Origin of the sequence: Pseudomonas sp. BT76 TE3572 (genome assembly GCF_050435365.1) — a bacterium.
GTDB lineage: Bacteria > Pseudomonadota > Gammaproteobacteria > Pseudomonadales > Pseudomonadaceae > Aquipseudomonas > Aquipseudomonas fluorescens_W.
Genome location: NZ_JBNDKE010000001.1, coordinates 2,054,864 through 2,283,711 on the forward strand (window position 1 = coordinate 2,054,864; position 228,848 = coordinate 2,283,711).

Below are 228,848 nucleotides of genomic sequence, written 5' to 3' on the forward strand. Positions count from 1 at the left end.
CCATTCAACGCTCGGGATTAAAACCATGGCGTTTGGAATCTACGGTGCTTACTTTGCGCTCGCCGTCATTTACTTCTGGTTCGGTGGCATGAAGTTCACGCACTACGAGGCACAGGGACTGGTTCCGCTGGTGAGCAACAGCCCTTTCCTGGGGTGGGTTTATGACATTTTCAGCGTCGACACCTTCTCCAGTTTGCTCGGCGTTCTGGAGGTCTCGATCGGTGTTCTGATTGCAGGTCGCCTGCTGTCGCCGAAGCTTTCATTGGTCGGTGGCGTGTTGTCGGCCGGATTGTTTTTCACCACCTTGAGCTTTTTGTTTTCGACGCCAGGCGTGATTGAACCCGGCCTCGGCTTTCCAGCCATTACGGTTGCGCCAGGCCAGTTTCTCCTCAAAGACATCGGGTTGCTTGCCGCGTCTGTATTCGTGGCCGGCCACTCTCTGACTGAGTTGGAAAGCCGTTAAACCGATGACTCTCCTCCTGGAATGGCCTGAAGCAATTCGATGCATTCAGGCCATTGCCCCATCATTCTCCCCTGCCAAATCTTTCATCCAGTCCCGAGGGCTGTAGCCCGTTTTGCGACGAAACGCGCGGGCAAGTGCCGAAGGGCTTTCATAACCGACCTCGGCCGCGATGAGCGTAATCGGCCGCCCTTCACGCAGGCGCTTTTGCGCCAGGCTGATGCGCCAACTCAACAGATAATCTAAGGGTGTCTGCCCTATAACGTCCCGAAAATGCACGGCGTAGGCAGCGCGCGACATGTTCGACTCGCTCGCCAGCTCTGCAACCGACCAGGCACGATCCGGTGCGTTGTGCATCTGTACCAGCGAGCGCGCCAGCCGCACATCGGCCAGCCCAGCCATCATTCCGGTCCGCAACTGGTGGTGGTCGAGCAGATGCCGAAACAACAAGATGATCAGTAGTTCGAACAAGCGATCCAGCGCCGCCTCCCTGCCGCAATGTCCGCCTGCCGCCTCACTGAACATCCATTTCAGTGTATCGGCCAGCAGCGGTAGCTCATCCAGGGACAGCACCAGACAATCGGGTAACGAAGCGGACAGCGGGTTATCGACTCCGCCCTCAAACTTCATCGACGCACACAACAGTTGAGCGCCCTCGGGCTTACCGGCGAACAGTTGATGCCGACTTGGGCGTGGCAGAAAAATCAGACTGGGCTGGGTGAGCAGCAAGTCCTTGCGATCCGTCCCCTGCAAAGTAACGCTACCGGCCTGCAGCAGGTGAATATGCCCGCGCTGGTCAGCGCCATCGTATGACGCCATGCCGCAAAGATTGCCGTTGTAAAACAGGCTTGCGCGCACGCCGAACTGCGACAACAACGTAGACAAGCGATCCATAGGCAATCTCCGGCGCTCTCGGGCCTCACTGACAACACCCCGCCCCGACACGGCAAAAACACGAGGCCTTGATCTCCACATCCGCCCGGGCCATGGCCAGATCAAGGCGCGTCTGCGCAGCAGCAGCTTCGGCATCCAGACCCAGTCGTTTCAGGCATTCCACATAACCGTGCAGGCTCCACACATTGTCCAGATGCCAGGACGCACGGCTGAGGGTGTTGTCCAGTCCCAGATCGGCTCGATAGGCCTGCAACGCTTCCTCTACCCTGCCCTGCTCCAAAAGCAACGCACCCAATGCATGCCTGACCGGTTGCATCCAGCCCCATGGCTCGTCGTAAGGCAGGTTGTCGTCCAGTGACAGTGCCTGGCGCAAGTGAGCGAAGGCATCGTCGTAATTGCCTTTGCGGTACTCGATTTCCCCGCGCAGCATGCCTGCGGCAACCGCCAGAATGTCGGTGCATTTATTGTTGAAAAGGTAGCGTGTGTCCGGCACTCGGGTCCAGGCTTCGAGGAATAGTCGCTGTTCGGCTTCTGCGGCGGCGATATACCCGGTGGCCGCATGCGCCACGCCTCTGGCGTAATGCAGCATCGCCGTGGTCACGCAGTACAGCGCCTGGTCGTTCGGCAGCAGCGTGGCGAGGATGTCCTGCCATTTTCCGAAGCGTATCTGCACGTGGACCTTCATCGACACGAAGCCTTCTAGCCAGTCGGCCATGGGCGGTTGCTCCACGCGCAGCAGTTCTTCCCTGATGGTCGACATCAGTTGATCGGCGGCTTCCAGGGCCGGCTGGTATTGCCCGAGGAACATCGCCGAATAGAGTTTGAAGTGGTAGTTGTGGCATCGATACAAGGTGTAGAAGTTGAGCGGCCCTTCCTGTTCCAGGTATTTGCTGTCGGCCAGTATCGCCTGGCTATTGGTGACCATGGCCTCACGGTAATCACCGCAGAGCACGTCGATGTGCGACGGCATATGGCGCAGATGTCCCGCATCCGGCACCAGGTCACGCAGGACGTCGCCGGCGCGCAATGCCCGTTCCGGGTAGGGCGACATTTCCAGGGTGTGGACGTACATGTGCAGCACGCCGGGGTGCGGCGCATCGCCGTGCTGCTCCATCCGCCGTAGCGCCCGTTCGAGCACGGCCACCGTTTCAAGCGTGTCGGCGCCCGGCGCCGGTTTACCGGTTTTCAGGTCCCACAATTGCCAGGGGGTGCGGTCGATCAACGCTTCGGCAAACAGCGCAACGACATCGAGATCTTCAGGAAAGGCTGTGTAGACATCGCGCATGGACGCGGCGTAGGCATCGTTCCAGGCGAAGAGTTGGTCGAGGCTGGTGGCCTGATCGGCCTGGTAGCGTTGCTCCAGCGTGCGGATCAGCGCCTGCTCCACCGGTGTTGCGCCGTCGATATGCGCCAGCGCGGTTTGCGTCGCCCGTCGGGCCTGGGCCACGGCTTCTTTCAATTCCTGTTCGATGAAGGCATCCCAACGCTTGTTGTAGTTGGGCCCCGAAGCGTAGGCGATGCCCCAGTAGGCCATCGCGCAATCGCGATCGTGTTCGATTGCCTTTTGGAAACAGCGTATGGATTCGTCGTGGTTGTAGCCGTAGCACCACACCAAGCCACGATCGAACCAGCGCTGGGCCTGGGACGAACGGGTCGTCACCGGGCGGCTGTAGGTGCCCAAATCGTAATAGTCGTGCATCGATTTATCCTCTCGAGCAGAGCAGGGAACCTCGCAGGACATTCTTGCGAACCTGGAGAGCCTCGACAGTACAAGAGGTCCAGCATACCCCTGCGGCTTTGGCTGAGCGGCAGAGCCGACGACAGGAGGATCATTGCCGGCGTCGATAGTCACCATCAATTCAATGAAGTTCTCATAAAAAATCCGCGGCGTAACATCGGCTCCATACCAAACAACTACACCCCGGAGCACACCATCATGAAACGCCAAACTATCCTCAGCATCGCTTTCTCGGTCTTTGCAGTTAACGCTTTCGCCGCTACTTCTGTTCACCCGGTTGTCGCCGAAGGCGGCTCGGATCGACTGATTGAAAGTCGTGTGGCTGAAGGTGGTTCGGATCGTCTGATCGAAAACCGCGTTGCCGAAGGTGGCTCCGATCGTTTGATCGAGAACCGCGTCGCCGAAGGTGGTTCTGATCGTCTGATCGAAAACCGGGTTGCCGAAGGTGGCTCCGATCGTTTGATCGAGAACCGCGTCGCCGAAGGTGGTTCGGATCGTCTGATCGAAAACCGCGTTGCTGAAGGTGGTTCCGACCGTCTGATCGAAAACCGCGTCGCTGAAGGTGGTTCGGATCGTCTGATCGAAAACCGCGCTGTATAAATGAATGGCTTTACCGAAGCACTCAACGAAAAGCCCGGCCTGACAAGCCGGGCTTTTTCGTGCACAAAATAAATCGATCCCTGCTTAATGCCTCCGCCGCACCTGTGATACATAACACCTGATTGTGAGTCCCTTACCCAATGAGGTTTGCCCATGCTCCACGATCCACGCTTACCGCAACTGCTGAGCTGCGTCGTCCTCGGTTTACTCGCCTGCAGTGCACAGGCCAGCGCACCCTCCCCGGCGCCGGAGAGCTTGCAACCGCTGCTGGTAACGTTGAACGAACGCCTGAACATTGCTGATCTCGTGGCGCTGACCAAGTGGGACAGTGGCAAACCGATTCAGGACAGTGCCCGTGAAGCGCAAGTCATCGCTAACGCCAGGAAGCTGGCCGTTGACCGCAAACTGAACCCGGATGAAGTCGCCGAATTGATCGCCGCACAGATTGAAGCCAACAAGCTGGTGCAGTACGGACTGGTGGCCCAATGGCGAGCGGCTGGCAAGGCGCCTGACACGCCACGGCCAGACCTCGCCAATCAAATCCGGCCGCAGCTCGACGAGCTGCAAAACCGCTTGTTGCAGCAATACGCCGCCTTCGCGCCCTATCGCAATGACCCGCAATGCGCGGACTGGCTAGCCAAAGAACGATCCAGCCTGATCAAGGACGGTCTGCATGGTCAGGCACTGATCCGCGCCACCGGGGAACTGTGTGTCGCTAATCAGTGACAGGGAAAAAGAAGCCCGGCCTGATCAGCCGGGCTTTTCTTTGTGAGCTACTTTTAGTGCATCCGCAGGGTCGCCAGTCGATTTTGGCAACACTGCATATGCAACACCGAAGCGTCTGCAAAACAACAAAAATACAGGAGTTGAAAATGTCCGAACTGAAACTGCATCCCAAAGCCGCAGAATCCCTGAACCAGTGGCACGACATGATCAGCAAGAGAGACTTGAGCGCCTTGCCCGGTTTGTTGGACCCCCAGGCGATATTCCGCTCCCCGATGGCTCACACGCCTTACCCGGGTGCAGCCGTGGTATCGATGATTCTCAACACGGTTGTCGGGGTATTTGAGGACTTTGTCTACCACCGCGAACTGTCGACCGCAGACGGGCTGAACGTCGTCCTGGAGTTCAGCGCCAAAGTCGGCGAAAAAGAGTTAAAAGGCATCGACATGATCCGGTTCAACGAACAAGGAAAAATCGTCGAGTTTGAAGTGATGGTCCGCCCCTTGAGTGGCCTGCAAGCCTTGGGCGAGCAAATGGGACAACGCCTTGGCGCTTACCTGGCGGCCAGCAAAGCCTGAAGACGTTGTTTCGCTTTGGGCGATGCCTCTGCTCCCGGCTTGGTGTTAAATAGAGCGCGAAAAGCAGTGCAACGAGAGCACCGATGAATACCCATTTTGAGATTAGTGATGTCCCTGAGCCCAACCTTCAGCGCGATGGCAACATTCATCGCGACGCCCATCAGCAGACGGTGGTAACAGCATGATCGAGGTCACCGAAGTTTCCATTGCCGAACTGCGTGCTGCGCTCGAATCTGGTCGAACCACTGCGGTTGAGCTGGTCCAGGCCTATCTCGCCAGGATCGATGCCTACGACGGACCCGACACGCCCACCGCCCTCAACGCGGTGGTGGTTCCAAACCCCGAGGCGCTGAACGAGGCGCAGGCGTCCGATGCTCGTCGGGCCAAGGGCGAGACGCTGGGTCCGCTCGATGGCATTCCCTATACGGCCAAGGACAGTTACCTGGTGAAGGGGCTCACTGCCGCCTCCGGCAGTCCCGCCTTCGCGAACCTGATTGCTTATCGCGATGCGTTCACGATCGAACGGCTTCGCGGTGCCGGTGCGATTTGCCTGGGCAAAACCAACATGCCGCCCATGGCGAACGGCGGCATGCAGCGCGGGGTCTATGGCCGTGCTGAGAGCCCGTACAACGCCGACTATCTCACCGCGCCCTTCGCCTCGGGTTCATCGAACGGCGCCGGTACCGCAACTGCCGCCAGCTTCGCGGCATTCGGTCTCGCGGAAGAAACCTGGTCGAGCGGACGCGGTCCTGCATCAAACAATGGTTTGTGCGCCTACACACCTTCGCGCGGGGTGATTTCGGTGCGCGGCAACTGGCCATTGACGCCGACGATGGACGTCGTCGTGCCGTTTGCCAGAACCATGGCCGACCTGCTCGAGGTGCTCGATGTGGTGGTGGCCGATGATCCCGACACCCGTGGCGATCTGTGGCGGATGCAGCCCTGGGTGCCGATTCCGAGTGTCGCCTCGGTGCGCCCCGCTTCCTATGCCGAGTTGGCCGTGAAGTCCGATGCACTGGCAGGAAAGCGCTTCGGCGTGCCCCGTATGTACATCAACGCAGATCCCGAAGCGGGCACCAGCGATGCGCCTGGCATCGGTGGTCCGACGGGGCAGCGAATCATCACCCGTCCTTCCGTGATCGGGCTTTGGGAAGAGGCTCGCAAAGCACTCGAAGCCGCTGGTGCCGAAGTCATCGAAGTCGATTTCCCGCTGGTCACCAATTGCGAGGGTGATCGTCCGGGTGCGCCGACCGTATTTACGCGGGGCCTGGTGTCCAAAGAGTTCCTGCACCATGAGTTATGGGACCTGTCGGCCTGGGCGTTCGATGATTTTCTGCGGGCCAATGGCGATCCCAAGTTGAACCGCTTGGCCGATGTCGACGGACCGCTGATTTTCCCCCACGACCCGGGCACTCTCCCCAATCGCGAGGACGACCTTGCCGCAGGCATGGACGAGTACGTGAAGATGGCCGAGCGCGGCATCACACCGTGGGACCAGATCAGCACGGTCCCTGACGGACTGCGCGGACTTGAACAAACGCGTCGAATCGATCTTGAGCACTGGATGGATCGGCTCGGGCTCGATGCGGTGCTATTCCCGACGGTTGCCGACGTGGGTCCGGCGAATGCCGATGTCGATCCGAAGTCTGCGGATATCGCGTGGAGCAACGGCGTCTGGGTCGCCAACGGCAACCTCGCCATCCGGCACCTGGGCGTTCCCACTGTCACGGTGCCGATGGGCGTCATGCCGGACATCGGCATGCCCGTCGGGCTGACATTTGCCGGTCGTGCCTATGACGATTCGACGCTGCTGCGCCTGGCTTCGGCGTTCGAATCGATGGGGTCAAAACGAATGATCCCGCCTCGCACCCCACCCTTGCCGGCTGGCAAACAATAGAAAGGACGGGATTGGAGCTCTACACGCTCCAATCCCGCCCACTGATTGAACGTAGCCCCGGAATTCAGCGCCAACGTCGACGGAAGAATGCCAACGAGAGTTTTTCGGCGAAACGCGACGGCCATTCCATGGCACGCCTGGCGGGGAACTTGCGGGCGATGTCCACAAAGGGCGTGACGATCAGGCTATAGAGTGTCAGGTAACGGTCCCGATCCTGTTCGCCCGTGCCGAACTGGATAGGCTCGGGCGTCGAGTGCGTGACGTAGAGCGTACCGAACATCCAGTCCCAGAGTGACAGGTTGATACCGAAATTCTTGTTGAAGTGTCGCCGCGCGTCACTGTGATGAATCTGATGCTGCGCCGGGCTGTTCAGCACATGTTCGACCACCGGCCCGAAAGAAAGCCAGACATGGCTGTGACGCAAATTGGCCGCCAAGGCATTGAGGAGCAGGACCATATACGTCACGCCGAACAAGGTGTACCGGCTGATCTCCCCGCCACAGGCGTACCAGAAGACACCGGCAAAAGCGCCGAGGAAGATGGTGTCAGTCAGTTTTTCGACCATTTTTTCCACAAAGTGAATCCGGCTTGCCGTCGCCGGCACCAGGACGGGCGCGGAATGGTGGACTTTGTGGAACGCCCACAGATACCGGGAATGAAAGGCGCGATGGCCCCAGTAATGGATGAAGTCTTGCACCAGGAACACGCCCAGCCCGTAGAGCAAGGACAGTGAGAGGTTCTCCTCCACCTGCACGCGCGCGCCCCAAAGATTGTTGAAAAACGAGATGTAGTCGCCGGAACGCAGGACGTACGGATCGACCAGGCCAACAATGGGCAGCACCAGCGCGACCTTCAGGATGGCCCGCACGAAGTAGTACCGGTAATCCAGCAACGCCGAGGGATGAAAATGAACCCGGTGCCCGCCGATGAACTGCCAGAAAGAACCTGCGTCGGTCAGCCCGCGATATTGTCTGAAGCGGTACAGGCTGTAGGCGATGCTGTAGGAGACGCTGAGAAACACGATGCTGAAGCGGCCGTTCAGATCGAAAATGCCAAAAAACTGATCCGTGACAGGCTCGATCACCCACTTGATCAGGTAGTCATACAGAAACGCGAGTACATCCATGAACGGCTGCCCCCTCCGTCAAAAAGGGGGAATTGTAAATCAGATCAGAACCACCGAGTGTTCCGCGCCTGGCGAATGCCCTCGAAAGTCTCAAAGTCCTACTGCGGCTGAAACGTCTCAAGGTACGCCAACAGGTTGTCGATCTTTTCCGGGTCGCTGAGCCCCCAGAAAATCATGCGAGTGCCGGGCACCACTTCTTTTGGAGCTTCGAGGTACGCCGTCAGCGTTTCGCGGGTCCAGACGATCCCGGCTGATTTCATCGCATCGGAATACTGGTAATCCGTGGTACTGCCCGAAGGGCGTCCAAAAATGCCATTGAGCTGCGGCCCGAATGAACCGCGTGCCGACTCCCCAACCTGATGGCAGCCGCCGCATATCCGCTTAAACAGTGTCGCACCCGCTTCAGCATCGCCGGCGGCCTGTGCTTGTGCGTTGAACACCCCCGCAGTGAGCATCAGGGCGAAGGTGAGTACGGCGGCTTTCTGCAATTTTTGCTCCCAATCATCTGTGGCTTGACGCGAGTGAATCAATTCGCACCCGGTTGAAACTTCTTCCTGTACGCCGCTGGCAGCAAACCCACTCGTTGGCGGAACAGTCTACGGAACGAATTACCGTCTTCGTAGCCCACGGCATAAGTAATGCTGTCGAGTGTCATGCGGGTGGATTCAAGAAGCTGTTTTGCCTTCTCCAGACGCAGGGTTTGCAGGTAGGTAATGGGCGTATAACCGGTGGCCTCCTTGAAACGCCGTTTGAAATTCCTGACGCCGAACCCGAATTGCTGGGCGACGTCATCAATCAGCAGCGGCTGTTCAAAGTTGTCGTCCAGCCAGTGTTGAACCCGCAGGATGTCACCATCCCCATGGTTCTTCGGCAATGACCACATGACATACACCGATTGCTCACTGCGCACAGCGTCGACCAGTAAGTATTTGCTGCACTTTTGCGCCAGTTCCAGTGAAGCGAACCGGCGCACGAGGTGCAGCAAAAGATCCATGGAGGCACTCGCGCCCCCGCACGTGATCACGCGATTGTCCTCGCAGAGGATCTGCGTCTCCTCCAGACAGACCTCGGCATACCGACGACGAAACAGGTCTGCAAAGGCCCAGTGCGTGGTAGCACGAACGCCTTCCAGCAGGCCCGTTTCGGCCAGCATGAACGCCGCCGTGCACATCGACGCCACCACAGCCCCCTGCGCATGCTGTTGACGCAGCCATGGCCCATAAGCTGAAAAGGCCGGCAAGGCGTCCTTCAAGGTGAAGAGGAATCCGGGGATCAGCACCAGATCGGTTCGCGGGATCTCGACGGCGGACCGGTCCACGCGCAACGTCTGCCCTCCCCACGCGGCGACATCACCACCATCAAGCGAGGCGATGACCACTTCAAAAGGCGCGTCAGCAGTATCTGCAAACAGGTTGGCGGCGCTGAGCACTTCCAGGGCCATCGTGGCGCTGGCGGCGGAACATTGATCCGCCAGTAAAAGCGTGACGTGCATAAATGATCCTATTGCGCATTTCGCATGAAAAAAGTCATTTGCGCACCTACCTTACCCGATCCTTCCTCCCTAAAGTGCACGCGTCATTCAATCATCGGCGTACTTATGAATCTCTGGTTCCGGCTTTTCCTCATGCTGTTCCGTCGTCCGTGGCGCAAGCCCGTTGACGCCCTGGCCACCACCATCGTCCACATGCGCGTCTGGCCGCTTGATCTCGACCTCAACCGGCACGTTACCAATGGCCGGTATTTCACCCTGGCCGATATAGGACGCATGGACTACGTGCTGCGCAGCGGAGCATTCCGGGTGGCGCTGCGCAATAAGGCCGTGCCTATCGTTGGAGACACCTGGGGCAAGTTTCGTCGTGAGCTGAAGCTGTTCGAAGCGTTCGAGATTCACACCAGGATGCTTGGCTGGGACGACAAGTGGAGCTTTATGGAGCACCGCTTCGTGAGCAAGGGACGCGTGGTCGGTGTCGTGGTGATGCGGGGGCTGTTCCGCTCTGCCAAAGGCACGGTTGCACCTGGCGAGTACGCCCGGGAACTGGGATTGGCTGAACAGTCGCCGCCGATGCCGGCGTGGCTGACTGACTGGTCGCAAAGCTGCAATGACATGAGCCGTGAGCTTCGAGAGGGAAGAAGGACAGCCTGCCCGGCGCCCGCAGACCGTCGAATAAATTCGGCGCTCCCGCTATCCTGTGCACCCCGAACTCACCGGAGACACCCGTGCCGCCCCTGACCGCCCGCGAGGTTTACCAGCAATTGCGTGACGCTGCGCTGGAAGTCCGGCAGCTGAAGCGCCTCGACGAACAACCCGAGCCCGGCCACGTGCAAGTCGATATCGAAGGCTGGCGCCTGACCCTCGACTTCGACGGCACTCGCCTGCGCCACTGCCAACGTTGCCAGTGCCCCGACGGTCGCGTCGGTGAGCTCGACAGCTGGCAACGTTACGGCACCGACCCGGTGAGTTTGCTCAGCACCTGGGAACTGGCGCAGATAGAACGGCTGTGCAGCGAACAAGCCATCAAAACCGCGGTTTGACCGCCTTCCACTCCGGCTTGTAGCGCTGCATCTGTTTCACGTCATCGCGCTGACGAATGCCGCACGTCAGGTACTGGTCATGCAGCTTGCCCAGTTGATCGTGATCCAGCTCCAGGCCCAATCCGGGCGCGCGGGTGATCTTCACGCAGCCATCGATGATGGGTATTTTGCCGCCCTTGATCACCTCTTCATCCGGTTCCTGCCACGGGTAATGCGTGTCGCAGGCGTAATCCAGATTGGGCACCGCGGCGGCGACATGTGCCATCGCCATCAGGCTGATGCCCAAGTGCGAGTTGGAATGCATCGACACGCCCAAGCCAAAGGTGTCGCACATTTTTGCCAGCGCCAGGGTGTCGCGCAGGCCGCCCCAGTAGTGGTGGTCGGCGAGGACGATCTGCACGCTGTTCAACGCGACGCTGCGGCGGAACTCATCGAAATCGGTGACCACCATGTTGGTCGCCAGCGGCAGACCGGTGCGCTTGTGCAGTTCGGACATACCGTCGAGGCCCGGCGTCGGGTCTTCGTGATATTGCAGGTCATCACCCAACAGTTCGGCCATGCGAATCGACGTTTCCAGCGACCAATTGCCGTTCGGATCGATACGCAACGGGTAACCGGGGAAAGCCTTTTTCAGTGCCTTGATGCATGACACTTCATGCTCCGGTGGCAGCGTGCCGGCCTTGAGCTTGATGCTCTTGAAACCGTTGGCCTCGATCATGCGCCGGGCCTGGGCGACGATCTGTTCTTCGTTCAGCGCTTCGCCCCAACTGTCGGGCTTGTAGGGTGAGTCGACGTGCTGGGCGTACTTGAAGAACAGGTAGGCGCTGAACGGAATCTCGTCGCGAATCGCCCCGCCCAGCAAATCCACCAATGGCACGTTCAACGAGTGCGCCTGCAAATCCAGGAACGCCACTTCGAACGCCGAATACGCATTGCTCACTGCTTTGCTGGCATGGGAGCCCGGCGCCAGTTCGGCACCGGCAATGCTCGCCGGTTTGTTCGCCGCCACCGTGGCCTGCACGATGCGGCGCAGCTGATTGAGGTTGAACGGATCGAGGCCGATCAACTGGTCTTGCAGTTGCTGCTGGATCAACAGCGCCGGGGCGTCGCCGTAGCTTTCACCCAGGCCAATGTAGCCGTTGTCGCTTTCAATCTCGATGATCGAGCGCAGCGCGAAGGGTTCGTGAATCCCGCTGGCGTTGAGCAGCGGCGGATCACGAAAGGCGATTGGGGTGACGGTGACTCGGGTGATTTTCAAGAGGCTGCTCCCTTTGGATCAGGTTTCAATGCGGGGTGACTTAAAGAGGTTGGGGATGTGGCGGTCAGCACCTGGCGGGCATCGCCCTTCGGTGCCGTGCGGGCGAAAAAGATCACCACCGCCGCCACCAGTGACGTGGCCGCCAAACCGTACAAGCCGCCTTCGATGGAGCCGGTTTTTTGCTCCAGGAAACCGAACGCCGTCGGGGCGACGAAACCGCCGAGGTTGCCGATGGAGTTGATCAAGGCGATCACTGCGGCGGCGATGCGAGCGTCCAGATAGCCTTGCGGAATCGGCCAGAACAATGCCGAGGCAGCCTTGAAACCAATGGCGGCAAAACAGATGGCGACGAAGGCGAAGATCGGCCCGCCAGTGGTGGACATGAACATGCCGAACGCGGCGATCACCAGGGTCAAGGCCACCCAGGCTTGCTGGTGTTTCCATTTGCTGGCCATGGCGGCGAAGCCATACATCGCGATGATCGAAATGATCCACGGAATCGAATTGAACAGGCCCACCTGGAAGTCGCCGAGGTTGCCCATTTTCTTGATCATGCTCGGCAGCCAGAACGTGGCGCCGTAGATGGTCAGGGCGATGGAAAAGTAGATGAAGCAGAACAGCGCGATTTGCTTGTCGGCCAGCAGCTTGAACATCGATGGCTTGACTGTCTGTGTGGCTTCACGGGCCTGTTGTTCCAGTGCGATGGCGTCAACCAGTGCGTCCTTTTCTTCAGCGCTCAGCCATTTCGCCTCGCGCGGATGGGATTGCAGCCAGAACCACACAAATCCGCAAAGCACGATCGAGGCAAAGCCTTCGATCAGGAACATCCACTGCCAGCCATGCAGGCTGAAACCGCTGACATTCAACAGCGCGCCAGAGACGGGGCCAGAGATCACCGAGGCAATGGCCGAACCGCTGAGGAAAATCGCCATGGCCTTGCCACGTTCAGTCGACGGTAGCCATTGGGTGAAGTAATAAATGATGCCGGGAAAGAAGCCTGCTTCGGCTGCACCGAGGACAAAACGCAGCACATAGAAGCTGGTTTCGCCGCGCACGAACGCCATGGCCATCGCCGCCGCGCCCCAGGTGAACATGATGCGCGTCAGCCAGGCGCGAGCGCCGTAACGTTGCAGCAGCATGTTGGAGGGGACTTCGAAGATCGCATAACCGATAAAGAACAACCCGGCGCCCAGGCCGTAGGCGGCTGCGCCAATGCCGAGGTCGGTTTCCATGTGGCTGCGCACGAAGCCGATGTTGACCCGGTCGATGTAGTTGACGATGAACATCACCACAAACAGCGGCAGCACATGGCGCTTGACCTTGGCCGCTGCGCGGGCGAGCACGTTCGGGTCCGGCGGACTCTGGAGGGTATTCAAGGGGCAACTCCCGTTCATTGTTTTTTTAGGGACGAGCCGATCATGGACGCGCTCATTGATCCCGTCTAATCTAACTTGGCATTCGATTGATACCTGGATTAGATCAATGTTCGAACTGACTCAACTGCGCTGTTTCACCACGGTGGCGACCGAACTGAATTTCCGCCGGGCCGCCGAACGGTTGAACATGACTCAACCGCCCCTCAGTCGGCAGATTCAACTGCTGGAACACCACCTGGGCGTCGAGCTGTTCACCCGCACCACCCGTAGCGTCGCCCTGACCGCCGCCGGCCGCGCGTTTTTCATCGAAGCGCAAAACCTGCTGGAGCGCGCCCAGCAAGCCGCCGTCACCGCCCGCCGTTTTGCCGAGGGCGACATCGGCTCGGTCAACATCAGTTTCGTCGGCAGCGCGGTGTATGAATTCCTGCCCAAGGTCATCGCCGAAGCGCGGCTCAAACAACCGCATGTAAAAATCGACCTGACGGAGATGAACACCTACCAGCAGCATGAAGCCCTGCGTGCCCGCCGTATCGACTTGGGCATCGTTCGAGCACCGTTGCTGGAGCCGGGATACGCCACCGAATGCCTGGTGCGCGAGCCGTTTGTCTTGGCGGTGCCGAGCCGTCATCGGCTAGCGAGCGCAGAAACCGTCTCGGTCAAAGACCTCGATGCGCAACCGTTTCTAATGTACTCCCACGCCGCCTACCCGCCGTTCAACGAACTGCTGACCGGCATGCTCCGCTCTGCCCGCGTCGCCCCGGAATACGTGCAATGGCTCGGTTCATCCTTGACCATCCTGGCGCTGGTCAACGCCGGAATGGGCCTGGCCCTGGTGCCTCGCTGCGCCACCAGCGTGGTGTTCAAGAACGTGGTGTTTCGCGATATCGATCTGGGTGAAGGTGTGCAGAGCGAGCTGCATTTGATCTGGCGCGAGAACAACGACAACCCGGCGTTTGCGATGTTGCTGGAAGGCATTCGAAGGGCTGTGCGGGAGGGATGGGGCGTTTGAGTTTGTCGTTGCCTGGCGTTTCGTTGGGGTCATCGACCACTTTGCTTCTGACGACGAACCCGGCCGTTGCACAGTGGTCCAAACTTCTGACGGCATCGCGAATGATCAAGGCCTTGGGCCTGGTTCATTCAAAAGCGACGCTTTGCAACTCACACACATCAGGGTGCGCCGGATAACGTTCAGTAGGTTCGGATCCTGTCTGGTGCAGGCGCTGACTGCTGCTCCCATCCCCTGCTCCCTTAGCGGAGTACGAAAATGACTCAGTCAATGCGCTTCTTCCTATCGATCTTCCTCGCGGCAGCCTCATTGGCATCAGCAAGCCTCCTGAACACGGCAGGTGCGGCAACCGCCGAGGATCTGAATGCCGACTCCCACCAAGCGTTGCAAACGCTTTACAAGGCCACTCCATTTGCCAAAACCATTTCGCAGAATGCCAAAGCGGTGCTGGTCTTCCCGAAAATCATCAAGGCCGGCCTTGTGTTTGGTGGCAGCTATGGCGAAGGCGTGCTGATGAAGGGCTCGAAGGTGGATAGTTACTACAACTCCGTAACGGGGTCATGGGGGCTGCAGGCTGGCGCCCAATCGTACGGTTATGCGGTGTTCCTGATGACTGACAAAGCCGTGAACTATGTTCGTGAGACCAAGGGCTGGGAAGTCGGCGTGGGGCCAACCGTTGTCGTGGTTGACGAAGGGGTCGCGAAGAATCTGTCGAGTTCTACACTCAAGGACGATGCCTACGCGTTCATATTCGACCAGCAAGGGTTAATGGCCGGGGTCAGCATCGAGGGAACCAAGATTTCCCTGATCAAGCGCTGAAAGCCTGCCCTTCAGGGGGTTTGATCTTTTGAAGCATGCCGCGTGGGTGTCCTCCCACGTTTCGCAATCCATTCAGGTTGAGAGGTGGAATTCATGAACAACATCATCTACATCGTCGGGGTAGTTGTGATTGTCGTGGTTATCCTGTCGTTTCTCGGGTTTGCATAGCGTCGAAGACTGTCTCGTATTGGCAAGGCTGTGCCCCGTATCGCGAGGTACAGCCTGTCCGTCAGGGCGGGATCGAAATGCTTCAGCCCTACGCGATGCGGGCAGGGATATGCCGCTGATCACGGCGTATGTGCAGCCAACCCAGCGGTAAAAAATCAACTCTGTGTGTAAGGGTCTGCAGCGTCCTGCCGATAACGACAAAGCGTAGCGCTCATTGCCGGCGTTTTATGGACTGCAAAGCATTAGCAGGGACTTTACATGCGTCACCTCAGACACCTTACTTCGCCTCTGAATCAGCAAAAGATCGCTGACGTCACCTTCCATTTTGATCCGTCTGATCAGAACGAACTGGTGACGGTGCTTCAGCGTTTTTTTGCCGCGCCGGATCAACATGCCTTGCTGGATATTCCCGAGGAAACCCGCAGCGTGTTCCTGCTCGAAGGTGAGCGCAAATGGGTGTTGAAACACAATCGCCTGACCCACTGGAAAAAGCAGCTGCAGAATTTCCTGGGCCTCAAGCGTGTGTTCGGGCTGCATGACCTGACCAACGAATTCATCAATCTGTCCGTTGTGTCCGCCAAGTCGGAGTCATCGCCCAGAGTCGCTGCATTCGGCCACGTCGGGCGTTTTCCATTTCTCAAGGAAGAGTATTTGCTGGTCAGTTTTTTCGACAACCATTGCAGCGTCGATGAACGACTGATCGCCCAACCCGAGCAGGCGCAAACGCTGCTGTCGGACATTTTCCAACTGTTTGGGCAGACGCTGGTCGAGGGGTTTGTGCACATGGACCCGCACCCCAAGAACATCCTGATTGGCCCCGATGGCAGGCTGCGCCTGATCGATTTCGAATGCTGCGCGCATTCGGTGCTGGATCACGACTTCAGCCTGGGTTTTCTGCTGGGTTACTTCTATCGCTTCTGGTTCAACAAGTTCATCTCGGTTGAACACTACAACGCGTGCTGTGAACGCTACCTGAAGCATCAGCACCCAGCATTGAACCGTGAGGTTTTCCAACCGGTGTATGAGCGCTTTCGGGACCGTGATGTTTCACGCAGCACGCGTTACCGCATCCTCACCTGCCCCAAGGCCCAAGCTGCATTCCTGCACGAGTTGAGGTAACCGGCAGCGGTTGGCTCAGCCTTGTTTCAAATCGAGGCAGTAGGTGTAGTAACCCGTATCGCGCACATAGCCCAAGGATTCGTACAACCGTTGCGCGCCGACATTGTCAGTGGCCGTTTCCAGCACCAGGCCTTTGGCCCCGGTCAACACTGCGAAGGCTCGCGCGGTGTTCATCAGCAACGTGCCGACCCCTTGCCCTCGGGCGGCAGGTGTTGTGAAGAGGTCGCCGAGCAGCCAGGTGCGGTGCGCGTCGATGGAGGAAAACGTCGGGAACAATTGGACGAAACCCAGCGCCTCGCCGCTGGGGGCCTGGGCGAAGAAGATCGCGGATTCGTCCCTGGCAATGCGCTCGGCGATGAAGGCGCGAGACTGCGGCAGGTTCGATGGCTGGCCGTAGAAGCCTCGATAGGCGTCGAACAGGCTGGCGATTTTATCGAGGTGGGATGCGTTGGCGCGCAGGGCCTGGATGTCCATGTTGATCGTCTCCTTACGGGTTGATTTGATGAGCAGGAAAAGGGAAATGTAGATCAAAAGATCGCAGCCTGCGGTAGCGCCTGCAAGGGACGGCGTACACCTGTAGGAACTGCCGCAGGCTGCGATATTTTTGCGTTCACCCAAACTTCCGGTTTCCTCCTTAAGGTCTTTCAGTTCCGCTCAGGGCCACCGCCGGCATAGATGTCCTGGCCAGCGCGTAATAAAGAATCCCCGGCACCACCAGACCAACGATCCAGGAAATATCGACACCGCCGAGCTCCGCCACCATCGGCCCGGAGTAGAAGTGCGTATCGACAAAGGGCAACTGGATCAATACACCGATGACATACACGCTGATCCCGCGCGTGTTCCAGCGACCATAACGGCCTGCGGGGTCGGACAATGCCGGGATGTCATAGCGCTCTTTGTTGATGAAGTAGTAATCCACCAGATTGATCGCGCTCCACGGTGTGAAGAAGGTCAGCAAAAACAGGATGAAGTACTTGAAGGTGTTGAGAAACGAGTACTGCCCCAACAGCGCGAGCGTGGTCGATGCCGCGACAATCACCAACACAAACACCATCCGCTGCCGGGCGGAAATCTCCAGACGACTGCGGAAGCCGCTGATAATGGTGGCCACGCACATGAAGCTGCCATAAGCGTTGAGCGTGGACACCGTGACCTTGCCGAACACCACGCTCAAGTACAGCAAGGACGCCATCACTCCGGTGCTGCCCAACCCGACGATAGTCGCCACCTCATGACCGCGGAAGTTCGCACCGGCCAACGCCGCGGCAAACACCCCCAGCACCATGGACGCCTGGGCGCCCAGCACCGTTCCAAGCCCGACGGCAGCGAACGTCTTCCACGAGGAGGTTTTGCTCGGCAGGTAGCGTGAGTAGTCCGCCACATAAGGGCCAAAGGCGATCTGCCAGGACGCGGACAACGACACCGCCAGCAGGAAAGTACTCCAGCCGAAGTGACGGTTTTCCAGCAACAGGCCGATATCGTTGAGGGTCATCAACCGGGTAAACAGATAGACGAAGGCGATGATGCCCAGCACGCTGGCCACCCGGCCGACCAGGTGGATGACCCGGTAACCGAAGATCGTCAGAAACGCGATGCAGGAGGCAAAAATCAGGATGCCGGCGCTGTCGCTGACATGGATCAATTGGGCAATCGCCTGCCCCGACAACACCGCACCGGTGGCGCTGAAACCGAGGTACATCAGGCACACCAGCACAATCGGGATGGCCGCCCCATAGACCCCGAACTGCACACGACTGGAGATCATCTGCGGCAAGCCGAGCTTCGGCCCTTGCGCCGCGTGCAGGGCAACCACGGCGCCGCCGAGCACCTGGCCGATCAGCAAGCCGATGAGCGACCAGAACACATCGCCGCCCAGCACCACGGCCAGGGCGCCGGTGACGATCGCGGTGATTTGCAGGTTGGCGCCGAGCCACAGGGTGAACTGGCTGTAGAGGCTGCCATGACGCTCGGCCTCGGGAATGTAATCGATCGAACGTGTTTCGATCAGGGGACTTCGCTGCTGACTATCATTGACCTTGGTCATTACGCTGTTCTCTTATTAGGGGCAGACGGGCAAAGGTGTTTTGTGGCGAGCGAGCTTGCTCCGGGCGGCGTTCCGACGTTGGGCTGCGAAGCGGCCCCAAAATTCTGACAACAATGCGATTTTGCGACTGCTGCGCAGTCGAGCGGGAGCAAGCTCCCTCGCCACAATTGATCGCTCGACCCTGGGTTTCTGTTAACTGACTGGCAGGGCTTTTAACGCTTAGAACGCCTTGCTGGCACTGGCAACCACCGTGGCGGAGCACAAATCTCCATAGCCATACCAACTCGTGCATTCGCTTTTCGACAGGTCGGTATCAATGTAGCTAAGGCCCCAGGTCACCCCCACGAAGTCACGGGTCAACCTGGCTTCCCACTCGCTGTAGGCATCACGGCTTTCGCCGCTGGCGGACCAGAAGGCCGGATCCTTGACATCGTTGCGGCCCACGCGCAGGTCCAGGCCGATCTCGGCCGGCAATTCGATTTTGTAGCTGAGGTAGGTGTAAAGGGTGTCCTGGTCCTCGCCAAAGAAGTTCGGCGTATCGTTTGAGTAGTAAGCGCCGAGCTTCACGCCATAAACGTCAAGGACGGCGTAGACCTCACTCAGGTTGAATTGGGCTTCCTTTGGATAGTCGTACTTGATGTACCCCAGGTCGAGGCTGATGGCCTCGGTCGCCTGCCAGTAGTAGCCCGCGTAATACTCGAGTTCCTGCCGCGTCTTGAACTCGCCGCCGAAATCGACATTCGAGGTCCAGGCGCCAACGTACAGGCCGCTGCTGTGCATCAGCGTGGCGCCGGCCTGAGCTGCCGGATCCCCCAGGGTTTGCGAAATGCCACGGGAGCGGTAGTCGCTAAAGACTCCCAGGGTCATGTCCAGGCTGAAGTCATCGTTGAGTGTCAGTGCCTGGGTGGTCAGGGGTGCCAATACAAGCGTGGCCAGGGTCAATACTGAGCGTGCGTTCATACAAGTCTCTTATTGTTATGGAGGTGCGGTTTTTTTCAGGCATGGCGATGCCGAGCCCCTCGTCGTACGAGGAGCCAGGCGTCTGTTGCGTGGTGCGGGTGAACGGAGGGTCAGGACGCGGGTGCGTACACCTCTTTGCCGGCGAAGAAGGTCTTCAGCACCTTGGTGTCGAACAGTTCGTCATCGCTGACCTTGAAGACATCGCGGTCGAGGATGATCAGATCGGCCTGCTTGCCGGGTGTCAGCGAACCAATCTGCTGTTCCAGGCGCAAGGCCTTGGCGGCATTGAGCGTGTAGGCGTAGAACATGGTCTGGCGATCGATGCTTTCCTTGGCATTCAACACGCCCAATGGCCCTTTGCGTGTGCTGGCCTGAGCGATGGCGTTCCATGGATTGGGGCTGGATACCGGCCAGTCACTGCCACCGGCGATGACCGCACCGGCGTTATGCAAGGACTTGGCGGGATACTGATAACCGTAGGCAAACGCGCTGATATAGGGTTTGACGAGCTCGACGGTGTAACTCTCGCCGGTGGCCCACAGCAATTGCATGGAAGCGATCACGCCAAGTTGCTTGAAGCGCGGAAACTCTTTCGGGTTGACCAATTGCAGGTGGCTGATGCTATGAGCCACCGGTGTCGGGTTGAGTTTGCGCGCATAGGCAAAACCATTGAGTGACTCACGCACCGCACGGTCGCCGACCGCATGCATGTGCACGATCCAGTCGCGCTTCTCCGCTGCCACGACCAACTCACCGAAGTGCGCGGGGTCGATCAGCAGTTGACCGTTTTTATGGCTGTTCTTGAAGGGAACGATCACCGCGGCGGTCTGCCCCGGAAACTCGAGAACGCCATCGGCGAATACCTTGATGCCAGGAAAACTCAGGTTGGGCACACCCTCGAATTTCTTCATCACCTTGGCCAGTACTTCCAGGTCGGCTGGCCAACTTTTCGGGTTGGCCAACAGCAGCGCGGCGACGTGGGCATTGAGCTCGCCCTTCTCTGCCAGTTCGCGGTAAAGCGGCAGCACGCCGTAACTCTGCTCGGTTGCCTTGAAATCGAACAGCGAATCGCCACCGCCGGCATTCGCCGCCGCGTCCATCCAGGCGGTGACGCCGTATTGATTATTGACCCTCACCGCCTCGCGGGCGGCTTTCAACATGATCTCGTCGCTGGGCGCGGGGATCTGGCTGCGCACCTGGTCCCAGCGAGACTCGGCAAAATAACCATTAGGGGTGAAATCCGCGTCGTGCCCCACAAAACTGCGGTCCTGTTCCGAGAGACCTTTTACCAGCGCCGCGTCGATCTTCAGGCGCTTAAGCATGGCGTTGTTGGCCCAGCCGGTGTGCCCGTCGATCCCGCTGAGGACCACCGGTTGATCCACCCAGCGCCCCTGATTGAAACGCTGGCCCAGCTCACGGCTCTTGTCCCAATAGGCCGAACTGACCCCGGCGATGCTGATCACATCACCGGCCCGCGCAATGCCCGCCTGATCCTGTTCGATCATCCACTGCTCAAGTTCCGGCAACGGTTTGACTTCATCCAGCAGGTTGGCTCCCATGCTGTCGAAGGCCGCCACCACCGGGTGACTGTGGGTATCAATCATTCCCGGCATAAGTACCTTGCCCGCCAGATCGATCCGTTGCGTGCCGGTGTCAGCCAGGGCGTTGATCTCGGCATTACTGCCCACTTTGAGAATCTTGCCGTCTTGCACGGCCACTGCCTGGACCAGTCCCTGACCGGGTTCGGCGGTGAATACCTTGCCGTTGAACAACACAAGGTCAGCGGCGGCCATGGCTTGCACCGAAGAAAAAGCCAGGGCTGCGGCCAACAGGTTTGGAATAAATCGCTGCATCGGAACACTCTCTTGTTTTTATTGGGCAGGACGGGCGACTGATGCCTGGGACAACGCCTTCGGATCAAGGCCAACGAACGGCGCCTTGGCCCACACGACCTGGCCGCCCACGACCGTCAGCAGCACGTTATTTCGAGCCAACTCCTCCTCGGGGACCTGCATGAAGTTCTTGTCCAGTACGATCAAGTCAGCGAACTTGCCGACCTCGACCGAACCGACGACAGCGTCCAGTTTCAGCTGCTCGGCAGCGTTCATGGTGATGGTGCGCAACACTTCAGTGCGCGACAGCGCCGGGTCGGCATTCAGCCTGCCCGCATACTTGGGGCCGTAGCTGTGCGGGTTCAGCGGATCACCTGAGCGGGTGACACCGATTTTCAACGCCAGGAACTCGTCGAGCGGGTCGACGGGCCAGTCGCTGCCATACGCAACGCGGCCGCCGGCACGGGCGATGCTGCCGGACGGCTCCATGCGGGCAAATCGCGCAGCCCCCAGATGCTCGTTAGTACCGTCGACCGTAGACGGCGCCTGCTGGGCCCACTGGAAGGACATGTTGGCGGTCACGTCGAGCGCCTTGAAGCGCGCATAGTCGGCAGGGTCCACCGACTCGTTGTGAGTGATGGTCGGGCGGAAGTCATTGCCGGGCAGTTGCTGGCGCACGTATGAGATGCCGTTCAGTGAGTCACGCACCGCGCGGTCTCCGGTAGCGTGAAGGTGCGGATCGAGGCCGGCCTGAACGGCTTTCAGCAGCAGCGGGTTGAGTACTTGCGGCGGGAAGTAAAGCTCGCCGGTGTTCTTGCCGGGGGTCCACTTCGGTGCCGTATCGGTGCCGGCATTGCGCAGGTACGGCGTCAACATTGCACCCGTGTCCGCCGGCGCGTTGATGATGCCGTCCATGAACAGTTTGACGTGACGCATGCTCACGCCCGGTGCCGGTTTCGCTTCGCCCTGGTCGTAGGTAGTGGCCATTGCCTTGGCCTCGGCGATGGTTTTGTCCGGGTCGGCAGCGGCGGCCGCAGGGTCGAGTTTGATCGCCAGCAAGGCCCGGGCCGTCAGCTCACCCGACTGTTGCAGGGTGGTAAACGCTTTGCCATTTTCCGGCCCCGACAAGGCATCGAAGAAACTGGTGATGCCTTGCTGGCGCATGGCGTCGAGCGCCGCGCGGGTCTGATTGAGTTTCTCTGCGTCGGTGGCGGGCGGCACCACGGCAGCCATGGCCTCGGCGGCTCCGTCTTCACAGATGCCGTTCGGGTTGCCGGCGCTGTCGCGCATGTACTTGCCGTCACCGGGATTGGCCGTTTGCTTGTTGATGCCGGCGACCGCCAGGCCGCGAGAGTTGGTCAGCACCGTATGGAAGTCGGTGGAACGGACTTGAATTGGGCGGTTGGTCTTGAGCGCGTCCAGTGTCGATTTGTCGGGGTCGCCGTCGAGTCCGGTCATGCCAATGCGATCCCAGCTGCCCACTTCGAGCCAGACATCGGGGCCTTTGTCCTTGTCGGCATCCAGGCACGCCTGAATGGTTTCCTGGAAAACCTTGCGGGTCATCGTCTGGTATTTCAGGTCGCACAAGGTCATGGCGCGGCCTCCGTCTCCCGGATGCATGTGCGCATCGATGAAGCCCGGCATCACCATGCGGCCGGCCAGATCGATCAGCTGTGTCTGCTTGCCGATGTAAGAGGCAACCCCTGCATCACTGCCGACATAAACGATCTTCCCGCCCGTGACGGCGATCGCCTGCTGCACGGAGTTCTTGCCGTCGACGGTGTAGACATAGCCGTTGCGCATGACCATGTCGGCGCCTGTCGAAGCGTGTGTCTGACACCCCACCAGCGCCACACAGGAAAATGCCGTTGTCGCGGAAACGGCGATAAATAGCCTGGAAAATTTCAACTGCCTCACCTCTATTTTTATAGTTTTGGAAGTGGCCCGAACGGACGGTCGCAAGCCCCTGATATGCAGGGCATACGATATAGAGCGCAGCAGAAGTACGGACCTCCACAAATGAGGAGGGGTCAGGCAAATACCGGGCAGTTGAGCAGCAACGCATACTTTGTAGCAGCTGCCGAAGGCTGCGTCCGGCTGCGCAGCAGTCGTAAACCCTGAGTGCGCGGTGAGTCTGGTGCACCGCATAATCTGACTTCACGACTGCTGCGCAGCCGAACGCAGCCTTCGGCAGCTGCTACAAAGTTATGCGTTATGGCTTAAGTACAGTTTCCGCAAGCGAGGTCGATGACCGCAGGACAGAGCCCAGCTCCACTTTGCTCTTCACGCCGAGCTGCAAGTAGCAGTTGCGCAGATAGGTGCGCACTGTGGCCGGACTCAGGGCAAGGATTTTGGCAATTTCCTTATAGGAATGGCCGGCGGCGAACAGCATCGCCGCCGTGCGCTCGCGAGGCGCCAGCACCGCCCCGCGCGACTGTGATTCGAGTGACAGGATGACGTGCTCGGCGTTAGGACTCAGCGTCAGCGCACAACGACCGAGACGAATCACACACGGCGCTTTTTGCAGTTGCACGATGACTTCCGCAGGAAGCGTTGAACCGCTCCACCCGGGCAACTCGCGCTGAATGGCGGCGCACAGACTTGCGCCGACGTACAGCAGACTGCCGTCCATCCGGGCGACCCCGAAGTCACTCGCCCCATTGCCGGTGTCGAAGCGAATCATGTCCTGCACCTGGAACCGCCACTGCTGCAACAGATGGTCGCAGAACGCCGAAAACAACCCGGCCTCGCTGTCATTAAAAGCAGGTGCATGAAGGCCACGGTAGAGACAAACGAAGAACATCAAGCCGCTTTCGGGTAACTCGAAGGAGATGCACATCAGGTGGTAGAGGTCGTGACGCCGAGCGAAGTCGTTCACCTCCTCGCAGGGATCGTTGAACCCACTGTCGCGCACAACTTCCCCGGGTTGACTCAAGGTCTCCTGGGAAAATCTGTCGCTGACCGCCACTTTGTGCCATTCGACGGCAAACGACTCAGGCAGATTGATCCGCCCGTGCATCCAGCTTTGAGGGGGAGTACTGGCGTCTGACGTCGACATCTCGCCCCACCATGCCGAAGCGAAGGGCACCAGTTGGCTGAAGGCCTGCAGGCCGTCTGCGATGAATTGGGAGGCACCGCGATCCCGGGCAAGGCGCCCCAGGTGCAACACGCAACGATTGAACGCCATCAGCGTCGCCATCGACGCCTTGGCCCCGACCTCTTCACCCTCCTCCATTGCTCTCATCCTGTTTACTACATGGCGTATTTTTTCGACGATGCCATAGGCGCGGTTATGGCGTCCAGCGAGCGGTGTTGTTGTAGTTGTTGCGGGAGAATCGCCGCTCGCTGTCGTACGGTTTACTCCGGCTGTCTGCAAATTCGCCAATTCCGCTAAACCGGCTCAGGGGCCGGCACAACACCGGCTAATCTGAATGAAGCACGACCACAAACATGCCTCTAGCCTATTGCTGCAGGGGAGATGGGATGATCGGAACAACAGCACGCCAATGCTCGTCATGGATCCTGCCCACCCTGCTCGCCGTCAACCTGGCGCTGGCAGCGGGATGTGCAGGCAAAGCGGCGACAGCCCGCTATTCGGTCTCAAGCATAGGCGACAGCTGCTATGCAAAAGCGCTACCCACTGCCGGAGAGGGCGGCCTGGCTTGGGGCACCACCTTGAACATGGCTCGCAAAAAATCCCTGGATAATTGCATACGCTATGCCGGCCGATCCGGTGGCACGCCCGATACCTGCAAAGTGGTGTTGGCGGAGTGCAAAAATTAATAGAGAGGCAGTGAAGATTGATAGCTACCCCGGTACAGAGGATTTTTGCGCACTGACACTGCCCGCCCTACCGGCGACTGCAAGTGCCACGCAACAAGCCAGTAACGAGAATGCGGCGAAAGCGCCCATCACATGTAGATAAGGCAACACGTGATTCCAGGCGCGAGCCACCCCCAGGAAAGCGGCGAATAGCCAACCGCTCATGGACAGCGCACCCAATAAGGCGAGTCGCGTGCGGCCTGCACTGCGCAGTGCGACGAAGGGAGCCTTTTGCAACAACGGGAAGCCGACTCGATGCAACAATGCACCGTTGAGGCTAAGCAGCGCGACGACCGTTACCTTGGCCCAGAGTTTTTGATTGAGCAGATACGCGTCGCCGTCATTGAGATAACCCTCAAGCACCAGCAACAGCCCGCTTGCCCAAAGGGCCAGCAGCGCGAGGCTGACGATCTTCTGAGTTTCATCAAGGTACTCAAGCCTCGCCTGATCCAGTATTTCCTTGCGCCAACTCCAAAGCTTGTGATCCGCCTGCAACACCCTCCCCAGGGCAATACACGTAGCAAGCAGATGACCGTACACGAGAAGCATTTTTAGCATTGCCTTGACCTTATTATTGTTTTGGCGCGGCGTTCCCTGCTTCGCTGAATTGAAAACGAATGATACAAATTAGCAATTGCATTTTCAAGATGAACCCCTGTGCAAAGTCACTTCCGAGAGGTCGTCTTACTGACGTTCATCTGTTTTGGTTTGCTCAATACATATGGATATCCGTATATTCGGCTAACCACATGTATTGAAGACGCCTCCATGCTGAACCCTGCCGCCGTATTCAAATGCCTGTCCGACGAAACTCGCACGCGGGCCACCTTACTGATCACCCGTGAAGGAGAGTTATGCGTCTGCGAACTGGTCTGCGCCCTGGACGACAGTCAGCCGAAAATCTCCCGCCACCTCGCGCAGCTTCGGGCATGTGGCCTGCTTCTCGACCGCCGCCAGGGTCAGTGGGTGTACTACCGGCTAAACCCCGAACTGCCAAAGTGGGTTCGCACCACTCTTGAGACAACCCTCGAAGCCAACGCCGACTGGCTTGAGGAAAACAGCACTCGACTCAAAGCGATGGGCGACCGCCCGATCAACACTGCCGCCTGCTGCTGACCCATCACTGCCCTGGCCTTGCGCCTGAGCGTTTAGCACCTGCCCGTCTGGAAAGAGGAGTCGCCATGCGCGTTCTGTTCATGTGTACCGCCAATAGCTGTCGCAGCATTTTGTCCGAAGCGATGTTCAATCATCTTGCACCGCAAGGCTTCCAGGCGATCAGCGCCGGCAGCTTCCCCAAAGGACAGGTTCTGCCGCGCAGCCTGACCACGTTGCAAGAGGCCGGAATTACGATCGACGGGTTAAGCAGCAAAGGCAATGACGCCTTCGAGGCCAACCCGCCGGACATTGTCATCACCGTCTGCGACAAGGCCGCCGGTGAGGCGTGCCCGGTCTACTTCGGGCCGGCGTTGAAAGCCCATTGGGGGCTGGAAGATCCATCAGAGGTGAAGGGAGATGAGACGGTCGTCGCCGCTGCATTCCACTCGACGCTTGCGCGCATCGAAACACGCTGCCGGGCATTCCTCGCCCTGCCCTTCGCCCAACTTGATCGCGATGCTCTGAAGCGCGAACTCGACCGCATCAGCACCCTGTAACTGGAGCCCCCCATGACCCCCTCACTGCCTAATCTCGACGCGTCATTGATTCAGTCCATTGCCAGTGACGACGGCCAACCCAAGCCACGAATCCTGTTGCTGTACGGGTCGACCCGCGCACGGTCATTCAGTCGGCTGTTGGTCGAAGAAGCAGCCCGTCTGCTCGAACACTTCGGTGCAGAGACGCGGATCTTCAATCCATCGGGACTGCCGCTACCGGATGACGCACCCAACGATCACCCGAAAGTTCAGGAATTGCTTGAACTGATGCAATGGTCTGAAGGACAGGTCTGGTGTTCACCCGAACGCCACGGCGCCATGTCTGCCGTATTCAAGGCCCAGATTGACTGGGTGCCGCTGGCCCTGGGCGCTGTTCGTCCGACCCAAGGAAAAACGCTCGCCGTCATGCAGGTCAGTGGCGGTTCCCAATCCTTTAACGTGGTGAATCAGCTTCGCGTGCTGGGACGCTGGATGCGGATGTTCACGATCCCGAATCAATCTTCCGTGCCGAAGGCTTATCTGGAGTTTGACGAAGGCAACCGCATGAAACCGTCCTCGCTGTATGACCGGGTGGTAGACGTCATGGAAGAACTGGTGAAATTCACGCTGCTGCTGCGCGAGCGCCCGGATCTGGTTGACCGCTACTCGGAACGCAAGGAGTCAGCGGAAGAACTGACTCAGCGTGTTAATCAACGGTCGATTTGAAAGCAGGGATGTCCGCAACTTGCTAACTAAATGAAGTAATGATTTAAAAGGTTATAACCCGTTGCGACATCGGAGCACGGGTTAACTACCGTCGGTCTGTAAAAACCCCGCCAGAAAACCTGCAAAAACTTCGTGATCTAGTCTGACTGCACGTTCGGCAGGAGATTACTCATGTCATTGGCTGAAGAACGAAAACCTCAGCGCCGCAAGGAAACCCGGCTGTTTCTCTTTCTTGTCGTCTGCCTCTTTCCGCTGCTGTCGGTCGCTATCGTCGGCGGTTACGGTTTTATCGTCTGGTTTTTCCAGATGCTGTACGGCCCACCGGGACCACCCAACTAACTAATAGCTTTTTCTGAAAGCCTATTGGAGCCAGCGCATGGACGAAGCTCTGCATATTGCCAGTCTTGTAGTACTTGCCAGGCCTGAATTGTTCGATGCCGTTAAAGCCAACCTGCGTCTGTTGGACGGCCTGGAACTGCATCAGGAAAGTGCGGCGGGAAAACTGGTGGTGGTCCTTGAGGCCGTACACGAAAGTCAGATCCTTCAACGCATCGAACAGATCAACAACTTGCCGGGCGTACTCAACGCGGCGTTGATCTACCACGAACTCCTCGAACCCGAAGGAGATATCGAATGAGCATGACGCGCCGCGAGTTCGTCAAAGCCCAGGCCGCCGCCATTGCAGCCGCCGCTGCTGGCCTGCCGATTATTACCGACGCCAGTAATCTGGTGACCGAAGCGGACATGGTCACACTGGACTGGAACAAGGCGCCCTGCCGTTTCTGCGGCACTGGTTGCAGTGTGATGGTCGCGACCAAGGACAACCGCGTGGTCGCCACCCACGGCGACGTCAAGGCAGAGGTCAACCGCGGACTGAACTGCGTGAAGGGCTATTTCCTTTCGAAGATCATGTACGGCGTTGATCGCCTGACCCAACCGCTTTTGCGCATGAAGAATGGCCAGTACGACAAGCAAGGCGAATTCCAGCCGATCAGCTGGGAGAAGGCCTTCGACATCATGGAACTGAAATTCAAGGAGGCCTTGAAGAGCAAAGGTCCCGGGTCGGTCGGCATGTTCGGCTCCGGGCAATGGACCGTGTGGGAAGGCTATGCCGCCAACAAACTGATGAAAGCAGGCTTTCGCAGCAACAACATCGACCCCAACGCCCGCCATTGCATGGCCTCGGCGGTGATGGGTTTTATGCGCACCTTTGGCATGGATGAGCCGATGGGGTGCTACGACGACATCGAAGCCACCGACGCTTTCGTGCTCTGGGGCTCGAACATGGCCGAGATGCACCCGGTGCTCTGGAGCCGGGTCACCGATCGCCGCCTGAGCCAGCCTCACGTGAAAGTGGCCGTGCTGTCGACCTTCGAACATCGCAGTTTCGAGCTGGCCGACATCCCCATGGTGTTCAAGCCGCAAACTGACCTGATGATCCTTAACTACATCGCCAACCACATCATTGAAAGCGGCGCGGTGAACCAGGATTTCATTACCAAACACACCCGATTTGCCCAAGGTGCCGACGACATCGGGTACGGCCTGCGTCCCGACGATCCACTGGAAATGAAGGCGAAAAACGCCGCCAAGGCCAACACCTGGACGGATATTTCCTTCGACCAATACGCCGCGTTCGTCAAACCTTACACGCTGGAGCGAACCGCCAAGGAGACAGGCGTTCCGGCTGAAAGGCTCAAGGCTTTGGCCGAGTTGTATGCCGACCCCAAGCGTAAAATCGTGTCGTTCTGGACCATGGGTTTCAACCAGCACACTCGCGGCGTCTGGGCCAACAACCTGATCTACAACATCCATCTGCTCACCGGCAAGATCAGCGAGCCGGGCAACAGTCCTTTCTCACTCACCGGCCAGCCGTCGGCCTGTGGTACGGCGCGCGAAGTCGGGACCTTCTCCCACCGCTTGCCCGCCGATCTGGTGGTGACTAACCCAAAACATCGCGCCATCGCCGAAAAAATCTGGAAGCTGCCCGCCGGCACCATTCAGGAGAAGCCCGGTTTTCACGCGGTGGAACAGAGCCGCATGCTCAAGGACGGCGTGCTCAACGTTTACTGGACCCAGGCCAGCAACAACATGCACGCCGGGCCGAACATCATGCAGGAAGTCCTGCCGGGCTGGCGCAACCCGGATAATTTCGTGATTGTCTCCGATGTCTACCCCACCGTTTCCGCGCAAGCCGCCGACCTGATCCTGCCCAGCGCCATGTGGGTGGAAAAGGAAGGCGCCTTCGGCAATGCCGAGCGGCGTACGCAATTCTGGCATCAGTTGGTGACTGCGCCGGGGGACGCCAAGTCGGACCTGTGGCAGTTGCTGGAGTTTTCCAAGCGCTTCACCACCGATGAAACCTGGCCCGCCGAGTTACTGGCCACCTCTCCTGAGCACAAGGGTAAAACCCTGTTTGAAGTGCTTTACAAGAACGGTCAGGTTGACCAGTTTCCGGTCGAGCAAATGGAAGCCGGATACAAAAATGATGAAGCCAAAGCGTTTGGCTTCTACCTGCAAAAAGGTTTGTTCGAGGAGTACGCCCAGTTCGGTCGCGGCCACGGGCATGACCTTGCCACGTTCGACCGCTACCACAGCGAACGAGGCCTGCGCTGGCCGGTGGTGGACGGCAAGGAAACCCGCTGGCGTTACCGCGAAGGGCTGGACCCCTACGTGGAAAAAGGCAGCGAGGTGCAGTTCTACGGCCACCCGGACAAGAAGGCGATCATCTTCGCCCTCCCCTACGAGCCGCCAGCCGAAGCCCCGGATGCCGATTACCCGTTCTGGCTGAGCACCGGGCGCGTCCTCGAACACTGGCACACCGGCACGATGACCCAACGCGTCGAGGAACTGTACAAAGCGGTGCCGGACGCCTTGGTCTACATGCACCCCGAAGATGCCAAGGCCTTGAAGGCGCGACGTGGCAGTGAAGTGAAGTTGATCAGCCGACGCGGTGAGATCCGTGCGCGCATCGAGACCCGCGGGCGTAACAAGCCTCCGCAAGGACTGGTGTTCGTGCCGTTTTTCGATGCCAACAAGCTGATCAACAAAGTCACGCTCGATGCCACCGACCCGATCTCCAAGCAGACCGACTACAAAAAATGCGCGATACGAATCGAGTTGATCAGCGTGGCCTGAGGAGAACCGTCATGCCTTTGCGAATCCTGCCGTTGCTCCTGCTCGCTGCAATTGGTGTGGTGATGGCTGCAGAAGTCAATTACCCCCTCGACGCACCGGGACCGGATGGGCGCCGGCCCGGTGGCACCTTGACCCAGAGCCTGCCGGCCCCGCCCATTGCCAATGAAGAAAACAAAGACCTGAAGCGCGAACGCAATTACCCGGACCAGCCTCCCACCATCCCCCATACCATTCGCGGTTATCAGATCGACCAAAACGGCAACAAGTGCCTGTCCTGTCACAGCCGTGCCAACAGCGCGCGGACCCAGGCGACGATGATCAGCATCACCCACTACATGGACCGCGACGGCCAGGCGCTGGCGGCGGTGTCACCGCGCCGGTACTTCTGTAACCAATGCCACGTGCCGCAAACAGAAGTGCAACCCTTGGTGGGCAACAGTTTCGAGACGATCGACAAAATACTGCAAGACGACGCCAACGCCGCGCAGAAACCCTGAGGAGGCAACATGAAAGCACTGTTCGCCCTGCTCAAGGATTACTGGGGCATCCTGCGTCGTCCGAGCCTCTACTACAGCCTGGGCTTTCTGACGCTGGGGGGCTTTATCGCCGGGATCATTTTCTGGGGTGGCTTCAACACCGCGCTGGAGCTGAGCAATACCGAGAAATTCTGCATCTCCTGTCATGAGATGCGTGACAACGTTTTCGTCGAGCTCAAAGACACGATCCACTACACCAACCGCTCCGGCGTACGCGCCAGTTGCCCGGACTGCCACGTCCCCCACGAATGGACCCACAAGATCGCGCGCAAGATGCAGGCTTCGAAGGAGGTATGGGGCAAGATTTTCGGCACCATCGATACGCGCGACAAATTCCTCACGCTGCGTCGCGAACTGGCCGAACATGAGTGGGCAAGGCTCAAGGCCAACGACTCTCGCGAATGCCGTAATTGCCACAACTTCGAGTTCATGGATTTTACCCGCCAGAGCAAGCGCGCTTCTGCCATGCACTCGACTTCATTGGCCAACGGTGAGGCCACCTGTATCGACTGCCACAAGGGCATCGCTCACAAGCTGCCCGATATGAGTGGAGTGAAAGGCTGGTAGGGCTATCTTGTCCTATCCTTCCATCCAACCACCCACTCCGGACAACGACATGCCCGCCCCTGAATCCACTCTCCTCGACAGCTGGCACCACAACGCCCAATCCTGGATCGAAGCCATCCGCACCGGCGCCATCGAAAGCCGCCTCAAGGTCACCGACCAGGCAATCCTGCTGGCGGTGCTGGGCCGCCAGCCCGAGCGCGTGCTCGACCTGGGCTGCGGCGAGGGCTGGCTGTTGCGCGCGCTGGCTGAACGGGGCATCAAGGCGGTCGGTGTGGATGGCGATGCGACGCTGGTCGAGGCGGCGCGGGCGTCGGGCTCTTCGCCGGTGCATCTGGCGAGCTATGAAGAGTTGGTGGAGGCGAAAGTGGACATCGGCCGCGACTACGACCTGATCTGCGCCAACTTCGCCCTGCTGCACCAGGACATCATCCCGCTGCTCGCCGCCATGAACGCCCTGCTCGCCCCTGGCGGCGCGCTGGTGATCCAGACACTGCATCCATGGACCGCGGCGGCGGGCGATTATCAGGATGGCTGGCGGGAAGAGAATTTCGCCGGATTCAAGGGACAGTGGCAACCCATGCCGTGGTACTTGCGCACTTTGTCCAGTTGGTTCAATGCGCTGGACATGGCCGGTTTTCAGCTGACCGCCTTGCAGGAACCGCAGCACCCGCAAAGTCCTGTGCCGCAGTCATTGCTGTTGGTGGCCGAGCAGCGGGGTTCGCTACCCTTCAGTCAGCCCCTTCCCGCACCCACCGCCTGACCTCAGCCTGTATGGCATAAGCCGGCGCCTCCACAGCATTGAAATCCTGTGTATACCGCTGGGCAAATCCGTCTACCCCCCATTCCTGATACTGCTGCACATGCTTTAACTCGTGAGCCCAAAGCGCGACGTCCTGTTCTGCGGATTGAGCGTCCCGGAAAAGGATGATGTCGATCAGCGTCACGGCACCAACATCGGGGTTTTGCAGCATGGCATTGGCGGCGCTGAATTGGCCGTTGTCGCTCACTTTGTAGCGCGCGGTATCGAGGACGCTGGGGTCGTACCAGCGCAGCAGTTGCTCCCGGATGTGCGGTGGAATGGGCTGCACGCCAGCACTGGCTGCTTCAGCGCGGGCTTGGGTCAGCCACAGCGCCAGGGCAGGTGTCGCGATCTGGTAGAGGCCATCAGGCACTGGCAGGCAGATGCAGTCGTCCAGGCACACTTGTGTCTCGCCAGCTGGACAGGCGTTGGTCTGGGCTGGCACCTCAAGAGTCAGGCAAAGAACAGACAGCGCCACCAGGCGCGTGATGATGGGCGGCATTGGGTGCTCCAAGAACAGACGCAACGCGAACAGGGTCACCATTGATCGACGATCCGCATGGCATTAGCGTAGTCCCGAACCAGACGCCCCAGCGTTAATCCACGATGAACAACTTGGCACCAGTAGTGCTAAAAGATCGATGCCCCTCAGCGTTGCTGCCCACCTGATAACTCATCCCGGCGGTGAGCGTGAACTGACGCCCATCCTCCAGCTCCGTGTGCAACTCGCCTTCCAGGCACAACAGGATATGACCTCTCCAGCACCAGTGATCGGCCAGATATCCGGGACTGTATTCAACCATCCGTACACGCGTTGAACCAAACTGGCAGGTTCGCCAATAGGCGGTACCCGTCTGTCCAACATGTTGTACAGGTTCGACAGTCGACCAATCGGTCGTACCAAAGGGAACAGCCGTCAGATCCATCGTTGCCTCATCAATGAAGGAGTGTCTGTGGACCGTACCCATCCAGTACTCCTTTCGATAGACACAGATGCCCGGCATTTATGAGATACAGGCGCCCAGTCAAGCCTGATAGCCAGGGGCGGTTTTCGGCCAGAAACAGCCGGTGGACGGAGCGATAACTAATGAGTAGCTATGCTTGGTCTACTGCCAGAACTCGTTGAGCAGATTGGGCTTTCCATCCATGGTGTATAAGCCCGTTCAGCGGTCACCCGACTGTCGCAATGCCCGGTCTAGTCAGGGCTAGACGACAGAACAAGGAATGTTATCCACCAAGCCCGTGAAGGTGTTATCACCCCACTTGGGGTCAATTTAGAGTTAGGCCAAAGAGGAGCCCGCCATGACCGAAGTCGATCGCCTCAGGTATTTGCGCGTCGTTCTAGTTTTGGCTGGCCTCGCGTGCCTTGCTCTCTACCCACTTATGTTGTTCTGGCCGTCCGGCTGGGCCTGGCACGTCGGTCACTCGGACTACCCGATGATGATCGTTGGCATCTACGCCACACTTGGCGTGTTCTTGATCCTGGCCGCACGTGATCCATTAGCCAATCTGAGCCTGATCTGGTTCACCGTGTGGTCTAGCGCCGTACACGGAGGAATCATGGCCGTCCAGGCGGTCAACCAGCCGGGGCAAATGGGGCACTTGGCAGGTGACGTGCCGGCGCTTTTCATCGTGGCGGTTGCCTTGGCCATCTTGACGCCCCGCTCGCAATTGGCCGCTCGGCCCCGGACACACAATGGGGCCTAAGAGCAGGTTTGACTGTCAGGATCGGGACGAAAATCGCGTTTATACGCAAGTTTTTGGTCTGCTTGATCAACCAAGCGCCGACAGATTTTACGTAGCAACGCAGACTTCAAAACGGTGCCTGTCTTTTTACACAACCTGGACCAATATCGGCCTTTGAGTCCAAGGCGCAACTACCGTCCAAGCTTGTGCAGCACTTCAACACTATCTGTGAGCATCCAGCAGGCTCCGACTTGATCTTCTACCCAGAAGACGCGACTCAGCCGAAGGCGGGGCTTTTGATCTGGCTGGTGTCACTTCACATCGGTTACATCGCGGTATGGAAAATCTGCTCGATCTCGTCCTGATTGGCAGGACGCGGAATGTCACACTCAGTAACTCAACCGCGCACCAGATAGGCTCCTGCCGGAACCCGATGTCGCAACTTCTTGCATTTGCCAGGTTTGGGCTGATGCCCGGGCGGGCGATCAGGGAACCAGATTCGGCATTTACCCGGAGGCGGCCAATGGCCGCGGGGAATCGCAACCTCATCGTACGCGGGCTCTGGCTCGACGGAAGCCACTGGCAACTCTCCTTCGGGCCGTGGCCCGCCAGCCGTCGGCGAATCCGAGACGCTCTCTGCCTTTGCGCTAGTGAAGTTGCCAGCGTCGGCTTGTTCGGCAGCGGCCAGTTCTGCTTCGCGGCGCTTTTTGGCCTCCTCTTCGAGCCCCTTCTGTACTGCGACCTGGTCCTCTTTGGTGTTGGGTGTGGTACTCGAAGCCTTGGCCTGCTGCGCCGCCTGGATCAATTGGAAGTTGCGGTTGCGTAACTCGACGTTAGGACCCACCCGCATGTTCGAGCGCGCCGCCAACGTTTCTGCCTGCTGGTACTGCCCCTGCTGAAGACGCAACACACCGAGGTAATGCAATGTCGCGGGATTGTTTGGCTGGATATGCAGGGCACGCTCCAGCGTGGCAGCGGCTTGGTCCAACTGGCCATTTTCATACTGCCGCGAGGCGGTTTCGATGAGCGTGGTTGATGCGCTGTTACTTTGCGAGGGCGCTCTTCGCTCGGCAGCAACCGAGCAAAGCGACGCGACGGCGCAGAACGCCAGGATCAGACCCGGCAGAAAACTCTTGGTTGGCATCAGGGGGCGGACTCGGCTGATCTCGGACGGCGCTGCCGTAAAACAGGCCACCAGCACTGCTCGGCATCGCCGAAACAGGGCCTCTGTTGACCTGGCCAGTACCCTGAAGTTCCCGCGGCAACGGCCACTGCGGATGGCGTGGAATCCACAGCCTTCTCAGGCTGATTGTCTGCGCCAGGTGCCGGGTGATGTGCCGAACTGGCGTTTGAATGCACGACTGAACGCGGCTTCGGATTCGTAGCCCACTGCAAAACCGATTTGCGCCACATTACCGCGACCTTCGCGCAGCTGTTGAGCCGCCACGTGCATACGCCAGAGCGTCAGGTATTGCATCGGTGGCTGTCCGACCAATGCCGTGAATCGCTCCGCGAATACCGAGCGCGACATGCCCACTTCAAGCGCCAGGGCTTCTGCCGTCCAGCCCTCGGTTGGTCGAGCATGGAGCAGCGCCAATGCGCGCCCGATATGCGGATCGCGCAAACCCGCCAGCCACCCGCGCCGTTCAGCGGGGAGGTTCGCGACATACTGGCTGACGGCTTCGACGAACAGCAATTCGGAAAGCTTGGCGATGACCGTTGTCGAGCCGACGCGCCCCGCCGCAATCTCACTGACAGCGAAACGGAATGAGCTTTCAATCCAGGCTCCCGAAGCCGTCGCGCGGACGTCTAATTTTAATAAGGATGGCAGCGACGAAAGCAACGGACTGAATGGTGTTTCAGAGCCGAGAAATCCGCACAATAACTGTGTGGTCTCGCCGCTCCCGCCGTACTTGATTCGTGAAATGCCGCCGACTTCCGGCGGCTGAATAACATCGCGCGCCGACATGGGTGCAATGCTTAGATCACTGCCAAAAGTATGAACGTCATTGCGAGGAAGCAGAATCAGTTCGCCTGCCCCTACGTCGAGAGTGGCGCCATCGTCGATTCGCAATTGCATATGCCCCGCCGCGACAAAATGCGACGCAATGATATGTCGAGGTGCCGCCAGGAACGGTTTGCAATCGTCCGCAGAGATTCTTCCGCTGATGCACCAGGGCGCAGTGAACTCCGCCTCGAGGAAGACCCCTCCAGACAGCCGAATCACACGCAATACATCAGATAGCGCATCCAGCAATTGCCAGCCCTCCTTTCCGGAGTCCGGAGCATGTAATCAGGCGCACTGGTCATTCGCCGCCTGACCTGCGAGGCCTAGATTAGCACCAACGCGGATTCAGTGATCGAGACGATCCCCAGACGCTTCAACGAGGGTCATTGGCTTCCGCGTTAACCGTAATTGGCCCATTCCAACTCGACCACGGAAGCCGGAGATCACTATGAACACCGCCGCTACCCTGCCCCGCTCAAACTCGGGAAACGCCGCCCGTTATGCTCAACTTGTCAGATCATCGAAGAAAGCGGAATGGCAGATCGATCGCGATTTGCTACAGGACCGCCGCTTCGATTTCTCGCGAAAATTCTTGCCCGACGGACTATCGCGGATTGACCGCCTGACCTTTCTCGCCGCGGACGAGGCGCGCCTGCTCAGTCAGATTCAGGGCCGAACCTATGCGTATATTTTTGGCCTGGTCGAGCGTTTTATCAGTGCCAAAATGCTCGATCAAGGTCGGGGCCATGTATTTGACGATCAGCTCGCACTCGAAGCGCTGGTGCGCTTTTCCAACGACGAGCTCAAGCATCAGGAGCTGTTCCGGCGCATTGAGACGATGATGGATACGCAATTGCCAGCGGGATATCGTCAAGTTGCCGATCCAAACGATGTGGCGCGCGCGGTACTGGCGGCCAGCACCTGGTCGGTGCTGGCGCTGACCTGTCATATCGAGCTGTTTGTTCAGACGCACTACGTGCAAAGCATCGCCCCGCGCGAGGAGTTGTGCCCACTGTTCAAGGATGTCTTCAAATTTCACTGGAAGGATGAAAGCCGGCACGTCGTACTCGATGAACTGGAGTGGGAGGCGGAGCACGCGAAACGCTCGCCAGCCGAGCGCGACCAGGCAGTGAACGATCTGATTGCGCTGGTGGCGGCCGTCGATGGAATCCTTCAGGCACAATCGGCATCCGATGCCGACTACTTTATTCGCAATGTTTCACGAATTTTCAGTGTCGATGAAGCAGCGCAAATCAAAGCCTCCGTACTGAGCGCCTACCGCTGGCAATACATCATCTCGGGCGTGCAGCATCCACACTTCGGCCGGCTGCTTACGCGCATGACAACACCATCACAGATGTCCAGGATTCAGACCGCACTGGCCCCCATCATGAGCAATTGATCGACAGGGCGCGACCGACCGCGCGTCGGTCGCGCGGCTGCGGGATGACGTGCTGAAAATGATTGTTTGAGGAGGCCGGCCATGACGATTCCGATGTGGATGCTGCTTGGATTTGCGACCTGGACTCTACTGTTATTGATGGCAACCGTCGGGGTGTATCGCTGGGTCAGAATCCTGTTCTCGAATGTTCCGATTGCCTCTTTCCGAAGCGATCAGCTCGAAGGCGAGGATTGGTATCAGCGCGGGACAAGAGCCCACGCGAACTGCGTGGAAAATCTGCCTGTCTTTGGCGTCATCGTATTCGTGATTTCAGCCCTGGGTATCGACGGCCCAGCAGTGAACCACTTGTCGACAATCGTCCTGATCGCTCGCGTGTGCCAGTCTCTGGTTCACGTCTCCCATGTGCAAACCGATAGGTTCGTGGCGGTTCGGTTTAGCTTCTTTTGCGTGCAGTTGGTCTGTTTTCTCGCACTTATTGTCATAGCCGCTAGTTACGGCGTATGAATACTTAAATAGAGAGGTGAATTCAGGGCTGGTCCTGCAAATCAATATTTCGCTCAGACGCGCCTTGGTGAGTCAGTGGCAGGATTCGATCCAGACTATCTTTGGCGCGACCGGCAGAAAACAGCCCAGAGTGTGTAAAAACGCCTTCGCGAACCCTTGCTATGATTTCCGAGGATTTCATCGCAGGGATCGCCCATGAAGCGCTTTATCCAAGGTGAACATCGAGGCCAAGGCACCTTACTTCCCGAGAGCCTCGACGACTACGTCAGCGATACCAATCCGGTGCGCGTAGTCGACGTCTTTGTCGACGAACTCGACCTGGTCAATCTGGGTTTTGAAGGTGTCATTCCAGCCGATACTGGACGGCCTGCTTACCACCCCGCAATCTTGCTAAAGATCTACATCTACGGCTATCTCAACCGCATCCAGTCGAGCCGACGTTTGGAGCGAGAAGCCCAGCGCAACGTCGAACTGATGTGGTTGATCGGGCGTTTGATGCCGGACTTCAAGACCATCGCCAACTTCCGAAAAGACAACAGCAAGGCCATCCGAGGCGTCTGTCGCCAGTTCGTTGTGCTGTGTCAGCAGTTGGGATTGTTTGGAGAATATCTGGTCGCCATCGATGGCAGCAAGTTCAAGGCAGTCAATAACCGCGACCGCAATTTCACCAGCGCCAAACTGAAACGGCGCATGGAAGAAATTGAATCGAGTATCAATCGTTACCTGGCAGCACTCGATGCTGCCGATCGGCAAGAACCAACAGCTTCCGAGCCCAGCGCCGTGCGGCTGGAAGAGAAAATCGCCAAGCTCAAAACTCAAATGAAAGAGCTTCAGGCTATTGAAATCCAGCTCAATGAATCGCCGGATAAACAGGTCTCACTGACCGATCCAGACAGCCGTTCCATGATGACGCGCGGCACGGGAATCGTCGGCTACAACGTGCAGACAGCGGTCGATACTCAGCACCATTTGATCGTTGCGCACGAGGTGACTAACGTCGGTTCCGACCGCGATCAACTCAGCTCGATGGCCAAGCAGGCCCGCGAGGCGATGGCGTCAGATACGTTGTCGGTGGTGGCGGACCGAGGTTACTTCAAAAGTGAACAAATCCTGGCTTGTCACGATGCCGGCATCACCGCCTATGTGCCCAAGCCGATGACCTCTGGAGCTAAGGCTGACGGGCGTTTCAATAACGATGCCTTCATCTATGACGCGGCAAAAAACGAATACATTTGCCCGGCTGGAGAGGCACTGATCTGGCACTATTCCTACGTTGAAAAAGGACTGAAGATGCATCGTTACTGGAGTTCGAAATGCCGGGGCTGCGCGTTGAAATCGCAGTGCACACCGAGCACGGAACGACGAGTTCGACGCTGGGAGTATGAAGACGTATTGGAGAAGATGCAGCTTCGGCTGAGCAAAGCACCAGAGATGATGCGAGTCCGAAAACGGACTGTTGAGCATCCCTTCGGGACGCTCAAACAATGGATGGGTGCGACGCACTTCCTGACCCGAAAGCTGGCCGGGGTGAGCGCGGAGATGAGCTTGAATGTGCTCGCCTACAACATGAAGCGGGTCATGAAAATCATGGGTGCTAATGGTTTGATGAAGGCGCTGTCGGCATAAAAAAGGCTGGTTTTGGCCCATCCCAGAGGCTGTAAAAACAGCGTTACGTGTTCCAGGTCGCGACCGATGCGACTCGAAGCATTGACCGTGCGATCGCTCAACCAACGAACGTCAATGACCCAAGACGATCAGGTTAGGAGCGTTTTTACACACTCTGGGCCAAAAGCGGCCCTTCGTAACAGGCAAAAATCGACCAAAAGTGGACTTCAGCTGATCACGAATGAAGCACACTGGCGTGTTGTTGCCCACGATGCACCAGATGCCTTCTTCGGTGTAGAACTCCAGCACAAAACCGCGTGGGTCACGTTCGGTATCTATCGAACCTCGTTCGCCACCCACCGTGGAGAAACGCAGTAACGTCGAAGGGGGTCTGCCAAAGGACTGAAACAGCTTGGCGCTGGTGTACTTCCTCTACCGCTCGACTTGGAGTTATGGCGCGCCCGAAGCGTGATTGATATGGCGAATTCAGCCAGTTTGCCGAAAGGTGCTCTGAGCATGCTAGGTAGGCTCCAGCGACCCTGGACGAATACTCCCTTGGCATGGCTCATGGAGCGAAAACCCTCGATACCGTGGTAGGCCCCCATACCGCTCGGCCCTACGCCGCCGAATGGTAGATCATCCACGGCAACGTGCAGCAGAGTGTTGTTGATGCCGACATTCCCGGATGTGGTGCGCTTGATCACAGCCTCGCTGTCGGCATCCATATTGCCGAAATAGTAAAGCGCGAGTGGGCGCGGCCTGGCGTTGATGTAGTCAATTACTTCGTCGAGAGAGCGGTAGGTACGAACCGGTAGCAGTGGGCCGAAGATTTCTTCCTGCATGACCAATGCATCGTCTTCGGCTCCCACGATCAACACCGGAGCCAATGTCCGCGGTCGCTCTGCCGCACGCTCTGGGGTCACTCCAACCTCGATCACGCCTGCTCCCTTGGCGCGTGCGTCTTTGATGAGCGTATGCAACCGCATGTAATGCCTGTCGCTGATAATCGAGGTGTAATCGGGACTGGTTGGGCCTTGCGGATAAGAACGGGCAACAGCGTCGCGGTACTGGGTGATGAACTCGCCCAGGTCGTCTTCATGAACCAGGGCGTAGTCCGGTGCAACGCAGGTCTGGCCAGCATTGGATAATTTGCCGAAGACAATGCTCTCCAATGCGCTGCGCCCTGCATGGCCTGGCGCTACGACCACGGGACTCTTGCCACCCAGTTCAAGGGTCAGCGGTACCAGATTTTCACTGGCGGCCCTCATCACCATTCGACCTACCTGAGTGCTGCCGGTGAACAGCAGGTGATCGAACGGAAGGCCGCTGAAATAGGCGCCTGTCTCAGGGCCGCCGAGTACCACTGCTACCTCATCGTCAGAAAAACAGCTCGCCAGCATGCGTTGAATCAATTCACTGGTGCGTGGCGTCAGCTCGGAGGGTTTGATCATCACCCGGTTGCCAGCCGCGAGCGCAGTTGCCAATGGGATGAAGGTTAGGGAGAACGGGTAGTTCCAAGGCGCCATGACTCCGATCACACCTTTAGGCTGGTATTCCACATAGGCACGGCCGGTGCGATGAAACGCCGCGACATGACGACGTTCGGGCTTCATGAAACGGCGCAGGTGTCGCAACAAGTAGTCAATGGACTGCACCACGCCAAGCAGTTCCATGATGTCGGTCTCATGCCTGGAGCGATTGCCGAAATCAGTACTGATCGCATCCTCAATTTCACGCCTGTGAGCGAGAACCACCGCGCGCAATTTGACCAGGTTGGCCCTGCGTCGTTTGAGGCCGGGTGGCCCGTCGTTAAGAAATGCCCTTCTTTGTTGGTCGAGCGTATTGGCGGTGTCGATAACTGGGGAGTCCTCTACAGCGACGGTCATCTTGCGTCTCCCTGGCCGTTGTAATGCGCAGACGTTTCAATCCATTTCCGATACTGGCGAGTGCGAAAGGCCATGAAGAGCTGTTGCAGGATCAGCGCGCGCAACGGTGAAACGCTCGGATCGGGCTTTTTAGCCCGGCTGAGTTTGCGCAATTGAAACTTCACTACTGCCATGTTCGCCAAGGATGCGATGGCTTTGTTTTTCCAAGTGATCGGCGGCAATTGAGGGGCATTGTCTTTGCCCTGCAACCAGTCACGAGGCAAGTGCGGATCGATGGCTAACGCCGTTCCGATGCCCACCATGTCCACACCACTCTGCACGACGCTTTCGGCCACCGGGCGGCGACGAATACCGCCGGTGACCATCACCGGCATTTGGGCGACGGTTTGGAGATCACGGGCTAACTCAAGGAAATAAGCTTCGCGAGCGAGGGTGCGACCATCGCGCGCGTCACCCTGCATGGCGGGTACTTCGTAGCTGCCTCCCGACAACTCCACCATGTCCACGCCCAGGTCGTTGAGCAACTCAACTACCTTTTTCGCGTCATAGGCGGTGAATCCTCCGCGCTGGAAATCGGCGGAGTTGAGTTTGACCGCCACTGCAAAATCCGCAGAAACCACAGCCCTGACCGCCTTGACGATTTCGAGCAGCAGGCGTGCCCGGTTTTCTAGAGAGCCACCCCACTCGTCCGTCCTTTGGTTGGTCAACGGCGAAAGGAACTGGCTCAACAAATAGCCATGGGCAGCGTGAATTTCCACGCCGGTGAATCCGGCTTGTTCGCCCAGGCGTGCGGTGTTCGCAAAGCGCTGAATGACTTCTTCGATCACGCCAGGGGTCATCGCGTGAGGCGTGGCAAAACGCTTGGACATTTTGCCCAGTTCCAGCGGCACGGCTGACGGTGCCCAGGTTTTTTGCCCAAGATTGGACTGCATCTGCCGACCTGGGTGATTGATCTGCAACCAGAACTGCGCACCGCCGGATCGACCAATACGCGCCCAGCGCTTGAACTTGTCCAGTTGCTGATCGTCCTGCAACACCACGCCACCCGGCCCGGTCATGGCGCGGCCGTCGACCATCACGTTGCCGGTGATAATCAGGCCTGCACCACCGTCGGCCCATGCTTGATAGAGACGCATGAGTTCTTCGGAGGGTGCCTGGTCAGCATCCGCCATGTTCTCTTCCATGGCGGCTTTGGCGATTCGGTTCTTGATGGTCGAACCGTTGGGAAGCATCAGGGTGTTGAACACATTCATCGAGCAGTCCTCAACTGGAGATGAGGTCACCTTAAGCTTGAAGTAAACTTTAAGGTCAATACCTTTTTCAAGGTCAGTCGATGTTCAACGCGCCAGACCCTGGCAAGCGCGTCACCAGATGGGCGCCCAACAACCGAGCGGGTGTGTAGGCGCCGCCAGCTGGGCGCGTCTGTAGCAGGTAGTCGACCACAGCCAAGGCTGCGTCGACCGTCAGACTGTAGACGTTCGCGGTGTGCACGCGTGCGACTTTGCATTCGCCGCGAGCGTTTCTAGCCTCACCCCATACATAGGTGCCTTGATCGGCACGCTTTTCCTGATCCGGGCCGACTACTGTCTTGCCGATGCGCGCCTTGAGCAGGCTCTGCACGAAGGACAAACCCAACAGTGGACGAATGAAATTGGCGAATCTGGCGCCGCGAATCATCCCCGCAGAGCCTGGAATAAACACTTCGATATTGGCAATACCAGTGGTATGCCAAGCTGTGGAAACGTCGCCCCAAGGAATGGTCATGGCCAATTTCTCTCCGGCGCCAAAGTCGATACGCCGTACCCGATACGCCAGCGGTACCGAGACGATTTTGCCGTCACGACGAACCTTGCCGCCCTGCGCCATGCCTTCAATCGAAGTTTTGGCAGTACCGGGTGAAAAGCTCGAGCGCGAATCAAACCCCAGCGCCAGGTGCGTTGCATCCGGCAGTGCGTTTTTCAATGCGGCGGCGACACAGTCAGTCGGCACCACATCAAAGCCGACGCCGGGGCAAATGACCACGCCCGCCGCACGCGCCCGTTCACTCAAGGACTGGGCGTGCTCGAATACGGCAATTTCGCCGGTGATGTCCAGGTAGTGCGCATTGGCGCGCAAGCAGGCTTCCATCATAGGGGTGGCGGTCGCTGAAAACGGCCCTGCGCAATGCAGAACCAAGCCGTGCCCTTTGATCTGAGCAAGCAACCGCACCTCATCCTCCAGTCCGAACACTCGGGTTTCAAGGCCCAGCTCCCGACCGAGGGCTTCGACCTTGTCACGGTTGCGTCCCGCCAGCACAGGTTTAAGTCCACGCTTTACAGCATCACGAGCGATCAACTCGCCGGTGTAGCCATTGGCGCCATAGATCATCCATTTGAACTGCATATCCAGGTTGTCTTGCTGACTCATGCATTGCTCCTGACGGTATTGATGTCGTGCGTTATTGCCTTGCCCAATCAGTGCCAGACGCTAGCGTTAAAGTCAGGTTGAGGGTCAAGCGGAAGTGAGCAACTTCCGGCGGAAATTATTTGCAGCAGTGGGGATTGACCTTAAAGCGAGGTTTAAGGTGAGCATGCGCTGACCTGCTTGATTGATGGAACCCGGATGATGCTCAAGACCTTTGTTTCTTATGCGTTGGTATTGATAGGTAGCGCTTTCATGACATTTGTAAATGCTAATACCGCCCCTTCCACAATGACTGCCAAGAATCGCCAAATTCTGGTGATTCTGACCAATCACGCCAGCTATCCCTCACGAACCGATACCACAGGGTTGTGGCTGACTGAGCTGACGCATTTCACCGATGTAGTGGAGGCGGCTGGCTACAGCACAGTTTTTGCCAGTCCCAAAGGCGGCGCGGTGCCTCTGGATGAGCGCAGCCTCGGCTGGCTATACATGGACAAGGCCGCCCGTGAGCATTTGCAGTCCCCGGCCTTTCGCGCTCGCCTGCAAAACACGCTGCCGATCGCCGATATCGATCCGTCCCAGTTCAGCGTCATCTACTTCACCGGGGGCCATGGGGTGATGTGGGACTTCCCCAATAATCCCGACCTGCGGCGTGTCGCCGAAACCATCTACAACCAGGGTGGCATCGTCTCGGCCGTCTGCCATGGCGTAGCGGGTCTGTTGGATCTGAAGAATGAACAAGGCCAGTTGATCATCAAGGGCAAGAACATCACCGGCTTCTCTGATCGCGAAGAACTGTTCTCCGGCATGAAAAGCCAGGTGCCCTTCTTCCTTGAGGACAAGTTGGTGAGCCAGGGTGCGCGGTACCGCAAGGGCTGGCTGCCATTCACGTCATTTGCCATCACGGATGGAAGGCTTGTCACTGGCCAAAACCCTCAATCGCCCAAAGCCGTAGCTGAAGCCGTGATGGCAGTGCTCTCTGGCGACAACGTAACTCGCTGAACCCTCAAGTAGTTCCCACCACCCGGAGAAAGACCGATTGAAACTCGCAAGCGCCGTATTAACAGGATTGCTGTTCAGCTCAATTGCCAACCATGCGTTGGCGGGGACGCCTGAAATGCTCAGCCCGACTGAAACCAACACAATCGATATCGCAGGCCACACAGTGCCGGTCGTCAAGGGCGGCCTGTACGACCGTTATCGCTCGAACCCGCCCTTGTCGGTGATTGCAGCAGAACTGCCGGGTGTTGATTTGAGCTGGTTCAAAGGACTGGAAAAGCACAAGGTCGACATTGGCTTCGAGTCATACTCCCCGAACTTTTACTACCAGAACAGTCGGGTAACTGCTGTCTACACGGCCGACTTGGACGCACTTCGGGCATTGATGCCGCCGGAAGTATTGGCAACCGTACACCCCCTACAAGTCTGGCCAGGCCGCGGCTTGATTGCGTTTACTGCGTACACCTATGAGCATTGTGATAACGACGCCTATAACGAAGTGGCCGTGTCGATCATTACCAACAAGCCAGGCAAAGCCAATCTGGGTCCGTTCACACTGATTGGACAGTCGATGTCTGGTGACTTCTGGGGCTATGTGCTCAAGCTGCCGGTCAATACCGAGCTTGCACGGGTGCGCGGTGTCGTCGGTTACAACCTGCCTAAATGGCTGACCGGTATTGACCGCAAAGAAGATGCCCAGTCTGTGGTCTATGACATCACCGACAGCCAGACCGGAAAAGTCGACGTGTCCTTCAAAGCGAAGAAACTCGACAACCTCTCTCGCGATGTCGATATCGTCACCAGCAGCTTCACCAATCTCGATCATCAGGGCCAGTTGGCATACGGTTATGCGGTTTCCCGCCAACTCAGTCACGGCTCCAGCCGCGATGCGGATTCGGCCACCCTCATCCTGGGCGACGGCAGTCTGTCGAATTACCTGCGCGCCCTGAAGCTGGGGAAAATGATGAAGTACGAATACGTGCCAGAGTTCCAGAGTGCGCTCTATGCGCCCAAACCACTCGCCAGCCTGATTGGCGAGCGCTGAAACCTTTTACGCCTGTCAGGCCCCGGATGCCTGGCGGGCGTTTTTTCTCGTGGAAGATGCTGCCGCACGCTTGCCTGAAGCTTGGCCAACCCCATCTTCACGCAGACGATTTATCAGCATTTGCGCATTGTCCGCACACGCCATACCTTCGGGCTTACCCTCGATGCCCTTGATGACGAGCAGAAGTTGCGCTTTGTTCTGGGCTAGCCGTTCCTGTAGAACACCGATTTCCTCAACCTTTTGCTTGAGTCCACTGAGCAATTCATCGTGCTGCCAGCCGCTGGCATTCATCGGCATCAATTGCCGGATTTCTTCCAACGAAAAACCCGCCGCCTGTGCTCCGGTGATGATCTCCAGAACCCACTCGGTATCAGGCGCGTAGTCCCTGTAGCCATTTGCTTTGCGTTCGACGGATCTGATTAGGCCGCTTGCCTCATAGAACCGGATGCGTGACGGCGCTAATCCGCTGATTTTCGCCAGTTCGCCTATTCTCATAACCCACCCTGAAAAATCTATTGACCTTAAAGTTGACTTTAAACCTAAAGTCATCGGGCGGCCAACCAGCACAAGTGCAACGTGTTGCTCAGCCGTTATGGAAGTCATGGGGCAGGCGCAACAATCCACAATCGCGCCCTCTGAACCGCCTATCGGATGGGCTGCACTTTGTTCATTCAAGGCCATGCTCCGAACGCGATTCGGTATAGGCCTTCACTTCATTCTGGAGATACGAACATGGGGTATGTCACTACGCAGGACGGTGTTGAAATCTTTTACAAAGACTGGGGGCCACGCGATGCACAGGTGGTCTTTTTCCACCACGGATGGCCGCTTAGCGCGGACGATTGGGACGCGCAAATGCTCTTTTTCCTGGCCAACGGCTTCCGGGTTGTAGCACACGACCGACGTGGTCACGGGCGATCCAGCCAGGTCTGGGATGGACACGACATGGATCACTATGCCGATGACGTCGCGGCAGTGGTTAATCATCTCGGCGTGCAGGGCGCTGTCCATGTCGGTCATTCCACCGGCGGAGGTGAAGTCATCCATTACATCGCGCGCCACGGCGAAGACCGAGTGTCGAAAGCAGCCATCATCAGCGCTGTGCCACCGCTAATGGTTCAGACCCCGAGCAATCCTGGTGGCCTGCCGAAATCAGTTTTCGACGACTTGCAGGCACAACTACAAGCGAATCGCGCACAGTTCTACTACGACGTTCCAGCAGGGCCTTTTTACGGCTATAACCGCCCAGGTTCAAAACCGTCCGAGGGAATCATCTGGAACTGGTGGCGACAAGGCATGATGGGCTGTGCAAAGGCACACTATGACGGAATCGTGGCGTTTTCTCAGACCGACTTCACCGAAGATTTGAAGAGCATCAAGATCCCTGTCCTGGTGATGCATGGTGACGATGACCAGATAGTCCCTTATGAGAATGCCGGTGTTCTGTCGGCCAAACTTCTGCAAAACAGTACGCTGAAAATCTACCCGGGCTTCCCGCACGGAATGCCTACAACCAATGCCGATACGATTAACGCCGATCTGCTCGCATTCGTAAGGAGCTAATCAATTATAGGGCGGTGGGTAACCCCGCCCTATATTTTTCAAAGCCACCAAATCGACGCGTTTAAATTCAGCGAAATGCCGTCAAAACTGTGCCATATGGATAGCTGTTTTTTAGCCCAAAGCGGTGGTTGGCGAGTGTCTCCTTTGGGTCGGTTTCAGCCGGTCGCGACAGGCAGAAATCGGCCAGGAGCGGTCATTGGACAAAGCGACCTCAATAGCGAACTCCCCAACGCTGTAGTCACGAATCATGTCGGTCGCTGACAGGCGCATGTTGTGCCATCAGCTCAGCGACCCAATCGATGAACACGCGCAGCTTGATACTGATATGCCGGTTCGGGGGAAATGCCACGTAGATGGGCATCGGATCGAGGCTCCAGTTCTCGAACAGGGGCACTAACTCGCCGCGCGCTTCGAAGGTCTTGGACATGTACTTTGGCAGCCAAAGCACACCCAGTCCGGCAAGGCCGGCCGCGAGGTAGGCATTGCCATCGTCGACTGCCAGCGCGTAGCGACCTTTGATCTGGACACTCTCAACGTGGTTGTGCAGGGCATAGGGCACGGCTTTGCCGGTGCGCGCCCACAAGAAACCGACGATACGATGATGCGAATCTTCCAGCTCCCGCGGATGCGCGGGCATACCGACGCGTGCCAGGTAGCTCGGCGCTGCAAAAACGCCAAGCTGGAGGTCGCCTACCCGTCGGGCCATTAACGACTGATCCGTTAGCTCGCCGCCGCGCACCACGCAATCGACGTTCTCATCGATCATATCCACGATACGATCGCTTACGCCCATGTCGATCTGTATGTCTGGGTACCGCTCGTAAAACGCAGGCAATGCGGGTACGAGAATCATGCTGGCCAGCGGGCTCGGCACATCCACTCGCAACCGGCCCCTGGGCAGCGTTGAGGCGCCGGACAGGCTAGTCTCAGCGTCGTCCATGTCGGCCAGCAGCCGAAGCACTCGCTCGTAATAGACGGCACCATCGGCAGTGACGTTGACTTTGCGAGTCGTGCGGTTAAGCAACTTAACGCGCAACCGTGCCTCCAGCTGCTGTACCAGTTGTGTCACGGTGGTCTTGCTCATATGCAGTGTTTCGGCGGCCTTGGTGAAGCTGCCCGCTTCCACCACTCGAGCAAATGCCTGCATTGCATCAAAACGGTCCATTGCTGCCCCAGCTATCGATCAGATTGTTTGGATTTCACAAACAGTGATAGCTAAGGTTGCTTGTTTATCGCCCAGGCACAAGTCCTTACAGTCTCTCCATCGTTTGTTTCGGGTCAGCTTCGACCCATTGATGGAGGCACCTATGACGCAGCGTGATGTTGTTTTTCCGCCTGGACGCCAGGCGCTTTATGAGCGCAATCGCTATTCGCCGGCTATCAAGTCCAATGGCTTCTTATTCGTGTCGGGGCAAGTCGGCAGTAACGAAGACGGCTCGCCCGAACCCGATCTGGAGGCCCAGGTCCGACTCGCGTTCAACAATCTGAATGCAATCCTGGTCGCTGCCGGTTGCACCTTCGACGATGTGATTGACGTCACCGTCTTCATCGTCGATCCCGAATCAAAGTTCGAGACGATCTGGAAGGTTGTGCCAGAGTTCTGGGGTAACGCGCCGCACCCGACGCTGACCGGCGTCGGCGTCACGTGGCTCTATGGTTACCAGTTCGAGATCAAGGTGATCGCCAAGCTTCCAGAAACCACCAGGGGATGATCTGACCAGCGATTACGTAAGGGACCGGTTTGGGTCGATTAGACCTGTTTGTTCAATCTGCAACCAAGCGAGTGAGAAACCTAGAAACCGTCTGTAACGGCCTCCGCTTCTAGTATCAGGATTTCCGGAGAAAGCACTGAGATCTGACGTATCGCCAGCTCGCCCGTGTTTGCTTTACTTACTTGCCATCACCGAGTTCACCGTCCGCTTTGGCCGTTTTTTGCCTGTCACGACTGACCGACATCGGCCAGAAGCGGATGCTCGATTATTTCCTATGGAAGTGAACGTTAGGCCTATTTCTCTGCCTGGAACATAATTTTGCATGTGGAAATGAGCTGTCCTTACATCGAGCGCCTGCGCATTAGTGAAGAAACAGTCACCACTTTCCCCTCTTTTTGGACTGATGAGCAAACTTCATGAACCCTTGCCGATTTACCCGTCTAGTCCCCACTCGTTAGCTCGCTTACTGTTCTCCCAACGCCAAATGTCGGGAGATCCAAATGCACAAGCGCACACTCGGAAACAGTTCACTCGAAGTGTCAGCCCTGGGCTTGGGTTGCATGGGCTTGAGCCATGGCTACGGCCCGGCGACGGACACGCAACAAGCCATTGCGTTGATCCGCTCGGCGGTTGACCGAGGCGTCACGTTCTTCGATACCGCCGAGGTTTACGGCCCTTACCTGAACGAGCAAGTGGTGGGTGAGGCATTGGCGCCGGTTCGCGATCAAGTGGTCATCGCCACCAAGTTCGGCTTTACCTTCGGTGCCGACAATAAACAGCAGACTCTCAACAGCCGCCCCGAGCACATCCGGGTCGCCGTCGAGGGTTCATTGCGTCGACTGAAGACCGATTTCATCGATTTGCTTTACCAGCATCGGGTTGATCCGGACGTGCCTATCGAGGAAGTCGCCGGTGCAGTGAAGGCATTGATTGACGAAGGCAAGGTCAAGCACTTCGGTCTGTCGGAAGCCGGTGCGCAAACCATTCGCCGTGCTCATGCGGTGCAGCCAGTCACGGCGCTGCAAAGCGAATACTCGTTGTGGTGGCGTGAGCCTGAGCAGGAAATTCTGCCGACGCTCAAGGAGCTGGGGATCGGCTTCGTGCCGTTCAGTCCGCTGGGCAAGGGTTTTCTCACCGGCACCGTGTCGGCAGAGACTACTTACGGCAGCGACGATTTTCGCAGCATCGTGCCCCGCTTCAGCCAGCCGGCGCTGCTAGCGAATCAGGGGCTGGTAGTGTTGATCCGCCAGATCGCGGCGCAGAAGCAGGCCACACCGGCGCAGATCGCGCTGGCCTGGCTACTCGCCCAGGCACCGTGGATTGTGCCTATTCCCGGGACGACCAAGTTGCATCGCCTGGAAGAAAACCTCGGTGGCGCGGACATCACACTCGACGCGGCCGAACTCAAAGCTATCGATACGGCACTGGCGCAAATCCGCATCGAAGGCGAGCGGTATCCCGAGTCCCTCAAGGCGCGCGTCGGGCGATGAGCAACGATCACGATCCGCTGCGGCGCACGGTCATCGCCGCGCTTGCGAGCGCCCCGCTGCTGTCGCTCGCCGACACGCAAACCGACAGCGAAGCGCCGCGTTCGGGGTCGCGGGTTCTGGTGGCGTACTTTTCGCGCTCCGGCAGTACCCGCGTGGTTGCCGGACTTATCCAGCGCGGACTCGGTGCCGATCTCTTTGAGATCCGTCCGGCCAAAGCCTATCCCGAGGATTATCTGCAAACCGTGGAGCAGGCACGCCAGGAGCGCGACAGTGGCTTCGAGCCAGAGCTGGAAAGCAGAGTTCGCGCACTGGCCGACTACGACACGCTGTATCTCGGCTTCCCGATCTGGGGTGAAACCGCCCCGCCGATCGTGCGTTCGTTTCTAAGCGCCCACGACCTGTCCGGCAAAACCCTCATCCCCTTCAACACCCACGGCGGATACGGATTGGGCAATAGCCGCCGCGTCCTCGAAACACATGCGCCGAAGTCCAGACTGATGGAAGGTTTTTTGATGGAGGGTGAGCAAGAGCGCAAGACCATGGAACGCGTGAATGAATGGTTGAGCGATAGCCACCTCACGCGCTAATCGATTTCTGCACGGGAGTAACACCATGAAAACCCGCACGCTGGGCAATGGCCTGGAAGTTTCCGCTCTGGGCCTCGGCTGCATGAGCATGACCTCGGCTTATGGGCCGGCCGCCGACATACCGAGCATGATCAAGCTGATTCGTTCTGCCCATGAGCAAGGCGTCACCTTGTTCGATACCGCCGAGGCGTACGGCCCGTTCGCCAATGAAGAGTTGCTGGGCGAGGCCTTGCAGCCGATCCGCGAGCAGGTGGTTATCGCCACCAAATTCGGCTTCGATATTGACCTGATCACCGGCGCGCGCGGCAGCGGCACCAACAGCCGCCCGGAGCATATCCGCGCCGTGGCAGAGGCGTCGTTGAGACGCTTGCGCACCGATTGCATCGATCTGTTTTATCAGCATCGGGTTGATCCGCAGGTGCCGATCGAGGACGTTGCCGGCACCGTCAAGGATCTGATCGCCGAGGGCAAGGTCAAGCATTTCGGTCTGTCCGAGGCCGGTGTGGAAACGATTCGCCGAGCGCACGCCGTGCAACCGGTAACGGCGGTACAGAGCGAATACTCGCTGTTCTGGCGTGGCCCGGAGCATGAACTGCTTGCTGTGCTGGAAGAGCTGGGCATCGGCTTCGTGCCGTTCAGTCCGCTCGGTGCCGGGTTCTTGACCGGCCAGATCAATGAGCACACGCAGTTTGACGCCAGCGATTTCCGCAACGTCGTCCCGCGTTTTTCCCCCGAGGCGCGCAGGGCCAACCTGGCATTGGTCGACGTGGTGAAGGCCGTCGCTGAGCGCAAGCACGCGACACCTGCGCAAGTAGCGCTGGCCTGGTTGCTGGCACAGAAGCCCTGGATTGTGCCGATCCCCGGCACGACCAAACAACATCGGCTGGAAGAGAACATGGGCGCTGTTGCGCTGGCGTTGACCGGTGAGGATCTGCGCGAGATCAACGAGCAGATGGCGCAGATCCAGGTGCACGGTGAACGCCTGCCGGAATCGGCGCTGAAGATGACCGGGCTCTGAGCCGTCCCCCGACTGTCCCGCTTGCGGAGCAGCTTCACTGTCTGACCGGAGTTCATCCGATGAACCGTTTGATCGCGCCACTGATTGCCTTATCGCTCTTGAACGCAGAGGCCCAAGCCGCCAGCGACATCCGCATCACCCAGAATGGCGCTCAGCCCTCGATCAAGGGCGCGGCGGAAAACTTCACCGGCGCGGTACGCGTTGATGGCCTGTTCAAGGGTGATCTGCCGGCACGCATCGGCGGCGGCACGGTGACCTTCGAACCCGGTGCGCGCACTGCGTGGCATAGCCATCCGCTGGGACAAACGCTGATCGTCACCGCAGGGGTCGGCTATGTGCAGCAAGAGGGTGGCCCGCGTCAGGAGATCCGTCCGGGCGACATTGTCTGGATTCCGTCGCACATCCGTCACTGGCATGGCGCCACAGCCAGCAATGGGATGACCCATATCGCGATCGCTGAAGCCGAGAACGGCAAGACTGTGACTTGGGCGGAAAAAGTCTCCGATGCGCAATACGCCGGTCAATCGCCCGCACAAGACCGGTAAATGAGGTTACGGAATGTGTCGACGCCTCTCGCCCGGCACGTTCGAGGTATGCCACCACAAACCATCAAGCCCCCGTTTCTGCTGCTCGGGGTGAGGTTTTCAGCGGTAATTGAAAAGCCGACTCATGAGTTCTACTCAGGAGTCCTTGCGCAATATCGGGGTTAATCGCCACAACCATCCTCCGTACGATCCAGCGACATCGCAGTGACCAGCAACGGACGGAGCCTTTCACGATGACCACCGACGTACGCAAGACCAGTCCTCTCCCCGCGCTGATGGCGCTGTGTTTAAGCCTTGGGGCGATGTTCAACGTTACCACTCAAACAGCCGAGGCATCGCCAGCCATGACCCGCACGCAAGCCACCGCAGAAACGCTGTCGGGTAAACAACAGGCCATTCCCCTGATCGCCGCGTTCATGGCGACCAGCGACATGCCCAATCTCAACGAGGCGCTCAACCAAGGTCTCGATGCCGGCCTGACCATCAGCGAAACCCGGGAAGTTCTGGTGCAGCTTTACGCCTACGTTGGCTTCCCGCGCAGCCTCAATGCCTTGAACGAGCTGATGACGGTGGTGCAAGCGCGCAAACAACGCGGTATCGAGGATGCACCGGGGCGTGAGCCGGGCCGGGGCATTCCAACCGGCGATGATCTGCTGGCGGTCGGCACGGCGAATCAAACGACGATTTCGGGTGGCCTGGTCAAAGGGCCGGTGTTCGAGTTCGCCCCGGTGATCAACCGGTTTCTGCAAACCCACTTGTTCGGCGACATCTTCGAGCGCGACAACCTCGACTGGCAAAGCCGCGAACTGGCGACCGTCGGGGCGCTGGCGGCGACGCCGGGGGTGGAATCGCAATTGCGCTCGCACATGCTGGCGAGCCTGCGCGTGGGGCTCAGCGCTGCACAGTTGCGTCAGGTGATTGAAGTGCTGAAGGCGCACGGCGATGCACAGACTGCCGAACGTGCCAACACTGCGCTGACCCAGGCACTCGCGGCTTCGGGGAAATGATATGAAATGTGCAAAAAGCCTGTTGAGCATCACCCTGCTGTGCCTGTTGGCAGCCTGTGCGAACCAGCCCGATGGCTCAGGCCCATTGCTGATTCAGGCACAAGGCAGCTTCGCCGCAGGTGGAACGATGACCACCGCGCCGGGCACTTTCAACCCGCGCCAGCCGATGTCGCCGGAAGGCCAGACCTACCACGGTGACCACGCCTACGCGTTCTACCAGATCCCGGTTGATGTGCGAAAATTGCCCATCATCATGTGGCACGGCGCGGGGCAGTTTTCCAAGACCTGGGAAACCACTGCCGATGGCCGCGAAGGTTTCCAGAACATCTTCGTGCGCCGCCACTACGGCGTGTATCTGATCGATCAGCCACGGCGTGGCGATGCCGGACGCAGCATGGTCGAGGCGACGATCAAGCCCACCCCGGACGAGCAACTCTGGTTCAACCAGTTTCGCATCGGCCTGTGGCCCAACTATTTCAATGGCGTACAGGTTGCCCGGGATGCGCAAACGCGCGACCAGTTTTTCCGCGCGATGACGCCGAACACCGGGCCGTTCGACATGGGCGTGGTCTCCGATGGTGTGTCAGCAGTCTTCGACAAAATCGGCCCCGGCATCCTGTTCACTCACTCGCAGGGTGGCGGGCCGGGTTGGTTGACGGCGATCAAGAACGACAAGGTCAAGGCCATTGTGGCGTTCGAGCCTGGCAGCAGCTTCGTGTTTGCCGAGGGTGAAGTGCCGGCACCGATACCCAGTGCGTTCGACACGGTGCAAGGCGCGGCGGTGCCAATGGAGCAATTCATGGCACTCACGCGCATTCCGATCCTGATCCTCTACGGCGACAACATCCCGGAACAAGCAGTAGACCTGCCCGCACAGGACAGTTGGCGCGCTCGGCTGAAGATGGCCCGGCTATGGCGTGACGCGGTCAATCGGCACGGCGGTGACGTACGGCTGATCCACTTGCCGGAGATCGGCATCAACGGCAATACCCACTTTCCCATGTCGGATCTGAACAACGTGCAGATCGCCGACCTGGTGTCGCAATTCCTCAAAGAAAAACAACTGGATTGACCCGCCCCCTTTTGCACTGCCGGCCTTTTGAACTGCCGCCCTTTTGATTGCTCAGGAGCTTCACGTGAAAAACATCTTTCTCAAAGCCACCTTCATGTCGGCATTGGTCGGCCTTTCGGCTGGCGAGGCCTTGGCCGTCGATTACAAAAAGAACCCGTTTACGTTGGCTTACGACGGCGCCATTACCAAGAACGAGCCCGGCAAGGTCAACATCCACCCGGTCAGCTACAAGCTCAATGGCCTGGACATCGCTGCCAACGTCTACACCCCTGCCAACTACGATGCAAAGAAGGCTTATCCAACGGTGGTGGTAGCGCACCCGAACGGTGGAGTGAAAGAACAGGTGGCCGGTTTGTATGCGCAGCGACTGGCTGAACAAGGCTACATCACCATCACCGCAGATGCCGCGTATCAGGGCGCAAGTGGCGGACAGCCGCGCAGCATCGACAAGCCTGCTTACCGCATTGAGGATATCCACGGCATGGCGGACTTCATCACTCAGTACGCTGGAGTCGATGGCAAACGCTTGGGCTTGCTCGGCATCTGCGGTGGCGGTGGTTACTCGTTGGCCGCTGCGCAAACCGACAAGCGATTCAAGTCGGTGGCGACGATTAGCATGTTCAACTCTGGGCGGGTTCGTCGCAATGGCTACAACGACTCGCAACTGGACACCATCCAGCAACGACTGCAACAGGCTTCCGCTGCCCGCGCTCAGGAAGCGGCCGGCGGCGAGGTCCTTTATTCGGGTGATGCCAACCTCACCGACGAGCAGATCGCCAAACTGCCGTTCGCCTTGTATCGCCAGGGTTACGAGTACTACTGGAAGACCCATGCCCACCCCAACTCGACCTTCAAATACACCACGAGCAGCCTGCTGGATCTGATGCGCTTCGACGCCACCAATCAGATCGAATTGATCAATCAGCCATTGCTGATGATCGCGGGCAGCAACGCCGACAGCCTGTACATGACCCAGGATGCGTTCCCCAAGGCCACCGGTACCAAGGACAAGGAGTTGTTCATTATCGACGGCGCCACGCACATCGAAACCTACTGGGTTCCCAAGTATGTGGACGCTGCACTCGGTAAGTTGACGCCGTTCTATGCAAGAACCTTGTGATTGGTTCGTCGGGGTCGCGCATCCATGCGGAACCTGATTACATAGAATAATCCCGCGCTCCGCATGAGAGGTTCTCATCAATGTCCCGCGCCAATCTCAACGATCTGCAAGCCTTCGTGGTCATTACCCGCGAAGGCAGCTTCACTCGCGCTGCCGCGCAGCTGGGCGTCTCGCAGTCCGCGCTGAGCCACACCATGCGTGCTCTTGAGTCACGGCTCGGCGTTCGACTGCTGACCCGAACCACACGCAGCGTCTCCCCCACCGAGGCCGGTCAACGGTTGTATCAGTCCATGGCGCCGCGGTTCGACGAGATTGAACTTGAACTGGCGGCGGTCAGCGAGTTTCGCGACACCCCTGCCGGCAACGTGCGGATTCAAGCCTCCGAACATGCGGCAAACAACATTCTTTGGCCCAAACTGTTGAAGGTGCTTCCCGCCTACCCGGATATCAAGGTCGAAATCACCGTCGACTACGCCCTTTCCGACATCGTCGCACAGCGCTACGACGCCGGCGTGCGGCTGGGGGATCAGGTGGCCAAAGACATGATCGCCGTGCCAATCGGCCCGTCGTTGCGCATCGCGGTCGTAGGATCTCCCGAGTATTTCAAACAGAGACCAGTTCCCAGGGAACCAGGAGATCTGGCTGCGCACAACTGCATCAATCTGCGCCTGCCCACCCATGGGAGCCTGATGCAGTGGGATTTTGAGAAGGACGGTCACGAACTCAAGGCACGCGTCGAGGGACAATGGACGTTTAACAGCAGCGTGCCGATCCAGCGTGCGGCTGTAGCGGGATGCGGTTTAGGGTTTCTGCCGGAAGATATGGTCGCGAAGGAGCTGGCTGACGGCAGGCTGGTGCGAGTACTTGAGGACTGGTGCCAACCCTTTGCGGGCTACCATCTTTACTATCCGAATCGCCGTGAGCATTCGTCAGCGTTTGGCGTTGTTGTTGATGCACTGCTCTATAAACGCTGAATTGCCAAACAGCACGACGCCTCAGCGTTACAGGAATGAGCAGACCGTCGCGATCCAGAATTCACAAGTTCGCTATCTGCTGCGGGCACGATGTGGGCTTAGTTAACCATCACCTCGTCCAGTGCCTGCTCGAGGGTGCTGACCGTGCGCTCGATATTCTGCAGCTTTTCGAGTCCGAACAGGCCGATGCGGAAGGTCTGGAAGTCCGCCGGCTCGTCGCATTGCAACGGCACTCCGGCGGCGATCTGCAAGCCGTGGTTGGCAAATTTCTTACCGTTCTTGATGTCGGCATCATCGGTGTAGCTCACCACTACGCCAGGGGCCTGAAAGCCGGCTGCGGCTACGCTTTTGATGCCTTTGCCGGTCAACATTGCGCGCACCCGATCGCCCAGCGCCTGTTGTTCGCCGCGGACCTTTTCGAAACCGTAGGCTTGCGTCTCTTTCATCACTTCGTTAAATCGCGCGAGGGAATCGCTGGGCATGGTCGCATGGTAGGCATGTCCGCCCTGTTCGTAGGCCTGCATGATCTGAAGCCACTTTTTCAGGTCGCAGGCGAAGCTGCTGCTTTGCGTCTGTTCGATGCGCTCGAGGGCCAAGGAACTGAGCATGACCAGGGCGCAGCAAGGGGAGGCGCTCCAGCCTTTCTGCGGTGCGCTGATCAGCAGGTCGACTGCGCATTTGTGCATATCAACCCAAAGCGTGCCCGAGGCGATGCAGTCCAGCACGAACAGGCCACCCACCGCATGCACGGCGTCGCCGACGGCCCGCAGGTACTCGTCGGGCAGGATAATCCCTGATGAGGTTTCAACGTGGGGGGCGAAGACAATCTGCGGCTTCTGCACCTGAATGGCTGCCAGCACTTCGTCCAGAGGGGGTGGGGCGTAGGCCGCCTGGCGACCCGTGTCGACCGGTCGGGCTTTCAGCACCGTGGTGGCCGCCGGGATGTTGCCCATCTCAAGGATCTGGCTCCAGCGATAGCTGAACCAGCCGTTGCGTATCACCAGGCATTGCTGGTCGGTGGCAAACTGTCGCGCCACCGCTTCCATGCCGAATGTGCCGCTGCCCGGGACCACCGCCACAGCCTGGGCGTTGTAGACCTGTTTCAGGGTCTTGGAAATGTTTTTCATCACGCCTTGAAACGACTGCGACATGTGGTTGAGCGAGCGGTCGGTGTAGACCACTGAGTACTCGACCAGCCCCTCGGGATCGATACTGGGATATAGCTTTGACATGGGTGACTCCTTCGGCAGAGATGTCAGTGGTATCGACCCTGCCCTAAGCCTTGGCAAATGACAAGATTGCTCGGGATTGAATTGCGACTTCTGTCGAGCGGCTGGTATCACCTGCGGATTCAACCGGTCGATGCAACACATCAAGTTCAACTCCAGCCTGCTGATCGAAGACCTGACGAAACAGGCGAACAACCCAATCGACACTGTGATCGGGCATCCCGGCATTCAATGTCTATGCTTTGAACTGTATGCAAACCGCTCCGACCTGTAATCCATAGCGCTGCCCTACCCGCCAACACCAGAAAAACAGACCATGAAACCGATCCCCTCCCTTGCCGTTGTTGCCCTTGCCTCGATCATGGCCGCTATCGGCTTTACGGCCCATGCAGCCGAGGTGCCGCTGGGTAGCCATTCAATGAAGGGTCACATCGTTACGCGGGTGCTGGCCGTTGATCCGGTGAATCATCAGGTCACCATAGAAGACACCAACAAAAGCCCGGTCTCCATCCAGCTCACGGAAAAAGCCAAGGCACTGGACAATCTGAAGGTCGGCGACAAGGTCGATATCCACGTTGTTCGCTCAGTCGCCTATGTGCTCGACACGAATGTCGACGCTGCGTCAGGGGGCGGCAACGAATCAATGACTGTCCGTGCTACCCAGGACAATCCTGATCCGGGGAGTGAGGCGGTTCGCAAGGTCAAGGTCACTTCAAAGATCACGCACATTGACTTGAAAAAGCATGAAGTGACCTTGCTTCCACCGGAAGGCGAACTGACCGTCCTGAAGGTCGAGGACCCGCAGCTTCAGGCCCGAATGAAGAAGCTCCAGGTGGGTCAGACGATCAACGCCATTTACACCGAGGTCATGAAAATCAAAACCTCGCGCTAACGACTTCGCTCCATGTCTTTTTCATCCCCGTACTGCTCCACGCTACGGGAGGCTAAAACAGGGGTGTCTGCTACCCTTACTGGAGTCATTAAAGTCGGCTGTTTTCACTCCCTGACGCTGATCCAGTCCTCTCAAGCCTGTCTGACCACAAGGGATGGGGCGATGCGCACTTCATTACTTTACGCGGTGTCCGCTGTACTGGTTCTAAGTGGATTTTCTTGCCTGGCGCAGACGCCAGCAGCGCCCGCAAACGCTGCCGATACTGCGGCCCTGACGGCCCCGGCGAAAAAAGATGTCGTGTTTACCCAGGAGCAGCTGGATCAAATGCTGGCGCCCATTGCGCTGTACCCGGACCCACTGTTGGCACAGGTATTGATGGCCAGCACCTACCCCGGGGAAATCGCCGAGGCGGTCACCTGGTCCAAAGCCCATCCGGACGCCAAGGGCGATGATGCGGTCAAACAAGTGTCGAGCCAGACCTGGGACCCGAGCGTACAGGCGCTGGTTGCCTTCCCACAGGTCCTGGCAACCCTGGGACAGGACCCCGTCTGGGTACAGCGCCTGGGCGATGCCTTTCTGGCGCAACCCGACGATGTCATGGACGGCGTGCAACGCTTGCGTCATCAGGCGCAGGCAGCAGGCAACCTGCAGAGCAACCAATATCAGAACGTGACGGTTCAGGCTGCACCTGCACCGGCCGCTCAGGCACCTGCCGCTGCTCCTGCCAGCAGCTCCACTACCATCGTCATCGAACCTGCCGACCCGCAGGTGGTGTACGTCCCCACGTACAATCCGACCACCACCTATGGCACCTGGGCCTACCCTGCTTCGCCGCCCGTTTACTATCCACCGCCCCCCGCTTATTACCCCGGATCGGCCTTGATGGCCGGGCTGGCGTTCGGGACCGGCGTGGCGATCGTCGCCTCGTTGTGGGGCGACTGTGACTGGGACAACAACGACATCGACATCGACGTCGACCGCTACAACAACATCAATCGCAACACCCAGATCAACAGGAACCAGAACAAGTGGCAGCACAACTCCGTCCATCGCGATGGCGTTCCCTATCGGGACAGCAGGAGCCGCGAGCAGTACGGCCGACAACTGGACGGTGCCAATCAACGTGAGGCCTTTCGCGGGGATAATGCCCAACGCGCCCAGGCGCGTGAAAAGGCCCGCAGTTCAATGGACAGGCACGGTATCGAACGACCGGCCACCACCAATCGCCAGGCCCGTGATCAAGCGCGCAGAGCGGAGTCCGCACCTTCGGTCGGTAATCGCATGCAAGCCGGGGCAGACAGACCGAAGGCGTCTGACAGAAGCCAAGGCACCGGCAGAAATATCCGGGAAAATCAGCAGCCCAGACAACAGACCGCTCAGACGGGTCAGCGGCGCCAGGAGTTATCTCAGGCGCGCCAAGGAACGCAAACGCGCCCGACCGCCAGCCCCGGCAGCGCACGCAATAACGCTTTCGCGGGCGCACGATCCCCGTCCCAATCGAACGCCCAGGCCCTCCGTGGTCGAACCAGCCAGGCATCCGCCACGCGCCCCAGTGCTGCGCGATCCGCCGGTCAACAGATCAGCAGACCGTCCAGTCCTCCCGCGCGCCAAAGAGGGGGGGGCCGGCGTTGAAAAACCATCCTCGAGAGAAAGCATTCATGGGCTTGCTACCTCGTATCCTGATGATCAGCAGCCTGGCATGGTCATGCGTGGCGACGGCACAGCAGGCCTTTCCAACCCCGGAAAAGGCTGCTCAGGCGTTCGTCGAAGCACTGGGTACCGAACACGCCGATCAGGCACGCCTGACGCAGTTGCTGGGTGAAGAGTGGCGCAGTTTCATCCCGCGAGGTGGCGTCCAGCGCAGCGACGTGGATGCGTTTTTGAAGCTTTACCGCGAGCAACATGCCATCGAAAAAACCAGTGAGCGCAAAGCGGTCCTGTCGGTCGGCAGTGACCACTGGACACTGCCGATACCCCTGGTAAAAGCCGAAAAGGGTTGGCGCTTCGACATCAAGGCGGGAAGCGCCGAAATCCGTACGCGGCGAATCGGCAGCAACGAACTGGCCGCGGTGCAATCGGCGCTGACCTATCACGACGCCCAGATGGACTATGCGTCAGAGGACCGTGACGGCGACGGCGCCCTCGAATATGCGCAGAAATTCTTCAGCACTCCGGGCAAGCACGACGGACTCTATTGGGCGGACGACGACAGCAGTCAAATCAGCCCGTTGGGGCCGATGTTCGGCAACGCCATCGCCGATGAAGACTGGCATGGTTACCACTTCCGCATCCTCGACGGACAAGGTCCATCGGCACCTGGCGGCGCCTACAGTTACCTCATCGGCGACAAGATGAGCCGCGGCTTTGCCCTCATCGCCTGGCCGGCGAAATACGATGACACCGGGGTGATGAGTTTCATGATCAGCCATGAGGGCCAAGTGTTTGAGAAAGACCTGGGACCCGAGGGTTATAAACTGGCGCAGTCGATGAAGCGGTTTGATCCCGATGACAGCTGGCACGAGGTCACCGCAGATCAGAAGCCGTAACATCGGTGTCATGGTGGAGAAGACCGCGAATTCTTATGCAAAGTGTCGCGCTTTCGTCGCGCTTGTTCTTCCTCCGTCAGTGCCTGACGAACGAGCGCCCGAGCCGCCCAGGCGGCGGTGTCGAGTGATTCTTCGACGCTCGCGCGACTGATATCGCGCACGGCGATCAAAGCCTCGGTGCCCATGACGATCGACAGGGCCTGCTTCAGTCGTTTGCGCGCCCGAGGTGAAAGCACGTCCTTCAGCGAGTCGACAATCGGCTCGATGTAGCTCATGCGCCGACCCGGCCGCAGGGGCTCGTGGGACTCACTGTCGAGCCACACGGTCATGAACGAACGTTCCATCACGTGCAGGCCGATCTCGTCGTCGATCAAGAGTTTGTTCAACGCGTTCGCCGCCAGACCGATGCCCTTTACCGGATCATCTCCCTGCCGCCAGATGTGCTCCAGCGGCGTCATTTCACGATCGGCCGCCGTCTCGCTTATCAACGCCTCAGTCGAAGGAAAGTAGCGATACGCCGTGGCGCGCGACACCATCGCGCGCTCGGCCACTTGCGCAACAGTTGGGTTATGGCCCTCCTCGCGCAATGCGGCGGCGGCATCGATAAGTGCCTGGCGCGTTCGGCCCCGCTGGTTGGCGCGGCCCTGATCGCCATCACGGATAGACGGGCTTGACTTCGAGCTTGTCATGGGATAAATGAGATCCTGTCTTGTAATGAGACTCAAGTCTCATGATAGACGATTTCTCAGCAACTGAGCGCGCCTCAGGGCGCATGAGGTGAATGCCATGAATCACACACCCCGTTCGCGGACCTGGTTTCGGCTCGCTGCCCTCTACTTTGCCATTGGCGTCGTGTTGGGCGTGGCGATGGGCGCTTCCGGCGACCACTCGCTCTTCGCGGTACATGCCCATGTCAATCTGTTGGGATGGGTATCGATGGCACTGTTCGGACTCATCGGCACTGCGCACCCGTCGATCACCGAAGGGCGCACTGCTGCTGCACAGTTCTGGACGTACAACGTTGGCGTCCCGGTGATGCTCGGCGCACTGACGCTGCGCCTCAAGGGCTTCCCATCCGTCGAGCCATTGATTGCCGTCGCATCAATCCTCATTGGCTGCAGCGTCCTGCTTTTTGGGTGGCTGGTGTTTTCGCGCATCGGTATGACGGCCGAGCGCTTGAGCAGCGCGACACGCGAATCGCGCCTGTCATAACGCGCAAAACCAGTAGCAGCGTTTGGGCAGCGTATCGGTGCGGGGGTGAGATCTGCTTCGGATCGTTTGCTGCCCTTCGCCAGCAAACCTCAAGGGTGCGGAACACGGAGGCCGTTCGCTATTTAAGCAGCGGCTCCCTAGAACTTTTCCCTATTTATCTGTCTATGTGGATAGGCATATCCACTCGGCAAGCGCGAACCCGCAGGCTTCCCGCAGGCAGATGGCCACACGTCCGATTGTCAATCAGAGGTTGTCTTCGCTCATGAAATTCCATGACCCACGAATGATGCTCTTCGGCCTGTTCGCGCTCGCGGCAGTGGGCTCGGCATCAGCAACTCAGATGAAGACCTCAACCCCTGTTTTCGCAACTGAAGTCTCAGTCGTTCAGGCGCCTGTCCAGGCCGCCGGCAACCCATGGCCGACCTTGGCCAGTATGGCCGGCAAGCAGCCAGGGCCGTTGCTTGCCCATGACGACCGATACTGGCGTGACGACCGTTGGCATGATCGTAGAGACGATTGGCGCCGAGACGACTGGCGTAGAGAGCAGTGGCGTAGAGAGCAAGCCCGCCGAGAAGCTGAACGCCATCGTTATTGGGAGCGCCACCATGATCGGGATGATCGGGCCATGCGGTACCGCTACGAGGACGATCGCCGCTACTATCGTCGCTAGTGCGAAGCCATGGGATCAACCCGCCTGCAACACTCCTTCTGCTGAAACAGAATTTAGTTGCGTTGCATCGACCGGTTGAATTCGTACATACCCTGGACCGAATTCAAGCCAGCAGCTCGGTGATCCACCGGGCCTGCCGGGCGATGTCTTGCACCTTCTCCTCGGGCACGGCCTGCCGCGCACGGGCGAACTGGGACAGGGTCTTCTGCTTCTCGCGCAGCATGCGCTGCCACTTGATCAGGAACGCCGGGCTGCGTGCCTGCATCTGCAGCGGGCCGAAGTACAGCTCCTCGGCGGTGTACATCACCGGCCCGGCGTGCTCGGCGACGATGATTTCGTAGTCGAAGCGATTTTCCCGCAGCAGTTCCTCACAGAGGATGCGGTAGCCATTTTCCATCAGCCATTGGCGCAGTGGCTGCTCGCCGCCGTTGGGTTGCAGAATCAGGCGTTCCTGGCCGCTCAGGCGCGCCTTGCCGCTGTCGAGGATGTCGCGGATAGTCTCGCCGCCCATGCCGCAGATGCTGATCGCCGTAATCCCGTCTCCCGGCTCGATCGCCGCCAGACCGTTGGCCAGGCGCACGGTGATCCGCTGGTCCAGGCCGTTCTCGCGCACGGTGCGTTCGGCCGAGTGGAACGGCGTCATTGCCACCTCGCCGGCCACCGCCGCCGTGATGGCGCCACGGCGCATCAACGCCACCGGCAGGTAGCCGTGATCCGAGCCGATATCGGCCAGGCGAGCACCTGCTGGCACATGCGCCGCCACGCGCTCCAAGCGCATGGACAATGTGTGTTCGTTCAACCGCAGTTCCTTTTTCAGTGTCCGCATCAGGTCGATATCAGCAGGCTGCGAAAGGCACAAGCACCTGGGATATTGCCGTACCCAGTGTGAGAAATCCCCCATAAATGGGTCGTATTACCCGCATCCTGTTTCAACTTCTTCGATGGAGAACTGACCCACAGAATCAGGCTGCCCCGCTGGCGGGGAATTATAGGCTGTTTAGTTTTTTGGCATAGAGAATGCTGGGAGTTCACTAGCGTATTAATCGAGAGTTTGAAGCTGTTTTTCCACTGGAAAAACAGCTTTCCCGGGGGCACTCCTTATACATGCAACCGTTGCCTTGAAAAACACCTGCGCCGCAGATCAGGCGAGCAATGCCAGACCTTCTGAGGAGTCACTTTCATGCGCATCGAGCCGCTAATCCTCACGCTGGTACTCATTCTTTTCATTTTTGCGATAGGGGCAGCCTGGAGTCTTATCAGCTTGTTCAGCAGTTAAGAGTCCGTGGGAAGCATTCATCACGTTTGACGCAGTTTCAAAGGTTGATCTGGCCCTGATTGGCGCACAAAGAGCCCAGCCCGAGCAGCAGGGCCGAACGCTTGGGTTTCAGATACGACTCGATCCGCGTCAGGGTGCAAGGCGCCAGGGCTTGCAATGCCGCAGGAAGCGGTTCCTGGACAAACAGCAGGCCCGGCGTATGGGCTACGCTGCTGGCCTGCGACTCGGTGATCGAACTGACGGGCCGCCCCATGTAATAGACCAGGCGAATGTCCGCAGATCCCAAGCTATAGGTCGGGAAGTTTGGGTATGCGTCGGTGGCGGCCTTTATCTGCGGAAATCCATCGATCCGATGGGCGAACACCCGCCCTTCAAGACCCAAGTAGAACAGCGTGTATCCCGCCAGTACCACGGCAGGAACAATTCGCAGACTCCAGCGCTGCCAAGGGTGACGGGCCTGGGTCAGCAGTTGGCTCCAGTGCCAGGCCAACAGCAGGGCAATGGCCGGGTAGATAGGCAACAGGTACTTGGCGTGCTTTTCGGTGAACAGCGAGAACAGCAGCAGCGGCACCAGAATGCAACACAGCAACAGGGTCAGCTGCGGGCTCAGACGGATGGCGCGCCAGAGTTGCCGCGGCCGCACCAGTAATATCAGCCAGAAGGGAAAGAAATCCCCACCCAGATACAACAGATAGGCATACCAGGCTTCTGCCCCCTGGCCATGGATTTTCTTGACGATGTCTTCGTTGAGGATGGCCGACCAGATGCCCCAGCCCTCCTGCATGGACACAGCCAGATACCAGGAAGTCCCGACCAGCACCGCAAGCATCCAGCCCCAGCCGTCACACAGAAAAGCGCGAGCCAGACGATCGCGGCTGATCAACGCATAGACCAGTATCGGTGCGGTCACCCACAACAGGCAGACCGGTCCCTTGGTCAGCAAGGCACAGCCGAGCAGCCCGTAACTGAGCCAGACCCAGACGCGACCGCCTTGCTCAAACAGAAAGCGCCATGCGCAAAAGAGCGCCAGCAGGCACAGGCCGGTCAAAGGCATTTCTATTTCTGCCCGGCGGGCAAACAGGCTGAACCCGGCATTCGCCGCCAGGAACACCACAGCCAGCAGCGCCACTTGTCGCCCGGCGAATGCACAAGCCTGGCGATACAAGGTCAGACAACACAGCGTCGCAAACAGCGCCGAAGGCAGGCGCACGCTCCATTCGGAGAGGCTGCCCAGCAGTGACGTGCTGACCAGGGCCAGCCAATAGAACAGCGGCGGTTTAGACAGGTACAGCTCGCCGTTCATGTACGGCAGCAGCCATTGGCCGGCCTCGTGCATTTCCCGTGTCGTAACGGCGCGCCGGGCTTCATTGACGCTCATGAACGGCAAACTTCCCAGTCCCCAGTAAAACAACAACAGGAGCAACACCGCCACGCCCAGGGTTGGCCAGTCCAGCGCGCGCCGCGCGGTTTGCATCGGCAGGAATGCCTCGCCTTCTTTACTCATACACGCCTTACTCCTTCCCCAAAATGCACGAAAATACGTGAGTCTGCCCAACGGGTCAGCTCATCGTGTTTTCGTGAACGAATAACAACGCATTGCGCCTTCACGTAAGTTCCCGCTGGTTTCCAACGGAACACGAAGTGTAGCCAAGGCTGTAGAAAAGTTAACGTACGCTAATCACTGTCTAGTCCAAAAATGGGTTTACACCTGTTTCACCCCAACACCTGATACTTCCAGGGTGTTTCACCCCATTTTCAGTTCAACAATCAGCCCGTTTTTTTAAATAAAAAAAGGGAGGGCATTCATGCCCTCCCTTCCTCTTTTCACGCGTCTGCGACAGTACTGATCAGGACCTCAAGTGGCGAGAATGAAGTCTGCGGCAGTGACGGTTGTTGCATCGGCCACACCGACCAGGCGGATGGAATCAGCTATTCCTGGGGCGCTGATCAAGGTATCCGCACCGACATCGGTGATGACGACGGTGCCGGCAAAGGTCGCAGCCGTGACGCCGAACGCGGAAATATCGAGCAGGTCCTGCCCTCCCACCGCGTTGGCATCGAAGCCGATGATCTGATCGACCCCGAAGCCCGATGCGAACATGAAGATATCGTTGCCACTGCTGGCAACCATCACGTCGTTGCCGGCACCGCCAGTGACCGTATTGTTGCCAATACCGCCATCGATAACGTCATTGCCGGCACCACCCAACAATGTGTCGTTACCGTCACCCCCGAGCAGCGAGTCGTTGCCTGCACCGCCATTCAGTGTGTCGTTGCCGCCGTTGCCGGTGAGGATATCGTTACCGCCGCCACCATTGAGGGTGTCATTACCCACCCCGCCGGTGATGGCGTTATTCAACCCGTTACCGTTGCCGACGAAGTTGCCGGCTCCGGAGTAGGTCAGATTCTCGACATCAGCGCCCAGCGTGTAGCTGGCCAGCGAAGTCTGCACGGTGTCCGTACCGGCACCCGCCACCTCGACCACCACGTCTGCGGCTGAATCGACAACGTAGGTATCGTTGCCGGCTCCCCCCACCAACCGGTCAGCACCTGCACCGCCATCGAGGAAGTCGTTACCCACCCCGCCGGTGATGGTGTTTGCCAGCGCGTTACCGGTACCGGTGAAGTTACCGGCGCCCGTATAGGTCAGGTTCTCGACGTTGGCACCGAGCAGGTAGTTCGTCAGGCTGGTTTGCACCAGATCGGTACCACCACCCAGCGCCTCGGTGACGGAGTCACCGACGTTGTCGACCACAAAGGTGTCGTTGCCGGCACCGCCGTTCATGGCATCCGCGCCGAGCCCACCGTTGAGGGTGTCGTTGCCGTCCTCGCCATTGAGGACGTCGTTGTCGTCTCCGCCGTTGAGGATGTCGTTGCCAGTGCCGCCAAACAACTGGTCGCTACCGGCCAGGCCATTCAGCGTATCGTTCCCGCCCAGGCCAGACAGCACATCGTTACCCGCGGTGCCGGTGAGGGTGTTCGCCAAAGCGTTGCCCTGCAGTACCACGCCCTGTATCACCACCGCCGCCGTCGCCGCCGAGGTCACCGACTCGAGCGTGCCGAAGCCATCGGTGTAGCGCACGATCACTCGCAGTTGCAGATTGACCTGCGCCGCACCAGGGGTGAAGGTCGCAGCAGTCGCGCCGTTGATGTTAGTGAAGGACGTACCGACACCTTGCTGCCACTGGAAGCTGAAGGTGCCCAGCCCATCGGCATCGGCAATCCCGGCCGTCAGCGCGGTCAGCACCTGCCCTTGATCCGGTGTCGTATCGCTGATCAGCAACACGCCTGTCGGTGCATCGTTGACGTTGGCCACCGGCCCCAGGACGTTGGATGAAACGCTTTCGGCCGCACCGAAGTCATCCACGTAACTGACCACCACGCGCACTGCCTGGCCGACCTGAGCCTGGCCAAGCGCGAACGTGCTGCCGGTAGCGCCGGCGATGTTGACGAAGCCAGGCCCGTTGTTCGCCTGCCATTGGTAGGTGAACTGCGGATTGCTGAGGCCATCAATGTCGATGATGCTCGCCGGGTTAGCCGTCAACACCTGGTTCTGCACTGCAAGCCCGGTTACGGTCGGCCCTGCAGTCGGTGCATCGTTGACGTTGTCCACCGGCCCGAGGATGTTGGACGAAACGCTTTCGGCTACACCGAAGTTATCCACGTAACCCATCACCACGCGCACTTCCTGGCCGACCTGAGCCTGGCCAAGCGCGAACGTGCTACCGGTAGCGCCGGCGATGTTGACGAAGCCAAGCCCGTCGTTCGCCTGCCACTGGTAGGTGAACTGCGTAGTACTCACGCCATCGAGGTCGACGATGGTCGACGGGTCAGCGGTCAACACCTGGTTCTGCACTGCAAGCCCGAGAACGGTCGGCCCTTCGGTCGGTGTACTGTTCCCGGACGACTCGACGATCTCCAGCGTGCCCTTGGCATCCTGATACACCGCACGGACGCGGATGTTCAGCCCCGCCACATCGTCCGCCACCCGGTAGGTGGCGCCGATCGCCCGCGATACCTCGCCAGCGGCGACAAAGGTGATGTCTTCAAAGACGCCCGATCCAGGAATGTTTTCGACCTGCCAGTAGTAAGCCACTCCGCCGGTCACAGCACCGGTCGGATTGGCCACACTCTGGTTGTCCGCGTCGCGTACCGCCGAATCACTGACACGCAGCAACTGGCCGGCCACAGGCGTTTCATCACGCACACCGGTGGCAGCATCGAGGATTGCCAGATGACCCAATGGGTCGTTGTTTTGGGCGGTCCCCACTCCGGACGGCAGCGCACCGTCAGCGAACTGCAGACGCTCGATGCCCGTCAGACGATCGACGCCATCACGCCCTGCCACCGAGTCGGTCACGATGACCGTGTTGCCATCGATCTCGATACCGTATTCGCCCAAATTACCGGTGAACAACGCGGTGTCGAAGCTGTTATCGCCGCTCTTAATCTCCCGCACAATGACCAGCTGGCCCGGGTTGTAAGTACCGTTCAGCATGAACGGCACCATCGGCTCCATGCTGTCGAACGTGGCGATTTCCGGGCCAGTGCCATCAGCGTTCGCCCGTACGCTGATGCGCACGTTCAGCCACTTGTCACCATCGATGATGTCGTCACCACCGCGACCTTCGATCAGGTCGCTACCGCTACCGCCGAGGATGATGTTGCCGCCGTCGTAGAACGTCGCTCCGGCTGGCAGCAAATCAGCCAGGCCGTTGATCAGGTTGATGTTGGTCAACACACTGCCGGTTGCACCCGCAGTGGGCAGCGATGTGGCATCTTCGCTATCACCGCGCAGGAAGTCACCGTGCGATGAACCCGACAGACCTTCCACGATGTCGAAGCGCACCAGCGCTGAAGCACCCGAACCCGGCACCGGTGGAACATCGAAAAAGCGGTCGCTGTAATCGATGGTCACGCCCTGGGCGAGGTCCTTGAAGGTTGCCCAGTCATAGCCGGAGCCGCCGATATAGCGGTCACCCATGCCAAGACTGCCGACCATGATGTCGTCGCCGCCTTCGGCATTGAACTTGTCGTTCTCGTTGCCGCCGATGAACACATCGTTGCCGATCACCGGGTCATTGCCAGCCGGGTCGAAGTTGTCGCCAGGTGCACCGTCCGAAGTGCCCTTCTCGATCCAGTCGTCGCCTTCGTTACCCATGTCCTGTTCGTTGGCTTTGCTGCCCAGGATGAAGTCGTTGCCCTGGCCACCAATGGCCTCGGAAGCGTCTTCACCGGTGATGATGAAGTCATTGCCGAACCCGCCAATGATCAGGTTGACGCCGTTGCCTCCATGCAGCACGTCGTTGCCGTCGCCACCCTGGATGTTATCGTCGCCACCGAGGTCGGTGATGATGTCGTCGCCGGCGCCACCGCGCAGTTGGTCGTTGCCGTTACCGCCTTCGATGCGATCGTTGCCGGCATCCCCCCAGACCGTGTCATCGCCACCACCCGAGACGAGGATGTCTGCGCCGTTGGTGCCACCCATCACGATGTGCTCGTCACCCGAGTACCGGATGTAGTTAGCGTCCGGCCCCGCGGTCAGCGGATTGTCGCGGAACACCACCTGATCGTTGTTATCGGAAAGCGGATCGGCGTTGCCCAGGCCATCGTTGTACTGCTTGCTCTGGTCCCTTTCCAGATAGAACGCAGGGTCCGAGAACACCAGGCCCGGCAAGTGCGTGGCCGAGGTGTTGGCCATGATCAACTTGGCGAACGAGTTGCTTTCCAGTTCGGCGTTCATCGACAGACCAGCGGTACGTTCCAGGTAGTAGAAGCGGTCACCGTCCTGCAGTTTTTCCAGCTGGTTCTCGAACACGAAGTTGAAGGTCGTGCCGAGCATGCCGCCAAACGGAGTTTTCTCTTCGGCCAGGCCGCCGATCCAGAGGTCAATGGCGTCGACACCCGTGATCGTCACTCCCTTCAGATCGTCGGCAGTCCCCATCACCCCATCCTTGCCGGCGCGCGTTACGTTGGCCCAGGTACCGCTGCCGTTGAGGAAGTCCAAGCGGTCAGACGGCGCATCAACACCACCAAATACCAGCGCCATGGCTGCAGCGCGTTTTTCTGCCAGCGTGTCCGCCGCCGTGATCGTCTCATGCGTGCCATAGGCCGCGATGAAGTTGATCAACGACTCCGGATGTTTGAGATGCTGCACCAGGTCGACCCAGCTGCTGTACGGCTTGAGTTGGGTATCACCGGTTTGGCTGAAGATGTCGCGGCGGATCGCATTGAGCGAGGGAATCCCCACGTCGCGGCCACGGGCGAGGTTGAGCGCCGGCAGGTCGAGCGGCAGACCCAGCAGGTTATTGCGCAGCGCCTCAGTGACGAACTCGTCGATTTCGTTACCGGCCTGGCGAGTCACCCCACGAATAATCGCACTGGTCGCATCCTCTGGCGTCACCCCACTGGCGGCGTACGCCAACGGGTTGAGGAACGCCGCGATCAAGCCGATTTGCTGATTCGGATCACCGTTGTTCGGATCGCCAATCACGTTGAAATTGGCGTCGAAGCGATCGACGGTCTCGGTCAGCATCGAGTGGCCAAACCGGTACACGGTGTGGGCGAACTCGGCGACGATCGAGGCATCGAGGTCGACGTCATAGACTTGGGTCGGTGCGAAGAACAGGTCGACCCTGGGCTGGATGGTCCGCGCAAACTCCTCGAACACCAGGTGCTGATACTGCATCTCGGTGCCGAACTTGGCAGCCTGGAACAAGCGCTCGCCATTCCACACCAGCGCATCGATCTCAGCCTGGTTGACCGGCAAAGCACTCACCGGGTTGAGCAGCCATTCGTTGAGGAAGGCCACGTCATGCGAATCGAGCACGGTGTCCTTGGTCTGTGCGACCAGCCGATTGTGCTCGGAGTGGAAGATCGCATGCACCGCGGTCAGGCCGATGTTCTCGTTGACCCGGCCGTCGCCAGCGATGTAGTGAGCGTCGAGCAGTTCGTTGTCATAGGTCAGGTTGTTACCGCCTGGGCCCGCTGGCTGCGCATTGCCGACATCAGTGTCAGTGTCCGCCTGCAGAACCCCGCCGACGATGACCGGCGCTGCATTGTTGTTGATGTCGACGAGGAACTGGTGACCGGTGCGCACCGCATTGGTCAGGCTAATGGGAGACAGCGGATTGCCTTCGACAAGGACATCATCAGCCGTGCCACCCAGACCGTCCGCACCCTTCATCACGACCATCGGGAAGCCGTTCGGCCCCTTGATGAAATTGCCGTAGGCGTCAGTCGCCAACAACGGGGCGTTGCCGACGTCGGCATCGGTAAGGTGGATACCCAGGATGTCGTTGGCCTGCGCCTTGACCACCTTCCAGGTCGCCATGCCACCGATTTCGGTGTCGTCCGCGGTGCCATACTTGCCATCCAATCCCAGGTCAACGTTAGTGATCAGCCTGCCGGTCGCGATGGGGCCGTTGTCGGTCAGCTCATAACCGCGCAGGAAAACCTGGTGCGACGGGTGCGAGCTGTAGGTCTGGTTTTGATCCACGAACGGCGAGGTGGTGTTGGTGTGCTCATGGATGTCGTCGGCCGTGCCGAGAACGCCATCCGCCCCTGGCAGGTTGGTCGCGCGGGTCAGCACCATGAAGTTGGCGTTGCCGCCTTCCACATACAGCGGATCATCCGGTTGCAGCGGGATGAAAATGGTGCCCGAACCGCCTTTGGTCACCAGGTCCAGACCGTGATCGAAGAACTGCCCGAAGAAGGTCATCCAGGCGTTGAACGGCGCGGACAACCCCGCATCCGCCGTGGTGTTCTCGAACAGGTACACATCGTGGTCGTCGTCAGTACCGAACTGACCATCCATGCCGGGGCTGGCGACTATCCGTACGCCATCCTTGAGCACGTCGTCGTTACCCACCTCGCCGAAGTTGAGCACACCGTCCGCACCCGGGTCGTAAGCCGTGGCATAGGCCGCCGGGTTGTTCGACGTCTGGTCGACGATCAGATTACTGATGGTGCGCGGCTGCGAGTCAAACACAGAGCCGCTGGTCTGCTGGTACGACGATCCCGGAATGGCCGGCGAGCCGGGGCCAAAGAATCCGGCAGGTGCACCTTCCGCCGGATTGAAGACTGGAGTGCTCAAACGCGGGAATGTGTTATCGGCGGCACCAAACTCGGTGTTGTTAATGCCGTTGAGGTTCATCAGGTTGTTGTTCGAGCCATCGACCGCACGCAGGCCCAATGGCGCGCGGATATTCGGGATCAGCGAGAGGATGTCCTGACCGGCCGCGTCTGCCTCGGCAATCTTGATCTGATCAAGAATGAAGTTGAGGTCGGAGCGGACCATGTGAAGGCCCTCGCCACCCGCCGTGGCATCGACGACAGGTGTCGGCGCCGTCGGCACAACCGGCGCGCCGGGAACTACCACAGCCGTCGGCTGCGAGAACACTATTTCAGTCGTGCCATGACCATCCTGGTAGATCGCCTTGACCCGCAGTGACAGCCCGGCAAGGTCCGGGGAGACCTTGAACGAGGTGCCGTCGGCACTTTGGAACGCCAGGTCGCCGGCCGGCAACAGGATGATGTCCTCGAATACGCCGGTGCCTGGATTTGCCTCGAACTGCCAATAGTAGGAAACCGAGGTGTTGTTGACCGTACCCTGCAGATTACCCACCGCGATGTTGTTGGCATCGCGCACACCAGCCATGCTCACCGTCAGTGTGTCGCCCACGGTGATCGCGCCGCCGTTTCCGTCCGTGACGGTCGGCCTGCCCACCGGTTGTGCGTTCAGCCCCGTCACCAGCACTTGCTGGGTATCGGCGAATTGCAGGCGTTCGATATGCAGCAAGGTATCGGTGCCGTCGCGGCCCGCTACGGTATCGGCCACCGTCCAGACATCGTCCGCCACATTGAGCGTGCCGCGGGTGTCACGTGTCACCGTATACTCGGACTGGAGCCCGGAGAAAATGGCGGTGTCGAAGGCCGCCCCGCCCGTCGAGGTGCCGGACATGATTTCTCGCACGGCCTTGAGCTGACCCGGGTTATAGGTGCGGTCCAGCATGAACGGAATCATGTCGACCATGCTGTCGAAGGAGGCGATCTCGGGGCCGGTATGGTTGACGTCGCCAGGGGCATAAACCGCGATTCTGACGTTCAGCCATTTGTCGCCGTCGATCAGATCATCGCCACCACGGCCTTCGATCAGGTCACTGCCATTGCCACCGAGGATGATGTTGCCCGTGGCAAAGCCGGTGGTCGGCAAACCGGCATCGGCCAGAAACTGCTCCAGTCCGTGGATCAACGCCACATTGGTCAGCGCACCGCCCGTGGCACCACCGTGGTTGACGATAGTGACCGCATCAACATCATCGCCTTTGAGCACATCGCCGTATTTCGAACCGGACAAGCCTTCGACCTCGGCAAAACGGTCGAGAATCGAGGCCGGCGAGGCGCCGACCGGATTGAACACCCCGGCGTTCTGGTTTGGCGCATTGCCGTGTGGCTGCGCCAGCGCGGCCAAGGACAGATCAACGGTCACACCAACCCTGTCATTCTTGTAGGTCACCCAGTCGAAACCGGACATACCGTCCATCTTGTCCTGGGCATCGCTGCCGACAAAGATGTCATCGCCACCCTCGCCGATCATTTCATCGAAGCCACCACCACCGACAAAGATATCGTTGCCGACCACATCGTCATTGAGCAACGGCGAGAAGTTATCGCCAGGCGCACCGTCCTGCGTGCCCTTCTCGATCCAGTCATCACCTTCGTTGCCGGTAGGTGGCAGGTTGGTCTTGGCGCCGAGGATGAAATCGTCACCCTGACCGCCGAAGGTCGTGGTGATGTCTTCGGTGGTGACGATGAAATCCTGGCCATCGCCCCCCAGAATCAGGTTGCCTGCAACCAGCATGCTACCGGCCACGATCACGTCGTTACCGGCATTACCTTCCAGACGGTTGTCGCCGAACGAGTCGGTGATGATGTCATCGCCCGCGCCACCCAGTACCGCATCGTTGCCGGCGCCGCCTTCGAGGCGATCGTTACCGCCGTCGCCGTAAAGGGTGTCATCGCCGTCACCGGAGATGATGATGTCATTGCCGGCCGTGCCGCCCAGGACAACATGGTCTTCACCGGTGTATTGCAGATAGTTACTGTCTGCACCCACGGTGTCGGGGTTGTCGCGGATCACCAGCGGCACGATTTCCACGCCGTTGATCATGATGCCGCCCGTCGGATCGGCTTTGCCGTCCACGCCAAGGTTAGTGAACTGATTGGCCTGATTCACTTCGAGGCTGAACGTCGGTGTCAGGAACACGGTGTTCGACAGGTGGGTGACATCGGTGTTGAGCATGATCAGCTTGGCAAAGGAGTTGTTCTCCAACTCGGTGCCGAAGTGCAGTCCCGCGGTACGCGACAGGTAGTAGAAGCGGTCGCCGTTCTGCAACGCCTCCAGCTGGGTTTCAAACACGAAGTTGAACGTCGAGCCGAGCATGCCGCCGAACGGCATTTTCTGCTCGGCGAGGCCACCGACCCAGAAGTCGATGTCGTCCACACCGGTGGTGGTGACGCCGTTGACCATGGCGTAGATGCCCGAACTGTTAAGAAAGTCCAGACGATCCGCTTGAGTGGCGGTAAAGGTACGCTCATCGGCAGTGCCAGCGTTGATCACCGCGCTGCCGCCGAACACCAGGGCAGCGGCGATCGCACGCATCTCCACCAGCGTATCCACGTCGGCCGCAGTCAATGCCCCGTGGGTGCCGAAGGCGGCGATGAAGTTGACCAGGGATTCGGGGTGCTTGAGGTGGTCCGCAAAGTCAGCCCAACTGATGTACGCCTTGAGTTGGCTGTCGCCGGTTGATGCGTACATCTCACGGCGTGCTTCATTCAACGTAGGGATGCCAGTGTCGCGACCACGCGCCAGGTTCAGGCTCGGCAAATCGAGCGGCAGACCGAGCAGATTGTTGCGCAACGCCTCGGTGACGAACTCGTCGATCTCGTTGCCGAGCTGACGGGTCACACCGCGAATGATCGCCCCTGCCGCTTCGTCCGCCGTCGCCCCGCTGCCGGCAAACGCCAGCGGGTTGAGGAAGGCTGCGATCAGACCCATTTGCGAGTCCGGATTGTTCGGGTCAGTGAGGAGCGGATTGAACTCGGGGTCGAAGCGATCGACGGTCTCGGTCAACATCGAGTGACCGAAGCGATACACCACGTGGGCGAACTCGGCGAGGATGGCCGGGTTGATCGAGGTGTCATAGCCGTTGGGGGCAAGGAACCCGTCGATCTGCGGCTGAATGGTCCGTGCGAACTCCTCGAACACCAGGTGCTGGTACTGCATCTCGGTGCCGAACTTGGCGGCCTGGAACAAGCGTTCGCCGTCCCACACCAACGCCGCGATTCCGGCGGGTGTAGTCGGTATCGCGGCCACATCGTCCACCAGCCACTCATTGAGGAAGGCCAGATCGCCGGCGGCAAGGAGGGTGTCCTTGGTTTGCTGGACCAGGCGGTTGTGTTCGGAGTGGAACACATGGTGCACGGTGGTCAGGCCGATGTTCTCGTTCACCCGGCCATCGCCGGCAATGTAGTGAGCGTCGAGCAGTTCGTTGTCGTAGGTCAGGTTGTTGCCGCCCGCGCCCACCGGCTGTGCATTGCCGATATCGGTGTCAGCATCCGCCTGCAGAACCCCGCCAACCACTACTGGCGCGGCATTGTGGGCGATGTCGTCGAGGAAGCCATGCCCGGCGCTCACGGCGCTGGCCAGACTGATCGGAGCATCCCGGTTGCCTTCGACCAGTTGAGTGATGTCATCAGCGGTCCCGGCGATCCCGTCAGCACCGTTGCTGACGCGCATCACCACTTGCGGCATGCCGCTCGGCCCGCGGATGAAGTTGCCATACGCATCGGTTGCCAGCAGCGGCACGCTGTGCACGTCGGCGTCGGTCAGGTTGATGCCGAGAATGTCACGGGCCTGCGCCTTGACCACTGCCCAGGTCGCCATGCCGCCATTTGTGCCGTCGCCATCATCGGCAGTGCCGAACTTGCCGTCGGCGCCAAGATCGCGGTTGGTGATCAAGCGCCCCGTTGCAACAGGGTCACCTGCCGCGTTGAGGACATACTCGCGCAGGAACACCTGATGCGAGGGGTGCGAGCTGTAAGTCTGGCTTTGATCCACGAACGGCGAGGTGGTGTTGGGCTGGCCGTCATCGGCAGTGCCGAGTATTCCGTCCGCGCCGGGGGTATGCACGGCACGTGGCAGCACCATGAAGTTGGTCGGGCTGCCCGGCACGAACAACGGATCGTCCGGCTGCAGCGGAATAAACACGAAGTCGGTACTGCTCTTGGTGACCAGGTCGAGGCCGTGGTCAAAGAACTGGCCAAAGAAGGTCATCCACGAGTTGAAGCCGGCGGTCAGACCCACGTCCGGCGACACGTTGGGGATGAAGAACACTTCCTTGTCGTCGGCCGTGCCGAACACGCCATCCAGACCGGGGCTGATCACCGGGTCTGCACCGCCGTTCGCTGCTACTGCGGCCGGGTTGTTGCCTGTCTGGTCAACGATCAGGTTACTGATAATCCGTGGCTGCGGGTCGACCACATTCCCTGACGCGGCATAAGCCGCTCGATACTGGGCATCAAGCACGCGCAGGAAGGAATTGTCCGCGGCGCCAAACTCGCTTTGCCCGGCGACCAGGTTGTTGTAGCTGCCATCGACGGTGCGCAGGCCGAATGGCACCTGACTGTTGGGTAGCAAATCACTGAGGCTGGCGCCATCGGCATGCGCTTCTGCGATGAAGATTTGCTTAAGGATGAACTCCAGGTCCGACTTGTTGAAATTGGCCATTTTGATTGCCCTCGATCTCTTTGGGGAGAGGACACGGGACGATAAGAATCCGCCCACGCCCAGTCCGGTGCTGGCTTGCGCAGTGTGTTGGTTCTTTTTTTTGGGCGAGCGTTGGCTCGGGAAGGCAGAGCCGTTACACGGCCCCTCCGGGATGCGCGCCTGGAATTCGCAAAGAATGGCTCGCTGAGCGATTAGGCAGAGCGAACCCTAGCCCTGGGTGGGCCATGGAAACTTGAAGTAACAGCGAACTTCCTGAACATCCCCTTCACTGCGCAGTAGAACGAAATCATCGACATGGTGTGCTCCATCGGGAAAATCATCACACCTTGCGTTGCCAAAAAGTTGACAGGCTTCAGGCGAGCGGCTCCCTCAATGACTGAGACTAAAGTTGCATAGCGAAAAATTGTCAATTTTACGACACGCAAAACAGACGACCGGTGACTGACCTCTTAACTGACTGTTTTTATGAGACTTATAGAAAATCATTCGCGACATTAGAGCGAAATGTTATTTCAGATTGTTTCGACGACACCTACGCTGCTGCCATGAGAGCGACGCAGAGATTTTCAGGTGATGCGCCCCTAGAGCGACCAACCTGAGGATCAACCAGCCGCCTGCGGAACTGGATCTGTTAGCTGTTGCGCCGCAAGGGCAAACGGCTTTTCGAAGAGGGGTCACCCAAAATGCACAAACAGTCGAGCACCCGATCAGAGCTGGCCGACGCGCTTTTTCGACTTCGTCGAAGTTTTTACTCGCTGGCAGGGTTCAGCGGCGTCATCAACGTCATGATGTTGACGCCAGCTATTTATATGCTGCAGGTCTACGATCGGGCCTTGGTCAGTCGCAACGTCACAACGTTGACGATGTTGACCATTCTGGTGATAGGCCTGTTCTTGCTGATGGCCACGCTGGAAATGTTCCGCACCCGCGTGCTGATCCGGGTCGGCAACTGCCTCGACATGGACCTCAATCGACGCATTTTCACCGCAGCATTCGAGCGCAACCTGAGCCGCGCCGGAGGTAATCCGGCCCAGGCGCTGCAGGACCTCGCACAGGTGCGTCAATTCCTCACCGGCAATGGCCTGTTCGCTTTCTTTGATGCGCCATGGACGCCGATCTACCTGCTGGTCGCCTACCTGATCCATCCGCTGCTCGGACTGGTCACGCTGATCGGCTCGCTGATTCTGGTGGCCCTGGCTTATCTCACCGAGAAGGCGACGCAAAAGCCGCTGGCCGAAGCCAATCAGGCCGCCCTCTCCTCCGCCAGCTACGCCAACAACAACCTGCGCAACGCCGAGGTCATCGAGGCCATGGGCATGCTGCCGTCGATCGGCAAGCGCTGGTACCAAAGCCATTTGCGCATCCTGGAAATGCAGACCCTGGCCTCCGACCGTGCCGCCCTGATCAGCAGCACCGGGCGTTTCGTGCGTATCACTTTGCAGTCGTTGATCCTCGGCGCCGGCGCGCTGCTGGCGATCGAAGGCAAGATCACCCCCGGGATGATGATTGCTTGCTCGATCCTCACCGGCCGCGCGCTGGGTCCGGTGGAACAAGTCATCGCGTCCTGGAAGCAGCTGCTTGGCTGCCGTTCGGCCTGGGGTCGGTTGAATGAAATGCTCAACGACTATCCGCGCCGGCCACCGAGCATGTCGCTGCAACGGCCGCTGGGCATGCTGGCGGTGGAGAATGTGTATGCCGGTTCCCCCGGCACCAGCAACACGATTCTGCGCGGGGTGACTTTCAACCTTTCCCCCGGCGAAAGCCTTGGCATTATCGGTCCATCCGCCTCGGGCAAATCCACCCTCGCTCGCCTGTTGGTCGGCGTCTGGCCGGCACAGGCCGGCAAGGTGCGCCTGGACGGCGCAGACATATTCACCTGGAACAAGGGCGAACTTGGCCCCTGGCTCGGCTACCTGCCGCAGGACGTGGAGCTGTTCGAGGGCACCATCGCCGACAACATTGCGCGCTTTGGCGAAGTGGACAGCGACGCGGTCATCCGCGCCGCCAGGACTACTGGGGTGCACGAGATGATCCTGCGTTTGGCGCAGGGTTATGAGACCCGTCTGGGCACCGATGGCAGCCCGCTTTCCGGTGGCCAGAAACAACGCATCGCCTTGGCCCGCGCGCTGTATGGAGAACCCAATCTGATCGTGCTGGACGAGCCGAACGCCAACCTCGACGACGTCGGTGAAAAGGCTTTGGTCGATGCGCTGGCCCAACTCAAAAACCGCGGCGCCACCGTCATTCTGATTTCCCACCGTCCCAATGTGCTCTGCGCCGTCGATAAGGTGCTGATGCTGCGAGACGGTGGCGTGCAGATGCTCGGCACTCGCGACGAAGTATTCGCAGCGCTGCGCAAGGCCAGTGTGATGCCTGCAGGCGCGTCAACTCCGCTGGCCTCCGTCAAAGCACGGGAGTAACCGATCATGCAAATGAGCCAACACACCGACATGATTCTCAGCGATCCCAGGAACGTGGTGGATCTGGACGTCGGCAAACCCGTGCGCTGGGGTATGCTGCTGATGCTCGCCGGCTTCGGCGGTTTCCTCCTGTGGTCCTGGATGGCGCCGCTGGATGCCGGCGTGGTCGCGACAGGCACGGTAAAAATCACCAGCAATCGCAAAGCCGTGCAGCACCTGAGCGGCGGTACCGTGGAGGCCATTCTTGTTCGCGAAGGCGATACAGTGAAAAAGGGCCAGGAGGTGGTCCGCCTCGACTCGTTGCGTGCCGCGGCCGAACAGGGTGCAGTCAGCGCCCAGTACATCGTCAGCAAGACAGTGGAAAACCGCCTGGAAGCGGAACGTGACGGCCGCGATGTGGTGAACTTCGATCCCGAATTGCTCAAGCGCTTCGGGAATGACCCGCGCCTGATGGCCGCCATGGATCTGCAACAACGCCTGCTGGACACCCGACGCGCCGGCCTCGCTGGCGAAATCAGCATCCTGCAGGAGAACCTCGCGGCGTCGTCAGTGCAGCTCAAGGGTCTGCAGCAGGTCTATGGCGCCCGCGCCTCGCAGATCAACTTCCTCAATCAGGAACTGAAAGGCACCCGCACGCTGGCGACCGAAGGCTATGTCCCGCGCAACCGCCTGCTTGAGCTGGAACGCAGCAATGCCGACCTCTCCGCCGGCCAGGCCGAGAACCTCAACAACATTGCTCGTGTGCGTAGCCAGACCACCGAAATCAAGCTGCGCATCCTGCAGCGCCAGCACGATTACCTGAAGGAAGTCGAATCGCAGCTCACCGACACCGCCAAGGAAAACACCACCCTGGCCGACCGCTTGCGTGCGCTGGACTATGAAGTGACCCACACGGTGATTCGATCGCCCATCGATGGCATGGTCCAGTCCCTGAGTATCGCCACCATCGGCGGGATCATTCAGCCCGGCTTCAAGATCATGGAAATCGTTCCGGACAACGAACCGCTGCAGGTCGACGCGATGATTCCCGTACAGGCCATCGACAAGATGGTCCCCGGCCTGCCCGTGGACATCGCCTTCCCGGCCTTCAACCATGCCCGGACGCCCAATATCCCCGGTCGTGTGAAGACCATCTCCGCCGACCGCCTGCTCGACGAGGAAAGCAAGCAACCGTTCTATCTGGCTCAGGTAGAAGTCACGCCCGATGGCATGAGCCTTCTTGGCAGCAATCACATTCGTCCCGGTATGCCCGCCAGCGTCACCATAAAGACTGGCGAGCGCAACATGATGAGCTATCTTCTCAAACCAATGCTCGAGCGTGTTGACAGCTCATTCAAGGAACAATGAAATGGAACGTCATGGCCTGTTCTTCTGCCTGCTGGCGCTGTCCCTCCCGACCAGTGCCATGGACCTCAAACAAGCCTGGGATTTGTTGCAATATCAAGGCCCCGTCTATCGCGCCGCCGTGCATGAAAAGGAGGCCGGTGCGCAAAACCGCGACATCGGCAGGGCCGGCCTGCTACCACAGATCAGTGCCTCGGCCTACGACAACAAGGTCAATGGCACCCAACGCCAAGGCGGCGTCGAAAGAGATCTCGACTACACCTCCAAGGGCGCTAACGTGCGCCTGCGCCAGCCGCTGTTCAACAAACAGAAGATGGCCGAGTACCGCCAGGGCAAGCAGCGTGCCGACTACAGCGTCGCGGTGTTCGATGCCAAGAGTCAGGACGCCGCAGTGCGCCTGGCTGAAAGCTATTTCGACGTGCTCCTGGCCAGCGAAACCATCACCCTTGCCAAGTCCAAACTGAACGCCTTCGACGAGCAACTCGCTTCGGCGAAACGGCGCATGGAGTTGGGGGCCGGCACCGTCACCGACATCGACGAGTCGGCCGCTCGCCGCGACCTCGCCGCGGTTGAGCTGATCGAAGCGCAGGACAACCTGGTGAACTCGCGCCGCAAGCTTGAGGAATTTATCGGTGAAACCCCCGAATCGCTGACCACCCTGCGTCCGACCTTCGATACACCACCGCTGCTACCGGGCAACCTGCAAGACTGGTTGGTCAAAGCCCAGGCCGACAGCCCGCTGATCCATGCGCGCCGTCATAGCAGTGACCTCGCCGAAGAAGAAGTGAAACGCGCCAAGGCCGGTCACTGGCCAACACTGGATTTCGTGGCCGGCTACACCGCGGGGGATAGCCAATCAATCTCCGAGTTGAATCAACGCAACCGCTACGGCTCAGTCGGGCTGGAAGTAAACTTTCCGTTGTACAGCGGTGGCGGCACCACCGCGTTGACACGCCAGGCGAGTGCCAATAGCTATAAGGCCCAGGACGAACTCGACGCCACGCGCCAGGAAGTCATCACCGGTACCACCCGTGAGTATCGCGGCGTAGAGAGCGGCGCCCAACGTATTCACGCGCTGGAGAGGGCCGTGGAATCCAACGAACGCTCACTGAATTCGACACGCAAGGGCTTCAAGGAGGGGGGCACCAGCACCAATGCGGACGTCCTCAATGCCGAAGAACTGCTCTTCGTTGCGCGCCACGATCTGTTCGAGGCCAAGCTGCGCTACTTGATGTCGCGCCTGCGCCTGGCCTCTTCGGTGGGCAGTCTGGGCGACGACGATATCGACCACATCAACGACTACCTCGGCCCGGAACTGTTGGTCACCAACTGACGTTCACCTGCGCGGCAAAACCCAGGCACGCAACAGCGTGCCTTTCACCCACCTCTGCGTTTCTGAACGGACGCTAATCGTAGAACGGCGCAACCAACGCCCGACTGCCGACGAAAAAGCTGTCGGCAACCAGTCGCAGTGGCTGGAGGTCCAGGTCACTGGCTTTGTCGCCAATCAGCTGTTGAAAATGTCGATACACCGCCGCGTACTCGCCTTCCTCCGATACGGCTTGGCGCACGCCGTCGATGCTCAACAGAGCGCCACCGTTGTCCAGTCTCAGGATGCCTTCGGTACAGCGAATCTCGATGCTCCAAAGTTCTTCGTGACCGTGGTCGAAATCGAACTCCGCGCGAACATCGAGGTGGCGCGCATCAGACATTTTGATGGAAGCGGCGATAGGCGACTGGCAGTTGCTGGGGACTCGCAGTTCGGCAGACTCAACAAACAGCGGCAGCGCCAGCAGATGGGTTGCAATCGACAAGGCATTGATGCCGGGATCGAAGACGCCCAGGCCTCCGGGTTGCCAGATCCACGCCTGGCCTGGGTGCCACTTGCGCACGTCTTCCTTCCAGTCGATCTGTACGCTTTGCAGGGTGCGGGTGGCCAGCCAGTGGCGGGCGGCTTCGATGCCGGGCGCGTAGCGTGAATGCCAGGCGAACAGACCGCTGACGCCTTGCTCATCGACCTGATTCACCAACGCCATCGCTTCACCCAACGTGGCGCACGGCGGCTTTTCGACCAGCACGTGTTTGCCAGCGGCCAGCGCTTGTTGCACCAGAACGAATCGTCCTTGCGGCGGTGTGCAAAACGCAATCGCATCGACGGCCGGGCCGTTTTCGAGCAGCTCACTCAGGGACTGAAAGTTCGCCACCCCGGCGCAGGGCGGACCTTGTGTTGCGACAGAGACCAACTGGAACGCGGGGTTGGCGTTGATAGCGGGGACGTGTTGATCCTGGGCAATCTTGCCGTAGCCCACCAGACCGAGACGGATCGGTTGCATCAATGACTCCTGGTTTTTTTTCTTGTCTAGGGAAGCGAACTGGCAAGGTTACGTTTGTATAGCGGGGAAGTCATTGATGGCGTGCTTTCGGATGTGCCCCCGATTCCGGAGTGAACTCCCCACTATTGGGTGCCATTCCCCCGCAGTATCCCCGCCTCGACCAGCACAAAATTTCAGCCTCTGACCACTGTTTTCCGGGCCTTCAGGTCATTGCACATCTTTTGTCACAGTCCTTGCAACGTAATGACCGAGTGAGCTTCTCCCGTTCATGAAAGGTGGAGAGTCGAGGAGCCGTACCTATCACCATTGGCTTGCAGGATGAAGTAACCCTGTCAATTCAATGGAAGTGCTGAAGTCATCCTCTGCAACCGTCCTGGGGAAACGCTTATGAACCACCCCACCTGCAAACACGCGCCCAGGCCAGATGAATTACTGGCCGCCTTTGTCCACACCCTGATCTACCGGGTGATCAAACCTTTTGTTCGCCGTTTTTTATGCTTGCTGGCCTGCCTGCTTACGGTAACGCTGGTGGCGGCCGACGAACCTCAGGGCAATGACAATCAGGAGAATGAGAAGTGGCTGGAGCCGGCACGCTCCAGGCTCATGCATGTGATTGGCGGGATGCCGTTCTTTCCGCATCGGGCCAATACCACCGGCAACCTGGTGTTGAATGTAAAAGACTTCGACAATGCCCAGGTATGTGGTGCTTGCCATACGGAGATCTACAAGCAGTGGCGTTCGTCGATGATGTCCCAAGCCTGGGATGAACCCATCTATCGGGCCTTGCTCAAACGTGCGAGTTCGGCCACCGAGGGGAAGGTCGATAACTTCTGCACTGGCTGCCATACCCCGATTGGTCTCACGACCGGGCAGATCAATTCGGAACTCAACCGTTCCTCGATTGAAGACAGCGAAAAAAATCATCCGATGCCTGGGGTCGATTGCGAGACCTGCCACAACATTAGTGCCCGCACAGGCCTCGATAACGGCGCCTATGTCCTGAGCCCTCGAGCGCACGGTAAACCGACCAAGTTCGGCCCGCGCAAAGATGCCGTTTCGCCCTATCACGACACCGTTTATTCCGCTCTGCACACGCGCTCTGACTTTTGCGGCACCTGCCACAACGTCACGCACCCGTTCAGCGGTGTGGCGGTCGAACGAACCTATGACGAATGGCAGGAGAGCGCCTACAGCCTTAACGACATTACCTGCCAGAGCTGCCATATGCCGGGTTTTGCGGGTAAGGCCGCGATCATGGGGCCAGACCGCGAACAGGTCGCCTCGCATTGGTTCAGCGGCGCCAACGCTATGATGCTCCAGCATCTCGGTCAGGACGCGGGCGCGCAACGCGGGCGCGACATGCTCGCACGCGCGGGGGAAATAACGTTCCAGCAATTGCCGGCAACCATCATTCCCGGGCAATACACCTCGGTCGCCGTCAAAGTTGCCAATGTCGGCGCCGGGCACAAGCTGCCGACCGGCTTTCCGGAGGGACGGGAGATGTGGATCGATTTCCGGGTGCTGGATGCCAGTGGTCGCGAGCTCTATCGGCTGGGCTCGATCAAGGACGGCAAGACTGAGGACAACACCCGAAATTTCAAAGTGCACATAGGCGACAAGGACGGCAATCCGTTGGACGTCGAGGTCTGGAATGCCACACAAATTCTCTGGGACAACCGCATTCTGCCCAAAGGCTACGATATTGGAGTGTTCACTTTCCTGGTGCCGGCCGACGCCGTCGGGCCGCTCTCGTTGACTGCCGAACTGAACTACTGGCCGTTTTCGCAGAAGCTGGCCGACTACCTGCTTGGCAAAGATAAGTTACAGGTGGAAATCACCCAGATGGCCAAAGTCACGCAGAGCGTACCCCTGTCGACAAGCCTGCCCGTCGTCGGTGCAAACACTGCGCACTTCTAGCTGCGCAGTGTCGACGTTCAGGCTGGCCCCGATCATTGCGGGTGCGCCGTCTATTTACGCCTTACGGGAGATACAACTGCGACCGCCGATCCCGATGCAAATCATTACGCGCACTGATTCGCTTGTTCCGCGCCTCAGCAAGGTTCAGCGTCGCCAGCAAAATCTGCTCGCCACCCTGCTCCGCCGGCCCGGCCACAGGGTAGCCATCGGCATCGACGATCACCGAGCCCTGCACCCAACTCACCCCGCGTTCATGACCATGCCGATCACACGCGGCGATGAACATTCGGTTGACCGAGGCGTTGGCCTGGACCCGCACCACTTCGGCCGGACGCTCGGTTTGCGGCCGTGGCCCATCGGGCCAATTGACTGGTGCGCAGAGCAGGTCCGCACCGGCCAGCGCCGGCAGTCGCACCCATTCGGGGAATTCCAGGTCGTAGCAAATCAGCATGCCAATCCGACCATGAACGGTTTCTACAACTGGCGGCGCGTCGTTTCCGGCGCTGAAGATTTCGTTCTCGCCATCCCAGAGGTGCGCCTTGCGGTACACGGCGCGCAGGCCTTGGGCATCGATCATCGCCGCGCTGTTGGCCAGTTCATCGCCGGCTAACCGCTCGCAGAATCCACCCACCACCACGATGCTCAATTCCCGGGCCAGCGCCGTCCACAGACGCAAGGTCGGCCCTTCGACGGTTTCCGCCAGGGACAGGGCTTCGCTGCGGTCGGCAAACAAGTAGCCGCTCTGGACCAGCTCAGGCAGCACCACCACCTGGGCGCCCTGGTAAGCCGCCGAGCGAATCGCCCGTTCGGTCAGCTTCCGGTTGTAAGCGAGGTCGCCTATTTTCGGCGCCAGTTGGCAGCAGGCGACCACGGTATTTTTGGTGCTGTTCAACGCCCCTCCTCCACAGACTGATGAGCCATGGAAACAATGTCGCTCTCGGTAATCGAGTCGATAATCCGGCGTTCGTACTCAAGGTCTATCGAACGGCTGAGCAGGTAATACGTCAGGCCCGAGACCAGCAGGCCCACCAGCCAGGCGATATCCACGCCCTCAAGCATCCGCGCCAACGGCCCGACGAATACCTCTTTGCCGGCCGCCGCATCAAAGATGTAGAAGAACGGCACCATGGCGGCGAAGCCAATCAGATAAGAGACGATGCCGCGAAATTGCCAGGCGCCGTAAATGCCCTTCGGCGTGAAGAAATGCGGGATCGCGTAGCGGCCTTTGCGCACGAAGAAGTAGTCCACCAGATTGACCGCGGTCCACGGCACGAGGAAGTACAGGAGCAGCACGAGGAAGGTGTTCAACAGGGCGATGCCATCGCCTTTGATCGACAGCACACAGGTCAACAGAATGACGCTGATCGCGGAGATCGACATCACCCGGGCGCGGGGTGTCGGTGTGATTTTTTTGATCGAATCCACACCCGTCAGTAACGTCAGCATGGCGCTGTAGGTGTTGAGCGCAATGATCGGCAGAAAGCCCGCCACCGAGACAATCACCAACACATTGCCCAGGCCTGGAATCATCGAAGAACCAACCTGATTCAGCGCCACCAGCGCATCCGCCGCTTTCAACTGCTGCGCAAGCCAGGCGCCGAGGCCGATCATCCAGCCACCCGACAACGACGCGCCGATGAATACCGCGGCGATCAGTTTTGGTCGACTGGTGTTTTTCGGCAGGTAACGGGAATAGTCAGAGACATAAGGTGCATAGGAAATGTTGTAGCTCGCGCCGATGGCAAACAGCGTGGCAAAGGCAATCCAGCTGAAACCCAGGTCGGTCGCCGGGGTGACGCCCTCCTGGCCTGCGCCGAACATCAAGGCGATGGTGACCAGCGCATACAGCGGCAACGTGGCGAGCAACGCCCACTTGAAGGCTTTGTGCATCAGGTCGTGGCCGTAGATCGACAGCAGTGCGCCGATCAACACCACAGCGACGGCAACAATGGTCGGGTCAATGCCAAACACATGTTCAAGGCCGTTCATGATCAGCGAGATGTTCACTACGTTGAAACCGACGAACACAAACATCGTCGCCATCAACGCCAGGATCACCCCGCGATAACCAAACTGCGCACGCGACTGGATCATTTGCGGCAGGCCCATTTCCGGGCCTTGCGAGCCATGAAACGCCATGAATATGGTGCCGAACATAATGCCCAGCGCACCGGCCAACATCGTCCACAGCGCCGACAAACCGAGGCTTGGGCCGACAAACCCGATGGAGATGGTGAAGAAGTGGAAGTTGCCTAGAAACCAGAAAGGGCCCTGGCTGCTGAGCTTGGCGTGACGTTCGTTTTCCGGAATGTAATCGATCGAGTGGCCTTCGATGGCCAACCCGTTGCTCGCCTCGATGGCTTGCGCAGATTGAGGGGACCCTGACATATGCGTGTTCCTATGCTGGTAATTGTTGTTTTTATGGGCAAAGCGCCGGTTTCATTGCAATGTAGGGCGTTGGTCAGGGCTGTAAAATATCGCAGGCACACTGTTTACATAGATCCACGTCGATGTAAGTGAGTATCAGGAGCACGCATGCTGGGAACTGTATCGGAACTGGATCTGCGTTTGATCCGGGTGTTTCTGACCGTCGTTGAGGCGGGCGGGATCTCGGCCGCGCAAACGGCGCTCAATACCACGCAACCCACCATCAGTGCGCAATTGGCGACGCTGGAAGCGCGGGTGGGGTTTCGTCTTTGCGAGCGCGGGCGCGGTGGGTTTTCGGTGACGCCCAAGGGCAGCCAGTTTGTCGAGGCGGCGCGCCGATTGCTGGCGGCTGCCGAAGGGTTCCGGGTTGAAGTCCAGCACATCAATCGCAAGGTATCGGGCAACATCAATATCGGCCTGCTCGGTCAAATCGACCCGGTGGCCAACAAGAAAATCGCCTTGGCCATTGCGCGGTTACGGTCGCGACATGAAGGGCTGTATTTCCATTTCACGGAGCTGTCGTCATCGCTGCTGGAAGAGAAAATCATCAACGGCCATATCGATCTGGCGATCGGCTATTTTTGGCACCGCCTGCCCAATATTGATTACTTTGCGTTGTTCCAGGAAACCCAGATCGCCTATTGCGCCCCCACTCATCCGCTGTTCGAGCAAGTGGGCGAACTGACCCGGGATGACGTCAGTGATTACGACTGGGTATGGCCCAGTCACCCCTTGCCGGAAATGCCGGCGCCCACCTCGATTGAACGATTGACGGTACTCACCGACAGCATGGACGGCGCCGCCCTGCTCATTCTGTCGGGCCAGCATTTGGGGTTTCTGCCGCAGCACTATGCGGCGAAGCATGAACAACTGGGGCAGTTGCATCCGCTGAATCCTGAACTGTTGCGCTATGAAGTCGGCTTTCATGCGGCGGTCAGGCATTCGGCGCGTCAGCGGGATCTGGTCAGTGCTTTTCTGACTGAGTTGATCGACATTTTCGGGGCTGTGTAAGCGTCAACGGGAATAAGCCCCTCACCCGTTTCAGATGCGGATTTCGCTGGTCGGCATGACATCGATCCGCGCCACGGGGCCCGTCAAGTGCGCCAGGTCTGCGTTGTGCTCGGTGATGATGTCTTCGGCGGCGAGGTTGCCGTTGTCGACGGTGGAATGCGCATCGGCGGCGAGCACGACGTCATAGCCCAGGTTCAGGGCCTGGCGGACAGTGGCGTTGATGCAATAGTCGGTTTGCAGCCCGCAGATGATCAGGCGGTCGATGCCCAAATCCTGCAATTGGGCTTGCAAGTGGGTTCGGTAGAACGAGTCTCGATTGGTTTTTCGCACGCGTAGGTCTTGCGGTGAAGTATCCAGGCTTTCGGCCAGTTGCCAGCCTTCGGAGCCGTGTTGCAGCTGGTCGCCCTTTTCTTCGTGCTGGATGAGGATGACCGGTATGCCTGCTTCGCGAGCCTTGGCACTGAGGCCGTTGATGTTCTCGATAACGCGCTTGATCTCAAAACATGCGTACTCGCCAGTGCACAGGGCGCGCTGGACGTCGATGATCAGCAGTGCGGTAGACATGAGCTTCCTCCCTTGAAAGGTCGGTGAATCGGCAACGGATTTAGAACCCGTTCCCTTTTAACTTGTAGCAGCTGCCGAGCCTGCGAGGCTGCGTTCGAGCGCGAAGCGATCGTAATCCAGCAAATGTGGTCTACCTGAACGAACGCGGTCAACCGATTTACGACTGCTACGCAGTCGAACGCAGCCTCGCAGGCTCGACAGCTGCTACGGGATCGGAGCCACCCTCAAGAATTTTGATGGCCCCGACCTGCCTCAATAACCGAGCGACAACCCGGTATTACGACGTGGGTCGTTCGCCCCATAGAAGCGGTTTTTGCCGACCGGTTTGCCCCCCAGCGACGGTGCGCCGACAAGAATTGCCGCCACATGGTTGGCATCCTGTGGTCCGGCAAACTTGTGCCCCCAACTTTCGAGCATCTTCACCGTATCAGGGCTGGTAGTGAAGGTCTCAAGGTTGGTTTCTTCCGGCAACCACTGCTGGTGGAAACGCGGTGCATCGACCGCTTCCTGGATGTTCATGCCGCAGTCGATCACGTTGAGCATGGTCAGCAAGGTTGCAGTGATGATGCGGCTGCCGCCAGGGGTGCCGACCACCATGACCACTTTGCCGTCCTTGGTGACGATGGTCGGGCTCATGGACGACAGCGGTGCCTTGCCGGGAGCGATGGCGTTGGCCTCCCCCTGCACCAGGCCGTACATGTTTGGCACGCCGATTTTCGAGGTGAAGTCGTCCATTTCATCGTTGAGGATGACCCCGGTTTTGCTGGCCATGACGCCGGCGCCGAACCAGTCGTTCAAGGTGTAGGTCACCGAAACCGCGTTGCCCCATTTATCGACGATGGAGTAATGGGTGGTGTTGCTGCCTTCATGGGGCGCGACGCCGGGTTTGAGCTCGCGGGACACACCGGCCTTTTGCGGGTCAATGGCGGTGCGGATTTTGGTGGCGTAGTTTTTATCCAGCAGATGGGCGATCGGGTTCTTCACGAAATCCGGGTCGCCCAGGTAGCTGTTGCGGTCCACGTAGGCGTGACGCATCGCTTCAATCTGGTAGTGCATGCTCTGGGCCGAGTGATAGCCCAGGTCTTTCATCGGATAGCCTTCGAGAATGTTCATGATCTCGCAAATCACCACGCCGCCAGAGCTGGGTGGCGGTGCCGAGACCACATGGTAGCCGCGGTAATCGCATTCAATCGGGGCCAGTTCGCGGGTCTTGTATTTGTCGAGATCGGCCTGGGTGATGATGCCCTTGTTGGCCTGGCTGGCGGTGACGATGGCATCGGCCACCCAGCCTTTATAGAAGCCGTCGGCGCCGTTCTCGGAGATTTCCCGCAGGGTCTTGCCGAGGTCTTTTTGCACCAGTTTCTGACCGACTTGCATCGGCTCGCCGTTGCTCAGGAAGATCGCACCGGAATCCTTGATGTCCTTCTTGAACACATCAGTGGCGTATTCCAGCAATTCGACATCGCCCTGCTCCAGCACAAAGCCGTCTTCGGCGAGCTTGATGGCCGGGGCGATCACTTCCTTGCGCGGTTTGGTGCCGTATTTCTTCAGCGCCAGCTCCATACCGGACACGGTGCCCGGCACGCCAACGGCCAGATGGCCACGAGTGCTCAGGTCAGGGACGACGTTGCCCGCCTTGTCGAGGTACATGTCGGCGGTGGCGGCCAGCGGTGCTTTTTCACGGAAGTCGAGGAAGGTCTTGCGCCCGTCCGCCAACTGAATGGTCATGAATCCGCCGCCACCCAGGTTGCCCGCTGCGGGATAAACCACCGCCAGCGCGTAACCGACCGCTACTGCGGCATCAACGGCATTGCCGCCGTTCTTGAGTACATCGACACCCACGTGACTGGCCAGATGCTGCGCGGTGACGACCATGCCGTTTTCGGCCGCAACCGGCGCCACGGAGGCCGCGTAAGCACTGAGGCAGCTGAGCGCCAACGAGGTCGCAATCAGCGATTTGGCAAAAGGTTCGAACTTCATGAGTCGGTCTCTTTTTGTTTTTAGGCTCTGTACGCAAACAGAGGGAAGGCTTCAAGAGCAGAGGCAAGTATGGCTGGGATTGCGTATTGCGCCTCCCCGTCGAGGCAGTATGCTTGGCCTCCTGCTCAGCCCATCCACGGAGTCCGCCGGCATGACGTTCACCTACATCACCCTGGCCTCCCCGGTGGGCGAGTTGAAGCTGGTCGCGAACGGCTCACGACTGGCAGCCATCCTCTGGGAAAACGACAAACCGGGCCGGGTGCGCCTTGGGCTAATGCGCGAGGCGCCGGATAATCCGATCCTGCTGCGCACCGCTCAGCAGCTGAAGGAATACTTTGCGGGCACACGCAATCGTTTCGACCTGGAACTGGAGTTTGCCGGCACGGAATTTCAGAAGAAGGTCTGGGCAGCGCTGCTGACCATTCCGTTTGGCGAGACCCGCAGTTACACCCAGATTGCCGAGCAGATCGGCAACCCCAGTGCGGTTCGGGCAGTGGGCGCGGCGAATGGCAAGAATCCGATTTCGATTGTTGCGCCGTGTCATCGGGTGATTGGTGCTTCGGGGAAATTGACGGGGTTCGCCGGTGGGCTTGAGGCGAAGGAGCAGCTGCTGACGCTGGAAGGTTGCGAGTGGTCAGGGGCCGGCAGGACGGGCGATTTGTTCTGATCAGCCGAAACGCAACCTGTAGCAGCTGCCGAGCCTGCGAGGCTGCGTCCGACTGCGCAGCAGTCGCAAACTCAGGCGCCACGGTTTATCTGGAACAGCGCAGTGAATGGTTTTACGACTGCTGCGCAGTCGGACGCAGCCTCGCAGGCTCGACAGCTGCTACGTTGATTAGCCCGCGGCGAAGATGTTTTTCATCGCCGCATACTGCAGCAACATGATGGTCTTCGCATCGCAGATCTCCCCACGATCAAACGCCGCCAGCGCCTCGTCAAACGACCACTCCAGCACTTCCAGTTCCTCGGTCTCCTCCTCCAGCCCGCCGCCCTCACTGACCTTGGAAGCTGCATCGTACTCAGCGATGAAGAAGTGCAGTTTTTCAGTCACCGAGCCTGGGCTCATGTAGGACTCGAACACCTTGTGCACATGGTGCACGCGATAACCGGTTTCTTCCTCCGCTTCTTCGCGGATGCGCTCTTCAGGCGCCGCACCTTCGAGCAGCCCCGCCGCGACTTCGATCAGCAACCCATCGTGGCCGTTGACGAACACCGGCAACCGGAACTGCCGGGTCAACACCACGGTTTTCTTTTCGCGGTTGAACAGCAGAATCGCCGCACCGTTGCCACGGTCGTAGACCTCGCGGGTCTGACGTTGCCATTCGCCATTGTTGCGCAGGTAATCGAAGGTGATTTTCTTGAGCAGGTACCAGTCGTGGGACAACACCTGGGACTCGATGAGGTTGACCCGCTCGGCTGTATTCGACATGACAACGCATCCCTTTTTCCGTCAGAAGGCGCCCATGTTAGGCGAAAACGAAAGCCTGGCGCTAAGAAAGCTGAGCCTTGTATTCCTTCACATATTGCCCTGCCAGCGTCTCTTTCTGTTTGTCGTCGAGTAGTTTGCCGGCCATCTGGAAAAACTTCTGCTCTTCCTCTTCCAGGTGGTGATTGACCTTCTCGGCGAGTTTCTTCGCGACTGCCAGCCAGGCCGGGCTGGACATCTCGGTCTCGTCCAGTTCTTCCATCATTTCGTCCATCGCGTGATGTTCTGCAATGGCATGACGGCTGAGGTCGACGCCGTTATCAAACTCCATCAGCGGGATGTAGAAATGCCGCTCTTCAGCGGTTTCGTGGGCCTGAAGTTCGGACTTGAGCTGCTTGTAAGCCTCGACCCGCTCCGGGGTGTCGCCGCTGGTCTGGATCAGCGCATCGGCGTAGGTGCGTTGGCGGTCGTGGCTTTCGCGCAAGGCTTCGAAAATATTCACGGAAGTGTCCTCATAGGCCGCGTTCTGGAATGACGCTGTTTAGGCTAGACATCTGCGCGCGAACGACGGTTCCACCTGACGACTGGAACAACGACCAGGTGACGCGATAGGCTTGGTAATGTTTTCCACCCCGGCCATAAGGAAATAGCTGATGACCCTGCGAATCGAACGGTCGCAAAACCCCACGGATGAAGAGCGCCAGGCGATCCTGCTGCCGTTGCGCGCCTATAACGCCGCAAAGGCCGGTGTCTCGACGCAGGAGCCCATTGCCTTGCTGGTGCGTGACGAAAGCGGCGAGATTCTCGGTGGGCTTCACGGTCGAGTGTTTTACCAATGGTTGTACATCGACCTGCTGTCGGTGCCGGAACAGGCCCGGGGACAGGGCATGGGCACAAAGCTGATGCAGATGGCCGAGGACCTGGCACGGGAGAAAGAATGCGTGGGGATCTGGCTCGACACCTTCGACTTCCAGGCGCCAGAGTTCTACAAGAAGCTCGGCTACAGCGAGTTAGGCCAGATCGCTGACTACCCGCCGGGCCACAAGCGCTTCTTTTTCCAGAAGCGCCTGACTTACTGATCCCACAGGGATACTGCATCGGCCTCAGAGGCAGGTCGCCAACGCCGCCAGTCGGCGCTTGGCGACAAAGTCGTCATGCTGCGCGTAATAATTCAGCACGGTGGCGGAAGCGTCGGTCTTCACGTCCACAAAGGACTCTGCCGAGCGCGTGTAAACGGTGGTGCCGCCCTTCTCGCCAGGCTGCAAATACGCGCCGGCATCGACACCGAACACCGCTTCGTCCTGCCAGGAAAACTGCACACACTGGGCGACGACTTTTTCCGGCTTGTCCGAGGTCAGGGTTTTGTACGGGGTTCCAGTGCGGGCGTCGTTCATCGTCGAGCCCGCGCATCCCGCCAGCAACGTTACGGCCAGCGCCACCATCAGAATTCGCATTGCGTTCGCTCATCAAGAAAAAGCGGACTGTATCACCGCGGCACGGCGTATCGTTCTGCTTTACTTCATTTATACCGCGACACCGAGTGACGATTCGCGCACCCTGTCGCGCCATTAACGCCGCATCGCCCGTTTTCCGGGCTCATTTTCTGGAAAGGTCATGACACCCAACGCCGAATATTACAAACCGACCGCTGAATATGCCGACAAGCTGATCAGCCAGATCGGTCAGACGCCATCCTGGATCGCCAAGCGAATTGGCGTCACCGACAAGCGGATCCGTTACATCCTCGACGGCGAAAGAACCGTCAAAGGTGAAACCACGCCGATTCAAATGACCTATCCCGAGCAGTTTGCCCTCGAATGCCTGGCAGCAGCGGCCAAGGCCAGCAAGAAGCAGTCTTCGTAACCCAGCCTCAAGGAGCGACCATGGCGGCAACCGAACAGCAACACGAGCAAGCGTTGAAGAGGTTTCTCGATGAGCGCCCTGAACTGCGCGTCGAACTCGACAACCTCAACCCGCTGTTGGCTCAGGCCAAGGGCGAGACCGCGGCGCAGTACCGCGAGGAGCGCTTGCATGAAGCCTTCGAAGCCGAGGCCGAGCGTCTGGGATTGTTTGCCTGGGAGCTGACGCTGCAACTGACTGCCGCGACGGCCGAGGACTATCAGGCACAGCGCCTGGAAGTGCACAAGGAAGTGGCCGAGATGGCCGGTATGGACTGGCTGGAGTATTGCGAGTTATATGGATTGAGTAAGTGACCATTTCGGTCGCTGCCTGAGGACGACCTTCGCTGATGTTGCCATCCCTCTCAACTGAACGCGCCAGTCCTGGCCATCTGCATACCCGCAAATGGCGCGGACGCATTGGCATGTCGCTGGTGGCCAGCCTTTCGGTGCTCGCGGGCATGACCGACGCCATCGGCTTCATGGCCAGCGGCGATTTTGTCTCGTTCATGAGCGGCAACACCACCCGCCTCGCCGTCGCCATCAGCGACGGCGACCTGGGCCTGACCTTGCGCCTGGTGATCCTCGTCGGCACCTTCATCGTCGGCAACGCCTTGGGAATTGTCGTCAGCCGCCTCGGCGGTCGCCGCGCGCTGCCCTTGCTGCTGTGCATCGCCACGCTGCTCTGCGGTGCCGCCGCCTGGCCCTACGACGAACAATTGCCAGCGCTGTTGGCGGCAATCATCGCCATGGGCATGCTCAATGCCGCCGTGGAAGAAGTGAACGGCCTGCCAGTCGGCCTGACCTACGTCACCGGAGCCCTGTCGCGCTTCGGTCGTGGGCTGGGACGCTGGATGCTCGGCGAACGGCGCAACGGTTGGCGCGTGCAACTGATCCCCTGGACCGGAATGTTTGCCGGCGCGGTACTCGGTGCCGTGCTGGAACATCACCTGGGGCTCAAGGCGTTGTTTGTCAGCGGTCTGCTGGCCGGCGCGGTCGGGCTGCTGTCGCTGAAAATCCCGCGGCGCTGGCAGCTGGGTTACATGCCACGCTGAATCTTGTGTGGCCCGCACAGACAACATCGATTTAGCCGCCCCGGCGATAAAGCTTTATCATGGCCGCAGTTTTACTGATCGAGTCCGTCATGAAGTTCGCCATCGCGCTGTTTTCCGCCGCCCATGCGCCCTCCTCGCGCCGCGCCCTGCTGTTCGCACAGGCTGCGCTGGCCGGTGGGCATGAGATTGTCCGGCTGTTTTTCTATCAGGACGGCGTCTACAACGCCTCTGGCAGTGTGGTCACGCCGCAGGATGAGCAGGACTTGCCCAAGCAATGGCGCAACTTCGTCACCGAGCATCAACTGGACGGCGTCGTGTGTATCGCGGCCGCCCTGCGTCGTGGCGTGTTGAACGAAGAAGAAGCCCGGCGTTATCAGCGTGAAGCCGTGGCGGTGGGCGCGCCGTGGGAATTGTCTGGTCTGGGCCAGTTGCATGACGCGGTGCAGGACGCTGACCGCCTGATCTGTTTCGGAGGCGCATGAGATGCCTAAATCCTTGCTGATTATCAGCCGTCAGGCGCCCTGGTCCGGGCCGAGTGCGCGGGAAGCGCTGGACATCGTGCTGGCCGGCGGTGCCTTTGATCTGCCGATCGGCTTGCTGTTTCTCGATGACGGGGTGTTCCAGCTCGCCGCGAAACAGGATGCCAAGGCCCTCCAGCAGAAAGACCTGAGCGCCAACCTGCAAGCCTTGCCGATGTTCGGCGTCGACGAGCTGTTTGTCTGTGGCGACAGTGCCGCTGAACGCGGCCTGGACCCGGTCGGTTTATCGCTTGAAGAAGCCCAGGTGCTGGCCGCCCACGAAATCACCGCACTTATTGACCGTTACGACCAGGTGATCACCCTCTGATGTCGACTTTGCATGTGTTGTCTCATTCCCCGTTCGGCGACGATCGCCTGACCAGTTGCCTGCGCTTGTTGGGCGCTGGCGATGCGCTGCTGCTGACTGGCGACGCTGCCTATGCGTTGCAACCGGGCACCGCGCCGTTCAATGCGCTGAACGCCCGGAATCTGAAACTGTTCGTACTGGCCGAAGACGCCCAGGCTCGCGCGCTGGAGATTCCTGACACGGTCACGGCCATCGATTACCCGGCCTTCGTCGAGCTGTCGATTCACTACGACAAGGTCAACAGTTGGCTATGAACTCCCTGACGGTCGGCGCCCGCGCCATCGAGTTGGACAAGGACGGTTTCCTGGTGGAACTGAGCGATTGGTCCTTTGAGGTGGCCAGCGCCCTGGCCGCCGCCGAAGACATCGAGTTGAGCCCCGAACACTGGGAAATCCTCGAACTGCTGCGTAGTTTCTATGCCGAATTCCAGTTGTCGCCGGCCACTCGTCCGCTGATCAAGTACACCGCGCTGAAGCTGGGCCCGGACAAAGGCAACAGCCTGCACCTGAACCGATTGTTCAAAGGCACCCCTGCCAAACTCGCCGCGAAACTGGCGGGCCTGCCCAAACCGACGAATTGCTTATGACCGACTATCCAGCGCTGACCCTCGAAACACCCGCCGAACACCCGTTCGCCCAGTTCGTGCGCATCCTCGGCAAAGGCAAACGCGGCGCCCGCGACTTGACCCGCGAGGAAGCCCGCGAAGCCATGGGCATGGTGCTCGACCACAAGGTCGAAGACACCCAGCTCGGTGCATTTCTGATGCTGTTGCGGCACAAGGAAGAAAGCGCCGAGGAGATGGCGGGGTTCACCGAAGCGTTGCGCGAACGTCTGAGTCCGCCAGCATTGGCTGTCGACCTGGACTGGCCGACGTATGCCGGCAAGAAACGTCATCTGCCGTGGTATCTGCTGGCGGCCAAGTGCCTGGCGCAGAACGGCGTACGGATTTTCATGCACGGCGGTGGTGCACATACGGCCGGTCGACTGTACAGCGAGCAATTGCTGGACGAGTTGAAGATTCCGTTGTGTCGCGACTGGCAGCAAGTGGGTGCAGCGCTCGATAACGGCGGTCTGGCCTTCATGCCGCTTGTGGATTGGGCGCCCCAACTTCAGCGCATGATCGACCTGCGCAACACCTTGGGCCTGCGCTCGCCAATCCATTCCCTGACGCGGATTCTCAATCCGCTGGGCGCTCGCTGCGGCCTGCAAAGCATTTTCCACCCCGGCTACCAAGCGGTGCATCGCGATGCGAGCGGCTTGCTCGGGGACACCGCAATCGTGGTGAAAGGCGACGGCGGCGAAATCGAGATCAACCCGGACGCCGACAGCCACTTGTACGGCACCACGGGCGGCGAAAGCTGGGACGAGGAATGGCCGCAGCTGTCGAGCCAGCGTCACGTCAAACCGGCCACCCTCGATCCCGAACATCTGAAAGCGGTGTGGCGTGGTGACGTGGTCGACAGCTACCCGCAAATGGCCTTGATCTCGACCATGGCCCTGGCCTTGCGCGGCCTCGGCCAAACCCGCGAACACGCCTTCGAAACCGCCCAGCAGTATTGGGACGCTCGGGACAAATCGATTTAACCGATCATAAGCGCCCAACCTTTGCGCTTTTTTATCGAACCTATGCGAATAGACTCCTCTCCAACGCTTATTGGCTGAGGAGTCTTGAACATGGGTTTGTTAGTTGAAGGTCGCTGGCATGACCAGTGGTACGAAAGCGGCAAGGACGGTACGTTCCAGCGTGAACAAGCGCAGCGTCGTAACTGGCTGACCGTCGACGGCAAGCCTGGCCCGACCGGTGTCGGTGGCTTTGCGGCCGAGGCCGGTCGCTATCATCTCTATGTGTCCCTCGCCTGCCCGTGGGCTCACCGCACGCTGATCCTGCACAAACTCAAAGGTCTCGAAAGCCTGATCGATGTGTCAGTGGTCAGTTGGCTGATGCTGGAAAACGGCTGGACCTTCGACCAGAACCTCGGATCGACCGGGGACAAGCTCGATCACTTCAATTTCATGCACCAGCGCTACACCGCCGATACCGCCGACTACACCGGCCGCGTCACCGTGCCGGTGCTCTGGGACAAACAGCAGAATCGCATCGTCAACAATGAATCGGCGGAGATCATCCGCATGTTCAATGGTGCCTTCGATGACTTGACGGGTAATGACCTGGATTTCTACCCGGCACCGCTACGAGGCGAGATCGACGCGCTGAACGAACGGATTTATCCGGCGGTGAACAATGGCGTGTATCGCGCCGGGTTTGCCACGTCGCAGCAGGCGTATGAAGAGGCGTTCGACAGGTTGTTCGAGGAGCTTGATCGACTGGAACAGCTATTGGGCGCCAATCGTTACCTGACGGGTGAATACCTGACCGAAGCTGATATTCGGCTGTTCACTACGTTGATTCGCTTTGATGCGGTGTATTACGGGCACTTCAAGTGCAACCTGCGGCGGATCGCCGATTATCCGAACCTGTCGAACTGGTTGCGGGAGATTTATCAGTGGCCGGGAATTGCCGAGACGGTGGACTTTACCCACATCAAGAATCACTACTACGGCAGCCACAAGACCATCAATCCGACCGGGATCGTGCCGAAAGGGCCGACGCAGGAATTCACAGCACCGCATGATCGCGAGCGGTTGAGCGGGAAAGGGGTTTGGCGCAGGGCCTGAGAACACACTCTGACCTGAGAGTGCTCGCGATCCATTGTGGCGAGGGAGCTTGCTCCCGCTGGGCTGCGCAGCAGCCCTAAAATCCCCACCAGGCTCTTTCTGATAGACCGCAAAACCGGAATTGGGGGTCGCTTCGCGACCCAGCGGGAGCAAGCTCCCTCGCCACAGCTCAGACTTGTGCCTGAGCGCCCTCGAACCACGCCAGTTTCTCGCGCAATTGCACCACTTCCCCAACGATCACCAGCGTCGGCGCATGCACTTCATGCTCCGCCACCAGGCTTGGCAAATCAGCCAACGTACCGGTAAACACCCGCTGATTAACGGTGGTGCCCTGCTGGATCAACGCCGCTGGTGTATCCGCAGCGCGACCATGCTTGATCAACTGCTCGCAGATGATCGGCAAACCCACCAACCCCATGTAAAACACCAGGGTTTGCGCCGGCGCGACCAGGTCGGCCCACGGCAAATCGGTGGAACCGTCCTTCAGGTGCCCGGTGACAAAACGCACAGACTGCGCGTAATCACGGTGAGTCAGCGGAATCCCGGCATACGCCGCGCAACCGCTGGCGGCCGTGATACCCGGCACCACCTGGAACGGGATGCCATGGGCCGCCAGCTCTTCGATCTCTTCACCGCCGCGACCGAAGATGAACGGATCACCGCCCTTCAACCGCACGACCCGCTTGCCTTGCTTGGCCAAATCCACCAATTGCTGGTTGATCTGATCCTGAGGCACGGCGTGTTCGGCGCGACGCTTGCCGACGTAAATACGCTCGGCATCGCGACGGCACAAATCCAGAATCGCTGGCGCCACCAAGCGGTCATACAGCACCACATCGGCTTGCTGCATCAGCCGCAACGCACGGAACGTCAGCAAGTCGGGATCACCAGGGCCGGCGCCCACCAAGTAGACTTCGCCCGTTGCATTCGGCGCTTCACCGGCAATTTTCGCCAGCATCAAGCGCTCGGCTTCGGCGCCCTGCCCGGCCAGTTGCCGGTCGGCAATCGGGCCCTGGAACACGTCTTCCCAGAACGCCCGACGCTGCTGCACATCCGGGAACAGGTGTTTGACCTGGCTGCGAAAACGCGCGGCCAGGCCGGCCAGTTGACCGTAAGTGGAAGGAATCCAGGTTTCCAGTTTGGCGCGGATCAACCGCGCCAGCACTGGTGCGTCGCCGCCGCTGGAGACCGCTACGATCAAAGGAGAACGGTCGACGATCGCCGGGAAGATCACGCTGCACAAGGCTGGCGCGTCCACCACATTGACCGGTACACAACGCCGATGGGCATCGGCGGAGACTTGCGCGTTCAGCGGTTCGTCGTCGGTGGCGGCGATGATCAGCCCGCAACCGTCCAGGTCCGACTCAACGTAGCCGCGCACCAGACACTCACCACCACTGCCGGCAACCAGTTCGCGCAGTTGCGGTTCGATTTCAGGTGCGACCACCCGCAGCAGCGCACCGGCTTCGGCCAGCAGGCGGGATTTGCGCAAGGCAATCTCCCCCCCGCCGACGACCAAGACACGACTGCCGCGAAGGTTATGGAACAGCGGCAGATAGTCCATTTAGCCGATGACCTCAAGGCCACCCATGTACGGTTTCAGCACGTCCGGCACACGGATCGAACCGTCGGCTTGTTGGTAGTTTTCCAGCACCGCCACCAAGGTACGACCGACCGCCAGGCCGGAACCGTTCAGGGTGTGAACCAGTTCAGGCTTACCGGTTTCCGGGTTACGGAAACGCGCTTGCATGCGACGGGCCTGGAAGTCGCCGCAGTTGGAGCACGACGAAATCTCGCGGTATTTGTCCTGGCTAGGGATCCACACTTCCAGGTCGTAGGTCTTGACCGCGCTGAAGCCCATATCGCCAGTGCACAGTGCAATGGTGCGATAAGGCAGCTCGAGCAATTGCAGGACTTTTTCAGCGTTGGCCGTCAGACCTTCCAGCGCTTCCATCGAGGTCGACGGCTCAACGATCTGGACCATTTCAACCTTGTCGAACTGGTGCTGACGGATCATGCCGCGCGTATCGCGACCCGAAGCACCGGCTTCACTGCGGAAGCATGGGGTGTGGGCGACGAACTTGATCGGCAGCAGTTTCGAATCGACGATTTCGCCAGCGACAATGTTGGTCAGCGACACTTCGGCGGTCGGGATCAGGTACAGATCGGCTTCGCCTTCGCGAGCGATCTTGAACAGGTCTTCTTCGAATTTCGGCAACTGACCGGTGCCTTGCAGCGCCGGCGCTTGAACCAGATAAGGCGTGTACGCCTCTTCGTAACCGTGTTCGCTGGTGTGCAGGTTGATCATGAACTGCGCCAGGGCGCGGTGCATACGAGCAATCGGACCACGCAACAGGGCGAAACGGGCGCCGGACAGCTTGGCGGCGGTTTCGAAGTCCAGCCAGCCGAATTTCTCGCCCAGGGCGACGTGGTCCAGAACCGGGAAGTCGAACGCGGTCGGGGTGCCCCAGCGGCGCACTTCGACGTTGCCGTCTTCGTCATCACCGATCGGCACGGATTCGTGCGGCAGGTTCGGGATGCCGAGCAGAATCGAATCCAGATCGGTCTGGATCGCGTCCAGCTCGACTTTACCGGCGCTCAATTCGTTCGCCATGCGCTCGACGTCGGCCATCAGCGGTGCGATGTCTTCGCCGCGCTGCTTGGCCTGGCCGATGGATTTGGAGCGCGCGTTACGGTCAGCCTGCAGTGCTTCGGTGCGGGTCTGGACGGTCTTGCGCTGTTCTTCCAGCGCTTCGATGCGCGCAACATCCAGCGTGTAGCCACGGGATGCCAGGCGGTCCGCTACGTCCTGAAGGTTGCTACGTAACAGTTTGGAATCGAGCATGTCGGTCTCTCGTTATCAAAGTTTGGTCAAGGACAGGCCAGCCCAGGTAGCGAGCAGCCCACCGAATACGCTGATGGCAGCATAGACAAAAGCCAGCGGTATTTGCCCGGTTTCCAGCAGACGCACCGTATCCAGTGAAAAAGATGAAAAAGTCGTCAGCCCCCCGAGGAAGCCGACCATCAACCCGGCGCGCACCTCAATCGGCACCTCCGGGCGTACTAAAAACAGACCGTATAGAACGCCGATCAGCAAACAGCCGACGATATTAACGGCCAGCGTCGCGGTATAGAAGTGCCGCGGCCAATTAGCGTTGATCCAGTTCCCCGTGGCAAAGCGTAAAAGCGTTCCGGCGATACCGCCCACAGAAACGGCAACGATCAAAGGGATCACTATTTTCTCCGCTGCCGGGGGCTGAGACGGTCAAGTTGCGCGAGGTGATTGAGCTTCTCGCCGATCTTCAACTCCAGGCCACGCGGCACCGGCTGATAGAACGGTTGCGGCTCGAGTTCTTCCGGGAAATAGTCTTCGCCAGCGGCGTAAGCGTCCGGCTCATCGTGGGCGTAACGGTATTCGTCGCCATAACCCAGTTGCTTCATCAGCTTGGTCGGCGCGTTGCGCAGGTGCAGCGGCACTTCCAGCGAACCGTGTTCGGTGGCGCTGCGCATGGCGGCTTTGAAACCCATGTACACCGCGTTGCTTTTCGGCGCGCAGGCCAGATAGGTGATGGCCTGAGCCACCGCCAATTCGCCTTCCGGGCTGCCGAGGCGCTCTTGCACTTCCCACGCAGCCAGGCACAGGCTCAAGGCGCGGGGGTCGGCGTTGCCGATGTCTTCGCTGGCCATGCGCACCACGCGCCGGGCCAGGTACAGCGGATCGCAACCGCCGTCGATCATTCGGGCAAACCAATACAGCGCGCCGTCCGGGTTGGAGCCGCGCACAGATTTATGCAGCGCGGAAATCTGGTCGTAAAACGCTTCGCCGCCCTTGTCGAAACGTCGACGGGTATCACCGAGCAGGCTTTGCAGCAGATCGACGCCGATCTCGCTGTTGTCGTCAGCCAGGTCCGAGGCGTTTTCCAGCAGGTTGAGCAGACGCCGGCCATCACCATCGGCGGCCGACAGCAACATCTGGAAGCCTTCATCGCTGAGGGTCAGTTGCCGCTTGCCCAGGCCACGCTCTTCGGTCAGTGCGCGATGCACCAGTTTGCGCAGGGCCGCTTCGTCGAGGCTTTTGAGCACGTAGACGCGCGCCCGGGAGAGCAACGCGTTATTGAGTTCGAACGAAGGGTTTTCAGTGGTTGCACCGATGAAAATCAGCGTACCGTCTTCGACGTATGGCAGGAACGCATCCTGCTGGGACTTGTTGAAGCGATGCACTTCATCGACGAACAGGATGGTCCGCTTGCCGTACTGTCCGGCTTGCTGCTTGGCGATTTCCACCGCCTGACGGATTTCCTTCACGCCGGCCAGTACCGCCGAAACCGTTTCGAAGTGCGCATCCGAGACTTCCGCCAGCAGCCGCGCCAGTGTGGTTTTCCCCACACCCGGCGGGCCCCAGAAAATCATCGAATGCAGGGCACCCTGCTCCAGGGCTTCGCGCAAAGGCTTGCCGCGAGCGAGCACGTGTTCCTGACCGACGTACTCGTCCAGATTGGCGGCACGCAGGCGTGCTGCCAAAGGTTGAGCAATCGGGGCGCTGCGAAACAGGTCCATCACGTGCGGTTAAAACCTCGCTTTATTACGCAGTTCTCAAGTCTGGCGAAAATCCTGTGGCGAGGGAGCTTGCTCCCGCTGGACTGCGCAGCAGTTCCATTTTTTGGGGGCGCTTCGCGCCCCAGCGGGAGCAAGCTCCCTCGCCACACAAGCCCGCTCTCACAGGTTTGCGTTTTACTCTTGAATCACATCGGCACCCTTGGGGATGTCGAACTTGAACTTGGACGCCGGGATCGGCTCGTTGGCTTTCACGCCGGTGAACAGGATGTTGGTGCGCTGACCGACGCTGTCGATCATCTGCATGTCATTGACCAGACCGTTGCGGAACGACAGGCGCAGGCTGTCGAACAGGGTGTCCTTGGTTTTCGGCTTCAAGGTGAAGTCGATCACGCCACCGGCTTCCTTGGCGCTGATGTCGAAGCTCTGGCTGATCTTGGACACGTCACCGGACAGCAGCAACGCCGGGGTCTGGGTCAGGCGCTGATCGAGGTTCTTGATGGTGGCCTGCTCCAGGTCCGGATCCCACAACGTCACCTTCTTGCCGTCGGAGACCATGGTTTGTTCGGCCGGCGCATTGGTGTGCCAGTAAAACAGGCCAGGACGCTGCAAGGACATTTCACCCGCGGTTTCCTGCAACTGGGTGCCGCTGCCGTCGAGGGTCAGCTGGGAGAAACGCGCGGTCAGTGTCTGGGATTTTTCCAGCAGTTGGGTCAGACGTGCCACGTCCTTGTCATCGGCGTGGGCCGAGAGCGTGGTCAAAGCCAAAACCGGCAGCAACAGCATGCGGATAAGACGCATGGGAGTCCTCATAACATTCGTGGGGGTGCGATGGCGCGTCATTACGCCACCGCGTTTCAATCAATTCAGTCGCGTACCGGGCCCGGAGCCAGGACTTCACGCGAACCGTTGGTGTTCATGGACGTCACGACCCCGGCCATTTCCATGGCTTCGATCATGCGCGCGGCGCGGTTGTAGCCGATTTTCAGCTTGCGCTGAACCGCTGAGATGGACGCACGACGGCTTTCCAGTACGAACTGCACCGCTTCGTCGTAGAGCGCATCGGACTCACTGTCTTCGTCGCCACCGCTGCCGCCTTCAAAGCCGCTACCCGGCTCTTCGACACCGGCGAGAATCTCGTCGTTGTACTCCGGCGCGCCGCGCAGTTTCCAGGCTTCGACCACCCGGTGAACCTCGTCATCGGACACGAAGGCGCCGTGGACACGAATCGGCAGACTGGTGCCCGGCGGCATGTAGAGCATGTCACCGTGGCCCAACAGTTGTTCGGCGCCACCCTGGTCGATGATGGTCCGGGAGTCGATCTTGCTCGACACCTGGAACGCCATACGCGTCGGAATGTTGGCCTTGATCAGACCGGTGATCACGTCAACCGACGGACGCTGGGTCGCGAGGATCAAGTGGATACCGGCAGCACGGGCCTTCTGGGCGATACGGGCGATCAGTTCTTCAACCTTCTTGCCGACGATCATCATCATGTCGGCGAATTCGTCCACCACCACGACAATCGTCGGCAGCTTGGTCAGCAGCGGCGCTTCGTCGTGAATGCTTTCGCGCTTGTACAACGGATCGGTCAACGGCGTACCGGCGTCCTGGGCTTCCTTGACCTTGGCATTGAAGCCCGACAGGTTACGCACGCCCATTTTCGCCATCAGTTTGTAGCGACGCTCCATCTCCGCCACGCTCCAGCGCAGGGCGTTGGCGGCGTCCTTCATGTCGGTCACGACCGGGCACAACAGGTGCGGAATGCCTTCGTAGATCGACAGCTCAAGCATTTTCGGGTCGATCATGATCAGCTTGGCGTCTTCCGGGCCGGACTTGAACAGGATCGACAGGATCATCGCGTTCACGCCCACCGATTTACCGGAACCGGTCGTACCGGCTACCAGCAAGTGAGGCATCTTCGCCAGGTCGGTGATGACCGGCTTGCCACCAATGTCGTGACCCAGGGCCAAAGTAACCGGCGACTTGAAGTTGTCGTACTCGGGGGTCGACAGCACTTCGGAGAAACGCACGATCTGGCGGTCTTCGTTAGGAATCTCGATACCGACGGTGGTCTTGCCCGGAATCACTTCCACCACCCGCACGCTGGTCACGGCCAGGGAACGTGCAAGGTCTTTCGCCAGGTTGGAGATGCGGCTGACCTTGACGCCCGCCGCTGGCTGGATTTCGTAACGGGTAATCACCGGGCCCGGGTGAATCGAATCCACCGAGACTTCGACGCCGAATTCCTTGAGCTTGATTTCCAGCAAATGGCCGACCGCAGCCAGGGATTCAGGCGAATAATTGAGTTGTTTCTTTTCTGCCGGGTCGAGAATCGAGATCGGCGGCAAGGTGCCTTCGACGGCGCTGTCGACGAACAACGGCGCCTGTTTCTCTTTCTCCACGCGCTTGCTGGGTGCCGCTGGCTTGGGTGGCGCAGGGGCAATCACCGGCGGCACCTGCTTCTCGCGGTCAGACATGTGTTTGCTCAGGGCTTGCTCGCGCTCGATCAGGCGCTCCTTGACCTTGGCCTGCTCGCGTTTGTCGGTGACGGTCGGCGCCACCACGTCATGCATGCGGTCGTCGACTTCACGTAATTGAGCAACCAATTGTTTGCGCTCGACACGGGCCGCCCACCAGCGATTGGCCGCGCCCTGGAACAATTCGAACAGGTCGAGGGTGATCTTGCCGGTGAGGTCCATCACTTTGAACCACGACAGGTCGGTGAACACCGTCAGGCCAAACAGGAACAACGCGATGAACAACAGCGTGCTGCCCTGGATATTCAGGGCGTTCCTGGCCAGATCGCCAAGGCTTTCGCCCAAAGCGCCGCCAGCGCCGGCCGGCAGACCGGTCGCGGCGTGGAAATGGATATGGGCCAGGGCCGCGCCCGAAAGCACCAGGAACACCAGGCCGATCAGGCGCCAGGAGAACAGCCAGCCGCTCCACTCCCACTGCTCGTGGCGTTGGCGAAAGATTTGATAAGCCTTGATCGCCAGCAACAGCGGGAAGATGTAGGCGAAGTAACCCAACACCATGAACAGGATGTCGGCGCTGTAGGAGCCGACCGGTCCGCCGAAGTTCTGCACATCGTCGATCTTGCTGTTATGGCTCCAGCCCGGATCGTCCTTGCCGTAGGTCAACAAGGCCATCATCAGGAACAGGCACAAGCCGCCGATGGCGATCAATGCACCTTCCTTGAGCCGGTAGTGCAATTGCTGGCGCCAGAGCGGAACGACTGTTTTTGGTGCTGCGGTGGATTTCTTCAAAACGCTTCTTTTCCTGCGCCCATGGCGCGTCCATCTGTTGAATGACTATAAAAAACTGCCCAATCCAGGCAGGTAAAAAAGTTAACAGGCGTAACTGGGACTACTTTTAACACTACGCTCCAGTTTTTATAAACACGGCGCGCCGCGAATATTCTGTAACAAGTACGCATTGTACGGGTTTGTTCGTCCGATGCCATGCTTGAAACCCAAGGTGTAGCATAGCCAACAGCACATTACGCACGGTTCAATTTGAGCATGCATTCTCTTTTGTGACAAAGGCTTATGAGGTGTTTTTATGAGCGAAGCGAAGCATTCCCGCCTGATCATTCTGGGTTCCGGCCCCGCCGGTTACAGCGCGGCCGTTTATGCTGCCCGCGCCAACCTCAAACCCGTTGTCATTACCGGAATACAGGCAGGTGGCCAGCTCACCACCACCGTCGAAGTCGACAATTGGCCCGGTGATGTCGAAGGCCTCACCGGACCGGTGCTGATGGAGCGCATGCAAAAACACGCTGAGCGCTTTCATACAGAGATCGTTTACGACCACATCCACACTGCCAAGTTGCAACAGCGCCCATTCGAACTTATCGGCGACGGCGGCACTTACACCTGTGACGCGCTGATTATCGCCACCGGCGCCTCGGCGCAATACCTGGGGCTGCCATCGGAAGAGACATTTGCCGGCAAAGGGGTATCGGCTTGCGCGACGTGCGACGGTTTCTTCTACCGCAATCAGGTGGTCGCTGTCGTGGGCGGCGGCAATACGGCGGTTGAAGAAGCGCTGTACCTGTCGAACATCGCCAAGGAAGTTCACCTGATTCACCGGCGCGACAAGTTGCGCTCGGAGAAGATTCTTCAAGACAAGCTCTTCGAAAAAGCCGCCAAAGGCAATATCCGCCTGCACTGGAACCAGAATCTGGATGAGGTACTGGGCGATGCCGGCGGTGTGACCGGCGCCCGTCTGCGGGACAGCCACACTGGCGAGACCCGTGAATTGCTGCTGACCGGCGTGTTCATCGCTATTGGCCACAAACCCAACACCGACCTGTTCGAAGGTCAGCTGCCAATGCGTAACGGCTATCTGCTGGTCAAGGGCGGCAGCGAAGGCGACGCTACCAGCACCGAAATCCCGGGCGTGTTTGCCGCCGGCGACGTGGCCGATCACGTTTACCGCCAGGCCGTCACCTCTGCCGGGGCCGGCTGCATGGCCGCGCTGGACGCCGAGAAGTATCTCGACGACATTCCAGTCGTTTGACGGCACACTTCACGGTGGGCCCACCCGCCCACCACTGCCCTCCCCTTCTGCAAGCCCGGATGCCATGCTGACTTGGTTACAACGCAATACCCTGACCTTCCCGCCCCTGGAAAAAGCCATGCGCGATCCCAACGGGTTGTTGGCCGCGGGCGGAGATCTGTCCGCCGATCGTCTGATTCAGGCCTATCGCCACGGCTGTTTTCCGTGGTTCTCGGAAGGCCAGCCGATTCTCTGGTGGTCGCCGGATCCACGCACCGTACTGTTTCCCGACGAACTGCATGTCTCGCGCAGCCTGAACAAGCTGTTGCGTCAGCAACGCTATCAAGTGACCTTTGATCAAGATTTTGCCGCGGTCATCCGCGCCTGCGCCGCGCCACGGGACTACGCAGACGGCACCTGGATCACGGAAGCCATGCAGAACGCCTACCTCGAGCTGCACAGGCGTGGCTACGCCCATTCGGTGGAGGTCTGGGACCAGGGCGAACTGGTCGGCGGGCTCTATGGCCTGGCGATGGGTCAGCTGTTTTTCGGCGAATCCATGTTCAGCCGCGCCGACAACGCCTCTAAATATGGCTTTGCCACACTGGTTCGACATCTGAAAGACTCAGGCTTTGTGCTGATCGACTGCCAGATGCCGACCGACCATCTGCACAGCCTCGGCGCCCGGGCGATTCCCCGCCGCGAGTTTGCCGACTACCTGGCGCGGCATCTGGACCAACCCAGCCGCGCAACCTGGGTTTGCTGAGCGACTTTGGCGCGTGTGGCTTACACTTAATTCAAAACCTTATTCCGAGGGTTGATCATGACCGAGTTGGCGCGTTTGAAGTTCTATGCCACTCAGCCCCACTCTTGCAGTTATCTGCCCGAGGAGCAGGCCACGACCTTGTTCCTCGACCCTAGTCAGCCCATGGATGTGCATGTCTATGCAGACCTGTCTGAAATGGGTTTCCGTCGTAGCGGCGATCATCTTTACCGGCCTCATTGCCAGAATTGCAATGCGTGCGTACCGGCGCGCATCCCTGTGGCGCAGTTTTCACCCAACCGCCAGCAGAAACGCATCTTCAAACGCAACGTCGACCTGCAGGTGCGCCCTGCCAGGCCGCAATTCAGCGAAGAGTATTTCGACCTTTATCAGCGCTATATCGAACAGCGTCACGCCGATGGCGATATGTACCCGCCGAGTCGCGATCAGTTTGCGACATTCCTGGTACGTGACCTGCCGTTTTCCCGATTCTACGAATTCCGCCTCGAAGGACGACTGGTGGCGGTGGCCGTCACCGACTTGCTGCCGAACGGTCTGTCGGCGGTCTACACCTTCTACGAGCCCACCGAAGAACGCCGCAGCCTGGGGCGGTATGCAATTCTCTGGCAAATCGCCGAGGCTGAGCGCCTGGGACTGGACGCCGTCTATCTGGGCTACTGGATCAAAAACTGCAAAAAGATGAGCTACAAGACTCAATATCGCCCTATCGAACTGCTGATTAATCAGCGCTGGGTCATCCTGAACTAGAGCAAGCCGTAAACCCCTTGGCTTAAACCCCATTTTTCGGGCACAATGCACGCCGCTTTTGCCTGGCGCAGTTGCACCGGGCCATTCATTGGACACCGAGGGCTTTACTGCATGTCGAAAGAAGACAGCTTCGAAATGGAAGGCACTGTCGTCGACACCCTGCCCAACACCATGTTTCGTGTGGAGTTGGAAAATGGGCACGTCGTAACCGCGCATATCTCCGGCAAGATGCGCAAGAACTACATTCGTATTCTTACCGGCGACAAAGTGCGCGTCGAGCTGACGCCCTATGACTTGAGCAAAGGGCGCATCACTTACCGCGCTCGCTAATCAAGTCAATACAAAACGCCCGGTTTATGCCGGGCGTTTTTGTGTGCGCGTGATTTTATGCCGCACACGGACAATGTGGGAGCGAGCTTGCTCGCGATAGCGGTTTGTCATTCAACATTGATTTCGACTGAACCGCCGCCATCGTCGGAACGCCGCCCGGAGCAAGCTCGCTCCCACAGGGGATCAATGTAGATCTGACAGACAGCAAAAAGGCGCCTTTCGGCGCCTTTTGCTTTGTCGCGGTTAACGTCAGGCCATTTCAGCCGTGGTCTCGAAGTCGAAGGTCAGCTCGCCGTCCTTGAGATCGATGTGAACCACGCCACCATGGTCGGCCAGTTCGCCAAAGAGAATCTCTTCCGCCAGCGGACGCTTGATCTTGTCCTGGATCAAACGCGCCATTGGACGAGCGCCCATTGCCGTGTCGTAGCCTCCCACTGCCAGCCAGCCGCGCGCCGCGTCCGTCACTTCCAGCTGCACGCGCTTGTCTTCCAGCTGCGCCTGAAGCTCGGTAAGGAACTTGTCCACCACGCTTTTGATGACCTCATGGCTGAGGCGACCAAACTGGATAATGGTGTCCAGACGGTTGCGGAACTCTGGCGTGAAGCTCTTCTTGATCACTTCCATCGCATCGGACGAGTGGTCCTGATGGGTGAAACCGATCGAAGCACGAGCGGCCGTTTCGGCACCGGCGTTGGTCGTCATGATGACGATCACGTTACGGAAGTCCGCCTTGCGCCCGTTGTTATCGGTCAGCGTACCGTGGTCCATCACCTGCAGCAGCAGGTTGAAGACTTCCGGATGCGCCTTCTCGATCTCATCGAGCAACAGCACGCAGTGAGGCTGCTTGGTGATGGCTTCGGTCAGCAGACCGCCCTGGTCGAACCCGACATAGCCTGGAGGCGCACCGATCAGACGCGATACGGTATGGCGCTCCATGTACTCGGACATGTCGAAACGAACCAGTTCGATGCCCAACGCCTTGGCCAGCTGACGCGCCGCTTCGGTTTTACCGACACCGGTAGGCCCTGCGAACAGGAACGAACCGACTGGCTTGTCAGGCGACTTGAGGCCGGCACGGGACAGTTTGATCGCGGTCGACAGCGAGTCGATTGCGGCATCCTGGCCAAATACTGTCAGCTTCAGGTCACGCTCAAGGTTACGCAGCAGCTCTTTGTCGGAGCTGGTGACGTGCTTAGGCGGAATCCGCGCGATTTTCGCGACGATGTCCTCGACCTGAGGCACTTCGATGCGTTTCACGCGCTTCTCGATTGGCTGCAGACGCTGGTAGGCGCCCGCCTCGTCGATGACGTCGATGGCTTTGTCCGGCATGTGCCGGTCATTGATGTAGCGCGAGGCCAGTTCAGCCGCCGCACGCAACGCTTCATCGCTGTATTCGATGTTGTGGTGCGCTTCGAAACGACCTTTCAGGCCGCGCAGGATGCCAATGGTGTCTTCCACCGAAGGCTCCGACACGTCGACCTTCTGGAAGCGCCGGGCCAAAGCACGGTCCTTCTCGAAGATCCCGCGGAATTCCTGGAACGTGGTCGAACCGATGCAACGGATATCACCCGATGACAGCAGCGGCTTGAGCAGGTTCGAGGCATCCATGACCCCACCGGACGCGGCACCCGCACCAATAATGGTGTGGATTTCGTCGATGAACAAGATCGCCTGCGGACGTTTTTTCAGCTCATTGAGCAACGCCTTGAAGCGCTTCTCGAAATCGCCGCGGTATTTGGTCCCGGCCAGCAAGGCCCCCAGATCGAGGGAATACACCACGCTGTTGGCCAGCAAGTCCGGCACCTGGTTGTCGACAATGCGTTTGGCCAGGCCTTCGGCAATCGCGGTTTTACCCACGCCCGCCTCGCCCACCAACAGCGGATTGTTTTTGCGACGACGCGCCAGGATCTGCGCAACGCGCTCGACCTCCAGCTCACGGCCTACCAATGGATCGATTCGACCCTGGCGCGCGAGTTCGTTGAGGTTGCTGGCATAAGCATCCAGAGGATTGCCTGAAGAAGAAGACTCACCGCCCTCGTCGTCCTGCATATCTTGTTCACCTTCAGAGTGATCGCCATGCCCCGGCACTTTGGAAATGCCGTGTGCGATGTAGTTGACGACATCGATGCGCGCAACGCTCTGCTGTTTCAGCAGGAACACTGCCTGACTCTCTTGCTCACTGAAGATCGCGACCAGCACGTTGGCGCCAGTCACTTCGCGTTTGCCCGAGCTCTGTACGTGAAAGACAGCACGTTGCAGAACACGCTGGAAGCCCAGGGTTGGCTGGGTCTCACGATCCTCGTCATGAACGGGGATCAATGGCGTGGTGGAGTCGATGAACTCCTGCAGATCGTGCTTGAGTTTGTCGAGGTTTGCGCCGCAGGCACGCAAAACGGTGGCGGCAGCCTCATTGTCCAATAGGGCCAGCAGGAGGTGTTCGACGGTCATGAATTCATGACGCTTCGATCGGGCCTCCTTGAAGGCAAGATTGAGGGTGACTTCGAGCTCGCGGTTTAACATAGCTTCACCTCATACCCAAGTGGTCGGCGATTAACCGTCCTTCTCGATTTCACAGAGTAGCGGATGCTGGCTTTCCCTGGCGTACTGGTTGACCTGCATGGCCTTAGTCTCGGCGATGTCGCGGGTAAACACTCCACATACTGCCCGTCCTTCTGTGTGGACGGCCAGCATGACCTTGGTCGCCAGCTCGCGATTCAGGTTAAAAAACACCTCGAGCACTTCGACGACGAAATCCATCGGTGTGTAGTCATCATTGAACAAAACCACCTTGTACATCGGCGGCGCCTGTAAAGCAGGCTTTGCCTCCTGAACAGCAATGCCTGCGGAATCGTCGTCGTGTGAATCAGGGTGATCCTGATTGAATGTTAGTCGAATCTGGCTGATTGCATGCATGGAAAGAAAGGTTCGTCAGTTGTGCAAATACAGTGGTGGGGGCGGCTATGGACGATTTCAACTCCGACTGCCCGGTCACCTTGACTATCGGGAAAACGGTGTTACAACCAATAGAGCCCACAGTGGGTAAAAAAGGTCCGCGGAGTCAATCTTATTTCCAGGAAATGACTGCGGATGAACTGGATGATACTCCAGTGATGGAGTCTGTTGCAGAGGGATATGGGTATGTCAGTCGGTAAGGTGAAATGGTTCAACAATGCCAAGGGGTTCGGTTTCATTAACACCGACGCCAGAGAAGGCCGTGACGAAGACGGTCATCTTATTGATTTCTTTGCCCACTATTCGGCCATTGAAATGAACGGATACAAGACTCTCAAGGCCGGGCAACTCGTAAGCTTCGAGATCGTCCAGGGCCCCAAAGGGCTGCACGCGGTCAAGATCGGGGCTGTCACGACCGAGAACGAACAGGCCGCTGTCCCCCAGCAAGAAACGGTGTCAAGCTGACGCAACCCGTCATCCAGTCATAAAAAAACCGCCCGAAGGCGGTTTTTTTAATGCTGATTCGCTTACATATGCGGCTTACATATGCGAGATGAGCGCATCACCAAACGCAGACGAAGACAGCAGCTTCGCGCCTTCCATCAAACGGTGGAAGTCATAGGTCACAGTCTTGGCCGAAATCGCGCCGTTGGTACCCTTGATGATCAGATCAGCCGCTTCAGTCCAGCCCATGTGACGCAGCATCATCTCTGCGGACAGGATCAGGGAACCCGGGTTGACCTGGTCCTTGCCAGCGTACTTCGGCGCAGTGCCGTGGGTCGCTTCGAACATCGCAATGGTGTCAGACAGGTTGGCACCCGGTGCGATACCGATACCACCCACTTCCGCCGCCAGGGCGTCGGAGAGGTAGTCGCCGTTCAGGTTCAGGGTCGCGATCACATCGTATTCGGCCGGGCGCAGCAGGATCTGCTGGAGCATGGCGTCGGCGATGGCATCTTTGACGATAACGTTCTTGCCGGTTTTCGGGTTTTTGAACTGCATCCACGGACCGCCATCGAGCAGGGTCGCGCCGAACTCTTCAGCCGCCACTTCGTAGGCCCATTCCTTGAAGGCACCTTCGGTGAACTTCATGATGTTGCCTTTGTGCACGATAGTCAGCGAGTCGCGGTCGTTGTCGACCACATACTGCAGCGCTTTTCGCGCCAGACGCTTGGTGCCTTGCAGCGAAACCGGCTTGATGCCGATACCGCAGTTTTCGTCGAAACGGATCTTGGTGACGCCCATTTCATCTTTAAGGAACTTGATGACTTTGGTCGCTTCTGGCGAACCGGCTTTCCATTCGATACCGGCGTAGATGTCTTCCGAATTCTCACGGAAGATCGTCATGTCGACGTCGCCTGGCTTCTTGACCGGGCTAGGCACGCCTTCGAACCAACGCACTGGGCGCAGGCAGACATAAAGGTCGAGTTGCTGCCGCAGGGCCACGTTCAGGGAACGGATGCCGCCACCGACCGGGGTAGTCAGAGGGCCCTTGATGGAAACCACGTAATCTTTAACTGCGTCCAGGGTTTCCTGGGGTAGCCAGGTGTCCTGATCGTAAACCTGAGTCGCTTTCTCCCCGGCGTAGACTTCCATCCAGGAAATTTTGCGCTCGCCGCCGTAAGCCTTCTTAACAGCAGCATCGACAACCTTGATCATGACCGGGCTGATATCAACGCCAATACCATCACCTTCGATGAAGGGGATGATCGGGTTGTTAGGAACATTGAGAGAATGGTCCGCGTTGACGGTGATTTTGTCGCCGACTGCTGGAACCTGAATCTTCTTGTATCCCATGCTGAACTCCATTGTTTGGATTGAACATCTGGCTTCGTTCGAGCGTACCCCAGTTAAATCGGCACGCAAACCCTCTGTTCCAACCATCTGCCGCAAAGCTGCACAGTTCGCGACGTACAAGCCTGAAAGCAAAGGGAAAAGCGCCAAACTCAAGCACGGTGCAAGACTCTACGCCCCACTCGCCCCTGCGACCTTTAGACCAATGGACGACAATCGTTACGTATGAACCATCGGCAGATTGCCAGCTACCTATGTATAATGCCGCCCGCTGACCACAGAGTCACGACGGCCGACCTTTCTATTACGAGGCTTTGGGCCTGAAAAAGCAGGGTTGTTACCGCAACCCACCCGCTTGACGCTCGACTGATGCACCCAACATCACCGCGAAGAAATCTCGACATTCGGCTCATGGATGACTTTGAACGAACGCGCTTACCCGGCGCCCCTCGAGTTTTTCTGCGCACGCTTTAGCAAAGAAGAGAGAGTTAATCCGAATATGCCCACCCGCTCGAAGATCATCTATACCTTCACCGACGAAGCTCCCGCCCTCGCCACCTATTCACTGTTGCCTATCGTAGAGGCCTTCACCGCCTCCGCTGATATCGCCGTGGAAACCCGCGATATCTCTCTTGCAGGGCGCATCCTGGCCAGCTTCCCCGAGCAACTGGGTGACAAAGCCGTAGCCGACCACCTCGCCGAACTGGGCGACCTGGCCGTTACGCCTGAAGCCAACATCATCAAGTTGCCGAACATCAGCGCCTCGGTTCCGCAACTGCAAGCCGCGATCAAGGAACTGCAAGCCCAGGGCTTCGCACTGCCTGACTACCCGGAAACCGTGACCAGCGACGCCGACAAGCTCGCCAAGTCGCGTTACGACAAGATCAAGGGCAGCGCCGTGAACCCGGTTCTGCGCGAAGGCAACTCCGATCGTCGTGCCCCGCTGTCGGTCAAGAACTATGCACGCAAGCACCCACACAAAATGGGCGCCTGGGCTGCGGACTCCAAGTCCCACGTCACGCACATGAGCACCGGCGATTTCTATGGCAGCGAAAAAGCTGCCCTGATCGACGCCGCTGACGCCGTCAAAATCGAACTGATCGCTCAAGACGGCACCACCACCGTCCTGAAAGAAAAAACCACCGTGCAAGCCGGTGAGATCCTCGATTGCGCGGTCATGAGCAAAAACGCTCTGCGCAGCTTCATCGCTGCCGAGATCGAAGACGCCAAGCAAAAAGGCGTGCTGCTGTCGGTTCACTTGAAAGCCACCATGATGAAGGTCTCCGACCCGATCATGTTCGGCCAGATCGTTGCCGAGTTCTATAAAGACGCACTGGCCAAGCACGCTGACGTGCTGGCGCAGATCGGCTTCAACCTGAACAACGGCATCGGCGACCTGTACGCTCGCATCAAAGCCCTGCCGGCTGAGCAGCAAGCGCAGATCGAAGCGGACATCCAGGCGGTCTACGCCGTTCGTCCGTCGTTGGCCATGGTCAACTCCGACAAAGGCATCACCAACCTGCACGTGCCGAGCGACGTTATCGTCGACGCCTCGATGCCAGCGATGATCCGTGACTCCGGCAAAATGTGGGGCACTGACGGTCAGCTGCACGACACCAAGGCTGTGATCCCGGATCGCTGCTACGCCACCATCTACCAGGCGGTGATCGAAGACTGCAAGCTGCACGGCGCTTTCGATCCAACCACCATGGGCAGCGTGCCAAACGTTGGCCTGATGGCGAAAAAAGCCGAAGAATACGGCTCGCACGACAAGACGTTCCAGATCAAGGCGAACGGCGTTGTCCGCGTTACCGACGGTAAAGGCGGCCTGCTGCTGGAGCAATCGGTTGAAGCCGGCGACATCTTCCGCATGTGCCAGACCAAAGACGCGCCGATCCAGGACTGGGTCAAACTGGCCGTCAACCGTGCTCGCGCAAGCGCCACTCCAGCCATTTTCTGGCTGGACCCAATGCGCGCCCACGACGGTGTAGTGATCGAGAAAGTTCAGGCCTACCTGAAGGATCACGACACCTCCGGCCTGGACATCCGCATCATGTCGCCAGTCGACGCGATGGCCTTCACCCTGGGCCGCACTCGCGAAGGCAAGGACACCATCTCGGTGACCGGCAACGTACTGCGCGACTACCTGACTGACCTGTTCCCGATCATGGAACTGGGCACCAGCGCCAAGATGCTGTCGATCGTTCCGCTGATGAACGGCGGTGGCCTGTTCGAAACCGGCGCCGGCGGTTCGGCACCGAAGCACGTTCAGCAACTGCTGGAAGAAAACTTCCTGCGCTGGGATTCCCTGGGCGAGTTCCTGGCCCTGGCCGCTTCCCTTGAGCACCTGGGTGTGACCTACAACAACCCTAAGGCGCTGGTTCTGGCCAAGACCCTGGATCAGGCCACCGGCCAGTTCCTGGACAACAACAAGTCGCCGTCGCGTAAAGTCGGCAACATCGACAACCGCGGCAGCCACTTCTACCTGGCGCTGTACTGGGCTCAAGCCCTGGCTGCCCAGACCGAAGACACTGCACTGCAAGCGCAGTTCGGCGAACTGGCCAAGACCCTGACCGAGAACGAAGCAACCATCGTTGCCGAGCTCAACGCCGTTCAGGGCAAGCCAGTGGACATCGGCGGTTACTACCACGCCAATGCCGAGCTGATCAGCAAGGCCATGCGCCCAAGCAACACTTTCAACGCCGCGATCGCTGCGCTGGTTTAAGGTTGTAAGGATGCAAAGAAGCCCCGGCCCTGCGCCGGGGTTTCTGTTTTCGGGCTTCACACAATTCCCTGTAGGAGTGAGCCTGCTCGCGATTGCGGTATACCATTCAACATCTGTGGTGACTGACATTGCGCTATCGCGAGCAGGCTCACTCCTACATTGGACCGTGTTTCAACATTGGATATCGAGGAAGCTTTATGGACTGGAAACCCCACATCACCGTCGCCACCATCGTCGAAGACAACGGCCGCTTCCTGATGGTCGAAGAATCCAAGGGTGGACGAACGGTGCTCAACCAGCCCGCCGGCCACCTCGACCCGGACGAAACCCTGATCGAAGCCGCCGTACGCGAAACCCTCGAAGAAACCGGCTGGGACGTCGAGCCGACTGGCGTGGTGGGCATTTACCTCTACACCGCCCCGAGTAACGGCGTGACTTATCAGCGGGTCTGCTTCACCGCAAAACCACTGAAGCATCACCCCGACTACCAGCTGGACGACGGCATCGTCGGCGCAAAATGGCTGACGCGTGACGAACTGCTGGCACAGCGCGCAAACTGGCGCAGTGAGCTGATCATCCGCTGTATCGATGATTATCTGGACGGCCAACACTTCGGTCTCGAACTGATCCGCCCTTCTCTTTAGCCTTGCGGGCTTCGGCCTGTTAGAATCGCGTCCTTTTTCAAGACACTCATTGAATCCCTATGCGTGATCCAGCCCCTTCTGACACACAAAAGAAGCGCGTCATTGTCGGCATGTCCGGCGGCGTGGACTCTTCCGTTTCCGCTCTCCTGCTGATTGAGCAGGGTTATGAGGTGGAAGGCCTGTTCATGAAGAACTGGGAAGAAGACGATGGAACGGAATACTGCACCGCCATGGATGACCTGGCGGACGCTCAGGCCGTGTGCGACAAGATTGGCATCAAGCTGCACACCGCCAACTTCGCCGCCGAGTACTGGGACAACGTGTTCGAGCACTTCCTGGCCGAATACAAGGCCGGTCGCACGCCGAACCCGGACATCCTGTGTAACCGCGAGATCAAGTTCAAGGCGTTCCTCGACTACGCCATGATGCTCGGCGCCGACCTGATCGCCACCGGTCACTACGTGCGTCGCCGCGACATCGATGGTCGCACCGAGCTGCTCAAGGGCCTGGACCCGAACAAGGACCAGAGCTACTTCCTGCACGCCGTCGGCGGCGAACAGATCGCCAAGACCCTGTTCCCGGTCGGCGAACTGGAAAAACCCGAAGTCCGCGCGATTGCCGAGAAACACGAACTCGCCACCGCGAAGAAAAAGGATTCCACCGGAATCTGCTTTATCGGCGAACGCCGCTTCAGCGACTTCCTCAAGCAGTACCTGCCAGCCCAACCGGGCGAGATCAAGACCACCGAAGGTGAAGTCATCGGCCGCCACCATGGCTTGATGTATCACACCATCGGTCAACGCCAGGGCCTGGGCATCGGCGGCTTGAAAGACGCCAGTGACGAGCCGTGGTACGTGCTGATCAAAGACCTGGAGCACAACGAGCTGATCGTTGGCCAGGGCAATGACCATCCGTACCTGTTCTCCCGCGCCCTGCTCGCTTCAGACATCTATTGGGTCAACCCGATCGACCTGAGCGAACCGCGCCGGCTGACCGCCAAAGTCCGCTATCGCCAAAGCGACCAGCCGTGCACGCTGGAAAAAACCGCCACCGGCTACCGCGCCACCTTCGATGACCCGCAACGCGCGGTCACCCCAGGCCAGTCCGTGGTGTTCTACGACGGTGAAATCTGCCTCGGCGGCGGCGTGATCGAAGTCGCGGAGCCGTGGACCAGCAAAGGCACTCCTCAAGGCGAGCAGCAATGAGCCCGACTCAGGAGCAACTGACGGCACTGGGCGGCGTGTTCCTCGCCGCCGTGCTGGTCGACAAGATCGCCAAGACCGGCCAGACCGCCGAAGCCGGCCTGACCTGCATGCTCGGCAGCCTGCTGATTCGCGACCCCAAGGACACTCTGGAAGTCTACGGCGGCGACGACATCAATCTGCGTGAAGGTTACCGCGCATTGATCGGCGCCCTGGAACGCGACCCGAGCACCCTTCAGCGCGAACCGCTGCGCTATGCGCTGGCGATGCTCGGGCTGGAGCGTCAACTGGCCAAGCGCAACGACATGCTCGATGTGATCGGCAAGCGTCTGCCGCAGATTCAGTCCCAGGTCGAGCACTTCGGCCCGGCGCACGAAAACGTCATTGCAGCGTGCGGCGCCCTGTATCAGGACACCCTGAGCACCCTGCGCCAGCGAATTCAGGTCCATGGCGACATGCGCAACCTGCAGCAACCGAGCAACGCTTCGAAAATCCGCGCCCTGTTGCTGGCCGGAATTCGTTCGGCGCGCCTGTGGCGGCAGTTGGGCGGTCATCGCTGGCAACTGGTGATCAGCCGTCGCAAGTTGCTGAAAGAGCTTTACCCGCTGATGCGCAGCAGCTGAACCGCGCCCGCAAGACCCTTTGTATTTTGTAACGCGTAAGACGCTGGTCAGTTGGCAACGGACCGGCGGATTTTTTCATGTATGATACGCGCCCCATTTCGTTGCCCGACTGTCCGAGAACACCCCATGCAGCTTTCTTCGCTCACTGCGGTTTCCCCTGTTGACGGCCGCTACGCCGGCAAAACCCAGGCCCTGCGCCCAATTTTCAGCGAATACGGCCTGATCCGTGCTCGCGTTCTGGTTGAAGTGCGCTGGCTCCAGCGCCTGGCCGCTCACCCTGGCATCAGCGAAGTGCCGGCGTTCTCCGCCGAAGCCAACGCTGTGCTGAACACCCTGGCGGAAAACTTCGCTCTGGAGCACGCCGAGCGTGTCAAAGAGATCGAGCGCACCACCAACCACGACGTCAAAGCCATTGAGTACCTGCTCAAAGAGCAAGCGGCCAAGCTGCCGGAACTGGCTGCTGTCAGCGAATTCATCCACTTTGCCTGCACCAGCGAGGACATCAACAACCTGTCCCACGCCCTGATGCTGCGCGAAGGCCGTGATGACGTGATGCTGCCGCTGATGCGCCAGACTGCCGAAGCCATCCGCGAACTGGCCATCCGTTTCGCCGACGTGCCGATGCTGTCGCGCACCCACGGTCAACCGGCTTCGCCGACCACCCTGGGCAAAGAGCTGGCGAACGTGGTTTACCGTCTGGAGCGTCAGATCGCTCAAGTCGCTGCCGTTCCGCTGCTGGGCAAGATCAACGGCGCTGTCGGCAACTACAACGCTCACCTGTCGGCCTACCCTGAGATCGATTGGGAAGAGAACGCCCGCGCCTTCATCGAAGACGAGCTGGGCCTGGGCTTCAACCCGTACACCACGCAGATCGAACCGCACGACTACATCGCCGAGCTGTTCGACGCGATCGCGCGCTTCAACACCATCCTGATCGACTTCGACCGCGACATCTGGGGCTACATCTCCCTGGGTTATTTCAAACAGCGCACTATCGCTGGCGAAATCGGTTCGTCGACCATGCCGCACAAGGTCAACCCGATCGACTTCGAAAACTCCGAAGGCAACCTGGGTATCGCCAACGCACTGTTCCAGCATTTGGCAAGCAAGCTGCCGATCTCCCGCTGGCAGCGCGACCTGACCGACTCCACCGTGCTGCGCAACCTCGGTGTCGGCTTCGCCCACAGCGTGATCGCGTACGAAGCCAGCCTGAAAGGCATCAGCAAACTCGAGCTCAACGCTCAGAAAATCGCTGCTGACCTGGACGCGTGCTGGGAAGTATTGGCCGAGCCAATCCAGACCGTGATGCGTCGCTACAACATCGAGAACCCGTACGAAAAACTGAAAGAGTTGACCCGTGGCAAGGGCATCAGCCCTGAAGCGCTGCAAACTTTCATCGACGGCCTGGACATGCCAGCCGCCGCCAAGGCCGAGCTGAAACTGCTCACCCCGGCGAACTACATCGGCAACGCTGTAGAGCAAGCCAAACGCATCTGATCGACCGCTTTACCCTTTTGAGACGCCCGGCAGCGCCGGGCGTTTTTATTCCCGTCTGAAAAGTGCTTTTTTTCAATAGGTTACACATGAATCCTGACATTCCTCTTCAACTCCTGGGCGGCATCACGGCGCGCGAATTCCTGCGCGACTACTGGCAGAAAAAACCCCTGCTGATCCGTCAGGCGATTCCTGAATTCGAAAGCCCGATCGACGCCGACGAACTGGCCGGCCTGGCGCTGGAAGAAGAAGTCGAGTCACGCCTGATCATCGAGAATGGCGAGCGCCCGTGGGAAATGCGCCGCGGCCCGTTCGCCGAAGACGAATTCAGCAAGCTGCCGGAACGTGACTGGACTCTGTTGGTTCAAGCGGTTGACCAGTTCGTACCGGAAGTCGCCGAGCTGCTGGAAAACTTCCGCTTCCTGCCGAGCTGGCGTATCGACGACGTGATGATCAGCTTTGCCGCCCCGGGTGGCAGCGTCGGTCCGCACTTCGACAACTACGATGTGTTCCTGCTGCAAGGTCACGGCAAGCGCAACTGGAAAATCGGCCAGATGTGCGATTCCGAGAGCAAGCTGCTGCAACACGCCGACCTGCGCATCCTTGCCGACTTCGAAGCCACCGACGAATGGGTTCTGGAACCGGGCGACATGCTCTACCTGCCGCCGCGCCTGGCCCACTGCGGTGTTGCTGTTGATGACTGCCTGACCTACTCGGTCGGTTTCCGTGCGCCGAGCGCCGCTGAAGTGCTGACTCACTTCACCGACTTCCTCAGCCAGTTTCTGTCGGACGAAGAGCGTTACACCGATGCCGACGCGCTGCCTGCCGTCGATCCACATCAGATTCAGCACGACGCCCTCGATCGCCTGAAAGCCTTGCTGGCCGAGCACATGAGCGACGAGCGCCTGCTGCTGACCTGGTTTGGCCAGTTCATGACCGAGCCGCGCTACCCGGAACTGGTGGCGGGTCCGGAAGAGATCGAAGAAGACGACCTGCTCGCCAGCCTTGAGCAAGGTGCAGTACTGATCCGCAACCCGAGCGCACGCCTGGCCTGGTCCGAAGTCGATGACGACCTGCTGCTGTTCGCCAGCGGCCAGAGCCGTTACCTGCCAGGCAAACTGCGCGAGCTGCTGAAGATGATTTGCGCCGCAGACGCGCTGCACGTCGACAATCTCGGCGACTGGCTGAGCGACGAAGACGGTCGCGGCCTGCTGTGCGAACTGATCAAGCAAGGAAGCCTGGGGTTTGCTGATGAATAAAATTCACGTACGTGTCGCAGACTGGCAAAAGGACAACGCCGAGATCCGGCGCATTCGTGAGACGGTGTTCATCGCCGAGCAATCCGTTCCACCTGAGCTGGAATGGGATGCTGATGACGCAACAGCGGTGCATTTTCTGGCCTTCGAAGGCGACTTTCCGATTGGCACCGCCCGCCTGCTGCCCGATGGCCACGTCGGCCGGGTATCGGTGCTGAAAGACTGGCGCGGATTGAAAGTCGGCGATGCGCTGATGCACGCAGTGATCGGTGAAGCCGAGAAGCGCGGGCTCAAGCAGCAGATGCTGAGCGCACAGGTACAGGCCACGGCGTTCTATGAGCGCTTGGGCTTCAGCCTGGTCAGTGAGGAATTCCTGGAAGCCGGGATTCCGCATGTGGACATGGTGCGTCACTCAGCCTGACACCGCGGCGCGGCCATCGCGAGCAGGCTCACTCCTACAAGGATTACGCCAGACCTTGTAGGAGTGAGCCTGCTCGCGATGAGGCCCTGAAGAACGCCCCGAAACGCCCCGCCATCCTCGGATGCCGGGGCGTTTTGCTGTCTACGATTCAACTTGCCCCACGCTGGGCCGACAAACTGGCAATATCAACACTTCAAGATGTCGGAGATAACGGATATGTCCCTACGCACCCTGCTCACCACGCTACTGCTGAGCTGCAGTTTTTCGGTCATGGCCGCCACCGAGATCGTGCCACTGAACTACCGCACCAGCGACGACATGCTGCCCATCGCGCAGAATTTCATCGGCAAGGAAGGCCAGGTCAGCGCCTACGGCAATCAGCTGATTGTCAATGCCGATCAGCGCAAGATCGACGAACTTAAGGCCCTGATCTCCCAACTCGACGTCGCCGCCAAACGCCTGTTGATCACTGTCGACACCAACGAAAACAACTTCCAGGGCGATCAGGGTTACTCGGTAAATGGCGCCAAACCGAGCCAGACTCGCATCATCAATCGCAGCACCGACAGCCGTGACGGCGGGATTCAGCAGATCCAGGCCAGCGAAGGCACGCCGGCTCTGATTCAGGTCGGCCAGAGCGTTCCGCTCACCAGCACTCAGACCGATTCCTACGGCGACCTGCGCAGCCAGACCGAATACCGCAACGTCACCCAGGGTTTCTACGTCACCGCCAGCGTCACCGGGGAGATCGTTCACCTGGCGATCAGCACAAACCGTGACCGCATGAGCCAGGAACGTCCCGATGTAGTGAATGTGCAAAGTACCGACACAACTGTCACGGGACGACTGGGCGAATGGATCACCCTGGCCGGCGTAAACCGCCAGACTCAGGCCGATAAACAGGGCCAGACCCGCAGCTACTCGACTCAGGGCCGCGATGACATGACCCTGCGGGTGAAAGTCGATACTTTGGACTAAACCACCGAAAACTGACTGATTAGTCGTATTAGACCAAAGATGTAGTGCCATAAAAAAAGCACTACAAAACGTTTGACGATACAAAAAAGCAAAGGCATGATGGCCTCGCTCCCGCTAATCAGGGGCCCTGGCAAGGGCCTTCGAGGCGCCGTTCGCACCTACCCCGCGAGCCGCTTCGTGTCTGTACCGCCCACAAGGTGTGTTTGACGAGGTTGCCGACTGGAACGAAGTTGTCCCGAGGGACGGAAGCGTAATTAGGTAACCCGGCTCCACACTGAAGTTCGTACCAAGGCCCACGACGCCCGAATGCGCTCGCCAGTTCGCCCTTACCTGCTCACTTCCCCTCGAGCCCATCGTTCATCCCGTCGCCACCCCCGCCGAATCCGACTTGACCGCCTAAGCTTCTGGTCAGCGAGCAGCCTTTTACGCTTCTAACTGCGTACTTGGCAGGAGCAGGAATTTTCCACCCAGACCTATGCGACGAGGTTTATCTCCATGGCACTGACACGCGAACAGCAAATTGCAGCCCTCGAAAAAGATTGGGCTGAAAACCCACGCTGGAAAGGCGTGACACGCGCTTACTCCGCTGCTGACGTCGTCCGCCTGCGTGGCTCGGTTCAACCTGAGCACACCTTTGCAAAATTGGGCGCCGAGAAGCTGTGGAACCTGGTGACCCAGGGCGCCAAGCCATCCTTCCGTCCTGATAAAGATTTCGTCAACTGCATGGGCGCCCTGACCGGCGGCCAGGCGGTACAACAAGTCAAAGCCGGTATCCAGGCAATCTACCTGTCGGGCTGGCAAGTGGCTGCGGACAACAACTCCGCCGAATCGATGTACCCGGACCAGTCGCTGTACCCGGTGGATTCGGTTCCAACCGTGGTCAAGCGCATTAACAACTCGTTCCGTCGTGCTGACCAGATCCAGTGGAAAGCCGGTAAAGGCCCGGGTGACGAAGGCTACATCGACTACTTCGCACCGATCGTGGCTGACGCTGAAGCCGGTTTCGGCGGCGTACTGAACGCTTACGAGCTGATGAAAAGCATGATCGAAGCAGGCGCCGCCGGCGTTCACTTCGAAGACCAACTGGCTTCCGTGAAAAAATGCGGCCACATGGGCGGCAAGGTACTGGTTCCTACCCAGGAAGCTGTACAGAAGCTGACCGCTGCCCGTCTGGCGGCTGACGTTGCCGGTACTCCGACCATCATCCTGGCTCGTACCGACGCTAACGCGGCTGACCTGCTGACTTCCGATTGCGACCCGTACGACCAGCCATTCGTGACTGGCGAACGCACCCAGGAAGGCTTCTACAAAGTGCGCGCCGGCCTGGACCAGGCGATCGCTCGCGGCCTGGCTTACGCTCCGTACGCCGACCTGATCTGGTGCGAAACCGCCAAGCCGGATCTGGACGAGGCTCGTCGCTTCGCTGAAGCGATCAAAAAGGAATACCCGGACCAACTGCTGTCGTACAACTGCTCGCCTTCCTTCAACTGGAAGAAAAACCTGGACGACGCGACCATCGCCAAGTTCCAGCGCGAACTGTCCGCCATGGGTTACAAGCACCAGTTCATCACCCTGGCCGGCATTCACAACATGTGGCACAGCATGTTCAACCTGGCGCACGACTACGCCCGCAACGACATGACTGCCTACGTGAAGCTGCAAGAGCAAGAGTTCGCTGACGCTTCGAAGGGCTACACCTTCGTGGCTCACCAGCAGGAAGTGGGCACCGGCTACTTCGACGACATGACCACCGTGATTCAAGGTGGCTCGTCTTCGGTAACCGCGCTGACCGGTTCGACTGAAGAAGAACAGTTCCACTGATCTGCTTCGCCTGAGCAAACGGCCGTTGCGGACCGAATAGAAAGCTAACCGCAGCGTCGCACATCTGACGCCCCGACTGGTTCGGGGCGTTTTTTTGCCTGCGATTTCCTCAGCGAACACATAACCTGTAGGAGTGAGCCTGCTCGCGATAGCGTCCGGTCAGGCAGCACAGTTTCGACTGACCGGACGCTATCGCGAGCAGGCTCACTCCCACAGTGGTCAGCGGTGAATCCGGGAAAAACCTTGATCCAGAGCATTTTCTCGATCAGGAAAAGAAGGTAAAACGACCCCGCTCACTACTTGTTGTTACGTGCATGTAAGACAACTTCCCACCCATTAACCTGTTAAACAGTTTAAAAACCACCACAAACAATATTGATTATCATTTAGCCGAAACTATGTTCGTTACATTCCCTACAAAACATAATTGATGAAATGCCGGCTAATGCCCGAACCGCATGGGCTGCGGGGTTTTGGAGGTGCGCTATGTCCTTATTCCTATAAATAATTTCGCTATAGGAATTTTACTTGCACGGTGTTGTGCCATAAAATCAGCGGGATTGATTGCTGCGACATATCGTCACTGCTTTGTTTCTTTTCAAGCTCAGAGACCTTTGCTCTCTGTTAAGGATTACCAGCATGCCCGAAGCGACAGGACTCATGGCCCACAACTGGGGCTTTGCCATTTTCCTTCTGGGCGTCGTCGGCCTTTGTGCCTTCATGCTCGGCGTCTCCAGCCTCCTCGGGTCAAAAGCCTGGGGCCGCAGCAAAAACGAACCGTTCGAATCCGGCATGCTGCCTACAGGTGGCGCCCGTCTGCGGCTCTCTGCAAAATTCTATCTGGTCGCGATGCTCTTCGTGATCTTCGATATCGAAGCCCTTTTTCTCTTTGCCTGGTCTGTGTCCGTCCGCGAAAGCGGCTGGACCGGATTCGTCGAAGCTCTCGTTTTCATAGCAATTCTGTTGGCAGGCCTTGTCTACCTATTTCGAGTGGGCGCCCTTGACTGGGCTCCGGCAGCTCGTCTTAAGCGGCAAGCGAAGCTGAAACAATGAGGCTTTGGCAATGCAATACAATCTCACCAGGATCGACCCCGATGCTCCTAACGAGCAGTATCCGATTGGCGAACGGGAAACCGTTTCCGATCCGTTAGAAGATCAAGTCCACAAAAACATTTTCATGGGCAAGCTCGAAGACGTGCTTAACGGCACGATCAACTGGGGGCGCAAGAACTCCCTGTGGCCGTATAACTTCGGTCTTTCGTGCTGCTACGTGGAAATGACCACCGCCTTCACGGCGCCCCACGACATCGCGCGCTTTGGCGCCGAGGTTATCCGGGCATCGCCGCGTCAGGCGGATTTCATGGTTATCGCCGGTACCTGCTTCATCAAGATGGCGCCGATCATTCAGCGTCTCTACGAGCAAATGCTCGAACCTAAATGGGTTATCTCCATGGGTTCGTGCGCCAACTCCGGTGGCATGTACGACATCTACTCAGTCGTTCAAGGGGTGGACAAGTTCCTGCCCGTGGACGTCTACGTGCCTGGCTGCCCGCCCCGTCCTGAAGCTTTTCTGCAAGGCTTGATGCTCTTGCAAGAGTCGATTGGACAGGAGCGTCGTCCGCTTTCCTGGGTCGTCGGCGATCAAGGCGTATACCGCGCCGAGATGCCTTCGCAAAAGGAACAGCGCCGCGAACAGCGAATCGCAGTCACCAACCTGCGCAGCCCCGACGAAGTCTGATCCAGACCTGCTTCTTTTATAGAACGAGAACCTGGCTTCATTCTTTACGTTGACCGAAAGCGATAAATAACCATGACTACAGGCAGTGCTCTGTACATCCCGCCTTATAAGGCAGACGACCAGGATGTGGTCGTCGAACTGAACAACCGTTTTGGCCCCGAGGCGTTCACCGCCCAGCCTACCCGCACCGGCATGCCGGTGCTTTGGGTTGCCCGTGCCAAACTCGTCGAAGTCCTGACCTTCCTGCGCAACCTCCCCAAGCCGTACGTCATGCTCTATGACCTGCACGGCGTGGACGAGCGTCTGCGCACCAAGCGTCAAGGGCTGCCAAGCGGCGCTGACTTCACTGTGTTCTATCACTTGATGTCGATCGAACGTAATAGTGACGTAATGATCAAGGTCGCCTTGTCCGAGAGCGACCTCAGCGTGCCGACCGTGACCGGCATCTGGCCGAACGCCAACTGGTACGAGCGTGAAGTGTGGGACATGTACGGCATCAACTTTGCCGGTCACCCGCACCTGACCCGCATCATGATGCCGCCGACCTGGGAAGGTCACCCGCTGCGCAAGGACTTCCCGGCCCGTGCCACCGAGTTCGACCCGTTCAGCCTGACCCTGGCCAAGCAACAGCTTGAGGAAGAAGCCGCGCGCTTCAAGCCTGAAGACTGGGGCATGAAGCGTTCCGGGGCGAACGAGGACTACATGTTCCTCAACCTCGGCCCTAACCACCCTTCCGCGCACGGTGCGTTCCGCATCATTCTGCAGCTGGACGGTGAAGAGATCGTCGATTGCGTACCGGACGTCGGTTACCACCACCGTGGTGCCGAGAAGATGGCCGAACGTCAGTCCTGGCACAGCTTCATTCCGTACACCGACCGTATCGACTACCTCGGCGGCGTGATGAACAACCTGCCGTACGTGCTCTCGGTCGAGAAGCTGGCCGGCATCAAGGTGCCCGAGAAGGTCGATGTCATCCGCATCATGATGGCCGAGTTCTTCCGGATCACCAGCCACCTGCTGTTCCTGGGGACTTACATCCAGGACGTCGGCGCCATGACCCCGGTGTTCTTCACGTTCACCGACCGTCAGAAGGCGTACACGGTGATCGAAGCCATTACCGGTTTCCGTCTGCACCCGGCCTGGTACCGCATCGGTGGCGTCGCTCACGACCTGCCGCGCGGCTGGGAAAAACTGGTAAAAGACTTCATCGAGTGGATGCCAAAGCGTCTGGACGAATACCAGAAAGCCGCACTGGACAACAGCATCCTGCGTGGCCGGACCATCGGCGTCGCCGCCTACAACACCAAAGAAGCCCTGGAATGGGGCGTCACCGGTTCCGGCCTGCGTTCGACCGGTTGCGATTTCGACCTGCGTAAAGCTCGTCCGTACTCCGGCTACGAGAACTTCGAATTCGAAGTGCCGCTGGCGGCCAATGGCGACGCCTACGACCGTTGCATCGTGCGTGTCGAAGAAATGCGCCAGAGCCTGAAGATCATCGAGCAGTGCATGCGCAACATGCCGGAAGGCCCGTACAAGGCGGATCACCCGCTGACCACGCCGCCGCCGAAAGAGCGCACGCTGCAACACATCGAGACCCTGATCACGCACTTCCTGCAAGTTTCGTGGGGCCCGGTCATGCCGGCCAACGAATCCTTCCAGATGATCGAAGCGACCAAGGGCATCAACAGTTATTACCTGACGAGCGATGGCGGCACCATGAGCTACCGCACCCGGATTCGCACCCCAAGCTTCCCGCACCTGCAGCAGATCCCTTCGGTGATCAAAGGCAGCATGGTCGCGGACTTGATTGCGTACCTGGGTAGTATCGATTTCGTTATGGCCGACGTGGACCGCTAAGCATGAATAGCACGCTTATCCAGACAGACCGTTTCGCCCTGAGCGAAACCGAGCGCTCGGCCATCGAGCACGAGCTGCATCACTACGAAGACCCGCGCGCGGCGTCGATCGAAGCCCTGAAGATCGTCCAGAAGGAACGTGGCTGGGTGCCTGATGGCGCGCTCTACGCCATCGGCGAGATCCTCGGCATCCCGGCCAGCGACGTTGAAGGGGTGGCGACGTTCTATAGCCAGATCTTCCGTCAGCCAGTCGGCCGTCACATCATTCGCGTCTGCGACAGCATGGTCTGCTACATCGGTGGCCATGAATCGGTCGTCAGCGAAATCCAGAGCAATCTGGGCATCGGCCTGGGTCAGACCACCGCCGACGGTCGTTTCACCCTGCTGCCGGTCTGCTGCCTCGGCAACTGCGACAAGGCGCCGGCGTTGATGATCGACGACGACACATTCGGTGATGTGCAGCCTGCCGGCGTTGCCAAATTGCTCGAGGGCTACGTATGACCCTGACTTCCTTCGGTCCAGCCAACCGCATCAAGCGTTCGGCCGAGACTCACCCGCTGACCTGGCGTCTGCGTGACGACGGCGAAGCCGTATGGCTCGACGAATACCAGGCCAAGAACGGCTACGCGGCTGCGCGCAAGGCTTTCGCCGACATGGCTCAGGACGACATCGTCCAGACCGTGAAGGACTCCGGTCTTAAAGGTCGCGGCGGTGCAGGCTTCCCCACGGGCGTTAAGTGGGGCCTGATGCCCAAAGACGAATCCATCAACATCCGCTACCTGCTGTGCAACGCGGACGAGATGGAACCGAACACCTGGAAAGACCGCATGCTGATGGAGCAACTGCCCCATCTGCTGATCGAAGGCATGCTGATCAGTGCTCGCGCGCTGAAAACCTACCGTGGCTACATCTTCCTGCGTGGCGAATACACCACCGCCGCCAAGCACCTGAACCGTGCCGTGGAAGAAGCCAAGGCAGCAGGCCTGCTGGGTAAAAACATCCTGGGCAGCGGCTTCGATTTCGAGCTGTTCGTCCACACCGGCGCCGGGCGTTACATCTGCGGTGAAGAAACCGCACTGATCAACTCCCTCGAAGGCCGCCGCGCCAACCCGCGCTCCAAGCCGCCCTTCCCTGCCGCCGTTGGCGTGTGGGGCAAGCCGACTTGCGTGAACAACGTTGAAACCCTGTGCAACGTGCCGGCGATCATTGCCGACGGCGTGGACTGGTACAAATCGTTGGCCCGCGAAGGCAGTGAAGACATGGGCACCAAGCTCATGGGCTTCTCCGGCAAGGTCAAGAACCCGGGCCTGTGGGAATTGCCGTTCGGCGTCACCGGTCGCGAGTTGTTCGAAGACTACGCCGGCGGCATGCGCGACGGTTACAAGCTCAAGTGCTGGCAGCCAGGCGGCGCCGGTACCGGTTTCCTGTTGCCGGAACACCTGGACGCACAAATGTACGCCGGCGGCATCGCCAAAGTGGGCACCCGTATGGGTACCGGCCTGGCCATGGCAGTGGACGACAGCGTCAACATGGTTTCCCTGCTGCGCAACATGGAAGAGTTCTTCTCCCGCGAATCCTGCGGTTTCTGCACCCCGTGCCGTGACGGTTTGCCGTGGAGCGTCAAGCTTCTGCGCGCGATCGAGAACGGTGAAGGGCAAGCCGGCGATATCGAGACCCTGCTGGGTCTGGTCGGCTTCCTCGGCCCAGGCAAAACCTTCTGTGCTCACGCACCGGGCGCCGTGGAGCCGTTGGGCAGCGCAATCAAATACTTCCGCCATGAGTTCGAAGCCGGCATCGCGCCTACCAGCGCCGTCGTCCCGCCTCTGGCAAGGCCGATCGTAGTCGGCGCGTAAACGCTTAAAAAAGCGAAGGGTCCGTGCCCGCAGCTTTTCGTGTGATGACGCCGCAAGCGGCTGTGTTGATTCACGCGAATAACAAGATTCCATTAGCCACGCCCGCTGACACCGGGCCAACGAAGAACTTTGAACCATGGCCACTATCCACGTAGACGGCAAAGAGCTCGAAGTCGATGGGGCAGACAACCTGTTACAGGCATGTCTGTCGCTAGGCCTCGATATCCCTTATTTCTGCTGGCACCCAGCCCTGGGCAGCGTTGGCGCTTGCCGCCAGTGCGCGGTCAAGCAGTACACCGACGAAAACGACAAGCGTGGTCGGATCGTCATGTCCTGCATGACCCCCGCCACCGACGGCAGCTGGATCTCCATCGACGACGAAGAAGCGAAAGTGTTTCGCGCCAGCGTCGTCGAATGGCTGATGACCAACCACCCTCACGACTGCCCGGTCTGTGAAGAAGGCGGTCACTGCCACCTGCAAGACATGACGGTGATGACCGGCCACAACGAGCGCCGTTATCGCTTCACCAAGCGTACTCACCAGAACCAGCAACTGGGCCCGTTCATTTCCCACGAAATGAACCGCTGCATCGCCTGCTACCGCTGCGTGCGCTTCTATAAGGATTACGCTGGCGGCACCGACCTCGGTGTGTTCGGCGCCCACGACAACGTGTACTTCGGTCGCGTTGAAGACGGCACCCTGGAAAGCGAGTTCTCCGGCAACCTCACCGAGGTCTGCCCGACCGGTGTGTTCACCGACAAGACTCACTCCGAGCGCTACAACCGCAAGTGGGACATGCAGTTCTCGCCGAGCATCTGCCATGGCTGCTCCAGCGGTTGCAACATCTCCCCGGGTGAGCGCTACGGTGAACTGCGTCGTATCGAAAACCGTTTCAACGGTTCGGTAAACCAGTACTTCCTGTGCGACCGTGGCCGTTTCGGCTATGGCTACGTCAACCGCAAGGATCGCCCGCGTCAGGCATTGCTGGCCAACGGCGCCAAGCTGACCCTCGACGAAGCGCTGGATAAAGCCGCCGACCTGCTGCGCGGTCGCAACATCGTCGGTATCGGTTCGCCGCGTGCCAGCCTCGAAAGCAACTACGCGTTGCGCGAACTGGTCGGTGCCGAGCACTTCTACTCCGGTATCGAAGCCGCCGAGCTGGAACGCATTCGTCTGGTCATGCAGGTGCTGAAAGACAGCCCGCTGCCGATCCCGAACATGCGCGACATCGAAGACCACGATGCGATCTTCGTCCTCGGCGAAGACCTGACCCAGACCGCTGCACGTATGGCCCTGTCCCTGCGTCAATCGGTCAAAGGCAAAGCCGAAGACATGGCCGACGCCATGCGCGTTCAGCCTTGGCTCGACGCCGCCGTGAAAAACATCGGTCAGAACGCTCTGAACCCGCTGTTTATCGCCAGCCTGGCTGAAACCAAGCTCGACGACATCGCTGAAGAATGCGTTCACGCTGCGCCAGACGACCTGGCCCGCATCGGTTTCGCCGTGGCTCACGCCCTCGACGCCAGCGCGCCTGCCGTTGAAGGCCTGGACGCTGAAGCTCTTGAGCTGGCCAAGCGCATTGCCGACGCCCTGCTCGCCGCCAAGCGTCCGCTGATCATTGCCGGCACCTCGCTGGGTTCCAAGGCGCTGATCGAAGCCGCGGCAAACATCGCCAAAGCCCTGAAGCTGCGCGAGAAGAACGGTTCCATCAGCCTGATCGTGCCAGAGGCCAACAGCCTCGGCCTGGCCATGCTCGGTGGCGACTCGGTCGATGCCGCGCTGCAAGCCGTGATCGACGGCAAGGCCGACGCTATCGTCGTGCTGGAAAACGATCTGTACACCCGTACTGACAAAGCCAAGGTCGATGCTGCCCTGAACGCCGCGAAAGTGGTGATCGTGGCGGACCATCAGAAGACCGCCACCAGCGATCGCGCGCACCTGGTTCTGCCAGCCGCCAGCTTCGCTGAAGGCGACGGTACGCTGGTCAGCCAGGAAGGTCGCGCCCAGCGCTTCTTCCAGGTCTTCGACCCGACTTACCTCGACGCAAGCATCATGGTTCACGAAGGCTGGCGCTGGCTGCATGCCCTGCGCGCTACCCTGTTGAACCAGCCGATCGACTGGACCCAACTGGACCACGTCACCGCTGCCTGTGCCGCAAGCACTCCGCAACTGGCCGGCATCGTCAGCGCCGCACCGTCCGCCGCGTTCCGCATCAAGGGCCTGAAGCTGGCTCGCGAACCGCTGCGTTACTCCGGTCGTACCGCCATGCGCGCCGACATCAGCGTGCACGAACCGCGTACTTCCCAGGACAACGACACCGCGTTCTCGTTCTCCATGGAAGGTTACTCGGGCTCGGTCGAACCGCGTCAGCAAGTGCCATTCGCCTGGTCTCCGGGCTGGAACTCGCCGCAAGCCTGGAACAAGTTCCAGGACGAAGTCGGTGGTCATATCCGCGCTGGCGACCCGGGCACCCGCCTGATCGAAAGCACCGGTGACTCGCTGAACTGGTTCGCCAGTGTTCCTCGCGCGTTTAACCCGGCTCCAGGCACCTGGCAGGTTGTGCCGTTCTTCCACCTGTTCGGTAGCGAAGAAAACTCTTCCAAAGCCGAGCCGGTCCAGGAACGCATCCCGGCCGCTTACGTGTCGCTGGCCAAATCCGAAGCCGACCGTCTGGGTGTCAATGACGGCGCCATGCTGAGCTTGAGCGTTGCTGGCCAGACCCTGCGTCTGCCGCTGCGCATCAACGAAGAGCTGGGTGCCGGTCTGGTCGCATTGCCGGCCGGTATCGCCGGCATTCCGCCAGCGATCTTTGGCAAAACCGTTGACGGTCTGCAGGAGGCAGCTCAATGACCTGGTTCACGCCTGAAGTGATTGACGTGATCATCGCGGTCCTCAAGGCCATCGTGATTCTGCTCGCCGTTGTGGTGTGCGGCGCGCTGTTGAGCTGGGTCGAGCGTCGTTTGCTCGCCCTCTGGCAGGACCGTTACGGTCCGAACCGCGTCGGCCCGTTCGGCGCGTTCCAGATCGCGGCCGACATGATCAAGATGTTCTTCAAGGAAGACTGGACCCCGCCGTTCGCCGACAAAGTGATCTTCACCTTGGCACCGGTCGTGGCCATGAGCGCCTTGCTGATTGCCTTCGCGATCATCCCGATCACCCCGACCTGGGGTGTGGCGGATATCAACATCGGCATCCTGTTCTTCTTCGCCATGGCCGGTCTGTCGGTCTACGCGGTGCTGTTCGCCGGCTGGTCGAGTAACAACAAGTTCGCCCTGCTGGGCAGCTTGCGGGCCTCGGCGCAAACCGTGTCGTACGAAGTGTTCATGGGCCTGTCGCTGATGGGCATCGTGATCCAGGTTGGCTCGTTCAACATGCGCGACATCGTTGAATACCAGGCGCAGAACCTGTGGTTCGTCATTCCGCAGATCTTCGGTTTCCTGACCTTCTTCATCGCTGGCGTCGCCGTGACTCACCGTCACCCGTTCGACCAGCCGGAAGCAGAGCAGGAACTGGCCGACGGTTACCACATTGAATACGCCGGCATGAAATGGGGCATGTTCTTCGTCGGCGAGTACATCGGCATCGTGTTGATTTCGGCGCTGCTGGTGACCCTGTTCTTCGGTGGCTGGCACGGTCCGTTCGGCATTCTGCCGCAGATCCCGTTCATCTGGTTCGCACTGAAAACCGCGTTCTTCATCATGTTCTTCATCCTGCTGCGCGCCTCGATTCCGCGCCCACGGTATGACCAAGTGATGGATTTCAGCTGGAAGTTCTGCCTGCCGCTGACCCTCGTCAACATGCTGGTGACCGCTGCGATCGTGTTGCTCAACACGCCCGCCGTCGCGGCTCAGTGAGGATAGAGAATCATGAAGTACATATTTGACATCGTGCATGGCTTCTTCACCCAGCTTCGCAGCCTGGTGATGATCTTCGGCCATGCCTTCCGCAAGCGCGACACGCTGCAGTACCCGGAAGAAGCCGTGTACCTGCCGCCGCGCTTTCGTGGCCGTATCGTCCTGACCCGCGACCCCGACGGCGAAGAGCGTTGTGTAGCCTGCAACCTGTGCGCCGTGGCGTGCCCGGTCGGTTGCATCTCGCTGCAGAAAGCTGAAACCGATGACGGTCGCTGGTACCCGGAGTTTTTCCGTATCAACTTCTCGCGCTGCATTTTCTGCGGCCTCTGCGAGGAAGCCTGCCCGACCACCGCGATCCAGCTGACACCGGATTTCGAGATGGCCGAGTTCAAACGTCAGGACCTGGTGTACGAGAAAGAAGATCTGCTGATCTCCGGCCCCGGCAAAAACCCTGATTACAACTTCTATCGTGTTGCAGGTATGGCGATTGCCGGTAAGCCCAAAGGCGCCGCGCAGAATGAAGCCGAACCGATCAACGTGAAGAGCTTGCTGCCTTAAGGAAGAAAGATGGAATTCGCTTTCTATTTCGCATCGGGTATCGCTGTTGTGTCCACGCTTCGCGTGATCACCAACACCAACCCCGTGCACGCCCTGCTCTACCTGATCATTTCGCTGATTGCCGTGGCGATGACGTTTTTCGCCCTCGGCGCACCGTTTGCCGGTGTGCTGGAAGTGATCGCCTACGCTGGCGCCATCATGGTGCTGTTCGTGTTCGTGGTGATGATGCTGAACTTGGGCCCGGCCTCAGTTCAGCAAGAGCGCGTCTGGCTCAAGCCCGGTATCTGGCTCGGCCCGGTCGCACTCGGCGCCCTGCTGCTGGTTGAACTGCTGTACGTGCTGTTCAGCCACTCCAGCGGTCAGGCCGTCGGCCACACCACCGTAGACGCCAAGGCCGTGGGCATCAGCCTGTTCGGTCCTTACCTGCTGGTGGTCGAACTCGCCTCGATGCTGCTGCTCGCCGCAGCCGTCACGGCGTTCCACTTGGGCCGCAACGAAGCCAAGGAGCAATGACGATGCCTGCTATCCCTATGGAGCATGGTCTGGCGGTCGCCGGCATCCTGTTCTGCCTCGGTCTGGTCGGCCTGATGGTCCGCCGCAACATTCTCTTCGTGCTGATGAGCCTGGAGGTCATGATGAATGCCTCCGCACTGGCCTTCATCGTTGCCGGTAGCCGCTGGGCGCAGCCGGATGGACAGATCATGTTCATCCTGGTGATCAGCCTGGCAGCCGCCGAGGCCAGTATTGGCCTGGCGATTCTGTTGCAGCTGTATCGCCGCTTCCACACTCTCGATATCGACGCTGCCAGCGAGATGCGCGGATGAATCTTCTCTATCTGACTTTCGTATTCCCTCTCATAGGTTTCCTGCTGCTGGCGTTCTCACGCGGCCGCCTCTCGGAAAACCTGTCGGCGCTGATCGGCGTCGGTTCCATTGGACTGTCGGCCATCGTCACGGCTTATGTGATCTGGCAATTCAACGTCGCCCCGCCGGAAGGCGGTCACTACACCATGGTGTTGTGGCAGTGGATGGCGGTGGAAGGCTTTACGCCGAACTTCGCGCTGTACCTGGATGGTCTGTCCCTGACCATGCTCGGTGTGGTGGTCGGCGTCGGCTTCCTGATCCACCTGTTCGCGTCCTGGTACATGCGCGGTGAGGCCGGTTACTCGCGCTTCTTCGCCTACACCAACCTGTTTATCGCCAGCATGCTGTTCCTGGTCCTGGGCGATAACCTGTTGTTCCTGTACTTCGGTTGGGAAGGCGTGGGCTTGTGCTCGTACCTGTTGATCGGTTTCTACTACAGCAACCGCAACAACGGTAACGCGGCACTCAAAGCCTTCATCGTCACCCGTATCGGCGACGTGTTCATGGCCATCGGCCTGTTCATCCTGTTCGCACAACTGGGCACGCTGAACATCCAGGAACTGCTGGTGCTGGCACCACAGAAATTCCAGTCTGGCGACTTCTGGATGGTCATGGCCACCCTGATGCTGCTAGGCGGCGCTGTCGGTAAATCCGCGCAACTGCCGCTGCAAACCTGGCTGGCGGACGCGATGGCCGGTCCTACTCCGGTTTCGGCACTGATCCACGCCGCAACCATGGTAACCGCCGGTGTCTACCTGATCGCCCGTACTCACGGCCTGTTTTCCCTGGCGCCGGACATCCTGCACCTGGTTGGCGTTGTCGGTGGCGTGACCCTGGTACTCGCCGGTTTTGCCGCACTGGTCCAGACCGACATCAAACGTATCCTCGCCTACTCGACCATGAGCCAGATCGGCTACATGTTCCTGGCGCTGGGCGTTGGTGCGTGGGATGGCGCGATCTTCCACCTGATGACCCACGCCTTCTTCAAGGCGCTGCTGTTCCTTGCGTCCGGTGCGGTGATCGTTGCCTGCCACCACGAGCAGAACATCTTCAAAATGGGCGGCCTGTGGAAGAAACTGCCACTGGCCTACGCCAGCTTCATCGTCGGCGGCGCGGCCCTGGCGGCCCTGCCACTGGTGACCGCAGGCTTCTACTCCAAGGACGAAATCCTCTGGGAAGCGTTCGCCAGCGGCAACCACGGCCTGCTTTACGCCGGTCTGGTCGGTGCGTTCATGACGTCGCTGTACACCTTCCGCCTGATCTTCATCACGTTCCACGGTGAAGTGAAGACCGAAGCGCACGCCGGTCACGGCATCGCTCACTGGCTGCCACTGTCGGTGCTGATCGTGTTGTCTACCGCCATTGGCGCGATGATCGTTCCACCGCTGCACGGCGTGCTGCCGGAAAGCGTCGGCCATGCCGGTGGCGAAGCCAAGCACAGTCTGGAAATCGCGTCGGGCGCCATCGCCCTGTCCGGGATCCTGCTGGCCGCACTGCTGTTCCTCGGCAAGCGTCGCTTCGTCACTGCAATCGCCAACAGCGGCATTGGCCGCTTCCTTTCGGCCTGGTGGTTCGCTGCCTGGGGCTTCGACTGGATCTACGACAAACTGTTCGTCAAGCCATACCTTGCGATCAGCCACGCACTGCGCAGAGACCCGCTCGACCAGACCATCGGTCTGATCCCGCGTATGGCCAAAGGTGGTCACACTGCCCTGAGCCGTACCGAAACCGGTCAACTGCGTTGGTACGCGGCATCGATGGCAGCCGGCTCCGTGCTGGTCATCGGCGCCATCGTGCTGGTAGCGGTCTGATATGAACCTTGCGAACTTGCGAAAGGAATTGAGCCCGTCATGATTCTGCCTTGGCTAATCCTGATCCCCTTCATCGGCGGCCTGCTGTGCTGGATGGGTGAGCGCTTCGGCGCTACCCTCCCCCGCTGGATTGCGCTGTTGACCATGACCCTGGAACTCGCACTCGGCCTCTGGCTGTGGGCCCACGGTAATTATTCATTTGCTCCGGCACCTGGCGCCGATCCGACCTGGGCGCTTGAGTTCAAGCACATCTGGATCGAGCGCTTCGGCATCAGCGTGCACCTGGCCCTCGACGGCCTGTCGCTGTTGATGATCCTGCTGACCGGTCTGCTGGGTATCCTCTCGGTACTCTGCTCGTGGAAAGAGATCCAGCGTCACGTTGGCTTCTTCCACTTGAACCTGATGTGGATCCTGGGCGGTGTCGTCGGCGTGTTTCTCGCCCTCGACCTGTTCATGTTCTTCTTCTTCTGGGAAATGATGCTGGTGCCGATGTACTTCCTCATCGCGCTCTGGGGTCACAGTTCTTCGGACGGCAAGAAAACCCGGATCTACGCGGCGACCAAGTTCTTCATCTTCACTCAGGCTTCCGGCCTGATCATGTTGGTGGCGATCCTGGGTCTGGTACTGGTCAACTTCAACGACACCGGCGTGATTACCTTCAACTACGCCGATCTGTTGAAAACCAAGATGTCGCTGACCACCGAGTACATCCTGATGCTCGGCTTCTTCATCGCCTTCGCGGTGAAACTGCCGGTCGTGCCGTTCCACTCCTGGTTGCCTGACGCTCACGCACAGGCACCGACAGCGGGTTCGGTCGACCTGGCCGGTATCTTGCTGAAAACGGCTGCTTACGGTCTGCTGCGTTTCGCCCTGCCGCTGTTCCCGAATGCCTCGGCCGAGTTCGCGCCGTTCGCCATGACCCTGGGTCTGATCGGGATCTTCTACGGTGCGTTCCTGGCCTTCGCCCAAACCGACATCAAGCGTCTGATCGCCTACTCCTCCGTTTCCCACATGGGTTTCGTGTTGATCGGCATCTACTCCGGCAGCCAACTGGCGCTGCAAGGCGCGGTGATGCAGATGCTGGCGCACGGTCTGTCGGCGGCGGCACTCTTTATCCTCAGTGGTCAACTGTACGAGCGTACCCACACCCGCGACATGCGTGAAATGGGTGGCCTGTGGTCGAAGATCGCTTACCTGCCGGCCGTCAGCCTGTTCTTCGCAGCCGCGTCCCTGGGCTTGCCGGCTACCGGTAACTTTGTGGGTGAGTTCCTGATCCTGATCGGCACGTTCCCGAGCGCTCCAATCATCACTATCCTCGCGACGTCCGGTCTGGTGTTCGGTTCGGTCTACTCGCTGATCATGATCCACCGTGCCTACTTCGGCCCGTCCAAATCGGACGCGGTGCTGCATGGCATGGATGGTCGCGAACTGATCATGGTGGTCGGTCTGGCAGCGTTGCTGATTTTCATCGGCGTGTACCCGCAACCGTTCCTCGATACCTCTGCTGCGACGATGCATGGCGTGCAGCAATGGCTCGGCACCGCCTTCACTCAACTCGCTTCGGCCCGGTAAGAGCGCTATGGAATTCACGACTCAACACTTTATCGCGCTTGCGCCGTTGTTGATCACCAGCGCCACGATCATCGTGGTGATGCTGGCGATCGCCTGGCGCCGCAACCACTCGCAGACCTTCCTGATTTCCGTGGCGGGTCTGAACCTGGCGTTGCTGTCGATCCTGCCAGCCCTGAAAGTCGCGCCTCTGGCGGTGACTCCACTGCTGCAGATCGACACCTTCGCTTGCCTGTATATGGCGCTGATCCTGGTCGCCACCCTCGCTTGTGTGACCCTCGCCCACGCCTACCTCGGCGATGGCGGTTCGGGTTACCCGGGCAACCGTGAAGAACTTTACCTGCTGATCCTGATGGCCGCCGCCGGTGGCCTGGTACTGGTTAGCGCGCAGCACCTGGCCGGGTTGTTCATCGGTCTGGAACTGCTCTCGGTACCGGTCTACGGTCTGGTGGCTTATGCCTTCTTCAACAAGCGTTCGCTGGAAGCCGGTATCAAGTACATGGTGCTGTCGGCCGCCGGTTCCGCGTTCCTGTTGTTCGGCATGGCCCTGCTCTACGCCGACTCCGGCAGCCTGAGCTTCGTCGGTATCGGCCAGGCCCTCGCGGCCACCGGCCTGCCAAGCTCGCTGGCGCAACTGGGCCTGGGCATGATGCTGATCGGTCTGGCGTTCAAGCTGTCGCTGGTACCGTTCCACCTCTGGACCCCGGACGTGTACGAAGGTGCTCCGGCACCGGTGGCCGCGTTCCTGGCCACCGCTTCGAAAGTCGCTGTGTTCGCGGTGATGGTGCGTCTGTTCCAGATCTCGCCGGCGGCGAGCAGCGGTGTACTGAGCGACGTACTGACCATCATCGCCATCGCGTCGATCCTGTTCGGTAACCTGCTGGCACTGACCCAGAGCAACCTCAAGCGTCTGCTGGGTTACTCGTCCATCGCTCACTTCGGTTACCTGCTGATCGCCCTGGTGGCGAGCAAGGGCCTGGCCGTGGAAGCCATCGGCGTGTACCTGGTCACCTACGTGATCACCAGCCTCGGCGCGTTCGGCGTGATCACCCTGATGTCCTCGCCGTACAACGGCCGTGATGCGGATGCCCTGTACGAATACCGCGGCCTGTTCTGGCGCCGTCCGTACCTGACCGCCGTACTGACCGTGATGATGCTGTCCCTGGCCGGCATCCCGCTGACCGCGGGCTTTATCGGCAAGTTCTACATCATCGCTACCGGCGTCGAGTCGCACCAATGGTGGCTGGTCGGTTCCCTGGTACTGGGCAGCGCCATCGGCGTCTTCTACTACCTGCGTGTGATGGTCACCCTGTACCTGATCGAACCGAACCTGCGTCGCCACGATGCGCAACTGCACTGGGAACAACGTGCAGGCGGCGTGATGCTGCTGGCCATCGCCGCACTGGCGTTCTTCCTCGGGCTGTATCCGCAGCCGTTGCTGGTGCTGGTTCAGCAGGCGGGGTTGGCGGGTTGATCGCTTAAGCGACACTCGGTAGAAAACAGAAACGGCACCTTCGGGTGCCGTTTTTGCATCTGTACGATTTGTTACCGCTGCACTCCCCGCCTCTCGCAATCCCCGAAAGCTCCCGCCGGACTATCCGCCTCGTCCTACAGCCAGCATTGAGTACTTGGTTCTATCTTGAGTGACTGGCTGGATCGATAAATAAACGCGAGAAAGAACAATGAACCGTGACATCGTCGTTCCGTTGGCCGAAGCAGAAAACGATCTGTCCAAACTCGTCGATGACGCGGCTGCCGGACAGATCATCACGATTGCCAAACATGGTCGGGCCCTTGCGCATCTGGTTCCGGAGGGAAAACCCACGGCCAGCGTACCGGAGCGATGAAAGGCAAACTGGTGCTCCCAGAAGACTTTGACGCCCCACTGCCTGACGGCATGCTCGATGCTTTTGAAGGTTGCCTGTGACCTCTGAACACTCCATTGCCATGAAGGATCGCTTGAAGGCCAACGGCAAGGTCCCCAAACAGATCATCTGTGCAGCGATGCGCAAGCCACCGGCGCAGGTTTGCCCTGATTGGCCGCGTATTGCTCCATGGCTTTGACGTTGGCACTGAACGCCTTCTCAAACGTCCTGTCACCGCCGCCTTCTGCCAGCGCATTCAACGACATCGCCATCACACCGACGAACGTCATCAACTTAAAAACTTTCAAATCCAATACCTTCAAATCCAGGCTCAAAAAAAAGCCCACCATCGGCATTCGATGACGGGCTGGTTCAGGTGCGACACGCTTACAAGTTTTTGGTCTTGTCGTCCTTTTTTTCATTCAACACGACGGGGTTACGCGCCTGTTCTTTGGCGACAAACGCCTCCACCGAGCGGTCATTGGCCGCCATCATTTTTTCAAAGGCTCTGTCGCCGCCACCTTCTGCCAAAACAACAGAAGACATCACCAACGCCGCTACAAATGCACTCAGCTCTGCAGGTTTCATGTTTGATTCCTCGTTTAATTAACTAACGAGGCCAAGGTAACAATCCGAACCTTTCATGACGGTGGCGCGCAAATTACATATTCGTCATGTAGCCTGAAAGGTATCTGTGACGAGGGAGCTTGCTCCCGCTGGGTCGCTTGCTTGCAAAAGCGGTCCATCAGGCACAAATGAAAACGGCACCTTACGGTGCCGTTCGCGTTTCACATTAAAGCCTCTTACTTCCGTGCATCAGCCCACGATTTCAGCAGTTCGTTGTAGCTCACGGTTTCACCTTTAGGCTTCTCGTTCGCCAGTTTTGGCTTCGGTGCACCCGGCTGATCGAACCAGTATTGCGCATCGCGCTCGGGGTTCATTTTCGGTGCGCAGGTGGCTTGCGCCTTCGAGCGCTCCAGACGGGTCATGATCGCGTCCTGATCCTTGGCCAAACCATCCAGCGCCTGTTGCGGGGTTTTGTCGCCGCTGGCGGCTTCGGCAATATGGCTCCACCACAGTTGAGCCAGACGCGGATAGTCCGGCACGTTGGTCCCGGTCGGGGTCCATTGCACGCGGGCCGGGCTGCGGTAGAACTCCACCAGGCCACCGAGTTTCGGCGCCAGGTCGGTCATCGCTTGCGAGTTGATGTCCGATTCGCGGATTGGCGTCAGGCCGACGATGGTTTTCTTCAACGATACGGTTTTCGAGGTCACGAACTGCGCGTACAGCCAGGCCGCCAGTTTCTGTTTCTCAGGCGTGGACTTCATGAACGTCCACGAACCCACGTCCTGATACCCAAGCTTCATGCCCTCTTCCCAATACGGTCCGCGTGGCGATGGCGCCATGCGCCATTTCGGCGTGCCGTCGGCATTGACCACCGGCAGGCCCGGTTTGGTCATGTCCGCAGTGAATGCGGTGTACCAGAAAATTTGCTGGGCGATGTTGCCTTGGGACGGCACCGGGCCGGATTCGGAGAAGGTCATGCCCGCCGCTTCCGGTGGCGCGTATTTCTTCATCCAGTCGACGTATTTGGTGGTGGCAAACACCGCTGCCGGGCCGTTGGTATCACCCCCGCGGGTCACGCTGGAGCCGACCGGATGGCAGTCTTCGACACGAATGCCCCACTCATCCACTGGCAAACCGTTGGGCAAGCCCTTGTCACCGCCGCCGGCCATGGAGAACCAGGCATCGGTAAAGCGCCAGCCCAGGGATGGGTCTTTCTTGCCATAGTCCATGTGCCCATAGACCCGCTTGCCGTCGATTTCCTTGACGTCTTCGCTGAAGAATTTGGCAATGTCTTCATAGGCAGACCAGTTCACCGGCACGCCCAACTCGTAACCGTATTTTTCCTTGAACTTGGCTTTCAGCTCCGGCCGCTCGAACCAGTCGGCGCGGAACCAGTAGAGGTTGGCGAACTGTTGATCGGGCAATTGATAGAGCTTGCCGTCGGGCGCGGTGGTGAAGGAGATGCCGATGAAATCCTTGAGGTCCAAGGTCGGCGACGTAAAGTTTTTACCCTCATTGGCCATCAGGTCGGTGATGGCTTCGGTCTTGCCGTAACGGAAATGGGTACCGATAAGGTCCGAGTCGTTGACCCACCCGTCATAGATGCTTTTGTCCGACTGCATCACGGTCTGCAGTTTCTCCACGACATCGCCTTCTTGCAGCAGGTCGTGGGTGACTTTGATCCCGGTGATCTCGGTAAAGGCCTTGGCCAATACCTTGGATTCATACTCGTGCGTGGTCAGGGTTTCGGAAACAACCTTGATGTCCATCCCGCGAAACGGCTCTGCAGCCTTGATAAACCACTTCAGTTCTTCAAGCTGTTGATCCGCCGTCAGGGTAGACGGTTTGAATTCGCTGCCAATCCATTTCTTGGCCGCTTCTTCATAGGCATCGGCCCAGGCTGCAGCGCTCAGCCCGCTGAGTGCCAGCATGGCTGCCAATGAAACGCTATGTCGCAGCTTATTGTTTTTGTCGAACATAGAGACCTCCTTTTAGGGTTTCGGAGCAACTTTGCCGAGCGATTCGACTAGCCCCAACGCATCACAGCCAACAGCCACACCAGGGACAACGCGAACGCCACCCAGATGCTCCAGTCGGTGACGCCGATTACCAGCAAATGCAGGTAGGCGCTGCCGAGAAGACCGATAAACAACCGATCGCCACGGGTGGTGGCTATCGGCAACAAACCACGCCGAAGAATGCTCGGCGAACGCAATTCCCAGGTCGTCATGCCCACCAGGATCAAGGCAATGACACTGAAGAAGGCCGCCGTAGGGCCGGTCCAACTCATCCATTCCATCATCAGCTCCTCAGACCCGGCCCAGGGCAAAGCCCTTGGCCACGTGGTTGCGAACAAACCAGATCACCAGCATGCCCGGCAGGATGGTCAACACCCCCGCCGCCGCCAGCACGCCCCAGTCGATACCGGACGCCGAGACCGTGCGCGTCATCACCGCCGCAATCGGTTTGGCGTTGACCGACGTTAGCGTCCGCGCCAGCAGCAGTTCGACCCAGGAAAACATGAAGCAGAAAAATGCCGTGACACCGATCCCGGAGCCAATCAGCGGAACGAAAATCTTCACGAAGAACTTGGGGAAACTGTAGCCGTCGATGTAGGCGGTTTCGTCGATTTCCTTGGGAACCCCGGACATGAAGCCCTCAAGAATCCACACCGCCAACGGCACGTTGAACAGGCAATGAGCCAGCGCGACGGCGATGTGCGTATCGAATAAACCGATCGAGGAATACAGCTGGAAGAACGGCAACAGAAACACCGCCGGTGGTGCCATGCGGTTAGTCAGGAGCCAGAAAAACAGGTGCTTGTCACCGAGGAACCGATAGCGCGAGAACGCATACGCGGCCGGCAATGCCACGCTCAGCGAAATCACCGTGTTCATGCTCACGTAGTACAACGAGTTGAGGTAACCGGTGTACCAGGCCGGATCGGTGAAGATCACCTTGTAGTTGGCGAAGGTGAAATCCTGCGGAAACAACGTCAGGCCGCTGAGGATTTCGGTGTTGCTCTTGAAGGACATGTTCAGCAACCAGTAGATCGGCACCAGCAAGAACAGGATGTAGATCAGCAACGGAATAAGCTTTCTCTTGCTCATGGCAGACCTCAGCGGTTGGCGTCAGAGTGAGTCATGGCCGTATAGAACAGCCAGGACACCAACAGGATGATCAGGAAGTACACCAGCGAGAACGCCGCCGCCGGGCCGAGGTCGAATTGGCCTACAGCCATCTGGGTCAGGGTCTGACTCAAGAACGTCGTGGCATTCCCCGGACCGCCACCGGTCAGCACAAACGGTTCGGTGTAGATCATGAAACTGTCCATGAACCGCAGCATTACCGCGATCAACAGCACGCTCTTGAGCTTGGGCAACTGGATGTGTCGGAAAACCGCCCAGGCCGAGGCCCGATCAATCCGCGCCGCCTGGTAGTACACGTCCGGAATCGCCCGCAGCCCCGAGAAACACAACAGCGCCACCAACGACGTCCAGTGCCAGACATCCATCACCAGCACCGTGACCCAGGCGTCCATGGTGTTGGCCGCATAGTTGTAGCTAATGCCCATGGCATTGAGGCTCGAGCCCAGCAGGCCGATGTCCGCCCGACCGAAGATCTGCCAGATGGTGCCGACCACGTTCCACGGAATCAGCAACGGAATCGCCAGGATGATCAGCACCAGCGACGACCAGCGACCCTTGGTCGGCATGGTCAGGGCGATGGCGATGCCCAGCGGGATTTCGATCAGCAGCACACAGCCGGAATAGATGAACTGGCGCAGCAATGAGTCATGCAGGCGCGGATCGAGCAGCACTTGCTTGTACCAGTCGGCGCCGACGAAGTAGCGGCTGGACTGGTCGAAAATGTCCTGCACCGAGTAGTTGACCACGGTCATCATCGGGATCACCGCACTGAACGCCACCAGCAAAAACACCGGCAACACCAGCCACCAGGCCTTGTTGTTCTGCACCTTGTTCATGGCTACGTCTCCAGGAGATATTCGTCGGCATACACCATCAACCATTGCGCCGGGAAGCTGATGTAGGCGGTTCCCTCAGGCACTGGCTTGTCTTCGGCCAGGCGCACTTTCAAAGGGGCGCCGTCGAGGTTCAGGGTCATGATTTTGTAGGTGCCAAGGTCTTCGACGTGTACGACCTGTGCCTGCATCGCCTCATCAAACGGCTCGTCCCACACATGCACGAACTCCGGACGAATGCCGACCTTCAGGGTTTTCCACTCGGACTCGGCAACGCGTTTCTGCTGAGGATCGGACAGTGGCAAATGCGTCGAGGCGAACCCGACTCCACCCGGTTGCGGCTGCACCTCGATCAGGTTCATCCCCGGACTGCCGATGAAATAGCCGACAAAGGTGTGGCTCGGCCGCTCGAACAGTTCTCGCGGCGTGCCGAATTGCACAATCTGCCCGCCGTACATCACCGCGATCTTGTCGGCGAAGGTCGAGGCCTCCAGCTGATCGTGAGTGACGTAGACCATGGTGATGTTGAACTGCTCATGGATCTGCTTGAGCTTGCGCCGCAGCTTCCACTTCAGGTGCGGGTCGATCACCGTCAGCGGCTCATCGAACAGGATCGCTGACACGTCGTCGCGCACCAGCCCACGGCCCATGGAGACCTTCTGCTTTTCATCGGCGGTGAGGTTGCGCGCCTTCTTGTACAGCAAAGCCTGGAGGTCGAGGACTTCGGCGATTTCCTGCACCTTGCTGTGAATTTTCGCCTCGGCCATGCCCTGATTGCGCAGCGGGAAGGCCAGGTTATCGAACACCGTCATGGTGTCGTAGACCACCGGAAACTGGAAAACCTGAGCGATGTTGCGCTTCTCCGGAGTCAGGTCGTTGACCACTTTGCTGTCGAACAACACCTGGCCCTGAGACGGACTGAGCAGCCCCGAAATGATGTTGAGCAAGGTCGACTTGCCGCAGCCCGAAGGCCCGAGCAAGGCATAGGCACCGCCCTGCTCCCAGACGTGGTCCATCTCACGAATCGCATAATCCTCGGGACCGGTCGGCGTGCGGGTGTAACTGTGGGCGAGGTGCTGCAAACGAATTTCGGCCATCAGGCAACCCTCGCGATACGGCGACCGGGCGCCTGGACCAGCCGCCCCTGCGTATCGAAGACAAACAGTTTATGGGTCGGGATATAGATACGAATCGGCGCATCGACGTCGTATTCGTGAACGCCGGGCAAGTGCAGCACCAGCAGGAAATGCTCGTTGCGCACGTGCAGGAAGGTTTCCGATCCGCTGATCTCAGCCACCTCGACGGTCACCGCCAGTTCCAGGTCATCGTCGTTGCTCGGCACCAGCGAAATATGGCTGGGCCTAACGCCAAAGCGGAACTCGCCCTCGCCCACCGGCCGCAAATCGACGTTCAGCGGGAAGTGCACGAAATTGGCGAAGCTGACTTCGTTGCCGGCGATACGCCCCGGCATCAGGTTGATCGGCGGCTCGGAGAACAGCTCTGCCGCCAGCACGGTTTGCGGCTGGTGATACACCTCGGAAGACTTGCCGCTCTGAATCACCCGGCCTTCGTGAAGAATGGTGGTGGTGCCGCCCAGCGCCAGGGCTTCGTTGGGTTCGGTGGTGGCGTAGATGGCGATGGTGTGGTGAGCCTTGAACAACTCGCGCATTTCCTGACGAAGTTCTTCGCGCAGTTTGTAGTCGAGGTTCACCAGCGGTTCGTCGAACAGGATCAGTTCGGCATCCTTGACCAGCGCCCGGGCCATGGCCGTTCGCTGTTGCTGCCCACCGGAGAGTTCGAGGGGGTGGCGCTGGAGGAATTTCTCGATGCGCAACATCTTCGCGGTTTCCAGCACTTTGCTCTGGATCAGCTCATCGGATACACCGCCCTGGCGCAACGGCGAGGCGATGTTCTCGAACACCGTCATGGTCGGGTAGTTGATGAATTGCTGATAGACCATCGACACGTTGCGTAAACGCACCGGGCGCTGGGTGACGTCGACGCCGTTCATCAGGATGCGGCCGCTGTCAGGCTTGTCCAGACCAGCCATCAAGCGCATGAGACTGGTTTTGCCGGACAGCGTACGCCCGAGCAAAACGTTGAAGGATCCGGCTTCGAAACTAAGGCACGCATCGTCGATCCAGGTCTGGCCCTCGACGGTACGGCTGACGTGCTCCAGGGTTAATGACATGGCTCGGCCTTTTTATTATTTGAGTCAAGCGACCGGAGCTACAGAGCGACATTCGTGCCAGAAATTGCAAGCCGTTGATCTGGCTAGAGAATCCTTAAAGTGGAAGAAAAACCGCGTTCGTTGCTGAACAGAAATGAACAACCGCGACTGAACAATTGAACAACCCGGTGGTTGACAATGAACAATAGTGAACAACACTCTACGGATGCTTTAGCAATACGATTACTCGAATCCCCCGCGATCCTGTGTAGCAGCTGGCGAAGCCTGCGTTCGGCGACGCAGTCGTCGTGAAATCAGGCGGCACGGTGTATCAGGATTACCGTGTATTCAGGTTTTACGACGACTGCGCCGCCGAACGCAGGCTTCGCCAGCTGCTACAAAGATCGCGTCGGGCATTGGCGTCACGTAAAAATACTCATAACAAAAATAATAATGCTCAGAGATCGATTGCCATGGCCGCACCCGCCTTGCCGCTCTCCCACGACGCCATCATCCAGGACTCCTGGTCCCGATGCCGCGCGTTCGGCCTCAATCATCAGAGCGCCCCGGCGTTTGATCAGTTGCCGGCCGAGGGCATTGCGCAATTGCTGGAGAGCCAGCACTCACTGGTGCAAACCACTCACCAGGAAGTCCTGCCGTACTACGAGAACATCCTCAGTAACTCCAACTGCCTGATCATGCTCGCCGACAATCAGGGCCAGGTGCTGACGTCCTGGGGCACCCAGCGTTTTATCGAGCCGAACCTGACCCGCGGTTTCAGTGCCGGTGCCAGCTGGATGGAACGCTGCAGCGGCACCAATGCGATCGGCACCGCGCTGGCCTGCGAGCAGGCGGTGCACATTGAGCACGACGAACATTTCCTCAAGGCCAACCGTTTCATGACCGGTTCCGCCGCACCGATTTTCGATGCCGAGCGCAAGGTCATCGCGGTGCTGGACGTGTCCAGCGACAGCTACCTGCCGCCGTCCCACACCCTCGGCATGGTCAAGATGATGAGTCAGACCGTGGAAAACCGGCTGATCCTCAACCTGTTCCATGGCCAGCAATTCCAGCTGACCTTCAACACCGGACTGAACAACCTCGACAGCCAATGGGCCGGGCTGCTGATCTTTGATGAAACCGGCCAGGTGCTGTCCGCCAACCGGCGGGCCGACAATCTGCTGGGCATCAGCCTGTCGCGGGTCAGTGTCGAAAGTCTGTTCAAAGTCTCGCTGCTGGAGTTGCTGAACCAGCCGGACGGCCTGCCCTTCGCCTTGCAAACCTCGGGACGCAACCGCTTCCAGTGCCTGTTGAAGCGGCCGAAACAGGCAGTGATTCAGGCGCGAGTGTTTACTGAGCCCGCGGTGGAGGCACCGGCAGCGATCAGCCTCAGCACCCTGCATTTCGGTGACAGCCGCGTGGAAAAAGCCGTACGCCAGGCCGAGCGGTTGCTGGAAAAAGACATTCCACTGCTGATCCACGGCGAAACCGGAGTCGGCAAGGAAGTCTTCGTCAAAGCCCTGCATCAGGCCAGCTCTCGGAGCAAAAAACCGTTCATCGCCGTCAACTGTGCAGCCATCCCCGCCGAACTGGTGGAGTCCGAGCTGTTTGGCTACGAGAAAGGCGCGTTCACCGGTGCCAACCAGAAAGGCAGCATCGGGCTGATCCGCAAGGCCGACAAAGGCACCCTGTTCCTCGATGAAATCGGCGATATGCCGCTGCCGACTCAGGCTCGACTGCTGCGAGTGTTGCAGGAGCGTTGCGTGCAACCGGTGGGCAGCAGCGAGTTGTTCCCGGTGGATATCCGGATTATTTCCGCGACCAACCGCTCGTTGCGCGAGCAGGTGCAGTTGGGGCGATTCCGCGAGGATTTGTATTACCGGATTGGTGGCTTGACCCTGGAACTGCCGCCGTTAAGAGAGCGCAGTGATAAAGAGGCCTTGTTCAAACGCCTGTGGGAACAGCACCGCGAGCCCTCGCAGTGGGCCGGGTTGAGTCGAGAGGTGCTGGAGTTGTTCAGCCGTCATCCGTGGCCGGGTAATTTAAGACAGGTCAGCAGCGTGATGCAGGTAGCGCTGGCCATGGCCGAGGAACAACCGGTGCGGCTGGAGCATTTGCCGGATGATTTTTTTGTGGATTTGGAGATGGAGCCGGTGGATTTACCAGAGCCGTTGGCGGTGGATTTGAATGATGCCGAGGATTTGAATCGGCAGTTGCAGGCGGCGGGGGGGAATATCTCGCACTTGGCCCGACGGCTGGGGGTTAGCCGCAATACCCTTTACAAGCGATTGCGCCAGTCAGACAGCTGACTGCTGCGCAGTCAATCGCGAGCAGGCTCACTCCTACAGGGGATTTATGCCGCGACGAAGATCCAATGTAGGAGCGAGCCTGCTCGCGATGGCGTCAGCCCTGTCCCCGCAAACCTAAACCCTGCGCATAAACAAAAACCCGCACAAGGCGGGTTTTGTTTGTAGCAAACGCAGCAATCAGTCAGCCAGTCGCCAGGTCGTGCCGCCCTTCCCGTCTTCCAGCACCACGCCCATGGCGGTGAGCTGGTCGCGGATACGGTCGGATTCGGCCCAGTCTTTACCCGCACGAGCCGCCAGACGCGCGGCAATCAACGCATCAACTTCAGCCGCATCAACCCGCCCTTCAGCGCCGGCCTGCAAGAAGTCATCGGCCTCAAGCTGCAACACGCCCAGCACGCTCGCCAGTTCTTTCAGGCGCGCCGCCAGACCTGCTGCCGCATTGAGATCGCTCTCGCGCAGGCGGTTGATCTCGCGCACCATCTCGAACAACACCGCGCAAGCTTCCGGCGTGCCGAAGTCGTCGTTCATCACCTGGGTGAAGCGCTCGACAAAGCCTTCGCCACCGGCCGGTGCCACGTTCGGCAGGCCTTTCAACGCGTGGTAGAAACGCTCGAGAGCGCCTTTGGCGTCCTTGAGGTTGTCTTCCGAATAGTTGATCGCGCTGCGGTAGTGGCTCGACACCAGCAAGTAACGCACGACTTCCGGGTGATACTTTTCCAGCACGTCGCGAATGGTGAAGAAGTTGTTCAAGGACTTGGACATCTTCTCGCCATTGATGCGAATCATGCCGCAATGCATCCACGCGTTGGCGTAGGTCTTGCCGGTGGCCGCTTCGCTCTGGGCGATTTCGTTTTCGTGGTGCGGGAACTCGAGGTCGCTGCCGCCGCCATGAATATCGAAGGTTTCACCGAGGCAGCAGGTCGACATCACCGAGCACTCGATGTGCCAGCCCGGACGACCGTCGCCCCAAGGCGAAGGCCAGCTCGGCTCGCCCGGTTTGGCGCCCTTCCACAGCACGAAGTCCAGCGGGTCCTGCTTGGACTCGTCGACTTCGATCCGCGCGCCAATGCGCAGGTCTTCGATCTTCTTGCGCGACAGCTTGCCGTAGCCCATGAACTTGGCGACGCGGTAATACACGTCGCCATTGCCCGGGGCGTAGGCGTAACCCTTGTCGATCAAGGTCTGGATCATCGCGTGCATGCCGGGGATATGCCCGGTGGCGCGCGGTTCCATGTCCGGCTTCTGGATGTTCAGGCGCGCTTCGTCTTCGTGCATCGCCGCGATCATGCGCTCGGTCAAGGCTTCGAACGACTCGCCGTTCTCGTTGGCCCGATTGATGATCTTGTCGTCGATGTCGGTGATGTTGCGCACGTAAGTCAGGTCGTAGCCGCTGAACCGCAACCAGCGGGTCACCAGGTCGAACGCGACCATGCTGCGGCCGTGGCCCAGGTGGCAGTAGTCGTACACGGTCATCCCGCAGACGTACATGCGCACCTTGTTGCCATCCAGAGGCTTGAAGACTTCTTTGCTCTTGGTGAGCGTGTTGTAGATCGTAAGCACTTTAGGTTCCTTGAATCACTGGCCCCACGAATCACGCAAGGTCACGGTACGGTTGAACACCGGATGACCGGGTTTCGAGTCCTTGATATCCGCGACGAAGTAACCTTCGCGCTCGAACTGGAAACGGTCTTCCGGCTGTGCATTGCCCAGCGAAGGCTCAGCACGACAACCGGTGAGGACTTGCAGCGAGTCAGGGTTGATGTTGTCCAGGAAACTGGCGCTGTCTTCGGCCTTCTCAGGGTTGGCCGAACGGAACAGGCGATCGTACAGACGCACTTCGCACTCGACGCTGGCCGCGGCCGGCACCCAGTGAACCACGCCTTTGACCTTGCGGCCTTCAGGGTTCTTGCCCAGGGTTTCCGGGTCGTACGAGCAACGCAGTTCGACGATGTTGCCATCGGCGTCCTTGATCGCTTCGTCGGCGCGGATCACGTAGCTGCCGCGCAGACGCACTTCGCCAGCAGGTTCCAGGCGTTTGTAGCCTTTTGGCGGCTCTTCCATGAAGTCTTCACGGTCGATGTAGAGCTCACGGGCGAACGGCAGAACGCGCACACCCATGTCTTCTTTCGGGTGGCACGGCAGTTCGAGGTTCTCGACCTGGCCTTCCGGGTAGTTGGTGATCACGACTTTCAGCGGACGCAGCACGCACATGGCACGCGGGGCGCTGTGGTCGAGGTCGTCACGGATGCTGAATTCCAGCATGCCGAAGTCGACCACGCCGTCGGAACGGGTTGGTGCCGATCATTTCGCAGAAGTTGCGGATCGATTTCGGCGTGTAACCACGGCGGCGGAAGCCGGACAGCGTGGACATGCGCGGATCGTCCCAGCCATGAACGTGCTTTTCATCGACCAGTTGCTTGAGCTTGCGCTTGCTGGTGATCGTGTAGTTCAGGTTCAGACGGCTGAATTCGTACTGGCGCGGTTGCGCCGGCACGGGCAGGTTCTCGAGGAACCACTCGTACAGCGGACGATGGCTTTCGAACTCCAGGGTGCAGATCGAGTGAGTGATGCCTTCGATGGCATCCGACTGACCGTGGGTGAAGTCGTAGTTCGGGTAGATGCACCACTTGTCACCGGTCTGGTGGTGGTGAGCGTGACGGATGCGATACATGATTGGATCGCGCAGGTTCATGTTCGGCGAGGCCATGTCGATCTTGGCCCGCAGCACGCGTGCGCCGTCCTTGAATTCACCGGCCTTCATGCGGGCGAACCAGTCCAGGTTTTCTTCCACGGAGCGGTCACGGAACGGGCTGTTCTTGCCTGGCTCGGTCAGGGTGCCGCGATATTCCTTGGCCTGTTCAGGGCTCAGGTCGTCGACGTAGGCCTTGCCGGCCTTGATCAGCTCAACGGCCCAGTCGTGCAACTGGTCGAAATACTGCGAGGCGTAGCGCACTTCACCGGACCATTCGAAGCCCAGCCATTTGACGTCGCTTTCGATCGCGTCGATGTATTCCTGGTCTTCCTTGGCCGGGTTGGTGTCGTCGAAACGCAGGTGCGTGACGCCGCCAAATTCCTGGGCCAGGCCAAAGTTCACGCAAATCGACTTGGCGTGACCGATGTGCAGGTAGCCGTTGGGCTCAGGCGGGAAACGGGTGACGATCTGCGTGTGCTTACCCGAGTCCAGGTCCGCCTGGATGATCGGGCGCAGGAAATTGACCGGCACGGCAGGGCCGGTCTTGGAATTCGAGGTAGGGTCGACAGTGGGCTTGCTCATAGGATCCTTGAACGTACAAGTGCGCGGCCAGTTGGCCAAATCAAAGCGGCTGTTAAAACAAAGGGGCTTATCATAGCCGATGCCGCCAAGTCGCTGACAGAGCAGGCCCGAAAACGGCTGCATTTAATCGGATGCAAATGAAAAACAGCCTCGAAATTCGCGCCCGGCACGCTAAACTGCGCACCTTGGCCAACATTGGCCGGACCGGTTGAGGGCTTCAACGCCCCGAAACCCACGAATTCCTATAAAGAGTACCGATCATGACTCAAGTCAAACTGACCACCAACCATGGCGACATCGTCCTGGAACTGAACGCTGAAAAAGCCCCGATCACCGTGGCCAACTTCATCGAGTACGTCAAAGCCGGTCACTACGAAAACACCGTTTTCCACCGCGTCATCGGTAACTTCATGATCCAGGGCGGCGGTTTCGAGCCAGGCATGAAAGAAAAGAAAGACAAGCGCCCTAGCATCCAGAACGAAGCCGACAACGGCCTGCCGAACGAGAAGTACACCGTCGCCATGGCCCGCACCATGGAGCCGCATTCGGCTTCCGCCCAGTTCTTCATCAACGTGGCTGACAACAGCTTCCTGAACCACAGCGCCAAGACCACTCAGGGCTGGGGCTACGCGGTATTCGCCAAAGTCGTTGCAGGCACCGACGTGGTCGACAAGATCAAAGGTGTTTCCACCACCATGAAGTCCGGCCACCAGGACGTACCAGCAGAAGACGTGATCATCGAGAAAGCCGAGATCATTGAGTGATACTGCTGATTTCAGACTTGCATCTGGAAGAGGAGCGCCCGGACATTACCCGGGCGTTTCTGGATTTGCTCGCCGGACGCGCCCGCTCGGCGAGTGCGTTGTACATCCTGGGCGACTTTTTCGAGGCGTGGATTGGCGACGATGCCATGACGCCGTTCCAGCGTTCCATCTGCCAGGCCCTGCGCGATCTTAGCGACAGCGGCACGGCCATTTTTCTGATGCACGGCAATCGCGACTTCATGCTCGGCCAGGCCTTCTGCAAACAGGCCGGCTGCACGTTGTTGAAAGACCCGAGTGTCGTGCAGTTTTACGGTGAGCCGGTGCTGTTGATGCACGGCGACAGCCTCTGCACCCGCGACGAGGCTTATATGAAGCTGCGTCGCTATCTGCGTAATCCGATCACCCTGTTCATCCTGCGCCACTTGCCTTTGCGGACTCGCCATAAACTGGCGCGCAAGCTGCGCAGTGAAAGCCGTGCGCAGACGCGGATGAAGGCCAATGACATTGTGGATGTCACGCCGGAAGAAGTGCCGCGGATCATGCAGGCCTTTGGCGTGAAGACCTTGATCCATGGGCATACCCATCGCCCGGCCATCCACAAATTGCAGATTGGCGAGCAGGCGGCCAAGCGCATTGTGCTGGGGGATTGGGATCGTCAGGGCTGGGCGTTGCAGGTGGATGAGCAAGGGTTTGCGTTGGCGCCGTTCGACTTCGTCCCGCTGCTGGGTTTACCTAACGGCTGAAAACCACCCCTCACCCCAGCCCTCTCCCCAAAGGGGAGAGGGGGAAAGGGAGCAGATCTTCATGGGTTTCAAAACCTGAGTTCGACTCGGGCTTCCAGGTCGATGTAACTCAAAAGAACAACTCGGTCAGTCCCCTCGCCCCTCTGGGGAGAGGGTTAGGGTGAGGGGTGGATCCTGAGTCGTACACTCAATGGCCGGAGGCTGCAGGCCCCGCCTTCGCCGCAAACGGCGGTTTCGCCAGCCACACCAGCACAATCAAACCCATGAATGCCCACCCCAGCAACGTGAAGTAATCCACGGTGGAGAGCATGTACGCCTGACTGGTCAGCACATGATCCAGTTGCGCATACGCCGGATTGCTCGCCCCGCCCAGGCTGTTCAACGCCTCACGGGTCGCCGGCTCATAGGTGCTGATGCTTTCGCTCATATAGGCGTGGTGCTGATCGGCCCGGCGAATCCAGATCCAGGTCGTCAGCGACGCCGCAAAACTGCCGCCCAAGGTCCGCAGGAACGTCGCCAGGCCCGCGCCGTCGGCGATCTGGCTCGGTGGCAGGTCCGACATCAGAATGCTCAAGGTCGGCATGAAGAACAGTGCCACACCAATGCCCATGAACAGCTGGACCAGGGCGATGTGCTGGAAGTCCACTTCGTTGGTAAACCCGGCACGCATGAAGCAGCTCAGGCCAATCGCCAGGAACGCCAGGCCGGCCAGCAGCCGCAGGTCGAATTTGTGTGCATATTTGCCGACAAACGGCGACATCAGCACCGGCAGAATCCCGATCGGCGCCACCGCCAGCCCCGCCCAGGTCGCCGTGTAACCCATCTGGGTTTGCAGCCATTGCGGCAGGATCAGGTTGATCCCGAAGAACCCGGCGTAACCCAACACCAGCACAATCGTGCCGATGCGGAAGTTGCGGTAAGCGAACAGCCGCAGATTGACCACCGGGTGTTTGTCGGTCATTTCCCAGATCACGAACACCGCCAGCGCAATCACCGAAATGGCCGCGCCGATAAGGATGAAGTTCGACTCGAACCAATCCAGATCGTTACCCTTGTCGAGGATCACCTGCAACGCGCCGACCCCGATAATCAGCGTGATCAAACCGACGTAATCCATCGGCTGGTGGCTGGTTTCCACCGGCCGCGCCTTGAGCTGCTGGCGCACCACCATCACCGCGAAAACACCGATCGGCACGTTGATGAAGAAGATCCACGGCCAGCTATAGCTGTCGGTAATCCAGCCGCCGAGGATGGGACCGGCAATCGGCGCCACCACCGTGACCATCGCCAGCAACGCCAGGGCCATGCCGCGCCTGGCGGGTGGATAGACGGCAATCAGCAGCGTTTGAGTCATCGGGTACAGGGGACCTGCCACCAGACCTTGAAGCACCCGAAAGCCGATCAGCTCCGGCATCGAGGTCGAGATACCACACAGAAACGAAGCCAGCACGAACAGAATCGTCGCCCAGAGAAACAGCTTCACCTCGCCAAACCGCCGGCTGAGCCAACCGGTCAGCGGCAGCGCAATCGCATTGCTCACCGCGAACGAGGTAATCACCCAAGTGCCCTGCTCCGAACTCACGCCCAGGTTGCCGGAAATCGTCGGCAGCGCCACGTTGGCGATGGTGGTGTCGAGTACTTGCATGAAGGTTGCCAGCGACAGGCCAATGGTGCTGAGCAGCAGGCTGGGCGGCGTGAAAGACGCGTTATTGCTCATCGCAAATCCTTTGAAACCTGATTGGCACTACGCCTGTTACAGACGCAGCTGATCTTATGGGAGCTTTTGTGGCGAGGGAGCTTGCTCCCGCTGGGTCGCGAAGCAGCCCCAAAAGCTTTACGACTGCTTCGCAGCCGAGCGGGAGCAAGCTCCCTCGCCACAAAGGCTCGCTCCCACAGGGGTCGGTGTCAGCGTTGAACGGTTTTGCTGACCGCTGCGCTGTTGTCGTGGATCAACTGAGTGATCATCGCGTCGGCCTCGGCCAACTGACGGTCATACACATTGGTGCTGAACGAGGCTTTTTGCGGTGGCTGTTGCGCCAGCACCGGGCCGCTCTGGTCGTGCAAGTTCACATCGACCTGAGTCGACAGGCCGACCCGCAACGGGTGCTTGGCCAGCTCTTCGGCGTTGATGTGAATCCGCACCGGCACACGCTGGACGATCTTGATCCAGTTACCGGTGGCGTTCTGCGCTGGCAGCAAGGCAAACGCACTGCCGGTGCCGGCGCCGAGGCTGTCGATGGTGCCGCTGAACTTCACGTCGCTGCCGTACAAGTCGGCCTGGATGTCCACCGGTTGACCAATGCGCATGTCACGCAGTTGGGTTTCCTTGAAGTTGGCGTCGATCCACAGCTGATCCAGCGGAATGACCGCCATCAATGCGGTGCCCGGCTGGACGCGTTGGCCCAGTTGTACCGAGCGCTTGGCGACATAACCGGTGACCGGCGCGATCAACGTGCTGCGGGAGTTGTTCAAGTAAGCCTGACGCAATTGCGCGGCAGCGGACATCACGTCCGGGTGCGACGACACCACGGTGTCATCCACCAACGCGCTGGTGGTTTTCAGTTGCTGCTTGGCGTTGGCCAAGGCGTTTTGCGCCGAGGTCAGGTCGTCTCGAGCATGGGACAGTTCTTCCTGGGAAATCGCGCCGCCAGCGGCGAGGTTTTTCCGGCGATTGAAGTTGTCTTGAGCCTTCTGCACTTCAGCCTGTTGGGCGTTGACCTGGGCTTTCATGCCGTCGACGTTGCTGTACAAGCCGCGAACCTGACGCACGGTGCGGGCCAGATTGGCCTGGGCACTTTGCAGTCCGACTTCGGCGTCGTTCGGGTCGAAGTTGATCAGCACCTGACCTTCGTGAACCAGGTCGCCGTCGTCGGCACCGATGCTGACCACGGTGCCGGTGACCAGCGGGGTGATTTCCACCACGTTGCCGTTCACATAGGCGTCGTCGGTGCTTTCGTTCCAGCGCCCGTAGAATTCGTGATAACCCCAGACGCCGACACCGGCGAGGATCACCACGATCGCCAACACCACCAGCATGACTTTGCGCTTGCGCGGATTGCTGGTGTCTTGAGTGTTGTCAGGGGTTTGTGTTGTTGTTTCGGCAGTGGCCATGACAAATACCTTGAATTAGTTGTGCTGCGTGGCTGGGGTTGCGTTGGCTGCGGTCAGGGTTTCGCCCTGGAAGCCGCCGCCCAGCGCCTGCATCAGTTGGATCGACAGGTCGATCTGCTCGGCATTCAGGTTGGCCAGTTGACGCTGGGCCTGGAGCAATTGCTGCTCGATGCTGAGCACGTCCAGGTAGTTACCGATGCCGGAACCGTACCGCTGGACCACGGTGTTGTATGAATCCTGGGCAATGTCGGTGGCGTGCTGCTGAGCGCCGATCTGCCGGCCGATATCGCGCAACTGGTTGATGGTGTCGCTGACATCACCCAGGGCTTTCACCAGGCTTTTGTTGTACTGCGCCACCGCGAGGTCGTAATCGGCGTCGCGGGAATCGAGGTCGGCACGCAGTCGGCCGCCGTCGAAAATCGGCACCGAGATCGTCGGCGCAATGTTGAAGAAACGACTGGCGGACCCGAACATCGCATCGCCCAGCAACGACTCGGCACCGGCCGCGGCGCTCAGGTTGAGGTTGGGGTAGAAGCGGGTTTTGCCGGCGTCGATGTTCTTGCTCGCGGCCTCGACCCGCCAACGCGCGGCCACCAGGTCCGGGCGACGACCCAACAACTCGGCCGGCAGCACCGAGGGCAACGCGACGGCGCTGGCCTGGAGAATTTTCGGTCGGGCGATTTCATTGCCGCGATCCGGGCCTTTACCGAGCAGCACGGCCAAGGCGATCTTCGCGCTTTGCAGGCGTTTTTCGGCGTCGATCAGGCTGGCTTCGGAGGTGGCTTCCAGGCTTTCGGTTTGCTGGAACTGGTACTGACTGTCGATCCCCGAGCTCAGGCGGCGCTGGCTCAGATCGAGCATTTGTTTGGTGCGTTTGAGATCTTCCTGCGCCAGGTCGTGAACGATATGCGCCTGCCCCAGATCGCTATAAGCGCGAGCCACATCGGCGGATAACGTCAGTTGCGCCGCTTGCTGATCGACTTCGGCAGCACGGGCCTGGCCCAATGCGGCTTCCCAGGCGTCACGCTGACCGCCCCAGAGGTCGAAGTTGTAGGTGAAGCTGGCGCCGATGTTACGCACGGTGGAGTACGCGCCGCCCTCGCCTCTCGGGTCTTGATCGCGGGCCAGACGCGAACGGCTGACGCCAGCGCTGGCATCAAGGGTCGGCATGCGCGCGGCATCCGCTGCATAAGCGGCGGCGCTGGCCTGGTGGGCGCGGGCGTCGGCAATCTGCATGTCGGGGCTGTCGTGCAGGGCTTCGCGGATCAAGCCGTCGAGCTGCGGGTCGCCGAGGCTTTTCCACCAGTCGCTTTTCGGCCAGGCCGCCGGCGACAGGGTCACGCCGCTGAGGGATTGCCCGGCCTTGAGGGTTTTCGCATCCAGGCTTTTGCCTTCGGTGGTCAGGCCGCTGTAGCTGGCGCAACCGGCCAGGGTCATGGCCGCCAGCACCAGGCTCAGTCCGGTCCGCAGGGTTTTACTGCTCATTTGTCACCTACCCGCAGCAGGGTGATCGAGTCACCGGCTGCCACCAAAATTTTCTTCAGGATCTGTTCGAGGGTTTTCAACTCCTCAGGGGTGATCGCGCCGGCCAATTCATTCATGGCGTCGGCGCCGATCTCCGGTAGGCGATCCGTCAACTGCTGGCCTTGTTCGGTCAGCACCAGTTGCACCTGACGGCGATCCGCCTCGGAACGCTGGCGGGCGAGGAAGCCTTTCTGTTCCAGACGATCGAGCATGCGGGTCATCGAACCGCTGTCCAGCGACAGGTGACGGCACAGCTCGGCCGGGGTATCGACGCCGAACTGGGCCATGATGATCAGCACTTTGAACTGCGCGGCAGTGATGCCGTGGGGTTCCATGTGCGTGTCGATGATCCGGTCCTTGAGCAGCGCAGCGCGCCCGAGCAGGAGGCCGAGATGGCAAGTGTGGAATTCGTCTGGGGTGAAATGCTTCATCTGACCACCAATTAGCTGCCTAGGCAGAGAATGTATGTCGAGATGTTACTGCCTAGGCAGCGAATGTCAACGTAATAGTTAGGTTGCTTGCTATTTAGTTGATAAATGGTGGGTCGCAAAAGCAAAAAGATCGCAGGCTTCGCCAGCTCCTACAGGTGGTTTGTGGACACCCGTAGGAGCTGGCGAAGCCTGCGATCTTTTGATCTTGAAGGGACTAAAAGTCCCGCTTGTAGAAGATGTCCAGCGAACTGGCCACGCCGCCCGCCGCTTCGAGGTAGACCTTCTTGCTCAGCTTGTAACGCAAGGCGATGGTGTTGGCTGGCTCGAACACGCCAACGCCATAACGCAGGCTGAGCTTCTCGGAGATATTGCCGCTGGCTACCACGCTGGTTGCAGCGCCGCTGCCCTGGGTGTCGAGCTGGAAGTCCTGAATGCCCAGGTTCTTGGCCAAGCCGCTGGTCACTCCCGAACTGCCCATCAAACCCAATCCAAGGGCCGCCTGGGCGAGCATGTTGTTGTCCTCACCGTTGGTGCTCAGCGGACGCCCCAGCACCAGATAGGACAACGCCTGTTCCTGGCTCATCGCCGGCTCGGAGAAAATCTGCGTGGTCGGCTGCTCGGCGCTGCCGCTCAGGCGAATGCCGGCGATCACGTCGTCGGTCTGGCGAATCGCTTCGATGTCCAGATACGGCTGGTCGATCGGGCCGGCAAACAGCAAACGCGCCCGACGCACCGTCAATCGCTGACCGTAGGCACGATAACGCCCATCGTTGAGCCAGAGCTCGCCGCGGGTGTCCATGTTGTCGCCGATGTGCACATGACCTTGCAGGTTGGCGGTCAGGCCAAACCCGGCGAAGCTGAGTTTGTCCTGACCGACCACCACATCGATGTCCATCGCCATGGCCATCGGGGGTTTGCCCTCTTCGGTCTGCTGGCCGACGATCACCGTGTCATCGGACACCTTGACCGTCGACGGCGGCAACTCGCGCACGGTGATCTCGCCTTTCGGCACCAGCACCTTGCCGACGATCGCCAGTTTGTCGTCCTTCACCGAAATCTTCAGGTCCGGCGCCATTTCCAGCTTGGCGTAAGGCTCGACGGTGACGGGCAATTGCGTGCCTTTGAGCGCCAGATCCACCACCAACGCCTGACCCCAGGCGATGTTGCCGTTCAAGGTGCCCTGCCCGGTCTTGCCACTTTTCCAGCCGCCGTTCAATTGCACGGTTTCGCCAGCGATCACGGCTTGAAGTTGCAGCGCTTCAAGGTCCATCGGCAGTTCTGGCCCGGAAATCTCGCCGTCGCTGAGCAACAGATTGCCGTTGACCTGGGGCGCCAGCAGCGTACCTGCAAGCGTGCCGCTGCCATTCAAGCGTCCGGTCAGTTTCTCGACCATCGGTACGAACGGCCGCGCTACCGACAGGTCCAGTCCATTCAAACGGAATGAGCCGGTCAGTGGCTTGTCCTTCGGCAACGGATTGATCTGCGCCTGGAGCATCAGCTCGCCGAGCTTGCCGCCGACGAAATTGAGGTCCGTGTCGATTCGCTTGGGCGTGAGTTTGCTGTTCAGTTTCAGGGTCTGGTACGGGAAGTCCAGCCACTGGTCCTTTTCCTTGATGCGCAACGTGCCGCCGCTGGCATCGACGCTGATCTGGCCGTTCGGGCCGCTGGCCGGCAGGTCCAGTTGCAGGTCGGCGTTGAGCCGGCCTTTCCAGGCGAAATCCTTCGGCAACCACTGCGCCAGGCTGTCGATCGGGAACTGCTTGAGGTGATAACGCAGCTTCGGCTCAGGCATCAGGCGCTGATCCTCACCGCACAGGCTGGCCGGGCCGGACGTCCAGCAATGAGCGCCAAAATTGATCTTGCCGTCCGCCAGCCGTTCAAGCTTCGCCGGACCTTGCAGCTTCCAGTCCTGCCCACCGGCCTGGATATCGCCGCTGGCCAAGCGCCCCCGCCAATTGCCTTTGTCCAGATTGCCATCTAGGCCGAGCGCGAGTTTCAGCTTCGGCCCTTGCAGGTCGAGGGCGAGCTTCTGGTTTTTGATATCGCCCTGGCCGCTGGCGGTCAGCGTCCCCAGTGACGTCTCACCAGCCTGAATGCCACTGCCCTTGAGGTCGATCTTTGCGCGTTGCGCGCTGTCGAGGGTCGCGTCCAGGTTCAGGCTTTGCAGGCGATTGTCTTCAAACGCCAGTTGCGTACCTTGCAGCCCGAGCTTGCCTTGCGGGGCCTTGAGCGTCCCGGCGACATCGATGCGACCATTGAGCTGACCGCGCAGTTGCGGCCACAGCTGAGCCAGTCGCGGCAGCTTGATATCAATCTGGCCAGCGAGCTTCTGTTGCAAGCTGCCCTTGCCGTTGATGCTGTTATCACCGAGGCGAATTTGCAGCGTGTTGAGGTTCCATTGTTCACCACCGCCATCGGCTTTGGCTTGCAGGACGGCTGGTTGGCCGCGCAGTTTGCCTTTCAAGTCGAGATCAGCGGTCAGGCTGAGTTTTTCATTCTTCATCTCGCCTTTGCTGCGCAAGGGTCCGGCCAGCGTACCCGGCAACTCCGCGACCCAGTACGCCGGGTTGATCGCCGACAGGTCCAGTGCCGTGTCCCAGGCAATGCCGTCGGCGAACTGCAGGTTCAGGTGCCCTTCGGCCTTGCCCTGCCCGGCTTCGAGTTGAATTTGTTGCAGGTAGATTTTCGTCAGGTCGCCGCTGAACGGGCTGGTCAGGCTGAACGCTCCGGCCGGGCCATCGAGTGCGGCTTTGAAGCTGCCGAGGTATTTACCGTCGGTGTAGGAGACTTCACCGTTGAAGCTGCGCAACGCCACTTCTGGCTCGTCGATCAGCGGATAGAGGCGATGCCACGGGAAATCCAGCCAATCGATTTTTGCTTCGGCGCTCAGGCCTTTGCGCCAGTCGAGGTTGCCGGTGAGTTTCAGGCTTTGCTTGTCGTTGGCCGTGAGGTCCAACCCGGCGATCTGAGCGCCATTGGCGTCGACCTTGCCTTGCAGCAACAGCGCGACCGGGCCAGATTCAGCGGGCAACGTGGCTTTGCCGAGCAACTGATAACCGTTTTTCAGGTCGCCGTCGCCGGTGAGTTCCAGTTGGTTGAGTTGCAAGGTGTCCGGCAGATCGGCGCTGGGCTTGAAGCCGTCAGCGGTGATCCGCACCTTGGCCGGCAGGTTTTCCACCAGCGGTTGCAGTTCGCCGGTCAACTGCCCGTTCAGGTAACCGCTGCTGTCGGCTTTCAGGTTCAGGGTTTTCAGCAGATCGCCGTCGACCTTCAGCGCCAGCGTCCAAGGCCCGGTGCCGGGGGCTGGCAAGGTCAGTTTGCCTTCGGCCTTAAGCGGCCAGTTACCGCCAGGTTGCAGCAGGCCTGACAGATTCAGGCTCAGGTCATCCCTTTGCAAATGAACGGAATCGATCTGCAAACCGTTGGCCGTCCAGTGCGCCGCCAGTTGCAGACCCTTGAGTTCTTCGCTGCCGTTAAACATCAGGCTGCCGACCTGAACATCGCCCAGCTCGATGGCCAAGGGCAGTTTCAAATCCGGGAGACTGATCGGCCCGCTGCTTTCTTCTTCCGTGCCTGGCGGGAATTGCAGGCTGACTTGATCGGCTTTCAATTGTTCGATGCACAGGGTCATGCGCGTCAGGCACAGCGGCGACCAGGCGAAAATCACCTTATCCAGCTCAACCCGGCTGCTGTCCTGCTGCCACAGCACATGGTCGGCACTCCACTGTCCGCCCAGACGACCCTGGAAATTCTCGACGGACAAACCCGGCACAAAGCCGAGCGCCCAACGACTGCCCGTCGCCGTGCCAAGCACCGTGGCCACGGTCAGGACGACCAGCATCAGCAGCGCCAAAATCGACAGCAGCGTTATTTTCAAACCACGCTTCACAGCTCAGGCCCCATGGAAAAGTGCAATCGAATGCCGCCGTCGTCATCCATCGCATGGGCCAGGTCGAGGCGTATCGGCCCTACCGGAGAAACCCAGCGCACACCGATGCCGACACCGGTCTTGAGGTCCGGCAGTTCGAGGGTATTGAAGGAGTTGCCTTGGTCGATGAAGGTCGCGACCCGCCATTTCTCGGCGATGGAGTACTGATACTCGACACTGCCGGCGATCATGTAGCGGCCACCGATGCGGTCGCCCTCGGAGTTTTCCGGGGACAGGCTCTGGTAGTCGTAGCCGCGCACGCTCTGATCGCCACCGGCAAAGAAACGCAGAGACGGCGGCACCGATTTGTAGCCGTTGGTGGCGCTGCCGCCGACCTGCACCCGCCCGAGGAAGCGGTGTTTGTCGAAGACCGTGGTCAAGCCTTTCACCAGCGCGGTGCCGTAGACCAAATTGGTGTCCGAACCCAAACCTTCCTTGGCCACTTTGGTCTCAAATGCCAGGCGATAACCGTTGTGCGGGTCGATGCGGTTGTCGCTTTTCAGGTAGGAATAGCTGACGCCAGGCATCAGCAATGTACTGAGCCCCGAGTCGTCGCCGAGCCTGAATTCCTCGCGCTGCCATTTGAGCGACACCACCCGCTGCCAACCGCTGGGCAGCTTGCTGTGCCACTCGGGGCCGAGGGTCAGCAGTTTGCTGAGGGAGTCCTTGTCGGCAATTTCTTCGTTCTGATAGCCACCGGCGAACCGCAGCTTGTCGGTCAGAGGCGGGTCCAGGGGAATGTCATAGAACACACCGACGTTCTGCCGGGGCGCCGAAACTTCGGTCTCCCAGCCATAGCTGTGCCCCTGAGGGTTGACCCAGTGCCGGGTCCAGTTGGCCTTGACCCGTGGGCCGACGTCGGTGGAATAACCCAGCCCCAGCCCCATGGTCCGTGGTTTGCGGGTTTCGAGTTTGACGTCCACCGGGATCACGTCGTTCTTGGACGCCGTCGGCGCCGCATCCACCCGCACGCTTTCGAAATAGCCGCTCGATTGCATGGCCTGATTGAGTTCGGCGATCAGTTCGGAGTCATATGGCGCGCCCGCCTTGAATGGCACCATGCGTAGCAGCAAGTCTTCGTCGAACGGCGTGTCACCTTCGAAACTGACCTTGCCCAGTGAATAACGCGGACCGCTGTTGTAGATCAGTTCGATGTCGGCAACGCCGGCTCGCGGGTCGACCGACAATTTCTGGCTGCTGAAATAACCACTGAAAAAGCCATAGCGCGAGGCCTGATTCTGAATCAGGCGCTTGGCGTCCTCGTAATGGCCATGGTTGAGCACTGCGCCGGTTTTCAGCGCATTGCTTTTGGGTACACGGAAGGATTTCAGGGTGGCGGCCGGACCGTCGATGCGAATAGTGACGTTGCGCAAATGCACCGGCTCGCCGGGATCGATGTTCAGCACCAGGCGCGGCGTCTTGCCGCCCTTCACATCCGAGTCGATCTGCGGCTGGTAATAGCCCAAGGCCTGGGCAGCCTTGCGCGCCTGTTCTTCGGCGCCACGACTGAAGCGCAGCAAGGCTTCCTCGTCACGATCGCCGAGGCTGCCAATATAGCCCTCTATATTGGCTTTCAGTTCATCGTTGGACGGTTTGATCCGAACATCCAATTCACTTTGCGCCAGCGCCGCGCAGCTGGTAATCAGCATCAGCACGCCGCTGGTAATTCTTCCTGGAAACTTCATAGGCGCGGATGCTATCACGAGCTTGGGAGCGTGATAGAGCCTGGCGTGCAGTGAAAGTTCTACCTTTATGCCGTTGCTGTTTGTAACACCTGCGGGTTGGCGTGGAAAAATACGTGTTCGCGAATCGGTCCTACGGCAACCTCACCAATTTCCTCATAACCCTGACGCTTATAGAACTCCAGATAACGAGGATTCCCGGTATCGAGGATTACGCCCTCCGAGTGCTCATCCACCGCGCACCAGTTGTGCACTGCTTGCAGCAGTTGTTCGCCGAAGTGCTTGCCCTGAAATTGCGGATGAACCCCCAGCAACGGCAGCAGGTGCACCGAGTCGGACGGCACGCAAGCCATCACGGCATCGTGATACTCGAGATAACGTCGGGTGCAGCGAAACCCGGTGCTGAGCACCATGCGCAGACGCCAGGCCCAACTTTCAGTGATGCCCAGGCGACGTTGCGGTGGCGCGATCAGCGCGATGCCGATCAACCGGTCGTTGACCAGCAGGCCGATGGCCGGCAAGTCCTGGAGAAAGTGTTGTGTGACCAACTCGCGCACGGTGGCGCGAACCCGCTGTTCATAACCGGGACGCTCCGCTTCGAACAGGTAGCCGAACGTCGGCTCATGCCGGTAAGCCTGGTACAACAACGAACGCGCTTCGCGGGAATAGCCGCTGTCGAGCATGTGAATATCGGCGATGACGGTCGAGGTTTCGGGCATAACGGTATTTCTCCCCGGGGCACAGCTCAAATGACTGCGCTCTTATTGGTACGAGCCTTTGGGTGGTAATACAGTTCCCCCACAGGTATAGACCAAGGTTGGATCTTCATCGACTGGACTGGCCTCTTCGCGGGCAAGCCACGCTCCCACAGGTTTTGTGGTGTACACAGATTTTGTATTCGCTCGAGAACCCTGTGGGAGTGAGCTTGCTCGCGAAGGGCCATAACTGCCTATACAAATCTGATGGGTAAAAGCGAATCCCCTCACCCCACACTGGCCCGATTCCCGCAGGTCAGCTAGCATCGCCCTTTTGCCAGGACTGCCGACCATGAAGATCGTCTCCTTCAACATCAACGGGCTGCGCGCTCGCCCCCATCAGCTGGCGGCGCTGATCGAAAAGCATCAGCCAGACGTGATCGGACTGCAGGAAACCAAGGTTCACGACGACCAATTCCCGCTGGCCGAGGTTCAGGCGCTGGGCTATCACGTGTATTTCCATGGTCAAAAAGGTCATTACGGCGTGGCCCTGCTCTCGCGCCAGGAACCTATCGCGCTGCACAAAGGTTTCGCCACCGATGAAGAAGACGCTCAGCGCCGCTTCATCTGGGGCACGTTCGCCGACGCCAATGGCGTGCCGGTGACCATCATGAACGGCTATTTCCCACAGGGCGAAAGCCGCGATCACCCGACCAAGTTCCCGGCCAAGGAACGCTTTTACAACGATCTGCAGCAATTGCTGGAAAACCAGTTCAGCAACGATCAGCCGCTGGTGGTGATGGGCGACGTGAACATTTCCCCGGAAGACTGCGACATCGGTATCGGCCCGGACAACATGAAACGCTGGCTGAAAACCGGTAAATGCAGCTTCCTGCCGGAAGAACGCGAATGGATGGCCCGCTTGAAGAACTGGGGCCTGGTGGACAGCTTCCGTCACTTGAACCCGGAGGTGGCCGACCGTTTCAGCTGGTTCGACTACCGTAGCCGCGGTTTTGAGGATGAGCCCAAGCGTGGGCTGCGGATTGACTTGATCATGGCGTCCCACGGATTGTTGCCACGCGTGAAGGATGCGGGTGTGGATTACGAACTGCGCGGGATGGAAAAACCGTCGGATCACGCGCCGATCTGGCTTGAATTGAGCTAAAAGCAAAAGATCGTCCGAACGCTCGGGCCGCGTTCGGACGATCTTTTGATTTGTCATCTTTCAGAAACCTTACTGACTTATTCTCCCGGCACTTCCTTTGCCTTATAAGGTGCCGGCATGACGCTGCGCGTGTTGTTCCTGTTGATGCTGTGCGCCTGGCTGCCGCTGACGGCGTCGGCCGGCGCTTTGCCGACGCCCGAGTCTGGCCCGGTGCTGCGCATCCAGGGTTCCAACACCATTGGCGCCGCATTGGGCCCGGCGCTGGTTGAGGGGTTGATGCGCGAACAGGGCCTGTTGAAGATTCACAGCGAGGCCCCGGACAAAGCCAACGAACTGCGCGTCATCGGCGAAACCGTTCAGGGCCGCCGGGTCGCGGTGGACATCGCGGCACACGGTTCCAGCACCGGTTTCACCGCCCTGAAAACCGCCACCGCCGACCTCGCCGCCTCCTCGCGCCCGATCAAGGACAACGAACGGGCAGACCTTGCACACTTGGGCGACTTTAAAAGCGCCGGTGCCGAGCAGGTCATCGCCATCGATGGTCTGGCAATCATTCTTCATCCGCAAAATCCATTGAGTGAACTGAACACCGAACAACTGGCGCGAATCTTCAGCGGCGAGGCAAAAACCTGGGAAGAACTCGGCGGCATCGGTGGGACAATTCATCTCTATGCGCGGGATGACCAATCGGGCACCTACGACACGTTCAAGGAATTGGTCCTCAGCCGTCGTGGGAAAACGCTGAGCAGCGCGGCGAAACGTTTCGAATCCAGCGAGCAATTGTCTGACGCGGTCAGCCTCGACCCGCAAGGTATCGGCTTCATCGGCCTGCCTTACGTGCGTCAGGCCAAAGCCGTGGCGATTGCCGATGGCCAATCCCAAGCCATGCTGCCGCTCAACAGCCTGATTGCCACGGAAGACTATCCGTTGTCCCGCCGGCTGTTCTTTTACCTGCCACCCAACGGGAAAAATCCCTGGGCCGACGCACTGGTGGCGTTCGCCCAAAGCAGCAAGGGTCAGGCGATTGTCGCGGCCAATGGCTTTATCGCCCAGACCGTCCAGGCCATGACAGTCACGCCGAACGCGCTGATGCCCGAGGGTTATCAGGCGCTCAGTCGTCACGCTCAGCGACTGACGGTGAATTTCCGTTTCGAAGAAGGCAGTGCGACGCTGGACAACAAGGCCCGGCAGGACCTGTGGCGGGTGCTCGACTATATAAAGCAGCGTGACAAGACCAATCGGCAGGTGACGCTGGTGGGGTTTGGCGACGCCAAGAGTGATCCGGCGCGGGCCGATCTGCTGTCGAAACTGCGCGCCATGGCGGTGCGGCGGGAACTGGTGAAAAGCGGCGTGGTGTTTCGCGAGATTCGTGGTTTTGGCGCCGAGATGCCAGTGGCGGCCAATAGCGCGGATGAGGGGCGGATCAAGAATCGCCGGGTTGAGGTTTGGGTTTATTGATGGTGTGTGTGTGTGTGTAGCAGCTGTCGAGCTTGCGAGGCTGCGTTCGGCTCGGGCCGCGTTCGGACGCAGCAGTCGTGAAATCAGACGATGCGGTGTTTCAGGGAGACCGCACATACAGGTTTTACGACTGCTTCGCAGCCGAACGCAGCCTCGCAGGCTCGACAGCTGCTACATGGCCAGAATTAGCCGAGCAATTTCTGCAACTGCGCCGTGGTGTCCGCCGCGCCCATGGTCTTGGCGGCATCCAGCGCAGAGACGCCATTGGCGTCCTTGGCTTTCGGGTCGGCGCCTTTGCTGATCAGGTAGTCGACGATTTCGACGCGATTGAACATCGCCGCCATCATCAGCGCGGTACGGCCGTCGAAGGAAGAACCTTCCACTTGCGCGCCGCCTTCAACCAGGGCCTTGACCACCGCCAGGTCACCCTTGAATGCCGCGCCGGCAATCGGGCTCTGGCCGTTGTCGTTGCGGATTTCCGGGTCAGCCTTGTGTTCGAGCAGGACTTTTACGGTGTCCACATGGCCGTGGTAAGCGGCCAGCATCAGCAAGGTGTCGCCCTTGTGGTTACGCAGGTTTGGCGGCAGGCCCTTGGTCAACAGCGCAGCCATCATGGCCGCATCGCCCTCGCGCGCCTTGTTGAATACCTGTTCGGCAAATTCAGCGGCTTCTTCGGGGGTCATCTGGCGGCTTTGGTCTGACATTGGGCACTCCACGTTCTGTTATTCGCAAAGCCGACAGTTTCCCGAGCAGCCCCGGGGCTGTCACTTCTTTTTTCTCATGGACGGCCATAGGCACATTCAATAGTGCTGCATTCAATAACGAAAAGCGCCGCCGTGAATATCCGCCAGCAACTGCGGAGTGACCTGCACGTAAGTCTGGGTCCCCGGCAACCAGGCATAGATCGGATCATCGCCGGTTTTACCGGGGTCGAAGGCTTCATCCTTCAGGCGAGTCTTCTGGTATTTGAAGGTGCCGGTGGTCTCCATTTTCACTTTCACTCGCAAGAACAACGGCACCGCATAGGCGGGCATTTGCTCCCGGGCGAAGGCCAGCAACTCACTGAAGTCCAGGGTCGCCAGGGACTCCGCTGGCGTAATCGCCGCCATCCCCGCACGCCCGTTGGTGTTGCGGATTTCCACGCCGTAGGCCACGGCTTCGGAAATATTCGGGTGTTGCAAAAGGATGTTCTCGACCTCGGTGGTCGAGACGTTTTCACCCTTCCAGCGGAAGGTATCTCCCAAACGATCAACAAACTGCGCATGACCGAAACCGATGTTGCGCAGCAGGTCACCGGTATTGAAGTAACGGTCGCCCTTCTCGAACACGTCGCGAAGCACAACCTTTTCGGTCTTCTGTGGGTCCGTGTAGCCGTCCAGCGGCGCCTTGTCGTCGATCTTGGCCAGCAACAGCCCCTGCTCGCCTTTGGCGACTTTGCGCATGAAGCCCTTGGCATCCCGAATCGGCGCGCCACTGTCGTGGTCGTAAGCCGCCAACTCCCATGACATCAGGGAAAAACCGACGGTGTTATCAAAGTTGAGGATGTTGGTGAAGCCGATGTTGCCGTCGCTGGCGGCGTAGAGCTCGCAGATGTGATTCACCGCAAAGCGTGTCTTGAACTCGCCCCACGCGCCGGGGCGCAGGCCATTGCCGATCATCTTCGTCACGCTGTGCTTGCTGTCGTCGGCGCTGGGCGGTTGATCCACCAGGTAGCGGCACAATTCGCCGACGTAACCGAGGGTGGTCGCGCGGTACTTGCGCACATCGTTCCAGAATTGACTGGCGCTGAACTTGCGGCGAATGGCAAAGCCCGAGGCGCCACTGATCGCCGAGCCCCAGCACACGCAGAGCCCGGTGGCGTGATAGAGCGGCAAGGTGCAATAGACGACATCCTCCGGGCGCATATCCAAGGCGATCAGCCCGAAGCTTGCGGCGCTGCGCATCCAGCGGCCGTGCTTGAACACCCCGGCCTTGGGCAAGCCGGTGGTGCCCGAGGTGTAGATATAGAAACAAGGGTCGTCGAAAAAAACCTGCTGACTGCTGGCGGGGTTGGCGCTGGAGCTGTCGGCACTGGCGGTCATCAGGTTGATGAACCCGTCGGACGCAATGCCCGGATGGCTGAAGGTGTCTTGATCAGCGACGAACCAGGTGCGCGCCGCGTCGATCGACACCCGTTCGCGAACCGCCGAAAACGCCGGCACCAGCTCTTCTCCGACAATGATCGCCGCGGGCGTCACCAGGTTCAGGCTGTGAGCCAGGGTATCGCGGGTTTGCGAGGTATTGAGCAAGGCACTGATCGCGCCGACCTTGGCCACCGCCAGGATCGTCACCAGCAGTTCCGGCCGATTCTCGATAAACACCGCCACGACATCGCCCTTGCGGATGCCTTGGGCAATCAGATGATGGGCAATCCGATTGGCCCATTGGTTGACCTGAAAATAAGTCAGCGCCACCTCGCCCTGCAGTAATGCCGGGCCATCGGGATTGCGCAACGTCGCTTGTTCGAAGCTCCAGCCCAGGCCGCACGGTTGGGTCGGGTCCTTGACGTTGGCGGCTTTCATGCCCTTCACCACGCGAGGAATGGCTTTGGCAATGGAAGGCAGCTTGCGGAGCATCATGCCCCAGGTAATCGTGTCGTGCGGCGTGCGGCTCATGGTTGCTCCCGGTCGATCTTTTTATTGTTCGGGCGGCGTTGATTGAGGCCGAAAATACGTCAGCGGTTCCTGAGCTGTACACGCGGTTTTTGAAATGATTTGTATCCACGGCTGCGGCATTCGAAATCGTGAGCGTGCGTCGGGCTATTGGTTCCATCGAATCGACGTCGACCACGCAAAATGCAGGATGCACGATGGCCTTTCATGCAGTTTGCACGAAAGTGCAAAAACGCTTAAAAACTAACTAATTGATATATAAGGACTTTTAAAAAATCAGGTGCTGGCACAATCACTGCAACTACCTCTGCATGCTTGCCATTCAAGAGCTAACGGAGCTGATAGACATGAACCTGATCCAAGAAAAATTTTCGTCCCTGTTCTCCAACTTCGAAGTGACCACCCAGCCACGTCCGGACGGCGGCATTCTGCTGACCTTGAGCAGCACCGACGGCAAACTCTTCAAACGCTCGATTTCTTACCAGCAATTGCATGCTGGCGATCAGTTGACCTGGGTGATCAGTGCCATTCGCCGTGACATCGCCGAACAGGCCAGTGAACTGCCACAGATTTCCATGCTGCAAAGCCAGCAACGGTTTGCCCTGCCAACGTATCACTCGGCTTAAACCCTGCGGTTGTATAAATAAACGCGTTGTAAACAAACAGGCCGTGAGAGCTTTCGCTTCACGGCCTGAGTTGTTTCTGGCGTTGCGCAATCCCTGATGGTTACAAGGTAGAAGGTTTGATCCGCTCAAAACTGTCGACGGTCACATGCCCCGCCAGCTCTGCGCCTTCACGGGCCAGCCCGCAGGTAACCATTCCTGCCGTGCGCGCCGCGTCCAGTTCCTCGACGATGTCGGACAGAAACAGGATCTGCGCAGCGTCCAGGCCAATGGACTGGGTAATGCGCTCGTAGGACTGCGCTTCACGCTTGGGCCCCGAGGTGGTGTCGAAATAACCGCTGAACAGTGGTGACAGATCCCCCGCTTCCGAACAGCCAAAGATCAGCTTTTGCGCCTGGATCGAGCCGGACGAATAAACAAACAGTTTGTAGCCTTCCTGATGCCAGCGTTTCAGCGCTTCAACGGCGTCCGGGTAAACGTGGCCTTTCAACTCTCCGGCCTGATAACCCTGCTCCCAGACCATGCCTTGCAGCGCTTTCAGCGGCGTGGCTTTGCGGTCTTCGGCGATCCAGTTCAGAAGGATGTCGATCACCCGCTCGACGTCGGCGTTCGGCTGGTTGGTATCCCGGCGAACGGCGTCCAGTTGCTCGGCAACATCCTCATGCGCAGCGTTCTGGCGAACAAAATCCGGCAAGTGTTTGGCGGCGTAGGGAAACAGCACCTCGAACACAAAACTCACCGCGCTCGTAGTGCCTTCGATGTCGGTGAGAATTGCTTTGATCGGCATCGCCTCAGTCCTCAAGACGCGGGAAGCGACTGGCGATGTCGTCGCCGGTGAAGTTCGCTACCCAGCCTTCAGGGTTGTTGAACAGACGGATCGCGACAAAATGCGGATGTTCGCTCATGTCGAACCAGTGCGGGGTGCCGGCCGGGACCGAGATCAGGTCGTTTTTCTCGCAGAGCACCGCGTAGACGTAATCGCCGATGTGCAGGGTGAACAGCCCACGGCCGGCGACGAAAAATCGTACTTCGTCTTCGCCATGGCAATGTTCGTCGAGGAACTTGGCGCGCAATTCGGCTTTTTGTGGGTGATCGCTGTTCAGGCTGATGACGTCGACGGTGAGGTAACCGCGCTCGGTCATCAGTTGGTCGATTTGCTCTTGATACGCGGCGATCACTTCTTCCTGACTGGCGCCGGGCTGGATCTTCGCCGCGGCTTGCCAGCGGTCGAAACGCACGCCCTGCTCGGCCAGGGTCGAGGCGATGTCTTCGAAATGCGTCAGCACCTTGTTTGGTAAGTCAGGGCTTGAGACGTGGTAAACGGACAGGCTGCTCATCAGGGCAACTCCTTAACGGTTCATGCTTTGCGGTTCATGCTTGACGGTTTAAAACCGAGCGCGTCTTCAACTCGCACTCGAACAAAAATTCAAAGGCCTCGATCTGCCGCAGTGCATCGCTCATGCGCGCACCCCAGGTGTAGAGGCCGTGGCCGCGGATCAGGTAGCCGACGCAATCAGGATGGGCTTCAAGCCAAGGCTGCACCTTGGCGGCGAGGCGCGCAATGTCCTGGTCGTTGTCGAAAATCGGCACACGCACCCGGGATTCGTGGGTCGACACACCACTGAAGGCTTTTTGCAGTTCGTAGTCTTCAAACTCGATGAAGTCTTGCGGCGTCAGGCGCGACAGCACCGTGGCGTTCACCGAATGCGTGTGCAGCACCGCGCCGATTTCCGGGCGCCAGCGGTAGAGCTGGGTGTGCAGCAGGGTTTCGGCGGACGGTTTTTTGCCCGGTTCCAGGCTGTTGCCAGACAGATCGGTAGCCAGTACATCGTCGGGGCCGAGTTGGCCTTTGTGCTTGCCGGACACCGTCAGCAACGCTTCAGTCGGCGACAGGCGCGTCGAGTAGTTGCTGCTGGTGGCCGGCGACCAGCCGCGGCCATACAGAAATCGCCCGGCATCGATGATTTCCTGGGCGAGGTGCTCACGGGTGAGGCTCATGGCCTGTCCTCTTGCATACGTGTGGCAATGATAACGGCTGCCGCGAAGGCTGCGAGGCTGGCAATACTAAAGGTCAATGCGGGGCCGAGGGCATTCCAGCTATAGCCGGAATACAACGCGCCCAGTGCGCCGCCGGTGCCGGCCAGTGCGGCATATAACGCCTGGCCCTGCCCTTGCTGGCGTGCGCCGAAGCTACGTTGCACGAACTGGATGGCAGCCGCGTGAAAGCTGCCGAATGTCGCCGCGTGCAATACCTGGGCAAACAACAGCACCCAAAGGAACTCAGCGAACGAACCGAGCAACAACCAACGCAGCGCTGCCAGCAGAAAACTCGCCAGCAACACCCGTCGCACGGAGAAACGCGCGAGGATCTTGCTCATGGCCAGAAACATCAAGACTTCGGCGACCACCCCGACCGCCCAGAGCAAGCCGATCAGCCCACGGCTGTACCCGAGTCGCTCCAGGTGCAAGGTCAAAAAGGTGTAATAAGGACCGTGACTCATCTGCATCAGCGCCACGCAAGCGTAAAACGCCAGCACCCCGGGATTGCGCAATTGCTTGAGAAACCCATCGCCCGCAATTCGATTGCCCTGAGCCGGTTGGGCGTTCGGCACCCACAAACTGCTGACCACGATCCCGGCCATGATCAACACCAGCGTCACCGGGTAGATATCCAGGCTCAACCCTTCGAACAACCGGCCAAGCGCGACCACGGTGATGATGAAACCGATGGAACCCCACAGTCGGATCTGGCTGTAGCGGTTAGTCTGGCCCTGCAAGTGCGCCAACGTGATGACTTCGAACTGCGGCAACACCGCGTGCCAGAAGAACGCGTGCAAGGCCATGACCATTGCCAGCCAGGCGTAGGTCTTGCTGACGAAAATCAGCGAGAACGTCAGAAGCGTACAGACCGCACCGAAGCGCACGATGGCCAGGCGTCGGCCGGTGTAATCACCGAGCCAGCCCCAGATATTCGGCGCCACGCAGCGCATCAGCATCGGGATCGCCACCAGCTCGCCGATGCGCGCGCTGGAAAACCCCAGGTGATCGAAGTACAGCGCCAGAAACGGCGCTGTCGAACCGAGCAAGGCGAAATAGAACAGATAGAAACTGGAGAGCCGCCAGTACGGGAGCGCCGCCAACGTCGTCAGACCCCGGCGGCTATGAGGTCAGCCATTAAAGCTGCCCCAGCACCGGCGTGCTCACGCGCACGTCCTGGTTCTGCCCACGGTGACGCAGCAGGTGATCCATCAGCACGATGGCCATCATCGCTTCGGCGATCGGGGTGGCGCGGATGCCGACGCACGGGTCGTGGCGCCCCTTGGTGACGACTTCCACCGGGTTGCCATGGATGTCGATGGAGCGGCCCGGCGTAGTGATGCTCGAGGTTGGCTTAAGCGCCAGGTGCGCGACGATCGGCTGACCCGACGAAATGCCACCCAAAATGCCGCCCGCATTGTTGCTGAGGAAACCTTGCGGGGTCATTTCATCGCGGTGCTCGGTGCCGCGCTGGGCAACGCTGGCGAAACCGGCGCCGATTTCCACGCCTTTGACCGCGTTGATGCTCATCAGCGCGTGAGCGAGTTCGGCATCGAGACGGTCGAAGATCGGCTCGCCAAGACCCGGCATGACGCCTTCAGCGACGACGGTGATCTTCGCGCCAACCGAATCCTGGTCGCGGCGCAACTGGTCCATGTAGGCTTCCAGCTCAGGGACCTTGTCCGGATCAGGGCTGAAAAAAGCATTCTCTTCTACCGAATCCCAGGTCTTGAACGGGATTTCGATCGGGCCGAGCTGGCTCATGTAGCCACGAATGACGATGCCCTGAGTGGCCAGGTACTTCTTGGCGATAGCGCCGGCTGCCACGCGCATGGCCGTTTCACGGGCCGAGCTGCGACCGCCGCCGCGGTAATCGCGCTCGCCATATTTGTGGTGATAGGTGTAGTCGGCGTGGGCCGGGCGGAACAGGTCCTTGATCGCCGAGTAATCCTTGGACTTCTGGTCGGTATTGCGGATCAACAGGCCGATGGAGCAACCGGTGGTGCGTCCTTCGAACACGCCGGAGAGGATTTCGACTTCGTCGGCTTCCTGGCGCTGGGTGGTGTGGCGGCTGGTGCCGGGTTTGCGGCGATCCAGGTCACGCTGCAGATCCTCCAGAGAGATCTCCAGGCCCGGCGGGCAGCCGTCGACAATGGCGACCAACGCCGGACCATGGCTTTCGCCCGCGGTGGTGACAGTGAACAGCTTGCCGTAGGTATTGCCGGACATGCAGGACGCTCCGTGAATTCGAACCAAATACGTAATGCGCGCCAGTATACGCAGGCTACCCAACTAGTTCATCCTCGAACCTTATGGGTGCCTGCGAGTCCAACCGGCATCTTGTTCATGATGGCGTGATGATGCTGCGAGTTATAGCCTTGAGCCTTACCCTCTTTACCGGCTTTGTACAGGCCACTGTCCTGCAACGCCCGATCACCTTGGACACCGGCACCGGCGAGCTTTTCGGCTCGTTATTGCTGCCCAAGTCCGACACGCCGGTACCGGTTGTCCTGATCATTTCCGGCTCCGGTCCTACAGATCGTGACGGAAACAACCCCGACGGCGGACGCAACGACAGCCTCAAGCGTCTCGCTTGGGTACTGGCCAAACACAACATCGCCAGTGTGCGTTATGACAAACGCGGCGTGGCGGCAAGCCTTGCGGCGACCCCGGATGAACGCAATCTGTCAGTTGAAGCCTACGTGGCCGACGCCGAGGCCTGGGGCCGAAAACTCAAAGACGACCCGCGCTTTGGCCAACTGATCCTGCTGGGCCACAGCGAAGGCGCCTTGATCGCCAGCCTCGCGGCGCCGAGCCTGGATGCCGCCGCGATCATTTCCATGTCTGGCAGCGCCCGGCCGATCGATCAGGTGCTGCGCCAACAATTGAGCAATCGCCTGCCGCCACCGCTGATGCTGCGCAGCAATGAACTGCTCGACAGCCTCAAGGCCGGACACACCGACGACAACGTGCCGCCGCAGTTGCAGGTGATTTTCCGCCCGAGCGTGCAGCCGTATCTGATTTCATTGTTCCGCCAGGACCCGGCGGCGGCGTTCGCCAAGTTGAAGATGCCGGCGCTGATCATTCAGGGCAGCAACGACATCCAGGTCGGCGTCGGTGACGCCAGGCTGTTGAAGGCCGCCAAACCGGACGCCGAACTGGCGCTGATCGAAGGCATGAACCACGTGATGCGCATCGTGCCCAACGATGTAAAACGGCAATTGGCCTCTTATAAAGATCCGCAATTGCCACTGGCGGCCGAACTCGGCGCGCGAATCCTCGGGTTTATTGACGGACTTCGCACCAGTTAAGCGGCTTTTAAGCGGCTTTTGCCCTCCAGTCCTGAAAAAAACGGCCGATAAGCCTTTGTCGCCAGCGCTATGACTGGCGGCAAGCAGGGCTTGGACAGGATCTCGCCGTTATGACTGATACCCAGACTTCACCCGATACCACTGCCGAAAAAGACGCACCACCAGTGGTCGAGCTGCCGTGGGCGGACGTCCACGCCGAGCACCACAAGATGCTCCGTCTGGCGCCATTGAAAACCGACCGCAACACCGGTGGACGGCCGCTACGCTTTGTTGAATTCGGCTACGCCGAGCGCAACAACAAGGAACTCAGCCTGATGCGCATGAGCATTTCGCTGCCCGGCCAGCGCGTGCGCAAGGAACAGAATCATCTGGACGTGTGGGTCGATCACGCCACCAAGCGCGTGCATTTCGGGCCTGACAGCGGTTTGCAGATCGAACCGATGAACCGTGGCATCGGTCGCTTCATGGCCGCTCAGGGCATTACCTGGGCGAAAAAGAGATGGCCCGGCTACACCGTCGACGGCACCGACCTGAACAACAAGGATGCGCTGAACGAAGACACTCGCTTGCGCCGCGATCACTTTTTGCGGATGCATGGTTTCGATGTGATCTATGCCGACGCCCAGCATTTGAAGGGCAGCGTCAAAGAAGTGCAGGTCGGCGACCTGTTGGGTGACTGGAGCACGGAAAAATTGCAGGTCGTGGAAATTCTTGAGGCCGCGCAGATGCTCCAGCAAGCCGAGCAAAATCTGGCCGAGCAGGAAGTCAAACTCAAGAAACACGAAGAAAAGGTCAGCAAGTACAAACGCGAAGACGCCGGGCTGCGTTTTACCATTACCTGTCTGGTGGCGTTTGCGGTGTTTCAGGCGGGGTTGTTGATCTGGATTGCGACGCACCGGTAATCAGTGCCGAACCCAATTGTGGCGAGGGAGCTTGCTCCCGCTCGAGCGCGAAGCGGTCGCAAAACAGGCAACCGCGGGTTATCTGGAATTATGTGGTATCACGTTTTAGGGCTGCTTCGCAGCCCAGCGGGAGCTAGCTCCCTCGCCACAATGATCGCAGTCAGACACGGGAAGCGAACAAGGCCTGATGATCACGGCACTGTTCTGCCGTCAGCATGAACACGCCATGCCCACCGCGCTCGAAATCGAGCCAGGCGAAATCGACTTCCGGGTACAGCGCCGAGACGTGAACCTGGCTGTTGCCCACTTCGACAATCAGCAAGCCCTTCTCGGTCAGGTGATCCGCCGCTTCGGCGAGCATGCGACGCACCAGGTTCAAGCCATCATCACCGCAGGCCAGGCCCAACTCCGGTTCGTGCTGGTATTCGTCCGGCATGTCAGCGAAATCTTCCGCATCGACGTAAGGCGGGTTCGACACGATCAGGTCGAAACGCTGACCCGGCAAACCATCAAATCCATCGCCCTGAACTGTGTACACCCGCTCATCGACGCCATGGCGCTCGATGTTCTGGTTGGCCACTTCCAGCGCTTCGAACGACAGATCGGCCAATACCACTTCGGCGTTCTGGAACTCGTAGGCACAGGCGATACCGATGCAGCCGGAACCGGTGCACAGGTCGAGAATCCGCGCAGGCTCGGCGCCCAGCCACGGCTCGAAACGTTTTTCGATTAGCTCGCCAATCGGCGAACGCGGGATCAATACGCGCTCATCGACAATGAACGACATGCCGCAAAACCACGCTTCACCCAACAGGTAGGCGGTCGGAATGCGTTCTTCGATACGGCGCTTGAGCATGCGTTGCAGCTTGACCACCTCGTCTTCTTCAAGATTGCAGTCGAGGTAGCTGTCGGCGATTTCCCACGGCAAGTGCAAGGCACCCAACACCAACTGACGTGCTTCGTCCCAGGCGTTGTCGGTCCCATGGCCGAAAAACAGATCCTCCCCATGGAAGCGGCTGACGGCCCAACGGATATGGTCACGCAGGGTACGAAGTCGGGAAGTGATCACGGGGCAAACTCCAAAAAAAACGACTGGCGATTCTAACAGCCAAAACGCGTCTCGACGACGCGGGAAAACTACCGGGGCGAATGTAGGACTATTCTGTTTTTTCGGCCGGCTATTGAACAAAACGGGACTATTGACAAGGCTGCGAGCCAGAAAAGACGGCGCCTACGATGGTAGCGATTCACAGAAGCGCTCAGCCAGAGGACAATGTCGCAAAAGCCCCACTCGAAGGAGCCCCAGAATGTCCGTTCCAAAAACGATGTTTCAACTCAGCGGCCGTGGTTATGCAGCAGCCGTCCTGAGCCATGCGACCCTTGTCATCATCGATGCCCAGAAAGAATACCTCAGCGGCCCGTTGGCCCTGATCGGCATGGATGCTGCCGTCGCGAACATCAAGCAACTGGTGGCCGCTGCCCGTGCAGCCGGTCGGCCGATCGTCCATGTCCGCCACCTCGGCACCGTCGGTGGGCTGTTCGATCCACAAGGTGAACGCGGTGAGTTCATCCCGGGCCTGGAACCACAGGGCGACGAAACCATCATCGGTAAATTGCTGCCAAGTGCGTTCCACGGCACCGAACTGCTGGAGCGCCTGCAGAATCTCGGTTCGCTGGACCTGATCGTGTGCGGTTTCATGAGCCACTCCAGTGTCAGCACCACGGTGCGCGCCGCGAAGAACCTGGGCTTTCGTTGCACGCTGGTGGAAGACGCCTGCGCGACTCGCGACCTGCCTTACAAGGGCGGCGTGTTGAGCGCAGACCACGTTCAGCAGACCGAAATGGCGATCATGGCGGACAACTTCGCGACTCTCGCGCTGACTCACGAACTGATCTGATCGGCGCTCGATGAGCGGTGCATGCCGCCGCTCATCCGCAAAAGTCTATCATTTACTGTAATTGTCTTAGCCTCAGGAACATCCCGGTCAACTCCCGGTCGAAGGGCCGATACCCATTGAGGAAGGTCGGAATGAAGTTATCCGATGGTTTTGACGCTCGCCGCTTGCGGCCCAAAGGCCAGCGCAACTGGCGATTTCGAATCGGCGCGGCATTCGCAGCCTTGCTGTCGATGTGCGGTGTATTGCTGGCGATGGCAGGCATAGCCAGCCTGCTTGGTCACGCACCCGCCCTGGGCGAGTTGAATACCAACCGGGTCGGTTCGGCAGTGATTCTGGCGATTGGCCTGTTCGTGCTGTACCTCGGCGTGTGGCTGTGGCGTCGCTGCCGTCGCCGCTCGCGGCAGTCGCAAGAGCTGAACATCTCCCCGCATTTGATGAAAAAGCACGACTGAGTCGAGCGCTGCGCGTTTTCTCGCGCCCCATTCGCCTCGAGTTGGGTAAACTGGCCGCCCTTCGCGGAGGCTGACATGCAAGACGACGATTTTTCCCTGTTCAAAAGCGCGATCCAAGGCGTCAAGCCGATCAAACACGATCGCGCCGAAACCGGCAAACCCAAAGCTGACCGCGCACAAATCGCCAAGTTGCGACAAGCCGCCACCGTGCGTACCGATGCCACCACTGTTGACGGGCTGTCCGATCAGTTCGTTATCGATGTCGGCCCGGAAGACGAGCTGATGTGGGCACGTGACGGTGTTCAGGAAAGCCAGATGCGCAAGCTCAAGATCGGACAGATTCCGTTCGAAGGCAGCCTCGACCTTCATGGCATGAGCGTGGAAAAGGCCCGGGAAACCCTCTGGGCGTTTCTGGCCGAAGCGACCAAATTCGAAATCCGCTGCGTGCGCGTCACCCACGGCAAGGCCGTGCGTCTGGACGGCAAGCGGCCGATGATCAAAAGCCACGTCAACACCTGGCTGCGCCAACACTCACAAGTGCTCGGCTTCACCTCGTGCCAAGCGAAACACGGCGGCGCCGGGGCGGTTTATGTGATGCTCAAACGGACCATGATGGAAGGTCGCGACGAGTAAAGCGGTCGCCTGGCAAATTATTGGGATAACGATTTGCAATGATATGGGAGCTCCCGTAATACTTCGCAGATGGAATTTAAAGAACGACTCAAAGCAGCCCGCCAACACGCCAAGCTCAATCAGACCGAGCTTGCCGAGCGCGCAGGCCTGACGCAAACCTCAATCTCCGACCTCGAGCGCGGTAAATCGAAGGCAACAGCCTTTGTTGCCCAGATCGCTTCAACGTGTGGCGTTTCACCGATGTGGCTGGCTGAAGGTGTCGGTGACATGCTTAAAGGGGTGTCCGATGCTGCTCCGTTGAATCGCCCTCCTCCAAGCGTTTCAATGTCAGACATCCAGCCTTGGGACGACAGCACACCCCTGGATGACGATGAGGTTTATGTCCCATTCCTGCGTGAAGTTGAGCTGGCGGCTGGTTCAGGCCGTTTCGTGATCGCAGAAAACGCCAGCGCCAGGCTGCGTTTCTTCAAAAAAGACCTGCGTCACAACAACGTGCAGTTCAACAACGCCAAGTGCGTGGTGGTGAGCGGAAACAGCATGCTCCCGGTACTGCGCGACGGCGCTACCGTTGGCATGAACGTCGGAAAGAACTCGTTGGGCGACATCGTCGACGGCGAAATGTACGCGATCAACCACAACGGCCAGCTCCGCGTGAAACAGCTCTACCGACTGCCCAGTGGCATCCGTTTACGCAGCTTCAACCGTGACGAGCATCCGGACGAGGACTACACGTTCGCCGAGATTCAGGAGCAGCAGATTGCGATCCTGGGCCATGTCTTTTGGTGGGCCATGTATTCGCGATAAAATCGACATTCAGGAAAAGCCCGCCAAGCGCGGGTTTTTTTGTACCTGAAATATAGGCATGGAATAAAATATGGGAATACCCATTGACACCAATTATGGGAACACCCATATTCATATTCAAGCCAACGGGAAATCGATCGGAAGCTGCCAGGCATCACTTCTGCCCATTCACTGAGTGGGCAGTGGGATGCAGGCCTGCATCAAACGCAAGGCTCATTAGAGCAAAAAGCGACATCAATGGACTGAGGCAAAAACCATGACTGTAGACATCAGCAACTTCACCATCGCTACCCCGCTTCCAATCTCCGACACCAACCCGATTGCCCTTGAGCTCATCGGCTGGCGCGCACTGATCGAATGCCCCGACGTCGTCAAGATGCTTGACGATGGTTCGCTGCAGATGACGGCGCCGACACTTGGAGCCTCGAGCAAGAGCACGCTACGAACCCGCTGCGAGTGGAAGGAGCCAGGTTACTGGTTGTTCTCCAGCGCAGCGGACCACTGGAACCGCCAGGAAATGCGACTGACCAAAGTCAACTCGCTGCAGAAAGTCGTGATCGGCCAGATTCATGTGAAGGGTTCAGAACGACCTCCGGTAAAGGTGTTCTGGAACAAAGGAAAAATCATCATGGGGTTCCGGTCAAGCTACCTCCAGGACGATCCCGTCAACTCGACGGTGTTGGAGAACGTGCCGCTCGGTGCACTTTTCGCAATCAACATTCACGCCAATTCGAGCGGCGCCGTCTCTGTATCGGCCAGCTGTAACGGCGTCCAATCCACTTCCGCGATCATGCGCCTCGACAACACCTGGGACACGAAAACACTCGCCTTCCACGGTGGCGTGTACAACCAGATCGATTACTCCGACACCACCGACCCGCTAGACGCTTCTGTCTGCATCATCAGCGATCTGTCGATCACTCACGTCTGATACGACCTGCTCGGCCTGATGAGCAATCAGGCTTCAGGGAAGCATCACTGCTGCACCTTGGCGACAGGGTGCAGCGGGATGCGCAACCCCGAAATGACCGATTTGGGGATTCGCGCCCGCCGGCAATACAACTGCCGGCACACATACGCTACCATGTGCCCCATGTCGGGGATGAACCCTGCGTTTATTGCCACTCAGCTCGGTCATAGCGTTCAGATGTTGCTATCGACCTCACCCGATGGATCAACGCCAGCACAGACTGGGGCGAACCCGGGATGCTCGAAAACAGCTTGATTGGTACAAAATTGGTACAGACAGAAACAGTACCCCTCTGAAACCCGTATGGAATCAGCCTCTGTGACACTGGAACAGAACTACACCGCGATTCTCGGCCAATTGGGCGAGGACGTCTCCCGCGAGGGCCTGCTCGACACGCCAAAACGTGCCGCCAAAGCCATGCAGTACCTCTGCCGCGGTTATGAACAGACACTGGAAGAGGTCACCAACGGTGCCTTGTTCAGCTCCGACAACAGCGAAATGGTGCTGGTGAAGGACATCGAGCTCTACTCGTTGTGCGAACACCACCTGCTGCCGTTTATCGGCAAGGCTCACGTCGCTTACATCCCGAGCGGCAAGGTATTGGGCCTGTCGAAAGTCGCGCGGATCGTCGATATGTACGCCCGCCGCCTGCAGATCCAGGAAAACCTCAGCCGCCAGATCGCCGATGCGGTCCAGCAAGTCACCGGCGCCCTGGGCGTGGCGGTGGTGATCGAGGCCAAGCACATGTGCATGATGATGCGCGGTGTGGAGAAACAGAATTCGACGATGATCACCTCGGTGATGCTCGGTGAGTTCCGCGAAAACGCGGCCACCCGCAGCGAGTTTCTCAGCCTGATCAAGTAATTCGCAGCAGAAGAAAACCGGCATTCATCGCCGGTTTTTTTTCGCCTGTGAAAAATCAGGTAAGCTGCGCCCCTTCTGTTTGCCCTTGTGAGGCTTATACCGTGTTCGTTAAAGCGCTTCGTGTCGGCCTTGGCCAACTGATCATCTTCATCGACTTCATTACCCGCCCTGGCAAAAAGCAGCGCCCTGCCGAGGTTCAGGCTCAGGTCAACACGGCCGCCAAGGGCCTGACTCTGTATCAGTTCCACGCCTGCCCGTTCTGCGTGAAAACCCGCCGCACCCTGCGCCGCTTGAACGTGCCGGTGGCCTTGCGCGACGCGAAGAACAACGAACAGGATCGCCAGGCCCTGCTGGAACAGGGCGGCAAAATCAAGGTGCCGTGCCTGCGCATTGAAGAGAATGGCCAGACGACCTGGATGTATGAGTCCAAGGTGATCATCGATTACCTGGACAAGCGGTTTGCTGCTGCCTGAATCCGTACAGATTTCGGATAAAAATAAACCGGCCCATTGGCCGGTTTATTTGTTTTTGCACCCTTCGCACCAGCAGCCTCAAGCCGCTTTTGCCGCCCGGGCCTGACGCAGCACCGCTGCCAGCCTTTTGAGCCCTTCGTCCAGCCGTGCCGGGTCGATGTGGCTGAAGTTCAGGCGCAAATGCCCCGGATTGTTGTCCGGCTCAGGGAAGAACGGCTCGCCCGGCATGAACGCCACATCCGCGGCCAGTGCAGCCTTGAGCAACGTACGCGTGTCCAGCGGCTGCTTGAGCGTCAGCCAGAAAAACAGCCCGCCCTGCGGCACGTTCCAGTCTGCCAAATCCGCAAAATGCGTTTCCAGGGCGGACTGGAACGCGTCCCGACGAACCCGGTAGAAGTCCCGCAGCTCGCTCAAGTGATGCTGGAATTTGTCGGTGCCGATCCACTGCAGCGCTTGCCACTGGCCCACGCGATTGGTGTGCAGGTCGGCCGATTGCTTGAGTTTCAGCAAGTGCGGAAAGAGATCCGGACTGGCGATCAGATAGCCGACTCGCAGTCCGGGCAACAGGGTTTTCGACACGGTGCCGGTGTAGATCCAACTGGCCTTTTTCAAGCGACTGACAATTGGCGTGGCGCTGCCACCGTCGAAGGTCAGTTCGCGGTAAGGCTCGTCTTCGATCAAGGTCACGCCGAACTCATCCAGCAAGGCTGCCACGGCATCGCGCTTGGCTTCGCTGTAGCGCACGGCCGAAGGATTCTGAAAAGTCGGGATCAGGTAGATGAAGGCGGGTTTGTGTTTCTCCAGTCGAGTTCGCAGTTGCGCCAGGTTCGGGCCATCAGCCTCCAGCGGGACAGTGATGCAGTCGGCGCCAAACAGCTGAAAAATCTGCAACGCCGCCAGATAAGTCGGCGCCTCGAGCAAAATCTCGGTGCCGTTGTCGATGTACAGCTTGGCCGCCAGATCGAGGGTTTGTTGGGAACCGCTGACCACCAACACCTGACTCGCCTCGCAGGGCACGCCCAGCGCCCGCGCCTCTGCTGCCAGCGCTTCACGCAGCGCCGGCTCACCTTCGCTCATGCCGTATTGGCCCATGGACAGCGGCATGTCGGCCCACTCGACTTTTGGCAGCATGGCTTCGGCGGGCAACCCGCCGGCGAATGACATCACTTCCGGGCGCTGGGCGGCGGCGAGAATTTCACGGATCAAAGAACTTTTAAGGCGCGAGATACGTTCGGAAAATGCCATGGGGTCACCGGTAGCGAGGCCTGAGGAAAATGAGTCAAACTGCTTGACCGAAATTTAGACAGACCGAACGGATACGTCAATATGCTTGACCTTAAAAACCCCGCAACTCAGCAACAGGCGATGGAAGCGTTTTTCTTCGGTTACCAGGCATTCACTGCGAAAGCCGACGAAATGCTCGAGCGTCGTGGCTTGAGCCGGGTGCATCAACGCATTGTGTTTTTCATCGCGCGCTACCCGAATTTGAGCGTCAAGGAACTGCTGGCATTGCTCGGGGTGACGAAGCAGGCGCTGAACATTCCGCTGCGTCAATTGGTGGAAATGCATCTGGTGAACAGTGTCGCGTCCGAGACCGACAAGCGTAAGCGGCTGCTGGAACTGACCGACGATGGCGCGCGGTTTGAGCAGTCGTTGCGGCGTGAGCAGGTGAAATTACTGGAGCGGGTGTTTGCCGAGGCTGGGGAGACGGCGGTGAATGGCTGGCTGGCGGTGAATCTGGCGCTGGGTAAAACCCAAGCGCCAACCGAGTAACCGATCGTTCCCGCGTAGAGCGTGGGATCGATCGTCTATAGCCGATATATCCCGATCGACAAACTTTTCGTCTACAAAATCAAAAACATTATTTGCTTTATTTGTATACAAAAGCATAATCCACTTCGTGCGAGTTCCTGACCAAGCGGTCAACAAATTCGCAAGTACCTCAAAGGGTCGCTGCCACCCTCATGGGTCCGGCCCTGGAAATAACAATAAAACTCTTGAGGAGTACTCGCTGTGGAAAGCCGCAAATCCGAAGCCCCGACGCTGGAACTCTCGCCGCCATTACGCAATGGCTGGCTGGAGCGCATCTTCAAACTCAGCTTGCATGGCACCACGGTGAAGACCGAGTTGATTGCCGGTCTGACAACCTTCATCACCATGGCCTACATCATCTTCGTCAACCCCAACATCATGGCCGACGCCGGGATCGATCACGGTGCTGCGTTCGTCGCCACCTGCATCGCCGCCGCGCTGGGTTGCCTGTTGATGGGTCTGTACGCCAACTGGCCGGTCGGCCTCGCGCCGGGCATGGGCCTCAACGCCTTCTTCACCTACACCGTGGTCGGCACCATGGGCTACAACTGGGAAACCGCCCTTGGCGCGGTGTTTGTTTCCGGTGTGTTGTTCATGTTCCTGACCTTTTCCCGGATCCGCGAATGGCTGCTCAATAGCATCCCGGTGAGTTTGCGCTTCGCCATGGGCGCCGGCGTGGGCTTGTTCCTGGGGCTGATCGGCTTGAAAACCGCGGGCATCGTGGTCGACAGCCCGGCCACCCTGATCAAACTCGGTTCCCTGCGTGAACCTGGCCCGCTGCTGGCCGCCATCTGCTTCCTGATGATCGCTGTGCTCAGCTACCACAAAGTGTTCGGCGCGATTCTCATCAGCATCATCACCGTCACCCTCGCGGGTTGGGGCCTGGGCCTGGTGCACTACGAGGGCATCATGTCCGCCCCGCCGAGCCTGGCACCGACCTGGATGGCCATGGACATCGCCGGCGTGTTCAACGTCAGCATGATCAGCGTGGTGCTGGCCTTCCTCTTCGTGCACATGTTCGACACCGCCGGCACCCTGATGGGCGTCGCCCAGCGCGCCGGCCTGGTGAACGCCGATGGCAAGATCGAAAACCTCTCCCGCGCCCTGAAAGCCGACAGTGCTTCCAGCGTATTCGGTGCGATGGTCGGTGTTCCGCCGGTCACCAGCTACGTGGAAAGTGCCGCGGGTGTAGCCGCTGGTGGTCGGACTGGTCTTACCGCCGTGACCGTAGGTGTGCTATTTATTGCCGCCATGTTTTTCGCACCGCTGGCGGGCATGATCCCCGCTTACGCAACCGCCGGTGCGCTGATTTATGTGGCGATGCTGATGATGGGCGGCATGGCGCACATCGAATGGGACGAAGCGACCGACAGCATTCCGGCGATCGTTACCGCGATCATGATGCCCCTGACCTTCTCGGTCGCCGACGGCATCGCGCTGGGCTTTATCACGTATGTGGTGCTGAAGGCTTTCACCGGTAAGCACAAGGAAATTTCCGTCAGTCTGTGGGTGCTCTGCGCGATCTTCATCGCCAAGTTCATTTTCTTGTAAGCCGTCTAGTTTCAAAACAGCCTCACCCCGTCGGGTGAGGCTTTTGTGCAAATGGAGGAAAGTGATGAGTCTGGAAACCTGGCTGCTGTTCAGCGGCGCTGCGCTGGTGGTAATCCTGATCCCGGGGCCACTGTCTTTGCTGATGATCAGCAACAGTCTGAATTACGGTTTGCGTCGTTCTTACCCGGCGTTTCTGGGGGGCGTTATTGCGTCGATCTGCTTGCTCAGTGCGTCGGCGCTGGGTTTAGGCGCCTTGCTGCTGGCATCGGAACAGCTGTTCAGCGCTTTGAAGATCGTTGGTGCGCTGTACCTGTTCTACCTGGCCTGGCAGAGCTGGCAGCAATCGTGTCAGCCTTCCCACGGCGCTGAAGTGCCCCAGGCTGCGCCAGTGCCACGCTTTCGCGCACTGTTCGGGCGCGCGTTCATGTTGGGCGCGAGCAACCCGAAAGACATTCTGTTCTTCGCCGCTTTCCTCCCGCAGTTCCTCAGTGCCGAGCAGCCGTTCCTGCCGCAGTTGCTGGTGATGATTGCGACCTGGACCGTGCTGGATTTGCTGTGCAAGCTGGCTTATGGGCTGGGTGCCCATGGCGCGGCGCGGTATCTGCGCAGCGGCAAGGGGCAGAGCTGGTTTAACCGGGTGAGTGCGGGGTTGTTCAGTGGTGCAGGGGCTGCGTCGTTGTTGAGCCGTTAAAAGCAAAAGTTTCGCGAGCAGGCTCGCTCCTACATTGGAATGCGTACTCCTGTGGGAGCGAGCCTGCTCGCGAAGGCGTCGACACATGCACCACATTCCTCAGAGCAAAAAAAAGCCCGCAGTGTGAGCGGGCGAAAGACCAAAGAAGCTATATGCGCAGGATTTTTGGGGGGAAAGTCCTAGCTTCCTCTGTAGGTCGAATAGCTGTACGGCGAAATCAGCAGCGGCACGTGGTAGTGATCCTGTTCCGCAGAGATGCCAAAACGCAGCACCACCACATCCAGGAACGCGGGCTCTGGCAGCTGAACGCCACGGGCGCGGTAGTAATCGCCCGCATGAAACTGAACCTGATAGACCCCGGAACGGTAGTCATCACCTTGCAGCAGCGGTGCATCGACACGGCCGTCGCTGTTGGTTATCGCAGTGGAGACCAATTCCAGCTGCGAACCTTCAACGCGGTACAACTCGACCTTGATCGAGCTGCCCGGGCAACCATGTGCAGCGTCTAAAACGTGAGTAGTCAAACGTCCCATTGATTCTGCGCGCCTGCCTGCGTGGAGCAGTCAGACCTCGCGCCTCCCGAAGTCAGTTGTAAAGGAGACCGCACCGATTCGGAGCACGAAACGCTGCGGCGAGCGACTGATTAAGACACTTTTCAAAAAAATTGTACACAATAAAAACGAGATTTTTAGCGTTATGCCCGTCATTCAGGGATTCCCGGCGAATCTGCCACCGAGCCATAGGATCAAAGGACCTTCTATCCATTAGCTGACCGATCAGGCAGGTTTCTTGCAATAACATGTGTAGATGACCGCCAGTGAAAAATGCAAAAAAACAGGCTTACAAAGTGGATGTAAAGTTGTATACAATCAGCCCATCGCTGTGACGCCAGCCTGTCATCACACTGCAGGCCGCCTCACAAACCTGACCTTGAACAAGTCGAACGAATAAGAAGGAAGACTGCAGTGAGCGCTGACTACCCACGCGACCTGATCGGTTACGGCAGTAACCCTCCTCACCCACACTGGCCGGGCAATGCCCGCATCGCCTTGTCCTTCGTGCTCAATTACGAAGAAGGCGGCGAGCGCAATATCCTGCACGGCGATAAAGAATCTGAAGCCTTCCTTTCGGAAATGGTCTCGGCGCAGCCGCTGCAAGGCGCGCGCAACATGAGTATGGAATCCCTTTACGAGTATGGCAGCCGTGCCGGCGTCTGGCGGATTCTGAAACTGTTCAAGGAATTCGACATTCCGCTGACCATCTTCGCCGTGGCCATGGCCGCCCAGCGCCACCCGGACGTGATCCGCGCGATGGTCGATGCCGGCCATGAGATCTGCAGCCACGGCTATCGCTGGATCGACTACCAGTACATGGACGAAGCGCAGGAACGCGAGCACATGCTCGAAGCGATCCGCGTCCTCACCGAAATCACCGGCGAGCGCCCACTGGGCTGGTACACCGGCCGCACCGGCCCGAACACCCGTCGTCTGGTGATGGAAGAAGGCGGTTTCCTCTACGACTGCGACACCTACGACGACGACCTGCCCTACTGGGAACCGAACAACCCGACCGGCAAGCCGCACCTGGTGATTCCATACACGCTGGACACCAACGACATGCGCTTTACCCAGGTCCAGGGTTTCAACAAGGGCGACGACTTCTTTGAATACCTCAAGGATGCGTTCGACGTGCTTTACGCTGAAGGCGCCGAAGCACCGAAGATGCTGTCGATCGGCCTGCACTGCCGCCTGATCGGCCGTCCGGCGCGCCTGGCCTCGCTCAAACGATTTATCGAATACGCTAAAAGTCATGAACAGGTGTGGTTCAGCCGTCGCGTCGACATCGCTCGCCACTGGCACGAAACCCACCCGTACCAAGGGGCCGCGAAATGAGCCACTTCCAAACCCTGAAGCCCTCGACCCTGAGCCGCGACGCGTTTGTCGCTGCCTTCGCCGACATCTACGAACATTCGCCATGGGTGGCCGAAAAGGCCTTCGACCTGGGCCAGGACGCGTCGATCGACCAGATCGAAACCCTGCACCAACGCATGAGCGACATCCTGTTGAGCGCCGATCATGCCAGTCAACTGGCCCTGATCAACGCTCACCCGGACCTGGCCGGCAAAGCCGCCGTCCAGGGCCAGCTTACCGAAGCCAGCACCAATGAACAGGCTGGCGCCGGTATTCACCAATGCACGGCCGAAGAGTTTTCTCGCTTCACCGAGCTGAACGACGCCTACAAAGCCAAGTTCAAGTTTCCCTTCATCATGGCGGTAAAAGGCAGCAACCGGCATCAGATCCTCGCGGCGTTCGAAACGCGCATTCACAACCCGCAAGACACCGAGTTCAAGTGCGCGCTGGCGGAGATCAACAAGATCGCCCTGTTCCGATTACTGACCCTATAGCGAGCCTTGCCCGAGTGTTCTCAAACGCACACAGCACCCAGGGCACTGCAAGCATCCCAAGCCAACTTATTAAAGGCAGACAAGAAGAATGAAAGCTTACGCCGTACCTTTCGAGAAGTTCGTCAACCTGGCCGACGCCCGCCTGGGCACCAAAATCATCTCGGTCACCGATGACTGGTTCGCTGATGCCAACCGCCTGTTCCAGCCGACCCCGGCTGTGTGGAAGGAGGGCGTGTTCGATGACAACGGCAAGTGGATGGACGGCTGGGAGTCGCGCCGCAAGCGCTTCGAAGGCTACGACAGCGCCGTGATCCGCCTGGGCGTACCGGGTTCTATCAAAGGCGTGGACATCGACACTTCATTCTTCACCGGCAACTTCCCGCCGTCGGCCTCCCTGGAAGCGTGCTTCCTGGCCTCGGGCGAGCCGGACGACAACACCCAGTGGACTGAAGTGCTGTCCGCCGTCGAGCTGCAAGGCAACAGCCACCACTACCACGAAATCAACAACGACCAGGCCTTCAGCCACCTGCGCTTCAACATCTACCCGGATGGTGGCGTGGCCCGCCTGCGTGTTTACGGTATTCCGTTCCGCGACTGGTCCGCTGTCGGCGACAACGAGCAAGTTGACCTGGCAGCAGCCCTGAACGGTGGCCGCGCCCTCGCCTGCTCTGACGAACACTTCGGTCGCATGAGCAACATCCTCAACCCTGGCCGTGGCATCAACATGGGCGACGGCTGGGAAACCGCACGTCGTCGCACGCCGGGCAATGACTGGGTCATCGTCGCGCTGGGTCATGCCGGCGAAATCGAGAAAGTCATCGTCGACACCCTGCACTTCAAGGGCAACTACCCGGACACCTGCTCTATCCAGGGCGCGTTCGTGAAGGGCGGCACCGACAGCCAGATCGAAACCCAATCGCTGTTCTGGCGTGAACTGCTGCCGGCGCAGAAACTGGAAATGCACGCCGAACACACCTTCGCCGAGCAGATCAAGGCGCTGGGCCCGATCACCCACATCCGCCTGAACGTGTTCCCGGATGGTGGTGTGAGCCGCCTGCGCGTCCTCGGCAAGGTCGCTAAATAAGCGTTGAACCCTGTGGCGAGGGAGCTTGCTCCCGCTGGGCTGCGAAGCGGCCCCAAAAGCTTGGGAGCGCTGCGCACTCCAGCGGGAGCAAGCTCCCTCGCCACAAAAGCAGAACAAACAACATTGAATTCGGATAAGAACAGCATGCGCACACTGACGATTGAACCGCTGACCAAAGAAGCCTTCGCCCCTTTCGGTGACGTGATCGAAACCGACGGCAGCGATCACTTCATGATCAACAACGGTTCGACCATGCGCTTCCATAAACTGGCGACGGTGGAAACCGCCACGCCAGAGGACAACGCGATCATCAGCATCTTCCGCGCCGATGCGCAGGACATGCCGCTGACCGTCAGCATGCTGGAGCGTCACCCGCTGGGCAGCCAGGCTTTCATTCCGCTGCTCGGCAACCCCTTTCTGATCGTGGTCGCGCCACTTGGCGATGAACCTGTATCAGGCTTGGTCCGCGCCTTCGTCACCAACGGCAGGCAGGGCATTAATTACCATCGCGGCGTTTGGCACCATCCGGTGCTGACGATCGAAAAGCGGGATGACTTCCTGGTGGTTGATCGCAGTGGCACAGGCAATAACTGCGATGAGCATTTTTTCAAAGAGGATGAGCGTTTGATCCTCGCCCCCCACCAATAAGAGAAGGTCTGATCACTCGACAACAGAGTGACAGGCGAGAGGTAAAGACTGTGGAAGCACATCTGTTGGAATGGCTGAACCTGAGCGTGCGCTGGGTTCACATGATTACTGGCGTGGCCTGGATCGGTGCGTCGTTCTATTTCGTCTGGCTGGAAAACAACCTCAATCGGGTCAACCCGAAAAGCGGTCTGGCGGGCGATTTGTGGGCGATCCATGGCGGCGGTATCTACCACCTGGAAAAATACAAACTGGCTCCACCGACCATGCCGGACAACCTGCACTGGTTCAAATGGGAAGCCTACTTCACCTGGATGTCGGGCATCGCGCTGCTGTGCGTGGTGTTCTACTCCAACCCGACGCTGTACCTGTTGGCTCCGGGCAGCAGCCTGACCGGTCCTGAAGGGGTCGCACTGGGCATTGCCTCGCTGTTCGTCGGCTGGTTCGTCTACTCCTTCCTCTGCGACTCGGCCCTGGGCAAACGCCCTGCCCTGCTCGGCTTCATCCTGTTCGTGCTGATCATTGGCGCCGCTTACGGCTTCAGTAAAGTGTTCAGCGGTCGTGGTGCGTACCTGCACGTCGGCGCGATCATCGGCACCATCATGGTCGGCAACGTGTTCCGCATCATCATGCCGGCACAGCGCGCACTGGTTGCCGCGATTGCCGAGAACCGCACGCCGGATCCGGCGCTGCCGGCCAAAGGCTTGCTGCGTTCGCGTCACAACAACTACTTCACCTTGCCGGTGCTGTTCATCATGATCAGCAACCACTTCCCGAGCACCTACGGCAGCCAATACAACTGGCTGATCCTGGCCGGGATCGCGGTGCTGGCGGTGTTGGTGCGTCACTACTTCAACACCCGTCATGACAGCCACAAATTTGCCTGGACCCTGCCCGTTGCGGCCGTGGGCATGATCTGCCTGGCTTACGTGACTGGCCCGGCGCAGATGCCCAGCGCTCCTGAAGTGGCCAAGGCGCCTGGCACCATCGAGTATCAGCCGATGCCGGAAACTGCCCTCGGCGGTGGTGCCAAACCTGAAGCGGCGAAACCTGCTGCACCTGCCGCTGCACCGGCTCAGGCGTCCAACGCCGGCCCCGGTTTCGACAAGGTGCACAGTGTGATCCAGGAACGTTGCGCGGTTTGCCATTCGGCCAAACCAACCAGCCCGCTATTCAGTGCGGCACCGGCTGGCGTGATGTTCGATACCCCCGAGCAGATCCGTCAGAACGCGGCGCGTATCCAGGCTCAAGCCGTCACCAGCCAGATCATGCCACTGGGCAACATCACCCAGATGACCCAGCAGGAACGTGACCTGATCGGCGCGTGGATTGTGCAGGGAGCTCCGACCAATTAAGCAACACAAAAGCCTGTGAAAGCGGGCTTTTGTGGCGAGGGAGCTTGCTCCCGCTGGGTCGCGAAGCGGCCCCCCTCTCTATCTGAAAAGGAGGGGACTGCTACGCAGTCCAGCGGGAGCAAGCTCCCTCGCCACAGGTCCCCCTGATGCACAAAATCACAAGAATAAAAAAGATCCGAGGTGTTGCATGTCCGAGCTATCCCAAGCGCGCATCCCCGACGCACCCGCCATTCAGCGTTTGCCCCTTTTGCAACTGATCCTGGTTGGCCTGCAACACGTTCTGCTGATGTACGGCGGAGCCATCGCAGTGCCGCTGATCATCGGACAGGCCGCTGGCCTGAGTCGTGAAGAAATCGCCTTCCTGATCAACGCCGACCTGCTGGTGGCCGGGATCGCTACCATCGTGCAATCGCTGGGCATCGGCCCCATGGGCATCCGCATGCCGGTGATGATGGGCGCCAGTTTCGCCGCGGTCGGCAGCATGGTCGCCATGGCTGGCATGCCGGGCATCGGCCTGCAAGGGATCTTCGGCGCAACCATCGCCGCCGGATTCTTCGGCATGATCATCGCGCCATTCATGTCCAAAGTCGTACGCTTCTTCCCCCCTCTGGTGACCGGCACCGTCATCACCTCGATCGGTTTGTCGCTGTTCCCCGTGGCCGTCAACTGGGCGGGCGGCGGTGCTGGCGCCGCTCAATTCGGTTCACCGATTTACCTGGCCATCGCCGCGCTGGTGTTGGCCACCATCCTGCTGGTTCACCGCTTCATGCGCGGATTCTGGGTCAATATTTCCGTGCTGATCGGCATGTGCCTGGGTTACGTACTCTGCGGCCTGATCGGCATGGTCGACCTGAGCGGCATGGCCCAGGCGCCGTGGCTGCAATTCGTGACCCCGCTGCATTTCGGCATGCCGAAGTTCGAACTCGCACCGATCCTGTCCATGTGCCTGGTGGTGGTGATCATCTTCGTCGAGTCCACCGGGATGTTCCTCGCGCTGGGGAAAATCACAGGACAGGAAGTCTGCCCACGCATGCTGCGTCGTGGCTTGTTGTGTGATGCCGGCGCCTCGTTCTTCGCCGGTTTCTTCAACACCTTCACCCACTCCTCTTTCGCGCAGAACATCGGCCTGGTGCAGATGACCGGCGTGCGTTGTCGCTCGGTGACCATCGTCGCCGGCGGTTTGCTGGTGGTGTTGAGTTTGTTGCCGAAAGCGGCGTTTCTGGTGGCATCGATTCCACCTGCCGTACTGGGCGGCGCGGCGATTGCGATGTTCGGCATGGTCGCCGCCACCGGCATCAAGATTCTTCAGGAAGCCGACATCGGTGACCGTCGCAATCAATTGCTGGTGGCGGTGAGCATCGGCATGGGGCTGATCCCGGTGGTCCGTCCGGAATTCTTCGCCCACCTTCCGCTGTGGATGAGCCCGATCACCCACAGCGGAATCGCCATGGCCACGCTCAGTGCGCTGTCGCTGAACCTGCTGTTCAACATCCTCGGCGGCGCCGAACGCGCGGCCATCAACGACTGCCAAGCACACTCGCACTAACCCACTAACGCCACAGAACCCTGTGGAAGCGAGCCTGCTCGCGATGACGGTATGACATTCAACACTTGAGTTGACTGATTCAACGCTATCGCGAGCAGGCTCACTCCTACAGGGTCAGGGGCTGCCTGCGCCTTGAAAATAAAAACAAGAGGGAGCAACAGATGATTCGGACACAGACAAACATGCTGTTAGGCGCTGGTCTATTGGCCGCCAGCCAGGCCATGGCCGGCGATTTGCTGCTGTGGCAGACCAACAGCCTGAGCTATCTGTACGGCAAGGATTTCGTGGTCAACCCGCACATCCAGCAGACGATAACCTTTGAGCACGCCGACCGCTGGAAGTACGGCGACAACTTCCTGTTTGTCGACAGCACTTACTACAACGGCGAGAAAGACCGGAACAAAGGCGTTCACGCTTATTACGGCGAGTTCAGCCCGCGCCTGTCTTTCGGCAAAATCCTCGACCGCCGTTTCGAATTCGGCCCGATCAAGGACGTGTTGCTGGCCATGACCTACGAGAATGGCGAAGACGACACCGAGGCCTATCTGATCGGCCCCGGTTTCGACCTCGCGGTACCGGGCTTCAATTTTTTCACCTTGAACTTCTACTATCGCCAGACCGAAGGCTCGCGTCCCGGCGACGATGTCTGGCAGATCACGCCGGCCTGGTCCTACACCTTGCCGTTGGGCAACTCGAACCTGTTGATCGACGGCTACATCGACTGGGTCGTGGATAACGACCAGAACTCACAGGGCACCTACCACGCCAACCTGCACTTCAACCCACAGATCAAATATGACCTGGGCAAGGCCTTGGGCTGGCGGGAGAAACAGGTGTACGTCGGCGTCGAATACAGCTACTGGAAAGACAAATACGGCATCGAAAACACCGCCAACTTCGACACCAATGAGAACACCACCAGCCTGCTGGTGAAGGTGCACTTCTAAGATGGCCCGCAACCGCGCTCCAAACCTGTCGTCGGTGCGCTGTTGCGGGGCACTTGAGACCTGGCCAAGGAGTCAGTATTCTCCGCGGCCGCCCGAATCTGGTCTAAAAAAAAGCCCGGATTTAATTCCTGACCAGAAAGCCAACTTATCCCGGCGCTGGACAGTACCAAGGCACTCCAAAAACACTCTCAATCGACTGCTCTTGAGCCGCCGAGCGGGAGTTTTTTGGCTTTTCAAAAGCCTTGGCTCAGCTCTTGCTAACAGCACTGAAACTGACCGATTGGATGATTTTTTACAGCTACAGAAAAAGGCGCCACACCAGAGCGCCGACCTTAAAAAAATAACGTGGAACCACCTACTTTTTGGGAGCAACCGAATGAAACGTACGTGCACTAGCCTGATGCTGGCGGGATCGTTGCTGGCCGGGGGCCAGGCCATGGCCGGCGACTTGCTGCAATGGCAGAACAACAGCCTGACCTACCTGTATGGCAAGGACTTCCAGGTCAACCCACGCATTCAGCAGACGGTGACCTTTGAACACGCCGATGGCTGGAAATACGGCGACAACTTCTTCTTCATCGACAAGATCTTCTACAACGGCAAGGAAGACGCTTTCGCGGGTAAGAACACTCACTACGGTGAATTCAGCCCACGCTTGTCGTTCAATAAGATCTTCGATCAGAAATTTGCGTTTGGCCCGGTCAAAGACGTACTGCTGGCCATGACTTACGAGTTCGGTGAAGACGATACCGAGTCCTACCTGATCGGTCCTGGTTTCGACCTCGCGATCCCGGGCTTCGACTACTTCCAGCTGAACTTCTACAACCGTCATACCGAAGGCGACCGCCCAGGTGACAATATCTGGCAGGTCACTCCGGTCTGGTCCTACACCATCCCGGTGGGCGATTCGAACATCCTGATCGACGGTTTCATGGACTGGGTGGTCGACAACGACGTCAACAAAAAAGGCGAATACCACGCCAACCTGCACTTCAACCCACAGGTCAAATACGACTTGGGCAAGGCGCTGAACCTTGGTGAAAAGCAGTTGTACGTCGGTGTCGAGTATGACTACTGGAAAAACAAGTACGGTATTGAAGACAGTCAGGGCTTCAAAACCGATCAGAGCGTAACCAGCTTCCTGGTCAAGGTTCACTTCTGATCCGGCGGCGTCTGTAAGGACGCCATCGCGGGCAAGCCACGCTCCCACAGGTTTTGTGTCGTTCGTCGATTATGTGGACGATACAAAACCTGTGGGAGCGGGCTTGCCCGCGATGGCCACACCGCCGATCTCAAGCTGTAACGGCAGGCTCCGCCAACCCGAGAAACCGGCACAGCTCCCCGCGCTTGGCCAACGCATCCCGCCGCCCCAAATCAATCAATTCGCTGCAATACCCCGCCTCGAACAGCAGATAACTCAGCACCCCCGCCCCGCTCGTCTTGGTCGCCCCCGGTCCGCGCAGAAACAGGCGCAGCGCTGCCGGCAATTCCTGCCGATGCCGCGCCGCAATCTCATCGATCGGCTGACTCGGCGAAATCACCAACACTTCCACCGGCGCTACACCCAGTGCGCGCGTTGGCGTGCCAGCGGGCATCAGATGACTGAACTGATTGAGCCGCTGCAGCAACTCGATGTCGCTTTCCAGGCTGTCAATGAACGTACTGTTGAGCATGTGCCCACCGATCTGTGCCAGGCTCGGCTGCTGGCCGGTGTAAGCGCGTTGCAGCGGTTGTTCCGGGTCGACGCCGCGGGGGTTGCCGCTGACGCCCACCACCAGCACTCGGCTCGCGCCCAGGTGCAGCGCCGGGCTGATCGGTGCCGACTGACGTACCGCGCCGTCGCCGAAATACTCTTCACCGATTTTCACTGGCGCAAACAACAGCGGAATCGCTGAACTGGCCAGCAAGTGGTCGACGGTCAATTGCGTGGGGACGCCGATTCGCCGATGGCGCAACCAGGCATTGATGGTGCCGCCGCCCTGATAAAAGGTCACCGCCTGACCGGACTCGTAGCCGAACGCGGTCACCGCCACCGCTTGCAACTGCTTCTGTGCAATGGCCTCGGCAATCCCGCTCATCTGCAGTTTTTCGTCGAGCAATCGGCGCAGCGGCGAACTGTTGAGCAAGGCCACCGGCACCTGAGCGCCAATCCCGAGCAAACTGTGGCTGACAAAACGGCTGGCCTGGTGGATCACGCCCGGCCAGTCGCTGCGCAGCACCAGATGACTGCGAAAGCCCTGCCAGAAGGCTGTCAGACGTTGAATCGCACTCCGAAAATCCATCGCCCCACTGGCGAGGCTGACCGCGTTGATTGCGCCGGCCGAGGTGCCGACGATCACCGGAAACGGATTGTTCGCGCCGACCGGCAACAGCTCGGCAATCGCCGCCAGCACACCGACCTGATAAGCCGCCCGAGCCCCGCCGCCGGAAAGAATCAACCCTGTAACCGGTTCAGCAGGACTCATCGCAACACTCCATGGTGCTTATAAGGACAGTGGTTCAACCGCGTTTTGCGTACAGCTTCGGCTCGCCCGGGGGGCGGCTCTTGAAGCGGCGATGAGCCCAAAGGTATTGCTCCGGACATTCGCGCAAGACGCCTTCGATCCATTGGTTGACCCGCAGGCAGTCGGCCTCTTCGGTTTCGCCGGGGAAACCCTCGAGCGGTGCATGAATCACCAGTCGATAACCGCTGCCGTCCGCCAGACGCTCCTGAGTGAACGGCACCACCAGCGCCTTGCCCAACCGAGCAAACTTGCTGGTGGCGGTGACGGTGGCGGCCTGAATCCCGAACAGTGGCACGAAGATACTTTGCTTGGCGCCATAGTCCTGATCCGGTGCGTACCAGATTGCCCGGCCAGCGCGCAGTAATTTGAGCATGCCGCGCACGTCGTCGCGCTCCACCGCCAGCGAATCGACGTTGTGTCGCTCGCGCCCCAGACGCTGGACGTAGTCGAACAATGGATTTTTGTGTTCGCGGTACATGCCGTCAATGGTGTGCTGCTGGCCGAGCAACGCCGCGCCGATTTCCAGCGTGGTGAAATGAACGGCCATCAGGATCACGCCTTTGCCATCTCGCTGGGCTTTTTTCAGATGCTCCAGCCCTTCGACATGGGCCAGCTTCGCCAGACGCTCGCGCGACCACCACCAGCTCATCGCCATCTCGAAAAACGCGATGCCCGTGGAGGCGAAGTTTTCCTTGAGCAGGCGCTTGCGCTCGGCAGCGGTTTTCTCAGGGAAACACAGTTCGAGATTGCGCTTGGCAATGCGCCGTCTGTCGCCCGCTACTCGATACATCAATGCACCCAGGGCGCGACCGATCGACAGCAACGCCGGATACGGCAGCTGCACAATCAGCCACAACAGCCCCAAGCCACACCACAGCGGCCAGAAACGGGGAGATAGAAATGCTGTTCGAAAACGCGGGCGATCCATTAAAGGTTCCGGAAAGACAATGGCCGCGCATTCTACATCGTTCGACCCGGCTTGCGGCTCGCGGGCGTTCTCGTTATAAGTCTCGGCACTTTTAGTGACAAGTCGTTGTATGCCGACCATGAGCCAAACCGAACCGCTAGACCAAGATCCCGTGTTCCAGCTGAAGGGCAGCATGCTCGCCATTACGGTGCTGGAACTGGCCCGTAACGACCTCGAGAACCTCGATCGTCAACTGGCCGCCAAGGTTGCCCAGGCGCCGAACTTCTTTAGTAACGCGCCACTGGTGCTGGCCCTGGACAAACTCCCGGCCAGCGAAGGCGCGGTCGATCTGCCGGGCCTGATGCGCGTATGCCGCCAACATGGCCTGCGCACCCTGGCGATCCGTGCCAGCCGCATCGAAGACATCGCCGCGGCCATCGCGGTCGACCTGCCGGTGCTGCCACCGTCCGGCGCCCGTGAGCGTCCGCTGGACCCGCTCGAAGGCCAAGTCAAGAAAATACCGGAAAAACCGCCGGAGCCGACTATCAAGCCAACGAAGATCATCACCTCGCCCGTACGCGGTGGGCAGCAGATTTATGCCCAGGGCTGCGATCTGGTGGTGATCTCGTCGGTCAGCCCGGGGGCGGAACTTCTCGCCGACGGGAACATCCATGTATACGGCCCGATGCGTGGTCGAGTGTTGGCCGGCGTCAAAGGCGACACCAAAGCCAGGATTTTCTGTCAGCAAATGAGCGCTGAACTGGTTTCCATCGCGGGCCACTACAAGGTTTCGGAGGATCTGCGTCGCGACCCTTTGTGGGGCGCGGGCGTACAGGTCAGCCTGTCGGGCGATGTGTTGAACATCATTCGGCTTTAACGGATACTGCCGCATTTTCCAAGCATCTCTAAAACGTAGCGAAAACGGCTCAAACGAAGTAGGAAAAAGGCTATAGGCAGTGTTTACCCGAGGTAAGCGCCGTTCTGGACCGAATTCCAGCCAAGGCTGTCCGACTGCAGTAGTTTTTCTAGAGATGTTTTTCAGGGGCTAAATGTCCTTTTTCCTTAGGGGTGAAACACCTTGGCCAAGATTCTCGTGGTTACATCCGGCAAGGGTGGTGTGGGTAAGACCACCACCAGTGCTGCTATCGGTACCGGCCTCGCACTGCGCGGTCACAAAACAGTTATCGTCGACTTCGACGTCGGTTTGCGTAACCTCGACCTGATCATGGGTTGCGAGCGTCGCGTGGTGTATGACTTCGTCAACGTGGTAAACGGCGAAGCCAACCTGCAACAAGCCCTGATCAAAGACAAACGCCTGGAAAACCTCTACGTACTGGCCGCCAGTCAGACCCGCGACAAAGACGCGCTGACCGTCGAAGGCGTGGAAAAAGTGTTGATGGCGTTGAAAGAAGACTTCGAATACGTGGTCTGCGACTCTCCGGCCGGCATCGAGAAAGGCGCCCACCTGGCCATGTACTTCGCAGACGAAGCGATTATCGTGACCAACCCGGAAGTGTCCTCGGTTCGTGACTCGGACCGCATGCTGGGCCTGCTGGCCAGCAAATCGCGCCGCGCTGAAAAGGGCGAAGAGCCGATCAAGGAACACCTGCTGCTGACCCGCTACAACCCGCAACGCGTCAGTGACGGCGAGATGCTCGGCGTCGAAGACGTCAAAGAGATTCTGGCGGTCGCCCTGCTGGGTGTCATTCCGGAATCCCAAGCGGTACTCAAAGCTTCCAACTCGGGCGTGCCAGTCATTCTCGACGACCAGAGCGATGCCGGTCAGGCATACAGCGATGCGGTCGATCGTCTGCTGGGCAAAACCGTGGAGCATCGTTTTCTCGATGTAACGAAGAAGGGATTCTTCGAGCGCCTGTTTGGAGGTAGATAATGAATCTTTTTGACTTCTTTCGTGCCAGCAAAAAGGTCAGCACCGCGTCGGTAGCGAAAGAGCGTCTACAGATCATCGTGGCGCACGAACGCGGCCAACGCAGTACACCGGACTACCTGCCAGCCTTGCAGAAGGAATTGGTCGAGGTCATCCGCAAGTACGTCAATATCGGGTCCGATGACGTGCACGTCGCTCTGGAAAACCAGGGCAGCTGCTCGATTCTGGAACTCAATATCACCCTGCCTGACCGCTGAGTCGATCCGGCTGGAGCCACGGCGGCTCAGGCCCCTTCTGTTAAAGGAAGGGGCCTGAGTCGCCGTTGGCGTTTGTTACGAGGCTGTTTTAATGCCGCTGTCCAACATCAGCATCATCCATCAGGACGCCGCCGTACTGGTGGTGAACAAACCGACCCTGCTGCTCTCCGTCCCTGGCCGGGCCGATGACAACAAGGACTGCCTGATTACCCGCCTGCAGGAAAACGGTTACCCGGAAGCCCGAATCGTCCATCGTTTGGACTGGGAAACCTCCGGCATTATTCTGTTGGCCCGTGATGCGGATACGCATCGCGAACTGTCTCGGCAATTTCACGACCGCGAAACCGAAAAGGCCTACACCGCCCTGTGCTGGGGACAACCGGAACTGGACAGTGGCAGCATCGATCTGCCCTTGCGCTACGACCCGCCGACCAAGCCACGCCATGTGGTGGACCATGAATTCGGCAAACATGCCCTGACCTTCTGGCGCGTACTGGAGCGTTGCGGCGATTGGTGTCGTGTCGAATTGACGCCGATCACCGGTCGCTCCCATCAGTTGCGCGTGCACATGCTTTCCATCGGCCACCCACTGCTGGGTGACGGGCTGTATGCCCACGAGCAAGCACTGGCCGCCTGGCCACGGTTATGTCTGCACGCGAGCATGCTGAGCTTCACTCACCCGCAAAGCGGCGAACGCATGCGCTTCGAGTGCCCTGCTCCTTTTTAAGCAGCCGCCTAACCAAAAAACGCCCTTCCATTGAAGGGCGTTCTTGTTTCTTGTTACAAATCGACGTGAAAATGGCGTGAAAATATTGTCATGAATTTGTAATGAAACGTAAAATGCCAGTACTTTGATATCAGGCAGGAAGCCCTCGTGCTCAGCAACAAGACATTCCAAGACGACTACCCGTTCACCTTCTGCCTGTTCAACACCACGCTGCACCTTAGCGAGCAGCCTTCTACCGAAGCACAACAAGCCCTAGAACAGCTCATACACAAACGACGTGCCCACAAGCTGACCCGTGCGAGTGCGCCGCTGACCTCCGGCGATGCGCCGCTGTTTGCCAAGGTCCAGCCGCTGGATACCTTGAAGGCAAAAGTGCGCGTGACCTTTGGTAAACCGCAGTGCAATGGCCGGTTCGACTGGCCGCTGGAAGAGTTGATCAATACGCTCGAAGCACAACGCCGTGGCGTGCAAATGCCGCCGCTGCAAGGGTTCGGTTACACCAAGGACCGACTGGGGCTGACCCAGGAGTATTTCATTATCACGCGCCTGCTCGACGATCATATCGACGGCGTGCAATGGCTTAAACGCAACCCGGACAACGTCGAAACATTCATTCTCGACGCCTTCGAATTGCTGACATCCCTGTCCCGGAAGAACATCACGCACATGGATTTCTGGGCCGGCAACATCATGATCCCGCAAACACCACAGACTCCGCTCAAAGCCATCGACTTTGAAAACTGCTTTGCCGGGCAGACAAACCATCAAAGCGAAACCCTGGGTTTTCAACTGGGCTACTTCTATCGCCGGGACATCTACAAGCTCATCACCGAAGCCGCCTATGACCGACTGGTGGACGACTACATTCGACAGATCCCGGGGATCTCGAAGGAAAAATTCAACGAGGTGTACCTCGCGAGCAAACATGAATATGTGGGCCGCAAGCAACGTCGCGAAGTGTTCCTCAATGGCACACTGATCACCGGTTGACTCATCCTCTTCGCCAATCGGCAGCTGGCGTACGTCGAACGGCATTGTCTCTGCAATGCCGTGAGCCAATACGTTAAACTTGCGCCATTGCTGTCTGGAGCTACTTATGCGCGAAGAGTTGAACCAAGGCCTGATCGATTTCCTCAAGGCCTCCCCTACCCCATTCCATGCCACCGCCAGCCTTGTCCAGCGCCTGGAAGCGGCGGGCTATCAACGCCTTGACGAGCGCGAGCCATGGACCACCGAAGCCAACGGTCGTTACTACGTCACCCGTAACGACTCGTCGATCGTCGCGTTCAAGATGGGCCGTCATTCGCCCCTGCACGGCGGCATTCGCTTGGTCGGCGCGCACACCGACAGCCCGTGCCTGCGGGTCAAACCCCAGCCGGAACTGCAACGTCAGGGCTTCTGGCAACTGGGCGTCGAAGTCTATGGCGGCGCACTGCTGGCGCCATGGTTCGACCGCGACCTGTCCCTGGCCGGCCGCGTGACCTTCCGCCGTGACGGCAAGGTCGAGAGCCAACTGGTCGACTTCAAGGCGCCGATCGCCATCATCCCGAACCTGGCCATTCACCTGAACCGTGAAGCCAACATGGGCTGGGCAATCAACGCCCAGACCGAACTGCCGCCGATCCTTGCGCAATTTGCCGGTGACGAGCGCGTGGACTTCCGCGCCGTGCTCACCGACCAACTCGCTCGCGAACATGGCTTGAACGCCGACGTGGTGCTCGACTATGAGCTGAGCTTCTACGACACCCAAAGCGCTGCGGTCATCGGCCTGCACGGCGACTTCATTGCCGGGGCGCGCCTGGACAACCTGCTGTCGTGCTATGCCGGCCTGCAAGCCTTGCTGACCACCGAAACCGACGAAACCTGCGTGCTGGTCTGCAACGATCACGAAGAAGTCGGTTCCTGCTCGGCCTGCGGCGCCGATGGCCCGATGCTGGAGCAGACGCTGCGTCGCCTGCTGCCTGAAGGCGATGAGTTCGTGCGCACCATTCAGAAATCCCTGCTGGTCTCGGCTGACAACGCCCACGGCGTGCATCCCAACTACGCCGACAAGCACGACGCCAACCACGGCCCGAAACTCAACGCCGGCCCGGTGATCAAGGTCAACAGCAACCAGCGCTACGCCACCAACAGCGAAACCGCCGGGTTCTTCCGCCACCTGTGCATGGCCGAAGAAGTGCCGGTACAGAGCTTCGTGGTGCGCAGCGACATGGGTTGCGGCTCGACCATCGGCCCGATCACCGCCAGCCACCTGGGCGTACGCACCGTGGACATCGGCCTGCCGACCTTCGCCATGCATTCGATCCGTGAACTGTGCGGCAGCCATGATCTGGCGCACCTGGTCAAAGTGCTGAGCGCGTTTTACGCCTGCCACGAGCTGCCGTAACAAACCCTGTGGCGAGGAAGCTTGCTCCCGCTCGGTTGCGCAGCAGCCGCAACATTTTTAAGGGCTGCTGCGCAGCCCAGCGGGAGCAAGCTCCCTCGCCACAGTGGTCTCGCTGTTCTCTGATACAGCTCACCACCGATCGCTCAAAAGCCACCTAGACTTTAACCACCCCTTCCGACAAGGCAGTCGCTCATGATCTCGTTGTCTTCGTTTCACGCCATGCTGATCCCGATTCTTTCCGGGATGATCATGCTGGCAATCGGCTTCAATTTTCGCGACAAAAACGTCGGTGTGTTCGCCATGTGGATCGGCATGTTGATGATCCTCGCCACCGTGATTTTCAAGATCCTCGCCAAACTCAACGAATAAATCCTCACCCCTGGCTCGCATTGATTTTGACGGGCTCGTACACTCGGTCGATCCGCTCATCCCGAGGTTGACCGCCTAGTGTTCGCTCGTCTTTTTGCCCTGCCGTGTTTTTTCCTTGTCTGCCTCATGACGCTGCTGCCGATGGCACCCGCCCAGGCGGTCGGCTTGCCCAGCCTGCTCAACAGCTCGGCAAAACAGCCAGAGGCGCAAGAGCCCTTGGGGCAATCCCTGGACGAAGTCATCAAGTCGCTGGAGAACGATCAGCAACGCAGCAAATTGCTGGCGGATTTGAAGAAGCTGCGCGATGCCACCAAAAAGGCCCAGCCAACCACCGAAGTAGGCGTCCTGGGTCTGATCGGTGGCACCCTGGCCAGTTTCGAAAAACAGTTTTCAGGCGCGGACAGCCCTCTCACTCGCTGGTCCGAAGAGTTCAAACTGGCTGAGGATGAACTGTCAGCGCTGGTGCTCCCGACCAATGAATGGCTACCGATCATCTTTGCCTTTGCCATGATCCTGATGGTCTGGAGTTTGCTGGCCGCCGCGCTGATCTGGGTCGGCCACCGGGTGCGGATGCGCTTCGGCCTGACCGAAGAACTGCCGCAGCACCCCAAGGCCCTGGACATGTTGCGCTTCGCCCTGCGCAAACTCGGGCCGTGGCTGATTGCCTTGGTGATGACGGTCTACATGAGCTACGCCCTGCCCTCGTCACTGGGCAAAAGCTTGGCCATGGTGCTGGCTTATGCGCTGGTGGTTGGCACCTGTTTTTCGGCGATCTGCGTGATCGCCTTTTCGCTGCTCGACGGCCCACACCGCCACCGCGCCCTGTACATCCTGCGGCATCAAGCCTTTCGGCCGCTGTGGCTGATCGGCAGTTTCGCCGCCTTCGGTGAAGCCCTGAGCGATCCGCGACTGGTCGAAAGCCTTGGCAGTCATCTGGCGCACACTGCCTCGACGGTCGCCAACGTACTGGCGGCATTGTCCACGGGGCTGTTCATCCTGCGGTTCCGTCGTCCCATCGCCCACCTGATCCGCAACCAACCGCTGTCCCGGCGCCTGACCCGCCGCGCCCTCAGCGACACGATCGAGATTCTCGGGACCTTCTGGTACATGCCGGCGCTGGTGCTGGTGGGGATTTCGCTGTTTGCCACGTTCGTCTCGGCCGGCGATACCAGCACTGCGCTGCGTCAGTCGCTGATCTGCACGGTGCTGCTGGTGTTGTGCATGGTCATCAACGGCCTGGTGCGCCGCCATTCACTCAAACCACAGCGCAGCGTGAAGCGTCATGCGCTGTATTCGGAGCGCCTGAAAAGCTTCTTCTACACACTCGCTCATTTGCTGGTGTGGCTGGCGTTCATCGAACTCGGCCTGCGGGTCTGGGGCATGTCGCTGATCCGCTTCACCGAAGGCGAAGGCCATGAAGTCAGCGTCAAACTGTTCAGCCTCGGCGGCACGCTGATTTTTGCCTGGCTGATCTGGATTCTCAGCGACACCGCCGTGCACCACGCCCTCACCCGTTCGCGCAAAGGCCTGGCAAATGCACGCGCGCAGACGATGATGCCGCTGATCCGCAACGTGTTGTTCGTGGCGATTTTCATCATTGCGCTGATCGTCGCCCTGGCAAACATGGGCATGAACGTCACGCCACTGCTGGCCGGTGCCGGTGTGATTGGTCTGGCCATCGGTTTCGGTGCGCAGTCGCTGGTGGCGGACCTGATCACCGGGCTGTTCATCATTATCGAAGACTCGTTGGCCATCGACGACTACGTCGACGTCGGCGGCCACCTGGGCACCGTCGAAGGGCTGACCATTCGTACCGTACGCCTGCGGGACATTGACGGCATCGTCCACACCATTCCATTCAGCGAAATCAAAAGCATCAAGAACTACTCCCGGGAATTCGGCTACGCGATTTTCCGGGTGGCGATCCCTTCCAACATGGACATCGATAACGCGATCAAACTGATGCGCGACGTCGGCCAGAAAATGCGCACCGACCCACTGCAACGGCGCAACATCTGGTCGCCACTGGAGATTCAGGGTGTCGAGAGTTTCGAGTCGGGCAACGCGATTCTTCGCGCCCGGTTCAAGACCGCGCCGATCAAGCAATGGGAAGTGTCCCGAGCATTCAACCTGTCACTCAAACGGCACCTGGACGAAGCCGGGCTAGACCTGGCGACACCCCGCATGAGCGTGCAAGTGATCACGGCGGGTGGCGGGTCGGTGACGGAATAACCCTGTAGCAGCTGTCGAGCCTGCGAGGCTGCGTTCGGCTGCGCAGCAGTCGTGAAATCAGACGCCGCGGTGTTTCAGGCGCACCGTGCTTGCAGGTTTTACGACTGCTTCGCAGCCGAACGCAGCCTCGCAGGCTCGACAGCTGCTACAAACGGCGCCCAAAAAAAATCCCCGAACCAGTCGGGGATTTTTTATGTTCGATCAATCAGCCCGAGAGCGGATCAATCTTCGCGATAGCGACGCAGCTTCAACTGCTTACCAGCAACGCGAGTGTCCTTCAGCTTGGTCAGCAGACGCTCCAGACCATCTTCCGGCAGTTCGACGAGGCTGAAGCTGTCACGCACCTGGATGCGACCGATTGCTTCGCGAGCCAGACCACCCTCATTGAGGATAGCGCCCAGCAGGTTCTTGGCAGCGATACCATCACGCGCACCCAGCGCGGTACGGCAACGAGCACGACCTTCGGCCAATGGAACCGGAGCACGACGCTCACGATCACCACGGTCCGGACGATCACCGGTACGCTCTGGACGATCGCCACGCGGTGCGTTGTTCGGCACCAGTGGACGTTCTTTCTCGATCGCAGCCAGGGTCAACGCTTGAGCGTTGGTTGCCTTGCGCAGCAGAGCAGCGGCCAGTGCACGCGGGGTGCAACCGATATCAGCAGTCAGGCGATCCAGCAGATCACCGTGGGTCGATTCGGCATCAGCCACCAGCGGCGACAGGCTGTTGGTCAGTTTCTTGATGCGGGCATCGAGAACAGCCTGAGCGTCCGGCAGGCGAACTTCGGCAACTTTCTGACCGGTTACACGCTCGATCACTTGCAGCATGCGGCGCTCACGTGGAGTCACCAGCAACAGCGCACGACCTTCGCGACCGGCACGGCCGGTACGGCCGATACGGTGAACGTAGGACTCTGGGTCGTACGGCATATCAACGTTGAACACGTGAGTGATACGCGGAACGTCCAGGCCACGAGCAGCAACGTCGGTCGCCACAACGATGTCCAGACGGCCATCCTTGAGGGATTCGATCACGCGCTCACGTTGGTTCTGAGCAATGTCACCGTTCAGCGCAGCGGCTTTGTAGCCTTTGGCTTCCAGGGCACTGGCCAGGTCCAGGGTCGCTTGCTTGGTGCGCACGAACATGATCAGGGCATCGAAGTCTTCAACTTCCAGCAGGCTCAATACAGCCGAGGTCTTCTGGTCAGCGTGAACCAACAGGTGAGCCTGTTCGATCGCGGTAACGGTCTGAGTCTTGGTCTGGATCTTCACGTGTTGCGGATCGCGCAGATGGCGTTCGGCAATGGCACGGATCGACTGCGGCAAGGTGGCCGAGAACAATACGGTCTGACGGGTTGGAGGCAGAGCCTTGAAGATAACTTCGAGGTCGTCCATGAAACCCAGTTTGAGCATTTCGTCCGCTTCGTCGAGAACCAGGTGGTTCACGGTCGACAGAACTTTTTCGTCGCGACGCAGGTGGTCGCACAGACGGCCCGGAGTGGCGACAACGATCTGTGCGCCATTACGGATTGCTTTCAGTTGTGGACCCATAGGGGCGCCGCCGTAAACGGCCACAACGGTAACGCCCGGCATTTGCTTGGCGTAGGTTTCGAAAGCGGTTGCTACTTGCAGCGCCAACTCACGGGTTGGCGCCAGGATCAGGGCTTGCGGCTCGCGCTTAGCAGGATCGATGCGATGCAGGATCGGCAGGGCGAACGCAGCGGTTTTACCCGTACCGGTTTGCGCCTGACCAATCATGTCGTGACCGGCCATGATGATCGGGATCGATTGCTGCTGAATAGCCGAAGGCTCTTCGTAGCCAGTCGCAATGACGGCTGCAAGAATGTTCGGATTAAGATTAAAAGCGGCGAAGCCGCCGGTTTCCTGGGTCATGGGTCTGCCTCTAAGTGCATCCGCAAAGACCCATGCTCCAAAGCTGCGCATGCCGTGTAAGACTCAAGAGTCGCCCTGGCTGCTTTGTCGGCGGGGATTTGCGAAAACGAATGAATGAAAAAGATTCGTCAAGGGAGAGTCCGCTGTGCGGACGTGCAGCCGAAGCTGACTTCGGGGAATTGCGCTACCTAAACGCGGCCCGGTTAAAGGCCGGCGCGCACTATACCGGAATTCGCTCAAAAAGGGAGCTTTATTTGTCGGAAAACTGCCGTGTACAGCGTTCTGTCACACGCTTTGCGGATAATCGGGCAACGGTCTATTTTTCCAAGGCCCAGCCCTGCTGACGATCGCGCTAAAACGGTTCACCCTTGTGACGCAGACCTCCTGTCTGACACCCCCTTCCCCGCCCGAGGAAATGCACCATGAATCAGCCCTGCTCCAGCCGTGTGAGCCGTGAACGCCACGGCCATGTCCTGATGATCGGCCTGGATCGGGTGGCCAAACGCAACGCCTTCGATCTCGACCTGCTCAACGAACTGAGCCTGGCCTATGGCGAGTTCGAGGCCGACAGCGAGGCGCGGGTGGCGGTGCTATTCGGCCATGGTGAGCATTTCACCGCAGGGCTGGATCTGGTCAGTGCCAGTGCTGCCCTGGCCGAAGGCTGGCAGGCACCGCCCGGCGGCTGTGATCCGTGGGGTGTTTTCGCCGGCCCCAGAGTCAGCAAACCGGTGATCGTCGCCGCGCAAGGCTACTGCCTGACCATCGGTATCGAATTGATGCTGGCCGCCGATATCAACCTGTGCGCCAGCAACACCCGTTTCGCCCAGAAAGAAGTGCAACGCGGGCTCTTCCCGTTCGGCGGCGCCACGTTACGCCTGCATCAGGTCGCCGGCTGGGGCAATGCCATGCGCTGGTTGCTGACCGGTGATGAATTCGACGCCCATGAGGCATTGCATCTGGGGTTGGTGCAGGAAGTCATGGCCAGCGAGGATCTGCTGCCACGGGCGATTGAGTTGGCCGAGCGGATTGCCCGGCAGGCGCCGCTTGGGGTTCAGGCGACGTTGATGTCTGCCAGGCAGGCGCGTTACGAAGGGGAAACAGCGGCGGCGCAGGCGTTGCCACCGATGGTGAAGAAGCTGCTGACCAGTGAGGATGCCAGGGAAGGTGTGCGGTCGATGATCGAGAAGCGGCCGGGAGTCTTCAAAGGCTGCTGACAAATTTGCTTTTGTGGCGAGGGAGCTTGCTCCCGCTGGGCTGCGAAGCGGCCCCAAAATCTTCGAAATCAATGCAAATTTTGTGAGTGCTGCGCACTCAAGCGGGAGCAAGCTCCCTCGCCACAAGACCTTATCGCATCAAGTAGCCGGGCGTATGGCCTTGATCAACGACTGCAACGAATACCCCAACCGCGGCGCCAGCCCTTCGGCGCGGGCGATCAAGCCGTCCATGTCCAGTTCCTGATCCAGCTCCGAAGGCACGATCAGAATCACATTCCCCTCCTTCACCGGCAGTTCCCAGTAATGCCGGTGATAGAGCCCGCGCAACAACGCGGCACCCAACGGCTTGCCATCATCGGTGGCCCACTGATTGATCACCAGCCAGCCACCCGGATTCAGGCGTTTCTGACAGTTTTCCAGGAAACTCCACGCCAGGTGCCCGACACCCGGCCCGACATCGGTATAGAGGTCGACGAAAATCAGATCCGCCGGCTCAGCGGTATCGAGCAGTTCCAGCGCATCGCCTACCCGGATATACAGCCGCGGATCATCATCCAGCCCAAGGTATTCAATGGCCAGGCGCGGTACGTCGGGGCGCAGTTCGATGGCTTCGACGTCTTCCAGCGGCAGGAATTTGAGGCAGGCCTGGGTCAGGGTGCCGGCTCCGAGGCCGAGGAATAGCGCGCTTTCCGGCTGCTCGTGGCACAACGCGCCAATCAGCATCGCCCGGGTGTAATCGTATTCGAGCCAGCTCGGGTCGGCCGTGAACACGCAGCTCTGCTCGATGGCATCACCGAACTCGAGAAAACGGTAATCGGCCACTTCCAGCACGCGAATCACGCCGAACTCATCCTGTACCTCGGCGAGCAGATGCTCGACGCGCTCCTCAGTCATTTCGTCTCCTGATCGTCACCGGGCCCGGCAACGCAATAAAACCGCGGAGTGGCGCGGCAAAAGCGCGATTGTCCGCGAAGCGACGGGAACAGGTCACGCACTAATTGCTGATAACATGACCGTCCGAGCGTAAAACACTAGAGACCGTGATGAGCCAACCCTGGAGCCCTGACAGCTGGCGCGCCCTGCCGATCCAGCAACAACCCCATTACCCCGACGCAGCGCATTTGCTGCACGTCGAGCAAACGCTGGCCAGTTATCCGCCACTGGTGTTTGCCGGTGAAGCCCGGGAGTTGCGCCGTCAGTTTGCCGAAGTGACCCAGGGCCGCGCGTTTCTGCTGCAGGGCGGCGACTGCGCCGAGAGCTTCGCCGAGTTCTCCGCCGCGAAAATCCGCGACACCTTTAAAGTCCTGCTGCAAATGGCGATCGTCATGACCTTCGCCGCCGGCTGCCCGGTGGTCAAGGTCGGGCGCATGGCCGGGCAATTCGCCAAACCGCGTTCGGCCAACGACGAAACCATCGACGGCGTGACCCTGCCGGCCTACCGTGGCGACATCGTCAACGGCATCGGTTTCGACGAAAAAAGCCGCGTGCCGGACCCGGAGCGCTTGCTCCAGTCCTACCACCAGTCCACCGCGACCCTGAACCTGCTGCGCGCCTTCGCCCAGGGCGGTTTTGCCGACCTGCATCAGGTGCACAAGTGGAACCTGGATTTCATCGCCAACTCGGCGCTGGCCGAGAAGTACAGCCACCTGGCCGATCGCATCGATGAAACCCTGGCGTTCATGCGCGCCTGCGGCATGGACAGCTCGCCGCAACTGCGCGAAACCAGTTTCTTCACCGCCCACGAAGCCCTGCTGCTGAACTACGAAGAAGCCTTCGTGCGTCGCGACAGCCTGACCAACGATTACTACGATTGCTCGGCGCACATGCTGTGGATCGGCGACCGCACCCGTCAGCTCGACGGCGCTCACGTCGAGTTCCTGCGCGGCGTGAACAACCCGATCGGGGTCAAGGTCGGCCCAAGCATGAACCCCGAAGACCTGATTCGCCTGATCGACGTGCTCAACCCGGACAACGATCCGGGTCGTCTGAATCTGATTGCACGGATGGGTGCGAACAAGGTCGGCGATCACCTGCCGCAGCTGATCCGTGCCGTGCAGCGTGAAGGCAAGCAAGTGCTGTGGAGTTCCGACCCGATGCATGGCAACACCATCAAGGCCAGCAGCGGCTACAAGACCCGCGACTTTGCGCAGATCCTCGGCGAGGTGAAGCAGTTCTTCCAGGTTCACGAAGCGGAAGGCACGTATGCCGGCGGCATCCACATCGAGATGACCGGGCAGAATGTCACCGAGTGCATTGGTGGGGCGCGGCCGATTACCGAAGACGGGTTGTCGGATCGGTATCACACCCATTGCGACCCGCGGATGAATGCCGATCAGTCGCTGGAGTTGGCGTTTTTGATTGCTGAAACCCTGAAGCAAGTCCGGCGCTAAACCACATCGCCCCCATCGCGGGCAAGCCCGCTCCCACAGGGATAGCGCCAGACACATAATGTGTGAACGACGCCGACCATTGTGGGAGCGGGCTTGCCCGCGATGGCGTCGGCTCAGACACCGCCAATCTGAGCCAATGCAACCCGCAACCGCCCCGCACTCGCCCGCGGGCAATTCAACTGAACCCTCTCAAGCCCCAACCAATCCGCCATCCGCCGCAGATTGACTGCCAACGCCAGCATCCCCTCCTCATTCAGCCCCGGCTCTTCCTCATGCACAGCGTGCACCGCCAGCCTGCCCAACGCCCTCTCGGCGCGTAGGTCCACCCTTGCGGCAATCCGTTCGTTGTGCAAAAACGGCAACACGTAATAGCCGTAGATACGCTTGTCCTGCGGCGTATAAATCTCCAGCCGATAGCGGAAATCGAACAGACGCTCCGTACGACTGCGCTCCCAGATCAGCGAATCAAAGGGTGAAAGCAAGGCGCTGGCCTCGACCTTGCGCGGCACTTTCGGCTCAGGCAGACAGTAAGCGGGCTGCCGCCAACCCTGGACTTCACACGTCAGCAACTCACCCGCCTCCACCAATTCCGCCAGGCGCGGACGCGCATCGCCGGGACTCAGGCGAAAGTAATCCCGCAGGTCTTTTTCTGTTCCGACACCCAACGCTGTCGCGGCATGCAGCAACAGGCCGCGCTGGGCCTCGGCCTCACTCAGCAGCGGCTGCGCCAGAATCGCCGAAGGAATCACCCGCTCCGGCAGATCATAAAGCCGCTCGAACCCGCGCCGCCCGGCCACGGTCACTTCACCGGTGGCGAACAACCATTCCAGCGCATGCTTTTCCGCGCTCCAGTCCCACCAGGGCCCTGCCCGTTCCTGACGGGTCGACAGGCTTCCGGCACCCAGCGCGCCCAGCTTCTCAACCGAGGCCAGCACCCGGCGTATCGTGTCCTGCTGCTCAAGCCCGAAACGTGCCAGTTGCTGGTAGATATCTTCGCCACGAGTCGCGCGCAGCATGCGCCAGCGCATCAACGGGTACATCGACAAGGGCAGCAACGAGGCTTCATGCCCCCAATATTCGAAAAGGGTGCGTCGCCGGCCCGAACTCCAGGCAGCCTGGTCGAGCAAGTCGGATGAGTAATTGCCGAGGCGGGAAAACAAGGGAAGGTAGTGCGAACGCACCAACGCATTGACCGAATCGATCTGCAGAATGCCCAGCCGCTCGATCAGACGATTGAGCTGAACCGATTTGATCGCCGCTGGCGGCTGGCGCCCGTTGAACCGTTGGGCGGCCAGCGCCAGACGCCGAGCCTGCTTGATGGAAAAGGACAGTGTTGCGGGCATGAGCATCTCCTTGTCTGCTCGCAACCTACCTCACCGGGAGACGGTTTGTGTAGTTGTGTAGGACTCATTTGTGCATCGGGTCATTCCAGAACGGTTTGACCGACTCGAACTCCACATCCGCACGACTCATGCCGATGTCCTTCAGCGCTTCGTCGCTCAGACTTGCCAGCAGCTCGCGCTCCCGGTGAAGTTCGTACCAACGGCTGAATTTGTGCAGCAGATCGGATACCAGGTGGATCGAGTGTTTTTCTACTGCTGGATATTCATGTTGACCTTTCATCTTGTTGCCCTCCGTTTGGATGGCTCAAGTGTCGCGCCGGGGCTAAGATCAATCCAACGAATGTTTCTGATGTAACACATCTCGGAGATTGATGAATGTCCGCCTTCCCCAGTATCGACACCGAAGTGCTGCGCACCTTTGTCGCCATCGCCGACCAGGGCGGTTTTACCCGGGCCGGCGAGTTGGTCAATCGCACTCAGTCCGCCGTGAGCATGCAGATGAAGCGGCTGGAAGAGGATGTGTTGCAGCGTCAATTATTCCAGCGCGACGGACGGCAGGTGCGGCTGACGGCTGAGGGCCAGGTGCTGCTGGGTTATGCCCGGCGAATCCTGAAACTGCACAGCGAGGTGTTCAATACGCTACGCGAGCCGCACATGGTCGGCATGGTGCGCATCGGCACACCGGACGATTACGTGATGCGTTTTTTGCCGGGGATTTTGCGGCGATTTGCCCAGACGTATCCGCTGATCCAGATCGAAGTGCACTGCGAATCATCAAAACAATTGCTGCTGCGCCAGGACCTGGACTTGACCATCGTCACCCGCGAGCCGGGCAACGAAATCGGCCAGTTACTGCGCAAGGAGCATTTTGTCTGGGCCGAAGCACAATGTTTCAGCGCCCATGAGCAAACACCCCTGCCACTGGCGATGTTCAACAGTGATTGTTTCTGCCGCTCATGGGCCTGCAATGCGCTGGACGCCATGGGGCGCGATTACCGCGTGGCGTACAACAGCGACAGCCTGTCGGCGATCATGGCGGTGGTCAGCGCCGGACTGGCCGTCACCGCGCAACTCGAAAGCCTGATCACGCCCGACATGCGCATTCTCGGTGAAGCCGAAGACCTGCCGATCCTGCCCGAGGCCAGCATCATGCTGGTGCGCAACCTGCACAACCCGTCGCCGATCACCGAGTGCCTGGCCGAACACATCGTCGAAGGCTTCAAACTTTAAGGGCGAGCATCACCGCGCAGAGCACCAGGAAACCACAGAACAACCCGCGCAGCAGTCGCTCCGGCAGTGCGTGGGCGATCCTCACGCCCCAACTGATGCTCATCAGACCGCCGACCGCCAAGGGCAGTCCGATCATCCAGTCCACCTGATGGTGCACCGCGTAAGTCACCAGCGTGACGCCCGTACTCGGCAACGCCAGTGCCAGCGACAACCCTTGCGCAACCACCTGAGTGGTGCCGAACAGACTGGTCAGCACCGGCGTTGCCACCACCGCCCCGCCCACGCCAAACAACCCGCCCATGGTGCCGGAGGCGGCGCCGAGTACGCCCAGCCATGGCCATGAATATTTCATCTGTGCAGACACTGGCGCGTTGGCGCAGAACATTCGCACCAGGTTGTAGGCCGACAGGGCAATCAGGAACGCAACAAATCCGACGCGCATGGTTTGCGCATCAATGCCCACCGCCCAGATCGAACCGATCCAGGCAAAACAGAACCCCATCGAAGCCAATGGCAGCGCATGGCGCAATTCAATCCGGTTGCGCTGGTGGTAACGCCACAGCGCCAGCATCACGTTGGGTACCACCATCACTAGCGCCGTGCCCTGGGCAATCTGCTGATCGAGGCCGAACAACACGCCCAGCAGCGGGATCGCAATCAAACCACCGCCAATGCCGAACAACCCACCGAGGGTGCCCAGGGCAGCGCCAAATACCAGGTACATCAAAAACTCAATCACGGGCGATTTTCCCTTCACGTCAGGCTATTCATCCTACGCAGTCGACGCTGGCGGGGAAACGCACAGCAACGCACAATGGCTGTGCCAACTTCGCACAAGCGCCGACAACACCATGAACCCCAATCAATTGACCGAACAACTGGGCCTGTTCCTCGACGTGCTGGAAACCGGCAGTTTCTCTGCCGCGTCCCGCCGCCACCCGCTGACCCCTTCGGCAGTGGCACGGCGCATCGACAGTCTTGAAAACGCCGTCGGCAGTCAGTTGTTCATTCGCAGCACCCACGCGGTGCGCGCGACCCCGGCGGGTTTGGCGTTTGCCGAGCGCGCGCGGCGGATCGTGGCTGAACTGCGGCTGGCCAGGGCTGAGGCGGTATCGTTGAGCAGCGCACCGGAAGGCTTGATTCGGATCGACGCACCGGCAGCGTTTGGACGGCGACATCTGGCGCCGGTGATTGCCGACTTTCTGATGCTCTACCCCGGCCTCGACGTGCAGTTGCACTTGATCGACAGTTTCGTCGACATGCAGGGTTTGAATCTGGGCAAGGTCGATCTGGTGCTGCGCGCCGGGCAAATGGCCGATACCCGGCTGGTGGCTACGCCGCTGGCGAGCATGGTGCGCATCGCCTGCGCCAGCCCCGAATATTTGCAACGGCGTGGTGTGCCGACCGATCCGGCGCATCTGATTGAACACGACGGGCTCGACTGGGATGGCCTGGCCCCGCCGTTCGCCTGGCGATTCGAGCGGGACGGGCAGATGCACTTGCACCGCCCGGCGCGCATCCGCATGAGTGCCAACAATGCCGAGGCTTTGGTCTGCGGCGCATTGGCCGGGCTGGGTATCGCGCATTTGCCAACCTGGTTGACCAGCGAATACCTGTTACGCGGTGAACTGCTTCCGCTGTTCTGCGAACACGGCCTGCCACCACCGGAAACGACCGGTATTTATGCCTTGCGCCTTGAGCAACAACCCAATCCCCGCAGTCGCTTGTTGCTGGAATACCTGAAAACCCGCTTCAGCCCGATTCCGCCGTGGGATCTTGCACTGCAAAGTACCCTCGACCGGCACTAGGCTAGAATTGTCTGGTGCATTAAAGATTCGCCCGCTAGATTTATGACGATCACTGATCAAGGCTTCGACATGACCACCGAGCGCAACGCCCCCGATAACTGCGACGACCTGCTGCTGGACAATCAGGCCTGTTTCGCCCTGCATTCCACCTCGCTGCTGATGACCAAGGTCTACAAGCCGCTGTTGCAAGCACTGGGCCTGACCTATCCGCAATACCTGGCGATGATGGTGCTGTGGGAACAGGACGGTTTAACCGTAGGCGAAATCAGCACGCGCCTGCTGACCGATCCTGGTTCACTGACGCCGTTGCTCAAACGCCTGGAAGTCGAAGGCTTACTCAGCCGCACCCGCAGCCGTGAAGACGAGCGAGTGGTGATTGTCGAACTCACCGAACAGGGTCGTGCATTGCGGGAGCGGGCCCGCGGTATCCCCCAGTGCATCCTCGGCGCCAGCGGGATGACGCTGGAGAGACTGCAGAAACTGCAAGCGGAGCTGCAAGTGCTGCGTAGCAATCTGCAAGACAGCCTCTGACCACCAAACCACCATAAACCCCCTGTGGGAGGGGCTTGCTCCCACATTTGTTTTGTGGTGTCCCTTCCAGTCTCGTTTCCCCCGTAAAAAATTCCTCGCTAAAAATCCTGCCGCAACAGCTCTAGCTCAACACATCTAATTCAGCGCCCGCCTCCAGACCAAAACTTTTTTGAAAATTTATCTTGCGCGCTAAATATTCGAGAGCTACATTTATTTCGCAGTTACTTAGCGCGCAAACATTTAGCGCAAAACACCCAAACCCGAACGAGGCTCACACCATGCAAACTCTCTACACCGCTATCGCAACTTCCACCGGTGGCCGTGACGGCCGTGCGGTTTCCAGCGACAACATCCTCGACGTCAAACTCGCCACCCCCAAAGAACTCGGTGGTGCCGGCGGCGCAGCGACCAACCCTGAGCAACTGTTCGCAGCCGGTTACTCCGCCTGCTTCATCGGCGCACTGAAATTCGTCGCCAGCCAGACCAAGCGCACCATCCCGAACGACGCCTCGATCACCGCCCATGTCGACATCGGCCAGATTCCTGGCGGTTTCGGTCTGGACATCGACCTGCACATCAGCTTGCCGGGTCTTGAGCACGCCGATGCGCAAAGTCTGGTCGATGCTGCACACCAGGTCTGCCCGTACTCCAACGCCACCCGTGGCAACGTCGATGTGCGCCTGCACGTTACCGTCTAACCGCTGATTCCCAGGCCCGAACCAGGAAACGAACATGAACACTTTCAGCAAAGTCTTGACCGGTACCCTTCTCGCCTTGTCCATTAACAGCGCGTTTGCAGGTGAAGGTGTTGAACACAACACCCAGGCGTTCCTCGACGTTCTGAACGCCGGCACCGGCAAACCGATGGAACAACTCACCCCTAAAGATGCCCGCGCCGTGCTGGTCGGCGCGCAGGCCGGGGTGAAACTGACGCTGCCAAAAGCTGATGTCAGCGAGAAGACCATTCAAGTCGACGGCCAACCGCTCAACCTGACCATCGTCCGGCCGGCCGGGGTCAAAGGTGAGTTGCCGGTGTTCATGTTCTTCCACGGCGGGGGCTGGGTGCTGGGGGATTTTCCGACCCATGAACGTCTGGTTCGGGACTTGGTGACCGGTTCGGGGGCGGCGGCGGTGTTCGTCAATTACACCCCGTCACCGGAAGCGCATTACCCGGTGGCGATCAACCAGGCTTACGCCGCAACCCAATGGGTGGCCGAGCACGGTAAAGAAATCAACGTCGACGGCAAACGTCTGGCCGTGGCCGGCAACAGCGTCGGCGGCAACATGGCGGCAGTGGTTGCGCTGATGGCCAAAGACAAGGGCACGCCGGCGATCAGGTTCCAGGTGCTGCTGTGGCCGGTGACTGATGCCAGCTTCGAGACGGCGTCCTACAACCAGTTTGCCGAGGGGCACTTCCTCACCAAGAACATGATGAAGTGGTTCTGGGACAACTACACCACCGACGCCAAACAGCGTAACGAGATCTACGCGTCGCCACTGCGGGCGACCACCGCACAACTCAAGGGCCTGCCACCTGCCTTGGTGCAGACCGCCGGCGCCGACGTGTTGCGCGACGAAGGCGAAGCCTACGCCCGCAAACTCGACGAAGCTGGGGTGCCAGTCACGGCGGTGCGCTACAACGGCATGATCCACGATTACGGTTTGCTCAACGTGGTGAGCCAGGTGCCAGCGGTGCGTTCGGCGATGTTGCAAGCTTCTGAAGAACTGAAGCAACACCTGAAGTAAACCCTGTAGGAGTGAGCCTGCTCGCGATAGCGGTGTGTCAGTCGAAATCAATTTCGTATGACACACCGCTATCGCGAGCAGGCTCACGCCTACAAGGGGTACAACGTTGAATTCGAAATTGCAGGTACAAAAAAGCCCGACTCAATGGTCGGGCTTTTTCATTCCTGAAAAACAGTGCTTATTTAGCACGGCCTTTGTAGGAACCGCCTTCGCGGGTATCGATCTCGATCTTGTCACCGATTTCGATGAAGTCAGCAACTTGCAGCTCAGTACCGTTGCTCAGCTTGGCAGGCTTCATCACCTTGCCGGAAGTGTCGCCGCGAGCCGAACCTTCGGTGTAGTCAACTACGCGCACGATGGTGGTCGGCAGTTCTACGGAAACCAGACGCTCTTCGAAGAAGATCGCTTCGCAAATGTCGGTCATGCCTTCTTCAACGAAAGGCAGAACGGCTTCGATGTCTTCAGCGTTCAGCTCGTACATGGTGTAATCGGTGGTGTCCATGAACGTGTAGGTGTCGCCGCTGATGAAGGACAGGGTCGCTTCTTTGCGGTCGAGAATTACGTCGTCCAGCTTGTCGTCGGCGCTGTAAACGATCTCGGTCTTGTAACCGGTCAGCAGGTTTTTCAGCTTGGTCTTCATGATCGCGCTGTTACGACCAGACTTGGTGAATTCAGCTTTCTGAACCAGCCAAGGATCGTTTTCGAGACGGATCACGGTACCGGGTTTCAGTTCTTTACCAGTTTTCATTGCGAATATCCGAATTTGGATGGGATTTACAAAAATCTAGGCCGCGTATCATATCCAATTTACATAAAACTGTACCAGCGCCGCGGCAAGATCTGCCTGCAAAGCCTGTTCCAGACACCACGCTTCGGCGTGTTTTTGCAGTTCTGGCCAGTGTTTTCGGGTCGATTTCCAGTGCCCGGTCATATTGTCACCCGCATTCCACGCTCGCCAAAGACCGCTGATCGCCTCGCGGGCAGGCTCCGACAGGCCTTTGGTGTACAGAGTGAGGAACGCGTCGAGCTTGTCCAAGTGGATGTCTTCGTCCTGCCGATAGATGTGCCAGAGCAGCGGCCGGCCCGCCCATTGGCCGCGGACAAAGGAATCTTCACCGCGCACGGCGTTGAAATCGCAGCACCAGAGCAGGTGATCGTATTGGTCCTGTCGGACGAACGGCAGCACTTGCACGGTCAATTCACCGCGCACATGCACCGCGCCGGCCACCAGACCGTCCACACCGAGCCAACGTTCGACATCCCCAAGAATCCGACCTTCGGGCACCAACAGATGAGTGGGCGTCGAGTCGGCAGCCATGGCGTCGAGCCAACTGGCCAGGCCGTTATTTTCGTAGGCAAACAGCGAGATCAACTGCGCACCTTGCGCGCGATCAATCCCTAAGCCTTGCAGGAATTCTCGCTGAGCCTCGGGGTTTTGCTGAAACTGCTGACGACGCTCAAGCAACCCGCTTTCACGCAGCAAGCCACCGGTGCCCTTCTGAAACCCCGGGAAGAAGAAGAATTTTTGTACGCTCTTGTATTTCACCGACGGCAAGCCGTGGCAGCCGACGACCCAGTCCTCGGCACTCAGATAGTCGAGATTCATCCACAGCGGCGGTTTTTCCAGCTCGGCCATGGCCTCCATGTAAGCACTCGGCAATTGGCAGGCGAACGCTGCGATCACTACATCAGCGGCTTCGACGGGCTGCCAGTCGGCCGTCCACTGACGCACTTCGACGCCCTGCTGCCATTGCTGCGGGGCATTGATGTCAATGTCCGGGCACAAGCGCTCGAAGGCCCGCAGATCATCGACCCACAAACGCACCGCCACCGAGTGTTCGGCCACCAGTTGTCGGGCCAGACGCCAGGTCACGCCGATGTCACCAAAGTTGTCTACTACCGCGCAGAAGATATCCCACCGGGCTTTCATTTCAGGCATTCCAGGCTCCCGTTGGCAAAGGCGCCGATTGTCCTCATAAATTACCCCGTGCAGAAGAGCCGACGGCGATTAATCTTCATGCGACAATCGCCACTCGCCCGCGACCACCCGCCAGGAGGCAGCCATGCCCTATCGTCCCAACCCGCGCCGCCCGTTGCCGATCCAGCTCAACGCCTTGCAACTGACCGGCAGCATTGCCCTGGGTGTGTGGCTGGGGTTTATCGCGATCGCGCTGACGTGCTGGCTTGCCTCCCGACTGTTGTTCAGCGAGCAACTGGCGCCCGTGGCAGAGGCCGTGCAGCAACTGGCCAAACCACCGGTGGTGGTGCAACCGGTGCCGGACATTCCGCCGCAGAGCCCGTTGTTCGAACAGTACGAAGAGAATCTGCGCAAGAACGAACAGCAGCAAAGGCTTGATCAGGCCCGCAGCAGCAACCGTAATCTGTCGAACCCCAAATGCCAGTTCTGGTTGCAACAGGACCAGACTGCACCGAGCGAAAAAAGCCGCGCCAACGTCCAGCAATTCTGCGATTGATCATGAGCTCTCTATGCACAAGCCGACCGTCCACCAACTGATTCTCGACAAGCTGCGGATCGACCTCGACATCGCCGAACGCGCCGCGCAAACCGCTTACGAAACCGCGACCCACGAAGAAAACATCGCCGAGAACAAGTACGACACGCTAGGACTGGAGGCGTCCTATCTGGCAGCTGGGCAAGCCAAACGGGTGGAGGAAATCAGGCAGTCACTGACGCTTTGCCAGAACCTGACACTGCGGCCTTACGACGATCAACGCGGCATCGAAGTCGGTGCCCTGCTCGGTCTGGAAGATGAAAAGGGTCGTGAGCAATGGCTGTTTCTGGCCCCCGACGCGGCGGGTTTGAAGGTCGACGTGGTGGGGCAATGGATTACCGTCATCACCCCTCGCTCACCGCTGGGCAAGAGTCTGCTGGGCAAGTTCGAAGGGGACGAGGTGGAGATTCTGGTGGCGGGTGCTCGGCAACAGTTTTCTGTTACCGAGGTCATTTAGCAGGATTAATGGACCGGTAGTTCGACGCCGTCGAACAGCTCTTCCAGTTCCTGCTTGTTGTGGCACTGGATGGCCTTGGCCATGACTTCGCGGGTCAGGTGCGGGGCGAACTTCTCGATGAAGTCGCACATGAAGCCACGCAGGAACGTGCCGCGACGGAAACCGATTTTAGTAATGCTGGATTCGAACAAGTCGCTGGCATCAAGCATGACCAGGTCGCTGTCGAGTTTGGCATCGACCGCCATTTTCGCCACGATGCCCACGCCCAGACCCAGGCGAACGTAAGTCTTGATCACGTCGGCGTCGGCGGCGGTGAACACCACTTTCGGCGTCAGGCCGCGATGGCTGAACGCTTCGTCGAGTTTCGAACGGCCGGTGAAACCGAACACGTACGTCACGATCGGGTATTCGGCCAGCGCTTCGAGGGTCAGTTTCGACAGCTTGGTCAGCGGGTGGCCCTGAGGCACGACCACGCAGCGGTTCCAGCGATAGCACGGCATCATCACCAGGTCACCGAACAGTTCCAGCGCTTCGGTAGCGATGGCGAAATCCACGGTGCCGTCAGCGGCCATTTCAGCGATCTGCATCGGCGAACCCTGGTGCATGTGCAGGGCAACGTCCGGGTATTGCTTGATGAAATTGCTGATCACCGGCGGCAACGCATAACGCGCCTGGGTGTGCGTGGTGGCGATCGACAGGGTGCCTTTCTTCTCGTTGGAGAACTCCTGGGCGATCTGCTTGATGCTTTCAACCTTGCGCAGGATCTCGCCGGCAGTGGTGATAATTCGCTCGCCGGCCGGGGTGACGCGGGTCAGGTGCTTGCCGCTGCGAGCGAAAACCTCGACCCCCAATTCGTCTTCCAGCAGACGGATCTGCTTACTGATGCCCGGCTGCGACGTGTAAAGGCTTTGGGCTGTAGCGGAAACGTTGAGGTCGTGGTGCGCCACTTCCCAGATGTAGCGCAATTGTTGAAGCTTCATATGAATCCCTCAAAGCAGGTAGACGCCACGGGCATCAGCGACGGTATATAACTATATTAATGGTTTGAAGAATAAATCTAGAACTTTTTTGTCAAATTGCCACTATTCGTGTTCTAGCGATCCCCTTGGCGACGACGTTCCACCAGCGGCACCAGATAGACCGGCACCCGAGACAGTTGCAGCACCCGCGCTGCAGTCCGGCCCAGAGGCGTTTCCGCGCCAGCACGATGGCTATGACTACCTACGATCAGCAAATCCACGGAGAGTTTCTGCGCCTGGTCGAGAATCACCTGTGCCGGATCGCCCTGGAGCACCCGCACCGCTTGAATCCGCTCCAGATCCTGCTCCCCCTCATCCCCCAGTTCTTCACGAAAGCTGTCGAGCACTCGCTGCTCGATATTGGCGATCACCGTATTCAGGCCCTGACTGTGAAACTCGTTCAATGCTTGCTCATCGAGGTAACTCTGAAGCACCGACTCGGCGAACAGCCCCATCGGTTCAACAGCGTGCACCACGTAGAGTTCGGCATTGAATGTGCGCGCCAGCGCCAAGGCATGCTGCATTACCAAAGGTGCGTACAGGCCGAGGTCAGTGGCGTACAACATAGAACGAATCATATGACCTCCTCGAGTGCCGACATGGCGGAGATTGATTCAGCTTAGCAGTGCCTTGGCGAGTGCGACGTTTCGCGTAACGCATTGAACCGTGGGCTTAAACCTTTGGCTCGTTGCTTATGCCATGCGGCACGTGGCCGGTGGCGACTACCTCGCGGGCCAACTCGCAATGACCCGCCTGATCGTCGAAAAACACGTCGGCGGCAAAGGCTTCGAGAAACGCCGACTTGGTCAGGCCGCCGAGAAACAGCGACTCGTCCAGACGAATGTCCCATTCGCGCAAGGTACGGATCACTCGTTCATGGGCGGGCGCCGATCGCGCGGTCACCAGCGCGGTGCGGATCGGACAGGCGTCTTCCGGGAACTCACGCTGCAACAGATTGAGGGCCGCAAGGAAGCCTTTGAACGGCCCACCGCGCAATGGCTCACGGGCGGATTCACGCTCGCTGGCCTGAAACGCTTCCAGGCCACCAGATTGATAGACGCGCTCCGATTCGTCGGAAAACAGCACCGCGTCACCATCGAAGGCAATGCGCAATTCATCACTGGCCGCACGGCTGGCGCCACCCGACAGAATGGTCGCCGCGGCGAATCCGGCATCCAGCGCACTGCGCACGTCTTCGGCATGCGTCGAGAGAAACAGGTCGCAGCCAAACGCCTTCAGGTACGGATAAGGACTGCGCCCGCCAACAAACGCCGCACGGGAAATCGCCAAGCCATAGTGGTGGATCGAATTGAAAACCCGCAGGCCAGTGTCGGCACTGTTGCGCGACACCAGGATCACCTCGACCCGTGCGCGGCCAAGGCTGGAATTGAGGTTGAGGAGTTTCTGCACCAAGGGAAATGCATCACCGGGCTCGAGGATTTCGTCTTCGTGTTCGATCTGATATTGCCGATAGGCTTCGACGCCGCTCGACAGATAGACCTTGTGGCTTTCGCTCAGGTCGAACAGCGCACGCGAAGAAATCGCCAGCACCAGTTTGTCGTCGATTGTCTTTGCCATGCCCTTCCCCCTCAGGATGATCGACTCAGGTGTTTCGTCGATCAATAAAACTCAAACTGCGATACAAGGCTTCGATTCGCGGCAACTCGCATCCGGCAGCCTTGGCTGCCGCCAGTGGCCGGGCGTAAATCGCCTCCAGCTCAAGCGGTCGTTTGTGCAGAAAATCGTGGTACATGCTCGGCCAGTAGTCCGGCATTTTCTCGGTCATCATGAACAGATGATCGGCATAACCGGCCGGTACGTCGTGACCGCAGGCGATGGCGCCCTGAACCACTTCAGCCATCAGCGCCTTGATCAGTTCCCGACTGTCGGCATCAGCCATCAACGGCGTGGTGCTTGCCCCCAGCAGAACCGACAGGCCGTTGTAAGGGATATTCCAGACCAGTTTTTGCCAGCGCGTCTGATGCAGGTTCGCCATGGCCTGGGAATCGATGCCGGCGGCGCGGAACAGCCCGGCACCCTCCTCGACAATCGCCATGCGCGCCTGCTCATCGGCTGCAGGGCCACTGTGATAGCCAACATTCACCGCACCGAGCGCCTGATGAGTGATGACGCCGGGGCCCTCGCGATGAACGCAGATATAGCAGAGCCCACCGAGGACGTGCAGCGAATCAGGGAGCAATGCTCGCAGACTGTCTTCAACGTCCAGGCCATTTTGCAGCAACAACACTTTGGCATTCGGTGCCGCGGCTTGAATGATCGTCGGTGCCAGCTGCGCGTTGCTGGTGGTTTTCGCGCCCACCAGCAACCAGTCACAGGGCGGCATGTCTTCGGCCGTCGAATAGGCCTGAACCGGATTCAACGTCAGCGCGCCGTGCACCGCACTGTCGAGCTGCAACCCGCGCTCGGCCACCGCCGAAAACTCACTGCGCAACAGAAAATGCACATCGAAACCGGCACGCGCCAGCATCAACCCGTAGAAACCGCCGATCGCACCGGTACCGATAATACCGATTGTCGGTTTGGTCACTGCCCCCATCATGGCAACTCCTCTGCAATTCGACTCAACGCCTGACCCACGGCTGCATTGAGCTCCGTGCCGGTCAGGCGCGATTTTAGTGCCCCGAAAAATTCACCGTCGCGCACCACAAACAGCGCCGGCAAATAAAAAACCTGATAACGCTCGACCACCCCGCCATTGTTCCCGGCATCGATCCAGCACAGCTGATCGACGTCCAGATCGAGTCGTGGCAATTCCTCACGGGCAAAACGGCAACTGGCGCAGCCGACGCTGGTGAAAATGACCAGCGACACACCGCTCATCGCCAGCAGCCGTTGGTCGGCGTCGAAATCAGTCAGTTCCAATTCGACCACTATACTGGGTGGAACAATGTCAGATGGCCGACACATGGAGTCCGTGCTCATGGGACGTTTTATTCCTCATCCTGACGATGTACCCGTCGAATTAACGTTGCTGAAACCTGAGTGTATTTCACGACAACAGCTGCACACTATCAGCGTCGGGGGCATGGCTTGCAATTACCACCGCGCCTGGCGCCACGGTACGGCGCTGGAAGTACGCATGCCGACCTTGAACCCCGACATGCGTTTTCTGGGCTATGTAGCCTGGTGCCTGCGACGCAAACGCGGTTATCTGGTAGGCATAGCCTTTGTTGACGAACAGATGATGTTCAGTGCCCGGATGGGCGAGCAGGTGTGCCAGATCGAACGTTACTGCCGCCTGCATGACGCCCACGACGATCTGCAGGAAACCCAGGCCCTGGCACTCGAATGGGTCCAGGAGCACGCCGACGAGTTCTCCCACGAGACGGTTCACAAGGCATTTGCGCAGGCTGTGCTGGATTAGAAGGGGCATCTTCAATGGGTTTCCCCGCGCAAACTCATTGAGAATGCCCCTTAAACCGGTGTCTGCCCATTGTCGAGCCACGGTGTAACGCGCTAAGGTTCTGCTCCCCGACGCGCTTAATTTGCTGTGCTCCGCCGCGCGGGTTCGCTGGCGGCCGGCACCCGTGACCTGACGAGTAAACGATGGCTGATTTACCGATCAACGACCTAAACGTCGCTTCCAACGAGACGCTGATCACTCCTGATCAGCTCAAGCGTGATATTCCC

Annotated in this window: 215 protein-coding genes and 5 pseudogenes (2 of these 220 running past the window's edge); 133 read left to right on the plus strand and 87 right to left on the minus strand. The window is 59.3% G+C overall.

Annotated elements, in window-relative coordinates; genetic code table 11:
• Window positions 1-463 carry the 3' portion of a YkgB family protein gene (locus ABH912_RS09395; RefSeq protein ID WP_429510486.1) on the plus strand. It extends 47 nt beyond the left edge of the window, so the window shows 463 of its 510 coding nt (coding positions 48-510); its start codon lies beyond the left edge, outside the window; it ends in the stop codon at window positions 461-463.
• Window positions 464-508: 45 nt separating this feature from the next.
• Here ABH912_RS09395 and ABH912_RS09400 read toward each other — a convergent pair whose 3' ends face one another.
• Both ABH912_RS09400 and ABH912_RS09405 read right to left on the minus strand, forming a co-directional pair.
• Window positions 509-1,354, minus strand: coding sequence for an AraC family transcriptional regulator (locus tag ABH912_RS09400; RefSeq protein WP_429510487.1), 846 nt, complete (start codon window positions 1,352-1,354; stop codon window positions 509-511).
• A 25-nt stretch (window positions 1,355-1,379) separates the two neighbouring features.
• Entirely contained in the window at window positions 1,380-3,053 is a 1,674-nt protein-coding gene (locus tag ABH912_RS09405; protein WP_429510488.1) for a hypothetical protein, read from the minus strand.
• A gap of 237 nt (window positions 3,054-3,290) precedes the next feature.
• Between ABH912_RS09405 and ABH912_RS09410 the strand changes: the two genes are divergently transcribed.
• The 4 genes from ABH912_RS09410 (at window position 3,291) to ABH912_RS09425 (ending at window position 6,890) form a co-directional block, all read left to right on the plus strand.
• The gene (locus ABH912_RS09410; RefSeq protein ID WP_033060025.1) at window positions 3,291-3,692 is read left to right on the plus strand and encodes a hypothetical protein; all 402 of its coding nucleotides are present in this window, start codon (window positions 3,291-3,293) and stop codon (window positions 3,690-3,692) included.
• A 153-nt stretch (window positions 3,693-3,845) separates the two neighbouring features.
• Window positions 3,846-4,418, plus strand: coding sequence for a chorismate mutase (locus ABH912_RS09415; protein ID WP_429510489.1), 573 nt, complete (start codon window positions 3,846-3,848; stop codon window positions 4,416-4,418).
• 146 nt (window positions 4,419-4,564) lie between these two features.
• Window positions 4,565-4,993 (plus strand): nuclear transport factor 2 family protein, encoded by a 429-nt coding sequence (locus ABH912_RS09420; RefSeq protein ID WP_429510490.1) that lies wholly within the window; start codon window positions 4,565-4,567, stop codon window positions 4,991-4,993.
• Between the two features lie 181 nt (window positions 4,994-5,174).
• Window positions 5,175-6,890 (plus strand): amidase, encoded by a 1,716-nt coding sequence (locus ABH912_RS09425; protein ID WP_429510491.1) that lies wholly within the window; start codon window positions 5,175-5,177, stop codon window positions 6,888-6,890.
• 64 nt (window positions 6,891-6,954) lie between these two features.
• Here ABH912_RS09425 and ABH912_RS09430 read toward each other — a convergent pair whose 3' ends face one another.
• From ABH912_RS09430 to ABH912_RS09440, 3 genes are all read right to left on the minus strand, one after another.
• Window positions 6,955-8,016 (minus strand): sterol desaturase family protein, encoded by a 1,062-nt coding sequence (locus ABH912_RS09430; protein ID WP_429510492.1) that lies wholly within the window; start codon window positions 8,014-8,016, stop codon window positions 6,955-6,957.
• Between the two features lie 98 nt (window positions 8,017-8,114).
• The gene (locus tag ABH912_RS09435) at window positions 8,115-8,504 is read right to left on the minus strand and encodes a c-type cytochrome (RefSeq protein WP_429510493.1); all 390 of its coding nucleotides are present in this window, start codon (window positions 8,502-8,504) and stop codon (window positions 8,115-8,117) included.
• A 38-nt stretch (window positions 8,505-8,542) separates the two neighbouring features.
• A complete protein-coding gene (locus ABH912_RS09440; RefSeq protein ID WP_429510494.1) occupies window positions 8,543-9,508 on the minus strand; it encodes a GlxA family transcriptional regulator in 966 nt (321 codons plus the stop codon).
• 105 nt (window positions 9,509-9,613) lie between these two features.
• On the opposite strand from ABH912_RS09440, the gene ABH912_RS09445 reads away from it, so the two are divergent.
• A complete protein-coding gene (locus ABH912_RS09445; RefSeq protein WP_429510495.1) occupies window positions 9,614-10,246 on the plus strand; it encodes an acyl-CoA thioesterase in 633 nt (210 codons plus the stop codon).
• Window positions 10,234-10,548, plus strand: coding sequence for a DUF7693 family protein (locus ABH912_RS09450; RefSeq protein ID WP_429510496.1), 315 nt, complete (start codon window positions 10,234-10,236; stop codon window positions 10,546-10,548). Before ABH912_RS09445 ends, ABH912_RS09450 begins: the two co-directional genes overlap by 13 nt.
• On the opposite strand, the gene ABH912_RS09455 is transcribed toward ABH912_RS09450, so the two are convergent.
• Window positions 10,532-11,806 carry a glucarate dehydratase family protein gene (locus ABH912_RS09455; RefSeq protein WP_429510497.1) on the minus strand — a complete coding sequence of 425 codons (1,275 nt, stop codon included), beginning with the start codon at window positions 11,804-11,806 and terminating at the stop codon, window positions 10,532-10,534. The two genes, ABH912_RS09450 and ABH912_RS09455, sit on opposite strands and share 17 nt — an antisense overlap.
• On the minus strand, window positions 11,803-13,182 hold the full coding sequence (locus tag ABH912_RS09460) for an MFS transporter (RefSeq protein ID WP_429510498.1): 1,380 nt from the start codon (window positions 13,180-13,182) through the stop codon (window positions 11,803-11,805). The genes ABH912_RS09455 and ABH912_RS09460 overlap by 4 nt, the downstream gene beginning before the upstream one ends.
• 106 nt (window positions 13,183-13,288) lie before the next feature.
• Here ABH912_RS09460 and ABH912_RS09465 point away from each other — a divergent pair, with 106 nt between their 5' ends.
• The 3 genes from ABH912_RS09465 (at window position 13,289) to ABH912_RS09475 (ending at window position 16,294) form a co-directional block, all read left to right on the plus strand.
• Complete coding sequence (locus ABH912_RS09465; RefSeq protein WP_033060009.1) at window positions 13,289-14,191, plus strand: LysR substrate-binding domain-containing protein; 903 nt, start codon at window positions 13,289-13,291, stop codon at window positions 14,189-14,191.
• Between the two features lie 255 nt (window positions 14,192-14,446).
• The gene (locus tag ABH912_RS09470) at window positions 14,447-15,007 is read left to right on the plus strand and encodes a YSC84-related protein (RefSeq protein ID WP_429510499.1); all 561 of its coding nucleotides are present in this window, start codon (window positions 14,447-14,449) and stop codon (window positions 15,005-15,007) included.
• Window positions 15,008-15,433: 426 nt separating this feature from the next.
• Window positions 15,434-16,294, plus strand: coding sequence for a phosphotransferase (locus ABH912_RS09475; RefSeq protein WP_033060006.1), 861 nt, complete (start codon window positions 15,434-15,436; stop codon window positions 16,292-16,294).
• 15 nt (window positions 16,295-16,309) lie between these two features.
• On the opposite strand, the gene ABH912_RS09480 is transcribed toward ABH912_RS09475, so the two are convergent.
• From ABH912_RS09480 to ABH912_RS09505, 6 genes are all read right to left on the minus strand, one after another.
• Window positions 16,310-16,768, minus strand: coding sequence for a GNAT family N-acetyltransferase (locus ABH912_RS09480; protein ID WP_429510500.1), 459 nt, complete (start codon window positions 16,766-16,768; stop codon window positions 16,310-16,312).
• 160 nt (window positions 16,769-16,928) lie between these two features.
• A complete protein-coding gene (locus ABH912_RS09485) occupies window positions 16,929-18,341 on the minus strand; it encodes a purine-cytosine permease family protein (protein ID WP_429510501.1) in 1,413 nt (470 codons plus the stop codon).
• A 219-nt stretch (window positions 18,342-18,560) separates the two neighbouring features.
• A complete protein-coding gene (locus ABH912_RS09490) occupies window positions 18,561-19,301 on the minus strand; it encodes a TorF family putative porin (RefSeq protein WP_429510502.1) in 741 nt (246 codons plus the stop codon).
• A 110-nt stretch (window positions 19,302-19,411) separates the two neighbouring features.
• Window positions 19,412-21,154, minus strand: coding sequence for an amidohydrolase (locus ABH912_RS09495; protein WP_429510503.1), 1,743 nt, complete (start codon window positions 21,152-21,154; stop codon window positions 19,412-19,414).
• 18 nt (window positions 21,155-21,172) lie between these two features.
• A complete protein-coding gene (locus ABH912_RS09500) occupies window positions 21,173-23,041 on the minus strand; it encodes an amidohydrolase (protein WP_429510504.1) in 1,869 nt (622 codons plus the stop codon).
• Between the two features lie 304 nt (window positions 23,042-23,345).
• On the minus strand, window positions 23,346-24,368 hold the full coding sequence (locus tag ABH912_RS09505; protein WP_429510505.1) for a helix-turn-helix transcriptional regulator: 1,023 nt from the start codon (window positions 24,366-24,368) through the stop codon (window positions 23,346-23,348).
• A 248-nt stretch (window positions 24,369-24,616) separates the two neighbouring features.
• On the opposite strand from ABH912_RS09505, the gene ABH912_RS09510 reads away from it, so the two are divergent.
• Window positions 24,617-24,916, plus strand: a complete 300-nt coding sequence (locus ABH912_RS09510) for a hypothetical protein (protein ID WP_429510506.1) — start codon at window positions 24,617-24,619, stop codon at window positions 24,914-24,916.
• Between the two features lie 24 nt (window positions 24,917-24,940).
• Here ABH912_RS09510 and ABH912_RS09515 read toward each other — a convergent pair whose 3' ends face one another.
• A complete protein-coding gene (locus ABH912_RS09515) occupies window positions 24,941-25,513 on the minus strand; it encodes a hypothetical protein (RefSeq protein ID WP_429510507.1) in 573 nt (190 codons plus the stop codon).
• Window positions 25,514-25,723: 210 nt separating this feature from the next.
• On the opposite strand from ABH912_RS09515, the gene ABH912_RS09520 reads away from it, so the two are divergent.
• The 9 genes from ABH912_RS09520 (at window position 25,724) to ABH912_RS09560 (ending at window position 32,313) form a co-directional block, all read left to right on the plus strand.
• A complete protein-coding gene (locus ABH912_RS09520) occupies window positions 25,724-26,071 on the plus strand; it encodes a metalloregulator ArsR/SmtB family transcription factor (RefSeq protein ID WP_429510508.1) in 348 nt (115 codons plus the stop codon).
• Window positions 26,072-26,136: 65 nt separating this feature from the next.
• Window positions 26,137-26,607, plus strand: a complete 471-nt coding sequence (locus tag ABH912_RS09525; protein ID WP_429510509.1) for an arsenate reductase ArsC — start codon at window positions 26,137-26,139, stop codon at window positions 26,605-26,607.
• 12 nt (window positions 26,608-26,619) lie between these two features.
• Window positions 26,620-27,312, plus strand: a complete 693-nt coding sequence (gene arsH, locus ABH912_RS09530; protein WP_033059996.1) for an arsenical resistance protein ArsH — start codon at window positions 26,620-26,622, stop codon at window positions 27,310-27,312.
• A gap of 171 nt (window positions 27,313-27,483) precedes the next feature.
• Complete coding sequence (napE, locus tag ABH912_RS09535; protein WP_033059995.1) at window positions 27,484-27,651, plus strand: periplasmic nitrate reductase, NapE protein; 168 nt, start codon at window positions 27,484-27,486, stop codon at window positions 27,649-27,651.
• 37 nt (window positions 27,652-27,688) lie between these two features.
• Window positions 27,689-27,949, plus strand: coding sequence for a chaperone NapD (locus tag ABH912_RS09540; protein ID WP_033059994.1), 261 nt, complete (start codon window positions 27,689-27,691; stop codon window positions 27,947-27,949).
• A complete protein-coding gene (gene napA, locus ABH912_RS09545; protein ID WP_429510510.1) occupies window positions 27,946-30,450 on the plus strand; it encodes a nitrate reductase catalytic subunit NapA in 2,505 nt (834 codons plus the stop codon). The genes ABH912_RS09540 and napA overlap by 4 nt, the downstream gene beginning before the upstream one ends.
• 11 nt (window positions 30,451-30,461) lie before the next feature.
• Window positions 30,462-30,947: a nitrate reductase cytochrome c-type subunit gene (locus ABH912_RS09550; RefSeq protein ID WP_033059990.1), complete on the plus strand. Its 486-nt coding sequence runs from the start codon at window positions 30,462-30,464 to the stop codon at window positions 30,945-30,947.
• Window positions 30,948-30,956: 9 nt separating this feature from the next.
• Window positions 30,957-31,553 (plus strand): cytochrome c3 family protein, encoded by a 597-nt coding sequence (locus ABH912_RS09555; protein WP_033059988.1) that lies wholly within the window; start codon window positions 30,957-30,959, stop codon window positions 31,551-31,553.
• 49 nt (window positions 31,554-31,602) lie between these two features.
• Window positions 31,603-32,313 (plus strand): class I SAM-dependent methyltransferase, encoded by a 711-nt coding sequence (locus tag ABH912_RS09560; RefSeq protein WP_429510511.1) that lies wholly within the window; start codon window positions 31,603-31,605, stop codon window positions 32,311-32,313.
• Here ABH912_RS09560 and ABH912_RS09565 read toward each other — a convergent pair.
• A complete protein-coding gene (locus ABH912_RS09565) occupies window positions 32,282-32,854 on the minus strand; it encodes an eCIS core domain-containing protein (protein ID WP_429513081.1) in 573 nt (190 codons plus the stop codon). The two genes, ABH912_RS09560 and ABH912_RS09565, sit on opposite strands and share 32 nt — an antisense overlap.
• A 94-nt stretch (window positions 32,855-32,948) precedes the next feature.
• Window positions 32,949-33,278 carry a DHCW motif cupin fold protein gene (locus ABH912_RS09570; RefSeq protein ID WP_429513082.1) on the minus strand — a complete coding sequence of 110 codons (330 nt, stop codon included), beginning with the start codon at window positions 33,276-33,278 and terminating at the stop codon, window positions 32,949-32,951.
• 376 nt (window positions 33,279-33,654) lie between these two features.
• Between ABH912_RS09570 and ABH912_RS09575 the strand changes: the two genes are divergently transcribed.
• Both ABH912_RS09575 and ABH912_RS09580 read left to right on the plus strand, forming a co-directional pair.
• Window positions 33,655-34,059 carry a DUF6632 domain-containing protein gene (locus ABH912_RS09575; protein ID WP_429510512.1) on the plus strand — a complete coding sequence of 135 codons (405 nt, stop codon included), beginning with the start codon at window positions 33,655-33,657 and terminating at the stop codon, window positions 34,057-34,059.
• A 143-nt stretch (window positions 34,060-34,202) separates the two neighbouring features.
• Complete coding sequence (locus ABH912_RS09580) at window positions 34,203-34,403, plus strand: bacteriocin immunity protein (protein WP_429513084.1); 201 nt, start codon at window positions 34,203-34,205, stop codon at window positions 34,401-34,403.
• Window positions 34,404-34,435: 32 nt separating this feature from the next.
• On the opposite strand, the gene ABH912_RS09585 is transcribed toward ABH912_RS09580, so the two are convergent.
• Both ABH912_RS09585 and ABH912_RS09590 read right to left on the minus strand, forming a co-directional pair.
• Complete coding sequence (locus ABH912_RS09585; protein WP_429510513.1) at window positions 34,436-35,182, minus strand: tetratricopeptide repeat protein; 747 nt, start codon at window positions 35,180-35,182, stop codon at window positions 34,436-34,438.
• A 156-nt stretch (window positions 35,183-35,338) separates the two neighbouring features.
• Window positions 35,339-36,295 (minus strand): AraC family transcriptional regulator, encoded by a 957-nt coding sequence (locus ABH912_RS09590; protein ID WP_429510514.1) that lies wholly within the window; start codon window positions 36,293-36,295, stop codon window positions 35,339-35,341.
• Window positions 36,296-36,494: 199 nt separating this feature from the next.
• On the opposite strand from ABH912_RS09590, the gene ABH912_RS09595 reads away from it, so the two are divergent.
• The 3 genes from ABH912_RS09595 to ABH912_RS09605 all read left to right on the plus strand — a co-directional run bounded on the left by ABH912_RS09595 (window position 36,495) and on the right by ABH912_RS09605 (window position 39,578).
• Window positions 36,495-37,448, plus strand: a complete 954-nt coding sequence (locus ABH912_RS09595; protein ID WP_429510515.1) for a hypothetical protein — start codon at window positions 36,495-36,497, stop codon at window positions 37,446-37,448.
• A gap of 81 nt (window positions 37,449-37,529) precedes the next feature.
• Window positions 37,530-37,952 carry an MAPEG family protein gene (locus ABH912_RS09600; RefSeq protein WP_429510516.1) on the plus strand — a complete coding sequence of 141 codons (423 nt, stop codon included), beginning with the start codon at window positions 37,530-37,532 and terminating at the stop codon, window positions 37,950-37,952.
• A gap of 195 nt (window positions 37,953-38,147) precedes the next feature.
• Window positions 38,148-39,578 (plus strand): IS1182 family transposase, encoded by a 1,431-nt coding sequence (locus ABH912_RS09605; RefSeq protein WP_429510517.1) that lies wholly within the window; start codon window positions 38,148-38,150, stop codon window positions 39,576-39,578.
• A gap of 204 nt (window positions 39,579-39,782) precedes the next feature.
• Here the strand turns inward: ABH912_RS09605 and ABH912_RS09610 are convergent.
• The 4 genes and pseudogenes from ABH912_RS09610 to ABH912_RS09625 all read right to left on the minus strand — a co-directional run.
• Window positions 39,783-39,986, minus strand: a pseudogene (locus ABH912_RS09610) (catalase); the annotation flags it as partial.
• Window positions 39,893-41,443: a coniferyl aldehyde dehydrogenase gene (locus ABH912_RS09615; protein WP_429510518.1), complete on the minus strand. Its 1,551-nt coding sequence runs from the start codon at window positions 41,441-41,443 to the stop codon at window positions 39,893-39,895. The pseudogene ABH912_RS09610 and the gene ABH912_RS09615, both read right to left, overlap by 94 nt.
• Window positions 41,440-42,696 (minus strand): NADH:flavin oxidoreductase/NADH oxidase family protein, encoded by a 1,257-nt coding sequence (locus ABH912_RS09620; RefSeq protein ID WP_429510519.1) that lies wholly within the window; start codon window positions 42,694-42,696, stop codon window positions 41,440-41,442. The genes ABH912_RS09615 and ABH912_RS09620 overlap by 4 nt, the downstream gene beginning before the upstream one ends.
• Window positions 42,697-42,769: 73 nt before the next feature.
• The gene (locus ABH912_RS09625) at window positions 42,770-43,849 is read right to left on the minus strand and encodes a saccharopine dehydrogenase family protein (RefSeq protein WP_413386107.1); all 1,080 of its coding nucleotides are present in this window, start codon (window positions 43,847-43,849) and stop codon (window positions 42,770-42,772) included.
• 195 nt (window positions 43,850-44,044) lie between these two features.
• Here ABH912_RS09625 and ABH912_RS09630 point away from each other — a divergent pair, with 195 nt between their 5' ends.
• Window positions 44,045-44,848, plus strand: a complete 804-nt coding sequence (locus tag ABH912_RS09630; RefSeq protein WP_429510520.1) for a type 1 glutamine amidotransferase domain-containing protein — start codon at window positions 44,045-44,047, stop codon at window positions 44,846-44,848.
• 115 nt (window positions 44,849-44,963) lie between these two features.
• A complete protein-coding gene (locus tag ABH912_RS09635) occupies window positions 44,964-45,890 on the plus strand; it encodes an acetoacetate decarboxylase (ADC) (protein ID WP_429513086.1) in 927 nt (308 codons plus the stop codon).
• Between the two features lie 15 nt (window positions 45,891-45,905).
• On the opposite strand, the gene ABH912_RS09640 is transcribed toward ABH912_RS09635, so the two are convergent.
• Window positions 45,906-46,385: a MerR family transcriptional regulator gene (locus tag ABH912_RS09640; RefSeq protein WP_429513087.1), complete on the minus strand. Its 480-nt coding sequence runs from the start codon at window positions 46,383-46,385 to the stop codon at window positions 45,906-45,908.
• A gap of 237 nt (window positions 46,386-46,622) precedes the next feature.
• Here ABH912_RS09640 and ABH912_RS09645 point away from each other — a divergent pair, with 237 nt between their 5' ends.
• Window positions 46,623-47,453, plus strand: a complete 831-nt coding sequence (locus ABH912_RS09645; protein WP_429510521.1) for an alpha/beta fold hydrolase — start codon at window positions 46,623-46,625, stop codon at window positions 47,451-47,453.
• Window positions 47,454-47,691: 238 nt separating this feature from the next.
• Here the strand turns inward: ABH912_RS09645 and ABH912_RS09650 are convergent, their stop codons facing one another.
• On the minus strand, window positions 47,692-48,618 hold the full coding sequence (locus tag ABH912_RS09650) for a LysR substrate-binding domain-containing protein (protein ID WP_429510522.1): 927 nt from the start codon (window positions 48,616-48,618) through the stop codon (window positions 47,692-47,694).
• A gap of 142 nt (window positions 48,619-48,760) precedes the next feature.
• Between ABH912_RS09650 and ABH912_RS09655 the strand changes: the two genes are divergently transcribed.
• The 9 genes from ABH912_RS09655 to ABH912_RS09695 all read left to right on the plus strand — a co-directional run bounded on the left by ABH912_RS09655 (window position 48,761) and on the right by ABH912_RS09695 (window position 56,978).
• A complete protein-coding gene (locus tag ABH912_RS09655) occupies window positions 48,761-49,165 on the plus strand; it encodes a RidA family protein (protein WP_033059970.1) in 405 nt (134 codons plus the stop codon).
• A gap of 500 nt (window positions 49,166-49,665) precedes the next feature.
• On the plus strand, window positions 49,666-50,655 hold the full coding sequence (locus ABH912_RS09660; RefSeq protein ID WP_429510523.1) for an aldo/keto reductase: 990 nt from the start codon (window positions 49,666-49,668) through the stop codon (window positions 50,653-50,655).
• Window positions 50,652-51,242, plus strand: a complete 591-nt coding sequence (locus ABH912_RS09665) for a flavodoxin (RefSeq protein WP_429510524.1) — start codon at window positions 50,652-50,654, stop codon at window positions 51,240-51,242. The genes ABH912_RS09660 and ABH912_RS09665 overlap by 4 nt, the downstream gene beginning before the upstream one ends.
• A gap of 25 nt (window positions 51,243-51,267) precedes the next feature.
• Window positions 51,268-52,260, plus strand: a complete 993-nt coding sequence (locus ABH912_RS09670) for an aldo/keto reductase (RefSeq protein WP_429510525.1) — start codon at window positions 51,268-51,270, stop codon at window positions 52,258-52,260.
• A gap of 59 nt (window positions 52,261-52,319) precedes the next feature.
• Window positions 52,320-52,805, plus strand: coding sequence for a (R)-mandelonitrile lyase (locus tag ABH912_RS09675; RefSeq protein WP_429510526.1), 486 nt, complete (start codon window positions 52,320-52,322; stop codon window positions 52,803-52,805).
• A gap of 233 nt (window positions 52,806-53,038) precedes the next feature.
• On the plus strand, window positions 53,039-53,812 hold the full coding sequence (locus tag ABH912_RS09680) for a carboxymuconolactone decarboxylase family protein (protein ID WP_429510527.1): 774 nt from the start codon (window positions 53,039-53,041) through the stop codon (window positions 53,810-53,812).
• A 127-nt stretch (window positions 53,813-53,939) separates the two neighbouring features.
• The gene (locus ABH912_RS09685; protein ID WP_429513088.1) at window positions 53,940-54,884 is read left to right on the plus strand and encodes an alpha/beta hydrolase; all 945 of its coding nucleotides are present in this window, start codon (window positions 53,940-53,942) and stop codon (window positions 54,882-54,884) included.
• A gap of 64 nt (window positions 54,885-54,948) precedes the next feature.
• Window positions 54,949-56,004: an alpha/beta hydrolase gene (locus ABH912_RS09690; RefSeq protein ID WP_429510528.1), complete on the plus strand. Its 1,056-nt coding sequence runs from the start codon at window positions 54,949-54,951 to the stop codon at window positions 56,002-56,004.
• 80 nt (window positions 56,005-56,084) lie between these two features.
• Window positions 56,085-56,978: a LysR family transcriptional regulator gene (locus tag ABH912_RS09695; RefSeq protein ID WP_429510529.1), complete on the plus strand. Its 894-nt coding sequence runs from the start codon at window positions 56,085-56,087 to the stop codon at window positions 56,976-56,978.
• A 98-nt stretch (window positions 56,979-57,076) separates the two neighbouring features.
• Here the strand turns inward: ABH912_RS09695 and ABH912_RS09700 are convergent, their stop codons facing one another.
• Window positions 57,077-58,210 (minus strand): aminotransferase class V-fold PLP-dependent enzyme, encoded by a 1,134-nt coding sequence (locus ABH912_RS09700; protein WP_429510530.1) that lies wholly within the window; start codon window positions 58,208-58,210, stop codon window positions 57,077-57,079.
• A 130-nt stretch (window positions 58,211-58,340) separates the two neighbouring features.
• Here ABH912_RS09700 and ABH912_RS09705 point away from each other — a divergent pair, with 130 nt between their 5' ends.
• From ABH912_RS09705 to ABH912_RS09720, 4 genes are all read left to right on the plus strand, one after another.
• Entirely contained in the window at window positions 58,341-58,481 is a 141-nt protein-coding gene (locus ABH912_RS09705) for a hypothetical protein (RefSeq protein ID WP_429510531.1), read from the plus strand.
• A 42-nt stretch (window positions 58,482-58,523) separates the two neighbouring features.
• The gene (locus tag ABH912_RS09710) at window positions 58,524-59,099 is read left to right on the plus strand and encodes a hypothetical protein (RefSeq protein ID WP_429510532.1); all 576 of its coding nucleotides are present in this window, start codon (window positions 58,524-58,526) and stop codon (window positions 59,097-59,099) included.
• A 162-nt stretch (window positions 59,100-59,261) separates the two neighbouring features.
• Window positions 59,262-60,731 carry a DUF3300 domain-containing protein gene (locus ABH912_RS09715; RefSeq protein WP_429510533.1) on the plus strand — a complete coding sequence of 490 codons (1,470 nt, stop codon included), beginning with the start codon at window positions 59,262-59,264 and terminating at the stop codon, window positions 60,729-60,731.
• Between the two features lie 26 nt (window positions 60,732-60,757).
• Window positions 60,758-61,645, plus strand: coding sequence for a DUF2950 domain-containing protein (locus tag ABH912_RS09720; protein ID WP_033059949.1), 888 nt, complete (start codon window positions 60,758-60,760; stop codon window positions 61,643-61,645).
• 8 nt (window positions 61,646-61,653) lie between these two features.
• Here ABH912_RS09720 and ABH912_RS09725 read toward each other — a convergent pair whose 3' ends face one another.
• Window positions 61,654-62,334, minus strand: a complete 681-nt coding sequence (locus ABH912_RS09725; protein ID WP_429510534.1) for a TetR/AcrR family transcriptional regulator — start codon at window positions 62,332-62,334, stop codon at window positions 61,654-61,656.
• A 97-nt stretch (window positions 62,335-62,431) separates the two neighbouring features.
• Between ABH912_RS09725 and ABH912_RS09730 the strand changes: the two genes are divergently transcribed.
• Window positions 62,432-62,857, plus strand: a complete 426-nt coding sequence (locus ABH912_RS09730) for a DUF2871 family protein (protein WP_033059946.1) — start codon at window positions 62,432-62,434, stop codon at window positions 62,855-62,857.
• Between the two features lie 262 nt (window positions 62,858-63,119).
• Window positions 63,120-63,527, plus strand: coding sequence for a hypothetical protein (locus tag ABH912_RS09735; RefSeq protein WP_082459189.1), 408 nt, complete (start codon window positions 63,120-63,122; stop codon window positions 63,525-63,527).
• Window positions 63,528-63,630: 103 nt separating this feature from the next.
• Here ABH912_RS09735 and ABH912_RS09740 read toward each other — a convergent pair whose 3' ends face one another.
• From ABH912_RS09740 to ABH912_RS09750, 3 genes are all read right to left on the minus strand, one after another.
• Window positions 63,631-64,326, minus strand: a complete 696-nt coding sequence (locus tag ABH912_RS09740) for a tRNA (adenine(22)-N(1))-methyltransferase (RefSeq protein ID WP_429510535.1) — start codon at window positions 64,324-64,326, stop codon at window positions 63,631-63,633.
• Between the two features lie 514 nt (window positions 64,327-64,840).
• Window positions 64,841-66,307, minus strand: coding sequence for an ArnT family glycosyltransferase (locus ABH912_RS09745; protein WP_429510536.1), 1,467 nt, complete (start codon window positions 66,305-66,307; stop codon window positions 64,841-64,843).
• 351 nt (window positions 66,308-66,658) lie between these two features.
• On the minus strand, window positions 66,659-77,593 hold the full coding sequence (locus tag ABH912_RS09750; protein WP_429510537.1) for a peroxidase family protein: 10,935 nt from the start codon (window positions 77,591-77,593) through the stop codon (window positions 66,659-66,661).
• 683 nt (window positions 77,594-78,276) lie between these two features.
• On the opposite strand from ABH912_RS09750, the gene ABH912_RS09755 reads away from it, so the two are divergent.
• Genes ABH912_RS09755 through ABH912_RS09765 form a run of 3 tightly spaced genes read left to right on the plus strand, consistent with a single transcriptional unit; the run spans window position 78,277 to window position 82,690 of the window.
• Entirely contained in the window at window positions 78,277-80,013 is a 1,737-nt protein-coding gene (locus ABH912_RS09755) for a type I secretion system permease/ATPase (RefSeq protein ID WP_033059940.1), read from the plus strand.
• Window positions 80,014-80,019: 6 nt separating this feature from the next.
• Window positions 80,020-81,360 (plus strand): HlyD family type I secretion periplasmic adaptor subunit, encoded by a 1,341-nt coding sequence (locus ABH912_RS09760; protein WP_429510538.1) that lies wholly within the window; start codon window positions 80,020-80,022, stop codon window positions 81,358-81,360.
• A gap of 1 nt (window position 81,361) precedes the next feature.
• On the plus strand, window positions 81,362-82,690 hold the full coding sequence (locus tag ABH912_RS09765; protein ID WP_033059938.1) for a TolC family outer membrane protein: 1,329 nt from the start codon (window positions 81,362-81,364) through the stop codon (window positions 82,688-82,690).
• Between the two features lie 73 nt (window positions 82,691-82,763).
• Here ABH912_RS09765 and ABH912_RS09770 read toward each other — a convergent pair whose 3' ends face one another.
• Window positions 82,764-83,690, minus strand: coding sequence for a Gfo/Idh/MocA family protein (locus ABH912_RS09770; RefSeq protein WP_429510539.1), 927 nt, complete (start codon window positions 83,688-83,690; stop codon window positions 82,764-82,766).
• 387 nt (window positions 83,691-84,077) lie between these two features.
• On the opposite strand from ABH912_RS09770, the gene ABH912_RS09775 reads away from it, so the two are divergent.
• Entirely contained in the window at window positions 84,078-85,607 is a 1,530-nt protein-coding gene (locus ABH912_RS09775) for a multiheme c-type cytochrome (RefSeq protein ID WP_429510540.1), read from the plus strand.
• A gap of 61 nt (window positions 85,608-85,668) precedes the next feature.
• Here ABH912_RS09775 and ABH912_RS09780 read toward each other — a convergent pair whose 3' ends face one another.
• Entirely contained in the window at window positions 85,669-86,499 is an 831-nt protein-coding gene (locus ABH912_RS09780) for a nitrilase family protein (RefSeq protein ID WP_033059934.1), read from the minus strand.
• Window positions 86,496-87,995 carry a purine-cytosine permease family protein gene (locus ABH912_RS09785; protein ID WP_429510541.1) on the minus strand — a complete coding sequence of 500 codons (1,500 nt, stop codon included), beginning with the start codon at window positions 87,993-87,995 and terminating at the stop codon, window positions 86,496-86,498. The genes ABH912_RS09780 and ABH912_RS09785 overlap by 4 nt, the downstream gene beginning before the upstream one ends.
• A 147-nt stretch (window positions 87,996-88,142) precedes the next feature.
• Here ABH912_RS09785 and ABH912_RS09790 point away from each other — a divergent pair, with 147 nt between their 5' ends.
• Window positions 88,143-89,045, plus strand: a complete 903-nt coding sequence (locus tag ABH912_RS09790; protein WP_140894216.1) for a LysR family transcriptional regulator — start codon at window positions 88,143-88,145, stop codon at window positions 89,043-89,045.
• Window positions 89,046-89,075: 30 nt separating this feature from the next.
• On the opposite strand, the gene ABH912_RS09795 is transcribed toward ABH912_RS09790, so the two are convergent.
• The gene (locus ABH912_RS09795) at window positions 89,076-89,609 is read right to left on the minus strand and encodes a cysteine hydrolase family protein (protein WP_429510542.1); all 534 of its coding nucleotides are present in this window, start codon (window positions 89,607-89,609) and stop codon (window positions 89,076-89,078) included.
• A gap of 252 nt (window positions 89,610-89,861) precedes the next feature.
• Entirely contained in the window at window positions 89,862-91,589 is a 1,728-nt protein-coding gene (ggt, locus tag ABH912_RS09800; protein WP_429510543.1) for a gamma-glutamyltransferase, read from the minus strand.
• Window positions 91,590-91,740: 151 nt separating this feature from the next.
• On the opposite strand from ggt, the gene ABH912_RS09805 reads away from it, so the two are divergent.
• Window positions 91,741-92,256: a methylated-DNA--[protein]-cysteine S-methyltransferase gene (locus tag ABH912_RS09805; RefSeq protein ID WP_429510544.1), complete on the plus strand. Its 516-nt coding sequence runs from the start codon at window positions 91,741-91,743 to the stop codon at window positions 92,254-92,256.
• Between the two features lie 168 nt (window positions 92,257-92,424).
• Here the strand turns inward: ABH912_RS09805 and ABH912_RS09810 are convergent, their stop codons facing one another.
• Window positions 92,425-93,018 carry an NUDIX domain-containing protein gene (locus tag ABH912_RS09810; protein ID WP_033057014.1) on the minus strand — a complete coding sequence of 198 codons (594 nt, stop codon included), beginning with the start codon at window positions 93,016-93,018 and terminating at the stop codon, window positions 92,425-92,427.
• 61 nt (window positions 93,019-93,079) lie between these two features.
• Entirely contained in the window at window positions 93,080-93,517 is a 438-nt protein-coding gene (locus ABH912_RS09815) for a hemerythrin domain-containing protein (RefSeq protein WP_033057017.1), read from the minus strand.
• 151 nt (window positions 93,518-93,668) lie between these two features.
• Between ABH912_RS09815 and ABH912_RS09820 the strand changes: the two genes are divergently transcribed.
• Complete coding sequence (locus ABH912_RS09820) at window positions 93,669-94,094, plus strand: GNAT family N-acetyltransferase (RefSeq protein ID WP_429510545.1); 426 nt, start codon at window positions 93,669-93,671, stop codon at window positions 94,092-94,094.
• A 24-nt stretch (window positions 94,095-94,118) separates the two neighbouring features.
• Here the strand turns inward: ABH912_RS09820 and ABH912_RS09825 are convergent, their stop codons facing one another.
• Window positions 94,119-94,469 (minus strand): hypothetical protein, encoded by a 351-nt coding sequence (locus ABH912_RS09825; protein WP_033057021.1) that lies wholly within the window; start codon window positions 94,467-94,469, stop codon window positions 94,119-94,121.
• A gap of 160 nt (window positions 94,470-94,629) precedes the next feature.
• Between ABH912_RS09825 and ABH912_RS09830 the strand changes: the two genes are divergently transcribed.
• The 9 genes from ABH912_RS09830 (at window position 94,630) to ABH912_RS09870 (ending at window position 99,529) form a co-directional block, all read left to right on the plus strand.
• On the plus strand, window positions 94,630-94,878 hold the full coding sequence (locus tag ABH912_RS09830; RefSeq protein WP_008154823.1) for a hypothetical protein: 249 nt from the start codon (window positions 94,630-94,632) through the stop codon (window positions 94,876-94,878).
• Window positions 94,879-94,898: 20 nt separating this feature from the next.
• Complete coding sequence (locus ABH912_RS09835) at window positions 94,899-95,228, plus strand: DUF6388 family protein (RefSeq protein WP_033057023.1); 330 nt, start codon at window positions 94,899-94,901, stop codon at window positions 95,226-95,228.
• Between the two features lie 35 nt (window positions 95,229-95,263).
• Window positions 95,264-95,968: a YoaK family protein gene (locus tag ABH912_RS09840; RefSeq protein WP_033057024.1), complete on the plus strand. Its 705-nt coding sequence runs from the start codon at window positions 95,264-95,266 to the stop codon at window positions 95,966-95,968.
• A gap of 89 nt (window positions 95,969-96,057) precedes the next feature.
• Entirely contained in the window at window positions 96,058-96,450 is a 393-nt protein-coding gene (gene tusD / locus ABH912_RS09845) for a sulfurtransferase complex subunit TusD (RefSeq protein WP_429510546.1), read from the plus strand.
• A 1-nt stretch (window position 96,451) separates the two neighbouring features.
• Complete coding sequence (gene tusC / locus ABH912_RS09850) at window positions 96,452-96,814, plus strand: sulfurtransferase complex subunit TusC (RefSeq protein ID WP_429510547.1); 363 nt, start codon at window positions 96,452-96,454, stop codon at window positions 96,812-96,814.
• Window positions 96,814-97,107: a sulfurtransferase complex subunit TusB gene (gene tusB, locus ABH912_RS09855; RefSeq protein ID WP_429510548.1), complete on the plus strand. Its 294-nt coding sequence runs from the start codon at window positions 96,814-96,816 to the stop codon at window positions 97,105-97,107. The genes tusC and tusB overlap by 1 nt, the downstream gene beginning before the upstream one ends.
• Complete coding sequence (locus tag ABH912_RS09860) at window positions 97,104-97,439, plus strand: TusE/DsrC/DsvC family sulfur relay protein (RefSeq protein ID WP_033057029.1); 336 nt, start codon at window positions 97,104-97,106, stop codon at window positions 97,437-97,439. Before tusB ends, ABH912_RS09860 begins: the two co-directional genes overlap by 4 nt.
• A complete protein-coding gene (locus tag ABH912_RS09865; RefSeq protein WP_429510549.1) occupies window positions 97,436-98,437 on the plus strand; it encodes a glycosyl transferase family protein in 1,002 nt (333 codons plus the stop codon). Before ABH912_RS09860 ends, ABH912_RS09865 begins: the two co-directional genes overlap by 4 nt.
• Window positions 98,438-98,527: 90 nt before the next feature.
• Window positions 98,528-99,529, plus strand: a complete 1,002-nt coding sequence (locus ABH912_RS09870; RefSeq protein WP_429510550.1) for a glutathione S-transferase family protein — start codon at window positions 98,528-98,530, stop codon at window positions 99,527-99,529.
• Between the two features lie 169 nt (window positions 99,530-99,698).
• Here the strand turns inward: ABH912_RS09870 and cysG are convergent, their stop codons facing one another.
• The 6 genes from cysG to ABH912_RS09900 form a co-directional block, all read right to left on the minus strand.
• Complete coding sequence (gene cysG / locus ABH912_RS09875) at window positions 99,699-101,093, minus strand: siroheme synthase CysG (protein ID WP_033057037.1); 1,395 nt, start codon at window positions 101,091-101,093, stop codon at window positions 99,699-99,701.
• Entirely contained in the window at window positions 101,094-102,374 is a 1,281-nt protein-coding gene (serS, locus tag ABH912_RS09880) for a serine--tRNA ligase (protein ID WP_033057038.1), read from the minus strand.
• 15 nt (window positions 102,375-102,389) lie between these two features.
• Window positions 102,390-102,764, minus strand: coding sequence for a fluoride efflux transporter CrcB (crcB, locus tag ABH912_RS09885; protein ID WP_008154847.1), 375 nt, complete (start codon window positions 102,762-102,764; stop codon window positions 102,390-102,392).
• The gene (locus ABH912_RS09890; protein ID WP_429513089.1) at window positions 102,764-104,086 is read right to left on the minus strand and encodes a replication-associated recombination protein A; all 1,323 of its coding nucleotides are present in this window, start codon (window positions 104,084-104,086) and stop codon (window positions 102,764-102,766) included. The genes crcB and ABH912_RS09890 overlap by 1 nt, the downstream gene beginning before the upstream one ends.
• A gap of 174 nt (window positions 104,087-104,260) precedes the next feature.
• On the minus strand, window positions 104,261-104,884 hold the full coding sequence (gene lolA / locus ABH912_RS09895; RefSeq protein WP_008154853.1) for an outer membrane lipoprotein chaperone LolA: 624 nt from the start codon (window positions 104,882-104,884) through the stop codon (window positions 104,261-104,263).
• A gap of 65 nt (window positions 104,885-104,949) precedes the next feature.
• Window positions 104,950-107,352: a DNA translocase FtsK gene (locus ABH912_RS09900; protein WP_429510551.1), complete on the minus strand. Its 2,403-nt coding sequence runs from the start codon at window positions 107,350-107,352 to the stop codon at window positions 104,950-104,952.
• A 295-nt stretch (window positions 107,353-107,647) separates the two neighbouring features.
• Here ABH912_RS09900 and trxB point away from each other — a divergent pair, with 295 nt between their 5' ends.
• The 4 genes from trxB to infA all read left to right on the plus strand — a co-directional run bounded on the left by trxB (window position 107,648) and on the right by infA (window position 110,447).
• Window positions 107,648-108,607 (plus strand): thioredoxin-disulfide reductase, encoded by a 960-nt coding sequence (trxB, locus tag ABH912_RS09905; protein WP_429510552.1) that lies wholly within the window; start codon window positions 107,648-107,650, stop codon window positions 108,605-108,607.
• Between the two features lie 64 nt (window positions 108,608-108,671).
• A complete protein-coding gene (aat, locus tag ABH912_RS09910; RefSeq protein WP_134099126.1) occupies window positions 108,672-109,352 on the plus strand; it encodes a leucyl/phenylalanyl-tRNA--protein transferase in 681 nt (226 codons plus the stop codon).
• Between the two features lie 57 nt (window positions 109,353-109,409).
• The gene (locus ABH912_RS09915) at window positions 109,410-110,117 is read left to right on the plus strand and encodes an arginyltransferase (protein WP_033057048.1); all 708 of its coding nucleotides are present in this window, start codon (window positions 109,410-109,412) and stop codon (window positions 110,115-110,117) included.
• A gap of 111 nt (window positions 110,118-110,228) precedes the next feature.
• Window positions 110,229-110,447: a translation initiation factor IF-1 gene (gene infA / locus ABH912_RS09920; protein WP_002553999.1), complete on the plus strand. Its 219-nt coding sequence runs from the start codon at window positions 110,229-110,231 to the stop codon at window positions 110,445-110,447.
• 249 nt (window positions 110,448-110,696) lie between these two features.
• Here infA and clpA read toward each other — a convergent pair whose 3' ends face one another.
• Window positions 110,697-112,967 (minus strand): ATP-dependent Clp protease ATP-binding subunit ClpA, encoded by a 2,271-nt coding sequence (gene clpA, locus ABH912_RS09925; RefSeq protein ID WP_033057050.1) that lies wholly within the window; start codon window positions 112,965-112,967, stop codon window positions 110,697-110,699.
• Between the two features lie 30 nt (window positions 112,968-112,997).
• A complete protein-coding gene (gene clpS / locus ABH912_RS09930; protein ID WP_027925124.1) occupies window positions 112,998-113,360 on the minus strand; it encodes an ATP-dependent Clp protease adapter ClpS in 363 nt (120 codons plus the stop codon).
• Window positions 113,361-113,585: 225 nt separating this feature from the next.
• Here clpS and ABH912_RS09935 point away from each other — a divergent pair, with 225 nt between their 5' ends.
• Window positions 113,586-113,864 carry a cold shock domain-containing protein gene (locus ABH912_RS09935; RefSeq protein WP_429510553.1) on the plus strand — a complete coding sequence of 93 codons (279 nt, stop codon included), beginning with the start codon at window positions 113,586-113,588 and terminating at the stop codon, window positions 113,862-113,864.
• A 75-nt stretch (window positions 113,865-113,939) separates the two neighbouring features.
• Here ABH912_RS09935 and icd read toward each other — a convergent pair whose 3' ends face one another.
• Window positions 113,940-115,196, minus strand: coding sequence for an NADP-dependent isocitrate dehydrogenase (gene icd, locus ABH912_RS09940; protein ID WP_010458895.1), 1,257 nt, complete (start codon window positions 115,194-115,196; stop codon window positions 113,940-113,942).
• A gap of 496 nt (window positions 115,197-115,692) precedes the next feature.
• On the opposite strand from icd, the gene ABH912_RS09945 reads away from it, so the two are divergent.
• The 23 genes and pseudogenes from ABH912_RS09945 (at window position 115,693) to ABH912_RS10055 (ending at window position 142,387) form a co-directional block, all read left to right on the plus strand.
• Entirely contained in the window at window positions 115,693-117,918 is a 2,226-nt protein-coding gene (locus ABH912_RS09945; RefSeq protein ID WP_429510554.1) for an NADP-dependent isocitrate dehydrogenase, read from the plus strand.
• 197 nt (window positions 117,919-118,115) lie between these two features.
• On the plus strand, window positions 118,116-118,562 hold the full coding sequence (locus ABH912_RS09950) for an NUDIX hydrolase (RefSeq protein ID WP_033057055.1): 447 nt from the start codon (window positions 118,116-118,118) through the stop codon (window positions 118,560-118,562).
• Window positions 118,563-118,621: 59 nt separating this feature from the next.
• A complete protein-coding gene (mnmA, locus tag ABH912_RS09955; protein ID WP_008146022.1) occupies window positions 118,622-119,767 on the plus strand; it encodes a tRNA 2-thiouridine(34) synthase MnmA in 1,146 nt (381 codons plus the stop codon).
• Window positions 119,764-120,387 (plus strand): high frequency lysogenization protein HflD, encoded by a 624-nt coding sequence (gene hflD, locus ABH912_RS09960; RefSeq protein WP_033057057.1) that lies wholly within the window; start codon window positions 119,764-119,766, stop codon window positions 120,385-120,387. Before mnmA ends, hflD begins: the two co-directional genes overlap by 4 nt.
• Window positions 120,388-120,513: 126 nt before the next feature.
• Window positions 120,514-121,884 (plus strand): adenylosuccinate lyase, encoded by a 1,371-nt coding sequence (gene purB, locus ABH912_RS09965; protein ID WP_027925117.1) that lies wholly within the window; start codon window positions 120,514-120,516, stop codon window positions 121,882-121,884.
• Window positions 121,885-121,970: 86 nt separating this feature from the next.
• Entirely contained in the window at window positions 121,971-123,140 is a 1,170-nt protein-coding gene (locus ABH912_RS09970; RefSeq protein ID WP_033057059.1) for a cupin domain-containing protein, read from the plus strand.
• Window positions 123,133-123,558, plus strand: a complete 426-nt coding sequence (locus ABH912_RS09975; protein ID WP_033057062.1) for a GNAT family N-acetyltransferase — start codon at window positions 123,133-123,135, stop codon at window positions 123,556-123,558. The genes ABH912_RS09970 and ABH912_RS09975 overlap by 8 nt, the downstream gene beginning before the upstream one ends.
• 216 nt (window positions 123,559-123,774) lie before the next feature.
• A complete protein-coding gene (locus ABH912_RS09980) occupies window positions 123,775-124,536 on the plus strand; it encodes a secretin N-terminal domain-containing protein (RefSeq protein WP_033057064.1) in 762 nt (253 codons plus the stop codon).
• 495 nt (window positions 124,537-125,031) lie between these two features.
• Window positions 125,032-126,357, plus strand: a complete 1,326-nt coding sequence (gene aceA / locus ABH912_RS09985; RefSeq protein WP_033057066.1) for an isocitrate lyase — start codon at window positions 125,032-125,034, stop codon at window positions 126,355-126,357.
• A gap of 639 nt (window positions 126,358-126,996) precedes the next feature.
• Window positions 126,997-127,410, plus strand: a complete 414-nt coding sequence (locus tag ABH912_RS09990; RefSeq protein WP_008146033.1) for an NADH-quinone oxidoreductase subunit A — start codon at window positions 126,997-126,999, stop codon at window positions 127,408-127,410.
• Between the two features lie 10 nt (window positions 127,411-127,420).
• Complete coding sequence (locus ABH912_RS09995; protein WP_008146035.1) at window positions 127,421-128,095, plus strand: NuoB/complex I 20 kDa subunit family protein; 675 nt, start codon at window positions 127,421-127,423, stop codon at window positions 128,093-128,095.
• A 72-nt stretch (window positions 128,096-128,167) separates the two neighbouring features.
• The gene (gene nuoC / locus ABH912_RS10000; protein WP_008146037.1) at window positions 128,168-129,952 is read left to right on the plus strand and encodes an NADH-quinone oxidoreductase subunit C/D; all 1,785 of its coding nucleotides are present in this window, start codon (window positions 128,168-128,170) and stop codon (window positions 129,950-129,952) included.
• Window positions 129,953-129,954: 2 nt separating this feature from the next.
• Window positions 129,955-130,452, plus strand: a complete 498-nt coding sequence (gene nuoE, locus ABH912_RS10005) for an NADH-quinone oxidoreductase subunit NuoE (protein ID WP_008146039.1) — start codon at window positions 129,955-129,957, stop codon at window positions 130,450-130,452.
• Window positions 130,449-131,804 (plus strand): NADH-quinone oxidoreductase subunit NuoF, encoded by a 1,356-nt coding sequence (gene nuoF, locus ABH912_RS10010; protein WP_008146041.1) that lies wholly within the window; start codon window positions 130,449-130,451, stop codon window positions 131,802-131,804. The genes nuoE and nuoF overlap by 4 nt, the downstream gene beginning before the upstream one ends.
• Before the next feature lie 136 nt (window positions 131,805-131,940).
• Window positions 131,941-134,655, plus strand: a complete 2,715-nt coding sequence (gene nuoG, locus ABH912_RS10015; RefSeq protein WP_429510555.1) for an NADH-quinone oxidoreductase subunit NuoG — start codon at window positions 131,941-131,943, stop codon at window positions 134,653-134,655.
• On the plus strand, window positions 134,652-135,659 hold the full coding sequence (gene nuoH / locus ABH912_RS10020; RefSeq protein WP_008146046.1) for an NADH-quinone oxidoreductase subunit NuoH: 1,008 nt from the start codon (window positions 134,652-134,654) through the stop codon (window positions 135,657-135,659). The genes nuoG and nuoH overlap by 4 nt, the downstream gene beginning before the upstream one ends.
• Before the next feature lie 12 nt (window positions 135,660-135,671).
• Window positions 135,672-136,217 carry an NADH-quinone oxidoreductase subunit NuoI gene (gene nuoI / locus ABH912_RS10025; protein WP_019648466.1) on the plus strand — a complete coding sequence of 182 codons (546 nt, stop codon included), beginning with the start codon at window positions 135,672-135,674 and terminating at the stop codon, window positions 136,215-136,217.
• Window positions 136,218-136,226: 9 nt separating this feature from the next.
• Window positions 136,227-136,730 carry an NADH-quinone oxidoreductase subunit J gene (gene nuoJ / locus ABH912_RS10030; protein WP_033057072.1) on the plus strand — a complete coding sequence of 168 codons (504 nt, stop codon included), beginning with the start codon at window positions 136,227-136,229 and terminating at the stop codon, window positions 136,728-136,730.
• Window positions 136,731-136,732: 2 nt separating this feature from the next.
• Window positions 136,733-137,041, plus strand: coding sequence for an NADH-quinone oxidoreductase subunit NuoK (gene nuoK / locus ABH912_RS10035; RefSeq protein WP_007946416.1), 309 nt, complete (start codon window positions 136,733-136,735; stop codon window positions 137,039-137,041).
• Entirely contained in the window at window positions 137,038-138,891 is a 1,854-nt protein-coding gene (gene nuoL / locus ABH912_RS10040) for an NADH-quinone oxidoreductase subunit L (RefSeq protein ID WP_429510556.1), read from the plus strand. The genes nuoK and nuoL overlap by 4 nt, the downstream gene beginning before the upstream one ends.
• Before the next feature lie 39 nt (window positions 138,892-138,930).
• Window positions 138,931-140,463 (plus strand): NADH-quinone oxidoreductase subunit M, encoded by a 1,533-nt coding sequence (gene nuoM, locus ABH912_RS10045; RefSeq protein WP_033057076.1) that lies wholly within the window; start codon window positions 138,931-138,933, stop codon window positions 140,461-140,463.
• A 7-nt stretch (window positions 140,464-140,470) separates the two neighbouring features.
• Complete coding sequence (gene nuoN / locus ABH912_RS10050) at window positions 140,471-141,934, plus strand: NADH-quinone oxidoreductase subunit NuoN (RefSeq protein ID WP_033057078.1); 1,464 nt, start codon at window positions 140,471-140,473, stop codon at window positions 141,932-141,934.
• Window positions 141,935-142,142: 208 nt separating this feature from the next.
• Window positions 142,143-142,387 (plus strand): annotated as a pseudogene (locus ABH912_RS10055) (type II toxin-antitoxin system Phd/YefM family antitoxin).
• 87 nt (window positions 142,388-142,474) lie between these two features.
• On the opposite strand, the pseudogene ABH912_RS10060 reads toward ABH912_RS10055, so the two are convergent.
• The 8 genes and pseudogenes from ABH912_RS10060 to ABH912_RS10095 form a co-directional block, all read right to left on the minus strand.
• Window positions 142,475-142,633 (minus strand): annotated as a pseudogene (locus ABH912_RS10060) (co-regulatory protein PtrA N-terminal domain-containing protein); the annotation flags it as partial.
• Between the two features lie 79 nt (window positions 142,634-142,712).
• Window positions 142,713-142,913 carry a co-regulatory protein PtrA N-terminal domain-containing protein gene (locus ABH912_RS10065; protein WP_429510557.1) on the minus strand — a complete coding sequence of 67 codons (201 nt, stop codon included), beginning with the start codon at window positions 142,911-142,913 and terminating at the stop codon, window positions 142,713-142,715.
• Window positions 142,914-143,128: 215 nt separating this feature from the next.
• Entirely contained in the window at window positions 143,129-144,871 is a 1,743-nt protein-coding gene (locus ABH912_RS10070) for an extracellular solute-binding protein (protein WP_033057087.1), read from the minus strand.
• Between the two features lie 47 nt (window positions 144,872-144,918).
• A complete protein-coding gene (locus tag ABH912_RS10075; RefSeq protein WP_008146061.1) occupies window positions 144,919-145,191 on the minus strand; it encodes a DUF2160 domain-containing protein in 273 nt (90 codons plus the stop codon).
• Window positions 145,192-145,201: 10 nt separating this feature from the next.
• Window positions 145,202-146,002, minus strand: coding sequence for a carbohydrate ABC transporter permease (locus ABH912_RS10080; RefSeq protein ID WP_033057089.1), 801 nt, complete (start codon window positions 146,000-146,002; stop codon window positions 145,202-145,204).
• 8 nt (window positions 146,003-146,010) lie between these two features.
• Window positions 146,011-146,877: a carbohydrate ABC transporter permease gene (locus tag ABH912_RS10085; protein WP_046052483.1), complete on the minus strand. Its 867-nt coding sequence runs from the start codon at window positions 146,875-146,877 to the stop codon at window positions 146,011-146,013.
• 2 nt (window positions 146,878-146,879) lie between these two features.
• Window positions 146,880-147,971, minus strand: a complete 1,092-nt coding sequence (locus ABH912_RS10090; protein WP_046047474.1) for an ABC transporter ATP-binding protein — start codon at window positions 147,969-147,971, stop codon at window positions 146,880-146,882.
• Window positions 147,971-149,065, minus strand: a complete 1,095-nt coding sequence (locus ABH912_RS10095; protein ID WP_033057095.1) for an ABC transporter ATP-binding protein — start codon at window positions 149,063-149,065, stop codon at window positions 147,971-147,973. The genes ABH912_RS10090 and ABH912_RS10095 overlap by 1 nt, the downstream gene beginning before the upstream one ends.
• Before the next feature lie 452 nt (window positions 149,066-149,517).
• On the opposite strand from ABH912_RS10095, the gene ABH912_RS10100 reads away from it, so the two are divergent.
• Window positions 149,518-151,353, plus strand: coding sequence for a sigma-54-dependent Fis family transcriptional regulator (locus tag ABH912_RS10100; protein ID WP_429510558.1), 1,836 nt, complete (start codon window positions 149,518-149,520; stop codon window positions 151,351-151,353).
• 177 nt (window positions 151,354-151,530) lie between these two features.
• Here ABH912_RS10100 and cysS read toward each other — a convergent pair whose 3' ends face one another.
• Window positions 151,531-152,913, minus strand: coding sequence for a cysteine--tRNA ligase (cysS, locus tag ABH912_RS10105; protein ID WP_033057099.1), 1,383 nt, complete (start codon window positions 152,911-152,913; stop codon window positions 151,531-151,533).
• 15 nt (window positions 152,914-152,928) lie between these two features.
• A pseudogene (locus tag ABH912_RS10110) lies at window positions 152,929-154,627 on the minus strand (glutamine--tRNA ligase/YqeY domain fusion protein).
• A 260-nt stretch (window positions 154,628-154,887) separates the two neighbouring features.
• On the opposite strand from ABH912_RS10110, the gene ABH912_RS10115 reads away from it, so the two are divergent.
• Together ABH912_RS10115 and lpxH are read left to right on the plus strand one after the other, a co-directional pair.
• Entirely contained in the window at window positions 154,888-155,391 is a 504-nt protein-coding gene (locus ABH912_RS10115; protein WP_033057103.1) for a peptidylprolyl isomerase, read from the plus strand.
• The gene (gene lpxH / locus ABH912_RS10120; RefSeq protein WP_429510559.1) at window positions 155,388-156,134 is read left to right on the plus strand and encodes a UDP-2,3-diacylglucosamine diphosphatase; all 747 of its coding nucleotides are present in this window, start codon (window positions 155,388-155,390) and stop codon (window positions 156,132-156,134) included. The genes ABH912_RS10115 and lpxH overlap by 4 nt, the downstream gene beginning before the upstream one ends.
• A gap of 187 nt (window positions 156,135-156,321) precedes the next feature.
• Here lpxH and ABH912_RS10125 read toward each other — a convergent pair whose 3' ends face one another.
• The 7 genes from ABH912_RS10125 to ABH912_RS10155 form a co-directional block, all read right to left on the minus strand.
• Window positions 156,322-157,851, minus strand: coding sequence for a DHA2 family efflux MFS transporter permease subunit (locus ABH912_RS10125; RefSeq protein WP_033057107.1), 1,530 nt, complete (start codon window positions 157,849-157,851; stop codon window positions 156,322-156,324).
• 188 nt (window positions 157,852-158,039) lie between these two features.
• Window positions 158,040-159,245 (minus strand): efflux RND transporter periplasmic adaptor subunit, encoded by a 1,206-nt coding sequence (locus ABH912_RS10130; protein ID WP_429510560.1) that lies wholly within the window; start codon window positions 159,243-159,245, stop codon window positions 158,040-158,042.
• 15 nt (window positions 159,246-159,260) lie between these two features.
• Complete coding sequence (locus ABH912_RS10135; RefSeq protein WP_429510561.1) at window positions 159,261-160,730, minus strand: efflux transporter outer membrane subunit; 1,470 nt, start codon at window positions 160,728-160,730, stop codon at window positions 159,261-159,263.
• Window positions 160,727-161,200 (minus strand): MarR family winged helix-turn-helix transcriptional regulator, encoded by a 474-nt coding sequence (locus ABH912_RS10140; RefSeq protein ID WP_033057114.1) that lies wholly within the window; start codon window positions 161,198-161,200, stop codon window positions 160,727-160,729. The genes ABH912_RS10135 and ABH912_RS10140 overlap by 4 nt, the downstream gene beginning before the upstream one ends.
• Before the next feature lie 214 nt (window positions 161,201-161,414).
• A complete protein-coding gene (locus ABH912_RS10145; RefSeq protein WP_429510562.1) occupies window positions 161,415-165,089 on the minus strand; it encodes a translocation/assembly module TamB domain-containing protein in 3,675 nt (1,224 codons plus the stop codon).
• Window positions 165,086-166,813 (minus strand): autotransporter assembly complex protein TamA, encoded by a 1,728-nt coding sequence (locus ABH912_RS10150; protein ID WP_033057119.1) that lies wholly within the window; start codon window positions 166,811-166,813, stop codon window positions 165,086-165,088. Before ABH912_RS10150 ends, ABH912_RS10145 begins: the two co-directional genes overlap by 4 nt.
• A 65-nt stretch (window positions 166,814-166,878) precedes the next feature.
• The gene (locus tag ABH912_RS10155; protein WP_033057121.1) at window positions 166,879-167,529 is read right to left on the minus strand and encodes a GNAT family N-acetyltransferase; all 651 of its coding nucleotides are present in this window, start codon (window positions 167,527-167,529) and stop codon (window positions 166,879-166,881) included.
• Between the two features lie 328 nt (window positions 167,530-167,857).
• Here ABH912_RS10155 and xthA point away from each other — a divergent pair, with 328 nt between their 5' ends.
• Together xthA and ABH912_RS10165 are read left to right on the plus strand one after the other, a co-directional pair.
• Entirely contained in the window at window positions 167,858-168,670 is an 813-nt protein-coding gene (gene xthA, locus ABH912_RS10160) for an exodeoxyribonuclease III (protein WP_033057123.1), read from the plus strand.
• Between the two features lie 117 nt (window positions 168,671-168,787).
• Window positions 168,788-170,128, plus strand: coding sequence for a substrate-binding domain-containing protein (locus ABH912_RS10165; protein WP_429510563.1), 1,341 nt, complete (start codon window positions 168,788-168,790; stop codon window positions 170,126-170,128).
• Between the two features lie 185 nt (window positions 170,129-170,313).
• On the opposite strand, the gene ABH912_RS10170 is transcribed toward ABH912_RS10165, so the two are convergent.
• Both ABH912_RS10170 and ABH912_RS10175 read right to left on the minus strand, forming a co-directional pair.
• Window positions 170,314-170,832, minus strand: coding sequence for an ankyrin repeat domain-containing protein (locus ABH912_RS10170; protein ID WP_033057127.1), 519 nt, complete (start codon window positions 170,830-170,832; stop codon window positions 170,314-170,316).
• 111 nt (window positions 170,833-170,943) lie between these two features.
• Window positions 170,944-172,782, minus strand: coding sequence for a long-chain-acyl-CoA synthetase (locus ABH912_RS10175; protein WP_429510564.1), 1,839 nt, complete (start codon window positions 172,780-172,782; stop codon window positions 170,944-170,946).
• Between the two features lie 344 nt (window positions 172,783-173,126).
• On the opposite strand from ABH912_RS10175, the gene ABH912_RS10180 reads away from it, so the two are divergent.
• Window positions 173,127-173,405, plus strand: a complete 279-nt coding sequence (locus tag ABH912_RS10180) for a DUF3509 domain-containing protein (protein ID WP_033057131.1) — start codon at window positions 173,127-173,129, stop codon at window positions 173,403-173,405.
• Window positions 173,406-173,505: 100 nt separating this feature from the next.
• On the opposite strand, the gene mtnC is transcribed toward ABH912_RS10180, so the two are convergent.
• From mtnC to aroC, 5 genes are read right to left on the minus strand one after another with little or no spacing between them, the layout of a single operon-like run.
• Window positions 173,506-174,189, minus strand: a complete 684-nt coding sequence (gene mtnC / locus ABH912_RS10185; protein ID WP_429510565.1) for an acireductone synthase — start codon at window positions 174,187-174,189, stop codon at window positions 173,506-173,508.
• A gap of 4 nt (window positions 174,190-174,193) precedes the next feature.
• Complete coding sequence (locus tag ABH912_RS10190; protein ID WP_429510566.1) at window positions 174,194-174,739, minus strand: 1,2-dihydroxy-3-keto-5-methylthiopentene dioxygenase; 546 nt, start codon at window positions 174,737-174,739, stop codon at window positions 174,194-174,196.
• Window positions 174,740-174,773: 34 nt separating this feature from the next.
• A complete protein-coding gene (locus ABH912_RS10195; RefSeq protein ID WP_429510567.1) occupies window positions 174,774-175,400 on the minus strand; it encodes a methylthioribulose 1-phosphate dehydratase in 627 nt (208 codons plus the stop codon).
• Entirely contained in the window at window positions 175,397-176,542 is a 1,146-nt protein-coding gene (locus tag ABH912_RS10200) for an MFS transporter (protein WP_033057139.1), read from the minus strand. The genes ABH912_RS10195 and ABH912_RS10200 overlap by 4 nt, the downstream gene beginning before the upstream one ends.
• 34 nt (window positions 176,543-176,576) lie before the next feature.
• Window positions 176,577-177,668 carry a chorismate synthase gene (gene aroC / locus ABH912_RS10205; protein ID WP_140680086.1) on the minus strand — a complete coding sequence of 364 codons (1,092 nt, stop codon included), beginning with the start codon at window positions 177,666-177,668 and terminating at the stop codon, window positions 176,577-176,579.
• 83 nt (window positions 177,669-177,751) lie between these two features.
• On the opposite strand from aroC, the gene ABH912_RS10210 reads away from it, so the two are divergent.
• Window positions 177,752-178,750 (plus strand): alpha/beta hydrolase, encoded by a 999-nt coding sequence (locus tag ABH912_RS10210; RefSeq protein WP_429510568.1) that lies wholly within the window; start codon window positions 177,752-177,754, stop codon window positions 178,748-178,750.
• Window positions 178,751-178,860: 110 nt separating this feature from the next.
• A complete protein-coding gene (locus ABH912_RS10215) occupies window positions 178,861-179,652 on the plus strand; it encodes a hypothetical protein (protein WP_429510569.1) in 792 nt (263 codons plus the stop codon).
• A 160-nt stretch (window positions 179,653-179,812) separates the two neighbouring features.
• Here ABH912_RS10215 and prmB read toward each other — a convergent pair whose 3' ends face one another.
• Window positions 179,813-180,721 carry a 50S ribosomal protein L3 N(5)-glutamine methyltransferase gene (gene prmB, locus ABH912_RS10220; protein WP_033057145.1) on the minus strand — a complete coding sequence of 303 codons (909 nt, stop codon included), beginning with the start codon at window positions 180,719-180,721 and terminating at the stop codon, window positions 179,813-179,815.
• 238 nt (window positions 180,722-180,959) lie between these two features.
• Here prmB and ABH912_RS10225 point away from each other — a divergent pair, with 238 nt between their 5' ends.
• The 8 genes and pseudogenes from ABH912_RS10225 (at window position 180,960) to ABH912_RS10260 (ending at window position 185,746) form a co-directional block, all read left to right on the plus strand.
• Complete coding sequence (locus tag ABH912_RS10225) at window positions 180,960-181,550, plus strand: cysteine hydrolase family protein (protein ID WP_033057146.1); 591 nt, start codon at window positions 180,960-180,962, stop codon at window positions 181,548-181,550.
• A gap of 131 nt (window positions 181,551-181,681) precedes the next feature.
• The gene (locus ABH912_RS10230) at window positions 181,682-182,002 is read left to right on the plus strand and encodes a hypothetical protein (RefSeq protein ID WP_033057147.1); all 321 of its coding nucleotides are present in this window, start codon (window positions 181,682-181,684) and stop codon (window positions 182,000-182,002) included.
• A gap of 75 nt (window positions 182,003-182,077) precedes the next feature.
• Window positions 182,078-182,635 (plus strand): Smr/MutS family protein, encoded by a 558-nt coding sequence (locus tag ABH912_RS10235; protein WP_008146127.1) that lies wholly within the window; start codon window positions 182,078-182,080, stop codon window positions 182,633-182,635.
• 69 nt (window positions 182,636-182,704) lie between these two features.
• Complete coding sequence (locus ABH912_RS10240; RefSeq protein ID WP_429510570.1) at window positions 182,705-183,439, plus strand: XRE family transcriptional regulator; 735 nt, start codon at window positions 182,705-182,707, stop codon at window positions 183,437-183,439.
• Window positions 183,440-183,695: 256 nt separating this feature from the next.
• Window positions 183,696-184,370, plus strand: coding sequence for a polysaccharide lyase family 7 protein (locus ABH912_RS10245; RefSeq protein ID WP_429510571.1), 675 nt, complete (start codon window positions 183,696-183,698; stop codon window positions 184,368-184,370).
• A gap of 87 nt (window positions 184,371-184,457) precedes the next feature.
• Window positions 184,458-184,705 (plus strand): annotated as a pseudogene (locus tag ABH912_RS10250) (site-specific integrase); the annotation flags it as partial.
• A gap of 22 nt (window positions 184,706-184,727) precedes the next feature.
• Entirely contained in the window at window positions 184,728-185,273 is a 546-nt protein-coding gene (gene folE / locus ABH912_RS10255) for a GTP cyclohydrolase I FolE (RefSeq protein WP_032832746.1), read from the plus strand.
• A gap of 101 nt (window positions 185,274-185,374) precedes the next feature.
• Complete coding sequence (locus ABH912_RS10260) at window positions 185,375-185,746, plus strand: glutathione S-transferase N-terminal domain-containing protein (protein WP_429510572.1); 372 nt, start codon at window positions 185,375-185,377, stop codon at window positions 185,744-185,746.
• Window positions 185,747-185,824: 78 nt separating this feature from the next.
• On the opposite strand, the gene ABH912_RS10265 is transcribed toward ABH912_RS10260, so the two are convergent.
• A complete protein-coding gene (locus tag ABH912_RS10265) occupies window positions 185,825-186,991 on the minus strand; it encodes a PLP-dependent aminotransferase family protein (protein ID WP_429510573.1) in 1,167 nt (388 codons plus the stop codon).
• 81 nt (window positions 186,992-187,072) lie between these two features.
• Here ABH912_RS10265 and ABH912_RS10270 point away from each other — a divergent pair, with 81 nt between their 5' ends.
• The 3 genes from ABH912_RS10270 to ABH912_RS10280 all read left to right on the plus strand — a co-directional run bounded on the left by ABH912_RS10270 (window position 187,073) and on the right by ABH912_RS10280 (window position 189,800).
• Window positions 187,073-187,519: a MarR family winged helix-turn-helix transcriptional regulator gene (locus ABH912_RS10270; protein ID WP_429510574.1), complete on the plus strand. Its 447-nt coding sequence runs from the start codon at window positions 187,073-187,075 to the stop codon at window positions 187,517-187,519.
• Between the two features lie 240 nt (window positions 187,520-187,759).
• On the plus strand, window positions 187,760-189,109 hold the full coding sequence (locus ABH912_RS10275; protein WP_429510575.1) for an NCS2 family permease: 1,350 nt from the start codon (window positions 187,760-187,762) through the stop codon (window positions 189,107-189,109).
• 64 nt (window positions 189,110-189,173) lie between these two features.
• Entirely contained in the window at window positions 189,174-189,800 is a 627-nt protein-coding gene (locus tag ABH912_RS10280) for a LysE family translocator (RefSeq protein ID WP_429510576.1), read from the plus strand.
• Between the two features lie 179 nt (window positions 189,801-189,979).
• Here ABH912_RS10280 and uraH read toward each other — a convergent pair whose 3' ends face one another.
• Entirely contained in the window at window positions 189,980-190,333 is a 354-nt protein-coding gene (gene uraH, locus ABH912_RS10285) for a hydroxyisourate hydrolase (RefSeq protein WP_429510577.1), read from the minus strand.
• A 432-nt stretch (window positions 190,334-190,765) separates the two neighbouring features.
• Between uraH and puuE the strand changes: the two genes are divergently transcribed.
• The 8 genes from puuE (at window position 190,766) to ABH912_RS10325 (ending at window position 198,943) form a co-directional block, all read left to right on the plus strand.
• Complete coding sequence (gene puuE / locus ABH912_RS10290; RefSeq protein WP_059404690.1) at window positions 190,766-191,692, plus strand: allantoinase PuuE; 927 nt, start codon at window positions 190,766-190,768, stop codon at window positions 191,690-191,692.
• Window positions 191,689-192,204 (plus strand): 2-oxo-4-hydroxy-4-carboxy-5-ureidoimidazoline decarboxylase, encoded by a 516-nt coding sequence (gene uraD / locus ABH912_RS10295; RefSeq protein ID WP_033057157.1) that lies wholly within the window; start codon window positions 191,689-191,691, stop codon window positions 192,202-192,204. The genes puuE and uraD overlap by 4 nt, the downstream gene beginning before the upstream one ends.
• An 88-nt stretch (window positions 192,205-192,292) precedes the next feature.
• Window positions 192,293-193,288 carry an allantoicase gene (gene alc / locus ABH912_RS10300; protein ID WP_033057158.1) on the plus strand — a complete coding sequence of 332 codons (996 nt, stop codon included), beginning with the start codon at window positions 192,293-192,295 and terminating at the stop codon, window positions 193,286-193,288.
• 144 nt (window positions 193,289-193,432) lie between these two features.
• The gene (locus tag ABH912_RS10305; protein WP_007960046.1) at window positions 193,433-193,936 is read left to right on the plus strand and encodes an ureidoglycolate lyase; all 504 of its coding nucleotides are present in this window, start codon (window positions 193,433-193,435) and stop codon (window positions 193,934-193,936) included.
• A gap of 50 nt (window positions 193,937-193,986) precedes the next feature.
• A complete protein-coding gene (locus ABH912_RS10310) occupies window positions 193,987-195,288 on the plus strand; it encodes a urate hydroxylase PuuD (protein ID WP_429510578.1) in 1,302 nt (433 codons plus the stop codon).
• Window positions 195,289-195,475: 187 nt separating this feature from the next.
• Window positions 195,476-196,834: a nucleobase:cation symporter-2 family protein gene (locus ABH912_RS10315; protein ID WP_429510579.1), complete on the plus strand. Its 1,359-nt coding sequence runs from the start codon at window positions 195,476-195,478 to the stop codon at window positions 196,832-196,834.
• Between the two features lie 161 nt (window positions 196,835-196,995).
• Window positions 196,996-197,781, plus strand: a complete 786-nt coding sequence (locus tag ABH912_RS10320) for an outer membrane protein OmpK (protein WP_429510580.1) — start codon at window positions 196,996-196,998, stop codon at window positions 197,779-197,781.
• A 376-nt stretch (window positions 197,782-198,157) separates the two neighbouring features.
• Entirely contained in the window at window positions 198,158-198,943 is a 786-nt protein-coding gene (locus tag ABH912_RS10325; protein WP_033057162.1) for an outer membrane protein OmpK, read from the plus strand.
• Window positions 198,944-199,073: 130 nt separating this feature from the next.
• On the opposite strand, the gene ABH912_RS10330 is transcribed toward ABH912_RS10325, so the two are convergent.
• Complete coding sequence (locus tag ABH912_RS10330; protein WP_429510581.1) at window positions 199,074-200,246, minus strand: patatin-like phospholipase family protein; 1,173 nt, start codon at window positions 200,244-200,246, stop codon at window positions 199,074-199,076.
• Window positions 200,247-200,280: 34 nt separating this feature from the next.
• The gene (locus tag ABH912_RS10335; RefSeq protein ID WP_033057164.1) at window positions 200,281-201,213 is read right to left on the minus strand and encodes a lipid A biosynthesis lauroyl acyltransferase; all 933 of its coding nucleotides are present in this window, start codon (window positions 201,211-201,213) and stop codon (window positions 200,281-200,283) included.
• A gap of 118 nt (window positions 201,214-201,331) precedes the next feature.
• On the opposite strand from ABH912_RS10335, the gene minC reads away from it, so the two are divergent.
• The 8 genes from minC to ABH912_RS10375 all read left to right on the plus strand — a co-directional run bounded on the left by minC (window position 201,332) and on the right by ABH912_RS10375 (window position 209,051).
• Window positions 201,332-202,069 (plus strand): septum site-determining protein MinC, encoded by a 738-nt coding sequence (gene minC, locus ABH912_RS10340; protein WP_033057392.1) that lies wholly within the window; start codon window positions 201,332-201,334, stop codon window positions 202,067-202,069.
• A 201-nt stretch (window positions 202,070-202,270) separates the two neighbouring features.
• Window positions 202,271-203,083: a septum site-determining protein MinD gene (gene minD, locus ABH912_RS10345; RefSeq protein ID WP_033057165.1), complete on the plus strand. Its 813-nt coding sequence runs from the start codon at window positions 202,271-202,273 to the stop codon at window positions 203,081-203,083.
• Window positions 203,083-203,337 carry a cell division topological specificity factor MinE gene (gene minE / locus ABH912_RS10350; protein WP_007898843.1) on the plus strand — a complete coding sequence of 85 codons (255 nt, stop codon included), beginning with the start codon at window positions 203,083-203,085 and terminating at the stop codon, window positions 203,335-203,337. Before minD ends, minE begins: the two co-directional genes overlap by 1 nt.
• Before the next feature lie 91 nt (window positions 203,338-203,428).
• Window positions 203,429-204,064 (plus strand): RluA family pseudouridine synthase, encoded by a 636-nt coding sequence (locus tag ABH912_RS10355; protein ID WP_033057166.1) that lies wholly within the window; start codon window positions 203,429-203,431, stop codon window positions 204,062-204,064.
• Between the two features lie 147 nt (window positions 204,065-204,211).
• Window positions 204,212-205,054 (plus strand): hypothetical protein, encoded by an 843-nt coding sequence (locus ABH912_RS10360; protein WP_429510582.1) that lies wholly within the window; start codon window positions 204,212-204,214, stop codon window positions 205,052-205,054.
• A gap of 106 nt (window positions 205,055-205,160) precedes the next feature.
• Window positions 205,161-206,450, plus strand: a complete 1,290-nt coding sequence (locus ABH912_RS10365) for a M18 family aminopeptidase (RefSeq protein WP_033057168.1) — start codon at window positions 205,161-205,163, stop codon at window positions 206,448-206,450.
• Window positions 206,451-206,642: 192 nt separating this feature from the next.
• Window positions 206,643-206,819 (plus strand): hypothetical protein, encoded by a 177-nt coding sequence (locus ABH912_RS10370; protein ID WP_185753141.1) that lies wholly within the window; start codon window positions 206,643-206,645, stop codon window positions 206,817-206,819.
• 78 nt (window positions 206,820-206,897) lie between these two features.
• A complete protein-coding gene (locus ABH912_RS10375) occupies window positions 206,898-209,051 on the plus strand; it encodes a mechanosensitive ion channel family protein (RefSeq protein ID WP_429510583.1) in 2,154 nt (717 codons plus the stop codon).
• Window positions 209,052-209,272: 221 nt separating this feature from the next.
• Here the strand turns inward: ABH912_RS10375 and ABH912_RS10380 are convergent, their stop codons facing one another.
• A complete protein-coding gene (locus ABH912_RS10380; RefSeq protein WP_008146183.1) occupies window positions 209,273-210,946 on the minus strand; it encodes a DEAD/DEAH box helicase in 1,674 nt (557 codons plus the stop codon).
• A 422-nt stretch (window positions 210,947-211,368) separates the two neighbouring features.
• On the opposite strand from ABH912_RS10380, the gene ABH912_RS10385 reads away from it, so the two are divergent.
• A complete protein-coding gene (locus ABH912_RS10385; protein WP_429510584.1) occupies window positions 211,369-212,160 on the plus strand; it encodes a crotonase/enoyl-CoA hydratase family protein in 792 nt (263 codons plus the stop codon).
• A 138-nt stretch (window positions 212,161-212,298) separates the two neighbouring features.
• Here the strand turns inward: ABH912_RS10385 and ABH912_RS10390 are convergent, their stop codons facing one another.
• Entirely contained in the window at window positions 212,299-213,054 is a 756-nt protein-coding gene (locus ABH912_RS10390; protein WP_140670919.1) for a spermidine synthase, read from the minus strand.
• 149 nt (window positions 213,055-213,203) lie between these two features.
• Between ABH912_RS10390 and ABH912_RS10395 the strand changes: the two genes are divergently transcribed.
• Complete coding sequence (locus ABH912_RS10395) at window positions 213,204-214,550, plus strand: class II 3-deoxy-7-phosphoheptulonate synthase (RefSeq protein WP_008031425.1); 1,347 nt, start codon at window positions 213,204-213,206, stop codon at window positions 214,548-214,550.
• Window positions 214,551-214,663: 113 nt separating this feature from the next.
• Here the strand turns inward: ABH912_RS10395 and ABH912_RS10400 are convergent, their stop codons facing one another.
• Window positions 214,664-215,893, minus strand: a complete 1,230-nt coding sequence (locus ABH912_RS10400) for a winged helix-turn-helix domain-containing protein (RefSeq protein ID WP_429510585.1) — start codon at window positions 215,891-215,893, stop codon at window positions 214,664-214,666.
• Window positions 215,894-215,957: 64 nt separating this feature from the next.
• Window positions 215,958-216,173 (minus strand): DUF1127 domain-containing protein, encoded by a 216-nt coding sequence (locus ABH912_RS10405; protein WP_033057173.1) that lies wholly within the window; start codon window positions 216,171-216,173, stop codon window positions 215,958-215,960.
• 95 nt (window positions 216,174-216,268) lie between these two features.
• On the opposite strand from ABH912_RS10405, the gene ABH912_RS10410 reads away from it, so the two are divergent.
• Window positions 216,269-217,123, plus strand: a complete 855-nt coding sequence (locus ABH912_RS10410) for a LysR substrate-binding domain-containing protein (RefSeq protein WP_033057174.1) — start codon at window positions 216,269-216,271, stop codon at window positions 217,121-217,123.
• Here ABH912_RS10410 and ABH912_RS10415 read toward each other — a convergent pair.
• Window positions 217,113-217,862 carry a sulfite exporter TauE/SafE family protein gene (locus ABH912_RS10415; RefSeq protein ID WP_429510586.1) on the minus strand — a complete coding sequence of 250 codons (750 nt, stop codon included), beginning with the start codon at window positions 217,860-217,862 and terminating at the stop codon, window positions 217,113-217,115. The two genes, ABH912_RS10410 and ABH912_RS10415, sit on opposite strands and share 11 nt — an antisense overlap.
• 112 nt (window positions 217,863-217,974) lie before the next feature.
• Between ABH912_RS10415 and ABH912_RS10420 the strand changes: the two genes are divergently transcribed.
• The 4 genes from ABH912_RS10420 (at window position 217,975) to ABH912_RS10435 (ending at window position 221,208) form a co-directional block, all read left to right on the plus strand.
• Window positions 217,975-218,931 (plus strand): LysR family transcriptional regulator, encoded by a 957-nt coding sequence (locus tag ABH912_RS10420; RefSeq protein WP_429510587.1) that lies wholly within the window; start codon window positions 217,975-217,977, stop codon window positions 218,929-218,931.
• A gap of 69 nt (window positions 218,932-219,000) precedes the next feature.
• Entirely contained in the window at window positions 219,001-219,462 is a 462-nt protein-coding gene (locus ABH912_RS10425) for a MarR family winged helix-turn-helix transcriptional regulator (protein WP_033057393.1), read from the plus strand.
• Window positions 219,463-219,740: 278 nt separating this feature from the next.
• The gene (locus tag ABH912_RS10430) at window positions 219,741-220,160 is read left to right on the plus strand and encodes an organic hydroperoxide resistance protein (RefSeq protein WP_429510588.1); all 420 of its coding nucleotides are present in this window, start codon (window positions 219,741-219,743) and stop codon (window positions 220,158-220,160) included.
• Window positions 220,161-220,194: 34 nt separating this feature from the next.
• On the plus strand, window positions 220,195-221,208 hold the full coding sequence (locus tag ABH912_RS10435) for an alpha/beta hydrolase (RefSeq protein WP_429510589.1): 1,014 nt from the start codon (window positions 220,195-220,197) through the stop codon (window positions 221,206-221,208).
• Between the two features lie 178 nt (window positions 221,209-221,386).
• Here ABH912_RS10435 and ABH912_RS10440 read toward each other — a convergent pair whose 3' ends face one another.
• Complete coding sequence (locus ABH912_RS10440) at window positions 221,387-221,956, minus strand: elongation factor P (RefSeq protein WP_033057178.1); 570 nt, start codon at window positions 221,954-221,956, stop codon at window positions 221,387-221,389.
• Between the two features lie 48 nt (window positions 221,957-222,004).
• Window positions 222,005-223,147 (minus strand): elongation factor P maturation arginine rhamnosyltransferase EarP, encoded by a 1,143-nt coding sequence (gene earP, locus ABH912_RS10445; protein ID WP_429510590.1) that lies wholly within the window; start codon window positions 223,145-223,147, stop codon window positions 222,005-222,007.
• 124 nt (window positions 223,148-223,271) lie between these two features.
• On the opposite strand from earP, the gene ABH912_RS10450 reads away from it, so the two are divergent.
• Entirely contained in the window at window positions 223,272-223,682 is a 411-nt protein-coding gene (locus tag ABH912_RS10450) for a hypothetical protein (protein WP_429510591.1), read from the plus strand.
• Between the two features lie 13 nt (window positions 223,683-223,695).
• On the plus strand, window positions 223,696-224,178 hold the full coding sequence (locus tag ABH912_RS10455; protein ID WP_033057181.1) for a GreA/GreB family elongation factor: 483 nt from the start codon (window positions 223,696-223,698) through the stop codon (window positions 224,176-224,178).
• A gap of 5 nt (window positions 224,179-224,183) precedes the next feature.
• On the opposite strand, the gene cysB is transcribed toward ABH912_RS10455, so the two are convergent.
• The 5 genes from cysB to ABH912_RS10480 all read right to left on the minus strand — a co-directional run bounded on the left by cysB (window position 224,184) and on the right by ABH912_RS10480 (window position 228,140).
• Complete coding sequence (cysB, locus tag ABH912_RS10460) at window positions 224,184-225,158, minus strand: HTH-type transcriptional regulator CysB (protein ID WP_008148549.1); 975 nt, start codon at window positions 225,156-225,158, stop codon at window positions 224,184-224,186.
• 113 nt (window positions 225,159-225,271) lie between these two features.
• Window positions 225,272-225,775 carry a universal stress protein gene (locus ABH912_RS10465; protein ID WP_033057182.1) on the minus strand — a complete coding sequence of 168 codons (504 nt, stop codon included), beginning with the start codon at window positions 225,773-225,775 and terminating at the stop codon, window positions 225,272-225,274.
• Between the two features lie 94 nt (window positions 225,776-225,869).
• A complete protein-coding gene (locus ABH912_RS10470) occupies window positions 225,870-226,775 on the minus strand; it encodes a 5'-nucleotidase (RefSeq protein ID WP_033057183.1) in 906 nt (301 codons plus the stop codon).
• A 25-nt stretch (window positions 226,776-226,800) separates the two neighbouring features.
• On the minus strand, window positions 226,801-227,757 hold the full coding sequence (locus ABH912_RS10475) for a putative 2-dehydropantoate 2-reductase (protein WP_033057184.1): 957 nt from the start codon (window positions 227,755-227,757) through the stop codon (window positions 226,801-226,803).
• Window positions 227,754-228,140 carry a thioredoxin gene (locus tag ABH912_RS10480; RefSeq protein ID WP_429510592.1) on the minus strand — a complete coding sequence of 129 codons (387 nt, stop codon included), beginning with the start codon at window positions 228,138-228,140 and terminating at the stop codon, window positions 227,754-227,756. The genes ABH912_RS10475 and ABH912_RS10480 overlap by 4 nt, the downstream gene beginning before the upstream one ends.
• Here ABH912_RS10480 and ABH912_RS10485 point away from each other — a divergent pair.
• Window positions 228,139-228,582, plus strand: a complete 444-nt coding sequence (locus ABH912_RS10485; RefSeq protein WP_429510593.1) for a PilZ domain-containing protein — start codon at window positions 228,139-228,141, stop codon at window positions 228,580-228,582. The two genes, ABH912_RS10480 and ABH912_RS10485, sit on opposite strands and share 2 nt — an antisense overlap.
• A gap of 182 nt (window positions 228,583-228,764) precedes the next feature.
• Window positions 228,765-228,848, plus strand: partial view of a 3-deoxy-7-phosphoheptulonate synthase gene (locus ABH912_RS10490; protein ID WP_007899930.1) — the beginning only. 993 nt of this gene lie beyond the right edge of the window; 84 of the gene's 1,077 nt are visible here — the first part of the coding sequence; it begins with the start codon at window positions 228,765-228,767; the stop codon falls past the right edge of the window.

Bases quoted from the DNA above. Each gene is read 5' to 3' on its own strand.
- ABH912_RS09485 (WP_429510501.1), bottom strand. From the start codon at position 18,341: ATGACCAAGGTCAATGATAGTCAGCAGCGAAGTCCCCTGATCGAAACA.
- mtnC (WP_429510565.1), bottom strand. From the start codon at position 174,189: ATGCCGATCAAAGCAATTCTCACCGACATCGAAGGCACTACGAGCGCG.
- ABH912_RS09565 (WP_429513081.1), bottom strand. From the start codon at position 32,854: ATGCCGCCCATCATCACGCGCCTGGTGGCGCTGTCTGTTCTTTGCCTG.
- uraD (WP_033057157.1), top strand. From the start codon at position 191,689: ATGAGCCACTTCCAAACCCTGAAGCCCTCGACCCTGAGCCGCGACGCG.
- ABH912_RS09400 (WP_429510487.1), bottom strand. From the start codon at position 1,354: ATGGATCGCTTGTCTACGTTGTTGTCGCAGTTCGGCGTGCGCGCAAGC.
- ABH912_RS09710 (WP_429510532.1), top strand. From the start codon at position 58,524: ATGAAACCGATCCCCTCCCTTGCCGTTGTTGCCCTTGCCTCGATCATG.
- ABH912_RS10355 (WP_033057166.1), top strand. From the start codon at position 203,429: ATGCCGCTGTCCAACATCAGCATCATCCATCAGGACGCCGCCGTACTG.
- ABH912_RS09490 (WP_429510502.1), bottom strand. From the start codon at position 19,301: ATGAACGCACGCTCAGTATTGACCCTGGCCACGCTTGTATTGGCACCC.
- ABH912_RS09860 (WP_033057029.1), top strand. From the start codon at position 97,104: ATGAACTCCCTGACGGTCGGCGCCCGCGCCATCGAGTTGGACAAGGAC.
- ABH912_RS10425 (WP_033057393.1), top strand. From the start codon at position 219,001: ATGACCACCGAGCGCAACGCCCCCGATAACTGCGACGACCTGCTGCTG.
- ABH912_RS10365 (WP_033057168.1), top strand. From the start codon at position 205,161: ATGCGCGAAGAGTTGAACCAAGGCCTGATCGATTTCCTCAAGGCCTCC.
- ABH912_RS10410 (WP_033057174.1), top strand. From the start codon at position 216,269: ATGTCCGCCTTCCCCAGTATCGACACCGAAGTGCTGCGCACCTTTGTC.
- ABH912_RS09685 (WP_429513088.1), top strand. From the start codon at position 53,940: ATGACCACCGCGCCGGGCACTTTCAACCCGCGCCAGCCGATGTCGCCG.
- ABH912_RS09775 (WP_429510540.1), top strand. From the start codon at position 84,078: ATGAACCACCCCACCTGCAAACACGCGCCCAGGCCAGATGAATTACTG.
- ABH912_RS10135 (WP_429510561.1), bottom strand. From the start codon at position 160,730: ATGAGCAGTAAAACCCTGCGGACCGGACTGAGCCTGGTGCTGGCGGCC.
- ABH912_RS09525 (WP_429510509.1), top strand. From the start codon at position 26,137: ATGCGCGTTCTGTTCATGTGTACCGCCAATAGCTGTCGCAGCATTTTG.
- ABH912_RS10075 (WP_008146061.1), bottom strand. From the start codon at position 145,191: ATGGAATGGATGAGTTGGACCGGCCCTACGGCGGCCTTCTTCAGTGTC.
- ABH912_RS09540 (WP_033059994.1), top strand. From the start codon at position 27,689: ATGGACGAAGCTCTGCATATTGCCAGTCTTGTAGTACTTGCCAGGCCT.
- nuoK (WP_007946416.1), top strand. From the start codon at position 136,733: ATGCCTGCTATCCCTATGGAGCATGGTCTGGCGGTCGCCGGCATCCTG.
- ABH912_RS09495 (WP_429510503.1), bottom strand. From the start codon at position 21,154: ATGCAGCGATTTATTCCAAACCTGTTGGCCGCAGCCCTGGCTTTTTCT.
- ABH912_RS09620 (WP_429510519.1), bottom strand. From the start codon at position 42,696: ATGAATGTGTTCAACACCCTGATGCTTCCCAACGGTTCGACCATCAAG.
- ABH912_RS10435 (WP_429510589.1), top strand. From the start codon at position 220,195: ATGAACACTTTCAGCAAAGTCTTGACCGGTACCCTTCTCGCCTTGTCC.
- ABH912_RS09720 (WP_033059949.1), top strand. From the start codon at position 60,758: ATGGGCTTGCTACCTCGTATCCTGATGATCAGCAGCCTGGCATGGTCA.
- aat (WP_134099126.1), top strand. From the start codon at position 108,672: ATGCTGACTTGGTTACAACGCAATACCCTGACCTTCCCGCCCCTGGAA.
- trxB (WP_429510552.1), top strand. From the start codon at position 107,648: ATGAGCGAAGCGAAGCATTCCCGCCTGATCATTCTGGGTTCCGGCCCC.
- ABH912_RS10130 (WP_429510560.1), bottom strand. From the start codon at position 159,245: ATGGCCACTGCCGAAACAACAACACAAACCCCTGACAACACTCAAGAC.
- ABH912_RS10115 (WP_033057103.1), top strand. From the start codon at position 154,888: ATGACTCAAGTCAAACTGACCACCAACCATGGCGACATCGTCCTGGAA.
- nuoF (WP_008146041.1), top strand. From the start codon at position 130,449: ATGACCCTGACTTCCTTCGGTCCAGCCAACCGCATCAAGCGTTCGGCC.
- cysB (WP_008148549.1), bottom strand. From the start codon at position 225,158: ATGAAGCTTCAACAATTGCGCTACATCTGGGAAGTGGCGCACCACGAC.
- ABH912_RS10080 (WP_033057089.1), bottom strand. From the start codon at position 146,002: ATGAGCAAGAGAAAGCTTATTCCGTTGCTGATCTACATCCTGTTCTTG.
- hflD (WP_033057057.1), top strand. From the start codon at position 119,764: ATGAGCCCGACTCAGGAGCAACTGACGGCACTGGGCGGCGTGTTCCTC.
- ABH912_RS09630 (WP_429510520.1), top strand. From the start codon at position 44,045: ATGATGCTCAAGACCTTTGTTTCTTATGCGTTGGTATTGATAGGTAGC.
- ABH912_RS10380 (WP_008146183.1), bottom strand. From the start codon at position 210,946: ATGACCCAGGAAACCGGCGGCTTCGCCGCTTTTAATCTTAATCCGAAC.
- minE (WP_007898843.1), top strand. From the start codon at position 203,083: ATGAATCTTTTTGACTTCTTTCGTGCCAGCAAAAAGGTCAGCACCGCG.
- tusB (WP_429510548.1), top strand. From the start codon at position 96,814: ATGTCGACTTTGCATGTGTTGTCTCATTCCCCGTTCGGCGACGATCGC.
- ABH912_RS09570 (WP_429513082.1), bottom strand. From the start codon at position 33,278: ATGGATCTGACGGCTGTTCCCTTTGGTACGACCGATTGGTCGACTGTC.
- ABH912_RS09465 (WP_033060009.1), top strand. From the start codon at position 13,289: ATGTTCGAACTGACTCAACTGCGCTGTTTCACCACGGTGGCGACCGAA.
- ABH912_RS10395 (WP_008031425.1), top strand. From the start codon at position 213,204: ATGAGCCAACCCTGGAGCCCTGACAGCTGGCGCGCCCTGCCGATCCAG.
- nuoM (WP_033057076.1), top strand. From the start codon at position 138,931: ATGATTCTGCCTTGGCTAATCCTGATCCCCTTCATCGGCGGCCTGCTG.
- uraH (WP_429510577.1), bottom strand. From the start codon at position 190,333: ATGGGACGTTTGACTACTCACGTTTTAGACGCTGCACATGGTTGCCCG.
- ABH912_RS09805 (WP_429510544.1), top strand. From the start codon at position 91,741: ATGACGTTCACCTACATCACCCTGGCCTCCCCGGTGGGCGAGTTGAAG.
- nuoJ (WP_033057072.1), top strand. From the start codon at position 136,227: ATGGAATTCGCTTTCTATTTCGCATCGGGTATCGCTGTTGTGTCCACG.
- ABH912_RS10405 (WP_033057173.1), bottom strand. From the start codon at position 216,173: ATGAAAGGTCAACATGAATATCCAGCAGTAGAAAAACACTCGATCCAC.
- tusD (WP_429510546.1), top strand. From the start codon at position 96,058: ATGAAGTTCGCCATCGCGCTGTTTTCCGCCGCCCATGCGCCCTCCTCG.
- ABH912_RS10450 (WP_429510591.1), top strand. From the start codon at position 223,272: ATGCCCTATCGTCCCAACCCGCGCCGCCCGTTGCCGATCCAGCTCAAC.
- clpA (WP_033057050.1), bottom strand. From the start codon at position 112,967: ATGTTAAACCGCGAGCTCGAAGTCACCCTCAATCTTGCCTTCAAGGAG.
- ABH912_RS10070 (WP_033057087.1), bottom strand. From the start codon at position 144,871: ATGTTCGACAAAAACAATAAGCTGCGACATAGCGTTTCATTGGCAGCC.
- ABH912_RS09990 (WP_008146033.1), top strand. From the start codon at position 126,997: ATGCCCGAAGCGACAGGACTCATGGCCCACAACTGGGGCTTTGCCATT.
- ABH912_RS09980 (WP_033057064.1), top strand. From the start codon at position 123,775: ATGTCCCTACGCACCCTGCTCACCACGCTACTGCTGAGCTGCAGTTTT.
- ABH912_RS09935 (WP_429510553.1), top strand. From the start codon at position 113,586: ATGTCAGTCGGTAAGGTGAAATGGTTCAACAATGCCAAGGGGTTCGGT.
- ABH912_RS09635 (WP_429513086.1), top strand. From the start codon at position 44,964: ATGCTCAGCCCGACTGAAACCAACACAATCGATATCGCAGGCCACACA.
- ABH912_RS10225 (WP_033057146.1), top strand. From the start codon at position 180,960: ATGTCCGTTCCAAAAACGATGTTTCAACTCAGCGGCCGTGGTTATGCA.
- alc (WP_033057158.1), top strand. From the start codon at position 192,293: ATGAAAGCTTACGCCGTACCTTTCGAGAAGTTCGTCAACCTGGCCGAC.
- ABH912_RS10090 (WP_046047474.1), bottom strand. From the start codon at position 147,971: ATGGCCGAAATTCGTTTGCAGCACCTCGCCCACAGTTACACCCGCACG.
- clpS (WP_027925124.1), bottom strand. From the start codon at position 113,360: ATGCATGCAATCAGCCAGATTCGACTAACATTCAATCAGGATCACCCT.
- ABH912_RS10475 (WP_033057184.1), bottom strand. From the start codon at position 227,757: ATGATGGGGGCAGTGACCAAACCGACAATCGGTATTATCGGTACCGGT.
- cysG (WP_033057037.1), bottom strand. From the start codon at position 101,093: ATGGACTATCTGCCGCTGTTCCATAACCTTCGCGGCAGTCGTGTCTTG.
- ABH912_RS10140 (WP_033057114.1), bottom strand. From the start codon at position 161,200: ATGAAGCATTTCACCCCAGACGAATTCCACACTTGCCATCTCGGCCTC.
- ABH912_RS09695 (WP_429510529.1), top strand. From the start codon at position 56,085: ATGTCCCGCGCCAATCTCAACGATCTGCAAGCCTTCGTGGTCATTACC.
- ABH912_RS09725 (WP_429510534.1), bottom strand. From the start codon at position 62,334: ATGACAAGCTCGAAGTCAAGCCCGTCTATCCGTGATGGCGATCAGGGC.
- napA (WP_429510510.1), top strand. From the start codon at position 27,946: ATGAGCATGACGCGCCGCGAGTTCGTCAAAGCCCAGGCCGCCGCCATT.
- ABH912_RS09600 (WP_429510516.1), top strand. From the start codon at position 37,530: ATGACGATTCCGATGTGGATGCTGCTTGGATTTGCGACCTGGACTCTA.
- ABH912_RS10270 (WP_429510574.1), top strand. From the start codon at position 187,073: ATGCTTGACCTTAAAAACCCCGCAACTCAGCAACAGGCGATGGAAGCG.
- ABH912_RS10485 (WP_429510593.1), top strand. From the start codon at position 228,139: ATGGGACGTTTTATTCCTCATCCTGACGATGTACCCGTCGAATTAACG.
- ABH912_RS09595 (WP_429510515.1), top strand. From the start codon at position 36,495: ATGAACACCGCCGCTACCCTGCCCCGCTCAAACTCGGGAAACGCCGCC.
- ABH912_RS09420 (WP_429510490.1), top strand. From the start codon at position 4,565: ATGTCCGAACTGAAACTGCATCCCAAAGCCGCAGAATCCCTGAACCAG.
- ABH912_RS09870 (WP_429510550.1), top strand. From the start codon at position 98,528: ATGGGTTTGTTAGTTGAAGGTCGCTGGCATGACCAGTGGTACGAAAGC.
- ABH912_RS10085 (WP_046052483.1), bottom strand. From the start codon at position 146,877: ATGAACAAGGTGCAGAACAACAAGGCCTGGTGGCTGGTGTTGCCGGTG.
- ABH912_RS09745 (WP_429510536.1), bottom strand. From the start codon at position 66,307: ATGAGTAAAGAAGGCGAGGCATTCCTGCCGATGCAAACCGCGCGGCGC.
- ABH912_RS09950 (WP_033057055.1), top strand. From the start codon at position 118,116: ATGGACTGGAAACCCCACATCACCGTCGCCACCATCGTCGAAGACAAC.
- ABH912_RS09810 (WP_033057014.1), bottom strand. From the start codon at position 93,018: ATGTCGAATACAGCCGAGCGGGTCAACCTCATCGAGTCCCAGGTGTTG.
- ABH912_RS09765 (WP_033059938.1), top strand. From the start codon at position 81,362: ATGGAACGTCATGGCCTGTTCTTCTGCCTGCTGGCGCTGTCCCTCCCG.
- ABH912_RS10420 (WP_429510587.1), top strand. From the start codon at position 217,975: ATGAACCCCAATCAATTGACCGAACAACTGGGCCTGTTCCTCGACGTG.
- ABH912_RS09785 (WP_429510541.1), bottom strand. From the start codon at position 87,995: ATGTCAGGGTCCCCTCAATCTGCGCAAGCCATCGAGGCGAGCAACGGG.
- ABH912_RS09555 (WP_033059988.1), top strand. From the start codon at position 30,957: ATGAAAGCACTGTTCGCCCTGCTCAAGGATTACTGGGGCATCCTGCGT.
- ABH912_RS10230 (WP_033057147.1), top strand. From the start codon at position 181,682: ATGAAGTTATCCGATGGTTTTGACGCTCGCCGCTTGCGGCCCAAAGGC.
- ABH912_RS09405 (WP_429510488.1), bottom strand. From the start codon at position 3,053: ATGCACGACTATTACGATTTGGGCACCTACAGCCGCCCGGTGACGACC.
- ABH912_RS10320 (WP_429510580.1), top strand. From the start codon at position 196,996: ATGATTCGGACACAGACAAACATGCTGTTAGGCGCTGGTCTATTGGCC.
- ABH912_RS09575 (WP_429510512.1), top strand. From the start codon at position 33,655: ATGACCGAAGTCGATCGCCTCAGGTATTTGCGCGTCGTTCTAGTTTTG.
- ABH912_RS09640 (WP_429513087.1), bottom strand. From the start codon at position 46,385: ATGAGAATAGGCGAACTGGCGAAAATCAGCGGATTAGCGCCGTCACGC.
- ABH912_RS10100 (WP_429510558.1), top strand. From the start codon at position 149,518: ATGGCCGCACCCGCCTTGCCGCTCTCCCACGACGCCATCATCCAGGAC.
- nuoC (WP_008146037.1), top strand. From the start codon at position 128,168: ATGACTACAGGCAGTGCTCTGTACATCCCGCCTTATAAGGCAGACGAC.
- ABH912_RS10095 (WP_033057095.1), bottom strand. From the start codon at position 149,065: ATGTCATTAACCCTGGAGCACGTCAGCCGTACCGTCGAGGGCCAGACC.
- ABH912_RS10335 (WP_033057164.1), bottom strand. From the start codon at position 201,213: ATGGATCGCCCGCGTTTTCGAACAGCATTTCTATCTCCCCGTTTCTGG.
- minC (WP_033057392.1), top strand. From the start codon at position 201,332: ATGAGCCAAACCGAACCGCTAGACCAAGATCCCGTGTTCCAGCTGAAG.
- ABH912_RS09825 (WP_033057021.1), bottom strand. From the start codon at position 94,469: ATGCGAATTCTGATGGTGGCGCTGGCCGTAACGTTGCTGGCGGGATGC.
- ABH912_RS10215 (WP_429510569.1), top strand. From the start codon at position 178,861: ATGACTGATACCCAGACTTCACCCGATACCACTGCCGAAAAAGACGCA.
- xthA (WP_033057123.1), top strand. From the start codon at position 167,858: ATGAAGATCGTCTCCTTCAACATCAACGGGCTGCGCGCTCGCCCCCAT.
- aroC (WP_140680086.1), bottom strand. From the start codon at position 177,668: ATGTCCGGCAATACCTACGGCAAGCTGTTCACTGTCACCACCGCGGGC.
- ABH912_RS09795 (WP_429510542.1), bottom strand. From the start codon at position 89,609: ATGTCTACCGCACTGCTGATCATCGACGTCCAGCGCGCCCTGTGCACT.
- ABH912_RS09480 (WP_429510500.1), bottom strand. From the start codon at position 16,768: ATGGACATCCAGGCCCTGCGCGCCAACGCATCCCACCTCGATAAAATC.
- ABH912_RS10330 (WP_429510581.1), bottom strand. From the start codon at position 200,246: ATGAGTCCTGCTGAACCGGTTACAGGGTTGATTCTTTCCGGCGGCGGG.
- ABH912_RS09560 (WP_429510511.1), top strand. From the start codon at position 31,603: ATGCCCGCCCCTGAATCCACTCTCCTCGACAGCTGGCACCACAACGCC.
- nuoI (WP_019648466.1), top strand. From the start codon at position 135,672: ATGAAGTACATATTTGACATCGTGCATGGCTTCTTCACCCAGCTTCGC.
- serS (WP_033057038.1), bottom strand. From the start codon at position 102,374: ATGCTCGATTCCAAACTGTTACGTAGCAACCTTCAGGACGTAGCGGAC.
- ABH912_RS09945 (WP_429510554.1), top strand. From the start codon at position 115,693: ATGCCCACCCGCTCGAAGATCATCTATACCTTCACCGACGAAGCTCCC.
- ABH912_RS09410 (WP_033060025.1), top strand. From the start codon at position 3,291: ATGAAACGCCAAACTATCCTCAGCATCGCTTTCTCGGTCTTTGCAGTT.
- ABH912_RS09760 (WP_429510538.1), top strand. From the start codon at position 80,020: ATGCAAATGAGCCAACACACCGACATGATTCTCAGCGATCCCAGGAAC.
- ABH912_RS10195 (WP_429510567.1), bottom strand. From the start codon at position 175,400: ATGAGCCTCACCCGTGAGCACCTCGCCCAGGAAATCATCGATGCCGGG.
- ABH912_RS09655 (WP_033059970.1), top strand. From the start codon at position 48,761: ATGACGCAGCGTGATGTTGTTTTTCCGCCTGGACGCCAGGCGCTTTAT.
- ABH912_RS09790 (WP_140894216.1), top strand. From the start codon at position 88,143: ATGCTGGGAACTGTATCGGAACTGGATCTGCGTTTGATCCGGGTGTTT.
- ABH912_RS09425 (WP_429510491.1), top strand. From the start codon at position 5,175: ATGATCGAGGTCACCGAAGTTTCCATTGCCGAACTGCGTGCTGCGCTC.
- ABH912_RS10280 (WP_429510576.1), top strand. From the start codon at position 189,174: ATGAGTCTGGAAACCTGGCTGCTGTTCAGCGGCGCTGCGCTGGTGGTA.
- ABH912_RS09675 (WP_429510526.1), top strand. From the start codon at position 52,320: ATGAACCGTTTGATCGCGCCACTGATTGCCTTATCGCTCTTGAACGCA.
- ABH912_RS09645 (WP_429510521.1), top strand. From the start codon at position 46,623: ATGGGGTATGTCACTACGCAGGACGGTGTTGAAATCTTTTACAAAGAC.
- ABH912_RS09550 (WP_033059990.1), top strand. From the start codon at position 30,462: ATGCCTTTGCGAATCCTGCCGTTGCTCCTGCTCGCTGCAATTGGTGTG.
- ABH912_RS09865 (WP_429510549.1), top strand. From the start codon at position 97,436: ATGACCGACTATCCAGCGCTGACCCTCGAAACACCCGCCGAACACCCG.
- earP (WP_429510590.1), bottom strand. From the start codon at position 223,147: ATGCCTGAAATGAAAGCCCGGTGGGATATCTTCTGCGCGGTAGTAGAC.
- ABH912_RS09750 (WP_429510537.1), bottom strand. From the start codon at position 77,593: ATGGCCAATTTCAACAAGTCGGACCTGGAGTTCATCCTTAAGCAAATC.
- ABH912_RS09510 (WP_429510506.1), top strand. From the start codon at position 24,617: ATGATCGGAACAACAGCACGCCAATGCTCGTCATGGATCCTGCCCACC.
- ABH912_RS09820 (WP_429510545.1), top strand. From the start codon at position 93,669: ATGACCCTGCGAATCGAACGGTCGCAAAACCCCACGGATGAAGAGCGC.
- ABH912_RS09440 (WP_429510494.1), bottom strand. From the start codon at position 9,508: ATGCACGTCACGCTTTTACTGGCGGATCAATGTTCCGCCGCCAGCGCC.
- ABH912_RS10165 (WP_429510563.1), top strand. From the start codon at position 168,788: ATGACGCTGCGCGTGTTGTTCCTGTTGATGCTGTGCGCCTGGCTGCCG.
- ABH912_RS10325 (WP_033057162.1), top strand. From the start codon at position 198,158: ATGAAACGTACGTGCACTAGCCTGATGCTGGCGGGATCGTTGCTGGCC.
- ABH912_RS09995 (WP_008146035.1), top strand. From the start codon at position 127,421: ATGCAATACAATCTCACCAGGATCGACCCCGATGCTCCTAACGAGCAG.
- ABH912_RS09615 (WP_429510518.1), bottom strand. From the start codon at position 41,443: ATGACCGTCGCTGTAGAGGACTCCCCAGTTATCGACACCGCCAATACG.
- ABH912_RS10175 (WP_429510564.1), bottom strand. From the start codon at position 172,782: ATGAGCCGCACGCCGCACGACACGATTACCTGGGGCATGATGCTCCGC.
- ABH912_RS09670 (WP_429510525.1), top strand. From the start codon at position 51,268: ATGAAAACCCGCACGCTGGGCAATGGCCTGGAAGTTTCCGCTCTGGGC.
- ABH912_RS10480 (WP_429510592.1), bottom strand. From the start codon at position 228,140: ATGAGCACGGACTCCATGTGTCGGCCATCTGACATTGTTCCACCCAGT.
- ABH912_RS09755 (WP_033059940.1), top strand. From the start codon at position 78,277: ATGCACAAACAGTCGAGCACCCGATCAGAGCTGGCCGACGCGCTTTTT.
- ABH912_RS10065 (WP_429510557.1), bottom strand. From the start codon at position 142,913: ATGAAACCTGCAGAGCTGAGTGCATTTGTAGCGGCGTTGGTGATGTCT.
- ABH912_RS09605 (WP_429510517.1), top strand. From the start codon at position 38,148: ATGAAGCGCTTTATCCAAGGTGAACATCGAGGCCAAGGCACCTTACTT.
- ABH912_RS09470 (WP_429510499.1), top strand. From the start codon at position 14,447: ATGACTCAGTCAATGCGCTTCTTCCTATCGATCTTCCTCGCGGCAGCC.
- ABH912_RS10455 (WP_033057181.1), top strand. From the start codon at position 223,696: ATGCACAAGCCGACCGTCCACCAACTGATTCTCGACAAGCTGCGGATC.
- napE (WP_033059995.1), top strand. From the start codon at position 27,484: ATGTCATTGGCTGAAGAACGAAAACCTCAGCGCCGCAAGGAAACCCGG.
- nuoE (WP_008146039.1), top strand. From the start codon at position 129,955: ATGAATAGCACGCTTATCCAGACAGACCGTTTCGCCCTGAGCGAAACC.
- ABH912_RS10150 (WP_033057119.1), bottom strand. From the start codon at position 166,813: ATGAAGTTTCCAGGAAGAATTACCAGCGGCGTGCTGATGCTGATTACC.
- ABH912_RS10235 (WP_008146127.1), top strand. From the start codon at position 182,078: ATGCAAGACGACGATTTTTCCCTGTTCAAAAGCGCGATCCAAGGCGTC.
- icd (WP_010458895.1), bottom strand. From the start codon at position 115,196: ATGGGATACAAGAAGATTCAGGTTCCAGCAGTCGGCGACAAAATCACC.
- ABH912_RS10210 (WP_429510568.1), top strand. From the start codon at position 177,752: ATGGGTGCCTGCGAGTCCAACCGGCATCTTGTTCATGATGGCGTGATG.
- infA (WP_002553999.1), top strand. From the start codon at position 110,229: ATGTCGAAAGAAGACAGCTTCGAAATGGAAGGCACTGTCGTCGACACC.
- ABH912_RS09975 (WP_033057062.1), top strand. From the start codon at position 123,133: ATGAATAAAATTCACGTACGTGTCGCAGACTGGCAAAAGGACAACGCC.
- ABH912_RS09415 (WP_429510489.1), top strand. From the start codon at position 3,846: ATGCTCCACGATCCACGCTTACCGCAACTGCTGAGCTGCGTCGTCCTC.
- ABH912_RS09835 (WP_033057023.1), top strand. From the start codon at position 94,899: ATGGCGGCAACCGAACAGCAACACGAGCAAGCGTTGAAGAGGTTTCTC.
- ABH912_RS09625 (WP_413386107.1), bottom strand. From the start codon at position 43,849: ATGAGTCAGCAAGACAACCTGGATATGCAGTTCAAATGGATGATCTAT.
- nuoN (WP_033057078.1), top strand. From the start codon at position 140,471: ATGGAATTCACGACTCAACACTTTATCGCGCTTGCGCCGTTGTTGATC.
- nuoL (WP_429510556.1), top strand. From the start codon at position 137,038: ATGAATCTTCTCTATCTGACTTTCGTATTCCCTCTCATAGGTTTCCTG.
- ABH912_RS09700 (WP_429510530.1), bottom strand. From the start codon at position 58,210: ATGTCAAAGCTATATCCCAGTATCGATCCCGAGGGGCTGGTCGAGTAC.
- arsH (WP_033059996.1), top strand. From the start codon at position 26,620: ATGACCCCCTCACTGCCTAATCTCGACGCGTCATTGATTCAGTCCATT.
- ABH912_RS09830 (WP_008154823.1), top strand. From the start codon at position 94,630: ATGACACCCAACGCCGAATATTACAAACCGACCGCTGAATATGCCGAC.
- ABH912_RS09705 (WP_429510531.1), top strand. From the start codon at position 58,341: ATGCAACACATCAAGTTCAACTCCAGCCTGCTGATCGAAGACCTGACG.
- ABH912_RS09660 (WP_429510523.1), top strand. From the start codon at position 49,666: ATGCACAAGCGCACACTCGGAAACAGTTCACTCGAAGTGTCAGCCCTG.
- ABH912_RS09770 (WP_429510539.1), bottom strand. From the start codon at position 83,690: ATGCAACCGATCCGTCTCGGTCTGGTGGGCTACGGCAAGATTGCCCAG.
- nuoH (WP_008146046.1), top strand. From the start codon at position 134,652: ATGACCTGGTTCACGCCTGAAGTGATTGACGTGATCATCGCGGTCCTC.
- ABH912_RS10315 (WP_429510579.1), top strand. From the start codon at position 195,476: ATGTCCGAGCTATCCCAAGCGCGCATCCCCGACGCACCCGCCATTCAG.
- ABH912_RS09445 (WP_429510495.1), top strand. From the start codon at position 9,614: ATGAATCTCTGGTTCCGGCTTTTCCTCATGCTGTTCCGTCGTCCGTGG.
- ABH912_RS10305 (WP_007960046.1), top strand. From the start codon at position 193,433: ATGCGCACACTGACGATTGAACCGCTGACCAAAGAAGCCTTCGCCCCT.
- ABH912_RS10400 (WP_429510585.1), bottom strand. From the start codon at position 215,893: ATGCCCGCAACACTGTCCTTTTCCATCAAGCAGGCTCGGCGTCTGGCG.
- ABH912_RS09515 (WP_429510507.1), bottom strand. From the start codon at position 25,513: ATGCTAAAAATGCTTCTCGTGTACGGTCATCTGCTTGCTACGTGTATT.
- ggt (WP_429510543.1), bottom strand. From the start codon at position 91,589: ATGAAGTTCGAACCTTTTGCCAAATCGCTGATTGCGACCTCGTTGGCG.
- ABH912_RS09430 (WP_429510492.1), bottom strand. From the start codon at position 8,016: ATGGATGTACTCGCGTTTCTGTATGACTACCTGATCAAGTGGGTGATC.
- ABH912_RS10440 (WP_033057178.1), bottom strand. From the start codon at position 221,956: ATGAAAACTGGTAAAGAACTGAAACCCGGTACCGTGATCCGTCTCGAA.
- nuoG (WP_429510555.1), top strand. From the start codon at position 131,941: ATGGCCACTATCCACGTAGACGGCAAAGAGCTCGAAGTCGATGGGGCA.
- ABH912_RS09890 (WP_429513089.1), bottom strand. From the start codon at position 104,086: ATGGACCTGTTTCGCAGCGCCCCGATTGCTCAACCTTTGGCAGCACGC.
- tusC (WP_429510547.1), top strand. From the start codon at position 96,452: ATGCCTAAATCCTTGCTGATTATCAGCCGTCAGGCGCCCTGGTCCGGG.
- ABH912_RS09585 (WP_429510513.1), bottom strand. From the start codon at position 35,182: ATGCCAACCAAGAGTTTTCTGCCGGGTCTGATCCTGGCGTTCTGCGCC.
- ABH912_RS10385 (WP_429510584.1), top strand. From the start codon at position 211,369: ATGAATCAGCCCTGCTCCAGCCGTGTGAGCCGTGAACGCCACGGCCAT.
- ABH912_RS09915 (WP_033057048.1), top strand. From the start codon at position 109,410: ATGACCGAGTTGGCGCGTTTGAAGTTCTATGCCACTCAGCCCCACTCT.
- ABH912_RS10430 (WP_429510588.1), top strand. From the start codon at position 219,741: ATGCAAACTCTCTACACCGCTATCGCAACTTCCACCGGTGGCCGTGAC.
- ABH912_RS10190 (WP_429510566.1), bottom strand. From the start codon at position 174,739: ATGAGCAGCCTGTCCGTTTACCACGTCTCAAGCCCTGACTTACCAAAC.
- ABH912_RS10155 (WP_033057121.1), bottom strand. From the start codon at position 167,529: ATGCCCGAAACCTCGACCGTCATCGCCGATATTCACATGCTCGACAGC.
- lolA (WP_008154853.1), bottom strand. From the start codon at position 104,884: ATGCGTCTTATCCGCATGCTGTTGCTGCCGGTTTTGGCTTTGACCACG.
- ABH912_RS10180 (WP_033057131.1), top strand. From the start codon at position 173,127: ATGAACCTGATCCAAGAAAAATTTTCGTCCCTGTTCTCCAACTTCGAA.
- ABH912_RS10465 (WP_033057182.1), bottom strand. From the start codon at position 225,775: ATGATTCGTTCTATGTTGTACGCCACTGACCTCGGCCTGTACGCACCT.
- ABH912_RS10170 (WP_033057127.1), bottom strand. From the start codon at position 170,832: ATGTCAGACCAAAGCCGCCAGATGACCCCCGAAGAAGCCGCTGAATTT.
- ABH912_RS10390 (WP_140670919.1), bottom strand. From the start codon at position 213,054: ATGACTGAGGAGCGCGTCGAGCATCTGCTCGCCGAGGTACAGGATGAG.
- ABH912_RS09520 (WP_429510508.1), top strand. From the start codon at position 25,724: ATGCTGAACCCTGCCGCCGTATTCAAATGCCTGTCCGACGAAACTCGC.
- ABH912_RS09840 (WP_033057024.1), top strand. From the start codon at position 95,264: ATGTTGCCATCCCTCTCAACTGAACGCGCCAGTCCTGGCCATCTGCAT.
- ABH912_RS09715 (WP_429510533.1), top strand. From the start codon at position 59,262: ATGCGCACTTCATTACTTTACGCGGTGTCCGCTGTACTGGTTCTAAGT.
- ABH912_RS09475 (WP_033060006.1), top strand. From the start codon at position 15,434: ATGCGTCACCTCAGACACCTTACTTCGCCTCTGAATCAGCAAAAGATC.
- mnmA (WP_008146022.1), top strand. From the start codon at position 118,622: ATGCGTGATCCAGCCCCTTCTGACACACAAAAGAAGCGCGTCATTGTC.
- ABH912_RS09505 (WP_429510505.1), bottom strand. From the start codon at position 24,368: ATGGAGGAGGGTGAAGAGGTCGGGGCCAAGGCGTCGATGGCGACGCTG.
- ABH912_RS09680 (WP_429510527.1), top strand. From the start codon at position 53,039: ATGACCACCGACGTACGCAAGACCAGTCCTCTCCCCGCGCTGATGGCG.
- ABH912_RS10125 (WP_033057107.1), bottom strand. From the start codon at position 157,851: ATGAGCAATAACGCGTCTTTCACGCCGCCCAGCCTGCTGCTCAGCACC.
- ABH912_RS09970 (WP_033057059.1), top strand. From the start codon at position 121,971: ATGAATCCTGACATTCCTCTTCAACTCCTGGGCGGCATCACGGCGCGC.
- ABH912_RS10470 (WP_033057183.1), bottom strand. From the start codon at position 226,775: ATGGCAAAGACAATCGACGACAAACTGGTGCTGGCGATTTCTTCGCGT.
- ABH912_RS09735 (WP_082459189.1), top strand. From the start codon at position 63,120: ATGAAATTCCATGACCCACGAATGATGCTCTTCGGCCTGTTCGCGCTC.
- ABH912_RS10245 (WP_429510571.1), top strand. From the start codon at position 183,696: ATGACTGTAGACATCAGCAACTTCACCATCGCTACCCCGCTTCCAATC.
- aceA (WP_033057066.1), top strand. From the start codon at position 125,032: ATGGCACTGACACGCGAACAGCAAATTGCAGCCCTCGAAAAAGATTGG.
- ABH912_RS10265 (WP_429510573.1), bottom strand. From the start codon at position 186,991: ATGGCATTTTCCGAACGTATCTCGCGCCTTAAAAGTTCTTTGATCCGT.
- ABH912_RS10370 (WP_185753141.1), top strand. From the start codon at position 206,643: ATGATCTCGTTGTCTTCGTTTCACGCCATGCTGATCCCGATTCTTTCC.
- ABH912_RS09650 (WP_429510522.1), bottom strand. From the start codon at position 48,618: ATGGACCGTTTTGATGCAATGCAGGCATTTGCTCGAGTGGTGGAAGCG.
- ABH912_RS10240 (WP_429510570.1), top strand. From the start codon at position 182,705: ATGGAATTTAAAGAACGACTCAAAGCAGCCCGCCAACACGCCAAGCTC.
- purB (WP_027925117.1), top strand. From the start codon at position 120,514: ATGCAGCTTTCTTCGCTCACTGCGGTTTCCCCTGTTGACGGCCGCTAC.
- ABH912_RS09665 (WP_429510524.1), top strand. From the start codon at position 50,652: ATGAGCAACGATCACGATCCGCTGCGGCGCACGGTCATCGCCGCGCTT.
- ABH912_RS09730 (WP_033059946.1), top strand. From the start codon at position 62,432: ATGAATCACACACCCCGTTCGCGGACCTGGTTTCGGCTCGCTGCCCTC.